General features: G+C 75.1%; 206 protein-coding genes, 6 tRNA genes, 4 pseudogenes and 1 riboswitch (2 of these 217 running past the window's edge). Of the genes and pseudogenes, 95 read left to right on the forward strand and 121 right to left on the reverse strand.

Going from position 1 to position 226735, the window contains the following annotated elements:
- Positions 1 to 1124, reverse strand: partial view of an MFS transporter gene (locus MF672_RS24480; protein WP_247815409.1) — the 5' portion only. Its footprint begins 208 nt before the window's first position; only the first 1124 of its 1332 coding nucleotides appear in the window; the start codon lies at positions 1122 to 1124; its stop codon lies beyond the left edge, outside the window.
- Positions 1121 to 1675 carry a Chromate resistance protein ChrB gene (locus MF672_RS24485; protein WP_242382354.1) on the reverse strand — a complete coding sequence of 185 codons (555 nt, stop codon included), beginning with the start codon at positions 1673 to 1675 and terminating at the stop codon, positions 1121 to 1123. Before MF672_RS24485 ends, MF672_RS24480 begins: the two co-directional genes overlap by 4 nt.
- Before the next feature lie 129 nt (positions 1676 to 1804).
- Here MF672_RS24485 and MF672_RS24490 point away from each other — a divergent pair, with 129 nt between their 5' ends.
- Positions 1805 to 3061: a cytochrome P450 gene (locus MF672_RS24490; RefSeq protein ID WP_242382355.1), complete on the forward strand. Its 1257-nt coding sequence runs from the start codon at positions 1805 to 1807 to the stop codon at positions 3059 to 3061.
- Between the two features lie 16 nt (positions 3062 to 3077).
- Here the strand turns inward: MF672_RS24490 and MF672_RS24495 are convergent, their stop codons facing one another.
- The 3 genes and pseudogenes from MF672_RS24495 to MF672_RS24505 all read right to left on the reverse strand — a co-directional run.
- Complete coding sequence (locus tag MF672_RS24495) at positions 3078 to 3470, reverse strand: VOC family protein (protein WP_242382366.1); 393 nt, start codon at positions 3468 to 3470, stop codon at positions 3078 to 3080.
- Positions 3471 to 3529: 59 nt separating this feature from the next.
- Complete coding sequence (locus tag MF672_RS24500; RefSeq protein WP_242382356.1) at positions 3530 to 4558, reverse strand: MaoC family dehydratase; 1029 nt, start codon at positions 4556 to 4558, stop codon at positions 3530 to 3532.
- Between the two features lie 193 nt (positions 4559 to 4751).
- Positions 4752 to 6071: pseudogene (locus MF672_RS24505) on the reverse strand (MFS transporter); the annotation flags it as partial.
- Between MF672_RS24505 and MF672_RS24510 the strand changes: the two are divergent.
- Positions 6010 to 6195 (forward strand): hypothetical protein, encoded by a 186-nt coding sequence (locus MF672_RS24510; protein ID WP_247815410.1) that lies wholly within the window; start codon positions 6010 to 6012, stop codon positions 6193 to 6195. The pseudogene MF672_RS24505 and the gene MF672_RS24510 sit on opposite strands and share 62 nt — an antisense overlap.
- Before the next feature lie 108 nt (positions 6196 to 6303).
- On the opposite strand, the gene MF672_RS24515 is transcribed toward MF672_RS24510, so the two are convergent.
- The 4 genes from MF672_RS24515 to MF672_RS24530 all read right to left on the reverse strand — a co-directional run bounded on the left by MF672_RS24515 (position 6304) and on the right by MF672_RS24530 (position 8700).
- On the reverse strand, positions 6304 to 6963 hold the full coding sequence (locus MF672_RS24515; protein WP_242382358.1) for a class I SAM-dependent methyltransferase: 660 nt from the start codon (positions 6961 to 6963) through the stop codon (positions 6304 to 6306).
- Complete coding sequence (locus MF672_RS24520; protein ID WP_242382359.1) at positions 6960 to 7733, reverse strand: phosphotransferase; 774 nt, start codon at positions 7731 to 7733, stop codon at positions 6960 to 6962. Before MF672_RS24520 ends, MF672_RS24515 begins: the two co-directional genes overlap by 4 nt.
- 244 nt (positions 7734 to 7977) lie before the next feature.
- The gene (locus tag MF672_RS24525; RefSeq protein WP_242382360.1) at positions 7978 to 8172 is read right to left on the reverse strand and encodes a CsbD family protein; all 195 of its coding nucleotides are present in this window, start codon (positions 8170 to 8172) and stop codon (positions 7978 to 7980) included.
- A 66-nt stretch (positions 8173 to 8238) separates the two neighbouring features.
- A complete protein-coding gene (locus MF672_RS24530; protein ID WP_242382361.1) occupies positions 8239 to 8700 on the reverse strand; it encodes a MarR family winged helix-turn-helix transcriptional regulator in 462 nt (153 codons plus the stop codon).
- A 57-nt stretch (positions 8701 to 8757) separates the two neighbouring features.
- Here MF672_RS24530 and MF672_RS24535 point away from each other — a divergent pair, with 57 nt between their 5' ends.
- Positions 8758 to 9537 carry an alpha/beta fold hydrolase gene (locus MF672_RS24535; RefSeq protein ID WP_242382362.1) on the forward strand — a complete coding sequence of 260 codons (780 nt, stop codon included), beginning with the start codon at positions 8758 to 8760 and terminating at the stop codon, positions 9535 to 9537.
- A 3-nt stretch (positions 9538 to 9540) separates the two neighbouring features.
- Here MF672_RS24535 and MF672_RS24540 read toward each other — a convergent pair whose 3' ends face one another.
- From MF672_RS24540 to MF672_RS24565, 6 genes are all read right to left on the reverse strand, one after another.
- Positions 9541 to 12759 (reverse strand): glycosyl hydrolase family 95 catalytic domain-containing protein, encoded by a 3219-nt coding sequence (locus MF672_RS24540; RefSeq protein ID WP_242382363.1) that lies wholly within the window; start codon positions 12757 to 12759, stop codon positions 9541 to 9543.
- A 264-nt stretch (positions 12760 to 13023) separates the two neighbouring features.
- Positions 13024 to 14202: a Cmx/CmrA family chloramphenicol efflux MFS transporter gene (locus MF672_RS24545; protein WP_247815411.1), complete on the reverse strand. Its 1179-nt coding sequence runs from the start codon at positions 14200 to 14202 to the stop codon at positions 13024 to 13026.
- Positions 14203 to 14650: 448 nt separating this feature from the next.
- Positions 14651 to 15532 (reverse strand): hypothetical protein, encoded by an 882-nt coding sequence (locus MF672_RS24550; protein WP_242382365.1) that lies wholly within the window; start codon positions 15530 to 15532, stop codon positions 14651 to 14653.
- A gap of 25 nt (positions 15533 to 15557) precedes the next feature.
- Positions 15558 to 16166, reverse strand: coding sequence for a WD40 repeat domain-containing protein (locus MF672_RS24555; RefSeq protein WP_247815412.1), 609 nt, complete (start codon positions 16164 to 16166; stop codon positions 15558 to 15560).
- Positions 16167 to 16599: 433 nt separating this feature from the next.
- Positions 16600 to 17463 carry a WD40 repeat domain-containing protein gene (locus MF672_RS24560; RefSeq protein ID WP_247815413.1) on the reverse strand — a complete coding sequence of 288 codons (864 nt, stop codon included), beginning with the start codon at positions 17461 to 17463 and terminating at the stop codon, positions 16600 to 16602.
- Complete coding sequence (locus MF672_RS24565) at positions 17385 to 19442, reverse strand: serine/threonine-protein kinase (protein WP_247815414.1); 2058 nt, start codon at positions 19440 to 19442, stop codon at positions 17385 to 17387. The genes MF672_RS24560 and MF672_RS24565 overlap by 79 nt, the downstream gene beginning before the upstream one ends.
- A gap of 174 nt (positions 19443 to 19616) precedes the next feature.
- Here MF672_RS24565 and MF672_RS24570 point away from each other — a divergent pair, with 174 nt between their 5' ends.
- The gene (locus tag MF672_RS24570) at positions 19617 to 22052 is read left to right on the forward strand and encodes a tetratricopeptide repeat protein (RefSeq protein ID WP_242380224.1); all 2436 of its coding nucleotides are present in this window, start codon (positions 19617 to 19619) and stop codon (positions 22050 to 22052) included.
- Between the two features lie 8 nt (positions 22053 to 22060).
- Here MF672_RS24570 and MF672_RS24575 read toward each other — a convergent pair whose 3' ends face one another.
- Both MF672_RS24575 and MF672_RS24580 read right to left on the reverse strand, forming a co-directional pair.
- On the reverse strand, positions 22061 to 22903 hold the full coding sequence (locus tag MF672_RS24575; protein ID WP_242380227.1) for an alpha/beta hydrolase: 843 nt from the start codon (positions 22901 to 22903) through the stop codon (positions 22061 to 22063).
- A 41-nt stretch (positions 22904 to 22944) separates the two neighbouring features.
- A complete protein-coding gene (locus MF672_RS24580; RefSeq protein WP_242380229.1) occupies positions 22945 to 23898 on the reverse strand; it encodes an alpha/beta hydrolase in 954 nt (317 codons plus the stop codon).
- 222 nt (positions 23899 to 24120) lie between these two features.
- On the opposite strand from MF672_RS24580, the gene MF672_RS24585 reads away from it, so the two are divergent.
- Positions 24121 to 24846 (forward strand): alpha/beta fold hydrolase, encoded by a 726-nt coding sequence (locus MF672_RS24585; RefSeq protein ID WP_242380231.1) that lies wholly within the window; start codon positions 24121 to 24123, stop codon positions 24844 to 24846.
- A 10-nt stretch (positions 24847 to 24856) separates the two neighbouring features.
- On the opposite strand, the gene MF672_RS24590 is transcribed toward MF672_RS24585, so the two are convergent.
- Positions 24857 to 25036 (reverse strand): hypothetical protein, encoded by a 180-nt coding sequence (locus MF672_RS24590; RefSeq protein ID WP_242380233.1) that lies wholly within the window; start codon positions 25034 to 25036, stop codon positions 24857 to 24859.
- A 98-nt stretch (positions 25037 to 25134) separates the two neighbouring features.
- Between MF672_RS24590 and MF672_RS24595 the strand changes: the two genes are divergently transcribed.
- The 3 genes from MF672_RS24595 (at position 25135) to MF672_RS24605 (ending at position 27248) form a co-directional block, all read left to right on the forward strand.
- A complete protein-coding gene (locus MF672_RS24595) occupies positions 25135 to 25584 on the forward strand; it encodes a MarR family winged helix-turn-helix transcriptional regulator (protein ID WP_242380235.1) in 450 nt (149 codons plus the stop codon).
- 100 nt (positions 25585 to 25684) lie between these two features.
- Positions 25685 to 26410, forward strand: coding sequence for a helix-turn-helix transcriptional regulator (locus tag MF672_RS24600; protein WP_242380237.1), 726 nt, complete (start codon positions 25685 to 25687; stop codon positions 26408 to 26410).
- Between the two features lie 100 nt (positions 26411 to 26510).
- Positions 26511 to 27248: a hypothetical protein gene (locus tag MF672_RS24605; protein WP_242380239.1), complete on the forward strand. Its 738-nt coding sequence runs from the start codon at positions 26511 to 26513 to the stop codon at positions 27246 to 27248.
- Here the strand turns inward: MF672_RS24605 and MF672_RS24610 are convergent.
- From MF672_RS24610 to sqr, 8 genes are all read right to left on the reverse strand, one after another.
- Positions 27220 to 27552 carry a hydrogenase/urease maturation nickel metallochaperone HypA gene (locus MF672_RS24610; RefSeq protein ID WP_242380241.1) on the reverse strand — a complete coding sequence of 111 codons (333 nt, stop codon included), beginning with the start codon at positions 27550 to 27552 and terminating at the stop codon, positions 27220 to 27222. The genes MF672_RS24605 and MF672_RS24610 overlap by 29 nt on opposite strands.
- Complete coding sequence (locus MF672_RS24615; protein WP_242380242.1) at positions 27545 to 28015, reverse strand: HyaD/HybD family hydrogenase maturation endopeptidase; 471 nt, start codon at positions 28013 to 28015, stop codon at positions 27545 to 27547. The genes MF672_RS24610 and MF672_RS24615 overlap by 8 nt, the downstream gene beginning before the upstream one ends.
- On the reverse strand, positions 28008 to 28697 hold the full coding sequence (gene cybH / locus MF672_RS24620; protein ID WP_242380243.1) for a Ni/Fe-hydrogenase, b-type cytochrome subunit: 690 nt from the start codon (positions 28695 to 28697) through the stop codon (positions 28008 to 28010). Before cybH ends, MF672_RS24615 begins: the two co-directional genes overlap by 8 nt.
- Entirely contained in the window at positions 28694 to 30415 is a 1722-nt protein-coding gene (locus MF672_RS24625; RefSeq protein WP_242380244.1) for a nickel-dependent hydrogenase large subunit, read from the reverse strand. The genes cybH and MF672_RS24625 overlap by 4 nt, the downstream gene beginning before the upstream one ends.
- Positions 30408 to 31559 carry a hydrogenase small subunit gene (locus MF672_RS24630; RefSeq protein ID WP_242380246.1) on the reverse strand — a complete coding sequence of 384 codons (1152 nt, stop codon included), beginning with the start codon at positions 31557 to 31559 and terminating at the stop codon, positions 30408 to 30410. Before MF672_RS24630 ends, MF672_RS24625 begins: the two co-directional genes overlap by 8 nt.
- A 160-nt stretch (positions 31560 to 31719) precedes the next feature.
- Positions 31720 to 32187 (reverse strand): DsrE/DsrF/DrsH-like family protein, encoded by a 468-nt coding sequence (locus tag MF672_RS24635; protein WP_242380247.1) that lies wholly within the window; start codon positions 32185 to 32187, stop codon positions 31720 to 31722.
- A gap of 21 nt (positions 32188 to 32208) precedes the next feature.
- A complete protein-coding gene (locus tag MF672_RS24640; RefSeq protein ID WP_242380248.1) occupies positions 32209 to 32526 on the reverse strand; it encodes a TusE/DsrC/DsvC family sulfur relay protein in 318 nt (105 codons plus the stop codon).
- A gap of 6 nt (positions 32527 to 32532) precedes the next feature.
- A complete protein-coding gene (gene sqr, locus MF672_RS24645; protein WP_242380249.1) occupies positions 32533 to 33771 on the reverse strand; it encodes a type III sulfide quinone reductase, selenoprotein subtype in 1239 nt (412 codons plus the stop codon).
- A 148-nt stretch (positions 33772 to 33919) separates the two neighbouring features.
- Between sqr and MF672_RS24650 the strand changes: the two genes are divergently transcribed.
- The 5 genes from MF672_RS24650 to MF672_RS24670 all read left to right on the forward strand — a co-directional run bounded on the left by MF672_RS24650 (position 33920) and on the right by MF672_RS24670 (position 39629).
- A complete protein-coding gene (locus MF672_RS24650) occupies positions 33920 to 35299 on the forward strand; it encodes a type I glutamate--ammonia ligase (RefSeq protein ID WP_242380250.1) in 1380 nt (459 codons plus the stop codon).
- 68 nt (positions 35300 to 35367) lie between these two features.
- Positions 35368 to 35919: a DUF4396 domain-containing protein gene (locus tag MF672_RS24655; protein WP_242380251.1), complete on the forward strand. Its 552-nt coding sequence runs from the start codon at positions 35368 to 35370 to the stop codon at positions 35917 to 35919.
- Between the two features lie 112 nt (positions 35920 to 36031).
- Positions 36032 to 37036: a C40 family peptidase gene (locus MF672_RS24660; protein WP_242380252.1), complete on the forward strand. Its 1005-nt coding sequence runs from the start codon at positions 36032 to 36034 to the stop codon at positions 37034 to 37036.
- A gap of 64 nt (positions 37037 to 37100) precedes the next feature.
- Positions 37101 to 38939, forward strand: coding sequence for a glycoside hydrolase family 15 protein (locus MF672_RS24665; RefSeq protein ID WP_242380253.1), 1839 nt, complete (start codon positions 37101 to 37103; stop codon positions 38937 to 38939).
- A gap of 147 nt (positions 38940 to 39086) precedes the next feature.
- On the forward strand, positions 39087 to 39629 hold the full coding sequence (locus tag MF672_RS24670) for an LGFP repeat-containing protein (protein WP_242380254.1): 543 nt from the start codon (positions 39087 to 39089) through the stop codon (positions 39627 to 39629).
- Positions 39630 to 39654: 25 nt separating this feature from the next.
- On the opposite strand, the gene MF672_RS24675 is transcribed toward MF672_RS24670, so the two are convergent.
- The 4 genes from MF672_RS24675 to MF672_RS24690 form a co-directional block, all read right to left on the reverse strand.
- Positions 39655 to 40233: a TetR/AcrR family transcriptional regulator gene (locus tag MF672_RS24675; RefSeq protein ID WP_242380255.1), complete on the reverse strand. Its 579-nt coding sequence runs from the start codon at positions 40231 to 40233 to the stop codon at positions 39655 to 39657.
- Positions 40230 to 41021, reverse strand: coding sequence for an SDR family NAD(P)-dependent oxidoreductase (locus tag MF672_RS24680; protein WP_242380256.1), 792 nt, complete (start codon positions 41019 to 41021; stop codon positions 40230 to 40232). Before MF672_RS24680 ends, MF672_RS24675 begins: the two co-directional genes overlap by 4 nt.
- A 135-nt stretch (positions 41022 to 41156) precedes the next feature.
- Positions 41157 to 41960: an HAD family hydrolase gene (locus MF672_RS24685; RefSeq protein WP_242380257.1), complete on the reverse strand. Its 804-nt coding sequence runs from the start codon at positions 41958 to 41960 to the stop codon at positions 41157 to 41159.
- Positions 41957 to 42736, reverse strand: coding sequence for a GntR family transcriptional regulator (locus tag MF672_RS24690; RefSeq protein WP_242380258.1), 780 nt, complete (start codon positions 42734 to 42736; stop codon positions 41957 to 41959). Before MF672_RS24690 ends, MF672_RS24685 begins: the two co-directional genes overlap by 4 nt.
- Positions 42737 to 42882: 146 nt before the next feature.
- Here MF672_RS24690 and MF672_RS24695 point away from each other — a divergent pair, with 146 nt between their 5' ends.
- Genes MF672_RS24695 through phnE form a run of 4 tightly spaced genes read left to right on the forward strand, consistent with a single transcriptional unit; the run spans position 42883 to position 46724 of the window.
- On the forward strand, positions 42883 to 44016 hold the full coding sequence (locus MF672_RS24695) for a TIGR03364 family FAD-dependent oxidoreductase (RefSeq protein ID WP_242380259.1): 1134 nt from the start codon (positions 42883 to 42885) through the stop codon (positions 44014 to 44016).
- Positions 44017 to 44056: 40 nt separating this feature from the next.
- The gene (locus MF672_RS24700) at positions 44057 to 44986 is read left to right on the forward strand and encodes a phosphate/phosphite/phosphonate ABC transporter substrate-binding protein (protein WP_242380260.1); all 930 of its coding nucleotides are present in this window, start codon (positions 44057 to 44059) and stop codon (positions 44984 to 44986) included.
- Positions 44987 to 44988: 2 nt separating this feature from the next.
- A complete protein-coding gene (locus MF672_RS24705) occupies positions 44989 to 45882 on the forward strand; it encodes a phosphonate ABC transporter ATP-binding protein (RefSeq protein WP_242380261.1) in 894 nt (297 codons plus the stop codon).
- On the forward strand, positions 45879 to 46724 hold the full coding sequence (phnE, locus tag MF672_RS24710; protein WP_242380263.1) for a phosphonate ABC transporter, permease protein PhnE: 846 nt from the start codon (positions 45879 to 45881) through the stop codon (positions 46722 to 46724). The genes MF672_RS24705 and phnE overlap by 4 nt, the downstream gene beginning before the upstream one ends.
- 10 nt (positions 46725 to 46734) lie before the next feature.
- On the opposite strand, the gene MF672_RS24715 is transcribed toward phnE, so the two are convergent.
- Positions 46735 to 48207 (reverse strand): alpha/beta hydrolase domain-containing protein, encoded by a 1473-nt coding sequence (locus MF672_RS24715; RefSeq protein WP_242380265.1) that lies wholly within the window; start codon positions 48205 to 48207, stop codon positions 46735 to 46737.
- Positions 48208 to 48268: 61 nt separating this feature from the next.
- The gene (lepB, locus tag MF672_RS24720; protein WP_242380267.1) at positions 48269 to 48793 is read right to left on the reverse strand and encodes a signal peptidase I; all 525 of its coding nucleotides are present in this window, start codon (positions 48791 to 48793) and stop codon (positions 48269 to 48271) included.
- A gap of 114 nt (positions 48794 to 48907) precedes the next feature.
- Here lepB and MF672_RS24725 point away from each other — a divergent pair, with 114 nt between their 5' ends.
- Positions 48908 to 49879 (forward strand): glycosyltransferase family 2 protein, encoded by a 972-nt coding sequence (locus tag MF672_RS24725; protein ID WP_242380269.1) that lies wholly within the window; start codon positions 48908 to 48910, stop codon positions 49877 to 49879.
- Between the two features lie 10 nt (positions 49880 to 49889).
- Here MF672_RS24725 and MF672_RS24730 read toward each other — a convergent pair whose 3' ends face one another.
- From MF672_RS24730 to MF672_RS24780, 11 genes are all read right to left on the reverse strand, one after another.
- The gene (locus tag MF672_RS24730) at positions 49890 to 51128 is read right to left on the reverse strand and encodes a glycosyltransferase family 4 protein (protein ID WP_242380271.1); all 1239 of its coding nucleotides are present in this window, start codon (positions 51126 to 51128) and stop codon (positions 49890 to 49892) included.
- Positions 51125 to 52402 carry a polysaccharide biosynthesis protein gene (locus MF672_RS24735; protein ID WP_242380273.1) on the reverse strand — a complete coding sequence of 426 codons (1278 nt, stop codon included), beginning with the start codon at positions 52400 to 52402 and terminating at the stop codon, positions 51125 to 51127. The genes MF672_RS24730 and MF672_RS24735 overlap by 4 nt, the downstream gene beginning before the upstream one ends.
- The gene (locus MF672_RS24740; RefSeq protein WP_242380276.1) at positions 52390 to 53148 is read right to left on the reverse strand and encodes an NTP transferase domain-containing protein; all 759 of its coding nucleotides are present in this window, start codon (positions 53146 to 53148) and stop codon (positions 52390 to 52392) included. Before MF672_RS24740 ends, MF672_RS24735 begins: the two co-directional genes overlap by 13 nt.
- Positions 53141 to 53842 (reverse strand): HAD family hydrolase, encoded by a 702-nt coding sequence (locus MF672_RS24745; protein WP_242380277.1) that lies wholly within the window; start codon positions 53840 to 53842, stop codon positions 53141 to 53143. The genes MF672_RS24740 and MF672_RS24745 overlap by 8 nt, the downstream gene beginning before the upstream one ends.
- Positions 53839 to 55047, reverse strand: a complete 1209-nt coding sequence (locus MF672_RS24750) for a 2-phospho-L-lactate transferase CofD family protein (protein WP_247815415.1) — start codon at positions 55045 to 55047, stop codon at positions 53839 to 53841. The genes MF672_RS24745 and MF672_RS24750 overlap by 4 nt, the downstream gene beginning before the upstream one ends.
- Positions 55044 to 55817, reverse strand: a complete 774-nt coding sequence (locus MF672_RS24755; protein WP_242380959.1) for a glycosyltransferase family 2 protein — start codon at positions 55815 to 55817, stop codon at positions 55044 to 55046. Before MF672_RS24755 ends, MF672_RS24750 begins: the two co-directional genes overlap by 4 nt.
- A gap of 3 nt (positions 55818 to 55820) precedes the next feature.
- On the reverse strand, positions 55821 to 56492 hold the full coding sequence (locus MF672_RS24760) for a hypothetical protein (RefSeq protein WP_242380958.1): 672 nt from the start codon (positions 56490 to 56492) through the stop codon (positions 55821 to 55823).
- Between the two features lie 331 nt (positions 56493 to 56823).
- Positions 56824 to 58137, reverse strand: a complete 1314-nt coding sequence (locus MF672_RS24765) for an FAD-dependent monooxygenase (RefSeq protein WP_242380957.1) — start codon at positions 58135 to 58137, stop codon at positions 56824 to 56826.
- Between the two features lie 24 nt (positions 58138 to 58161).
- Positions 58162 to 58899, reverse strand: coding sequence for a maleylpyruvate isomerase family mycothiol-dependent enzyme (locus MF672_RS24770; RefSeq protein ID WP_242380962.1), 738 nt, complete (start codon positions 58897 to 58899; stop codon positions 58162 to 58164).
- Positions 58899 to 59546, reverse strand: a complete 648-nt coding sequence (locus MF672_RS24775; protein ID WP_242380956.1) for a fumarylacetoacetate hydrolase family protein — start codon at positions 59544 to 59546, stop codon at positions 58899 to 58901. The genes MF672_RS24770 and MF672_RS24775 overlap by 1 nt, the downstream gene beginning before the upstream one ends.
- On the reverse strand, positions 59543 to 60697 hold the full coding sequence (locus MF672_RS24780) for a cupin domain-containing protein (RefSeq protein ID WP_407654739.1): 1155 nt from the start codon (positions 60695 to 60697) through the stop codon (positions 59543 to 59545). The genes MF672_RS24775 and MF672_RS24780 overlap by 4 nt, the downstream gene beginning before the upstream one ends.
- A gap of 102 nt (positions 60698 to 60799) precedes the next feature.
- Between MF672_RS24780 and MF672_RS24785 the strand changes: the two genes are divergently transcribed.
- Positions 60800 to 61576, forward strand: a complete 777-nt coding sequence (locus MF672_RS24785; protein ID WP_242380954.1) for an IclR family transcriptional regulator — start codon at positions 60800 to 60802, stop codon at positions 61574 to 61576.
- A gap of 39 nt (positions 61577 to 61615) precedes the next feature.
- On the opposite strand, the gene MF672_RS24790 is transcribed toward MF672_RS24785, so the two are convergent.
- From MF672_RS24790 to MF672_RS24825, 9 genes and pseudogenes are all read right to left on the reverse strand, one after another.
- Entirely contained in the window at positions 61616 to 62200 is a 585-nt protein-coding gene (locus MF672_RS24790; protein WP_242380953.1) for an O-methyltransferase, read from the reverse strand.
- 79 nt (positions 62201 to 62279) lie between these two features.
- The gene (locus MF672_RS24795; protein ID WP_242380952.1) at positions 62280 to 62687 is read right to left on the reverse strand and encodes a DUF7144 family membrane protein; all 408 of its coding nucleotides are present in this window, start codon (positions 62685 to 62687) and stop codon (positions 62280 to 62282) included.
- Positions 62688 to 62970: 283 nt separating this feature from the next.
- On the reverse strand, positions 62971 to 63747 hold the full coding sequence (locus MF672_RS24800; protein WP_242380951.1) for an N-acyl homoserine lactonase family protein: 777 nt from the start codon (positions 63745 to 63747) through the stop codon (positions 62971 to 62973).
- On the reverse strand, positions 63744 to 65051 hold the full coding sequence (locus tag MF672_RS24805; RefSeq protein ID WP_242380950.1) for an MFS transporter: 1308 nt from the start codon (positions 65049 to 65051) through the stop codon (positions 63744 to 63746). The genes MF672_RS24800 and MF672_RS24805 overlap by 4 nt, the downstream gene beginning before the upstream one ends.
- A 108-nt stretch (positions 65052 to 65159) precedes the next feature.
- A complete protein-coding gene (locus tag MF672_RS24810; protein WP_242380949.1) occupies positions 65160 to 65813 on the reverse strand; it encodes a TetR/AcrR family transcriptional regulator in 654 nt (217 codons plus the stop codon).
- Between the two features lie 9 nt (positions 65814 to 65822).
- Positions 65823 to 67580 carry a bifunctional sugar phosphate isomerase/epimerase/4-hydroxyphenylpyruvate dioxygenase family protein gene (locus tag MF672_RS24815; RefSeq protein ID WP_242380948.1) on the reverse strand — a complete coding sequence of 586 codons (1758 nt, stop codon included), beginning with the start codon at positions 67578 to 67580 and terminating at the stop codon, positions 65823 to 65825.
- 32 nt (positions 67581 to 67612) lie between these two features.
- Entirely contained in the window at positions 67613 to 67858 is a 246-nt protein-coding gene (locus tag MF672_RS51940) for a hypothetical protein (RefSeq protein ID WP_328517124.1), read from the reverse strand.
- A 107-nt stretch (positions 67859 to 67965) separates the two neighbouring features.
- Positions 67966 to 68472: pseudogene (locus tag MF672_RS51945) on the reverse strand (shikimate dehydrogenase); the annotation flags it as partial.
- Between the two features lie 100 nt (positions 68473 to 68572).
- On the reverse strand, positions 68573 to 70213 hold the full coding sequence (locus MF672_RS24825) for an FAD-dependent oxidoreductase (protein ID WP_242380946.1): 1641 nt from the start codon (positions 70211 to 70213) through the stop codon (positions 68573 to 68575).
- Positions 70214 to 70343: 130 nt separating this feature from the next.
- Between MF672_RS24825 and MF672_RS24830 the strand changes: the two genes are divergently transcribed.
- Together MF672_RS24830 and MF672_RS24835 are read left to right on the forward strand one after the other, a co-directional pair.
- Positions 70344 to 70973, forward strand: coding sequence for a TetR/AcrR family transcriptional regulator (locus MF672_RS24830; protein ID WP_242380945.1), 630 nt, complete (start codon positions 70344 to 70346; stop codon positions 70971 to 70973).
- A 79-nt stretch (positions 70974 to 71052) separates the two neighbouring features.
- On the forward strand, positions 71053 to 72069 hold the full coding sequence (locus MF672_RS24835; protein WP_242380944.1) for an NAD(P)H-dependent flavin oxidoreductase: 1017 nt from the start codon (positions 71053 to 71055) through the stop codon (positions 72067 to 72069).
- Positions 72070 to 72090: 21 nt separating this feature from the next.
- Here MF672_RS24835 and MF672_RS24840 read toward each other — a convergent pair whose 3' ends face one another.
- On the reverse strand, positions 72091 to 72486 hold the full coding sequence (locus MF672_RS24840; protein ID WP_507161377.1) for a TetR/AcrR family transcriptional regulator: 396 nt from the start codon (positions 72484 to 72486) through the stop codon (positions 72091 to 72093).
- Between MF672_RS24840 and MF672_RS24845 the strand changes: the two genes are divergently transcribed.
- The 3 genes from MF672_RS24845 (at position 72419) to MF672_RS24855 (ending at position 76354) form a co-directional block, all read left to right on the forward strand.
- Entirely contained in the window at positions 72419 to 73117 is a 699-nt protein-coding gene (locus MF672_RS24845) for a GAP family protein (RefSeq protein ID WP_242380942.1), read from the forward strand. The two genes, MF672_RS24840 and MF672_RS24845, sit on opposite strands and share 68 nt — an antisense overlap.
- A gap of 4 nt (positions 73118 to 73121) precedes the next feature.
- Complete coding sequence (locus MF672_RS24850; protein WP_242380941.1) at positions 73122 to 74963, forward strand: glycoside hydrolase family 15 protein; 1842 nt, start codon at positions 73122 to 73124, stop codon at positions 74961 to 74963.
- Between the two features lie 167 nt (positions 74964 to 75130).
- Entirely contained in the window at positions 75131 to 76354 is a 1224-nt protein-coding gene (locus MF672_RS24855) for an MFS transporter (RefSeq protein ID WP_242380940.1), read from the forward strand.
- On the opposite strand, the gene MF672_RS24860 is transcribed toward MF672_RS24855, so the two are convergent.
- On the reverse strand, positions 76314 to 76955 hold the full coding sequence (locus MF672_RS24860) for a TetR/AcrR family transcriptional regulator (protein WP_242380939.1): 642 nt from the start codon (positions 76953 to 76955) through the stop codon (positions 76314 to 76316). The genes MF672_RS24855 and MF672_RS24860 overlap by 41 nt on opposite strands.
- A gap of 122 nt (positions 76956 to 77077) precedes the next feature.
- On the opposite strand from MF672_RS24860, the gene MF672_RS24865 reads away from it, so the two are divergent.
- From MF672_RS24865 to MF672_RS24880, 4 genes are all read left to right on the forward strand, one after another.
- On the forward strand, positions 77078 to 77872 hold the full coding sequence (locus MF672_RS24865; RefSeq protein ID WP_242380938.1) for an SDR family oxidoreductase: 795 nt from the start codon (positions 77078 to 77080) through the stop codon (positions 77870 to 77872).
- A gap of 74 nt (positions 77873 to 77946) precedes the next feature.
- Complete coding sequence (locus tag MF672_RS24870) at positions 77947 to 78579, forward strand: VOC family protein (protein ID WP_242380937.1); 633 nt, start codon at positions 77947 to 77949, stop codon at positions 78577 to 78579.
- Between the two features lie 122 nt (positions 78580 to 78701).
- Positions 78702 to 79829, forward strand: a complete 1128-nt coding sequence (locus MF672_RS24875) for an inorganic phosphate transporter (protein WP_302893260.1) — start codon at positions 78702 to 78704, stop codon at positions 79827 to 79829.
- A 29-nt stretch (positions 79830 to 79858) separates the two neighbouring features.
- Positions 79859 to 80089: a hypothetical protein gene (locus MF672_RS24880; protein ID WP_242380936.1), complete on the forward strand. Its 231-nt coding sequence runs from the start codon at positions 79859 to 79861 to the stop codon at positions 80087 to 80089.
- 41 nt (positions 80090 to 80130) lie between these two features.
- On the opposite strand, the gene MF672_RS24885 is transcribed toward MF672_RS24880, so the two are convergent.
- The 3 genes from MF672_RS24885 to MF672_RS24900 form a co-directional block, all read right to left on the reverse strand.
- Positions 80131 to 81054 (reverse strand): CAP domain-containing protein, encoded by a 924-nt coding sequence (locus MF672_RS24885; RefSeq protein ID WP_302893261.1) that lies wholly within the window; start codon positions 81052 to 81054, stop codon positions 80131 to 80133.
- Positions 81055 to 81166: 112 nt separating this feature from the next.
- Positions 81167 to 82630: an MDR family MFS transporter gene (locus MF672_RS24895; protein WP_242380935.1), complete on the reverse strand. Its 1464-nt coding sequence runs from the start codon at positions 82628 to 82630 to the stop codon at positions 81167 to 81169.
- 248 nt (positions 82631 to 82878) lie between these two features.
- Positions 82879 to 83481, reverse strand: coding sequence for a TetR/AcrR family transcriptional regulator (locus MF672_RS24900; RefSeq protein ID WP_242380934.1), 603 nt, complete (start codon positions 83479 to 83481; stop codon positions 82879 to 82881).
- Between the two features lie 123 nt (positions 83482 to 83604).
- Between MF672_RS24900 and MF672_RS24905 the strand changes: the two genes are divergently transcribed.
- The 10 genes from MF672_RS24905 to MF672_RS24950 all read left to right on the forward strand — a co-directional run bounded on the left by MF672_RS24905 (position 83605) and on the right by MF672_RS24950 (position 112081).
- On the forward strand, positions 83605 to 84591 hold the full coding sequence (locus MF672_RS24905; protein ID WP_242380933.1) for a linear amide C-N hydrolase: 987 nt from the start codon (positions 83605 to 83607) through the stop codon (positions 84589 to 84591).
- 730 nt (positions 84592 to 85321) lie between these two features.
- Positions 85322 to 86611, forward strand: coding sequence for a thioesterase domain-containing protein (locus tag MF672_RS24910; protein WP_247815418.1), 1290 nt, complete (start codon positions 85322 to 85324; stop codon positions 86609 to 86611).
- Positions 86612 to 86651: 40 nt separating this feature from the next.
- Complete coding sequence (locus MF672_RS24915; RefSeq protein ID WP_247815419.1) at positions 86652 to 87164, forward strand: AMP-binding protein; 513 nt, start codon at positions 86652 to 86654, stop codon at positions 87162 to 87164.
- Positions 87140 to 91810, forward strand: coding sequence for an AMP-binding protein (locus MF672_RS24920; RefSeq protein ID WP_247815420.1), 4671 nt, complete (start codon positions 87140 to 87142; stop codon positions 91808 to 91810). Before MF672_RS24915 ends, MF672_RS24920 begins: the two co-directional genes overlap by 25 nt.
- Positions 91807 to 97296 (forward strand): type I polyketide synthase, encoded by a 5490-nt coding sequence (locus MF672_RS24925; protein ID WP_242382661.1) that lies wholly within the window; start codon positions 91807 to 91809, stop codon positions 97294 to 97296. The genes MF672_RS24920 and MF672_RS24925 overlap by 4 nt, the downstream gene beginning before the upstream one ends.
- Before the next feature lies 1 nt (position 97297).
- On the forward strand, positions 97298 to 97489 hold the full coding sequence (locus MF672_RS24930; RefSeq protein WP_242382659.1) for an MbtH family protein: 192 nt from the start codon (positions 97298 to 97300) through the stop codon (positions 97487 to 97489).
- Between the two features lie 19 nt (positions 97490 to 97508).
- A complete protein-coding gene (locus tag MF672_RS24935; RefSeq protein ID WP_247815499.1) occupies positions 97509 to 100604 on the forward strand; it encodes a non-ribosomal peptide synthetase in 3096 nt (1031 codons plus the stop codon).
- Positions 100601 to 106936 carry a non-ribosomal peptide synthetase gene (locus MF672_RS24940; protein WP_247815421.1) on the forward strand — a complete coding sequence of 2112 codons (6336 nt, stop codon included), beginning with the start codon at positions 100601 to 100603 and terminating at the stop codon, positions 106934 to 106936. Before MF672_RS24935 ends, MF672_RS24940 begins: the two co-directional genes overlap by 4 nt.
- A complete protein-coding gene (locus tag MF672_RS24945; RefSeq protein WP_242382964.1) occupies positions 106933 to 110823 on the forward strand; it encodes a non-ribosomal peptide synthetase in 3891 nt (1296 codons plus the stop codon). Before MF672_RS24940 ends, MF672_RS24945 begins: the two co-directional genes overlap by 4 nt.
- Entirely contained in the window at positions 110801 to 112081 is a 1281-nt protein-coding gene (locus MF672_RS24950; RefSeq protein WP_242382962.1) for an MFS transporter, read from the forward strand. The genes MF672_RS24945 and MF672_RS24950 overlap by 23 nt, the downstream gene beginning before the upstream one ends.
- A 54-nt stretch (positions 112082 to 112135) precedes the next feature.
- On the opposite strand, the gene MF672_RS24955 is transcribed toward MF672_RS24950, so the two are convergent.
- The 4 genes from MF672_RS24955 to MF672_RS24970 all read right to left on the reverse strand — a co-directional run bounded on the left by MF672_RS24955 (position 112136) and on the right by MF672_RS24970 (position 115738).
- A complete protein-coding gene (locus MF672_RS24955) occupies positions 112136 to 113173 on the reverse strand; it encodes an LLM class F420-dependent oxidoreductase (protein WP_242382960.1) in 1038 nt (345 codons plus the stop codon).
- A 100-nt stretch (positions 113174 to 113273) separates the two neighbouring features.
- Positions 113274 to 114500 (reverse strand): riboflavin synthase, encoded by a 1227-nt coding sequence (locus MF672_RS24960; RefSeq protein ID WP_242382959.1) that lies wholly within the window; start codon positions 114498 to 114500, stop codon positions 113274 to 113276.
- Positions 114501 to 114719: 219 nt separating this feature from the next.
- Positions 114720 to 115223, reverse strand: coding sequence for a hypothetical protein (locus MF672_RS24965; RefSeq protein WP_242382957.1), 504 nt, complete (start codon positions 115221 to 115223; stop codon positions 114720 to 114722).
- Positions 115224 to 115294: 71 nt separating this feature from the next.
- Entirely contained in the window at positions 115295 to 115738 is a 444-nt protein-coding gene (locus tag MF672_RS24970) for a nuclear transport factor 2 family protein (protein WP_242382956.1), read from the reverse strand.
- A gap of 136 nt (positions 115739 to 115874) precedes the next feature.
- On the opposite strand from MF672_RS24970, the pseudogene MF672_RS24975 reads away from it, so the two are divergent.
- Positions 115875 to 116672, forward strand: a pseudogene (locus MF672_RS24975) (helix-turn-helix domain-containing protein); the annotation flags it as partial.
- A 377-nt stretch (positions 116673 to 117049) separates the two neighbouring features.
- Here the strand turns inward: MF672_RS24975 and MF672_RS24980 are convergent.
- On the reverse strand, positions 117050 to 117790 hold the full coding sequence (locus MF672_RS24980) for an MBL fold metallo-hydrolase (RefSeq protein ID WP_247815422.1): 741 nt from the start codon (positions 117788 to 117790) through the stop codon (positions 117050 to 117052).
- 220 nt (positions 117791 to 118010) lie between these two features.
- On the reverse strand, positions 118011 to 118862 hold the full coding sequence (locus tag MF672_RS24985; protein WP_247815423.1) for a hypothetical protein: 852 nt from the start codon (positions 118860 to 118862) through the stop codon (positions 118011 to 118013).
- 455 nt (positions 118863 to 119317) lie between these two features.
- Here MF672_RS24985 and MF672_RS24990 point away from each other — a divergent pair, with 455 nt between their 5' ends.
- Together MF672_RS24990 and MF672_RS24995 are read left to right on the forward strand one after the other, a co-directional pair.
- On the forward strand, positions 119318 to 120100 hold the full coding sequence (locus MF672_RS24990; RefSeq protein ID WP_242382319.1) for an alpha/beta fold hydrolase: 783 nt from the start codon (positions 119318 to 119320) through the stop codon (positions 120098 to 120100).
- 13 nt (positions 120101 to 120113) lie between these two features.
- Positions 120114 to 120884, forward strand: coding sequence for a MerR family transcriptional regulator (locus tag MF672_RS24995; RefSeq protein WP_242382320.1), 771 nt, complete (start codon positions 120114 to 120116; stop codon positions 120882 to 120884).
- An 81-nt stretch (positions 120885 to 120965) separates the two neighbouring features.
- Here the strand turns inward: MF672_RS24995 and MF672_RS25000 are convergent, their stop codons facing one another.
- The 5 genes from MF672_RS25000 to MF672_RS25020 form a co-directional block, all read right to left on the reverse strand.
- Positions 120966 to 124781: a type I polyketide synthase gene (locus MF672_RS25000; protein WP_242382321.1), complete on the reverse strand. Its 3816-nt coding sequence runs from the start codon at positions 124779 to 124781 to the stop codon at positions 120966 to 120968.
- 56 nt (positions 124782 to 124837) lie between these two features.
- Positions 124838 to 125881 (reverse strand): ketoacyl-ACP synthase III family protein, encoded by a 1044-nt coding sequence (locus tag MF672_RS25005; protein ID WP_242382322.1) that lies wholly within the window; start codon positions 125879 to 125881, stop codon positions 124838 to 124840.
- A 19-nt stretch (positions 125882 to 125900) separates the two neighbouring features.
- Positions 125901 to 126152: an acyl carrier protein gene (locus tag MF672_RS25010; protein WP_242382323.1), complete on the reverse strand. Its 252-nt coding sequence runs from the start codon at positions 126150 to 126152 to the stop codon at positions 125901 to 125903.
- On the reverse strand, positions 126149 to 127204 hold the full coding sequence (locus MF672_RS25015; RefSeq protein ID WP_242382324.1) for a ketoacyl-ACP synthase III family protein: 1056 nt from the start codon (positions 127202 to 127204) through the stop codon (positions 126149 to 126151). The genes MF672_RS25010 and MF672_RS25015 overlap by 4 nt, the downstream gene beginning before the upstream one ends.
- A gap of 359 nt (positions 127205 to 127563) precedes the next feature.
- Positions 127564 to 128850: a cellulose binding domain-containing protein gene (locus MF672_RS25020; protein ID WP_242382325.1), complete on the reverse strand. Its 1287-nt coding sequence runs from the start codon at positions 128848 to 128850 to the stop codon at positions 127564 to 127566.
- A 567-nt stretch (positions 128851 to 129417) separates the two neighbouring features.
- Here MF672_RS25020 and MF672_RS25025 point away from each other — a divergent pair.
- Positions 129418 to 129648 carry a hypothetical protein gene (locus MF672_RS25025; RefSeq protein ID WP_242382326.1) on the forward strand — a complete coding sequence of 77 codons (231 nt, stop codon included), beginning with the start codon at positions 129418 to 129420 and terminating at the stop codon, positions 129646 to 129648.
- 102 nt (positions 129649 to 129750) lie between these two features.
- On the opposite strand, the gene MF672_RS25030 is transcribed toward MF672_RS25025, so the two are convergent.
- Positions 129751 to 130005, reverse strand: a complete 255-nt coding sequence (locus tag MF672_RS25030; protein ID WP_242382327.1) for a hypothetical protein — start codon at positions 130003 to 130005, stop codon at positions 129751 to 129753.
- Between the two features lie 133 nt (positions 130006 to 130138).
- Between MF672_RS25030 and MF672_RS25035 the strand changes: the two genes are divergently transcribed.
- Positions 130139 to 130990 (forward strand): phosphotransferase, encoded by an 852-nt coding sequence (locus MF672_RS25035; protein ID WP_242382328.1) that lies wholly within the window; start codon positions 130139 to 130141, stop codon positions 130988 to 130990.
- Between the two features lie 6 nt (positions 130991 to 130996).
- On the opposite strand, the gene add is transcribed toward MF672_RS25035, so the two are convergent.
- Positions 130997 to 131953, reverse strand: coding sequence for an adenosine deaminase (add, locus tag MF672_RS25040; RefSeq protein ID WP_242382329.1), 957 nt, complete (start codon positions 131951 to 131953; stop codon positions 130997 to 130999).
- A 96-nt stretch (positions 131954 to 132049) separates the two neighbouring features.
- Here add and MF672_RS25045 point away from each other — a divergent pair, with 96 nt between their 5' ends.
- Together MF672_RS25045 and MF672_RS25050 are read left to right on the forward strand one after the other, a co-directional pair.
- Complete coding sequence (locus MF672_RS25045; RefSeq protein ID WP_242382330.1) at positions 132050 to 133045, forward strand: LacI family DNA-binding transcriptional regulator; 996 nt, start codon at positions 132050 to 132052, stop codon at positions 133043 to 133045.
- A gap of 85 nt (positions 133046 to 133130) precedes the next feature.
- On the forward strand, positions 133131 to 134261 hold the full coding sequence (locus tag MF672_RS25050; RefSeq protein ID WP_242382331.1) for a serine hydrolase domain-containing protein: 1131 nt from the start codon (positions 133131 to 133133) through the stop codon (positions 134259 to 134261).
- Positions 134262 to 134339: 78 nt separating this feature from the next.
- Here MF672_RS25050 and MF672_RS25055 read toward each other — a convergent pair whose 3' ends face one another.
- The 3 genes from MF672_RS25055 to MF672_RS25065 all read right to left on the reverse strand — a co-directional run bounded on the left by MF672_RS25055 (position 134340) and on the right by MF672_RS25065 (position 137165).
- Positions 134340 to 135026 carry an STAS domain-containing protein gene (locus MF672_RS25055; protein WP_247815424.1) on the reverse strand — a complete coding sequence of 229 codons (687 nt, stop codon included), beginning with the start codon at positions 135024 to 135026 and terminating at the stop codon, positions 134340 to 134342.
- A gap of 118 nt (positions 135027 to 135144) precedes the next feature.
- Complete coding sequence (locus MF672_RS25060; RefSeq protein WP_242383572.1) at positions 135145 to 136341, reverse strand: hypothetical protein; 1197 nt, start codon at positions 136339 to 136341, stop codon at positions 135145 to 135147.
- Positions 136342 to 136583: 242 nt separating this feature from the next.
- On the reverse strand, positions 136584 to 137165 hold the full coding sequence (locus MF672_RS25065; RefSeq protein WP_242383571.1) for a hypothetical protein: 582 nt from the start codon (positions 137163 to 137165) through the stop codon (positions 136584 to 136586).
- A gap of 148 nt (positions 137166 to 137313) precedes the next feature.
- Between MF672_RS25065 and MF672_RS25070 the strand changes: the two genes are divergently transcribed.
- Complete coding sequence (locus MF672_RS25070) at positions 137314 to 138528, forward strand: sensor histidine kinase (protein WP_247815425.1); 1215 nt, start codon at positions 137314 to 137316, stop codon at positions 138526 to 138528.
- The gene (locus tag MF672_RS25075; RefSeq protein ID WP_242383569.1) at positions 138525 to 139127 is read left to right on the forward strand and encodes a response regulator transcription factor; all 603 of its coding nucleotides are present in this window, start codon (positions 138525 to 138527) and stop codon (positions 139125 to 139127) included. Before MF672_RS25070 ends, MF672_RS25075 begins: the two co-directional genes overlap by 4 nt.
- Before the next feature lie 210 nt (positions 139128 to 139337).
- On the opposite strand, the gene MF672_RS25080 is transcribed toward MF672_RS25075, so the two are convergent.
- Together MF672_RS25080 and MF672_RS25085 are read right to left on the reverse strand one after the other, a co-directional pair.
- Positions 139338 to 140255, reverse strand: coding sequence for an aminoglycoside phosphotransferase family protein (locus MF672_RS25080; protein WP_242383568.1), 918 nt, complete (start codon positions 140253 to 140255; stop codon positions 139338 to 139340).
- A gap of 63 nt (positions 140256 to 140318) precedes the next feature.
- Positions 140319 to 141500 carry a cytochrome P450 gene (locus MF672_RS25085; protein ID WP_242383567.1) on the reverse strand — a complete coding sequence of 394 codons (1182 nt, stop codon included), beginning with the start codon at positions 141498 to 141500 and terminating at the stop codon, positions 140319 to 140321.
- 87 nt (positions 141501 to 141587) lie between these two features.
- Between MF672_RS25085 and MF672_RS25090 the strand changes: the two genes are divergently transcribed.
- Positions 141588 to 142190, forward strand: a complete 603-nt coding sequence (locus MF672_RS25090) for a TetR/AcrR family transcriptional regulator (protein ID WP_242383566.1) — start codon at positions 141588 to 141590, stop codon at positions 142188 to 142190.
- Positions 142191 to 142199: 9 nt separating this feature from the next.
- Here the strand turns inward: MF672_RS25090 and MF672_RS25095 are convergent, their stop codons facing one another.
- Both MF672_RS25095 and MF672_RS25100 read right to left on the reverse strand, forming a co-directional pair.
- On the reverse strand, positions 142200 to 143606 hold the full coding sequence (locus tag MF672_RS25095) for an MFS transporter (RefSeq protein WP_247815426.1): 1407 nt from the start codon (positions 143604 to 143606) through the stop codon (positions 142200 to 142202).
- 65 nt (positions 143607 to 143671) lie between these two features.
- Entirely contained in the window at positions 143672 to 144262 is a 591-nt protein-coding gene (locus tag MF672_RS25100) for a carboxymuconolactone decarboxylase family protein (RefSeq protein WP_242383313.1), read from the reverse strand.
- A 73-nt stretch (positions 144263 to 144335) separates the two neighbouring features.
- On the opposite strand from MF672_RS25100, the gene MF672_RS25105 reads away from it, so the two are divergent.
- Complete coding sequence (locus tag MF672_RS25105) at positions 144336 to 144692, forward strand: winged helix-turn-helix transcriptional regulator (protein ID WP_242383312.1); 357 nt, start codon at positions 144336 to 144338, stop codon at positions 144690 to 144692.
- Between the two features lie 15 nt (positions 144693 to 144707).
- Here the strand turns inward: MF672_RS25105 and MF672_RS25110 are convergent, their stop codons facing one another.
- The gene (locus MF672_RS25110) at positions 144708 to 145661 is read right to left on the reverse strand and encodes a LysR family transcriptional regulator (RefSeq protein ID WP_242383311.1); all 954 of its coding nucleotides are present in this window, start codon (positions 145659 to 145661) and stop codon (positions 144708 to 144710) included.
- A gap of 115 nt (positions 145662 to 145776) precedes the next feature.
- On the opposite strand from MF672_RS25110, the gene MF672_RS25115 reads away from it, so the two are divergent.
- Together MF672_RS25115 and MF672_RS25120 are read left to right on the forward strand one after the other, a co-directional pair.
- Complete coding sequence (locus MF672_RS25115) at positions 145777 to 146703, forward strand: zinc-binding dehydrogenase (RefSeq protein ID WP_242383310.1); 927 nt, start codon at positions 145777 to 145779, stop codon at positions 146701 to 146703.
- Between the two features lie 2 nt (positions 146704 to 146705).
- Positions 146706 to 147116 (forward strand): nuclear transport factor 2 family protein, encoded by a 411-nt coding sequence (locus tag MF672_RS25120; protein WP_242383309.1) that lies wholly within the window; start codon positions 146706 to 146708, stop codon positions 147114 to 147116.
- A 6-nt stretch (positions 147117 to 147122) separates the two neighbouring features.
- Here MF672_RS25120 and MF672_RS25125 read toward each other — a convergent pair whose 3' ends face one another.
- Together MF672_RS25125 and MF672_RS25130 are read right to left on the reverse strand one after the other, a co-directional pair.
- The gene (locus tag MF672_RS25125) at positions 147123 to 147407 is read right to left on the reverse strand and encodes a hypothetical protein (protein WP_242383308.1); all 285 of its coding nucleotides are present in this window, start codon (positions 147405 to 147407) and stop codon (positions 147123 to 147125) included.
- 28 nt (positions 147408 to 147435) lie between these two features.
- Positions 147436 to 148659 (reverse strand): MFS transporter, encoded by a 1224-nt coding sequence (locus MF672_RS25130; protein WP_242383307.1) that lies wholly within the window; start codon positions 148657 to 148659, stop codon positions 147436 to 147438.
- Between the two features lie 128 nt (positions 148660 to 148787).
- Here MF672_RS25130 and MF672_RS25135 point away from each other — a divergent pair, with 128 nt between their 5' ends.
- From MF672_RS25135 to MF672_RS25150, 4 genes are all read left to right on the forward strand, one after another.
- Positions 148788 to 149714, forward strand: a complete 927-nt coding sequence (locus tag MF672_RS25135; protein WP_328517128.1) for a helix-turn-helix domain-containing protein — start codon at positions 148788 to 148790, stop codon at positions 149712 to 149714.
- 126 nt (positions 149715 to 149840) lie between these two features.
- Positions 149841 to 150593, forward strand: coding sequence for a sigma 54 modulation/S30EA ribosomal C-terminal domain-containing protein (locus MF672_RS25140; protein WP_242383305.1), 753 nt, complete (start codon positions 149841 to 149843; stop codon positions 150591 to 150593).
- A 117-nt stretch (positions 150594 to 150710) separates the two neighbouring features.
- Positions 150711 to 151721 (forward strand): zinc-dependent alcohol dehydrogenase, encoded by a 1011-nt coding sequence (locus MF672_RS25145; protein ID WP_242383304.1) that lies wholly within the window; start codon positions 150711 to 150713, stop codon positions 151719 to 151721.
- Entirely contained in the window at positions 151718 to 152110 is a 393-nt protein-coding gene (locus MF672_RS25150; protein WP_242383303.1) for an STAS domain-containing protein, read from the forward strand. The genes MF672_RS25145 and MF672_RS25150 overlap by 4 nt, the downstream gene beginning before the upstream one ends.
- A gap of 6 nt (positions 152111 to 152116) precedes the next feature.
- On the opposite strand, the gene MF672_RS25155 is transcribed toward MF672_RS25150, so the two are convergent.
- Positions 152117 to 152716, reverse strand: coding sequence for a histidine phosphatase family protein (locus MF672_RS25155; RefSeq protein ID WP_242383302.1), 600 nt, complete (start codon positions 152714 to 152716; stop codon positions 152117 to 152119).
- A 57-nt stretch (positions 152717 to 152773) separates the two neighbouring features.
- Positions 152774 to 154135 carry a PEP/pyruvate-binding domain-containing protein gene (locus MF672_RS25160; protein ID WP_247815427.1) on the reverse strand — a complete coding sequence of 454 codons (1362 nt, stop codon included), beginning with the start codon at positions 154133 to 154135 and terminating at the stop codon, positions 152774 to 152776.
- A gap of 59 nt (positions 154136 to 154194) precedes the next feature.
- Here MF672_RS25160 and MF672_RS25165 point away from each other — a divergent pair, with 59 nt between their 5' ends.
- The 3 genes from MF672_RS25165 to MF672_RS25175 all read left to right on the forward strand — a co-directional run bounded on the left by MF672_RS25165 (position 154195) and on the right by MF672_RS25175 (position 155931).
- A complete protein-coding gene (locus MF672_RS25165; RefSeq protein ID WP_242380536.1) occupies positions 154195 to 154590 on the forward strand; it encodes a DNA-binding protein in 396 nt (131 codons plus the stop codon).
- Positions 154587 to 155222, forward strand: coding sequence for a transcriptional regulator (locus tag MF672_RS25170; RefSeq protein WP_242380535.1), 636 nt, complete (start codon positions 154587 to 154589; stop codon positions 155220 to 155222). The genes MF672_RS25165 and MF672_RS25170 overlap by 4 nt, the downstream gene beginning before the upstream one ends.
- Before the next feature lie 94 nt (positions 155223 to 155316).
- Positions 155317 to 155931, forward strand: a complete 615-nt coding sequence (locus tag MF672_RS25175; protein WP_242380533.1) for a helix-turn-helix domain-containing protein — start codon at positions 155317 to 155319, stop codon at positions 155929 to 155931.
- Between the two features lie 60 nt (positions 155932 to 155991).
- On the opposite strand, the gene MF672_RS25180 is transcribed toward MF672_RS25175, so the two are convergent.
- Positions 155992 to 156804 carry a tryptophan 2,3-dioxygenase gene (locus MF672_RS25180; RefSeq protein WP_242380531.1) on the reverse strand — a complete coding sequence of 271 codons (813 nt, stop codon included), beginning with the start codon at positions 156802 to 156804 and terminating at the stop codon, positions 155992 to 155994.
- A gap of 166 nt (positions 156805 to 156970) precedes the next feature.
- Between MF672_RS25180 and MF672_RS25185 the strand changes: the two genes are divergently transcribed.
- Positions 156971 to 157399, forward strand: a complete 429-nt coding sequence (locus MF672_RS25185; RefSeq protein WP_242380545.1) for an Lrp/AsnC family transcriptional regulator — start codon at positions 156971 to 156973, stop codon at positions 157397 to 157399.
- A gap of 18 nt (positions 157400 to 157417) precedes the next feature.
- On the opposite strand, the gene MF672_RS25190 is transcribed toward MF672_RS25185, so the two are convergent.
- The 5 genes from MF672_RS25190 to abc-f all read right to left on the reverse strand — a co-directional run bounded on the left by MF672_RS25190 (position 157418) and on the right by abc-f (position 162171).
- Positions 157418 to 158431, reverse strand: coding sequence for an LLM class flavin-dependent oxidoreductase (locus MF672_RS25190; protein ID WP_242380529.1), 1014 nt, complete (start codon positions 158429 to 158431; stop codon positions 157418 to 157420).
- Positions 158428 to 158745, reverse strand: coding sequence for a TIGR04076 family protein (locus MF672_RS25195; RefSeq protein ID WP_242380527.1), 318 nt, complete (start codon positions 158743 to 158745; stop codon positions 158428 to 158430). Before MF672_RS25195 ends, MF672_RS25190 begins: the two co-directional genes overlap by 4 nt.
- Positions 158742 to 159149: a nuclear transport factor 2 family protein gene (locus tag MF672_RS25200; protein WP_242380525.1), complete on the reverse strand. Its 408-nt coding sequence runs from the start codon at positions 159147 to 159149 to the stop codon at positions 158742 to 158744. Before MF672_RS25200 ends, MF672_RS25195 begins: the two co-directional genes overlap by 4 nt.
- Positions 159146 to 160387: an amidohydrolase family protein gene (locus MF672_RS25205; protein WP_242380523.1), complete on the reverse strand. Its 1242-nt coding sequence runs from the start codon at positions 160385 to 160387 to the stop codon at positions 159146 to 159148. The genes MF672_RS25200 and MF672_RS25205 overlap by 4 nt, the downstream gene beginning before the upstream one ends.
- An 86-nt stretch (positions 160388 to 160473) precedes the next feature.
- Positions 160474 to 162171: a ribosomal protection-like ABC-F family protein gene (gene abc-f, locus MF672_RS25210; RefSeq protein ID WP_242380543.1), complete on the reverse strand. Its 1698-nt coding sequence runs from the start codon at positions 162169 to 162171 to the stop codon at positions 160474 to 160476.
- 108 nt (positions 162172 to 162279) lie between these two features.
- Between abc-f and MF672_RS25215 the strand changes: the two genes are divergently transcribed.
- Positions 162280 to 162873 carry a TetR/AcrR family transcriptional regulator gene (locus MF672_RS25215; protein ID WP_242380521.1) on the forward strand — a complete coding sequence of 198 codons (594 nt, stop codon included), beginning with the start codon at positions 162280 to 162282 and terminating at the stop codon, positions 162871 to 162873.
- Between the two features lie 10 nt (positions 162874 to 162883).
- Here MF672_RS25215 and MF672_RS25220 read toward each other — a convergent pair whose 3' ends face one another.
- Positions 162884 to 163372, reverse strand: coding sequence for a hypothetical protein (locus tag MF672_RS25220; protein ID WP_242380519.1), 489 nt, complete (start codon positions 163370 to 163372; stop codon positions 162884 to 162886).
- A complete protein-coding gene (locus MF672_RS25225) occupies positions 163369 to 163545 on the reverse strand; it encodes a hypothetical protein (RefSeq protein ID WP_242380517.1) in 177 nt (58 codons plus the stop codon). The genes MF672_RS25220 and MF672_RS25225 overlap by 4 nt, the downstream gene beginning before the upstream one ends.
- A 187-nt stretch (positions 163546 to 163732) precedes the next feature.
- Between MF672_RS25225 and vanY-N the strand changes: the two genes are divergently transcribed.
- Positions 163733 to 164302 carry a D,D-peptidase/D,D-carboxypeptidase VanY-N gene (vanY-N, locus tag MF672_RS25230; protein WP_242380515.1) on the forward strand — a complete coding sequence of 190 codons (570 nt, stop codon included), beginning with the start codon at positions 163733 to 163735 and terminating at the stop codon, positions 164300 to 164302.
- Between the two features lie 39 nt (positions 164303 to 164341).
- Complete coding sequence (locus tag MF672_RS25235; RefSeq protein ID WP_242380514.1) at positions 164342 to 165298, forward strand: D-alanyl-D-alanine carboxypeptidase family protein; 957 nt, start codon at positions 164342 to 164344, stop codon at positions 165296 to 165298.
- A 3-nt stretch (positions 165299 to 165301) separates the two neighbouring features.
- Here MF672_RS25235 and MF672_RS25240 read toward each other — a convergent pair whose 3' ends face one another.
- The 4 genes from MF672_RS25240 to MF672_RS25255 form a co-directional block, all read right to left on the reverse strand.
- The gene (locus MF672_RS25240) at positions 165302 to 166006 is read right to left on the reverse strand and encodes an aspartate/glutamate racemase family protein (RefSeq protein WP_242380512.1); all 705 of its coding nucleotides are present in this window, start codon (positions 166004 to 166006) and stop codon (positions 165302 to 165304) included.
- A gap of 15 nt (positions 166007 to 166021) precedes the next feature.
- Positions 166022 to 167407 carry a UDP-N-acetylmuramoyl-tripeptide--D-alanyl-D-alanine ligase gene (locus MF672_RS25245; protein WP_407654740.1) on the reverse strand — a complete coding sequence of 462 codons (1386 nt, stop codon included), beginning with the start codon at positions 167405 to 167407 and terminating at the stop codon, positions 166022 to 166024.
- Positions 167404 to 168360: a D-alanine--D-alanine ligase family protein gene (locus MF672_RS25250; protein WP_242380510.1), complete on the reverse strand. Its 957-nt coding sequence runs from the start codon at positions 168358 to 168360 to the stop codon at positions 167404 to 167406. Before MF672_RS25250 ends, MF672_RS25245 begins: the two co-directional genes overlap by 4 nt.
- A 194-nt stretch (positions 168361 to 168554) precedes the next feature.
- Positions 168555 to 168896, reverse strand: coding sequence for a DUF5713 family protein (locus tag MF672_RS25255; protein ID WP_242380509.1), 342 nt, complete (start codon positions 168894 to 168896; stop codon positions 168555 to 168557).
- 191 nt (positions 168897 to 169087) lie between these two features.
- On the opposite strand from MF672_RS25255, the gene MF672_RS25260 reads away from it, so the two are divergent.
- The gene (locus tag MF672_RS25260; RefSeq protein WP_242380507.1) at positions 169088 to 169585 is read left to right on the forward strand and encodes a DinB family protein; all 498 of its coding nucleotides are present in this window, start codon (positions 169088 to 169090) and stop codon (positions 169583 to 169585) included.
- A 50-nt stretch (positions 169586 to 169635) separates the two neighbouring features.
- Here the strand turns inward: MF672_RS25260 and MF672_RS25265 are convergent, their stop codons facing one another.
- Positions 169636 to 170877 carry an RNA polymerase sigma factor gene (locus tag MF672_RS25265; RefSeq protein WP_242380505.1) on the reverse strand — a complete coding sequence of 414 codons (1242 nt, stop codon included), beginning with the start codon at positions 170875 to 170877 and terminating at the stop codon, positions 169636 to 169638.
- Positions 170878 to 171250: 373 nt separating this feature from the next.
- Here MF672_RS25265 and MF672_RS25270 point away from each other — a divergent pair, with 373 nt between their 5' ends.
- Entirely contained in the window at positions 171251 to 171997 is a 747-nt protein-coding gene (locus MF672_RS25270) for an SAM-dependent methyltransferase (protein ID WP_242380502.1), read from the forward strand.
- Positions 171998 to 172286: 289 nt separating this feature from the next.
- Here the strand turns inward: MF672_RS25270 and MF672_RS25275 are convergent, their stop codons facing one another.
- Positions 172287 to 173561 (reverse strand): phytase, encoded by a 1275-nt coding sequence (locus tag MF672_RS25275; protein ID WP_242380501.1) that lies wholly within the window; start codon positions 173559 to 173561, stop codon positions 172287 to 172289.
- Between the two features lie 169 nt (positions 173562 to 173730).
- On the reverse strand, positions 173731 to 174897 hold the full coding sequence (locus MF672_RS25280) for an ABC transporter substrate-binding protein (RefSeq protein WP_242380499.1): 1167 nt from the start codon (positions 174895 to 174897) through the stop codon (positions 173731 to 173733).
- 236 nt (positions 174898 to 175133) lie between these two features.
- Between MF672_RS25280 and MF672_RS25285 the strand changes: the two genes are divergently transcribed.
- Genes MF672_RS25285 through MF672_RS25345 form a run of 13 tightly spaced genes read left to right on the forward strand, consistent with a single transcriptional unit; the run spans position 175134 to position 189109 of the window.
- Positions 175134 to 176105, forward strand: coding sequence for a Gfo/Idh/MocA family protein (locus tag MF672_RS25285; RefSeq protein ID WP_242380497.1), 972 nt, complete (start codon positions 175134 to 175136; stop codon positions 176103 to 176105).
- A complete protein-coding gene (locus tag MF672_RS25290; RefSeq protein ID WP_242380495.1) occupies positions 176102 to 176944 on the forward strand; it encodes a TIM barrel protein in 843 nt (280 codons plus the stop codon). The genes MF672_RS25285 and MF672_RS25290 overlap by 4 nt, the downstream gene beginning before the upstream one ends.
- Before the next feature lie 20 nt (positions 176945 to 176964).
- The gene (iolC, locus tag MF672_RS25295) at positions 176965 to 177903 is read left to right on the forward strand and encodes a 5-dehydro-2-deoxygluconokinase (protein WP_242380541.1); all 939 of its coding nucleotides are present in this window, start codon (positions 176965 to 176967) and stop codon (positions 177901 to 177903) included.
- Positions 177896 to 178807 carry a Cgl0159 family (beta/alpha)8-fold protein gene (locus MF672_RS25300; RefSeq protein ID WP_242380493.1) on the forward strand — a complete coding sequence of 304 codons (912 nt, stop codon included), beginning with the start codon at positions 177896 to 177898 and terminating at the stop codon, positions 178805 to 178807. Before iolC ends, MF672_RS25300 begins: the two co-directional genes overlap by 8 nt.
- Complete coding sequence (gene iolD, locus MF672_RS25305) at positions 178804 to 180666, forward strand: 3D-(3,5/4)-trihydroxycyclohexane-1,2-dione acylhydrolase (decyclizing) (RefSeq protein WP_242380491.1); 1863 nt, start codon at positions 178804 to 178806, stop codon at positions 180664 to 180666. Before MF672_RS25300 ends, iolD begins: the two co-directional genes overlap by 4 nt.
- Positions 180666 to 181646 carry an inorganic phosphate transporter gene (locus MF672_RS25310; RefSeq protein ID WP_242380489.1) on the forward strand — a complete coding sequence of 327 codons (981 nt, stop codon included), beginning with the start codon at positions 180666 to 180668 and terminating at the stop codon, positions 181644 to 181646. Before iolD ends, MF672_RS25310 begins: the two co-directional genes overlap by 1 nt.
- Positions 181643 to 182302 (forward strand): DUF47 domain-containing protein, encoded by a 660-nt coding sequence (locus tag MF672_RS25315; RefSeq protein WP_242380487.1) that lies wholly within the window; start codon positions 181643 to 181645, stop codon positions 182300 to 182302. The genes MF672_RS25310 and MF672_RS25315 overlap by 4 nt, the downstream gene beginning before the upstream one ends.
- A gap of 25 nt (positions 182303 to 182327) precedes the next feature.
- Complete coding sequence (locus MF672_RS25320; RefSeq protein ID WP_242380486.1) at positions 182328 to 184154, forward strand: ABC transporter permease; 1827 nt, start codon at positions 182328 to 182330, stop codon at positions 184152 to 184154.
- Positions 184155 to 185252, forward strand: a complete 1098-nt coding sequence (locus MF672_RS25325; protein WP_242380484.1) for an ABC transporter ATP-binding protein — start codon at positions 184155 to 184157, stop codon at positions 185250 to 185252.
- Positions 185249 to 186013 carry an HAD family hydrolase gene (locus MF672_RS25330; protein ID WP_242380482.1) on the forward strand — a complete coding sequence of 255 codons (765 nt, stop codon included), beginning with the start codon at positions 185249 to 185251 and terminating at the stop codon, positions 186011 to 186013. The genes MF672_RS25325 and MF672_RS25330 overlap by 4 nt, the downstream gene beginning before the upstream one ends.
- A complete protein-coding gene (locus MF672_RS25335) occupies positions 186004 to 186807 on the forward strand; it encodes an inositol monophosphatase family protein (RefSeq protein ID WP_242380480.1) in 804 nt (267 codons plus the stop codon). Before MF672_RS25330 ends, MF672_RS25335 begins: the two co-directional genes overlap by 10 nt.
- Complete coding sequence (locus MF672_RS25340) at positions 186804 to 187607, forward strand: HAD-IIB family hydrolase (RefSeq protein ID WP_242380478.1); 804 nt, start codon at positions 186804 to 186806, stop codon at positions 187605 to 187607. The genes MF672_RS25335 and MF672_RS25340 overlap by 4 nt, the downstream gene beginning before the upstream one ends.
- On the forward strand, positions 187580 to 189109 hold the full coding sequence (locus MF672_RS25345; RefSeq protein WP_302893262.1) for a CoA-acylating methylmalonate-semialdehyde dehydrogenase: 1530 nt from the start codon (positions 187580 to 187582) through the stop codon (positions 189107 to 189109). The genes MF672_RS25340 and MF672_RS25345 overlap by 28 nt, the downstream gene beginning before the upstream one ends.
- An 82-nt stretch (positions 189110 to 189191) precedes the next feature.
- Here the strand turns inward: MF672_RS25345 and MF672_RS25350 are convergent, their stop codons facing one another.
- Positions 189192 to 189767, reverse strand: coding sequence for a dihydrofolate reductase family protein (locus MF672_RS25350; RefSeq protein ID WP_242376714.1), 576 nt, complete (start codon positions 189765 to 189767; stop codon positions 189192 to 189194).
- 196 nt (positions 189768 to 189963) lie between these two features.
- Here MF672_RS25350 and MF672_RS25355 point away from each other — a divergent pair, with 196 nt between their 5' ends.
- Together MF672_RS25355 and MF672_RS25360 are read left to right on the forward strand one after the other, a co-directional pair.
- On the forward strand, positions 189964 to 191142 hold the full coding sequence (locus MF672_RS25355) for a lipase family protein (protein ID WP_242376713.1): 1179 nt from the start codon (positions 189964 to 189966) through the stop codon (positions 191140 to 191142).
- Positions 191143 to 191221: 79 nt separating this feature from the next.
- Entirely contained in the window at positions 191222 to 191758 is a 537-nt protein-coding gene (locus tag MF672_RS25360) for a DinB family protein (RefSeq protein ID WP_242376712.1), read from the forward strand.
- A gap of 34 nt (positions 191759 to 191792) precedes the next feature.
- Here the strand turns inward: MF672_RS25360 and MF672_RS25365 are convergent, their stop codons facing one another.
- From MF672_RS25365 to MF672_RS25385, 5 genes are all read right to left on the reverse strand, one after another.
- Entirely contained in the window at positions 191793 to 192857 is a 1065-nt protein-coding gene (locus MF672_RS25365; RefSeq protein WP_242376711.1) for a metallopeptidase domain-containing protein, read from the reverse strand.
- Positions 192858 to 193083: 226 nt separating this feature from the next.
- Positions 193084 to 193890 carry a cytochrome c biogenesis CcdA family protein gene (locus tag MF672_RS25370; RefSeq protein WP_242376710.1) on the reverse strand — a complete coding sequence of 269 codons (807 nt, stop codon included), beginning with the start codon at positions 193888 to 193890 and terminating at the stop codon, positions 193084 to 193086.
- Positions 193887 to 194429, reverse strand: a complete 543-nt coding sequence (locus tag MF672_RS25375) for a redoxin domain-containing protein (protein WP_242376709.1) — start codon at positions 194427 to 194429, stop codon at positions 193887 to 193889. Before MF672_RS25375 ends, MF672_RS25370 begins: the two co-directional genes overlap by 4 nt.
- A gap of 148 nt (positions 194430 to 194577) precedes the next feature.
- Entirely contained in the window at positions 194578 to 195171 is a 594-nt protein-coding gene (locus MF672_RS25380; RefSeq protein WP_242376708.1) for a DUF305 domain-containing protein, read from the reverse strand.
- Between the two features lie 99 nt (positions 195172 to 195270).
- Entirely contained in the window at positions 195271 to 195615 is a 345-nt protein-coding gene (locus tag MF672_RS25385; RefSeq protein WP_242376707.1) for a hypothetical protein, read from the reverse strand.
- A 153-nt stretch (positions 195616 to 195768) separates the two neighbouring features.
- On the opposite strand from MF672_RS25385, the gene MF672_RS25390 reads away from it, so the two are divergent.
- Positions 195769 to 196143, forward strand: a complete 375-nt coding sequence (locus MF672_RS25390; RefSeq protein ID WP_242376706.1) for a BlaI/MecI/CopY family transcriptional regulator — start codon at positions 195769 to 195771, stop codon at positions 196141 to 196143.
- Entirely contained in the window at positions 196140 to 197090 is a 951-nt protein-coding gene (locus MF672_RS25395) for a M56 family metallopeptidase (protein ID WP_242376705.1), read from the forward strand. The genes MF672_RS25390 and MF672_RS25395 overlap by 4 nt, the downstream gene beginning before the upstream one ends.
- Before the next feature lie 33 nt (positions 197091 to 197123).
- Here the strand turns inward: MF672_RS25395 and MF672_RS25400 are convergent, their stop codons facing one another.
- Complete coding sequence (locus MF672_RS25400) at positions 197124 to 197870, reverse strand: methyltransferase domain-containing protein (RefSeq protein ID WP_242376704.1); 747 nt, start codon at positions 197868 to 197870, stop codon at positions 197124 to 197126.
- 28 nt (positions 197871 to 197898) lie between these two features.
- On the opposite strand from MF672_RS25400, the gene MF672_RS25405 reads away from it, so the two are divergent.
- Complete coding sequence (locus MF672_RS25405) at positions 197899 to 198351, forward strand: helix-turn-helix domain-containing protein (protein ID WP_242376703.1); 453 nt, start codon at positions 197899 to 197901, stop codon at positions 198349 to 198351.
- Positions 198352 to 198375: 24 nt separating this feature from the next.
- On the opposite strand, the gene MF672_RS25410 is transcribed toward MF672_RS25405, so the two are convergent.
- On the reverse strand, positions 198376 to 199920 hold the full coding sequence (locus MF672_RS25410; RefSeq protein WP_242376702.1) for an outer membrane protein assembly factor BamB family protein: 1545 nt from the start codon (positions 199918 to 199920) through the stop codon (positions 198376 to 198378).
- Positions 199921 to 199995: 75 nt separating this feature from the next.
- Positions 199996 to 200889, reverse strand: a complete 894-nt coding sequence (locus MF672_RS25415) for a hypothetical protein (protein WP_242376701.1) — start codon at positions 200887 to 200889, stop codon at positions 199996 to 199998.
- Between the two features lie 207 nt (positions 200890 to 201096).
- Between MF672_RS25415 and MF672_RS25420 the strand changes: the two genes are divergently transcribed.
- Positions 201097 to 203229, forward strand: a complete 2133-nt coding sequence (locus MF672_RS25420) for an NACHT domain-containing protein (protein WP_242376700.1) — start codon at positions 201097 to 201099, stop codon at positions 203227 to 203229.
- A gap of 90 nt (positions 203230 to 203319) precedes the next feature.
- On the opposite strand, the gene MF672_RS25425 is transcribed toward MF672_RS25420, so the two are convergent.
- Entirely contained in the window at positions 203320 to 203730 is a 411-nt protein-coding gene (locus MF672_RS25425) for a GNAT family N-acetyltransferase (protein WP_242376699.1), read from the reverse strand.
- 224 nt (positions 203731 to 203954) lie between these two features.
- Positions 203955 to 204545, reverse strand: coding sequence for a TetR/AcrR family transcriptional regulator (locus MF672_RS25430; protein ID WP_242376698.1), 591 nt, complete (start codon positions 204543 to 204545; stop codon positions 203955 to 203957).
- Positions 204546 to 204631: 86 nt separating this feature from the next.
- Here MF672_RS25430 and MF672_RS25435 point away from each other — a divergent pair, with 86 nt between their 5' ends.
- The 4 genes and pseudogenes from MF672_RS25435 to MF672_RS51480 all read left to right on the forward strand — a co-directional run.
- Entirely contained in the window at positions 204632 to 205852 is a 1221-nt protein-coding gene (locus MF672_RS25435; RefSeq protein ID WP_242376697.1) for an MFS transporter, read from the forward strand.
- Positions 205853 to 205887: 35 nt separating this feature from the next.
- Complete coding sequence (locus MF672_RS25440) at positions 205888 to 206691, forward strand: isocitrate lyase/PEP mutase family protein (RefSeq protein WP_242376696.1); 804 nt, start codon at positions 205888 to 205890, stop codon at positions 206689 to 206691.
- A gap of 215 nt (positions 206692 to 206906) precedes the next feature.
- Positions 206907 to 207161: a hypothetical protein gene (locus MF672_RS25445; RefSeq protein WP_242376695.1), complete on the forward strand. Its 255-nt coding sequence runs from the start codon at positions 206907 to 206909 to the stop codon at positions 207159 to 207161.
- Between the two features lie 70 nt (positions 207162 to 207231).
- A pseudogene (locus tag MF672_RS51480) lies at positions 207232 to 207438 on the forward strand (NAD(P)-binding domain-containing protein); the annotation flags it as partial.
- A gap of 263 nt (positions 207439 to 207701) precedes the next feature.
- Here MF672_RS51480 and MF672_RS51485 read toward each other — a convergent pair.
- Positions 207702 to 208565 (reverse strand): hypothetical protein, encoded by an 864-nt coding sequence (locus MF672_RS51485; RefSeq protein ID WP_302893263.1) that lies wholly within the window; start codon positions 208563 to 208565, stop codon positions 207702 to 207704.
- Between the two features lie 261 nt (positions 208566 to 208826).
- Between MF672_RS51485 and MF672_RS25455 the strand changes: the two genes are divergently transcribed.
- Positions 208827 to 209621, forward strand: coding sequence for a hypothetical protein (locus MF672_RS25455; RefSeq protein ID WP_242376693.1), 795 nt, complete (start codon positions 208827 to 208829; stop codon positions 209619 to 209621).
- 83 nt (positions 209622 to 209704) lie between these two features.
- Here the strand turns inward: MF672_RS25455 and MF672_RS25460 are convergent.
- The 9 genes from MF672_RS25460 to MF672_RS25500 form a co-directional block, all read right to left on the reverse strand.
- Positions 209705 to 209778: transfer RNA gene (locus MF672_RS25460), tRNA-Leu, on the reverse strand.
- Positions 209779 to 209894: 116 nt separating this feature from the next.
- A tRNA-Pro gene (locus tag MF672_RS25465) sits at positions 209895 to 209970 on the reverse strand.
- Positions 209971 to 210199: 229 nt separating this feature from the next.
- Entirely contained in the window at positions 210200 to 211228 is a 1029-nt protein-coding gene (locus MF672_RS25470; RefSeq protein ID WP_242376692.1) for a mechanosensitive ion channel family protein, read from the reverse strand.
- A 57-nt stretch (positions 211229 to 211285) separates the two neighbouring features.
- Positions 211286 to 212281, reverse strand: coding sequence for a ribonucleotide-diphosphate reductase subunit beta (locus tag MF672_RS25475; RefSeq protein ID WP_242376691.1), 996 nt, complete (start codon positions 212279 to 212281; stop codon positions 211286 to 211288).
- A 13-nt stretch (positions 212282 to 212294) separates the two neighbouring features.
- On the reverse strand, positions 212295 to 214565 hold the full coding sequence (locus tag MF672_RS25480) for a ribonucleoside-diphosphate reductase subunit alpha (protein WP_242376690.1): 2271 nt from the start codon (positions 214563 to 214565) through the stop codon (positions 212295 to 212297).
- 95 nt (positions 214566 to 214660) lie between these two features.
- Positions 214661 to 214856, reverse strand: a riboswitch (cobalamin riboswitch).
- Between the two features lie 4 nt (positions 214857 to 214860).
- A complete protein-coding gene (locus tag MF672_RS25485; protein WP_242376689.1) occupies positions 214861 to 215823 on the reverse strand; it encodes a tripartite tricarboxylate transporter substrate-binding protein in 963 nt (320 codons plus the stop codon).
- A 128-nt stretch (positions 215824 to 215951) separates the two neighbouring features.
- Positions 215952 to 216743: an SAM-dependent methyltransferase gene (locus MF672_RS25490; RefSeq protein ID WP_242376688.1), complete on the reverse strand. Its 792-nt coding sequence runs from the start codon at positions 216741 to 216743 to the stop codon at positions 215952 to 215954.
- Between the two features lie 70 nt (positions 216744 to 216813).
- Complete coding sequence (glmS, locus tag MF672_RS25495; RefSeq protein ID WP_242376687.1) at positions 216814 to 218634, reverse strand: glutamine--fructose-6-phosphate transaminase (isomerizing); 1821 nt, start codon at positions 218632 to 218634, stop codon at positions 216814 to 216816.
- Positions 218635 to 218662: 28 nt separating this feature from the next.
- Positions 218663 to 218938, reverse strand: coding sequence for a hypothetical protein (locus tag MF672_RS25500; RefSeq protein ID WP_242376686.1), 276 nt, complete (start codon positions 218936 to 218938; stop codon positions 218663 to 218665).
- A gap of 193 nt (positions 218939 to 219131) precedes the next feature.
- Between MF672_RS25500 and MF672_RS25505 the strand changes: the two genes are divergently transcribed.
- From MF672_RS25505 to MF672_RS25530, 6 genes are all read left to right on the forward strand, one after another.
- The gene (locus tag MF672_RS25505; protein ID WP_242376685.1) at positions 219132 to 221162 is read left to right on the forward strand and encodes an N-acetylmuramoyl-L-alanine amidase; all 2031 of its coding nucleotides are present in this window, start codon (positions 219132 to 219134) and stop codon (positions 221160 to 221162) included.
- Between the two features lie 91 nt (positions 221163 to 221253).
- Positions 221254 to 221325 (forward strand) — tRNA-Gly (locus tag MF672_RS25510).
- A gap of 15 nt (positions 221326 to 221340) precedes the next feature.
- Positions 221341 to 221411: transfer RNA gene (locus MF672_RS25515), tRNA-Cys, on the forward strand.
- Positions 221412 to 221460: 49 nt separating this feature from the next.
- Positions 221461 to 221532 (forward strand) — tRNA-Gly (locus tag MF672_RS25520).
- Between the two features lie 21 nt (positions 221533 to 221553).
- Positions 221554 to 221625: transfer RNA gene (locus MF672_RS25525), tRNA-Val, on the forward strand.
- A gap of 185 nt (positions 221626 to 221810) precedes the next feature.
- On the forward strand, positions 221811 to 222665 hold the full coding sequence (locus MF672_RS25530) for a mechanosensitive ion channel family protein (RefSeq protein ID WP_242376716.1): 855 nt from the start codon (positions 221811 to 221813) through the stop codon (positions 222663 to 222665).
- Positions 222666 to 222806: 141 nt separating this feature from the next.
- Here MF672_RS25530 and MF672_RS25535 read toward each other — a convergent pair whose 3' ends face one another.
- Both MF672_RS25535 and pobA read right to left on the reverse strand, forming a co-directional pair.
- Positions 222807 to 223118, reverse strand: coding sequence for a DUF6401 family natural product biosynthesis protein (locus MF672_RS25535; protein WP_242376684.1), 312 nt, complete (start codon positions 223116 to 223118; stop codon positions 222807 to 222809).
- A 9-nt stretch (positions 223119 to 223127) separates the two neighbouring features.
- The gene (gene pobA, locus MF672_RS25540) at positions 223128 to 224327 is read right to left on the reverse strand and encodes a 4-hydroxybenzoate 3-monooxygenase (protein ID WP_242376683.1); all 1200 of its coding nucleotides are present in this window, start codon (positions 224325 to 224327) and stop codon (positions 223128 to 223130) included.
- Positions 224328 to 224407: 80 nt separating this feature from the next.
- On the opposite strand from pobA, the gene MF672_RS25545 reads away from it, so the two are divergent.
- On the forward strand, positions 224408 to 225181 hold the full coding sequence (locus tag MF672_RS25545; protein ID WP_242376682.1) for an IclR family transcriptional regulator: 774 nt from the start codon (positions 224408 to 224410) through the stop codon (positions 225179 to 225181).
- On the opposite strand, the gene MF672_RS25550 is transcribed toward MF672_RS25545, so the two are convergent.
- Positions 225150 to 226735, reverse strand: partial view of a thiamine pyrophosphate-dependent enzyme gene (locus MF672_RS25550; protein ID WP_242376681.1) — the 3' portion only. 181 nt of this gene lie beyond the right edge of the window; the window shows 1586 of its 1767 coding nt (coding positions 182–1767); its start codon lies beyond the right edge, outside the window; it ends in the stop codon at positions 225150 to 225152. The genes MF672_RS25545 and MF672_RS25550 overlap by 32 nt on opposite strands.

Consider the following 226735-nt stretch of genomic DNA (forward strand, 5'->3'; position numbering starts at 1 on the left):
GCGGCGAAGCCCAGCGGCGTGATCAGCCCGGTGCCCGTCCCGATGAGCACCGCCGCCCCGAGCATCCCGGCCACGCCCAGCGCTCCCGCCCCCGCTGACGCGGGAGTGGCGAGCGCTGATCCGGCCGCGCCGGCCGCGAGCCCGGCGGCCGTCATCCCGAGCCCTGCGGCCAGCCCCGCCCGTACGGTGACCCGGCCCGCGTCGAGGGCGCGCCCGGCGAACGGCTGGACCACGGCGGCGCACGCAGCCAGCACCGACACCGCGGCCCCGGTGGCCACCGTCCCCAGCCCGGCCGCCGCCCCGCTGACCGGCAGGAACCCGACCCCGGCCGACAGCGCGGCCGTGGCCGCGGCCAGGACCGCCACCGGCTGCCAGAACGCCCGGTCGGCCAGCCGCCGCGCCAGGTCCAGCACCGTCTGCCGGGCCTTCGGCAGCGGCGGCACGTGCGGCACCGCCACCGCCGCCCACACCGCGACCCCGGCGGCGAGCACCGCCATCACCCCGAACAGCAGCCGGAGGCCGCCCGCCCAGGTGAGCACGCCGCCGAGCAGCGGCCCCAGCGTGTACCCCATGCTCTTGTGGAAGCCGTAGCCGCCGAACGCCCGCCCGCGCCGGGCCGCCGGGTTGAGCCGGGCGACCAGCGCGGCGGCCGACGGCGAGAACGCGGAGGCGGCCGCCCCCTGCCCGAGGCGGGCGGCCCACAGCAGGCCGGGGCTGCCGGCCAGCGCGTACAGGGCCGAGGCGAGGGCGAAGGCGGCCAGGCCGCCGAGCAGCACCGGCCGCGCGCCGACGCGGTCCGACAGGGCGCCGAAGAGGGGCTTCAGCAGGATCTCGACGCCGTCGTAGAGGGCCAGCAGCCCGCCGAGCACCAGCAGCGAGGTCACCGCGTCCGGCGAGAGCGCGCCGAGGTTGGCGGCGACCCCGTGCGCGCCGAACGCCGTGGTGAACCCGGCCGCGTAGAGCGGCCACATCACCGCCCGCGAGCCGGCGCGCGCCGCCCCGCCCGCCCCGCCCGCCCCGTCCGCTCCGCCGGCCCCGCCCGCCCCGCCCGCCCCGTCCGCTCCGTCCGCCCTGCCCGGGGCGGCCGGGGTGTCGTCCCCGCCCGGGGCGCCGCCGGAGGTCACGGGGTGGTCCCCGGCGACTGGTGGAGCGCGGCGAAGACACGTTCGGCGTAGTCCTCGCAGGCCGCCGCGCACTCGGCGAGCCGGCGGGCGGCGCGCTCGGCGTCGGGGCTGCCGAAGACGTCGCGCGCGGCCAGGGCGCGGTGCCAGCGGCGCAGCCGTTCCAGGGACTGCTCCTCCTCCTCCAGCTCGGCCAGCGTGAGCTTGGCCTGGCGGATCTCCTTGGCCAGCTCCTCCTCGAACGTGCCGCAGTCGGCCAGGAACTCGGCCCAGTCCTCGCGGCGGGCGGCGGCGAACATGGCGCGCAGCCGCGCGGAGTCCGCGGGGGTGCGCCCGGTGGCGTCGAGCACCGTCACCTCGCCCCCGGCCGCGGCGGCGAGGTCGACGGCGCGGGCCAGCCCGTCGGCGAACACCGGCACGTCCGGGACGGTCCAGGCGCCCTGCCCGAGGGAGACGGCGCCGAGGCGGCGCAGCTCGCGCCACACCGCCACCCGGTGCCGGGAGGGCCCGGCGGGCAGCCGGACCAGCAGCACGACCCAGCGTGAGTCCGTCACAGCGCCGAATGTAGCACTTGTTACATCGATGCGTCAGGGGGCCGGGCGCGGCGGGCGTCGCATGGGTCCGGCGCGCCGCGGGAATCCCCATTACGCCCGTACACCCGCATGTCGCCGGGAGGCTCAGCCGTGGCCACGACCATGACGTCCGTGGAGGAGGCGGGGCGCTGCCTCGCCACGCCCGCCGCGTACACCGACGAGGCCCGCCTGCACGAGGCCCTGGCGCTGCTGCGCCGGGAGGCCCCCGTGCACCGGGTGGAGACGCCCGGTTACCGCCCTTTCTGGGCCGTGACCCGGCACGCCGACGTGCTGGAGATCGAGCGGGACAACGAGCTGTGGCTGAGCGCCCCGCGCCCGGTGCTGCGCCGGGCCGAGGTGGACGCCGCCCTGGACGCGCAGCGGGCGCGCGGCGGCGGGCTGCGGACGCTCGTCCACACCGACGAGCCCGAGCACGGCGCGCTCCGCGCGGTCGGCGCCGACTGGTTCCGCCCCAAGGCGATGCGCGCGCTGGAGACCCGGGTGCGGGAGCTGGCCAGACGGTACGTGGACCTGCTGGCCGAGCACGGCGGCCGGTGCGACTTCGCGCTGGAGGTCGCCGCGCACTACCCGCTGCACGTCATCCTGTCGCTGCTCGGCCTGCCGGAGTCGGACTTCCCGCTGATGCTGCGGCTGACGCAGGACCTGTTCGGCCAGGACGACGAGAGCCGGCGGCGCGGCGCGGGCGCGGCGGCCCACACCTCGGTGCTGGCCGACCTGCTCGCCTACTTCCACGAGCTGACCGCCGCCCGGCGCGCCCGCCCCACCGGCGACCTCGCCTCCGCCATCGCCAACGCCCGCGTGGCCGGCCGGCCGCTCAGCGACGCCGACGCCGCCTCGTACTACGTCATCATCGCCACGGCCGGGCACGACACCACCAGCTCCACGATCGCGGGCGGGCTGGAGGCGCTGATCCGGCACCCGGGCGAGCTGCGGCGGCTGCGGGAGGACCCGGGGCTGCTGCCGTCGGCGGCCGAGGAGATGATCCGGTGGGTGAGCCCGGTGAAGGAGTTCATGCGCACGGCCAGGGCGGACACCGCCGTGCGCGGGACGCCGGTCGCGGCGGGCGAGTCGGTGCTGCTGTCGTACCCGTCGGCGAACCGGGACGAGGAGGTGTTCGGCGACCCGTTCCGCTTCGACGTGGGCCGCAGCCCGAACCGGCACCTGGCGTTCGGCGCGGGCGTGCACTTCTGCCTGGGCGCGATGCTGGCCCGCATGGAGATCCAGGCGCTGTTCGCCGAGCTGCTGCCCCGGCTGGCGGAGGTCGGGCTGGACGGCGAGCCCGCCTGGCTGGCCACGACGTTCGTGGGCGGCCTCAAGCGGCTGCCCATCCGTTACACCCTGCGCTGAGCGGGCGGGCCGGCGCTCAGCGCTGGTCGCGGCGCAGCGGGTGGTCGGGCGGGATCTCCACCAGGACGAGGCGGTGGCCGTCCGGGTCGGCGATCCACAGCTCGATCAGCCCCCACGGCTCGGTACGGGCCTCGCGCAGCACGGTGACCCCGGCCCGGCGCAGGCGTTCCTCCTCGGCGGCCACGTCGCGCACCTGGAGCCACAACGACACCGCGGCTCCGGAGCCGCCGTCGCCGTCGTGGCGTCCCGACAGCTCCAGGAACCCCTGGCCGAGGAAGAACACGGTGCCCGGGTGCTCCGGGGGGCCGAACTCGCGGTAGACGGCCAGGCCCAGGGTCTCGGCGTAGAAGCGGCGGCTGCGCGCGGGATCCCGCGGGCGCAGCAGCACGCGGCTGCTCAGCACCTCCATGCCCGCACCCTTCCCGCCGGCGCGATCCCCCACCCCTCGCTCCTCGGCCGGCCGCCGGCTCAGGCGAACACGGCGACGAAGCGCCAGTCCAGGACGTCGCGCCGCGCGCCGTCGTCGCCGGTCGCCGCGACCAGCGACCGCAGGTGCGCCAGCCCCCCGCCGCCGGGCAGCGGCTCGGCGCGCTCCACGAGCACCTCGCTGGACAGCGTGTCGCCCTCGTGCACCGGCCCGAGGTGGTCGCAGCCGTGCCAGGCGACCACGGTGACCAGCTCCGGCAGCGCGCGGACGGCCTGCGACAGGGCCAGCCCGATGGTGTGCCCGCCGTACACCAGCCGCCGCCCGCCCGCGGCGTCGTGGTGCGCCCGCGCGAGATTGAGAGTGAGCCGGGCCAGCTCGGGGGCGGCCGACACCACGTCGCCGCCGGTGACCAGCCGCCGCTCGCCCGCCCGCAGCCCGGCGAGGTGGCGGCCGGGCACGAGCTCGGCGTAGCGGCCGAGCCGCCAGCCCGCCACCGCCGCCGCGAGGTCGCCGGCCGGTTCCCCGCCGATCGCGTCGAGGTCGTCGTCGTGCGCGCCGTTCCGGGCGGTGCGGGCGTCGGGGTCGCGCAGCGGCAGCATCGCGCAGCGCCAGAAGTCGAGGACGGGGCGGCCCTCCTGGTCCTCGGTGGTGATCCGCAGGGCCGCGAGACCGGTCGGGCGGCGGCCCGGGCGGGGCCGGTTGCGGCGCAGCGCGACGACCTCCGTACGGGTGCGCAGCGTGTCGCCGATCACCGGGAAGCGGCGGAAGGCGAGCCCCCGGTAGAACAGGTTGGCCTTGACGTGGTGGGTGACCAGCGTGGACTGGCCGATCGCGACGTCCCACACCAGCGCGGGGTGGGCCAGGGGCGGGCCGCCGGTGACCTGCCCGCACAGGTGGGCGTCGAGCGGCAGCCGCAGGCGGTCGCCGCAGATCGCCTGGTGGACGGCGGCGTGCCCGGCCGTCAGGGTGAGCCCCGGCGCGCCGTCGAAGACCTGCCCGGTCTCCAGCTCGTCGAAGTAGGGCCCCTCCGCCACCGTCGTCGCGCCCGCTCGGGCTCCCGCGTCGCTCACCGGTCAAGTCTCGCGCAGCCCGCGGCGCGCACGCGACCGGCCCCGTGGCGGCGCGCCCGCGACGGGCGCGCTCGCCAGGAGCCGGCCGGGAGGGACGGCGGGCCGCCGGCGTCAGGCGTTGACCAGTGCCGGGGGCTCGCTGGGGCGGGCGCGGCCGCCGTGCGGCGCGGCGGCCGCGCAGCAGGAGGAGAGCCACCACGGCGGCGGCGAGCACCCCGGCCATGGCGCCCAGGAAGGCCGACGACATGGCCGCGTGGTAGGCGTCGCGGGCGACCGCGGCCAGGGCCGGGTCCTGGACGGCGGCGGCCACCGAGCGGCGCGCCTCCTCGGAGGCGGTGGCGGGCATGGCCGAGGCGTAGCCGCCGGTGGCCAGGCTGCCCAGGACGGCCACCCCGAGCGCGGCGCCGGCCTGCTGGATGGTGTTGTTGAGCGCCGAGCCGACGCCGGCCCGCTCGGCGGGGATCGCGCCCATCAGGGCGGTGACCGCCGACGGCGAGGCCAGGCCGCTGCCCGCGCCCAGCACGGCCTGGGCGATGGCGAGGGCCGCGAAGCTGTCGGCGGAGGAGAAGGCCAGCAGGCCGAACCCGGCCGCCATCACGAGCATGCCGAGCACGGCGGTGACGCGGTTGCCCAGTTTGGCGGCCACGCCGGCGCCGATCCCGTTGAAGGCCATGGAGGCGACGAACATCGGGATGAACGCCAGGCCGGCCTGCGTGGGCGTGTAGCCGAGGACGAACTGCAGGTACTGGGTGAGCACCAGCAGCAGGCCGCCGTTGCCGACCTGGACCAGCGTGAGCGACAGGCTGCCGCCGGCGAAGTCGCGGTCGGCGAAGAGCTTCAGCGGCACCATCGGGTGCGCGGTGCGCAGCTCCCAGACGACGAAGGCGCCCAGCGCGGCGACGGCGATGACCAGCGGGACCCAGGCGATGCCGTGCGCGAGCTCGTTCAGCGTCCACACCAGGGCGGACATGCCGGCCATGGACAGGACGGCGCCGATCGGGTCGGGCCTGGTCGCCGGGCCCCTGGACTCGGGCATGAGGGTCACGGCGGCGAGGACGGCCAGGGCGGCGACCGGGACGTTGATCCAGAAGACCGCCTCCCAGCCGAGCGAGGAGATCAGCGCGCCGCCGAGGACGGGGCCGCCGACCAGGCCGAGCACGCCGAAGGCGGCCCCGGCGGCGAGCGCCTTGCGGCGTTCGGCCTCGTCCGTGAAGACGGTGATCATGATGGACAGGGTGGACGGCATGATCAGCGAGCCGCCGACTCCCATGGCCACGCGGGCGGCGATGAGCTGGCCGGGGTCGGCGGCGAGCGTGCCCGCCAGGGAGGCCACGCCGAACAGGGTCAGCCCGATGACCATGATCCGGCGCCTGCCGTAACGGTCGGACAGGGATCCGCCGGTCAGCAGCAGGCCGGCGAAGACCAGCATGTAGGACTCCAGGATCCACTGGATGTCCTGCGCGCTCGCGCCCAGGTCCGCGGCCAGCGCGGGGACGGCGACGGTGAGCGCCATGTTGTCGATGACCAGGACGAGCGTGCTCAGGCAGAGCGAGATCAGGATCAGCCAGCGGCGGGGGTGCGGGTTCATCAGGGTCGGCCACCATTCGGGTGCGGAGGGCGCCGGTTCCCGGCGGTGAGCGCGGGTCCCGTTTCGTGGGATCCACGGTCGCCGACCGCGCTGACACCCGGCTGTCGCCGCCCTGATGTCGCCGCTGACGCCGCCGCCACACCAGGACGGCGGCAGGTTACGGGCGGCGGGCGCGCAGGGCGAGCACCATGGGGACGGGCCGCTCGCCCGGCTCCTCCGCCCGCTCGACCGCCAGCCCCGCCCCGACGAACGCGTTGAGCAGGTCGGCCAGCGGGACGTGGCTCATGCCGAGCCGGTCGCGCACCCCGCCCTCGCGCCACCACGGGGAACGCCGGTGCCAGCCCGTGGTGCGGTAGGTGGGGTGGATGACGACCGCGCCGTCCTCGCGGGGCTCGATGTGCGGGCCGTTGAAGCACGGGTGCACGCCGTAGAACAGCAGCAGGCCGCCCGGCCGCAGAACCCGCGCGGCCTCGCGCAGCACGGCGGGAAAGCCCGGGATGTCGGTGGAGACCCAGATCGCGGTCACGGTGGCGAACGTCGCGTCGGGGAACGGCAGCGCCGCCGCGTCACCTTGCAGCAGCGGCGCGCCGTCGCGGCGGCGGGCGCGGCCGAGCTGGTCGGCGGAGCGGTCGAGCCCGACCGGGGTGCGGCCGGTGGAGCGGATCGCGTCGAGGTAGAGGCCGGTGCCGCAGCCGAGGTCGAGGCAGAGGCCGTCGCCGGGGCCGAGCAGCCGCGCCACGTCGGCGATGCCGTCGCCCGCCGAGGCGCCGATGTACTCGTCGTACCACTCCGCAAGTCCGTCGTAGCGTGCGCTCATGACTCCTTGATAACGCGGGACGGGAGCGGGAAGCCGTCGAGTTCGCCCACGGCTTCATCGAGATCGTCGGCGACGCCCTGGCTCAGCAGCCGGGCGTGCAGCGGCTCGCCGGCCGCGCCCAGGCTGCGGATGCGGGCGGCGCGCTCGGCCATGCGGCTCCGGATGTCGGCGATGGCCGCGTCGGGGTCGCCCCGCCAGCCGTACGCGTCGAGGAACAGCCGCAGCCGCGCCGGGCGGGCGGCGAAGTCGGTGAAGCCCTCGGCGGCGGCCACGCGGCGGGCGTGCAGCGGGACCCAGGCCAGCGCCACCCAGGCCACGTCGGAGTCGACGGTGACGGGGCCGGCGAAGTCCCAGTCGAAGAAGCCGGCCAGGCGGCCCTCGTGCCAGGCGGCGTTGAACGGGCTGGCGTCGTTGTGCGCGATGATCAGGCCCGGCGACCAGCGCCCGCCGGTGCGCCAGCGGGCGTCGGGGGACGGCACGAAGTCCGCCACGGCCTCGTGGTAGGCGCGCAGCCAGCGGGCCACCTGGCGGAGGGTGTCCTCGGTCCTGGTCCACTGCGGCCAGACGCGGCGCCCGCCGAGGGTGTCGCCGTCGAGGTAGGTGAGGATCTCCCGGCCGTCGGCGTCGACGCCGAGGACGCGCGGCGCGCCCTCGAACCCCTTGGACTCCAGGTGCCGCAGCAGCTCGTGGACGGACGCCGTCCACGCCCGCACCGGCCGCCGGACCGTACGGCCGATGCGGATCGCGCCCGAGTCGTTGCCGCCTTCCATCGCCCCACCGCCAGCACGCGTGAACGGACCCGCCACCAGCACTATCGCCCATCCGGGGCCCTTCGCCTATGCCCCGGCCACCCCTGGCCGGAGAGGCCGAGGGGGCTGCCGGGGGCGGCGAGACCGGGGCGGGCGCGCCGACGGCCGCCGGCCGGCTGGGAAGCCGGAGGGCGGCCGTCGTGAAGCGGCGGGGCCGGCGCGCCGGGCGGGGTCATGACCGCCGGCGGCGGGCGTCAGGCGGGCGTCACTTCTTGAAGGCGTCCTTCACCTTCTTGCCCGCGTCCTTGACCTTCTCCCCCGCCTGCCGGAGGCTGCCCTCGGTCTGGTCGGCGCGGCCCTCGGCCTGGAGCCGCTCGTCGTCCGTGGCGTCCCCCAGGTTCTCCTTGGCGCGGCCCTTGAGTTCCTGAGCCTTGTTCGAGACCTTGTCCTCGGCGCTCATATCCGTGCCTCCTTCGTCGTCCCTCAGGAAGCTCTCCCCTTTCCCGGCAGCGGACCGGGAAACGCCTCAGTCCACGTCCACGTCGTCGAGGAGGCGGAGGAGGCGGGACAGGACGCGCAGGCAGGCGGCGATGTCGTCCGCGGACAGGTCGCCGCCGACGCGGCCGAGCACGGCGCGCTCGCGCGCCATCACGGCGTCCACGGCGGCGCGCCCCTCGTCGGTGAGCCGGACGAGGGAGGACTTCCGGTGCGCCGGGTTGGGCGCGAAGGTGACCAGGCCGCGCGCCGCCGCGTCGTTGGCCATGCGCTGCACGAACTGCCGGCTCAGCGCCTGCTCCCGCCCCATCTGCGGCACGGTCATCGGCCCGTGCTCGCGCAGCAGGTGCAGGACGGCGCGCACGCCGACCGACAGGCCCTCGATGGGGGCGTCCTGCTCGACCTTGCGCTGGGCCCGCCGGTACAGGGGTCCGACCAGGTCGAAGACCTCGGTGAGGCGGTCGGTGGGCCGTCCGGCGTCCGTGTCGTTCACCCGTCCATTATGACACCTAGGTTGTCATCCTGGCGCGAACATGACACCTTGGTTGTCATGAATGACCTCTTCTGGCTCGACACCGGCGGCTCGGGCCCGCCGCTCGTCCTGCTGCACGGCGGTTTCCTGGACCACCGCATGTGGGCCGGCCAGGTGCCGTTCTTCGCCGGGCGGTACCGGGTGATCGTCCCCGACGCCCGCGGCCACGGCCGCTCCGCCAACGCCACCGGCCCGTACCGGCTCGCCGACGACCTCGCCGCCCTGCTGCGGCACCTGGACACCGGCCCCGCCGTGCTCGCGGGCGTCTCCATGGGCGCGGGCGTCGCCGTCGACACCGCGCTGGAGCACCCGGACCTGGTCCGGGCCCTGATCGTCAGCGGCGCGGGCACCTCGGAGCCCGACTTCGCCGACCCGTGGACCATCCGCGCCCTCGCCGCCTGGCAGGCCGCGATGGCGGCCGGCGACCTGGAGGGCTCGATCGACGGGTTCATGCTCTTCGCCGCCGGCCCGCACCGCGCCGAGGCCGACCTCGACCCGGGAGTGACGGCGCGGCTGCGCGCCATGGCCAGGGCCACGATGGCCAAGCACGCGGCGGGCGAGCCGGTGCACCTGGTGCCGGTCCGCGACACGTGGGAGCGCGTCCCCGGGATCAAGGTCCCGGTGCTGGCCGTGCACGGCGCCCTCGACTCCCCCGACCACCTCGGCATGGCCGCGCGCCTGGCCGGCACCGTCCCCGACGGCCGCTCGGCCACCGTCGAGGGCGCGGCGCACTACCCCAACATGGAACGCCCCGGCGTCTACAACGAGATCACCGGGGCGTTCCTCAGCGGGTTGTGACGCTCAGAACGCCAGGTCCCGCCAGGTCTTCACCTCCTCGGCGGTCAGGGCGCGGGCGAGGATCGCCGCCCGGTCCACGCCGCCCGTCAGGCGCTGGCCGCCGCCCTGGTCGGCGCCGAAGCGCACGGGACGCGAGGCGCAGCCGGCGATGCCGTCCGCGGTGACCTGGGCGGTGGCCCTGCGCTCGCCGTCCACGTACACGGTGACGGTCCCGGCCCGGTCCAGGGTGACCACCAGGTCGATCCAGCGGCCGGCGGGCAGGGCGGTGTTCAGGGTGACGTTCGCGCCGGCGCCGATGAAGCGCAGGGCGCCGGACGGGGTCACGTCGATGAGGACGCCGTCGGTGCCGGGGTCGCCGGACGGCTGGGAGTCGAACAGGCGGCGGTACCCGGTGCCGCCGATCCTGACCTCGGCGGCGAAGGTCGCCTCCCTGACCAGGCCGAGCGTGGTGTTCGCGGTGGTCAGGTACGTGCTGCCGTCCAGCACGAGCCCGCTGCCCGAAGGGGCGGTGGCGTCGTAGGACGCGGTGCCGCCGGCGACGGTGGCGTCCCTGCCGTGGCCGGAGGCGTCGGCGACCGTGCCGCCCTCCTCGGGGTCCCAGGCGAGCAGGACCGAGCCCGGTTCGGCCGGGGCGCAGGGTTCGAGGGCGAGCACGGCGGTGGCCGCGCCCTTCCAGGAGTCCCCGGTGACGGTGGCGCTCAGCACGGCGCTCCGCGCGCCGTCCGCCGGGCCGGGCGTGACGGTGAAGGCGGCCGTGCGGGTCTGCCCGGGACGGGTGGCGGGCAGGTGGGCGGTGGCCGGCTCGACGCTCCAGCCGGACGGCACGGCGAGCGTCACGTCGGCGGCCGGGACCGCGCGGCGGCGGGCGGCGGCGACCGTCACCTGGGCCTCGAACGGCTTGCCCGGGGACGCGGTGCCGGGCGTGCGCAGCGCGACGGCGGCCTCGTTCTGGATCGTGTACGCCTTGCCGGCCCGGGCGTTCCAGCTCAGCGTGTCGCCGTCGCGGTGCGGGGCGACCTCGTGGCCCTGCTCGTCGTGGACCCGGTAGCGGCCAGCGACGAACGACGACCGGACCTTGATCGGGCCGCTCCTGCCCGGCCGGACGGTGACCGTGTCGGGCGCGCCGTCCTTCCAGGAGGCGTCCACGGTGACGTCGCCGCGGGCGCGCAGCCCGCGCACCGAGCCGTCCCGCCACGCCGACGGCAGCGCGGGCAGCACGTGCACCACGTCGTGCTGGCTCTGCAGCAGCATCTCGGCGACGCCGGAGGTGGCGCCGAAGTTGCCGTCGATCTGGAACGGCGGGTGCGTGTCCCACAGGTTGTCCAGCGTGGACGACTTGAGCTGCTCGGCGAGCATCTTGTGCGCGTGGTCGCCGTCCAGCAGCCGCGCCCAGAAGTTGATCTTCCAGGCCTTGGACCAGCCGGTGCCGCCGTCGCCGCGCGCGGTCAGCGAGACCTTGGCCGCCTCCGCCTCCGGGGTGCCGGGCAGGATCTGGTCGCCCGGGTGGAGGGCGTACAGGTGGGAGACGTGCCGGTGGGTGTCGGTCCGCGAGTCCCAGTCGCTCTTCCACTCCTGGAGCTGGCCCCAGGAGCCGACGCGCAGGCCCGGGTCCAGCTTGCCGAGGGCCGCGGCCGCCTCCCGCTGGAAGCCCGCGTCCACGCCGAGCTTCTTCGCGGCGGCGAGGGCGTTGGTCAGCACCTCGCGGACGATCTGCTGCGACATCGACGCGCCCGCGGAGAAGTCGCCGTGCTCGGGCGAGTAGCTGGGGCTGACGACCAGCTTGCCGTCACGCGGGTCGGTGTGCAGGAAGTCGAGCCAGAACTCGGCCGCGCCCTTGATCACCGGGTACGCGGTCTCGCGCAGGTAGGTCTCGTCGCCGGTGAAGCGGTAGGTGTCGTAGAGGTGCTGGGTGGTCCAGGCGGCGGCCTCGGGGAACCAGAAGGAGCTGGCGTAGTCGTGCACGCCGGTGAAGCCGAACGGGTTGGTCTCGTTGTTGACCACCCAGCCTCGGGCGCCGTACATCTCCTGGGCCGTCCTGCGGCCGGGCGCGGCCAGGGCGGTGATGTAGCGGTCGTAGGGCTCGGTGGTCTCGTGCAGGTTGGTCTGCTCGGCGAGCCAGTAGTTCATTTGAAGGTTGATGTTGACGTGGTAGTCGGCCGACCAGGGCGGGCTGGTGGAGTTGTTCCAGACGCCCTGGAGGTTGGCGGGCAGCACGTCGTTCTCGCGGGAGGAGGAGATGAGCAGGTAGCGGCCGTAGGCGAAGAACAGGGCCTCCAGCGCGCGGTCGGCGGCGGAGGAGCCGCCGGTGTAGCTCCTGCGGAGCTGGTCGGTGGGCACGGTCGGGGTGGAGCCGCCGAGGTCCAGCCTCACCCGGTCGAACAGCGCGCGGTAGTCGGCGACGTGCGCCTTCCTGAGCTGGTCGTAGCCCTTCGCGGCGGCGGCGTCCACGGCGGCGGTGACCTTGGCGTGCGGGTCCTCGCCCCGGTAGGCGGGGTAGGTGCCGGCGTAGTCGGTGCCGGCCGACAGCACGAACACGGCGCTGTCGGCGCCGGTGACCGTGATCCTGTCCCCGGCGTCGGTACGGGTGCCGCCCTGCGCGATCACCTGCACCTGGGCCTCGAAGCGCATCTTGTTGTCGCTGAGCTGCCCCCGGATGGTGAGCCGGCCGTCGGCGGCCGTGACGGTCCTGTCGTTGCGGGGCGAGGTGTGGCGGAGCGTGAAGGAGACCTTGCCGCCCTGGTCGGCCGCGATCCGGCCGACGATGACGTTGCCCGGGTTGCTGGCGAAGTACTCGCGGGAGTAGCGCACGCCGTCCGCCGTGTAGCCGACCCGGGCGACGGCCTCGCGCAGGCTCAGCTCGCGGCGGTAGGCCTCGGGCGCGGCGGGCGCGCCCGGGAAGTCGAGGAACAGGTCGCCGAAGGTCTGGTACGCGCCGAAGCCGGTCTTGGGCTGGCCGAGCTTGGCGGCCACGGCGTCGGGCGTCATCCGTCCGTCGCGGTCGATCTGCTGCTGGACCTCGGCGATGGCGCCGGGGCGCGGCGTCCTCCAGTTGCCGAAGTCGTAGCCGGGGGAGCCGGGGCCGCCGGTCCACAGGGTCTTCTCGTTGAACTGGAGCTGTTCCGACGCCACCCCGCCGAACACCTTGGCGCCGAGCGGGCCGTTGCCGATGGGCAGGGCCTGGGTCTCCCAGTCGGTGGCGGGCTTGTCGTACCAGAGGGTCAAGTCATCGGGTGTATCGGCGACCGCGGGGGCCGCCTGCGCGGGCGCGGCTAAACCGGCGCCGAGCATGAACGCGACGATCAGGGTCGCAGTGAACCGTCGTCGTGGGGGGTGAGGCACGGATTCCTCCGATCACACGGGACCTTGGTCCAAGGAGATAGCATCGAAATACGTCATTAACAAGGGTTGACATCCGATGTATGCGGTCCCGGCTCGACCGCCGCCGGGCGGCGGACGAGATCGGATGACTGGTGGCGGGGACGCCGATCACGTGCGCGCGCCGGCGCCCTCTCCGGGGGACGGGCGCAGCGCCGTCCTGGCGAGCACGGCGACGGCGAGGGCCACCGCGACCAGGCCGGCGCTCACCCAGGACGGCGACCGGTAGCCGAGCCCGGCGGCCAGCGCGAGGCCGCCGAGCGCCGGGCCGGCGACCGCGCCGGCGTTGAGCGCGGCGGTGGCGAAGGAGCCGCCGAGCGCGGGCGCGCCGGACGCCGCGTACAGCGCCCGGGTGATCAGCGCCGAGCCGACCGCGAACGCCAGCGCGCCCTGGACCAGCACGAGCGGCAGGGCCGCGACCGGGCTGCCGGCCGTGGCGGCGAGCAGCGCCCACCCGGCGAGCAGCGCGAGGCCGCCGCCGGTCAGGAGCGTCCCCGGCCGGGTGTCCGACAGGCGGCCGCTCGCCGTCACCCCGGCGAACGAGCCGATCCCGAACAGCGCCAGCACCGCCGGCACCCAGGCCGCGGGCAGCCCGGCGACGTCGGTGACCAGCGGGGCCAGGTAGGTGAAGGCGCAGAAGGTGGCGGCGTTCACCAGCGCGGCCAGCAGCAGCGTCAGGAGCAGCCGGGGGTCGCGCAGCGCCCGCAGCTCGTCCCGCGCCCGCACCCGCACTGGTCGCGGGCCGCGGTCGGCGGGGACCGCGCGGAGGATCGCGTAGAGGGCGGGGAGCGAGACGAGGGCCACCGCCCAGAAGGCGGCGCGCCAGCCGAACGCCTGCCCGAGCGCCGCGCCCGCGGGCACGCCCGCGACGCACGCCAGCGTGACGCCGCCGAGCAGGACGGACGTGGCCCGCCCCTTGGCGTCCGGCGGGACCATGGCCATCGCCGCCGCCAGCCCCACGGCGAGGAACCCGGCGTTGGCCAGCGCGGCCAGCACCCGCGTCAGCAGCAGCACGGCGAAGCTGGTGGTGAGCGCCCCGGCGGCGTGCACGAGCACGAAGACGGCCAGCAGGACGAGCAGCGCCCGGCGGCGCGGCCACCGCATCCCGGCGACGGCCGTCAGCGGCGCGCCGACCACCATCCCGGCGGCGAAGGCGGAGGTGAGCGCGCCCGCGGCGGACACGGACACGCCGAGATCGCGGGCGAGGTCCGGGATCAGGCCGGACAGCATGAATTCGGAGGTCCCCTGGGCGAAGACGGCCAGCGCGAGGACGTAAAGGGCGAAAGGCATGAGAATGTACGGCTCCACAGCCACGTCGGTCGGAAGGAAGGCAGGTAGGCCCCGGCGCGCGCGCCGCAAAGGCGGCGGCGGGGCGGGTTCGGTCCTTACGACGGTGATCCGGTGGCGAGGGCGTGCAGACGTCGGGACGTGCGGACGTGCAGACACGGCAACACGGCGACGCGGCGACGCGAAGGCCGCGTCAGGCGCGGCGACGGCTTCGGCTTCGGGCGCGGAGACAGCGTCAGGCGCGGAGACGGCGCGGGCCGCTGGGGGCCGTGGTGTCGGTGGTGGCCGTGGTGGCCGTGGACACCGCTGCCTGTCGTCGCGTCACGACGGGACGCCTCGGGACGCCACCGGATGACCGGTGGCTAGCGTCTTGACGCCTCGGGGCCGGAGGACATGGTCACAGCCTAGTGGGGCCGTGCCGGTGCGGCCAACCGGATTCCCGCGGGCGGCGTCAGGGGTAGTTCCGGGTCGCGTGCGAGGAGCCGTAGCCGCCGGAGGCGAAGAAGTCGGCCCGCCACTGCCCGCTGCTGCGCGGCGTGATGACGGTGAACCTGCCGGAGGGGTTGCCGGTGCTGTGGTCGGTGACCGAGACGCCGCCCTTGGAGACGGTCACGGCGAGGTCGTCGAGGCGGGCGTGGCCGTTCCTGGTGCGCAGGATGCCGGAGTGCTTGAGCCGGTCGTCCGGGTAGGAGCTGACCGTGTAGCGGTAGATCTCGGTGCCGGTGAGCGCGCGCGAGGCCGCCGCCCTGCTGCGCGAGCCGACGAACGCGTCGCCGCCGTCCAGCTCGCCGCGCCACTCGCCGTCCTCCAGCGCCTGCGCGAGCGTGCTGAACGTGCCGTCCTGCCCGGACAGGCAGCGGGCGACGAGGTGGTGGCCGCACTCGTCCGAGCCGCGGAAGGCGACGCGGACCAGCTCACCCGCCAGCGGCGCCCAGTCGCCGTCGCGCTCGACCTCCACCTTGCCGAGGACGACCTGCCGCTCGCCCTCGACCGTCTCGCGGGGGCGCAGCTCGAACGAGGCGAACCTGGTCCGCGGCTTCGCCCCCTCCCGCTCGACCCGGAACTCCTCGGCCACGGACGCGAACCCGTCCGTGATCACGACCCGCCACACGCCGGTCGCCGCGTCCGGCGGGAAGGCGTGCGTGGCCCGCCAGTCGCACGGCGGCGGCGCGGCGGCCAGGTCCAGCACCACCGGCGGCCCGGACGGCGGGAGGAGCAGCCCCCGCGCCTGCGGCACGTCGAACCCGGCGAGGAACGTCACCTCCACCGGCCCCGCGCCCAGGAGGACGGGGTACGGCACGATCTCGATGGAGGCGCTGGTGACACAGGGCATCGTCCTGCTCCTTGATCGTCGTCGGTCAGCAGACCTTCCGGTACGGCGTCCACGGGATCAGCCGCGCCCAGGCGGCCGGGGAGAGCGTCGCGCCGGCTCGCGCGCAGACCTCCCGGGCGAGGACGCCGGGGTCGATCGGGTGCGCGCCGAGCCGGCCGTCGCCGCCCACGCTGTACAGCGCGCGGCCGTCCCGGCTGAACGCCAGCGCCAGCACCGGGCCCTGGTGCTGCGGCGCCGGCAGCCCCAGCGGGACGCCGTGCGCCACGTCCCACAACCACACCTTGCCCTGCGCGCCGGCCGCCGCGAGGGTGCGGCCGTCCGGGGAGAAGGCGAGGGCGTCGATCTGCTCGCCCTCCTCCGCGCCGACCGGCAGCCGCCGCACCTGCCGGACGCCGTCCCACAACGTCACGCCCTCGGCGGTGGTCCCGGTGGCGAGGAGCCTGCCGTCGGGGCTGTAGGCGAGGCCTCGGACGCCGTCCGCGGCCGTGAACGGGGCCTCGGCGGCGCGGCCGGCCCGCAGGTCGAGCAGGGCGTTGTCCCTGCCGTTGACCGCCAGCGCGCCGCCGTCGGGGCGGAAGGCCATGCGCGCGCCGCCCGCGTGCGGGAGCACGGCGGTCCTGCGGCCGGTCGCCACGTCCCACTCCTCGGCCGGGCCGCGGCCCCGGACGGCGGACTGCGGCGAGAGCGCCAGGGTGCGGCCGTCCGGGCTGAAGGCGAGCCCTTCGACCTCGTCGGCGCCGGGGATCCCGAAGCTGCGCGGCGCCGCCGGGCGGCGGGTGTCCCAGAGGGTGACGGTGGCCGGGTAGGAGGTGCCGGCGGCGAGGGTGCCGCCGTCCGGGCTGTAGGCGAGGGTGACGGGACCGGCGCCGGCGGGCGGGACGAGGCGGGCGAGGCGGCGGCGGGCGGCGACGTCCCAGAGCTCGGCGGCGCCGTCGTGCCAGAGGGCGGCCGTGGCGGCACCGGGAGCGAGGACGGCGGCTGCCGGGGGCGTCGCGACCAGGGGCGGCGGCGCGGAGATGTCCAGGACGGCCGCCGTGCCGTCCGGCTGGAGGGCGACCAGCGTGCGGTCACCCGGGCCGAAGGCGAGGTCGGCCGGGGCTTGCGGGAGCGGCCAGGTGAGGAGGGGGTCGTCGCGGCCGGGGGCCCAGAGGGCGAGGCGGGCGCCGTCGTAGGTGGCGAGCAGCCGGCCGCCCGGGCTGAACGCGAGGGCGCGGGCGGCCGCGGGCAGGCGCGCCGGCCACTTCGGGCCGCTCGTGCGGGCGGTGTCCCGCTCCTGCCCGGGCGGTCGCGTCGCCGCTCAGGCGGGCGGTCGCGGCGCTGATCACGTGGACGGCGCCGCCGCTGCTGACGGCCAGGGCGTCCCGGCTGAGGGCGGGCGCCTGGCCCGGCGCGGCGGCCAGGCGGTGGCGGCGGTCCCACAGCTCGTACCGGCCGGCGGAGACGGGCACGGCCAGGCGGCGGCCGTCCGGCGCGAACTCGACGCCCAGCGCCTCGGGGACGTCCAGCGGCAGCGCCGCGCCGCCCGCCGGCCGCCAGACCCGGGCCCGGCCCGCGGGGGTGACCGCGCCGAGCAGGTGACCGCCCGGGCCGAAGCCCAGCCACTCCGCGCCGCTCGCGACCGCGCCGGCCTGGCGGCCGGTGGCGGCCTCCCACACCCGGGTGGTACGGGCGTCCCCGGCGGCGAGCAGCGAACCGTCGGCGCTCAGCGCCAGCGCGTGCACCGGCCCGCCGACCCCGGTGATCGTCGCGACGGGCGCCGTACCGGACGGGATCCGCCACAGGGTGGCGGTGCCCTGGTCCGCCACGGCCATCGTGCGGCCGTCCGCGCTGAGCGCGTAGCGGGCCGCGCCGCTCACCCGCACCGGCGGCCTGAACACGCGCAGCTCCCGCTGGGCGAGCGCGGTGTGCAGCGCCGCCACAGCCTGGGGCACGGCTTGGGGCCCGGACTGGGGCCCGGACTGGGGCCCGGCTTGAGGCCCGGCTTGAGGCCCGGCCTGGGGCCCGGCCGCCACCCGCCAGGAGGCCACGGCGAGCAGCATCGCGGTGGCCGGGTCCGTGGTCCGGGTCGCCGCGGCGAGCTGGGCGATGCGGAGGGCGGCGGCCTGTCGCGCCGCCGGTCGCCGGCCCGGTCCCTGGCGACGGCGACGGCGGTCGCGGCGAGCGCCAGCGCGAGGAGCGCGGCCATGGCGGCCGCCGTGCGCCTGCGGCGCCGGGCCCGGGTGCGCGACCGGGCCGCCGACGCCTCCAGGAAGGCGTCCTCCAGCGAGTTCGGCCGCAGCAGCCCGCCGCCGTCCCGCGCCCAGGTCAGGGCGTCGCGCAGGGCCGTGCCCCGGTACAGGTCGTCGGGGACGCGGCCGTGGTCGTCCCACAGGCGGGCCGCCGCGCTGAGCGGGCCGTGCACGGCGAGGCCCGGCCGGTCGGCCTCGATCCAGCCGCGCAGCCGCGGCCAGGCGCGCAGCAGGCCCGCCCCGGCCAGCGTCACCACGTCGTCGCGCCGGACCAGCAGGCCCTCTCCCGCGAACCCCTGCAGCACCCGCTCGACCGTGCGCGGGTCCGTGGCGGGGTCGGACAGCTCGTGCACGTACGCGGTGCGCAGCGCGCCGTCGGCCCCCTCCCCCGGCAGCACCAGGCGCAGCAGGACGCGCGGCACGACCTCCCGCTCCTGCGGGTCCAGCTCGTTGTAGACCTGTTCGGCCAGCTCGGCGGGCGAGGGCTCGGCGGCCACCGCCGGACGGCCCATGGCGGCGGCGGTCCTGCTGCCCTGGAGGAGCAGGCGGTCGGTGTCGTCCCGGCGGCCGTCGAGGATCGCCTCCAGGCGGCGAACGGGGGACGCGGAGCGGGGCGGGGCGAAGGAGCGGCCGGCGCGGGCGGCGGCCGTGAGCGCGCCGGCGCGCAGGAACGCGAACTCCCGCGTCCCCGCCGCGTCCCCGTCCCCGTCCCCGTCCCCGGGGCGGTTCCCGTCACCGTCCGGCGCCCGGCTCACGTCGCCGGCGAGCAGTGCGGGTGCGGCGGTGGCGAGGCCGTGCGGGGTGAGCAGCTCGGGCCTGGCCAGGCCGTCCGGGGTGAGCAGGGTCTCCGGGAGCAGCCGCTTCGGCGCCCAGCCGCCGACCAGCCGCAGCAGCAGCGTCGCGGCGTCCGGCCGGTCGTCGGCGCGCAGCGACATCGCCGCCTCCACCAGCTCCCGGAGGGGTCGCCGGCGCACCGCGGAGAAGTCCGGCCGGTGGTTCAGCACGCGGTAGCGCATGAGCGTCACGTCGTTGCCGCTGTCCCCCGCGAACGGGGAGCGCCCGCTGGCCGCGTACAGCAGCACCGCTCCCCACGCCCACACGTCCACGGGCGTCCCGCCGCGCTGCCCGGCGAGCCGTTCCGGGGCCATGTACGCGGGCGTCCCGGCGGCGGCGCGGCCCTCGCTCGTCAGCGTCATGCCGCCGGCGCGGGCGATGCCGAAGTCGATCAGCCGCGGCCCGTCGGAGCTGAGCAGCACGTTGTCCGGTTTGAGGTCGCGGTGCACGATGCCCGCCCGGTGGATTCCGGTGAGCGCGGTGGCCAGGCCGACCGCCAGCCGGTGCAGCGGGTCGTCGTCGAGCGGGCCGCCGCTCTCCACCGCGCGCCGCAGGTTCGGGCCGTCGACGTACTCGCTGACGATGTACGGCAGCGGCGCGTCCAGGTCGGCCCCCAGCACGCGCGCCGTGCAGAACGAGGCCGCGCGCCGCGCCGCCACGACCTCCTTGGCGAAGCGGGACCGCATGTCCCCCTCGTCCAGGAACTCGGCGCGCAGCGCCTTGATCGCGACCCGCCGCCCGGCGCGGTCGTACCCCTCGTAGACAACACCCTGCCCGCCCGCTCCGAGACGCCTGACCAGCCAGTAGTCGCCGAGCTGTCGCGGGTCTCCCGGTAGAAGGAGCCCCATGGCATCCGCCATCCCCCACAGCCGTTGATGCCTTCGTCCGGTGCAGAGCGCGGGCCGGAGGCCGGTGATACGGCGGCGAGCAGCGGATGTGGCCCGATAGCGTTAACACGAGACATTTGGACACCCATAACCGAAATGTCGGACTTCGGGTGATGGTGACTGCTGGGAGGTCGGGTGGCCGGGTCGTTCGGCACGTTGCTGCGGAGTCTGCGGCACGCCGCGAAGCTGACGATCGAGGAGCTGTCGCACGCGTCGGGCGTGAGCGTACGGGCCATCGGCGACATGGAGCGCGGCGCGAGCCGCGGGCCGCAGCGGCGCACCGTCGAAGCCCTCGCGGACGCGCTGCGCCTCGGCGACGAGCAACGCACGGCCCTGTCGGAGGCCGCCCGGGCGGGCCGCCCCCGGCCCGACGCGCCCGTGGCGGGGGCGTGCGAGCTGCCCCGCGGCATCGGCGACTTCACCGGCCGGACGCGCGAACTCCTCCTCCTGGAGAAGCTGGCCCTCCGCGCACCCCTCCCGGACGACGAGGACCCAGCCAACCCGGCAGGCAGCGCGACCCTGGTGAGCGGCGCCGCCCGGCCGGGCACCGATGACGCGGCGAGCGCGGGCGACGACCGCCCGGACCCCGGGGGCGGCGACCGTCCAGGAGTCGGGAGCGGCGGCGGAGCTGAGGCCGCGGTGGTGGTGGGGGTGTGCGGGGCGGCCGGGGTCGGGAAGACCGCGCTGGCCGTGCAGGCCGCCGCCCGCCTGGCGCCCCTGTTCCCCGACGGCCGCTTCTACCTGGACCTGCGCGGCATGGACCCGGTCCCGCTCCCGCCCGGGACGGCCCTGTCGGTGCTGCTGAAGGCGCTGGGCGTGCCGGAGCGCCGCATCCCCGCCGACGAGGAGGAGCGCGCCGGCCACTACCGGGCCCTGCTGCGCGAGCGACGCTGCCTGATCGTCCTGGACAACGCGGCGCACGAGGCCCAGGTACGCCCGCTGCTGCCCGCCGAGGGGCCCGGCATGACGATCGTCACCAGCCGCCGCCCGCCGGCCGGGCTGGAGGGGGTGCACCAGGTCCCGCTGGGGCACCTGGCCGCGGACGAGTCCGCCGCGCTGCTGCGCGCCATCGTCGGCGACCGGCGGGCATCGGCCGACCCGGACGGCGTCGCCCAGGTGGCCCGGCTGTGCGGCAACCTGCCGCTGGCCCTGCGCATCGCGGGCAACCGGCTGCAGAGCCGGCCCGCCTGGACCCCCGGCCAGCTCGCGGCCCGGCTCGGCGACGAGGGCCGCCGGGTGGAGTCCCTGTCCGCCGGGGACCTGTCGGTGGCGGCCGCCTTCGCGCTGTCGTACCGGCAGCTCTCCCCGCAGGCGCGGCGCAGCTTCCGCCGCCTGGCGCTGGCCGCCGCGCCCGGGTTCGGGGCCCCGCTGGCGGCGGTCCTCGCGGAGCTGGACCTGTTCACGGCGGAGGAGGCGCTGGAGGAGCTGGTGGACCTGGGTCTGCTGCAGTCCCCGTACGCGGGCCGTTACCGTGTCCACGACCTGGTCCGGCTGTTCGCCCGCGCTCGCCTGGCGGAGGAGGAGCCCATCGAGGCGCACCGGGAGGCGCGGCGGCGGATGGACGCCTGGCTGCTGGAGGTCGCCACGGTCGCCGGGCGCTGGTTCGAGCCGGGCTACGGCGCGCCGCCGCCGGGCTGGAGCTCCCTGGTCGAGCTGGACAGCCGGCAGGCGGCCGAGGACTGGCTGCGGCTGGAGGACGAGGCGTGGCTGGCCGCGCTGCGTCAGGCGGCCCGGTCCGGCGAGCACGGCCGGGTGGTCGAGGTGGCCGAGGCCATGCACTGGTTCTCGGACCTGTGGATGCACTGGGGGCACTGGCCCGAGGTGTTCGAGCTGTCGGCGGCCGCCGCGCACGCCCTGGGCGACCCGGCGCTGGAGGCGGCGCACCTCAACTACCTGTCGTGGGCGCGGACGTACTGCCTGGGCCGCTACGAGGAGGCCGAGGCGACCGCGCTCCGCGCGCTGCGCCTGGCCCGCGAGGCGGGCGACGTGCGGCAGCAGGGCTGGTCGCTCACCTACGCCACCTGGGCGCTGTGGGGGCTGGAGGACCAGGAAAGCCGGGAGACCGCGCTCGGGCACGCCCGGCGGGCGGCGGCGTACCTGCTGGAGGCCGGGGACGCCGAGGGCTACGCCCAGGCCGTGCTCAGCGTCGGCAACTGCCTGCGCCGCCTCGGCCGCGTCGAGGAGGCGCTGGAGCACGACCTGGCCATGGTCGCCCGGCTGAGCGACCCCGGCTTCGGCGGCGACCGCGGCCTCATCACCCAGGCGCTCGGCGCGGCGCTGGACGGCGTGGGCGACGGCTACCTCGCCCTCGGGCGCTGGCAGGAGGCCGCCGACCACTACGCCGAGGCGCTGGAGCGGCTGCGCGCCCGCCCGATCGGGCGCTCGCTCGCCGCTTCGCTGATCGGCCTCGGGCGGGCTCTGGCGCGGCTCGGGCAGGCCGAGGAGGCGCGGGCGTCGTTCGAGGAGGCCGTCGAGCTGTACGAGGGCGCCGGTGACGAGGCGCGGGCCGCAGGGGTCCGCGCCGAACTCGCCGCCCTCGCGCGGCCCGCCCCCACGGAGCCCGCGGTCTGAGCCCGCGGTCACGGGCAGACGTAGCGCTGGATGAAGGTCAAGGCGGTGCCGCAGACCTCGCGCCAGCCGCCGTCCACGATGAGCGAGTGGCCACGGCCGGGCAGCTCGGCGATCTCGGTGCGGTGGTGGGCGTTGCGGGCCTGGCGCTCGTAGGCGGCGCGGGTGACCGGCCAGGGCGCGGTCCGGTCCAGCTCGCCGGAGATCAGCAGGAGCGGCCCGCGGGCGGGGGCGGCGGCGTCCACCTCGGTGTCGTTCCACGGGTCGAGGGCGGCGGTCCGGGGCGGCGGCGCGCCGGGCGCGGGGACCGCGTACCGCTCGTGCAGCCGCCTCGCCTCCTCCTCTCCGGCGGCGTTGGCGAAGGAGTGGCGGAACTGGTCGTAGGTGAGCGGGACGGCCCGGCCGGCGCCGCCCGGCCGGGCGGGGGCTCGTGGCGGGGAGATCGGCAGCGGCAGGACGCCGCGTTCAGGGGCCGGGGCGATGGCGACGGTGGCGGCGGCCAGGCCGTCCCCGGCGAGGATCTGGGCGAGCAGGCCGCCGAAGGAGTGGCCGACGACGACCGGCTTGCGCTCCAGCCGGCCGATCACGCCGGCGACGTGCCCGGCCACCTCCCCCACCGTCCACGGAGCGGACCCGGCGTGCCCCGCCGCCGATGGAGTGGGCGGGGGGTCGGCGGGCCAGGTGGGCAGGACGGCCGGGAAGCCCGCCTCCCCGAACACCGCCGCCCACCGGTCCCAGCTCCCCGGCAGCAGCCACAGCCCCGGCAGGAACACGATCGGGACGCGTCCCCCGGCGTTGGCGCGCTCGACCTGCGCCTCGATCGGGGGGCGCGGCGGCTCCGGCGGGCAGGGCATGGCATCGTCCTCGCAGCCGCGGTGGGTGGTGGGGCTCCGGGTCAGCGGGCCGCGAGCGCCTTGCGGAGCGTGCCGGCGGCCAGCTCGATCGCCGCGCCCGCCGCGTACGTCTCCCGCATCGCGTTCAGCATGACGAAGTCGTGGATGACCCCCTGGAAGCGCACCGCGGTGACCGGCACGCCGGCGGCGCGCAGCCGGGCGGCGTACGCCTCGCCCTCGTCGCGGAGCACGTCCGCCTCGGCGGTGATGACCAGCGCCGGGGGCAGCCCGGCGAGCTGGGCGTCGGTGGCGCGCAGCGGCGAGGCGGTGATCTCGGCGCGCTGGGCCTCGTCGGTGGTGTACTGGTCCCAGAACCACTGCATGCCGTCGCGGCGCAGGAAGTAGCCCTCGGCGAACTCGTGGTAGGAGCCGGTGTCGAAGGAGGCGTCGGTCACCGGGTAGAACAGCACCTGCTGGCGCAGCTCCAGCCCGCCGCGCTCCTTGGCCATGAGGGTGAGGGCGGCGGTCATGTTGCCGCCGACGGAGTCGCCGGCGACCGCGATCCGCGCCGGGTCGAGGCCCTTGCCCGCGCCCTCGGTGACGATCCAGCGGGCGACGGTCCAGTTCTGCTCGATGGCGACCGGGTAGCGGTGCTCGGGCGACAGGTCGTACTCGGGGAAGACGACGGCGGCGCCGGCGCCGGTGGCGAGCTCGCGCACCAGGCGGTCGTGGGTGTGGGCGTTGCCGAACACCCAGCCCGCGCCGTGGAGGTAGATGATCACGGGCAGGTCGCCCGCGAGGCCGGCCGGGCGGACGATGCGCGCCTTGACCTCGCCGGTGGGGCCGCCGGGGACCGTCACCCATTCCTCGTCCACGGCGGGCAGGTCGACGGGGCCGGCCTGGGCCTCGTCCACGGCCTTGCGGCCCTCGTCCGGCGGGAGCTGGAAGAGGTAGGGCGGCTGCGCGGTGGCGTCGGCGAAGGCCTGCGCGGCCGGCTCCAGGACGGGCTTGCTCATATGTCGCTCCAGATACGGACAAAAGGCGATTTATCGGTACTGGGCCATCCAAGCAACCGCCCCGCCTCCGGCACGAGGCAGAACCACCGGCAGAAGTGCCGATCGCCGGTGCTTCCGCCTCGTCCCCGCCGCGCCCGCCCGGTTGGATACCGGTTGACCAGCGCGGACGCCCGCCGTGACCCCCTCCGCGCACGACACCGAGACCCACACCAGGAGCACCTCATGACCGGCAGCACCGCCACCCCGACCGTCGTCCTCGTGCACGGCGCGTTCGCCGACGCCGCGAGCTGGTCCGGCGTCATCGCCGAACTGCAGCAGCACGGCGTGCCCGTCGTCGCCCCGCCCAGCCCGCTGCGCGGCCTGGCCGCCGACGCCGCCTACGTCGAGTCGGTCGCCAGGCAGATCGAGGGCCCGGTCGTCCTGGTCGGCCACTCCTACGGCGGCGCGATCATCACCGTGGCCGGCGCGGCCCCGAACGTCACCGGCCTCGTCTACGTCGCCGCCTACGTCCTGGAGCAGAACGAGAGCCTGGGCGAGCTGCAGGACCGCTTCCCGGCCTCGCCGCTGGGGGCCGCCCTGCGGCAGGCGATGTACCCGGTCGAGGGCGGCGAGCCCGCGGTCGAGGTCACGATCGCGCCCGAGGCGTTCCCCGAGGTCTTCGCCGCGGACGTGCCCGCCGAGGTCACCCGGGTCCTGGCGGTGGCGCAGCGCCCGCTCGCGGCGGGCGCCTTCGCCGAGCCGGCGGCCGTCGCGGCCTGGCGGACGAAGCCCTCCTGGGCCGTCGTCGCGGGCGCGGACCGGGCGATCAACCCGGAGGTCGAGCGGTTCGGGGCCGAGCGGGCGGGGGCGCGGACCGTCGAGCTGGACGGCGCCTCGCACGCCGTGGCCGTCTCGCGCCCGAAGGAGGTCGCCGCGGTGATCCTGGAGGCGGTGCGCGCGGGCGCGTGAGACGCGGCCGTCACGAGTAGAAGTGCATCACGATCGCCAGGCCGACGACGTGCATCAGCACCACGGCGACGATGAGCGCGACGAACACGAACTTGGCCGGGCCGTGCTCGAAGTGCTTGCCCTCCTTCAGCGGAGGCAGCTTGGCCTGGCGCTCGGCGATGCGTTCCTCCAGCGGCTTGCGGTGAAACACGGCGGTCCTTCCGGCGGTTGGTTTGCGCGCTCATGGTTTGCGGGCTAATAGTTTGTACGCAAACAGAACGTACCAGAGACCGCCGGAGGTGCCCGCAGATGGAGCCTGTGACAGAGGCGACAGATCCGCTGGCCCTGGAGCGGCAGGTGTGCTTCGCCCTCAGCGTCGCCTCGCGCGCCGTGATCGGGCTGTACCGGCCGCTGCTCCAGCCGATGGGCCTGACCCATCCGCAGTACCTCGCCATGCTCGCGCTCTGGCAGCACGAGCCGCTGTCGGTCAAGAGGCTGGGCGAGCTGCTGCAGCTCGACCCCGGCACCCTGTCCCCCCTGCTGAAACGGCTCGAAGCCCTCGGCTACATCAGCCGCGAGCGCGACGCCAGGGACGAGCGGGCCCTGTCGGTCACCCTCACCGCCGAGGGCAGGCGGCTGCGGGCCGAGGCGGAGCGCATCCCGCCCGCCATCGTCTCGCGGCTCGGCATGAGCCTGGAGGAGCTCCAGGACCTGCACGGGGCGCTGACCCGGGTGATCGCGGCCGCCCAGGGCGGCTGAACGCCCGCGCCGCCCGCCTACGATGGCATCGGCCGATCGGCCCATCCGGTCCATCCGGTCCATCGGGTCCATCGGTCGGGAGTCGTCGGCGAGGAGGCGTGTGGAGGACAACGTGCCGCTGGAGCGGCTGGCCCGCCGGCTGGAGGAGGTCGTGGGCGAGCTGCGCGGCCTCCCGGTGGACGTCGAGCGGCTGGAGGACAGCTCCGCCGTCCGGCAGCGGATCGCGGCGGCCGCCCGCGAGGCCCGCGAGCTGCGCGCCATGCATCCCGTCGGCTCGCCGGACACCGGCCGGCAGGAGCAGCGCAGCCGCCGCGAGGTGCTCGACGCGCTGGAGCGCGGGGTGACGATGCGCACGATCGTGCACGCGAGCGTCCTGGACGACCCGCACAAGGCGGCCCGGATCCGGCAGCTCCACGCGGCCGGCGACCTGCACCGGGTGGTGGACGAGCCGATCCAGCAGGTGCTGGTCTTCAACCGGGCGGTGGCCTTCCTGCGGCTCACCCCCGTGGCCTACGCGCCCGGCGCGCTGGTGATCCGGCAGCAGAGCCTGGTCAGCGCCCTCATCGACCTGTTCGAGCGGACCTGGGCCGCGGCCAGGGACGTCACCGAGCCAGCGCACCGGCTGACCGCGCGCGAGCGGGAGGTGCTGGCGCTGATCGCCGAGGGGCGTTCCAACGGGGCGGTCGCCCGGGAGCTGTCGATCACCGAGGCGGCCGTGGGCAAGCATGTGGCCGGGGTGTTCGCCAAGCTGGAGATCCCGGCGAGCGCCGACGTCAACCGGCGGGTGCTGGCCGTGCTCGCCTACCTGCGAGGGGCCGTCAGGTAGGGCCTTGAGGACAACGGGTAGGGCCGGCCCTACCTCGTCCTCGTTCTGTCCCCCGTGCGTGCGGGGTGCGGCGGGCCGTTCAATGGACGTCATGCAACGAATGACCGGACTGCTCATCGGCGCGATCTTCGGCGCCGTCTTCGTCGTCGTCAACGCGCACGAACCGCTGAACGGCGTGGCCGCCGTGGTCCTGCGGGTCGCGGCCTGCCTGGCGGCGGCGGCCGTCGCCGCCCGGTGGGCGGCCGAGGCGCGGAGGCGGCGTCCGGGGGAGGCCGGGCGGGCGATGTTCGGGCGCTGGTACCTGGCGGTGGTGGCGGCCGAGGCGGTGCTGCTGTTCGGCGGGCTGCGGGCGCTGGACGCGTGGGGTCTGCCCGAGCAGGCGAACGTGGCCTGGGTGGCCCTCGTCGTGGGCGTGCACTTCGTCGCGCTGGCGCCGGTCTGGAGGGCGTGGGGCATCGCGGTGCCGGGGGTGCTGCTGACGGCGCTCGGGGGCACGGGCCTGGCGCTGGTGGCGACGCCTGCCGTCGCGTGGGTGCCGTTCGTCAGCGGGGTGCTGTCCGGAGCGGTGCTGCTCGCGGGCTCCGTCAGCACGGCCTGGCGAGCCCGTCCCGCGCCCGAAGCCCCGACCCCCGGAACGACCGCAAACACCCTCGCCAAGACGCCCACCCCCACCCCCACCGAAAGGACCCCAGCCACCGGGACGGCCACCACCCCCGCCCAAAAGACCCCAGCCACCACCACAGGGACGGCCACCACCCCCGCCCGAAAGACCCCAGCCACCGGGACGGCCGCGGACACGAAGGTGGTGGTCACGATGGCGGCGCGGCGGTCCAGGTGACGATCTCGACCTCCGGAGCCGGGCTGACGACGAGGCCGTCGCCGCCGCAGTCCGGGCAGCGGGTGAGCCGGTCCCCGGGGTAGTCCCGGCCGCAGCCGAGGCAGGCGAGCCCGTCCCGGGCGCGCCGCCAGGCGAGACGCGCCCCTTCGGCCGGCCCGCCGGCCGCCGCCTGCCGCCACGCCTGCTCGGCGGCGTCCGGGCCGACGCCGGGCCCGAGCGCGAGCGTGACGTGGAGCACCCGCCGTCCTCCGGCCGCCGTGACGACCGCCGCGACGGCGGCGCGGATCAGCCCGGTCTCATGCATGGACGCCCCACCCGGCGAGGACGTCCAGCGCCCCGGCGACCAGCCGCCCGAGCCGCCCGGCGGCCAGCGGCGACAGCCCGTACCCGGTCTCCAAGCTGGCCGGCACCATCCCTACCGCCGCCAGCCGGGGCGGCCGGCAGCCGGCCAGGTCGGCGGCGGCCAGGGCCTGCCCGACGCCGGTCTGGTGCGCCGAGACCATGAGGGGCCCGGCGTCCGGGATCTCCTCGCCGCGCAGCACGATGACCGTGCCGGGCCGGGCGTCGCCCCGGACGATCGCGTCGGTGATGAGCAGCGCCTCCCGGCCGGCGATCGCGGGCAGCAGGCCGACGCCGAGCGTGCCGCCGTCCACGACCTCCACGCCGGGCAGCCGGAGCCCGGCGAGGCGGCGGGCCGCGGCGACGCCCACGCCTTCGTCGGTGAACAGCTCGTTGCCGACGCCGAGGACCAGGACCGGCTCACGCATCGCGGTCCTCCGGCAGGTGCTTGATCCCGGTGATCATGGAGGAGACGAGCCCGCTGCGTTCGACGTTGTCCATCAGCACCGCCGAGTAGACGTGGTGGATGACGAACCCCCAGGTCAGCCAGAGGATCAGGTGGTGGGTGAAGCGGACCGCGCCGAGCGGCGCGAGGTCGTCGACCCAGCCCGAGACCACGGCCGTCCAGCCCGTGCGGTCCTCGGCCGCCTCCAGCGCGAGGCCGGTGAACGTCTGCGCCAGGAACATCGCGAACAGCACGGTGTAGGTGAGCCCGGCGAGCGGGTTGTGCCCGGTGGCGGGCGGCGGCTCCTTGGACAGGAACAGGTAGAAGCGCAGCGAGGGCTTCAGCATCCGCCGCTGCTCCTTCCTGACCGGCAGGAACTGGTCCCAGCGGGCGTAGCGGTTGCCGGTGAAGGCGAAGATCACGCGGGCGAGCAGCAGCCCGGCGAAGACCAGCCCGGCGCCGACGTGGACGGCGTGCGCGTACGCCATGATCGGGGTGTGCCGCCCGTCCGGCGACAGCACCGGCACGCCGATGTAGAGGCCGGTGAGCGACAGCACGACGATGGAGGCGGCCAGCAGCCAGTGGATGATCCGGACCGGGAGCTGCCAGACGCGGACCGCGACCCGGCCCTCGCGGGCGGGGGGCTGGTTGGAGGTGGTGGTCATTGCACGCGCACTTCCACCACGGGTCGCCCGTCGGCGTCCAGGACGTGGGCGGCGCAGGCCATGCACGGGTCGAAGGAGTGCACCGTGCGCAGGATCTCCAGCGGCCGCCGCGGGTCGGCGACGGGCGTGCCGGCCAGCGCGGCCTCGTACGCGCCGGGCCGCCCGGCGGCGTCGCGCGGCCCGGCGTTCCAGGTGGACGGCACGACCGCCTGGTAGCGGGCGATCCGCCGGTTCTCGATGACGACCCAGTGCGACAGGCCGCCGCGCGGCGCCTCGTGGAAGCCGACGCCGCGGGCGGAGGCGGGCCAGGTCGCCGGGTCCCAGCGGGAGCCGTCGTGCACCCGCAGGTCGCCGGCGGCGACGGCGCTCGTGAGCCGGTCCAGCAGGTCGAGGGCGTGGTCGGCGAGCAGGCCGGTCTCCAGGCCGCGGGCCAGCATCCGGCCGAGCGTGGAGAACAGCACGTCGCGGCCCGCGTGCAGCCTGGTCAGGGCGGCGTCGGTGGCGGACCGCACGCCGCCGTCGCCCGCCGCGTAGCCGACGGCGATCCTGGCCAGCGGCCCGACCTCCACGGCCAGGTCGCCGTAGCGGGGGGATTTCAGCCAGGAGTACTTCCGCTCGACGTCGAGGTGCTCGTACGGCGGCGCCGGCCCGGTGTAGGCGGGCCTGGTCTCGCCGGACCACGGCGCCAGCGGCTCGGCATCGCCCTTGTCGTAGGCGAACCAGGAGTGCGTGACGTACTCGGCGATCCGCGCGGGGTCGAAGGGCTCGGCGCGGCTCAGGTCGCCGTCGCGGACGAGGCCGCCGGGGAACAGCCCGCCCGCCGGGGGCCGGCCGGTGCGCGGCGGCGCGGCCGAGTAGTCGCCGAAGGCCAGGTACGTGCCGAGCCCTCGCCCGATCCTGCCCCACTCGGGGTAGGCGGCGGCGATGGCGAACAGGTCGGGCAGGTACACCTGCCGGACGAAGTCGCGGCCCTTGAGCAGCAGCCCGCGCACCTCCTGGAGGGTGTCGTCGTTGATCGCCGCCTGGCTCGCCGGGTCGATCGGCACGGCCATGCCGCCGACCAGGTACGTCTGCGGGTGCGGGTTCTTGCCGCCGAGCAGGGCGTGCACGCGGGCGTAGTCGCGCTGGAAGTCGAGGGCGTCGAGGTAGTGGCTGAGGGCCAGCAGGTCGGCCTCGGGCGGCAGGCGGTAGGCGGGGTGGCCCCAGTAGCCGCCGGTGAACGGGCCGAGCCGGCCGCTCCGGACGAACGCGGCGAAGCGGTCGCGCACCCCGGCGAAGACGGCCTTGGTGGAGCGGGGGTGGGCCGACAACGACTGGGCCAGGCGGGCGGTCGCGCCGGGGTCGGCCTTGAGCGCGGCGGTGACGTCCACCCAGTCGAGCGCGTGCAGGTGGTAGAAGTGCACGACGTGGTCGTGCACGGCCTGGGCCGCGGCGATCAGGTCGCGCAGGGTGCGGGCGTTGGGCGGCGGCACCAGGCCGAGCGCGTCCTCGACCGCCCGCACCGAGGCCAGGGCGTGCACGGTGGTGCACACGCCGCAGATGCGCTGGGCGAACAGCCAGGCGTCGCGGGGGTCGCGGCCCTCCAGGATGGTCTCCAGGCCGCGCCACATGGTGGCGGAGGACCACGCCTCGGCGACCTGGCCGCCGTCCAGGCGCACCTCCAGCCGCAGGTGGCCCTCGATGCGGGTGACCGGGTCGACGACGATGCGCTCACTCATGGGCGTCTCCGTCCTGGGTGGCGGCGGCGTGTTCCCGCCGCCGGGCGAGGCGGTGCTGGACGACCTTGCCCGCGCCGTGCGCCGCGAAGATCGCGGCGGAGGCGCCGGCCACGGCCAGCCCGATCTGCTCGGCGGTCGCGTCGAGGCCGCCGGCGGTCACGTGCGGCAGCCGGTCGTAGAACGGCGACAGGTCGTCCCAGAAGCCGGGCTCGGTGCAGCCGACGCAGCCGTGCCCGGCGCCGATGGGCCAGTTCGTGCCGCCGTTCCACTGCTGGATCGGGCAGTTGTGGAAGGTGCTCGGGCCCTTGCAGCCGAGCCGGTACAGGCACCAGCCCTTGCGGTGGCCCTCGTCGCCCCATTCGAGGGCGAACTCGCCCGCGTCGAAGTGGCCGCGGCGCGGGCAGTTGTCGTGGATGCGCTCGCCGTAGGCGAACAGCGGCCGCCCCAGGTCGTCGGCGGGGGGCAGCGCCCCGAACGTCAGGTAGTGGGCCAGGGTGGCGGTGAGGTTGTCGGCGTTCACCGGGCAGCCCGGCAGGTTGAGCACCGGGACGCCGGAGATCACCTCCTCGACCGGCACGGCCTGGGTCGGGTTGGGGTCGGCGGCGGGCAGGCCGCCGTAGGCGGAGCAGGTGCCGACGTTGACGACGGCGGCCGCCTTCGCGGCGGCGGCCTTGAGTATCTGCTCGGCCGAGCGGCCGCCGACCGTGCAGTAGCCGCCGCCGGCGCCGAGCGGCACCGACCCCTCGACCACGACCAGGTGGCCGCCGCGGGCGAGCGTGGCGTCGCGGGCGGCCTCGGCCTGCGTCCCGGCCGCCGCCATGATCGTCTCGTGGTAGTCCACGGACAGCAGGTCCAGGACGAGCTGCGCGACGGACGGGTCGCGGGCGCGCAGGAACGACTCGGTGTCGCCCGCGCAGTCCTGGAACTCCAGCCAGACGAGCGCGGGCCGGTCCACGGCGGTGAGGGCTTCGGCGACGCGCGGCGCGAAGCGGGGCGGCATCGCGAGCGTGGCGGTGAGCGCCGCGCAGTAACGCAGGAACGCGCGCCGGTCCACGCCCGCCGCGAGCAGGCGGGTCATCAGGTCCGGCGACGGGGCTTCGTCCCCGGCGTCCCGGCCGGCGGGGGTCGCGACGGAGCGAGACATCGTCACTCCTCATCGAGCTTCTCGGGATCCACGTCCCGGGCGGGCACGGGGGCGGCCTCGTCGGCGAGCGGCTCGTACCCGGCAGGGCGGGTATTCGCTCATCATCCGGCGGGCGCCGGCCTTCGCCTGCGGACCAAAGTCCCGCCTCGCCCGCCGAAGGTCAGGTGTAGATGATCTGGCCGCCGGCCGCCAGGCCGTAGAAGTCGCCGACCGTGATGATCCCCTTGACCTGCGGGACCAGGTCGGCCATGGTCAGCCCGAACAGGTCGCAGGACGCCTGGCAGCCGTACAGCCCGGCGCCGGCGTCGGCGGTCATCTCGACGAACTCGGGGATCGGCGGGATGTCCAGCCGCTCCATCCGGCGGGCGAGGGAGCGGGCCAGCAGGCGCGGCATCCCGGGCAGCGCGCCGACCAGCGTCGGCAGGTGCAGGCCGGGGTTGCCGACGGTGGCGGGCCTGATCCGGCCGATGCGTCTCCTGGTGACGGCGTCCAGGCCGAAGAAGGTGAAGAAGAGGTCGGCCTCGATCCCCTCCGCGCGGGCTCCGCCGGCCAGGATCAGCGGCGGGTAGATCCCCTCCAGCGAGCCTTTGGAGACGATGATCGAGACCTTGTCGAGGGTGCCGCCCATGGCGGTGCCGTCCTTTCCTGGTCAGATGCAGCCGCGGGGCTTCGGGACGCCGGCGATCCTCGCGGCGGTCTTCGCCGGGCCCTTCGGGAAGAGCTGGTACAGCTCCTTGACCGGCACCCCGGACGACTTGCTGAGCGCCCGCACGGCCGGAGCGGCGCCCTGGGCGGTGTAGCGGGCCCGGACGAACGCGATGACCTCCCGGTGCCGGTCGGTGAGCCGGTCGAGGCCGGCGCTCGCGGCCAGCTCGGGGATCATGTCCTCGCTCCACTGGCCGGGGTCGGTGAAGAAGCCCTCGTCGTCGAGGGTGACGGGCCTGCCGGCGTACGTCGTGGTCGCCATGGCCGATCAGCGTCCTTTCTTGCCGTGGACGGGCATGTCCGCGCCGATGCCGGGCAGGTCGCGGCCGGGCAGCAGGGCGTGCCAGTACAACCAGGGGAAGGCGCGCTTGCCCAGGTGGTTGAGGCGCGACTGCTTGAGCAGCGGCAGGCCGGCGGCGGCCCACGGGTAGCGGCCGGGCAGCGGCTCGGTGTCGTAGTTGAAGTCGAGGAGCAGGGCCTTGCCGTGGCCGGTCTCGACGAAGCAGTTGGCGTGCCCGTCGAACCGGGCCGCCGGCGGCCGTCCGGCCAGGACGCGGGTGACGTTCTCCACCACGGCGGCGCCCTCGAAGTGCGCGACCGAGCCGGCCTTGGACGTGGGCACGCCGGCGGCGTCGCCGAGGGCGAACACGTCGGGCGCGGCGGCGGCCTGCAGGGTGTGCCGGTCCACGGGGACGAAGTTCAGCTCGTCGCCGAGCCCCGGGGAGCGGCCGACGTACGCGGCGCCGCCGTGCGCGGGCACCACGACCGCCAGGTCGAAGCCGACCTCGCGCTCGTCGTAGGAGACGAGCCGGCCGCCGGGGCCGTCCACGGCCGCGGTGCCGAACTCGGTGACCAGCCCGACGCCCTTGTCCGCCAGCAGGCCGGCGAGGGCTCCGGCGGCGACCGGGCGGGTGAAGGCGGCGTCGAGCGGGGTGACGTAGGTCAGCTCGACGCGTTCGCGGAGGCCCCGCCGGCGCAGGTGCCAGTCGGCGAGGAAGGCGAACTCCAGCGGCGCGACCGGGCACTTGATCGGCATGTCCACGACGGCGACGACCAGGCGGCCGCCGGCGAAGCGGGCCAGGGCGGCGCGCAGCGCGAGCGCGCCCTGGAGGTCGTAGAAGGTGCAGACCTTCTCCCCCCAGCCGGGCCCGGTGAGCCCTTCGGTCTCCTCCGGCAGCAGCACCGCGCCGGTGGCGATCACCAGCACGTCGTAGCCCACCGTCCGGCCGTCGCCGAGGACGACCCGCTGGGCCCCGGTCTCGACCCGGTCGATGGGCGCCTGCCGGAACTCGACGCCGCGGCGGAGCCGGCCGTGCCGCGACCGCACGAGGTCGCCCGCCTCGGCCGGCCCGAACGGCAGGAACAGCAGCCCGGGCTGGTAGACGTGCTCGTCGTCCTGGTCGATCACCACGATCTCGGCGGAGTCCTCCGGGTGGAGGCGCCGCAGCCGGTTGGCCACCAGCGTGCCGCCGGTGCCCGCTCCGAGGATCACGATGCGCTTTCTCATGCCTTCACCCTGCTGCATACCCCCGGGGGTAAGGGAGGGCCTTTGGTCCTCACTTCCGCCTCCGAAGACCCGTGGCGTGTCGGCACCGTCCGGCACTGTGCCGTCACGTAAGGTGACCTCGCCATCCGACCGGGACGAGGGGAAGCCGATGCTCGACCAAGCGACCGCGGGCGCGCCGCGCCAGACCGGCCCCGACGACCTGGCCCGCGACGGCGTCGTGGGGGTCACGATCGTGTGGGCCGACAACAACGGCATCCCCCGCTCGCGCACGGTCCCCACCGCCCAGTACGCCGCGGCCGTGGAGCGCGGGGTCGGCGTCACGCCGCTGTTCGCGGTCTTCGACTCCCACGACGGCATCACCTTCGAGCACGCCCCGCTCGGCACCCCCTCGGGCGACATCCGGCTGATGCCGGCCGGCGACCGGCCGGTCCGCCTCGCCGGGCAGCCCGGGTTCGCCTGGGTGCCGGGGCGGCAGGTCGCGGCCGACGGCTCCCCCTGGCCGTACGACCAGCGCACCGTCCTCGAACGCCAGGTCGCCCGCGCCGCCGAGCTCGGCCTGGGCTTCCTCGCCGGCTACGAGATCGAGTTCCACCTCAGCCACGCCGGCGACGACGGCGACGACCCCCGCCCCGTCTACGCGGGCCCCTCCTACGGCCCGGCCAAGCTGCTGGCCGTGGACGCCTTCGCCGCGCAGCTGCTGCGCGACCTCGACCGCAACGGCGTGCCCGTGGGCCAGTTCCACGGCGAGTACGGCCCCGGCCAGTTCGAGTTCGCCATCGCCCCCGCCGACCCGGTGACCGCCGCCGACCGGCAGCTCCTGGCCCGGCAGACCGTGCACGCGGCGGCCCGCGCCCACGGCCTGCGGGCGAGCTTCGCGCCACTGGTCGCCCCCGGCCAGATCGGCAACGGCTGGCACCTGCACACCTCCGTGCTCCGCGCGGGCACGAACCTGCTGTCCGGCGGCGACGGGCCCGGCGGGCTGACCGCCGCGGGCGCCGCCTACGTGGCCGGGCTGCTGCGCGACCTGCCCGCGATCGTGGCCGTCACCGCGCCCAGCCTGTCGTCGTTGCAGCGGCTGCGGCCCGGCCACTGGTGCGGCGCCTACGCCTGCTGGGGCGTGGAGAACCGGGAGGCGGCCCTGCGGCTCGTCCCCGCCACTCCCCTGCTCGGGCCCGGGCACGCCAACGTCGAGCTCAAGCCGTCCGACGCCGCCGCCAACCCCTACCTCGCGCTCGCCGCCGTCATCGCCGCCGGCCTGGCCGGCCTCGCGGACGGCCTGACCCTGCCCGCCCCGGTGCAGGAGGACCCGGCCTCCTGGAGCTCCGAGCGGCGCGCCTCGCACGGCGTGCACCGGCTGCCGACCAGCGTGGACGAGCAGCTCGCCGCGCTGCTCGGCAACCCGCGCGTGCGCTCCGCGCTGGGCGAGGAGCTGACCGGCGCCTTCCGGGCGGTGCGGCTGTCGGACGCCGCCCGCGCGGCCGGCCGGGACGCCGCGGAGGTGATCCGCTCCTACCGCTGGCTGTACTGACCCGGCGCGCCGCGTCCATACCCCATACCCCTATACTCCATGATGCCCGTTACGTCCTGAGGAGCGTCATGGATCCCCACCATCACCACCACGAGCCCGGCGGCCCGGACGCCGCCGCGCCCGGACACGGCCACGCGCCCGGACACGACCACTCGCCCGGACACGGCCACGCGCCCGCCGCCACCTGGGCCATGGCCGCCCAGGCGACCCTGCACTGCCTGACCGGCTGCGCCATCGGCGAGGTACTGGGCATGGTCGTCGGCACCTGGCTCGGCCTGGCCAACCTCGCCACCGTCGTGCTGTCCGTGGCGCTGGCCTTCGTCTTCGGCTACGCGCTCACCATGCGCGGCGTGCTGCGGGCCGGCGTCGGCCTCCGCGCCGCGCTGAAGGTCGCCCTGGCCGCCGACACCGTCTCCATCGCGATCATGGAGGTCCTGGACAACGCCGTGATGCTCGTCGTGCCCGGCGCCATGGACGCGGGTCTCGGCAACGCCCTGTTCTGGACGTCGCTGGCGGGCTCGCTCGCGGTCGCGTTCGTGCTGACCACGCCGGTGAACAAGTGGCTGATCGGGCGCGGCAAGGGCCACGCCGTCGTGCACCAGTACCACCAGGGCCACTGACCGGGCCCACTCACCCGGCACAGCGCCTCGGTGAACGCGACCGCGCTCGCGGGCGTACCTCCCTTTGAGCCGCGCATCAGAGGGAGACCCACGAGGAGGCTTCGCAGTGGCCGTGCCAACAGGGCTTGCCCGCATGGCGACGACGGCGCTGGCCATGACGGTGGCCATGACGGTGGCGCTGACCGCCGTCGCGGCCGGCCGTCCCGGCGCCGCTCTCGCCGAGCCGGCCCCCACCCCGGCCCAGGCCAGGGCCAAGTTGACGCAGCTCAACGAACAGGCGGACCAGCTCGTCGAGCAGTACAACCAGGCCACCGAGAGCTACCGCAAGGCCAGGACCGCGTACGCGGAGCTGGACGCCGAGATCCGCCGCAAGGACGCCGCCGCCGGCGCGCTGCGCCGCGACCTCATGGCGGCGGTGGTCAGCGACTACCAGACCGGCCGCGTCGACGGCTACGCCAGGCTGGTCGGCCAGGGCAGCCCGGAGGCGCTGCTCGGCGGCATGGCCGCGCTCGGCCAGATCGCCCAGGCGCGGGCGGCGAAGCTGCGCGCGTACGAGGCCGCCGGCGCGGACCTGCGCGAGCGGCACGCCCGGGCCAAGGTCGTGCTGGCGCAGGCGGACGCGGCCCGCGACAAGGTCCGCGCCCGGCAGCAGAAGGTGGACAAGCTGGTCGCCGAGCAGACCAGGATCCTGCGCCGGCTCGGCGCCTTCCGCTCCGGTGACCCGGCGAGCGCCGGCATCACCTACAGCGGCCCGGCCTCCGGCAGCGCCCGCACCGCGCTGCGGTTCGCCTTCGCCCAGGTCGGCAAGCCCTACCGGTACGGCGGCACCGGGCCGGGCTCCTACGACTGCTCCGGGCTCACCCAGGCGGCCTGGCGCGCGGCCGGGGTGCGGCTGCCGCGCACGACGTACACGCAGTGGAGCTGGGGCGCCTCCCGCCGCGTCCCGCTGACCGCCCTCCAGCCCGGTGACCTGCTGTTCAGCAGGGGGCTCGGCCACATGGGCATGTACGCGGGCGGCGGCAAGATGGTGCACGCCCCGCAGACCGGCGACGTCGTCAAGGTCGTGAACCTCGACGACTACTGGCGTGGCCGGCTGATCGGCGCGGTACGCCCCTGACCTGGCCGTTTAAGCCCGCAGGCGACCGGGCAGCCCGTCCTCGACCCTGACGACGGGAGGTCCGGTGAGCGGCTGTCCGCCGATCGGCTCGTACGCGTTCCTGTCCGACTGCCACACGGCGGCGCTGGTCGGGCCCGGCGGCGCGGTGGAGTGGATGTGCGTGCCGCGCTTCGACGGCCCCAGCGTCTTCGCCAGGCTCCTCGACCGGAGGCGCGGCGGCGCGTGGGAGCTGGACGTGGCGGGCGCGGCGGTGACCGAGCGCCGCTACCTGGACGAGACGCTGGTGCTGCGCACCCGCTGGGAGGGCGGCGGCGCGGTCGTGGTCGTGCACGACCTGCTCGCCACGGCGCGGCCCCGCGCGGGCGGCCGGGTGAGCGGGAGCGGCCTCGCGCCCGTCGGGCTGCTGGTGCGGCGGGCGACGTGCGAGCGCGGCCCGGCCGTGGTGCGCTCGCGGGTGCTGGCCAGGCCCGGCTACGCCACCCGCGACGCCTGCTGGACCCGCCGCGAGGACGGCGCGCTCGTGGAGGAGTCGGGCATGGTGCTGCTCGGCACGCCCGACGAGGAGACCGAGCCCGAGTCGACGGTCAGGCTGCGCGAGGGCGAGTCGGTCGCGTTCCTGCTCGACTACGCCGGCGCCGTGCCGCTCGGCCGCGCCGGGCCCGGCGGGGACGCCGGGGCGCTGCTGGAGGAGACCGTGCGGGCGTGGCGGTCGTGGTCGGGGCGCTCGGCGTACGAGGGGGTGGGCGCGCGGCAGGTGCGCCACAGCGCGATCGTGCTGCGCGGGCTGCTGTTCGACGAGAGCGGCGGGCTGCTGGCCGCGCCCACCACCTCGCTGCCGGAGTGGCCGGGCGGGCCGCGCAACTGGGACTACCGTTACGTCTGGCATCGCGACGCCGCCCTGATGGTGCTCGCCCTGCTGCGCCTCGGCCACCGCGAGGAGGCGGGCGGCTACCTGCGCTTCCTGCTGGCGCAGTGCGGGCACGGCACCGGACGGGTGCCGCCGGTGGCCGGCATCGACGGCGGCGACGTGCCGCCGGAGACCACGCTCGACCACCTGGAGGGGTACGCGGGCTCGCGCCCGGTCCGGATCGGCAACGACGCCGCCGGCCAGCACCAGCTCGACGGCTACGGCCACATCATGGACGCGGCGCTCGCCTACCAGGAGGTGACCGGCGAGCTGACCGGCGACGAGCTGGCGCGGCTGTGGCACCTGGTCCGGCTGGCCTGCGAGCGGTGGCGCGAGCCGGACGCCGGCCTCTGGGAGGTGCGCGGCGAGCCGCGGCACTGGACGTACTCCAAGCTCTACGCGTGGGTCTGCCTCGACCGCGCGGTCCGGCTGGCCACGCTGACCGGCGCGCGCGACGTGCCGCTGGAGCGGTGGCGGGCCGAACGCGAGACGATCCGCGCGGACCTGCTGGCGCGCGGGTACGACGCCGGGCTCGGCGCGTTCACCCAGTCCTACGGCTCGCCGGACGCCGACGCCTCGCTGCTGCGGCTGCCGCTGGTGGGCTTCCTGGACGGCCGCGACCCGCGCGTGCTCGGCACTCTCGACCACGTGCAGTCACGGCTCGGCGAGGGCGGCGCGCTGGTGCACCGCTACGACCCCGAGCCGACGGGCGACGGGGCGGGCGGGCCGGAGGGCGCGTTCCTGCTGTGCTCGTTCGAGATGGTGTCGGCCCTGACGCTGGCGGGGCGCACGGCGGAGGCCCGGGACCGCTTCGAGACGTTGTGCGAGCGCACCGAGCCGCTGGGCCTGTTCGCCGAGGAGATGGCGGCCGACGGGAGCATGCTGGGCAACTACCCGCAGGCGTTCACGCACCTGGCGCTGATCGAGGCGGCGCTCAACCTGGAGGAGTCGGGGACGGCGGACGCCCTGCACGGCTGGGCCGAACGCGGCACCTAGGGCTTGCGCCGCCGCGCCTGCCCGGTGGCCGGGTCGAGGTCGTACGCGCGCCGGCGGGACGGGCCGGTTGAGTAGGGGCGTACTCATGCGGGACCGGCCGTCCCTTCCTACCTTCGGCGTAGATCCCCTACGAAAGGCAGGAAGACCGTGAACAGGACGCTGCGGGTCGCGGCGACGGCCGCTCTGCTGGTGACCGGGTCGGCGCTCGCCGCCCCGCCCGCCTCCGCGAGCTCGTGCTCGATCCAGCCGTACGGGCTGATCGGCGACTACTGGCGCTCCCTGGGCGGGGCGGACGCCATCATCGGCTGCCCCACGGGCGAGGAGCGGGGCGTGCCGAACCGGGAGGGCCGGCGGCAGACCTTCGACGACGGCCAGATCGCCTGGTCGCCCGACCAGGGGCCGAAGATGATGGTCGCCGCGTACTCGGCCAGGGTCGGCGGCAGGAACGGCCTGGTGTTCCGGTGGGGGCCGACCAGCCCGTTCAGCTACGACTACTACCGGGTGACGCTCAGCGGCGGGCTCAAGGGCGAGCTGACGGTGCGGGACCAGCCGCGCATCCGCGGCCGGCTCGTGGTGTACCCGGGCGCGGGCAAGCGGGTCAGCTTCACCGTCATGGGCTGCGACGACAAGTTCCCGTCCGACACCTGCCGCCAGGGGTGGACGGTCTGGGTGGCGGCCACGTCCCGGTAGGCGCGGCCGGGCTCTGCGGCGAGCGTCAGGCGCTGAGCGCGCGCCAGATGCGGTCGGGCAGGACGCGCGCCGCCTCCGCCAGGTCGATCTCCGGGACGCCCGCCAGCCACCTCCTGGTGACCTCGGCCACCGGGCCGATCAGCAACATCTCCACCTGCGCCGCCGGGAGCGGGGCGACGGCGCCCGCCGCCATGTGGGCGCCGATCCAGCGGTTCAGCCGCTCCAGCCGCGCCGCCTTCCCGGCCGCGATCCGGTCCGCGTGCGGGCCGAGGTCGATCGCGTACGGGGCCGCGTGGATGAAGCGGGCCCGGTCCGGGTGCTCGGCGGTGAAGCGCAGGTAGGCGCGCACCGCCTCGCGCACGCCGTCGCGGGCGCCGGCGGCGGACTCGACGGCGGCGATCAGGGTGTCGAGCAGTTCGTCCATGCACCGGCCGTACAGGGCCGCCGCCAGCCCTTCCAGGCTGCCGAAGTGGTGGTAGAGGCTGCCCATGCTGACGCCGCTGCGCTCGGTCACCGCCCTCAGCGTGAAGTCGCCGGGAGGCAGCTCCAGGGCGGTGTCGAGGAGTCTCCTGATCGTCTCCGCGCTGCGCTTGTGCGGGGTCACCGGGCCGCCGTCAGCTCCTCGGCCTCGGCCCAGACGCGGCCGGCCAGCTCGCGGTCCACGGCGGGGCCCTGGAGCGGGACCTCCCGGTCCTGGTCGAAGTACCGGCCGCTGCCGGTGCCGCGTGCCAGGGCCGCGACGGGGGCGGCGCCCTCCTCCGGGGTGCCCCAGGAACGTTTCACGGCCTTGAGCAGCCAGCCGAGCGGGCCGCCCCGGTCGCCGAGGCCGGTGCGGATGACGCCCGGGTGCACGGCGTCGATGGTGATCCCCGCCTCCCGCCAGCGCTCGGCGAACAGCGGCACGGTCAGCAGGTTGCACAGCTTGGTGTCGGCGTAGGTGCGCATCGCGGAGAAGTCCGCGCCGACGCAGGTGCGGCCCGGCTCCGCCCGGCCCTTGACGTAGAGGCCCGCGGTGACCTGCACGACCCGGCCGAGCCGGTCCGCGAGCAGGTGGTTGAGCAGGAACGGGGCCAGGTGGTTGACCGCGAAGGACTCCTCCACCCCGTCGCCGGTCAGCACCCGGCGGCTCGGCCACAGCCCGGCGTTGTGGACGAGCACGTCGAGGCGCGGGGAGCGGCCCCGCAACTCCTCGGCCAGCCGCCGGACGGACGCCATGGTGGTGAGGTCGCCGGGCACGCACTCGACGTCGCCCGCGATCTCCGCCGCGGCCCGCCGGCCCCGCTCGGCGTCGCGGGACACCAGCAGGACCTTGTACCCGTCAGCGGCCAGGCGGGCGCACACCGCGCGCCCGATGCCGCGATTGCCGCCGGTCACCACCGCGAGAGAGGTCATGGCAGAGCATTTTTCTGGAGAAATGCTCTAATTTCAATGCCTGTCGTCCACCGGCGCGATCCGGGGCGGCGGCGGGCCGGCCGGGCTCGCGGGGGTGCGGTGAGGTCAGGCGCGGTGAGATCAGGCGCGGTGAGGTCAGGCGAGGCCGAGGAGGGCGGGGAGGGCGGACACGCTCGGCAGCAGGTGGGTATGGCGGGCCGCGCCGAGGGCGAGGGCGTCCTGGCTGCCGCTGAGCACGCCGGCGACGATCGCCGCGCCCGCGTTGGAGCCCGCCTCCAGGTCGCGGACGGTGTCGCCGGCGGTCAGGACGCGGCCGACGTCGCGGACGCCGGTCGCCTCCATCGCCCGGAAGATCATGTACGGCGCGGGCCGGCCGGCGGGCACGTCGTCCACGCACACCACCGCGTCCAGGACGCCGTCGCGGCCCGCGTGCCAGCCGAGCTCGCCGAGCAGCGCGGCGGTCACGCCGCGGTCGAAGCCGGTGGTGAGCGCCACCTTGACCCCGGACGCGCGCAGCCGGGCGATCGCCTCGGGCACGCCCGGCAGGGGCGCGGGCGGCCGGGCCGCGTACGCCGCCCGCAGCCGCTCGCGGAAGTCGGCGAAGGCCCGGTCGACGACGTCCACGCCAGGAGCGCCGCCGGGACGGCCGGGGCCGTCGGGACGGCCCGAGCGGCCGGGACGGCCCGAGCCGTCGGGACGGCCCGAGCCGCCGGGACGGCCCGAGCGGCCGGCGTCGTCCCCGCCGCCAGGAACGGCGCCGGGACGGCCGGTGAGGAGCGCGGCGATGGCCTCGCGTTTGTCCGCGCCCATCCACCGGGCGATCGCCGCGGCGTCCGGGTCGCCGCCCGCGGCCCGTACGGCCTCCTCCAGCGCGAGATAGACGGCGCCGTGCTCCTCCACGGTGGTGCCGGCGATGTCCAGGACGGCGAGTTCGATCACGGGGTCTCTCCTTGGGGAGGTCGGGCGGGCGGCAGGCCGCCCGGGCTGCGCAGCAGCGCCGGGTGCGCCTGCTGGGAGTTGTCGATGGTGAAGGACACGAGGTCGGGCCGGTAGCGGTCGTCGGAGAACTCGACGGGCTCGCCGTCGCCGGTGGAGGTCTGGCGGCGCTCGCGCAGCAGCGGCGCGCCGGGGGCGACCTCCAGCAGCCCGGCGTCCGTCGGGTCGGCGCCGACCGCGTCGATGACGTGCCGGGCCCGGCTGAGATCGACCCCGCGGCTGCTCAGGTAGGCGAAGACCGACCCGGAGTCGCAGTCGAAGTCGAACAGCAGCCGCCCCACGGGCCAGGTGAACGTGGTGCGCTCGACCATCGCCGGCACCCCGTCCATGAGCCGCAGCCGCAGGAGCTGCACGACCGGCTCGCCCTCCTCCAGCCCCAGCGCGTCGCACACCTCGGGGCCGGCGGGTCGGCGGGCGATCTCCAGCGTGCGCTGCCCCGGTGCGCGGCCCATGAGCCGCACCCACCGCGAGAACGACAGGAACGTCTCGATCGGCTGCGGCATGCTCTGGCTGCGCACCACCGGCGGCTTGCCGCGCCCGCCGCCGATGAGCCCCTCGGCGCGCAGCGTGGCGAGGGCCTGCCGGATGGGGCCCCGGGAGGCCTCCCACTGCTCGCAGAGCTGCGACTCGGAGGGGATGGCCGCGCCGACCGGCAGCTCGCCCGAGCTGATGCGGCGGCGCAGGTCGGCGGCGACACGTTCGTGGAGAGGACCGTCCATGCGACTTGACCATACAGGAGCGGAACGGCCCGTGTAACCCACCTCTATCCCTGATGACGTGCGGAGATGACGTGGCGGCGAACGCTGGGTGACATGTTCGGCGGAGGCGTTGACGCCGTCGGCGCGAGCACGCCAGCGTACTTGTCATGACAAGTCTTCTCCCGACGGACGGCGCTCTCGACGCGGCCGACCTCGTGATCGTCGGGGCGGGCGTCGTGGGGCTGGCCCACGCCGTGGACGCGGTGGCGCGTGGCCTGTCCGTCGTGGTCGTCGAGCGGGACGAGCGCGCCACCGGCGCCTCGGTGCGCAACTTCGGGCACGGCTGCTTCACCGCCCAGGACGGCGACGCGCTGCGGTACGCGATGTCCGCCAGGTCCGCCTGGCTGCGCCTGGCCAAGGAGGCCGGGCTGTGGCTGGAGGAGAGCGGCACCGTCGTGGTCGCCCGCGGCGACGACGAGTACGCGGTCCTGGCCGAGTTCCACGCGGCGCGCGACGGACAGAGCGTCCTGCTGGACGCCGCCCGCGTGCGCGAGCGGGTGCCCGCCGGGCCCGGCGTGACCGGCGGCGCCTGGTTCCCGCTGGACCTGCGGTTCGACCCCCGGCAGGCGGTGCACGCCGTCGCCGCCTGGCTGGCCGGGCGCGGCGTGCGCTTCCACTGGTCCACCGCCGCCCAGCTCGTCGAGCCCGGCCTGGTCGTCACCGGCAGGGGACGGATCCGGGCCCGGCACGTGATCGTCGCCGTCGGCCACGACGTGGACCGCCACTTCCCCGGCCTGGCCGAGGCCGCCGGGCTGCGCCGCTGCGTCCTCCGCATGCTGCGGGTGGCCGACCCGCACGGCCGCCGCGTCGAGCCCGCCGTGCTGTCCGGCTTCTCGCTGCTGCGCTACGACGGCTTCGCCGCCTGCCCCACGCTGCCCGCGCTGCGCGCCCGCCTGACGGCCGAGCGGCCCGAGCTGACCGGCATCGGCCTCAACCTCATGCTCACCCAGCGCCCCGACGGTGACCTCACCGTCGGCGACACGCACGCCTACGCCGCCACGCCCGAGCCGTTCGACGCCGAGGAGCTGGACCGGCACATCCTCGCCGAGACCGCGCGCCTGCTCGGCGCCGCCCGCCTGGAGGTGCGCGAACGCTGGCGCGGCGTCTACGCCGCCGCCCCGGAGCCGTTCCTCGTCGCCACGCCCATGCCAGGCGTGCGCGTGGTGTCGGTCACCTCCGGCATCGGCATGACCACCGCCCTGGGGCTGGCGCCCGAAGTCCTCGACGGCCTGCTGGCCTGACCCGCCCCACCGACACCACCCTCCCGAGGAGAACCCACCCATGCGCGCACGACCACTCCTGGCCGCCCTGGCCGCGCTCCCGGTCCTGCTGCTGACCGGCTGCGGCGGCGACGGCGACGCCGGCGCGGGGACGGCCGGCGCCGCGTCCGCCGCGTCCGCCACCTGTCCCGGCGGCCGGATCCGGTTCGGCATCGAGCCGTACGAGGACCCGGCCAAGCTCAAGCCCGCCTACGAGACCCTGGCCGCCGCGCTGCAGCGCACGCTCGGCTGCCCGATCGAGCTGAAGGTCGTCGACGACTACTCGGCCGAGGTGCTGGCGATGCGCAACGGCCAGCTGGAGATGGCCCAGTTCGGGCCGCTCGGCTTCGTCTTCGCCAGCAAGCTCGCCGACGCGCAGGCGGTCGCCTCGTTCGCGGACGCCAAGGGCGCGCTGACCACCTACACCGCCGGCATCTGGGTGCCCGCGGACTCGCCGATCAGGTCCGTGAAGGACCTGCCCGGCAAGTCGCTGGCGCTGTCCAGCCCCAGCTCCACCTCCGGCGACGCCCTCCCCCGCTACGCGCTGAAGACGCAGGGCGTCGCCGAGCCGTCGGTCAAGCTCGACTACGCGGGCGGCCACCCCGAGGCGCTGCTCGCCCTGGTCAACGGCAAGGTCGCGGCTGCCGAGATCAACAGCCAGCAGCTCGCCGCCGCCACGGCGGCCGGCACCTTCGACCCGGCGAAGTACCGCCGGATCTGGACCTCCGACCCCATCCCCAACGACCCCATCACCGTGCACGGCAAGCTCGACCCGGCGGTCCGCGCGGCGATCACGTCGGCGCTGCTGAAGCTGGGGCCGGCCGACGTGGCCAAGGTCGGGGCGTTCCTGGACGTCGATCCGCCCGGGCCGCTCGCCGCCGTCGGGCGCGACACCTACAAGCCGCTGTTCGAGCTGGCCACGGCGCTCGGCCTGACGGAGAAGGACGTCTGACGATGATCTCGCCACGAGCGAGCACGGAGCCGCCGGCGCGACCGGGGCCGGCCGACGCCGGGAGCGCGCTCGCGGTGCGCGGGCTGCGGAAGTCGTTCTCCGGGCGGACCGTGCTCGCCGGGCTCGACCTCGCCCTCGCGCCCGGCGAGTTCCTCGCGCTGCTCGGCGCCAACGGCAGCGGCAAGTCCACCGCGCTGCGCTGCGTCGTCGGCCTGGAACGCGCCGACGCCGGCGAGGTCCTGGTCCACGGCCGGCCGCTCGGCGCCTCCCAGGCCGACCCGCTGCGGCGGCGGATCGCGATGATCTTCCAGCAGGTCCACCTCGTGCACCGCCGCAGCGCGCTCGACAACGTCTGCGCCGGCGCGCTCGGCCGGCTGCCGCTGCACCGCTCCCTCACCCCGCTGCTGTTCCCTGACGAGCTGCGCGAGGAGGCCATGGCGTGCCTGGACCGGGTCGGGATGGCCGGACGCGCCGCCGAGCCCGCCGGCCGCCTGTCCGGCGGGCAGCGGCAGCGGGTCGCCATCGCCCGCGCGCTGTGCCAGCGGGCGGAGATCATCCTGGCCGACGAGCCGGTGTCCGCGCTCGACCCGGTGGCGGCCGAGCAGGTGGTCGCGCTCCTCGCCGAGCTCGCCCACGAGCAGGGGCTGGCCGTCGCCGCCGTGCTGCACCAGCCGGACCTGGCCCGCCGCCACGCCGACCGGGTGGCCGGGCTGCTGCACGGCCGGCTCGCCCTCGACGCCCCGGCCGCCGGCCTCACCCCGGCCGACCTCGCCCCCCTGTACGCCCCGGACCGCGACGCCCCGGCCCAGCAGCACCCCGACCGCCACTCCCCCGAGGGGCAGTCCCCGGACCGTTCGGGGAGCCGTACCGATCTCGATGAGCAGGAGGCTCGATGAGCGGCGTCACGGGCGCGGCCGTCCCGCCGGTGGAGCGGCCCGTCGAGCGGCCGCGCCCGCCGCGCCGCCGCCCCCTCACCCCGGCGGCCGCCGCCGTCACCGCGGTCGTCGTGCTCGCCCACGTCCTCGCCTGGCAGGGCACCGAGTTCTCGCCCGCGGCGCTCGTGCGGGGCTGGCGCGGCATGGCGGACTTCGCCGCGCAGGCCCTGCCGCCCGACCTGTCCTGGGACGGGGTGCTGCTGCCGGGGCTGCGGGCCGCGCTCGTCACGCTCGGCATCGGCCTGCTCGGCACCACCTTCTCGGCGCCGTTCGCGCTGGTCCTCGCCCTGCTCGCGGCCCGCGTCACCGCGCCGAACCGGTGGGTGTACCAGGCGGCCAGGTCGGTGCTGTCGTTCCTCCGCGCGGTGCCGGACGTCGTCTTCGCGCTGGTCTTCGTCACCGCCGTGGGGCTCGGCCCGTTCGCCGGCGTGCTGGCGCTGATCTTCCACAACACGGGGGTGATGGGCAAGCTGTGGGCCGAGGCGATGGAGGAGATCGACCTCGGGCCCCGGGACGCCCTGCGCGTGGGCGGGGCGTCCGGGGCTCAGGCCGCCGCGCACGCCGTGCTGCCCGCGGTGGTGCCGCAGTTCGTCGGGCTGCTGCTCTACCGCTTCGACGTCAACGTGCGCTCGTCCCTCGTGCTGGGCCTGGTCGGGGCGGGCGGCATCGGGTTCCTCGTCAACCAGTCGATCAAGCTGTTCCGGTTCGACGAGCTGGTCACCCACCTGGCGGTCGTCCTGGTGCTCGTGGTCGCCGTCGACCAGCTCTCCGCGTACGTCCGCCGCCGCGTCGGCGCCCCCTGATCCCGGGAGACTACGGGAGCGGGGTGGCCGCGGCGCGGGCCACGGCCTCGTCGCGGTCGGCTGGCAGCAGGTGCCCCGCGGCGAGCGCCCGGTCGGCGGCCTGGGTGAAGGCCGTGACGTAGGCCTGCTGCGTCGGGTAGAGCGCGCGGGCGCGGGCGCCGCTGAAGGGCGTGGTGGAGCCCAGCAGCAGGCACGCCCCGACGACCTCGCCGCCGGTGTTGGTGGGGCCGTAGGCGGCGAGGGGCGCGTCCAGGTCGGGCAGGCGGACGCCGCCGAGGGCGTTGCCGTCGGCGTCGCGCCGGATCGTGCCGAGCAGCAGGCTGATCGGCGCGCCCGCGGGCGGCGTGCCGAGGCCGCGCGCCCACCGGTCGAGGTGGTGGTAGGCGGCGTTGGAGGCGTACCGCCAGGTCATGGCGTTGACCGGCCGGTCGCACGAGATCGGGCGGCCGTCGTTGATGGCCTTGTCGATGGCGTTCTGGGCGTTGTACTGCGCCAGGCCGTAGGCGTCGGCGTGCGAGGTGCCGGCGACCTCCCAGGTGCGGACGCGCGCCGTGTCGGGCTGGCGGGCGTCGGCGAACGTCCTGACGTCCGTCTCGGACTCGGCCTGGAGGACCGGCACGGCGGTGTCGGTGCGGATCCGGGTGGTGAGCGGCAGCGCCAGCACCCCCTCGCCGATCGGCGCGCCGCCCGGGCCGCGGCCGTGGATGAGGAAGCCGTCGAAGGCGGGGACGATCGGCTGGACGGCGTTCACGAACGTGGTCAGCCGCCCGGCGGACTGGGAGTGCCCCGCGGCCAGCACCTTCGTGGGCGCGGCGGTCCCGAGCAGCGTCGCCGCCCCGGAGCGCACCGCCTCGGCCGCCTGCGCGAAGATCGAGTACGACAGCGCGTCGGAGGCCAGCGAGACCTGGGCGTAGCGGGCGGGGTCGAGGCCGCGCAGCTTGTCGGCGCCGACCTTCTGGGCGGTGACGCCGACGTAGGCGTAGCCGGCGCGGGTGAACAGCTCGTGCGACTGGGACCACTCGACGCTGATGTCGGCGCCGAAGCTGACGTTCAGCCATTCGACGACGACGGTGCCGTTGAACCTGGCGGGGTCGGCGGGCCGCTCGACCAGCAGGCGGGTGGTGTAGTCCTGCGTGAGGCCGGTGCGGCGGGCGGCCCACCGGCCGTCGCCGGTCCAGATGCCGGCCTTGTCGAAGATGTCGGCGCGTCCGCTCATCAGGAACTCGCGCTCCTGGTAGCCGCGGGCGGCGAGGTCCACCACGGTCGCGCCGGCCGGCCGGCCGCGGCCCGCGCCGGGCGCGATCTCGGTGACGACGGGAGCGGCGGCGGAGGCGGTGGCTGAGGAGGTTACGGCGGCGGACGCGGCGGGGCTGGTGGCGGTGGGCAGCGCGAACGCGGCCAGCGCCACCGCGCTCCCGGCGGCGGCCCGGGAGAGCCGCCCGCCTCGGCGCCGCCTCGACAGGGTGCTTGCCTTGATGACCATGACGGTCAGTCTCCACGGGCGCCGCGCGGCCGGAATCCGGGAAATCACCGGCCTGTTCGCGTCACGTCCAGCTCTCCACGACGGCGACGACGTCCGCCCCGGCGATCGTGCCGCCGCCGGAGGCGGAGGTGTAGGCGCGCGAGTCCATGGCGACGCCGCGGTTGTCGCCCATGATCCAGAGCCGGCCCTCCGCCACCTTGACGTCGAACGGCCTGGCCGAGGCCGGGCCGCCGGTCACGAACGCCTCCCGCGCCGGCACGCCGTTCACCCGCAGCCGCCCGTCCGGGTCGCAGCACGCCACCCGGTCCCCCGGGACGCCGATCACCCGTGAGACGCGCGGCCGGTCCCCGGTCGTGCCGGGCCAGTCGGCGGGCGGGCGGAACAGGACGATGTCGTTGCGGCGCGGGACGTAGGCGCCGTCGACGTCGCGTGTGTGCAGCCGGGCGCCGACGGCGATCGTCGGCAGCATGGACTCGCTCTCCATGGTGTGGACGGAGCCGGCCGGCCCGCAGCCGGCGATGGCCGCCAAGAGCAGGGACAGGGCCGGCACAGCGGGCAGCATGGCGGCCAGTCGGCGGGGGATCATCCCGGCATTGTGCCGTAAATATGGGCGGATCGGCGAGGAGTGCGCGATCATGGAGGGAGCCGGGGGGCGCCGCCGTCCGGCGTCAGGACGAGCCGTTCGCGAGGGGCCCCTTCCGTGACGAGAGTTTCCCTGATCGTGCCGTGCTACAACGCCGCCAGGACCCTGCGCCTGTGCCTGGAGTCGGTGCTGGCGCAGACCCGGCTGCCGGACGAGATCGTCGTGGTGGACGACGCCAGCTCCGACGGCTCCGCCGCGCTCGCGGAGGAGCTGGGCTGCCGCGTGGTGCGGCTGCCGGACAACCGCGGCGTGTCGGCGGCCAGGAACGCCGGCGTCGCGAGCACGTCCGGCGAGGTGATCTTCTTCCTGGACAGCGACGTGGCGCTGCGCCCGGACGCGGTGGCCAACGCGCTGGCGATCCTGGAGGAGGATCCGGGCGTCGGCTGCGTGCACGGCGTGTACGACACCCGCCCGCTCATCGACGACGGCCCGGTCGAGTGGTACCGGCTGCTGCACCAGGTGCACTGGCGGACCCGGCACCTGGGCGAGGTCAACAGCGTGGTGTTCGCGCTGGCGGCGGTGCGCCGCGAGGTGCTGGCCGCGGCGGGCGCGCTGGACGAGGGCCTGCGCGACTGCGAGGACGTGGAGTACAGCAGCCGCCTGGCCGTCCGGACCCGGATCGTGCTCACCGACGCCGTGGTGGGCCGGCACGACGAGGGGCACCGGCTGCTGCCGGTCCTCGGCGAGCAGTGGCGCCGGGCGCTGCCGCTGATCCCGCTCGCGCTGGCCACGGCCCGGCGGGGCGCGGCCAAGCCGGAGAACGCCAACAGCCGCGCCGGGATCGTCGCCTGCGCGCTGGCCCTGGCCGCGCTGCCGCTGGCGCTGGTGTCGCCGGCGCTGCTGGCGGTGCCGGCGGCGCTCGTCGGCTGGTTCGTCGTGGCGGACCCGGGGCTGCTGCGATTCGTGCACCGGCAGCGGGGGGCGGCCTTCACCGCCTACTTCATGGCGGTGCACCTGGCCGTGCACGTGGTGCTGGTGACCGGGCTCGCGGTGGGCTCGCTGCGGGTCCTGCGACCGGCCCGCGCGTGATCTCCCGGCGTCAGGGCTTGAGCGCGGCGCGGTAGACGGCGACCGTCTCGTTCGCGGCGCGTTCCCAGCTCAGGCTCTCCCGGACGAACCGCTCGCCGCGCCGGGCCAGCGCCCGCCGCAGGGCCGGGTCCGACATGACCTCGATCACCCCGCGCGCGATGTCGGCCGGCTCGGTGGCCCGGACGAACCGCGCGGCGGGCCGGGCCGGGTCCGGGCCGAGGAAGACGCGCGAGAAGCCGTCGCCGAGCACACTGGCCCGCCCCAACGCCATCGCCTCCGTCGCCACCAACCCGAACGGCTCGAACAACGACGGGAACACGCACACCTCGGCCAGCTCGTAGTACGCCATCAGCTCCCGCCCCGACACGAACCGCCCGGACGTCGAGACCCGCCCGCGCAGCCCGGTGGCCGCCGCGATGCGCCGCACACCCGTCTCGTCGCCCTCGCCGACGATCACCAGCCGGGCGTCACCGACGGCCGCCGCCACCTCCCGCATCGCCTCAAGGAGCTGGTAGACGCCCTTCTGCCGCTCGATCCTGCCGACGAACAGCACCACCCGGTCCCGCTCGGCGAGCCCGAGCGAGCGGCGCAGCTCCGCCGCCTCCGCCCGCAGCGCCTCCCGGTCGAAGCCCGGGGCGGCCAGCACCGGCTCGTACGTCCCGCCGAGCGGCACCACGTCGATCGGCGTCCGCCGCCACCCGGCCGCGAGCAGCTGCTCGCGCACCTCTGGCGTGGCCACCACCACGCGCCGGGACACGCGGGCCAGCCAGCGTTCCAGGGCGGCGAACAGGTTGAGCGGGTCGGTGATGCTGCGCTGCGGCGCGACGCCGTACTCGGTGGTGTGCACGTGCAGCACGACCGGCAGCCGCAGCAGGTAGTGGCAGAGCAGGCCGGCCAGGAAGTTGGTCGAGTCGTGCACGGCGACCAGGTCCGGCCGGGGGGCGCGGCGCAGCCGCAGCACGTAGCCCCAGTTGCTGGCCACCACGCGCAGCGCGAGCAGCAGGAACTCGGCCCGCCTGGTGCGGTTGAGCCGCCGGCCGCCGCTCCGGCCGCCGCCGAGCAGGCGGGTGCGGGGGCGGTGCACGGCGACGCCGTCCACCCGCTCGTCCACGGGCAGGCCGCCGTCGTTGAGCGTGTGCACGCTCAGCTCGTGGTCCCTGGCCAGGTACGGGGTGATCAGCTCGACGTACCTGCCGAGGCCGGCGGTGACGTTCGGCGGGAACTGGTTGACGACGAAGGCGATCCTCATGACGTCCTCACGCTTCGGTACTTGCGGGCGGTGGTCGCCCCGACGACGGCCAGCAGGATCAGGTTCGCCAGGGCGAAGCCCACGAGCCCGCCGGTCAGCCCCTGCCACCGCACGCACGCGGCGAGCACGGCGAGCGCGGGCGGCGTGCCCGCCAGCAGGCAGCCGGCGAGCACCTTCGCGCCCCGCAGGCCGTCCATGGACAGCGCGACCGAGTACAGGTTGAAGGCGGTGTGCACGCCGATGCCGAGCGCCGACAGCGCCATCAGCTCCGGCGAGTACGGGTAGGCGCCGCGCATCACCAGGAAGAACACCAGGCCGGCGGCGAAGGAGAACACCGCGGTCCCCGCCGCCACGAGCGGCGCCAGCCGGGCGATCCGCCGCATCAGCAGGGGTTTGTCCGAGGTGGCCATCAGGGGCAGCAGCGCCAGGCCGATCCCGTCGGTGAACACCACGCCCATGAGCCGCTTGGGGAAGCCGTTGTAGACGGAGTAGACACCGACGTCGGCGGCCGCCGCCCAGTGGTTGAGGAAGATGACGTCCACGCCGAACAGGACGCCGGTCAGCGCGGCGATCGCGGTCACCCAGCCGCCGTGCCGGTACAGCGTCACCGCCAGCCGCCCCGACCAGCCCCCCGGGCGCGGCCCGGCCGCCACCACCGCCACCACCGCGAACACCGCGTTCGTCACGATCAGCGCCGCCAGGTACGGCCCCGCCTCCCGCACGCCCAGCACCAGCAGGCAGTAGCCGGCGGCCCCGAGGTAGCACACCGCGACGGCCAGCTTCAGCCACGCCACGAACGCGAACCGCTTCAGCCCCCGCAGGAAGCTCTCGGCGAGCTGGTTGACGGTCATGGACGCGGCCAGCGCCAGCCCGGCCGCGAGCGTCCCGGTGTCCACGTTCAGCACGGCGGTGAGCAGCGGCGTGGCGAGCAGCCCGAGCCCGGCGAGCGCCGCGCTCACCGCCAGCGTGGCCAGCAGCGCGGTCGCCATCAGCGCCGGCCGCTCGCCGGGGGCGGCGCGCGGCAGCTCCTGCAGCATGACGTAGTGGAGGCTGGTCAGCATGCCGACGGTGACGATCAGCGCGATCGACAGCACCACCGTGAAGTGGCCGAACGCCGCCGCCCCCGCGCCGCGCGCGATCACCAGCGTGGTGGCCGCGGCGATCCCGCTGGCCAGCGTGCTCACCAGCGTCGGCCCGGCCGCCCACCGGTGCGCGGCCAGCCAGCCCCGGGCCCGGCCGGCCGCGCGGGGCCGGGCCGCGCTCAGTCCGGGCACCGCAGGTAGGCCCGGCGGGCGAACTCCAGGTCCTCGGCGGTGTTGACGCCGCGCGCCTCGGCCGGGTCGCGCACCGGCACGACCGTCACCGGCCAGCGCTCGGCCGCCGACAGGTGCGCCAGGAACGGCAGGAAGTTCACCTCCCCTGTCGCCGCGCCGCGCCCGGCGCCGGCCGCGTACCGCGCCCAGGCCGCCGCGAGGCCGTCGGTGGCCAGGCAGAACACGCCCACGTCGCTGAGCCCGCCCGGCCGGCACTCCTCGCCCTCCCGCGACTGCCGCACGCGGACGAGCTCGCCCCCGGCCAGCTCGTACTCGACGTACGGGTCGGGCATCGGCACCAGCGGCAGCGTCATGCCCTTGCCCGGGTGGGCGGCCAGCACGGCGCGCACGGTGGCGGGCGACAGGTTCGCCTGGTCGCCCCAGACCACCAGGATCGTCCCGTACGCCGCCCAGTGCCGGGCCGCCGGCCCGAAGATCGCGTCGCCCATGCCGGTGGGGCGCTCCTGCACGCTCACCGACACCCCGCCGCCGTCGAGGTCGGCGGCGGCCAGCGTGCGGAACGGGCCCTCGCCGTCGGGCGAGAGGACCACGTGCACGTGCCGGGCCGCCTCCCGCAGCCGCCGGTGCAGCAGGTGCCAGAGCGTCACGCCGTCCGCCACCTCGATCATGATCTTGGGGACGCCGGCGCCCAGCCTGGTCCCGCGGCCCGCCGCCGGGACGACGGCGCACACCCCCCGGTCACGCACTGCCGTTCTCCTCCTCGGCCAGTAGGGACACCACGTCGTGCAGGTCGCCCGCGGCGATCGCGCCGGGCGCCGGCTCGGCGGCGTGGACGTGCAGCGTCGCGAGCCCCGCGCCGAGCGCCGCGGCCACCCCGTGCGGGGAGTCCTCCAGCGCGACCGCCTCGGCCGGGTCCACCCGCCAGCGGCGGCAGGCCAGGCGGTAGAAGGCGGGGTCGGGCTTGCTGACCGGCACGTCGTCCGCGGTGAGCACGTCGCGGAAGGCGCCGCCGAGCCCGGCGGCCTCCAGGGCCCGCCGCACCGAGGCGCGGCTGCCGCCGGTCACCAGGTACGCCGTCCGCCCCGTCGCGGCCAGCCGGTCGAGCAGCAGGCGCGCGCCGGGGAACGGCCGGACCCGGCCGGCGCGGACGAACTCGCGGTAGAGCTCCTGCTTGCGCCGGGCCAGCCGGTCGGCCGCGGCCTGATCCGCGGTCAGGCCCGCGGCGACGGCGGCGGTGCTCGCGCCCGCGTGGTCGGCGTACCGGAAGCCCGCCAGCCGGGACGGGGCCACCTCGGCGATCGCCTGCCGGAAGGCGGCCTCGTGGGCGGGGAAGGAGTCGAGGAGCGTCCCGTCGAGATCGCACAACCACACCCGCCACCGCGCGACCACTTCCCGGGGAACGGCGGTCATCCCGCCGGCCCGGGCGGGGCGGGCGCTCATCCGGCCCGCGCCAGCGGGGTCTCGCCGAGCAGCGCGCGCAGCGCCGCCGCGGTGCGGGGGCCGTGGTGGGCGCCGGGGCGGCACGGGTCCTCCAGGTCGGCGCCGATCCAGCGGGCGCCGGCCCACGTCCCGCGCTCGGCCACGGCCCGCGGCACCACCGGCCCGCTCCCCGCGCCCCCGCTCGCGCCGCCGCCCGCACCCCCACCCGCGCCCGCCGGGCCGTGGTGGCTGAGGACGTGCGTGATCGTGCGCCGCTCGTTGCCGGGGTCGCCCAGGTACGCCAGCGCCCGGTCCACCAGATCGGTCGCGGTCAGGCCCTGGACGTCGTGGTCGCCCCCGACGTTGACCACGAACACCCGCGCCGCCGACCGTCCGCCGGCGATGGCGTCGGCCACGCCGCGGGTGAGGTAGCTGGGCAGCAGCGAGGAGTGCGGCGTGCCGGGCCCGTACACGACCAGGTCGCTCTCGGCGAGGGCCCGCAGCGCCTCGGGGTCGGGCGCGGCCGGGACGGAGCGGCGGCCCAGCAGGTCGCGGACCCGGGCGGCGGGCAGCCCGGCGAGCGCGGCCAGCTCGCGCCGGGTGAGCGGCGCGGGCAGCAGGAACAGATCGGTGATGGCGGCGGCGTCCTGCGGCCCGACGATCTCGGCCTCGTCGGCGAGCACCCGCCCGTCCTGCTTCAGCGCGACGAGGTAGGCGTTGGCGCCGTCGGTGACGTTGAGCAGCCGGGCCGGGGAGGCGAAGGTGCGGGCGCAGGCCCGCACGGCGGCGTTGAAGTCCTCGCCGAGCCGCAGGTACGCGCCCGCGAACACGAGGTTGCCGAGCGCGCAGTCCGACAGGTCGAACCCGCCGGGGTCGGCGGCCAGCCGCGCCGCGAACACCCGCAGGTCCCGCGCCACCGGCTCGGCCGCCGCCCCGGAGCCGGCCAGGTTCGCGACGATGCGCTCCAGGTCGGCGAGGGTGCTGCCGGGCGGCAGCCGGTGTTCGAGCAGGGCCCGCCGCGGGTCGTCGCGGCCCAGGTGCAGCAGGAGGTTCTTGCGGAAGTCGGACGGGCCGAGCATGCCGGGCAGGTAGCGGCGCAGCGCGCCGGTGGACAGGCCGTTGTCGTAGCCGTTGATGAGCAGGGACAGTTCGAGGCCGGGCACGCGCAGCAGGGCCCGCGCGATGCCGGCGGCCCCCCGTCCGCCGCTGAACATCGCCACTCTCATCGGGCCTCCTGCAGGGGGCGGCCGGAGGGCTCCCGTACCTCCGGCGCGCGCAGCACGCCGCGGCGCAGCAGCCAGTGCCGCAGCCCGAGGTAGCCGACGAACAGCGCGCGGTCGCGCGCGCCGCGCCAGAACCGCCACCCCCGGCTGCCGCCGCCCCGCTCCCGGTGCTCGATCGGCAGCTCGACCCAGGTGTGGCCGAGCTCGGCGACGCGGGCGGTGATCTCGGTGGAGCAGTTCATGCCCGCCGACTCCAGCGGCAGGGCGCGGAACAGCGGCCCGTGCACGACCTTGAAGATGGAGTTGAAGTCGCGGTAGCGGGTGCCGTGCAGCCGGTTGCTGACCGCGCCGCTGGCGGCCGACCCCCACCGGTACGCCAGGCTGTCGGCCTTCCTGATCCGCGCGCCGGACAGCGCGAGCGTGCCGCCCGCCGCGATGCGGTCGAGGAAGCGGTCCAGGTTGGCGATCGGGAACTGGCCGTCGGAGTCGAGCAGCACCACCCATTCCAGGCGGGTGGCGGCGATCGCGGCGGCGATGGCGGCGCCCGCGCCCCGGTTGCGCTCGAACGTGACGACCGTGAGCTGCGGGCAGCCGGCCTGCAGCTCGCGCAGGATGCGGCCGGTGCCGTCGGCGCTGCCGTCGTCGCAGACGACGATCTCCCACGCGCCGACCGCCGGGTGGCGCTCCAGGTATTCGCGCCATTCCGTGACGGCGGCCGCGATGTTGTCCGCCTCGTTGTAGGCGGGGGCGGCCACCGAGATGTCGATGGGCATCGCTCAGCTCCTCGGGGCGGCGTCGGCGCCGGTCAGGCGGTCGATCCAGCGGTCCAGGGGCAGCAGGTTGATCCCGACGAGGATCGGGACGTGCGCGAGCGTGAACACGATCGCCGCCCCGAACGAGATGGGCCCGCCGGTGAACAGGTTGATGTGCGGGGCGTCGATGGTCGGGGGGATCGCGACCGGGTTGACCACCTGCCACATCACGTCGAGGAAGCCGGAGAAGACGATCAGCACGCCGGAGGCCATGATCTTCAGGCACCGCCCTGGGGTGCCGCCGCCGATGCGGTACGCGGCGGCGGCGATGAGCACGATCCCCGGGTAGAGCAGCAGGTAGAGGTGGGTGTAGAAGGCGTCGCCGTGGGCGCGGGCGCCGTCGCCGTAGTAGAACCAGCTGATCCTGGGGATGAGGTAGCCGGTCAGGAAGACGAACGGGGCGTACAGCAGCCAGTGCAGCCGCGGCGACACCCAGGGGAAGAACGCGACCGCGCAGCACAGGCAGGCGAAGGCGACCAGCTTGGCGGCGAGCTGCCAGGCGGCCTCGATGTCGCGGGTGTGCGGCGTGGCCAGCCAGACGAAGGCGAAGCCGGCGGCGCCGGCGGCCAGGGCGATCCACCAGATGTGCGCGGCCCAGGGGCGCCGGGCCGTGAGCAGGGGGTCGGGATGATTCACTACCGGGTCCTCGGATGTGGGGACAAGTCGGCGGGAGCGCTCCCAGCGCAGTATGTCATCCCTCACCACAAAGCCGGTCTCAATATGAAATTAGGGACTCACCGGAACTTGCGCGGCTTTTGACTGCCGGTGATGAGAGCACAAAAGACCAGGTGGGACGGCCTTGACCAAGGTATCCGAAAGAATGGACCGATCTACTTAAATCCTGAAGTAAATCGCCTGCCTGGGACATCGAGATCGCACAGCCCGGACCAGGGCCGGAACGGCCCGGACCGCCGATTTTGGGACGATCCGGGCCACCGACCGCGTCATCGCAGGTCAGACCGGGCGGTCAAGTGGTGGGAGCGCTCCCGAAATCTTCGGGTGATCGCCCCCGAAACCCCTGTTTCGGCGCTCCGTAATGGGACTGTGCGGGGCCGTCGTCGTACCCGGGGAACATCGGCGGCAGCTCCTCCGGCGTGAGCGCCGTCGGCCCGAACAGCCAGTCCACGTACGTGTAGTCGTAGACGTCGCGCCCGCGCAGCACGGCGTCGCGCCACTCCCGCTCCTCCCCGTCGTGGTGCCACAGCCGGCCCCAGGCGCGCGCCGTCGTCTGCACCCGGCGGCAGTGCACCGGGCGGACGGCGTCGTAGGCCGCCAGGGCGGCGTCCCAGTCCACGCCCGCCGCCGAGGTCCGCCGGGCGACGTGCTCGGCCAGCACGTACGCGTCCTCGACGGCCATGACCGCGCCCTGCGCGAGGTACTGCAGCGGCGGGTGCGCGGCGTCCCCGGTGAGGGCGACCCGGCCGCGCACCCAGGTGTCGATCGGCTCCCGGTCGAACATGCGCCACCAGCGGTCCCGCCACATCAGCGGCAGGGCGGCCCGGACCCGCTCGCCGGTGGCCGCGAACGCCGCGTCCAGCTCGTCCGGGGTGCCCCAGTCGGCCTCGCCGGCCAGCGCCTTCGGCGACTCGAAGACGGCGACCTGGTTGAACATCTCGCCGTGCCGCAGCGGGTACTGCACGAAGTGGCAGCGCGGGCCGACGTGCACCACCACGTCCTTGGGCTGCACGTCGAGGTGGGCGACCTGGGCGAACGGCACCGCCCCCCGGTAGGCGACGTACGCGGAGCTGACCGGCTCGTCGTCGCTCAGCAGCCGGCGGGCCACCGAGTGCAGCCCGTCGGCGGCCACGACGACCGCGCCCGCCTCGCGCCCGCCCGCGTGGATCGCGGCCGCGCCCTCGCCGGTCTGCTCGTACCCGGTGACCGTGACGTCGTCGACCAGGTCCACGCCGGCCCGGCGGCACGCGCGCAGCAGCGCGCCGTGCAGGTCGCTGCGGTGGATCACCAGGTACGGGAAGCCGTAGCGCCGCTCCACGTCCCGCAGGTCGAGCCGGGTCAGGACGTCCCCGCCGAGCGCGTCGCGCATGACGATCGCCTCGGGCCGGACGCCGAGCGACGTGACCTCCTCCAGCAGGCCCCACCGGTGGAGGATGCGCGTGCAGTTGGGCGCGATCTGCAGGCCGGCGCCCACCTCGCCGAAGCGGTGGGCCCGTTCCAGCACCCGGACCCGCAGGCCCTTGAGCGTGAGCGCCAGGGCGTTGGCGAGCCCGCCGATGCCGCCGCCCACCACGACGACGTCCGCGTCGCGGACCTGTCCCGCCATTTCCGTTCCCTTCTCGTCGAACCGTCAGAGCCAGCGGGGCAGGTCGGGGGGCGGCGTGCCGCCCTCGCCGGTGACGCCGTCGCGGCCGCGGCCGGAGAGGTAGGCGGCCAGGCCGGCGAGCGTGCCGCGCACCACGACGGGCTCGCCGGACCCGCCGACCGCCCACGCGCCGCCGCCCCCTGCGGCTTCGAGGGTGAGGGCCGGGCCGGGGGCGGCGGCGCGCCTGCCGGCGATGTCGGTGATCAGCGCGGCCAGGAAGCCCGCCGGCAGGGCGCCGAACTCCACCCCGGCCCCCAGGTCCACGGCGTGCACCATGACCTCGCGGGCGCGCATCCAGGGGATCTCCTCGGCGGTCACCGTGCGGCCCTGCGCGGTGCGGACGGGTGCCGTCCACTGCCGCTCGTCCAGCTCGGCCAGCCGCTCGTCCAGGACGCGGGCGGAGCGCCCGGCCCAGGCGCGCAGCTCGGCCGCGGGCCTGGCCGCGCCCGCCTCGATGTCGGCGTCGCGCTGCTCGGGCGAGGCGTACATGGGCCGCTCCTCGCCGGTGCGCGCCCAGTGGACCAGGTTGGCGAGCGCGTCGGCGTTGGCGGCCACGTGCGCCAGCAGGTGCCGGCCGGTCCAGCCGGGCAGCCGCGCCGGCCCGTCCAGCCGGTCGTCCGGCAGCGCGGCGAGGGCGTCGAAGAGGATCACCGTGCCCTCGGCGGTCCAGCGCAGGGCGTCGGCCCGGGTGCGGCCCCCGGGCGGCGCGGGCGGCGTCGCCATCACGCGGCCCGCTCGGCGACGGCCTTGACCTCCGAGCGGCCGAGGCCGGTGATCTCGGTGGCCAGCACGCTGCCGTCGGCGAGGTAGCGGGCGGGCTCGCGCGCGTGGCCCACCCCGCCAGGGGTGCCGGTGGCGATGACGTCGCCGGGGTTCAGGGTGAGGATCGTGGAGACGTAGCGGACCAGGTCCACCGGGTCGAACACGAGGTCGGCGGTGTCGGCCCGCTGCACGAGCTCGCCGTCCACCCAGGCGCTGAGGGTGAGGGACGGGCGGACGCCGCCGGCCAGCTCGGCCTCCCAGTCCACCTGGCCGGACTCCGGGGGGGAGCCGGATCTCGTCGTACGCGCCGACCAGCGCCTCGGGTACTTGGCGAACAACGTCGGGTGCCGCGGCAGCTCCCGGCCCATCTCCAGGATGTGGGTCCGGTAGTTCAGCCCGACGCAGACGATCTTGCCGGGCCGGGGCACGACGGGCGCGTACCCGGCGTGGCCGGTGACCGGCTCGGCGGCGCGGGCGGCCCGCTCGGGCCAGTCCGGCCGGGCCAGCAGCTCGCCGACGTCGGCGGCGCCCAGGTCGAGGAGCGTGTCGCCCGCGACGCGCACGGCCCGGGTGGCGCCGCCGGCGGTGCGGACGGTGGCGAGCCTCATGCGGTGGGCCTTTCCACGCCGGTGCGGTCGAGCCGCAGCGCCTCGAAGATGGGGCTGTCGCTGAACCGGAAGAGGTCGAGCGCGCCGGAGTCGGAGTCGGACGCCGACGCCTCGGACCGGGCCGAGAACGGCGTCCAGGACGGCACCGCGAACAGGTCGCCCCGCGTGACCGACCACGAGACGTCGCCCACGGTGACCCGCCCGCTGCCGTCGAAGACCTGGTACACCGAGGAGCCGGTCTCCCGCACGGGCGCGGTCTCGGCGCCCGCGCGCACGCGGTGCATCTCGACCCGGATGGTCGGCAGCACGTCGCCGCCGGTGGTGGGATTGGTGTAGCGGACGGCGGCGTGGCCCGGTCCGGCCGTGCCGGGGTGGCCCTCGGCCTCCAGCGCGAGCTGGTCGGCCAGCGCGCGGTCGGTGTCGGCCCACCGGTAGGCCAGCAGCGGGGTGGCGGGCAGCGCGCCGGGGACGGCGACCGGGCGCAGGCCGGGATGCCCCCACAGCCGCTCGGAGCGGGAGCGTTCCGGCGTGGCGCGCTCGGCGTCGCTGACGCGGTCGCGGCCGAACTCGAAGAACTGGGACTCGGTGACGTACTGGAACGGGATGTCCAGGCCGTCGATCCAGGCCATCGGCCGGTCGGCCGCGTTGTGGTGGGCGTGCCAGTTCCAGCCGGCCTGGGGCAGGAAGTCGCCGCGGCGCATCGGCACCGGGTCGCCGCCGACGACCGTCCAGACGCCCTCGCCCTCGACGACGAAGCGGAAGGCGTGCTGGGTGTGGCGGTGCTCGGGGGCGTCCTCGCCGGGCATCAGGTACTGGATCGCCGCCCAGAGCGTCGGCGTGGCGAACGGGCGGCCGCCGAGCCCCGGGTTGGCGAGCGCGATCGCCCGCCGCTCCCCTCCCCTGCCGACCGGCACCAGGCGGCCGGAGCGGGCCGCCAGCTCGACCAGGCGGTCCCAGCGCCACAGGTGCGGCACGGCCTTGGACCTGGGGTGCGGCGGCATCAGGTCGCCGATCTCGGTCCACAGCGGGATCAGCAGCTCCTTCTCGAAGCCGCGGTAGAGCTCCTCCAGCGCCGCCGACGGGGCCGGCTGGTCCGGCGAGTCGACCGCGGTGAGGCGAACCGGCGAGCTCGCGATCTCGGTCATGTCCACTCCTCGCTTCTCCTGCGCGGGTCACGACGCGGCGGCCGGCCGCGGCTCCTGCGGGTCTCCAGCTTGTAGGGTGAGGAGCGCAGAAGAATAGGAGATTCTGCTGTGAAGAATCCCCCCAACTACCTGATCCGCAGCGTCGATCACGCGCTGCAGCTCGCGGTCATGTTGCAGGTCGAGGGCCCGTGCGGCGTGGGCGAGGCGGCGCGGCGGCTCGGGGTGGCGCCCTCCACGGCGCACCGGCTGCTGGCGATGCTCGTCCACCGCGACTTCGCGGTCCGGCGCGAGGACCACCGCTACGCCGCGGGCCCGGTGCTGTCGCTCGGCGGCAGCTCGCAGTCGCGCACCGCGCTGCTGCGCGCGGTCGCGATGCCGCACCTCGCGGCCCTGGTCGAACGGGTCAAGGAGAGCGCGAACCTGCAGATACTCTCCGGCGACCACGTGCGCTTCATCGGCTCGGTCGAGTGCACGCAGGCGCTGCGGGTCGGCAACCGCGAGGGCATGGTGTTCCCCGCGCACCTGGCCTCGGGCGGCAAGGTCCTGCTCGCCGACCTGCCGCAGGAGCGGCTGGACGCGCTGTACGGCGCGGAGAAGTGGGCCGGCCGCCTGGACCAGCGGCCCAACCTGGCGGCGCTCCGCCGCGAGCTGCGCAACGTCCGCGAGCGGGGCTTCGCGATCAACGCCGGCCGGACCGAGTCGGGCGTCACCGCCGTCGGCCGGGCGGTGCGCGGCCCGGACGGGCCGGCCCAGGCGGCGCTGTCGGTCTCGATGCCCTCCAGCCGGTTCTCCCGCGACCGGCTCCCGGAGCTGGTCGGCGCGCTGTCGATGACGGCCCGCGACATCGAGCGGGAGATGCGGGCCGACGGCGTCCCGTCCGCCTGACCCGGTGCGGGCCTCGCCAGCACCGGGTCAGGCGGACAGTCAGCGGCGCAGCGCGACCAGCTCGCCCTTGCCGACGTTGATCGTGCTGACGGCGAGCCGGGGCTCGGCCAGGAGCAGCTCGCGCAGCGGCGCGATCTCCTCCGGGTGCGACAGGGCGTTGTCGGCGACGAGCACGCCGCCCTGCCGCAGCACCCGGAACGGGTGCGGCCACCAGGCCGGGTACTCGGGCCGTTCGGCGTCGAGGAAGAGCAGGTCGACCGAGCCGTCGGGCAGGGCGGCGAGCGCCGCGCCCCCGTCGGCCGCGCGGAACTCCACCTGCCCGGCCAGGCCCGCCCCCGCCACGCTGCGCCGGGCGTGCTCCTGCGCGCCCGCGTCGAGGTCGAGGCTGAGGACGTGCCCGCCGGTCGCGCGGGCCGCGTCCGCCAGCCACAACGTCGACACGCCGCGGGAGGTGCCGACCTCCACGATCGTCCGCGCCCCGACGCTCTGCGCCAGGAACCACAGGAACTCCCCGGCGTCGGGCTCCAGGACCCGCCACCGGTCGAGCCGGTCGGCCTGGCCGGCGTCGTGCCGGGCGGCGGCCTCGTTGAGGTCCTTGATCGTCTCGCGCACCGTAGCGTCCACGTCCAGCAGTTTGCCGCATGGGCGCCCGGTCCGCGAAGATCACCCGTCCCGGCACGAGTCGGACGGCCGAGCCCGCCGGTCAGTCCAGCCTGGCCTCCCGGCCGTGGACGATGAGCGCGTACAGGACGAGCACGTCGATCGCGATCACGGCGAGCGACCACCAGGGGTTGACGGCGATCCAGGTGAGCTGCGTGAGCGCGTTCAGCATCACCAGGACGACGCCGGCCACCCTGGCCCAGGTCTGCCCGGCGGTGACCGCGACGCCGGTGGCGAGGACGAGCACGCCGAGGACGAGGTGGAGCCAGCCCCAGCCGGTGACGTCGAGGAGCAGGAGCCGGTTGGGCGCCTGCACGTAGACGCGGTTGGCGAAGACGGCCGCCAGGCCGGTGATGATGTTGAACAGGCCGGCGAGCACCATCATCATGCCGCCGAACCAGATCCAGCCCACCCAGCCGGTCACCTCGCGCGTGTGGTGGTGGTAGGTCATCGAGAGCCCTCCCTTGTTCTCTCCCTCACACCCCATCACCGGACAGAACGCCCATCAAGCGACATTTCGCCAGATGTGGGCATGGGCTGGCCGAAGCTTGCCCGCCTCGTTGCCTTCCACGGGAACGACCGGGCGGACTTCGACGACGCCGACCGCGGCCTCGAGTACCTGTAGCCCACCCTCGACACGCCCTCCGCCTCACCGGGCAACGCCTGCTGACCCTCCTCACCGGCGCCCCCGCCCTGGCCGGGCCGGCCTCAGGGCCGCCCGCGGCGCTACGGCGTCACGGGCTGATCAGCGCGACGTCGGGGGCGAGCCGCGGGAACCGTTCGAGCACGAGCGGGTCGTGGCCGGCGACCACCAGCTCCGGGCCGCCGGCCAGCTCCCTGATGCGGTCGAAGGCGGCGTACGTGCCGGGCATGCTGTGCAGGATGGGGAAGGGGCGGTCGCCCTCGAGGTTCTCGTAGAAGTGGGCGGCGTCGGAGGCCAGCACGACGGGGCCGCGCGCGGTCTCGGCCCGCACCACCTGCATGCCGGCGGTGTGGCCGCCGACCAGGTGCACGCCGAGGCCGGGCACCACGTCGGCGTCGCCGTCCACGACCCGCAGCCGCCCGTCCTCGCGGGCCTCGCGGAGGAAGGCGAGGTCGTCGTCGTTCAGCAGCCACCGCTCGCGGGCGATGCGCTCGGCCCAGGGGCCGCTCCAGTAGTCCAGCTCGGCCCGCTGCACGACGTAGCGGGCGCGCGGGAAGTCGCGGGCGGTGCCGGTGTGGTCGTAGTGCAGGTGGGTCAGCACGACGTGGTCCACCCGCTCGGCGGCGACGCCGGCCGCGGCCAGGGCCTCGACCGGCGAGCAGCGGTAGTCCAGGCCCTCGGCGCGGGCCGCGCGCTCCGGCGCGATGCCGGTGTCGATCACGACGGTGTGCTCGGCGGAGACGGCGGCCCACACGTAGTAGGAGGTGGGGTGGGGGGCGTCGCCGCCGGGCTCGTAGCCGTGGAAGTGCTCGCCGCGCCGGGCCTCGCGCCGCGCGTAGCGGACGGCGAGCACGCGGAAGCCGCTCACCCGCCCACCCGCGCCATGTCCCTGCGGCCGAGCTCGGCCGTCGGCACCCGGTAGGTCTCGCGGGCGGTGGCGACGGCGGCCACGTTGACCAGGCACACCGCCGCGGTGATGATCGAGACGCCGAGCCAGCTCTCCGGCCCGGTCCCGGCCACGGCGGTGGCGACGGTCGGCGCGAAGCCGGCGATGGCGAAGCCGACCTGGGTGCCGATCGCCATGCCGGACAGGCGGACCCGGGTGGTGAACATCTCGCCGTAGAACGACGGCCACACGGCGCTGGTGGCGCTGTGCACGACGCCGAACATCACGATGCCCAGGATGAAGATCAGCGCGTAGCTGCCGACCGAGATCGACCACAGGTAGCCGAACATCAGCACCGCGCAGCCGAGCGAGCCGCCGACGAACACCGGCTTGCGGCCCACCCGGTCCGACAGCCTGCCCCACAGCGGGATGGAGATCACCGCGGCGACGTTGGCCAGCACGCCGACCCAGAGCATCGGCGAGCGCTCCAGGCCCATCGTGTTGACCGCGTACGACAGGGCGTGCACGGTGAAGATCGTGCTGACCGAGGCGATGACCGCGGCGACGACCACGCGCAGCACGTCCCGCCAGTGCTCGCGGAAGAGCACGGCGAGGGGCATCCTGGCGACGGTGTTGGTGGCGACCTCCCGCTCGAAGGCGGGCGTCTCCTCCAGCGTGCGCCGGATGACCAGGCCCACCACGGCCACCACGACGCTGGCCCAGAACGGCACCCGCCAGCCCCAGCTCAGCAGCTGCTCCTCGGGCAGCGCGGCGATCGGCAGGAAGACGGCGGTGGCGATGATCTGCCCGGCCTGGGTGCCGTTGAGGGTGAAGCTCGTGTAGTAGGCGCGGCGGTCCTCGGGGGCGTGCTCCAGCGTCATGGAGTTGGCGCCGGCCTGCTCGCCGGAGACGGAGAAGCCCTGCATGAGGCGGAGCAGCACGAGCAGGACGGGCGCCGCGACGCCCACCTGGTCGTAGGTGGGCAGGCAGCCGACCAGGAACGTGGAGCCGCCCATCATCACCAGGGTGGCGACCAGCACCTTCTTGCGGCCGAACTTGTCGCCGACGTGCCCGAGCACGAGGGCGCCCACCGGCCGGGCCAGGTATCCGACGCCGAAGGTGGCCAGCGCGAGCAGCGTTCCGGTGGCGGGCGAGGACGAGGGGAAGAAGATCTTGTTGAAGACCAGCGCGGCGGCGGTGCCGTAGATGAAGAAGTCGTAGTACTCCAACGCGCTGCCGATCCAGGCAGCAATGGCCGCTTTGCGAGGTTTGCCCTGCACCGTCACTTCAAGCTCCTCACGGTGGTCAAAGGGAGGTCGGTACGGTGACAGGAAACTAACTCACCGGTTCGTACATTACAAGGGTGTTGCCGATCGGTGACCTCCGCGCCGTGATCAGCGGCCCGCGCCCTGGCCGCGCAGGTAGGCGACCGTCATCTCCCCCACCATCCGGCGCAGCCGGTCGCGGTGCTCCGGCGCCGTCATGTCGCGCCCGAACAACGCCTCGAACGTGTGCTGGTTCGCCACCCGGAAGAAGCAGAACGAGCTGATGAGCATGTGCACGTCGATGGCGTCGGCCTCGGTGACGAAGTCGCCGCTCGCGGTGCCCGCGTCGAGGATGGCCTCGATGAGGTCGAGCACCGGCGTGCCGAGCCCGGCCAGCGCCTGCGACTTGCGGATGTGCTCGGCCTGGTGGATGTTCTCGATCGCGACCAGCTTGATGAACTCGCGGTGCTGGTCGTGGTGGTCGAAGGTCAGCTCGGCCAGCGTGCGGATGGCCTCGACCGGGGCCAGGTGCTGCACGTCGACCGTGCGCTCGACGGCCCTGACCTCGGCGTAGGCCTTCTCCAGCACGGCGATGTAGAGCCGCTCCTTGCTGCCGAAGTAGTAGTAGATCATGCGCTTGGTGGTGCGCATGCGGGCGGCGATCTCGTCGACCCGCGCCCCCGCGTAGCCGTGGCGGGCGAACTCCTGCTGGGCGACCTCCAGGATCTCCGCCCTGGTGCGCTCGGCGTCCCGCTGGCGATCGGGCGAAGGGGAGACGGTCACCCGCCCATCTTAGTGACCACCGGAACGGTGCCCGGAATGTTGCGCGGCCAGGCGGATCGGGGCGTTGCCGGCCCCGTAGCCGTCGTAGCCGCCGGTCCGCTGGACGAGCTCGAAGAAGACCCGGCCCACGGTGACGGTGTAGAGGTGCAGGAACTCGCCGCCGCGCGCGTCGCGGTCGTACAGCACGCCGAGCTCGCGGAGCTCGCGCAGCTCCGGGCCGAGGTCGTGGCGGGCCTCCAGGTCGTCGTAGTAGTTGGCCGGGATCGGCAGCAGCAGGCCGGGATGCTCGGCGCGCAGCCGGCGGGCCAGCGCCAGGACGTCGTCGCAGGCCAGCGCGACGTGCTGCCACGGGACGTCCCCGGAGCCGACCTGGGCGATGTTGACCACCATGCGCACCGCGCCGCCGGGGTCCGACATGGCCTTGCTGCGCAGCAGCCCGTACGGGTCGGGCAGCTCCAGGCTGCCCTGCGGGCGCAGCCCGAGCACGGTGCGGTAGAACAGCTCCGCCTCGTCGAAGTAGTGCCACGGCTGGGTGAGCGCCACGTGGTCGATGCCGGTCACCGCTCCCCCGGAGCGCCCGGCGGGCGGCGGGGGGAAGTCCGACAGCCAGGAGTCGTCGCAGAAGAAGATCTGGGTGCCGTCGGGCGCGGCGACCGCGTCCAGCCTGGCCTCCTCCGGCGCGCGCTCGCGCGGCAGCACCGGCGACAGCAGGGCCTCGGCGTGCTTGACCGCGCCCGCCGGGTCGGGGCCGTCCAGCCCGATCGCGGCCAGCGAGGGCTCGGCGCCGGTGGCGTTCAGCAGCAGCCGGGCCCCGCCCTGGGTCCACAGCTCGACGGGCTTGCGGGGATGGGCGCCGGCCCGGGTGAAGCCGAGCGCGCCCAGCACCTCGCCGAAGGCGCCGCCGTCGTCGGCCAGCTCGGCGAACGCGAAGCCGGTCGGGACGCAGGGATGCGTCGTGCCCGCCAGCTCGCCCTCCAGCGCGAGCAGCGAGCGCATGCCGTCGCGCGCGGTGCGGCCGGTGTCGGCCTGCCGGAAGTGGTCGTTGAACACCTCCAGCGACAGCGGCCCGGCGTAGCCGGCGTTCAGCGCGTGCCGGACCAGCCCGGCGACGTCGAAGGTGCCCTGGCCGGGGAAGCAGCGGTAGTGGCGGCTCCACTGGAGCACGTCCATGGCCAGCAGCGGCGCGTCGGCGAGCTGGAGGAAGAAGATCTTCTCGCCGGGGACGGCCTCGATGCCGATCGGGTCGGAGCCGCGCGAGAGGATGTGGAAGCTGTCCAGGCACAGGCCCAGGCCGGGGTGGTCGGCCAGGCGGACCAGGCGCCAGGCGTGCAGGTACTCGTCGACGTGCCGGCCCCAGGCCAGGGCCTCGTAGGCGATGCGGACGCCGTGCCCGGCGGCCCGCTCGGCGAGCAGCCGGAGCTGCGCGGCGGCCCGTTCGTCGTCGCCGATCGCCTCCGGCGAGACGTTCGAGCAGACCAGCAGCAGGTCCGTGCCGAGGCGTTCCATCAGCCGGAACTTGTGCTCGGCCCGGCGCAGGTTGCGCGCCAGCAGGTCGTCCGGCACCGCCTCGAAGTCGCGGAAGGGCTGGTAGAGGTCGATGGTGAGGCCCAGGTCGGCGGCGCGGGCGCGGATCTCCTCCGGCGGCAGCGGGCAGGCCAGCAGGTCGTTCTCGAACAGCTCCACGCCGTCGAAGCCGGCGGCGGCGATCGCCTCCAGCTTCTCGGCCAGCGTGCCGCTCACCGACACGGTGGCGATGGTCTTGCGCACCCTTCGCTCCTTTCAAACGCTTTCAGACGCTTTCAGACGGCGACGAGATCGGTCAGGTGGGCGAACATGCGCTCGGCGTCCGGCTCCCGCCCGGTGAACAGGCGGAAGGCGTGCACGGCCTGGAAGACCACCATGCCGCCGCCGTCCAGCGTCCGGCAGCCGGCGGCCCGCGCGTGCCGCAGCAGCTCGGTCTCCAGCGGCCGGTAGACGATGTCGGCCACCCACAGGCCCGGGTGCAGCAGCCCGGCCGGCAGCGGCAGGCCCGGATGGTGCGCCATGCCGGTCGGGGTCGCATGCACCAGGCCGTCGGCCCCGCCGGGGCCGCGGCCAGCAGCTCCGGCAGGCCGGCCGGCGCCGCGTGGCGGGCCCGCCCCGGCCCGAACCGGCCGGTCAGCTCGCCGGCCAGCGCCCGGGCCCGCGCGGGTTCGGCGTCCACCACCGTGACCAGGTCGGCGCCCATGGTGAGCAGCGCGTGCGCGACGGCCGCCCCCGCGCCGCCGGCGCCGAGCTGCACGACGTGGCGGGCGGGGGCGTCGGGCAGGCCGCGGGCGAAGGACTCGGCGAAGCCCGTCCAGTCGGTGTTGTGCCCGACGGCGCGGTCGCCGTCGAAGACCACGGTGTTGACCGCGCCGAGCATGCGGGCGTCCGGCGACAGCTCGTCCAGGTGCGGGATGACGCTCTGCTTGCAGGGGTGGGTGATGTTGAGCCCGTCGAAGCCGAAGCGGCGGGCGGTGCGGACCAGCTCGCCGACGTCCTGGCCGAGCCGGTCGGTGTCGAGCAGCCGGTAGACGTAGTGCAGGCCGTGGTGGACGGCCTCCTGCTCGTGCAGGGGCGGGCTCAGGGAGGGGCCGATGCCCGAGCCGATCAGCCCGATCAGGAACGAGCCCATCATTTCTCCCCTCGCCGCGGCCGGTACGACCCTAATGTACGTACTAGTGAGTTAGCTGGCTAGAGCGTAGCCTGCCCGGGGGCCCGGCGGGGCCCGGCGGGGCTCAGCGGGCCAGCACCCGGGACAGCGCCCGCCGCAGCTCCTCCACCGGCCGCGCGGACGGGCCGGCGGCGCGCCAGGCGACGAACCCGTCCGGCCGGACCAGGCTCACGCCGCCGCTCCCGATCCCGTACGCGTCGGGGAACCGCCGCTCGGCGTCGTGCACGTCCGCGCCCACGCGGCACGCCTCCACCGCGACGCCCAGCGCCGCCCCGGCCGCCCGCGCGGCCGCCGCCCAGTCGCCGCCGTCGGGGCCGGTCAGGACCGTGAACGCGCCGGTGAACAGGTCGATCGTGGACACCCGCGCCCCGGCCCGCTCCAGCCACACGTGCGGCGCGCGCAGCCCCGGCCGCCCGGAGGGCTTGCGCGGGTCCTCGACCGGCTCGGCCGGGTCGTCGCCCTCGGTCAGGACCGCCCCGGACGCGTACCGGTACCCGAAGATCATCGCCAGGTCGTCCACGGCGGCGAGGTCGTCGGCGGTGCCCTGGTGGCGGGCGGTCAGCAGCCGCATGGCCTGCTCCAGCGTGACCCGGGCGACCGGCCGGCGCTCGGCCTCGTAGCTGTCCAGCAGCGTCTCCCCCGCCTGGCCGCGCAGCACGGCGGCGAGCTTCCACGCCAGGTTGTGGGCGTCGGCGATGCCGGTGCCGGCACCGTAGGAGCCCGTCGGCGGGACGACGTGCGCCGCGTCGCCGGCCAGGAACACCCGGCCGGAGCGGTACCGGCGGGCCACCCAGCCGCCGAGCCTGACCTCCATCGGCCCCGCGTCGCCGCCCTCCCTGTGCGGCACCAGCGTGAGGTCGAGGTCGCCGAGGCCGACGGCGCGGCGGGCCAGCTCGGCGCGGCGCCGCCCGGTGAAGTCCGCGATGCCCTCGCCCCGCCGCGGGTCGAAGGGCACGCCGAGCATCCACCGCCCGTGCCGCCGCAGCGGCGCGAGGACCGTGCCGGGCGCCGGCTGGTCGAGGTAGGCCAGCAGGAACCTGCGCCCCCGCAGGGCGGGGCCGAGGTCGGCGTCGAACAGGAAGTGCGCGGCGTGGCCGAGGACGCCGGGGCCGTCGGCCTCGACGCCGAGCGCGTGGCGGACGGGCGAGCGGTTGCCGTCGGCGGCGACCAGCCAGCGCGCCCGCACGCCGTACTCGCGACCGGGCCCGCCGTCCGGCCCGCCGCCGGGTTCGCGGACGAGCGCCCGGACGCCGTCCGTCCCGGCCTCGAAGGAGACCAGCTCGGCGCCGAAGCGGATGTCCGCGCCGGCCCGTTCGGCGGCGGCGCGGACGACCACCTCCAGCTCGTCCTGGTCGACGAGCCCCCAGTCGGCCGGCCCGAGCCAGGCGGGCGGCCGGACGTGCGCGAGCATGTCGACGCGGAACCGCTCCTCCCCGGCCAGCGTGTCCGCGCCGATCATCTCCGGCAGGCCGGCCAGGATCGAGGTGCGCGCGCGGATCTCCGCCTCCAGGCCGAGCGCGCGGTAGATCTCCATCGTGCGCGGGTTGAACGCCCGCGCCTGCGGCATGATCGCCGTGGACGGGTGCCGTTCGACCAGGGTCGGGCGGACGCCGAGCCGCGCGAGGAACAGCGCCGCGGACAGCCCGGTGATCCCCCCGCCGACGATGAGCACGTCGGTGGCGTGGTCGTGCGATGCGGTGGTCATGTCATGCCTCCCTGTACGGGCCCGGTGCGGCCTCACCCACACAATCAACCCCCCTCTCCACTCTGTCAAGTAGATACTTGATTATGCTGATCGAGCACCTGACACAGTTGGTGACGGCTATGATCGGAAGGTGTCCACCTCGAAGCCGCGCCGCTCGCCCAAGCCGCAGGAGCGGCAGCGCGATCCCGAGCGCACGCGCAAGCTGATCCTCGACGCGGCCGAGGCCGAGTTCGCCGCCCACGGCTTCGCGGGCGCGCGCACCAGCGCGATCGCCGCCCAGGCCGGGGTCAACCAGCAGCTCATCTGGTACTACTTCGACGGCAAGCAGGGCCTCTACCAGGCGATCGCCGAGCGCTGGCGGCAGCGCGAGAGCGAGCTGATCGAGCCCGGCACGCCGCTGCCCGAGCAGGTCCGCCGCTACGCCCTGGAGGCGCTGCACAACCCCGCCGGCGTCCGGCTGCTGGCCTGGGGCGGCCTGGAGTACACCGGCCCCGCCGACGACCCCGACCAGGCGGCGCGGGCCGACCGGCTGCGGGGCTTCGCCGAGGCCGTCCGCGCCGCCCAGGAGGCGGGGCGGCTGCCGCGCGAGCTCGACCCGGGCTGCCTCACGGTCATGCTGATGGCCGCCACGATGGCGGCCACCACACTGCCGCACGTCATCGAGGGCGTGTGCGGGGCCGACGCCCGCTCCCCCGAGTTCGTCCGGCACTACGCCGACCAGGTCGCGCTCGTCGCGGAACTGCTGGGCCTGGAGCAGTAGCCGGACGATCCCGGCACGGCTGGGCAACCCGCCCGGGAGGGCTCACGATGGGCGGAGGGTCTCCAGGAAGGACGCCGCCATGACCGTGCTGTCCACCAGACTTACCGCCAGGTACGCCAACCGCCACCCGCTCGTCTGCGCCGGCATGGCCTTCGCCGGGGAGTCGCCGGAGCTCGCCGTGGCGGTCACGAACGCGGGCGGCATCGGCGCGATCGGCGCCGCCCTGCTGCCGCCCGACCGGCTGCGCGCGGTCGTCCGCGAGGTCCGCGACCGCACCGGCGGGGCGCCGTTCCACGTCAACCTCATCACCCTGTTCAGCACGCCCGAGCAGATCGAGGTGTGCGCCGAGGAGCGCGTGCCGATCGTCTCCTTCCACTGGGGCCACCCGCCGGCGGACCGGCTCAAGCCGCTGCACGAGGCCGGGGTGTCGGTGTGGGAGCAGGTGGGCTCCGCCGACGCGGCCCGGCTCGCCGTGGACGACGGCGCCGAGGCCGTCGTCGCGCAGGGCTGGGAGGCCGGCGGGCACAACTACGGCGGCCTGCCGACCATGGTCGGCGTCCCGGCCGTCGTGGACGCCGTGGGCGAGCGCGCGCTGGTCCTGGCCGCGGGCGGGATCACCGACGGCCGGCAGGTCGCCGCCGCCCTCTGCCTCGGCGCGGACGGGGTGTGGGTCGGCACCCGCCTGGTCGCCTCGCGCGAGGCCCGCGTGCACCCCGAGCACCACCGCCGGCTGGTCGCCGCCGACGGGGAGAGCGCGGTGCTCACCTCGATCTTCGGGCCGGAGCTGCCGGCGTTCAACCCGATGCGGTTGCAGCGCAACCGCGTGGTCGCCGAGTGGGGCGACCGGCTCGCCGAGCTGCCGGCCGACCTCGGCTCGTTGCGGCAGGTCGGCACCACGGTCGCCGGGGGCGAGCGGACGCCCATGCGCAGGTTCGGGCTGATGCTGCCGGTGCCGGAGACGGAGGGCGACTGGGAGGAGATGCCCTGGCTGATGGGGCAGGGCGTCGGCCTGATCCACGACGTCAAGCCGGCCGGGGAGATCGTCGGGGCGATGATGGAGCAGGCCGGACGCGTACTGGCCGCCCGCCGCCCCTGACCCGGCCGGCCCGCTGGTCGCTCAGCGGGACGGCACGGCCTCCAGGAGGGAGCGCAGCAGCCGCCCCGCGGTGCCGCCGGGCACCTCGCCCGGCGTGTTCACGAGCTGCGCGGCGAGGCCGTCCACGAAGGTGTGCAGGAGCGCCGCCCACAGCGCGTACTCCTCGCGGCGTTCGGCGTCGAGCGGCAGCATCTCCTCCACGATCGAGGCGATCTGCTCGACCGCCGTCCCCTCCGTACGGGGCCGCCGCACGCGCGGCAGCACCCGGGCGCGCAGGGCGTCGGCGGTGGCCTGGACGACGTAGGACTGCAGCTCGTGCTGGTTGCCGAAGTAGTGGCGCAGCGACCCGGTGGACCAGCCGGCCTCGGCGGCGACGCCGCGGACGGTCACGCCGGCGAGCCCTTCGCGCAGGATCACCCGGACGGCGGCCGCGCCGCTCGGGGTCTACCTCGCCACCGTCGCGGCCGCCTACTTCGCGCTGGGCGTGCTGCTCATGCTCGGCCTGAACGCGGTCGTGCCGCTGGTCGACGGCACCGCGTGGGCGTGGGGCCAGGGCGTGCTCGGCGCGGCGCTCGTCGTCGGAAGCTTCTTCATCCCGGGCGGCGGCTCCGGCCGGGCGGTCCCGCGGGAGCGCTCCCTCACCGCGCGGTCGATGCTGCTCCTGGGCCTCGGCACCTGGCTGTTCGAGTTCGCCACCGCCGTGCCGTACTTCGGCGCGGTCGGCGTCATGACCGCGGCCGGCCTGTCCCCCGCGCAGTGGCTGCCGCTCCTCGCCGCGTACGTCACCGTCATGGTCCTCCCGGGCATCCTGCTGCCGGCCGCGTGGACTCTCCTCGGCGACCGGCTGCGCGACCGGTTCGGGCGCTGGCACGACCGGCTCTCCGCCGGCTCCCGCACCACGCTGAGCTGGATCGTCGGCATCGCGGGGGTCGTGCTGCTGCTCGACGCGCTGCCTGACCAGATCACCGTCACCGCCGCCGCGCCGCTCCTCGCCCTCGCGTTGCCGGGCGCGTCCCCGCGACGTCGCGCCCGCCGCTGCCTACCTTGAGAACATGCAGGCAGACAGCGTCACGCGAGCCAACTGCGGGCCCGGCCATCCCCGCTACCTGCCGATCGGCGAGCACGGCCTGATCGGCGACCTGCGCACGGTCGCGCTCGTGGGCACCAACGGCACCATCGACTGGTACTGCTGCCCCCGCTTCGACGCCCCCTCGGTGTTCGGCTCGATCCTGGACGCCGACCGGGGCGGCTCGTTCGAGCTGGCCGCCGACGTGCCGTTCACGACGAAGCAGTTCTACTTCCCCGACACCAACGTCCTGATCACCCGCTTCTTCGCCGACGACGGCGTCGGCGAGATCCAGGACTTCATGCCCATCGAGGCCGGCGCCACCGACGCCGACCGGCACCGGCTGATCCGGCGGGTCACCTGCGTGCGCGGCACGCTGCCGTTCCGCGTCCTGGTGGCGCCGCGCTTCGACTACGCCCGCGAGGAGCACACCGTCTCCCAGCGCGGCGACCTGACCTGCTTCGCCGCGTCCTCGCTCACCCTGACGCTCACCTCCAGCGTGCCGGTCGAGCACGACGGCCGCGACGCCCGCGCCCGGTTCACGCTGCGCGAGGGCGAGCGCGCCGTGTTCGCCCTCGACCGGCTGCCGCCCGACGCCGAGCCGCGCGGCTGCCCGCTGGAGCACGCCGAGGAGCTGTTCACCGCCACGGTGACGTACTGGCGCAAGTGGCTGTCGGCCTCCCGATACCGGGGCAGGTGGCGGGAGATCGTGCACCGCTCGGCGCTCACGCTCAAGCTGCTCACCTACGCCCCGACCGGCGGCATCGTCGCCGCGCCCACCACGAGCCTGCCCGAGCAGATCGGCGGCCGGCGCAACTGGGACTACCGCTACGTGTGGGTGCGCGACGCCGCGTTCTGCGTCTACGCCCTGCTGCGGCTCGGCTTCACCGAGGAGGCCGAGGCGTTCATGGGCTTCCTGGAGGAGCACGTCCGGCTGAAGGGCACCGGCCCGAGCGGGCCGCTGCAGATCATGTACGGCGTCGACGGCCGCCGCGACCTGCCCGAGGAGGAGCTGCGGCACCTGGAGGGCTACCGCGGATCGCGCCCGGTCCGGGTCGGCAACGCCGCCGTCGGCCAGCTCCAGCTCGACATCTACGGCGCCCTCATCGACTCGGTCTACCTGTACAACAAGTGGGGCACGCCCATCTCCAGCCGCCGCTGGGACGAGCTGTGCACGCTGGTCGACTGGGTCTGCGACAACTGGGACCAGCCCGACGAGGGCGTCTGGGAGACCCGCGGCGGGCGCAAGGACTTCACCTACTCCCGCCTGATGTGCTGGGTCGCCATCGAGCGGGCCATGCGGGTGGCCCGCCAGCGCGGCATGCCGGCCGACATCCCGCGCTGGCGCGCCAGCCGCGACGCCATCTACCGCGACATCATGCGGCGCGGCTGGTCGGAGCGGTTGCAGGGGTTCGTGCAGCACTTCGGCGACGAGGTGCTGGACGCGGCCGTGCTGATGATGCCGCTGGCCAAGTTCGTCTCCCCGACGGACCCGAGGTGGCTGTCCACCCTCGACGCGCTCGGCGAGGCGCTGGTCTCCGACTCCCTCGTCTACCGCTACGACCCCGAGCTGAGCCCGGACGGCCTGGAGGGCCCCGAGGGCACGTTCTCGATCTGCTCGTTCTGGTACGTCGAGGCGCTGGCCAGGGCGGGCCGCGTCGAGGAGGCCCGCCTGGCGTTCGAGAAGATGCTCACCTACGCCAACCACCTCGGCCTGTACGCTGAGCAGATCGGGCACACCGGCGAGCAGCTCGGCAACTTCCCGCAGGCCTTCACCCACCTGGCGCTCATCAGCGCGGCCTTCAACCTCGACCAGGCGCTCGGCTGACACGCGCGCAGGCCAGGCACGCGAGCCAGGGACGCGGGGCAGGGACGCGGCCCATGCGCCCTCCCCCTCAACATCCTCCCGCTTTAGGGCCATATGATCGGCATCATCACCTATAGCGGCAGATATCCCTTCTGACGCGTCCGACATCCGCGCCTCCCCGGAGCCCCATGGACCACGCCACGCGCCGGCGCCGGCACGCCCTGTTCCTGCTCTTCTTCCTCCCGGGGATCGCGATGTCGTCCTGGGTGACCCGCACCCCGGACCTCCGCGACCTGCTGGCGGCGTCCACCGCCGAGATGGGCTGGATCCTGTTCGGCCTGTCGCTCGGCGCCATGCTCGGGATCCTCTGCTCCGGGCGGCTCGTCACCCGCTACGGCACCAGGCCCGTCATCGGGGCCGGCACCGCGATGATCGTGGTGAGCCTGGCCGTCATCGGCGCCGGCGCCCTGACGGCGTCGGTGCCGCTGGTCACGGCGGGCCTGTTCGTCGGCGGCGTGGGCATGGGGGCCGGCGACGTCGCCGCCAACGTGGACGCCGCCGACGTCGAACGCCGCACCGGCAGGACGACGCTGCCCACCCTGCACGGCTGCTTCAGCCTCGGCACCGTCGTCGGCGCCTGCGCGGGCATCGCGGCCACCGCGGCCCGCCTGCCGGTGTCCGGGCACCTGGCCGCCGTCACCCTGCTGGCCGCCGCGATCCTCCTGTACGCCTTCCGCGCCGTCCCGCCCGGCACCGGCCGCGCCGATCCGGCCGCGCCCGCCCCCGGCGCCGAAGCCGGGGCCGGCGCGTCCCGGCAGCAGGTGTGGAAGGACGGCCGGCTGCTGCTGATCGGCGCGATCGTGCTCGCCATGGCCCTGGCCGAGGGAGCCGCCAACGACTGGCTGCCGCTGCTCATGGTGGACGGCCACGGCCTGGACGCCACCTCGGGCTCCCTCGTCTTCACCGGGTTCGCCGCCGCGATGACCGTGGGCCGCTTCTGCGGCACCTTCTTCCTGGACCGCCTCGGCCGCACCATCGTGATGCGGGCCAGCGCCGCGTCGGGGGCGCTGGGGCTGCTCCTGGTGATCTTCTCGGACCAGGCCGTGCTGGCCGGGGCGGCGGTGCTGTTCTGGGGGCTCGGCGCGTCGCTCGGCTTCCCGGTCGCGCTGTCGGCGGCGGGCGAGACCGGGCCCGGCCAGACCGCCCGCGTCAGCCTGGTCGCCACGATCGGCTACGTCGCCTTCCTCGTCGGCCCGCCCGGCCTCGGCTTCCTCGGCGACCACTGGGGGCTGCGGCCGGCCATGCTCGTGGTGCTCGCCTTCGTCGCCTGCGCCTTCGTCCTCGCCCCCGCCGTCGACACCCGCCACCGCCTCACCGCCCTGGCTCCGGAACGTGCCGAGCGTTCCCGGTGAGGGCCGGGCGGGGGGAGGCGAGGACGCGGGCGGCTTCGATCACGGTGGCGCGGCGGCGGGACCAGGCGGCCTCGTCCGTGTCCTCCTCCAGGACGACGCGGCACGTCCCCGGCACCGCGAAGTTCCAGGCGATCAGCCCGATGAGGGTGAAGAGCAGGTCCTGCGCGGCGCGGACGCGGTCCGCCTCCCCGGGCAGGTGGTCGAAGGCGCCCCTGTCCACGAGCGCTTGCACCTTGCCGCGGAAGCCGTCGCGGCGTTCCCCGACGTCCTCGGCCGGTTCGCCGCCGCCCTCCAGCGCCTCCCACAGCAGCAGCCTGATCAGCTCGGGATGCTCCCGGTACCAGTCGAACATCTGCCCGACCGACTCGGCCACCGCGTCCGGGTCGATGGACACCGCGAGGCTGACCTCCTCCAGCCTGGCCCGCAGGACGGCGGCGAACAGCTTCTCCTTGCTGCCGTAATACAGGTAGATGGCCTGCTTGTTGGCCTTGGCCCGGGCAGCGATGCGCTCGACCCTGGCGCCGGCCAGGCCCTTCTCGGCGAACTCGGCCGCGGCGGCGGTGAAGATGCGCCGCCTGGTGTCCTCGGCGTCATAGGGCATGGATGAATTAAACCATTCGGTTGACTCCGGGGGGCACGGGCGGGCAGGATCGGAGGGCAAGTAAAACATCCGGTTGGTTTAGTCGGTCCGGACCCGTTCCCGTTCCAGAAGGGCTTGTCGCCGTGGATGCCGTCGCTCCTCCTGTCCCCGCCCGTTCACCGCTTCCGGCGGCGCTCGCCGGCTCCACCGTCCTGCTCGTCGGCGGCAGCTCGGGCATCGGCCTGGCGGCCGGAGCCCTGCTGCGGTCGGTCGGCGCCCGTGTCGTGCTGGTCGGCCGCGATCCGGACCGGCTCGCGGCCGCCGTCGCCCACCTGCACGCCGTCACCCCGGACGACGACGCCGGCGAGGTGCTCGCCGTCGCCGGCGACGGCGGGGACGAGCGGGTGCTGGCGGAGGCGTTCGACCGGGCGGGGCGCGCCGATCACGTGTTCGTCACCGCGGGCGGCGTCAGCGGCGCGGGCCCGCTGACCGGGCTGCCGGCCGCCGACCTGCGCGAGTCGCTGGACGCCGGCCTCTGGCGGCCCTTCGCGGTCGCCCGCGCCGCGGCGGCCCGGCTGCCCGCGGGCGGCTCGCTCACCTTCAGCTCCGGCATCCTCGTGCTCCGCCCCGCCCCCGGCATGACCGCTCCGCTGTCGGTCGCGGGCGCGGTGGAGACGCTGACCAGGGCGCTGGCCGTGGAGCTCGCGCCCGCGCGGGTGCGGGTCAACGCCGTCCGGTACGGCCGCATCGACACGCCGCTGCTGCGTTCGCTGCCGGGGCTGGGCTCCGACGAGGCGATGGCCGCCGCCGGCTCGGCCGCCCCGCTGGGCCGTTTCGGCACCGCCGAGGAGGCCGCGGCCACGGCCTTGTTCCTCATGGCCAACGCCTACGTCACCGGCCAGGTCATCACCGTCGACGGCGGCGAGACGCTCGCCTGACCGCCCGCGCGAGCCCGGCGGCGGGTCAGGAATCGAGAAGCGCGGGCCGGGGGGCCGGCCTTGGCGTCCTGTGCATGGCTTCCATCGAATTCGCCGTCCTCGGGGTGGCCGACCTCCCGGCGGCCACCCGGTTCCACGCCGACGTCCTGGGCTCGGACCCCAGGATCCGCCTCCAGGCCGCGCACGAGCCGACGTCCGGCTTCCGCGGGTTCACGCTGTCGCTGCTGGCGTCGCAGCCGGCCGACGTCGACGCCCTCGTCGAGGCCGCGCTCGGCGCCGGCGCCGCGACGCTGAAGCCGGTCACGAAGTCGTTGTGGGGCTACGGCGGCGTCGTCCAGGCCCCGGACGGCACGATCTGCACGGTCGCCTGCTCGGCGAAGAAGAACACCGGCCCCGCCACCACGAAGATCGACGACCTGGTGCTGCAGCTCGGGGTGGCGGACGTGGCCGCCGGCAAGCGCTTCTACACCGGACGCGGCCTGGCGGCGACCAAGAGCTACGGCCGCAGGTACGTCGAGTTCGCCGCGCCGTCGAGCCCGCTCAAGCTGTCGCTGTACAAGCGCCGGGCCCTCGCCAAGGTCGCCGGCGTCGCCCCCGACGGCGACGGCTCGCACCGGCTCGTCATCGGCAGCGACGCCGGCCCGTTCACCGACCCGGACGGCTTCGTGTGGGAAGCGACCCCGTCGTCCGGGGACGTGGCCGGCTAACCCGGGCGTGAGGGACCCTCCTCCCGCGCTTCGTCGCGCGATGCCCGCCCGGGGTTCATCGCCGGTTCACCGTGCGCGCCTAACGTCCCAGGAGAACGTCGAGACGGATGGGGACCTGAGGCATGGAGCACGTGACGTTCCTGGTCGTCGTGGTGATCATCACGGCGCTGGCCTTCGACTTCACCAACGGATTCCACGACACGGCCAACGCGATGGCCACCTCGATCGCCACCGGCGCGCTGCGTCCCAAGGTGGCGGTGGCGATCTCGGCCGTGCTCAACCTGGTGGGCGCCTTCCTGTCGGTGGAGGTGGCCAAGACCATCTCCGGCGGGATCGTGGACGACCACCTGGTGACGCCGGCGATGGTGTTCGCCGGGCTGATCGGCGCGATCCTGTGGAACCTGCTCACCTGGCTGCTGGGCCTGCCGTCCAGCTCGTCGCACGCGCTGTTCGGCGGGCTGATCGGCGCGGTGTGGGTGGGCGCCGGGGTGCAGGGCGTGCACTTCGGCACGGTGCTGCAGAAGATCGTCATCCCGGCGCTGGCCTCGCCGCTGATCGCCGGCTTCGTCGCGATGACCGCGACCTACCTGGCGTACACGATCACGGCCCGGGCCCGGCACGAGTCCGTGACCGGCACGTTCCGCCTCGGGCAGATCGCCTCGGCCTCGCTGGTGTCGCTCGCGCACGGCACCAACGACGCGCAGAAGACCATGGGCGTCATCACCCTGACGCTCATCTCGACCGGCGCGCTCGCCTCCGGCTCCGCGCCGCCGCTCTGGGTGATCGCCGCCGCCGGCCTGGCCATCGCGCTCGGCACGTACCTGGGCGGCTGGCGGATCATCCGGACCATGGGCAAGGGCCTGACCGAGATCGAGTCGCCGCAGGGCTTCGCGGCCGAGGCGAGCGCCACCACCGTCATCCTGGCCTCCTCGCACCTGGGCTTCGCGCTGTCGACCACGCAGGTCGTCTCCGGCGCGATCCTCGGCACCGGGCTGGGACGGCGGCTGGCGCGGGTGCGCTGGAGCGTGGCCGGCCGGATGGCGCTGGCCTGGCTGCTGACGCTGCCCGCCGCGGCCGCCGTCGGCGCGGTCGCCGCGGCCGTGGCCACCACCGGCACGCTCGGCGTCACCGTGGCGGCCGTCGTGGCGCTCGCCGCCGCGGCCGCCCTGTACGCCGCCGCCCGCCGCGACCCGGTGCACGCGGGCAACGTCAACGAGGTGCCCGCCGAGCCGCAGCCCGCCGCGGCCTGACCTGGTCGGCGCGGACGAAGGAGGATGTGATGGACGTCAAGTGGTCCGCTCTCGGCCAGGTCCTCGTGGTCAGCCTGGCGGTGAGCGTCGTGGTGGTGGTCGTCTTCTCGCTCGGCGTGACGGCGCTCTCGGCCCGCCGGACCGTACGGGAGACGGGCTCCGGCGGCGCCGGCGCCCTGGCCGCGGCGACGCTCTGCTTCGCCGCCTGCGCGGCGGTGGTGCTCTACGGGATCTACCTGATCGTGCCGCAGTTCCACTGACCCCCAGGGCGGGCGGCCGCTTGCGCGCGGTGCCGGGGCGGTCAGCGGGCGGCGAAGTCCTGGGTCCAGTAGATCTGGCCCTGGGCGTCCTTGGCGGCGCCCACCCCGATGTGCGTGTACGCGCAGTTCATGATGTTCTGCCGGTGCCCGGCGCTCCGCATCCATCCCTTGACCACCTCGGCCGCCGTCCGCTGGCCCATGGCGATGTTCTCGGCCCAGGCCGAGCCGGTGAAGCCGGTCGCGCGGATGCGGTCGACCAGGTCGCGGCCGTCCTGCGAGTCGTGCTCGAAGTAGTCGTTCTTCGCCATGTCGGCCGAGTGCCCGAAGGCGGCCCTGCGCAGCCGGGCGTCGTGGGTGAGCGGGCGGCAGCCGCCCTTGGCGCGTTCGGCGTTGGTCAGCCGGACGACCTCGTTCTCCACCGAGGTGCCGACGGCGGGGCTGGGCCGCTCCGCGGAGGCGGCGGGCGAAGGCGTGGAGGCCGGGGTGGGCTTCGGGGTGGGGGTGGGGGCCGGGCAGGTGAGGCGGACGGCCTTGGAGGTGACGGTCCGGCCCAGGTAGTCGGTGGCGACCGCGTAGTAGGTGCCCGGTTTGCAGGGCAGCCGCAGGCCGATGCGGTCGTCGCGGGTGGCGCCGCTCTTGACGACCGGGTCGTTCCCCGGGACGGCGCGCTTGACGCGGAGGCGCAGCAGCGCCGGGCGGACGCACTCCCGGCGGGCCGCCGACGCCTCGATCACGAGCGCGGCGACGTCCGGGACGGTCACGCTGACGCGGCACCCGTCCGGTTCGGCGGCTTTCCCGGCCGGGGACGCGGACGCCGTGACCGCGGGGGTGGTCCCGGCGGTCACGGCGGGCTGATGGGTGGCTTGGCCGGCGGGCGGGCGGGCGGCTTCGCCGGCGGACGAGTTGCAGGCGGCGGCACCGGCGAGGCCGGCGACGGCGGCGAGCACCCCGAGGGGTCTACGCATGGGGGTTCCTCCAGTGGCGGGAGACGCACGCAGCTCCGCATTGTGCCACAAACTGGACATATCGCCCCTACGTTCTCACCAACCGGCACCGGCCGCCCGCAACACGCGGAGGTCAGTGGACCGGGCCCGCCCCGGGCTCGCCGGTGCTCTGCGCCCGCGCCGGCAGGAGCAGCGCCATGCCGACCACCGCCACGGACAACACCGCGCCGATGATGAACGCCAGCCGCATGCCGTCGAGGCCGGCGACCACCCCGGTGGCGCCCTCCGCCCGCGCGGCGTCGGCCCCCGCGCTCATCACGGTGATCACCAGCGCCGTGCCGAAGGCCGCGGCGACCTGCTGCAACGTGCTCAGGATCGAGCTGCCGTGGGAGTAGAGCCGCGGCGGCACCGCGCCGAGCCCGAGGGTGAACACCGGCGTGAAGGTGGCGGCCAGGCTGATCATCAGCAGCGCGTGCAGGCCGAGCACCTGCCAGTACGGCATGCTCACCGAGACCTGGGTGAAGCCGGCGAGCGCGATCATGATGCCGACCGCGCCGGGGATGACCAGCACCCGCCCGCCGAAGCGGTCGAACAGCCGGCCGACGGTCGGGCCGAGCAGCCCCATCGCCAGCCCGCCCGGCATCACCAGCAGCCCGGTCTCCAGCGCGCTCAGCCCGCGGATGCTCTGCAGGTAGAGCGGCAGCAGGATCATCGAGCCCATCATCGCCATGAACGCCACCGACATGAGGATCAGCGCGACCGTGTAGGTGCGGTGCCGCAGGGTGCGCAGGTCGAGCAGCGGCACGCCGCGCTTCTGCAGGCGGAGCTGGCGGACCACGAAGACCGCGATGGCGGCCAGCCCGCCGCCGGCGATCGCCGCGGCCTCCAGGGGGTCGCCGCCCTCGAACCGGCTGAGCCCGAAGACCAGGCCGCCGAAGCCGGCCGCGGCGGTCAGCACGCTGAACCAGTCGATGCTCGACATCTCGGTCTGGCCGACGTTGCGCAGCCGCTTCAGGCCGCCCCAGGCGATCAGCCCGGCGATCGGCAGCACCACGGCGAACAGCAGGCGCCAGGACCCGAACTGCAGGATCACCCCCGACACCGCCGGGCCCATCGCGGGCGCGACCGAGATGGCGAGGCTCACGTTGCCCATCACCCGGCCGCGGTCCTCCTCGGGCACCACCTGCATCAGCGTGGTCATCAGCAGCGGCATCATCACGGCCGTGCCGGACGCCTGCACGATGCGGGCGCCCAGCAGCACCTCGAACGTCGGCGCGACGATGGCCAGCGCCGTGCCGAGCAGGAACAGCCCCATCGCGGTCGCGTACGCGGCGCGGGTGGTGACCCGCTGCAGGAACCACCCGGTGACCGGGATCACCGCGGCCATGGTGAGCATGAAGGCGGTGGAGAGCCACTGCGCGGTCTGCTCGGTGATGTGCAGGGCGTCCATCAGCCGCGGGATCGCGTTGATCATGATGGTCTCGTTGAGGATGACCACGAACGTGGCCAGCACCAGCAGCCGGATCACGGCCGGCGTGCGGCCCGCGGCCGGGGCGGCGGCGGACTTGGCGGGCGGGTCGAGCTGTGAAGTAGGCACGGCACCTCGTTCGGGGTCGTCGGTCAAGACACGCTCACGACCGGGGCCCTGGCCTTCGGTCGCCGTCAGCGAAGCAGAAGTTGTCGTCATGTACAGAATGACCGGCGGCACCGACAAAACTCATCGGCAGCGGGGAAGGACGTGCCCGCGAGGTGGCCGCCGGCATCCGGTCGGCCGCGCTGTGCCGCGAGCGCCCGGCCGGCGTCGTGCGCAGGAGCAGCCCGCCGGCGGGTCACGCCGTGGGCCGGTCAGCGGGACGGCCCGGCGGCGCACAGGCGCAGCGCGCTCTCCCGGCACAGGGCCGCGGCCTCGTCGGCGGTGAGCCGGCCGGCGGCGACCTCGGCCGCGGCGGCGTGCTGGAGCCCGATGACGGCGGCGGTGAGCCAGGCGGCGGGCGGCGCCGGGTCGAAGGCGCCCGCCTGCTGGCCGCGCCGGACCAGCCGTTCGAGACGCGGGGGCACGACGTCGTGGGGGTCGTTGTCGGCGGGCCTCGGGACCCAGGTGGCGGTCGGGTCGAGCAGCAGCGGGTAGCGGCGGAGGAAGCGCCAGCCGGCGTCGAGGAAGGCCGCGAGCGCGTCGGCGGGCGGCGCGGTGTCGAGCCCCGCCTCGTCGAGCAGGGCGCCGTAGTCGGCGGCGGCGGCCTCGACGAGGGCGGCGAGGAGGGCGTCGCGTGAGGGGAAGTGCGCGTAGACGGTCTGGCGGGTGACGCCGGCCGCGGTGGCGATCTCCTCCATGCTGGCGTCGATCCGCTCGCCGAGCACGACGCGGGCCGCGTTCAGGATCGCGTCGATGCTGCGGCGGGCGTCGGAGCGGCGGCGGCGGGCGGGCGCGGGACCGAGCGTGTCAACCATCACCTGGATGCTATCCGCCCCCACCGTCCCCCCGTCGGCCCATCGGCCCGGCCCGCTCTGCGAGCCGGGGCGCGCCATGATCCTCCGGTGACACGCCGGAGGCGGTGAGGCACACTACAAGGCATGCGGACCCCTGCCGTGACGCTGTTATCGGTCCTGGCTCTGGTCGCGGCGGTGGCGTGCGCGCCCGCCGCGGCGCCGCCCCCGAAGCCCTCCCCCACACCCCGGCAGGGCGTCCTGCGGCAGACGCCGGACGACATCGGCCGCACCGCGGCCAGCATGCGCAAGCTGGACGACCTGCCGCTGTACGAGATGACCTACCACGGCGGCTACGACGCCGAGGCGCCGCTCACCGACGCCGAGCTGAACAGGAAGGGCGACGGCTGGGCGTGCTCGCTGTTCCACCGCCCCGGCGAGTTCGGCCGCAACTTCGACTGGCTGCCCAACCCGGCGATGGTCGTGCACAACCGCCCGCCGGACGGCTACGCCTCGATCTCCCTGGCCGACGTCTCCTACCTGTTCCCGCCCCGGGTCCGGCCGAAGCTGACCATCGCGCAGGACCGGCGGCGGCTGGCGCACGCGGTGCTGACGCCGTTCGACGGCATGAACGAGAAGGGCCTCGCCGTCGGCCTGGCCCAGGCCCCGGACGCGCGGCTGCCCGCGCCCACGCCCGGGCGCACGACGGTGAGCGGGGTGCGGATCATCCGGCTGATGCTGGACCGGGCCGCGTCCGTGCCCGAGGCGATCGAGCTGATGCGCCGCTACGACCTGGACTTCACCGGCGGCCCGCAGCTCCACTACCTGATCGCGGACCGGGCGGGCCGGTCGGCGGTCGTCGAGTACGCGGGCGGCCGCATGAACGTCATCGACGACCGTTACCTCACCAACATCACCATGACCGGCGCCGACCGGGCCGCCAAGCTGGCCGACCGCCGTTACCGGCTGCTCGCCGAGGGCGGCGGCACGGAGGCGATGAAGCTGCTGCGCAAGGTCGCCCAGCCGCACACCCAGTGGTCGATCGTGTACGACCTGGACGACGGCACCGCCGAGCTCGTCACGGGGCAGCGGTGGAACCGGGTGCGGAACCTGCGGATCGCGACGGCGAACTGAGCGGCCTGCGATCAACGGTGACGATGCCGTTCCTTTTCTTTCTCCCGGGTAATGGCGGGACCGGCGCGCGCGCACGCATTGTTCAACTCATTTCCCGGTGAATACGCCGGGCTTTCGCGTGCGTCCGGCGGGCGGCGGCTGAGCGGCCGCTCAACTCCCCACGTCAGGCCGGAGTTTCTGGATGGGTTCGAGGGCGAATTAGGGTGCCCGGACAAACGGCCGGACCGATACTTGAAAGTTTCACCGGCACTCGACAGAGAGAGTGACAATCGGGTCAGAGTATGAGTTGACGTGCAGCGGGCGCCGTCTGGCCCGACTTCCGGGCCCTGTCCGGCCGCCGGGCCGGCGGGGCGGATCCCCGAGAATTCCGGCCATCCGAATCCCCTTTACGGTCACTCTGCCGATGGCGCGGCACCTTGGTATCGGTTGCGCAGTCGAGCAAGAGTCAGGCATCCGGTAAGCGCCATTGACTCCTTCCGGCAACATCGATATAAGGTTCATATCGTTCAAGAGCGCGAGATCACGCGCTAAGTCGAGACAGTTCCGCAGCTCCCATTTCGATGTTGTTTCGAGGCATTGTCGAGGAGCGCCGTAACATGGCGATTGACGTCCTCCGTATTCAGCGACGAAACCCCCGGACTCCCGGCAAGGGAGGTGCTGGGCGATCAGTGGCCGGTTAGCAGCGGCGGCGCGGGATCCCCATCCCCTGGATCCAGGCCCCGTCCGCACGATGTTCTGCCTGCCGTACGCCGGAGGAGGCGCCAGCGCCTACACCGGGCTTCTCCGCCGGCTCACCGATCTCATCGACCTCACCGTCGTCCCGCTCCAGCTCCCCGGCCGCGAGAACCGCATCGCCGAGCCGCCGGCCTTCACGGTCGCCGGGATCGCCGACGAGATCGCGCCCGCCACCGGCGAGCCGTACGCCCTGTACGGCCACAGCATGGGCGCCCGGCTGGCCTTCGAGGTGGCCCGCGAGCTGCGCCGGCGCGGCCTGCGCCCGCCGTCGCGGCTCTACGTCGGCGGCGCGCACCCGCCGGACCGCCGGGTCCCGCTGGCCGCCGCCGTCGAGCTGCCCGACGACGCCTTCATCGACCAGCTCGTCCGCAGGTCGGGCGCGCTGCCCGAGCTCAAGCACCTGCCGGAGCTGCGGGAGCTGATGCTGCCGGTGCTGCGCTCCGACTTCACCTGGATCAGGAACTACGCCTACGCCCCCGAGCCGCCGCTCGGCTGCCCCGTCGTGGCCTTCGGCGGGCTGGACGACGGGGAGGTCGGCGCGGCCGAGCTGCTCGGCTGGGCCCGGCACACGGCCGCCGGCTTCCGCCTGCGCACGCTGCGCGGCGGTCACCTGTTCGTCAAGGACAGCCCCGGCGAGCTGGCCGCGCTCATCGCCGCCGACCTCACCGCCGGGCACGCGCCGCCCGGGCCGGACGAGCTGCACCTGTGGCTGGGCGGGCCGGACGGGCACGAGGCGGTGCTGCGCCGCCACGCGGGCCGCGCCGTGGCCGGGGCCGTCCACGCCGGCGGCCTGACCCTGGTCGCCGCGACCGGCCAGGACGCGCCGCGCCCTCCAGGGGCGTCCGGGGAGCACGGGCCGGGGATCGGGGTGGCCCTGCTGCGCGCCCTGGGACCCGGCCGAGGCGGCGCGGGCGCGGCGGGCGGGCGGCGGGGCGGCGGGGCGGGCGGCGGGTGGCCGGCCGAGCTGAGCGACGACGAGCGGGAGCAGATCGAGGACGCCGCCGAGGAGGACCGGCCGTGGCTGGCCCTCCACGCGGTCGCCGCGAAACGGGCGCTGCTGGCCGCCTGCGGCGAGGACGCCGACCCGGCCGCGGCCGGCTTCCCCGACCTCGCCGACCCGGGCCCCTGGCGGGCCCGCTGCGGGCCGGGCCTGGAACGCCTGGCCCGGTGGCAGGTCGTGCGCCTGCCCCTGCACACCGCGCGGGGAGAAGTGCTGGCCGCGGTCGCCGTACCGCCCGGCAGGGCGCTGCTGAGCCTGGACATGCCCGCCGTACCGGCCGCATGACGGCGGGACGAGGGCGGGGAGACGAGGACGGGGAGACAGGGTGACCGACGGGGCGCTTCTTCATGAGCTCGTCCTGGCGCAGGCCGTACGCACTCCGGACGCGACGGCCGTCCGCCAGGGGGACCACCGCCTGACCTACCGCGAGCTGGTCTCGGCGGCGGCGGGGCTGGCGCACCGGCTGCGCGCGGCCGGCGCGGGGCCCGAGGCGCGGGTCGGCGTGTGCCACCGCCGCACGCCGGACCTGCTGGTCTGCGTGCTCGGCGTGCTCATGTCCGGGAGCGCGTACGTGCCGCTGGACCCGGGGCATCCGCGCCGGCGGCTGGCCGGGATCGTCGCGGACGCGGGCATCGCCGCGGTCGTCGCGGACGCGACGGGCGCCGGCCTGCTGGCCGGGCTCCCCGTCCGACTGGAGCCGCCACGCCCACCGGCCGACGAGCCGCGCGAGCCGGGGACGCACGCGGGCGAGCCGCCCGCGAGCCGGGGACGCACGCGGGCGAGCCGTACGCGCCCGGGACGGACGCGGACCCGGTGGGCGAGCCGCCCGCGCGGGTGACGCCGCCGGGCGCGGCGGCCTACGTGCTCTACACCTCCGGCTCCACCGGGCGGCCCAAGGGCGTGGTGGTGAGCCACGCCTCGGCGGTGTCGTTCGTGCGGATGGCGGGCGAGGTGTTCGGGCTCGACGCCGGGTGCCGGTCGATCGGGTTCGCCGCGCTCGGGTTCGACGTGTCCGTGCTGGACGTCTTCGCCCCGCTGGCGAGGGGCGGCTCGGTGATGCTGGTCCCCGAGGAGGACCGCACCGACGCCGCTCGCCTCCAGCGTTTCCTGGAGCGGCACCGGGTGACGTGGGGCACGATCCCGCCCGCGCTGCTCCCGCTGCTGGAGCCGGACCGGCTGCCCTGGCTCCGCGACCTGCTCACCGCGGGCGAGCCGGCCGGGCCCGAGCAGGTGGCCCGCTGGACGGCGGGCGGGCGGCGCTTCCACAACTGGTACGGCCCCACCGAGACCACCGTGTGCGTGGTCGGCACCGAGCTGACGGGCGCTTGGGACCGGCCGCTGCCGATCGGGCACGCGCTGCCGGGCTGCCGCGCGTACATCCTCGACGACCTGCTCGACCCCTGCCCGCCCGGCACCCCCGGCGAGCTGTGCATCGGCGGCCCGCAACTGGCGCGCGGCTACCTGGACCGGCCGGGGCTGTCGGCCGAGCGGTTCGTGCCCGACCCGTACGGGGGGCCGGGGGCGCGCATGTACCGCACCGGGGACCAGGTCGTGCTGGAGGACGACGGCCGCATCGGCTTCATCGGCCGGCTGGACCGGCAGGTGAAGATCCAGGGCCAGCGGGTCGAGATCGGCGAGATCGAGGCGGTGCTGCGCGCGCATCCCGGGGTGCGGCAGGCGGTGGCGGACGTGACCGACGGCCCCGCCGGGCTGAAGGAGCTGACCGCCTACCTGACGCCGCTGGACGCGCCCGGCATCGAGGGGGTGCGGGCCCACTGCCTGGAGCGGCTGCCCGCGTACATGACGCCCACCAGGGTCGTACGGCTGGCCGCGCTGCCGCTGACGGCGGCGGGCAAGATCGACCTGGCGGCCCTCCGCGCCCAGCGGACCGCCTCCAAGGGGACGGACCGGCCGGGCGCGAGCGGGATCGAGCGGGAGGTGGCGGCGGCCTGGGCCGAGGCGTTCGGGAGCGGGGAGCCGGGGCCGGACGACGACTTCCTCGCCTGCGGCGGCCACTCCCTGCTGGCGATGCGCCTGACGGCGCTGCTGCGGTCCCGGCTCGGCAAGGAGATCGAGACCGGCGACGTGCTGGCGGCCCGCACCGTGGCGGGGATCGCCCGCCTGGCCGGGTCCGCCCCGCCGGTGCGGGACGAGCCGCCGGTCGCGGCGCCGGCCGCGCTGTCGGCGGTGCAGCGCCGCATGTGGTTCGTGGAACGGCTGGCGCCCGGCACGCCCGCGCACAACATCGCGATGGCGCAGCGCCTGACCGGGCCGCTCGACGTGGACGCCCTGCGCGCCGCCCTGGCGGCGGTGGCGGAGCGGCACGAGGTGCTGCGCTGGCGGGTGCCGCAGGCGGGCGGGGTGCCGGTCGTCGCCGTGTCGCCGCCCGGCCCGGTGCCGCTGCCCGTGGAGGACGTCACCGAGGAGGAGCTGGGCGAACGCCTGGAAGCCGAGGCGCGGACCCCCTTCGACCTGGAGGCCGGGCCGCTGTGGCGAGCCCGCCTGCTGCGCCTCGCCCCGGAGCCCCGCCGCGCGGGCGAGGCGACCAGGGCCGAGGTGACCGGGGCCGGGGCGACCGGGGGCGGCGCGTTCGTGCTGGCCGTCACGGCTCATCACCTCGTGTTCGACGGCTGGTCGCAGCGGGTGTTCTACGACGAGGTGAGCCGCGCCTACCGGGGAGCGGCGCCGCCGCCGCTGCGCACGACGGGCGGCGGGTACGCCGCCTACCTGGCCGGGCGGGACGGGGCGGCGGACCTGGAGTGGTGGCGGGAGCACCTGGAGGGCGCGCCCGCCGTGCTCGACCTGCCGCGCGACCATCCGCGGCCGGCCGTGCAGACGTTCGAGGGGGCGGGCGCCGCCGCCGAGGCCGGCGCCGCCGTCAGCGCCGGGGTCCGGGCGCTGGCCGCGCGGCTGGGCGGCACGCCGTACGCGGTGATGCTGGCGGCGTTCGCGCAGGTGCTGCGGCGGCTCACCGGGCAGCGCGACCTGGTCGTCGGGGCGCCGGTCGCGGACCGGCGCGACCCGGCGTTCCATCCGCTGATCGGGTGCCTGGTGCAGGTGCTGCCGCTGCGGCTGCGGGTGGCGGACGGCGAGTCGTTCGAGGCGCACGTGGCGCGCTGCCAGGAGACGTTGTCCGGGGCGCTGGCGCACCTGGACGTGCACCTGGAGCGGCTGGTCGACCGGCTCGGCCCCGGCCGCGACCTGTCCAGGAACCCGCTGGTGCAGGTGCTGTTCAACATGTACGACTTCGCCGAGCCGCGGCTGGAGCTGCCCGGCGTCACCGCCGAGCCGCTGCCGCCGGGGCTGCCGGGCGCGCTGTTCGACCTGACGCTGTACGTGGGGGAACGGGACAGGCGGTACGTGGTGCAGGCCGCCTACAACCCCCGGCTGTTCCGCAGGGAGCGGATCGAGGAGCTGCTCGCGGGATACCTGCGGATCCTCGGCGACCTGGTCGCCGCGCCGGAGCTGCCGGTCCGGCGCGCGTCGCTGCGCTCAGGGAGCGCCGGGCCGCTCCCGGACGGGAGCGCGCCGTTGCCGGGCTGGGACGGGCCCGGGGTGGTGGAGCGCGTCCTCGCGCACGGCGGCGGCGACCGGGTGGCGGTCGCCGGTGAGGACGGCGGGCTGAGCTACGGCGAGCTGGGCCGGCTGATGAGGGCGGTCGGCGCCGCCGTGACGGCCGCCGGTGCGGCGTCCCCCGGCGGTGCTGAGGGTGGGACGGTGGCGATCCTCGCGGCCCGGGTGTGCGAGCTGCCCGCCCTGATGCTGGGCGTGCTCGGGGCGGGGGCGCGGTGGGCGGTGCTGGACGCCGCGCTGCCGGCCGCCCGGCTGGCGGCGCAGGCGCGGGCCGCCGGCGCGCGGGCGCTGATCGTCTGCCCGGGGGTGAGCGTGCCCGCCGAGCTGGCCTGGCTGCCCAGAGTGCCCGACATATCGGACTTGGTCGTTGCGCAGACCGGAGCGGGAGCAGGACCGGTCACGAAGCCGCAGTCGGGCGCGAAGGCAGGCGCGGGCGCGAAGGCAGGCGCGGAGGCGAAGGCGGGGGCGGGCGCGGAAGCGGGGGCGTTTCCGGTGGCGGCCGGGCGGCGCGGTTATCTGATGTTCACCTCGGGCACCACCGGCGAGCCCAAGCCCGTCCTGACCCCCGAACGCCCCCTGGCCCGCTTCCTCACCTGGTACGCCACCGAGTTCGCGCTGACCCCCGACGACCGCTTCGCGCTGCTGGCCGGGCTGGCGCACGACCCGCTGCTCCGCGACGTCGGCGCCCCGCTGACCCTGGGCGCCACGCTGCACGTGCCGGGCCAGGACCGCGTCCGCGACCCGGCCCGCCTGGCCGCCTGGCTGCGCGAGCGGGCGATCACGGTCGCGCACCTCACCCCGCAGCTCGCCACCCTGATCGCCGCGGCCGGGGTGGAGCTGCCCGCGCTGCGGCTCGTGCTGTTCGGCGGGGACCGGCTGACGTTCGCGGACGCGGCCAGGTTCGCGGCGGTGGCGCCGGGCGCCCGCCTGGTCAACGTCTACGGCACCACGGAGACGCCGCAGGCGCAGGCCGTCCACGAGATCACCGGCCGGCCGGCCGTGTCCGGCGAGCCGGTGCCGGTCGGCCGCGGCGTGGCCGGCGCGGAGCTGCTCGTGCTGGACGCCGCCGGCGCCCCGGCGGCCGTCGGCGAGCTGGGCGAGGTCGTGGTGCGGAGCCGCCGGCTGGCGGAGGCGTACCTGAACGACGGCGAGCTGACCCGGCGGCGCTTCAGCCGCGAGCCGGACGGCGAGACGGCCCGTTACCGCACCGGCGACCTCGGCCGGTTCGACCCGGAGGGCCGGGTGGTGCCGGCCGGGCGGGCCGACGGGCAGGTGAAGATCCGCGGTCACCGGGTGGAGCTGGGCGAGGTGGAGGCGGCGCTGGCCGCGCATCCCGGGGTGCGGGCGGCGGCGGCGCGGGTGGCCGAGCAGCCGGGCGGCGCGGTGCTGCACGCGTACGCGGTGCCGGCGAGCGCGGCGGTGCAGGCGGGCGAGCTGCGCCGGCACCTGGCGGCCCGCCTGCCCGACCACGCCGTCCCGGCCGAGCTGGTGCTCCTGCCGGCGTTGCCGCTGACGCCGAACGGCAAGGTGGACCGGGCCGCGCTGCCCGCCCCTCCACCGAGGCCGGCGGCCGGGCCCGGGCAGGAGCCGGCGTCCGCGACCGAGCGCCTGGTCGCCGGCGTCTGGCGCGAGGTCCTCGGCCTGCCGCGGGTCGCCGCGGAGGCGAACTTCTTCGAGATCGGCGGGCACTCGCTCGCCACCGCCCAGGTCCAGGCCCGCCTCGCCGCCTCACTAGGGCGCGAGGTGCCGATCGTGGACCTGTTCCGCTTCCCGACCGTGCGCGCGCTGGCCGCCCACCTCGACGGCGAGCGGCGCACGACCGGGACGGAGCGCGCCGCCAGGCGGGTGGCGGCGCGCCGGGCACGACCCTCAACTCGGCCCCACCGGGCCAGACGGGAGAGTAGCGAATGACCGCTGAGCTGAACCACGACGAGGAGGGGCCCGGGGTCGAGCCGATCGCGGTCGTCGGGCTGGCCTGCCGTCTCCCCGGCGCCGAGGACGTGTCCGCCTACTGGCGCAACCTGGTGGGCGGCGTGGAGTCGGTGCGGTTCTACACGCGCGAGGAGCAGGCGGCCCTCGGCGTGCCCGACTACCTGCTGGACGACCCGACGTTCGTCCCGGCCTCGGCCATCGCGGCCGGGTACGGCGCCCTCGACGCCGCCTTCTTCGGCATGTCCCCGCGCGAGGCGGAGCTGCGCGACCCGCAGCAGCGGATGTTCCTGGAGCTGGCCAGCACCGCGCTGGACGACGCCGGCTACGACCCCGCCCGCTACCCGGGCGAGATCGGCGTGTACGGGGCCATCGGCTCCGACGAGTACCAATGGCTGTACATCCGCCCGAACACGAAGGTGTTCGCCTCCGTCGGCAACCTCGCCGTCTACACCGGCAACCATCCCGACTACCTGGCCACGACGGTGTCGTACAAGCTGGACCTGCGCGGCCCCAGCGTGACCCTGCACACCGCCTGCTCCTCCTCGCTGACCGCGCTGCACGTGGCGTGCGAGGCGCTGCGCAGCGGCGAGTGCGACATGGCGCTGACCGGCGGCGCGTCGCTGGAGCTGCCCGCCGAGTGGGGCTACCAGTACCACCAGGACGGCATCTACGCCCCCGACGGGCACTGCCGGGCGTTCGACGCCGCCGCGGCCGGCACGATCTGGGGCGGGGGCGGCGGCATGGCCGTGCTGAAGCGGCTGTCGGACGCGATCGCCGACGGCGACCACATCAGGGCCGTGGTGATCGGCAACGCGATCAACAACGACGGCGCCACCAAGATGGGCTTCTCCGCGCCGAGCGCCGAGGGCCAGGCGGCGGCGGTCTCGCAGGCGCTGGGCGTGGCGCAGATCGACCCGCGCACGGTCACCTACGTCGAGGCGCACGGCACCGGGACCTCGCTGGGCGACCCGATCGAGGTGGCGGCCCTGTCGAGCGTGCTCGGCGCGGGCACGGACGAGGCGGGCTGGTGCGGCATCGGCTCGGTCAAGACCAACATCGGCCATCTGGGGCCGGCGGCCGGCATCGCGGGCTTCATCAAGACGGTGCTGGCGCTGGAGCACGGGCTGATCCCGCCGAGCCTCAACTTCGAGCGGCCGAACCCGCGCATCGACTTCGGCACGAACCCGTTCCGGGTGGTCTCCTCGCTGACCAAGTGGGAGACGAACGGCTTCCCGCGCCGGGCGGGCGTCAGCTCGTTCGGCATCGGCGGCACGAACGCGCACGTGATCGTCGAGCAGGCGCCGCCCGCGCCGCTGCCGACCGCCCAGCCGCGCCCCGCCCACCTGCTGCTGCTGTCGGCCCGCACCCCGGCGGCGCTGGACGCCGCCGTGGCGGGGCTGGCCGACCATCTGAAGGGGCGGGAGCTGGACCTGGCCGACGTGGCGTTCACGCTGCGGGCCGGCCGGCGCCGCTACGCGCACCGCGCCGCCGTGGTGGCGGCCGACACCGCCGACGCGGTGACGGCGCTGTCCACGCCCCGGCGCGTGACGAAGGGCAGGGCGGGCACGCCCAAGGTGGCCTGGCTGTTCTCCGGCCAGGGCGCGCAGTACGCGGGCATGGGCGCCGGGCTCTACCGCACCGAGCCGGTCTTCGCCGCCGCCGTGGACGAGTGCGCCGCGCTCCTCCACGAGGAGCTGGGCCTGGACCTGCGCACCCTGCTGTTCCCCGCCGGCGACGAGCGGGAGGCGGCCGAGGAGCGGCTGCGGCAGACGGCGCTCACCCAGCCCGCGCTGTTCACGGTGGAGTGGGCGCTGGCCCGGCTGTGGCGCTCGTGGGGCGTGGAGCCGGCCGCCATGGTGGGGCACAGCATCGGCGAGTACGTGGCCGCGACCGTCGCGGGCGTCTTCTCGCTGCCGGACGCGCTGCGCCTGGTGGCCGCCCGCGGCCGGCTCATGCAGAGCATGCCGCCCGGCGCGATGCTCGCCCTGCGCCGCGACCAGGAGGAGGTGCGCGCCGACCTGCCCGAGGGCCTGTCCGTCGCCACCGTCAACGGCCCCGGCACGTGCGTCGTGGCCGGCCCCGCCGAGCTGGTCGCCGGCTACGCCGCCCGGCTCGACGAGGCCGGCGTGCAGCACACCGCGCTCCGCACCTCGCACGCCTTCCACTCGGCGATGATGGACCCGATACTCGGCGACTTCCACGCGGCCGTCGCCGCCGTCCCCCGGCACGCGCCCGCGCTGCCGTTCCTGTCGAACGTCACCGGCACCTGGATCACCGCCGCGCAGGCCACGGACCCCGCCTACTGGACGCGGCACCTGCGCGAGACGGTCCGCTTCGGCGACTGCGTGGCGACGCTCGCCGCCGAGGGCGAGTGGCGGCTGGTGGAGTGCGGCCCGGGCCGCCAGCTCGCCGGCCTGGCCAGGGCCCAGCTCCCCCAGTCCGCGCCGCGCCCGCTGGCCAGCCTGCCCGGGCCCGCCGACGGCAAGCAGGACCTGGAGGTGCTGTACGCGACGGCCGGCGCGTTGTGGACGGCGGGCGTGCCGCTGGAGGCCGACGCCCTGGCCGAGCCCGCCCGGCGGGTGCCGCTGCCCGCGTACCCGTACGAGCGGGCCGAGCACTGGGTGCGGACCGCGTTCGACCCGGAGCTCGTCTTCCCCCGGCCGCCGCGGGCGGGCGCGCTGCCGCTGGAGGAGTGGTTCTCGGTGCCGGCCTGGCGGCAGGCGCCGGTCACGCCGGCCGGGACCGCCGCGCTGGCCGGGACGCGCTGCCTGGTGTTCGCCGGGCCGGCCGCCGAGCCGCTGCTGGACGGGCTGCGCGCGACCGGCGCGGACGCCGTCAGGGTGGTGCCCGGCGACGCGTACGGGGTCGCGGCGGACGGCACGGTCACCGTCCGGCCGGCCGAGCGCGACGACTACGAGGCGCTGCTGGCCGCGACCGGCGTGCCCGCGCGCGTCGTGCACGCCTGGGCGCTGGACGGCGCGCCCGCCGCCACGCCGGAGGAGGCGACCGCCGCCCAGGCGCTCGGCTTCCACAGCCTGCTGGCCCTGGTGCAGGCGCTGGCCGGCGCCGAACGGGAAGCGGGCGTGCTGCTGGACGTCGTGACCGCCGGCACGCAGGCCGTCACCGGCGGGGACGTGCGCCGGCCCGAGCACGCCACCGTCGCGGGCGTCACCGGCGTCGTCCCGCTGGAGGCCCGCCGGCTGACCGCCCGGCACCTGGACCTGGAGGCGGGGCCGTACGACGTGGGCAAGGTGCTGGCCGAGCTGGCCGCCGAGCCGGCCGAGCCGGTGGAGGGCGTGCCGCCGTCCGCGGTCGCGCTCCGCGCCGGCCGCCGCTGGCTGCGCGGCTTCGAGCCGGTGCCGCTGCCGCCGCAGGACGACCCGCTGCGCCACGAGGGCGTGTACGTGATCACCGGCGGGCTCGGCGGCATCGGCCTCACCCTGGCCGAGGACCTGGCCCGGCGCGCGCGGGCCAGGCTGGTCCTGCTCGGCCGCTCCGGTCTGCCGCCGCGGGAGAGCTGGGACGCGCTGGCGGACGCGCCGGAGCGGGTGCGGCGGGCGGTCGCCGCGGTGCGGCGCATGGAGGAGGCCGGCGCCGAGGTGCTGGTGCTGACCGCCGACGTGACCGACGCCGCGTCGCTGCGCCGGGTCAGGGACGAGGCGCTGGCCAGGTTCGGCCGGATCGACGGCCTGGTGCACGCGGCCGGGGTGCCCGGCGGCGGCATGGCCGAGGTGAAGGAGCGCGCCGCCGCCGACGCCGTGCTGGCCCCGAAGCTCGCCGGCACGATGGCGCTGCGCGAGGCTTTCGGCGGCCTGCCGCTCGACTTCGTGCTGCTCTGCTCGTCGGTGACGGCGGTCGCGGGCGGGTTCGGCCAGGTCGACTACTGCGGGGCCAACGCCTTCATGGACGCCTTCGCGCACGTCTGGCCGGGCCGGGTGCTGTCGGTGAACTGGGGGGCGTGGCTGGAGGTCGGCATGGCCGCCGAGGTCGCCGCCCCGGTGGCCTTCCGCGCCCTCCAGCGCGGCGACCGGGTGAGCCGCCTGGAGCACCCCCTGCTCAGCCACCGGCACGAGAGCGCGGGCCGCCGCCCCTGGTACGCCGCCACCCTGTCGGCGGAGACGCACTGGGTCCTGGACGAGCACCGGGTGGCCGGGGTGCCGGTGCTGCCCGGCACCGGCTACCTGGAGGCGGCCCGCGCCGCGTTCGAGGCGGCCGTGCCGAGCCCGGGTCCCGGGCACGTGGCCGAGCTGCGCGACGTCGCCTTCGTCGCGCCGCTGCCGGTCGCCGAGGGGTCGAGCGCCGAGCTGCGGGTGCTGCTCACGCCCGCGGGCGACGGCGTGGACTTCGAGGTGGTCAGCGTCACCGGCGGCGACCAGGTCCAGCACGCCCGGGGCGCGGCGGCCTGGGTGCCCGCCGCCGGGCCCGCCGCCGGGGACCTGGCCGAGATCCGGGCCCGCTGCGCGCACGACGGCGAGGCCGACCTGTTCGCGTCGGCGTCCGGGCTGGTCACGTTCGGGCCGCGCTGGCGCAGCCTGCGCGAGGTGCGGCTCGGCCGGGACGAGCGGCTGGCCCGGCTGGAGGCCGTCCCCGAGGTCGCCGCCGAGCTGGCCGCGCTGCCGCTGCACCCGGCGCTGCTGGACGAGGCGACCGCGTTCGTCGCCGTCGCCGGCGAGCACAGCTACCTGCCGCTCGGCTACGGCCGGCTGACCGTGCACGCCCCGCTCCCGGCCACGGTGTGGAGCCACGCCCGGCTCCGCGACACCGGCGGCGGCGAGGTGCTGGCCGCCGACCTCACCCTGTACGACGACGCCGGCGAGCGCGTGCTGGACATCTCGGACTTCGTGCTGCGGCGCGTCGACCGGCAGGAGATGAGCCGGTCCGTCGGCGAGGGGGCCAGGCACGCGGCCGGGGCGGCGGCGGTGAAGGAGGAGTCCGCGACCGCGGGCGTCGCCCTGGACCTCGACGGCGCCAAGCGCGGCATCCCGCCGGCGGACGGCGCCGAGGCGTTCCGCCGGCTGCTGGCCGCCGACCTGGGCGCCCAGGTGGTGGTGAACGCCACCGCGTTGCCCGAGTTCGTGGCCGGGGTGCGCGAGCTGACCCAGGACACGGTGGCCGACGAGCTGGACGCCGCGGCGGCGGCCGGCGACTCCGGGGCGGTGGCCGACGACCACGTCGCGCCCCGCAACGAGCTGGAGAGCATGCTCGCCGGGCTGTGGGGCGAGGTGCTCGGCGCGCGGCGCGTCAGCGTCGAGCACGACTTCTTCGAGCTGGGCGGCAACTCGCTGGTGGCGGTCCAGCTCATCGCGCTCATCAGGAAGAAGATCGGCGTCCGGCTGCCCATGCGCAGCCTCTTCCAGGTGCCCACCGTGGCCGGCATGGCCGCGCTGGTGGAGGAGCTGCGCGGCAAGGACGCCCAGGAACGGGCGACGACCGTCACCCGGCTCCCCCGAGAGGAGAGGCGCTGACATGCGGGACGGCCAGTACAAGGTCGTGGTCAACGACGAGGAGCAGTACTCCATCTGGTTCGCCGGGCGTCCGCTGCCGCAGGGCTGGCGGGAGACCGGCTTCGAAGGGTCGAAGCAGAGCTGCCTCGACCACATCGAGCAGGTCTGGACCGACATGCGCCCGCGCAGCCTGCGCGAGGCCATGGACCGGTAGAGGAGCCCAGGTGACCGGCATGTACGCCTTCCCCGCCTCGTTCGCCCAGGAACGGCTGTGGTTCCTCGCCCGGCTCGACCCCGGCGCGCCGGCGTACCACATCAACGCGGTGATGGAGCTGCCCGAGCGGGTCGATCCCGGCCGGTGCGAGCGGATGCTGGGCGAGCTGGTGCGGCGGCACGAGTCGTTGCGGACCGCGCTGGCGGTCGAGGACGGGAGCCTCGTCCAGCTCGTCCAGGTCGAGCTGCCGGTCGCCCTGGCCTCGACCGACCTGCGGGACCTGCCGCCGGAGCGGGCCGAGGCGGACTTCCGCGCGCTGGCCCTGGAGCTGGCGCGGCGGCCGTTCGCGCTGGAGCGGGCGCCGCTGTGGCGGGCGCACCTGGTGCGGATGCCGGTCGGCGGGCCGCGGCTGGTGTTCGTGGTGCACCACGCGGTGTTCGACGCCCGCTCGGCCACCAACCTCGCGGCCGAGCTGCGCGAGCTGGACGAGGCCGAGGCCGAGGGCCGCCCGGCCCGGCTGCCCGAGCTGCCGGTCCAGTACGCCGACTACGCCGCCTGGCAGCGCGAGCACCTGGCCGGCGGCGTGCTCGCCGACCAGCTCGGCCACTGGCGGGAGCGGCTGGCGGGCCTGCCTACCGACCTGGGGCTGCCCGCGGACCGGCCCCGCCCGGCCGTCAGGGGGCACGCGGGGGCCGAGCACCACCTGGCGCTGCCCGCCGCCCTGGTGGCGGAGCTGGAGGCGCTGGGCCGGCGGCGCGGCGCGACGTTGTTCATGGTGCTGCTGGCCGGGCTGAAGGCGCTGTTGTCGCGGTGGGCGGGCCAGGAGGACGTGGTGGTGGGCACGCCGGTGGCGGGCCGGGACCTGCCCGAGTTCGAGCCGGTGCTCGGCATGTTCGTCAACACGCTGGTGCTGCGGACGGACCTGGGCGGCGACCCGTCGTTCGGCGAGCTGCTGGACCGGGTGCGGGAGACCGTCCTGGACGCGCTGGACCACGCCGACGTGCCGTTCGACCGGCTGGTGGAGGCGTTGCAGCCGGTGCGCGACACCAGCCGCACGCCGCTCTACCAGGTGGGCTTCAACCTGCTGCCGATGTCGTCGCGCGGGCAGTTCCCGAACGGCACCGCCCAGCTCGACCTGAACGTGGACGTCGTCAGGACGGGCGACGGTGCGGGCGTGTACGTCGAGTACAGCACCGACCTGTTCGACGAGGGCAGCGTCGCCCGCCTGGCGGGGGCGTACCGGCTGGTCCTGGAGGCCGCCGCCGCGGACCCGGCGGCCCGGCTGTCGGAGCTGCCGCTGATGACGGCGGCGGAGCGGCACGAGCTGCTGACCGGCTGGAACGACACGGCCGCGCCCTTCCCGGAGCGGACCCTGCACGAGCTGGTCGCCGAGCAGGCGGCGCGCACCCCCGGCGCGGTCGCGGTGCGCGCCCCGGACGGCGCCGAGCTGACCTACGCCGAGCTGGACGCCCGCACCGGCGAGCTGGCCGGGCGACTGGCGGCGGCGGGCGTGCGGGCCGGGTCGTGCGTGGCGTTGTGCCTGCCGCGCGGCCTTCCGCAGGTGGTCGCGCTGCTCGCGGTGCTGCGGGCGGGCGGCTGCTACCTGCCGCTGGACGCGGCGTACCCGGCGGAGCGGCTGGCGTACCTGCTGGCCGACTCGGAGGCGGCGCTGCTGCTGACGGACTCGGCGCTCCGCGACCGGCTGCCGCCGGAGCGGCCCCCGGAGCTGCTGCTCGACCGGCTCCCGGATCGGCGCGGCGGGCCCGCGCCGGAGCCGCCGCCGCTCTCCGGGCGGCCCGGCGACCTGGCGTACCTCATCTACACCTCCGGCTCGACGGGCCGCCCGAAGGGGGTGCAGGTGCCGCACCGGGGCGTGGTCAACCTGGTCACCGACGTGATCCGGCGGCTCGGCGGCGGTGACGTGCTGTTCATGACGTCGCTGTCGTTCGACATCGCGGCGCTGGAGATCTTCACGCCGCTGTTGTCCGGCGGGACGCTGGTGATCGCCCCGGAGGACGCGGCCCGCACGCCGAAGGAGCTGCGCCGCGCCGCCGAGGGCGTGGACCTGGTGCAGCTCACGCCGTCGGTGGCGGGCCTGGCGGCCGGGCACCTGCCGGCCGGGCTGCCGCGGATGATCCTCGGCGGCGAGCCGCTGCCCCTCGACCTGGCGGCCCGGCTGCTGACGGTCACCGACGAGCTGTGGAACTTCTACGGGCCGACGGAGACGACGATCTGGTCCACCGCGTACCGGGTGCCGCACTCCCCCGCCACGATGCTGATCGGCCGGCCGGTGGCGAACACGACGGCGTACGTGGTGGACCAGCACCTGCGGCCCGTCCCCGTCGGCGTGCCCGGCGAACTCCTGCTCGGCGGCGCCGGCGTCACCCGCGGCTACCACCACCGCCCCGCCCTCACCGCCGAACGCTTCGTCCCCGACCCCTTCGGACCACCCGGCGCCCGCCTCTACCGCACCGGCGACCTCGCCCGCCGCCACCCCGACGGCACCCTCGAATACCTCGGCCGCCTCGACCACCAAGTCAAGATCCGCGGCGTCCGCATCGAACCCGACGAGATCGCCGCCGTCCTCGCCGAACACCCCCACGTCCACCACGCCGTCGTCACCCACCGCCCCGACACCCCCGCCGGACCCGGCCTCGTCGCCTACACCATCGGCACCACCGACGAGACCACCCTGCGCGCCCACCTGCGCGCCCGCCTGCCCGAAACCATGATCCCCGCCGCCTTCGTCCCCCTCACCACCCTGCCCACCCTCCCCAGCGGCAAGCTCGACCGCGCCGCACTCCCCCCGCCGCGGGCCGGGACCTCGGCGGGCGGGCACGTGCCGCCGCGCACCCCGATGGAGGAGACCATCGCGGGCATCTGGGCCGACCTGCTCGGCCGGGAGCGGGTCGGCGTGCGCGACGACTTCTTCGCGCTCGGCGGCCACTCGCTGCTCGTGGTCCGCCTCATCGGCCGGATCGGCGAGGCGTTCGGCGTCGAGCTGCCGCTGCGGCGCTGCTTCGACGCCACGACGGTCGAGGAGCAGGCGCTGGCGGTGCTGGAGGAGGGGCTGACGGAGGCCGGCCTGCTGGAACTGCTGGAGGAGGAGCGGTGAGCGACAACGGGGTACGGGCGCGGCTGGCCGGGCTCAGCCCGGAGCGGCGCGCCGCGCTGGAGGCCCGCCTCGCGGGCGCCGGAGCCGCGCGGAGCAGCGGGCCCGCGCCCGCCGCGGCGGCGCCCGGGGAGCTGTCGGCCGCGCAGCGCCGCCTCTGGGTGGTGGACCAGCTCGACCCGGGCAACCCGGCCTACACCCTGTCGTGGGCGTACCGGATCACCGGCGACCTGGACGCCGCCGCGCTGGCGACGGCGTTCGACGCGCTGGTGGACCGGCACCCGATCCTCGGGCACGTGATCGAGACCCGGGACGGCGAGCCGCGTCAGGTGCCCGGCCCGGTGCGGCCCGCGCTGCGCGTGGAGACGATGTCCGCCGCCGCGGCCGACGCCGCCGCCCGCGAGGAGGCCCGCTTCGCCTTCGACCTGAGCGCCGGCCCGCTGACCAGGGCCCGCCTGCTGCGCGTGGCCGCCGGGGAGCACCGGCTGATCGTGACGCTGCACCACGTCCTGGCCGACCGCTGGTCGGTGGGGATCCTGTTCCGCGACCTGTTCCGGCTCTACGCCGGCGAGCCGCTGCCCGCGCGGCCGGTGCCGTACGCCGAGCACGTGGCCCGGCAGCGGGCCGCCCGCTCGCGGGAGCGCGACCTCGCCTACTGGCGGGCCGCCCTCGACGGCCTGCCCGACGTGCTCGACCTGCCCGCCGACCGGCCGCGCCCGCCGATGCGCTCGAACGCGGGCCGCCGCCTGCTGTTCGAGCTGGACGCCGGGCTCGCCGCCCGGATGCGCGAGCTGGCCGCCGGCGAGCGCGCCACGCCGTTCATGGTGCTGCTCGCCGCCCTCCAGACGGTGCTGGCCCGCTACACCGGGCAGGGCGACATCCCGATCGGCACGCCGATGTCGCTGCGCCCGGACCCGGCGCTGGACCAGACCGTCGGCCTGTTCCTCAACACGGTGGTGCTGCGCGGCGACCTGTCCGGCGACCCGTCCTTCACCGAGCTGCTGCGGCGCACGCGGGAGCGCGTGCTGGCCGCCTACGACCACGCCGAGCTGCCGTTCGAGACGCTGGTGGAGGAGCTGTCGAGCGGGCGGGACCTGTCGCGCAACCCGCTGTTCCAGGTGATGCTCGCCTACCAGAACACGCCCGAGCCGCCGCACGGCCTGCCCGGCCTGCGGCTGGAGCGCCTGGACGTGCGGCCCGGCACCGCCATGTTCGACCTGGACCTCATCGTCGAGGAGCGCGGGGACGGCTCGCTGCTGTGCGTGCTCGACCACGCCACCGACCTGTTCGACGACGACCGGATCGCCCGCCTGTCCGGGCACCTGCGCACGCTGCTGGCCGCCGCCGTCGCCACGCCGGGCCTGCGGCTGTCGGAGCTGCCGCTCATGGACGCCGCCGAGCTGCGCCGCACCCTGGACGCCGGGCAGGGCGCGGCGCTCGCCTGCCCGGAGCGCGGCGTCCACCACCTGGTCGCCGAGCAGGCCGCCCGCACGCCGGACGCGACCGCCGTGGAGGGCGAGGACGGCACGGCGCTGACGTACGCCGAGCTGGAGTCCCGGGCGTCGGCGCTGGCCGCCCGGCTGCGCGCCCTCGGCGCCGGCCAGGAGACCCGGGTCGCGGTCTGCCTGCCCCGCTCCCCCGACGTGGTGGTGGCGCTGCTGGCCGTGCTCAAGGCGGGCGGCTGCTACGTGCCGCTGGACCCCGGCTACCCGCCGGACCGGCTGGCGCGGCTCGTCACCGACTCGGGCGCGGCCCTGGCGGTCACCGTCGCCGCGCTGCGCGACCGGCTGCCGGCCGCCGCGCGCCCGCTGCTGCTCGACGAGCCGGCGGACGCGGCAGCCCCGATGCCGGAGCCCGCCTTCCGCCCGGACCAGGCCGCGTACCTGATCTACACCTCGGGCTCGACCGGCCGGGCCAAGGGCGTGGTGGTGCCGCACCGGGGGCTGGTCAGCCTGCTGGCGGACGTGCGCGAGCGGCCCGGCCTGGCGCCGGGGGCGCGGTTCCTGTTCCTGACGTCGGTGTCGTTCGACATCGCGATGATCGAGATCTTCGGGCCGCTGGTCAGCGGCGGGACGGTCGTCCTCGGCTCGGCCGGCGCGGTCGAGCGGGTCCACGACCTGGTCAGGGGCGGAGGGCTGCACACCGTGCAGGCCACGCCGTCCGTCCTGGAGGGGCTGCTGCCGGCGCTGGCCCACGGGGTGCCCCGGGTGATCAGCACCGGCGAGGCGCTGCCCGGCCCGCTCGCCGCCCGCCTGCTCGCGGTGACCGGGGAGCTGTGGGACCTGTACGGCCCCACCGAGACCACGGTGTGGTCCACCCGGCGGCGCGTCACCGACGGGCGGGGCGGCTCGATCGGCGAACCGGTGGCGAACACGACGGCGTACGTGGTGGACCAGCACCTGCGGCCCGTCCCCGTCGGCGTGCCCGGCGAACTCCTGCTCGGCGGCGCCGGCGTCACCCGCGGCTACCACCACCGCCCCGCCCTCACCGCCGAACGCTTCGTCCCCGACCCCTTCGGACCACCCGGCGCCCGCCTCTACCGCACCGGCGACCTCGCCCGCCGCCACCCCGACGGCACCCTCGAATACCTCGGCCGCCTCGACCACCAAGTCAAGATCCGCGGCGTCCGCATCGAACCCGACGAGATCGCCGCCGTCCTCGCCGAACACCCCCACGTCCACCACGCCGTCGTCACCCACCGCCCCGACACCCCCGGCGGACCCGGCCTCGTCGCCTACACCATCAGCACCACCGACGAGACCACCCTGCGCGCCCACCTCCGCGCCCGCCTGCCCGAAACCATGATCCCCGCCGCCTTCGTCCCCCTCACCACCCTCCCCACCCTCCCCAGCGGCAAGCTCGACCGCGCCGCACTCCCCCCGCCGCCGACGACGGCCGCCACCGGCGAGCGGGTGCCACCGCGCACGCCCGCCGAGCACGTCCTGCACGCGCTCTGGGCCGAGCTGCTCGGCCGCGACGACTTCGGCGTCGAGGACGACTTCTTCGCGCTCGGCGGCCACTCGCTGCTGGCGATGCGGCTGGTGGTCCGGCTCAGGGAGGCGCACGGCGCGGAGGTGACGCTGCGCCGCTGCTTCGCCACGCCGACCATCGCGGCCCTCGCCCCGCTCGTCCCCGACCGGCGCGACGCGGTGCGGCCGATCCCGCGCGCCCCCGCCGGGCCGGTGCGGCCCTCGCACGCGCAGGCCCGGCTGTGGTTCCTCGACCAGCTCGACCCCGGCGACCCGGCGTACAACGTGGCCTGGGGCGAGCGGCTGACCGGCCCGCTGGACGTGGCCGCGCTGGCCGCCGCGTTCGACGACCTGGTGGACCGGCACGACGCCCTGCGCCTGGTCGTCGCGGCCGACGACGACGGCGAGCCCGTGCTGCGCGAGGGCGCCCAGCGGCCGCGGCTCGCCGTGCGGACCGGCCGGGACGTGGGACGGGAGGAGGCGCGGCACCGCTTCGACCTGGCGGCCGGGCCGCTCGCCCGCGCCGCGCTGGTCCGGCGCGGCCCCGCCGAGCACGAGCTGTACCTCACCCTGCACCACGTCGTCGCCGACCGGTGGAGCCTGTCGATCCTGCTGCGCGACCTGATGGAGCTGTACCGGGCCCGCGTCACCGGCGCCGCGCCCGCCCTGCCCGCGCTCGCCGCCCGCTACCGGGACTTCGCCGCCTGGCACCGGGAGCGGGCCGGCGGGCGGGCGGCGGACCTCGCGTACTGGAAGGACGCGCTCGCCGGCCTGCCCGCCACCCTCGACCTGCCCGCCGACCGGCGCCGCCAGGGGCGGGCGGCCACGGCGGGGCGGCGGCTGACGTTCCCGATCGACGCCGCGACGACGGCGGCGGTGCACGCGCTGGCGCTGGAGCGGCAGGTCACGCCGTTCATGGTGCTGCTGGCCGCCCTGCAGGCGGTGCTGGCCCGCTACACCGGGCGCGCCGACATCCCCGTCGGCACCCCGGTCTCCGGCCGCGCCCACCCGGACGTGGAGGAGCTGGCCGGGCTGTTCCTCAACACGCTCGTGCTGCGCGGCGACCTGTCCGGCGAGCCGTCCTTCGCCGAGCTGCTGGCGCGCACCCGCGAACGGGTGCTGGACGCGCACGACCACGCCGAGCTGCCGTTCGAGGTGCTGGTGCAGGAGCTGGCCGAGGAGCGCGACCTGACCCGCAACCCGCTGTTCCAGGTGATGCTCGCCTACCAGAACGTGCCGCCGGCGCCGCCGGACGCGGCGGGCGTCGCCCTCCGCACCCTCGACGTCGACCCGGGCGTGACGCAGGCGGACCTGCACCTGGTGATCGAGGAGTCCGGCGACGGGCTGACGGGCGTCCTGCACTACGCGACGGACCTGTTCGACCACGACCGCATGGAGCGCTTCGCCGGCCACCTGCGCGCGCTCCTCGCCGCCGCCCTGGCCGAGCCGGAGCGGCCGGTCGCCGACCTGCCGCTGCTCACCCCCGCCGAGCTGGACGTCATCCGCCGCGCCAACGACACCGCCGCCCCCGCGTCCGACGCGACCCTGGCCGGGCTCGTCGCGGCGCGGGCCGCCCGCACCCCGGACGCGCCCGCCCTGCGCGGCGAGGGCCCCTGGCTCACCTACGCCGAGTTCGCCGCCCGGGTGAACCGCCTGGCCAGGCGGCTGCGCGCGCTCGGGGCCGGGCCGGGCGAGGTCGTCGGGGTGTGCCTGGAGCGCGGGCCCGACCTGGTGGTCGCCGTGCACGCGGTGGTCGCCGCCGGCGCGGCGTACCTGCCGCTGGAGCCCGACCATCCGGCCGCCCGGCTGGCGGGCATGGCGGCCGACGCCGGCGCGCGGCTGACCGTCTCCGCCGGGCGGTTCGCCGACCGGCTGCCTCCCGTCCCGGCGGTGCTGCTCGACCGCGACGCCGGGGACATCGCCGCCGAGGACGCCGCGCCGCCCGGCGGCCCGCCGCACCCCGACGACCTGGCGTACGTCATCTTCACCTCGGGCTCGACCGGCCGCCCCAAGGGCGTCGGCGTCTCCCACCGGGCCATCGTCAACCGGCTGGCCTGGATGCAGGACGCCTTCCGGCTGACCGGCGACGACCGGGTGCTGCACAAGACGCCGTTCTCGTTCGACGTGTCGGTGTGGGAGCTGTTCTGGCCGCTCACGGCGGGCGCGGGGCTGGTGGTCGCGCGGCACGGCGGGCACGCCGACCCCGCCTACCTGGCCGCCGTGCTGGAGCGGGAGTCGATCACCACCGTGCACTTCGTGCCGTCCATGCTGGACGCCTTCCTGTCCGAGCCGGGGCTCGGCGGGCGGCTCGGCGCGCTCCGCACCGTGGTCTGCTCGGGGGAGGCGCTGGGCGCGGGCCTCGCCGCCCGCTTCGCCGCCGCGCTGCCCGGCGCGGGCCTGCACAACCTGTACGGGCCGACCGAGGCGGCCGTGGACGTGTCGTGGCACGCGTGCCGGCCGGGCGAGGACCCGGTGCCGATCGGCCGGCCGGTGCCCGGCACCCGGCTGGAGATCCTCGACGAGCGGATGCACCGCGTCCCCGTCGGGGTGCCCGGCGGCCTGTGGATCGGCGGCGTGCAGCTCGCCCGCGGCTACGCCGCCCGTCCCGCGCTGACGGCCGAACGGTTCGTCCCCGACCCGTATGGATCTGTTGGCGGCCGGCTGTACGACACCGGCGACCTGGCGCGCTGGCGGCCGGACGGCGAGATCGAGTACCTGGGGCGGTCCGACCACCAGGTCAAGATCCGCGGCATGCGGGTGGAGCCCGGCGAGGTGGAGGCGGCCCTGGCGGCCCTGCCGGGGGTGCGCGCGGCGGCCGTCCGCGCCCTCGCCGACGGCGCCGGCCTGCGCCTGGCCGGCTACGTCGTCCCGGAGGAGGGCGCCGGCGGGCCGGGCGCGGCGCAGGAGTGGGAGCGGCTGCTGCGCGACCGGCTGCCCGCCCACCTGGTGCCCGCGACCTGGACCGTGCTCGCCGAGCTGCCGCTCAACCGCAGCGGCAAGCTGGACCGCGACGCCCTGCCCGACCCCAGGGCCGCCGGGCCGCGGGCGCACGCCGAGCCCGAAGGGGCGGCCGAGCGGGCCGTCGCGGACGCCTGGCGCGGGGTGCTGGGGCTGGAGCGGGTCTCGGCCCACGACAACTTCTTCGCCGTCGGCGGCGACTCCATCCGCAGCCTCAAGGTGGTCGCCCGGCTGCGCGCGGCCGGCTACGCGGTGCGGCTGGAGCAGCTCTTCCGCCACCAGACCGTCCGGGAGCTGGCCGGCCGGCTCCTGCCGGAGGCGGCGGCCGCGCCCGAGGCGCAGGAGCGGCCGTTCGGCCTGCTCGACCCCGAGGACCTGGCACGACTGCTGGAAGGCGAGGCGCGATGACCGTCACGACGGGAACGACCGCGGGGGCCGCGCGCGGCCTGGAGGACGCCTATCCTCTGGCCGCGCTGCAGGCGGGCATGCTCTACCACAGCGCGTACGAGCCGGACGCGGTCACCTACCACGACCTGACCACGATCACCCTGCGCGGCCGGTTCGACGCCGGCGCGTTCACGGCGGCGCTGGCCGAGGTGACCGCCCGGCACCCGGTCCTGCGCACCTCGATCGACCTGACCGGGTTCAAGGAGCCGCTGCAGCTCGTGCACCGGACGGCCACGCTGCCGCTGGAGGTGACGGACCTGTCCGGCGACCCGGCGGCCGGGCGACGGCTGGCCGCGTGGTCGGAGGCGGAGAAGCGGCGGCCGTTCGACTGGGCGTCGCCGCCGCTGGCCCGCGCGCACGTGCACGTGCTGCCCGGCGAGCTGTTCGCGTTCAGCCTGAGCTTCCACCACGCCATCCTCGACGGGTGGAGCGTCGCCGCCCTGGTCACCGAGCTGCTGCGGCGCTACCACGGGCACCTCACCGGCGACCCGCTGCCGGTCGTCCCGCCCGGCGCGGCCTTCCGCGAGCTGGTGGCCGCCGAGCGCGCCGCCGTGGCCGCGCCGGAGACGCGCGGCTTCTGGCAGGCCCGCGTGGCCGACGCCCCCGGCACCCGGCTGCCCCGGCTGCCGGGCCCGCACGGCGAGCCGGGGGCCGAGGTGCTGCGCCTGCCGCTGGCGGCGGGCCTCGTGGACCGGCTCGGCGCGGCGGCGCGGCGGGTGGCGGTGCCGCTGCGCACCCTGCTGCTGGCCGCCCACCTGCGCGTGCTCGCCCTGGTCACCGGCGAGCGCGAGGTGATGACCGGCCTGGTCACGCACAGCCGCCCGGAGAGCGAGGCCGGCGAGGAGGTGCTCGGCCTGTTCCTCAACACCGTGCCGCTGCGCCTCGACGTCGCCGCCGCCACGTGGGGCGAGCTGGCGCGCGAGGTGTTCGAGGCGGAGCTGGCGCTGCTGCCGCACCGGCGCTACCCGCTGTTCGAGATCCAGCGGGCCGCCGGCCGCTCGCCGCTGCTGGACGTGCTGTTCGACTTCCGCGACTTCCACGTCTACCAGGGGCTGCCCGGCGTCGAGATCGTCGGGCAGGAGTTCTTCGAGCAGACCGACGTGCCGTTCGCCGCCGCGTTCGGCCGCTCCCGCGAGCACGGCGGCTTCGACCTGACCCTCACCTACGACCGGGCCCAGTTCGGCGCGGAGCAGGTGGCGCGGATCGGCGAGCTCTACCTGACCGCGCTCGGCCAGGCCGCCGACCCGGACGCCGACCCGCGTCCCGCCGATCCGTACCTGGCCCGCGACGCCGCCGCGATCGACGGCTGGAACGCCACCGCCCGGCCCTACCCGGACGCCGCCCTGCACGAGCTGATCGGCGAGCAGGCCGCGCGCACCCCGGACGCGCCCGCCGTCTGCTACGGCGGGACCTGGATCGGCTACGGCGAGCTGGCCCGGCGGGCCGCCGAGGTGACCGGCCGGCTCACCGCCGCCGGCGTCCGGCCCGGCGACGTGGCCGGGGTGTTCCTCGACCGCGGGCCCGACCTGCTGCCCGCCCTGCTCGGCGTGCTCGGCGCCGGGGCGGCGTACCTGCCGCTGGAGCCCGGCCTGCCGCCGGAGCGGCTGGCGTACATGATCGAGGACGCGGGGGCGCGCACGGTGCTCACCACCACGGCGCTGGCGGCGGCGCTGCCGGGCGGCGTCGCCCTGCCTGTCGACGGGCCCCTCCCTGCTGCCGTGGGCGCGCCGCGGCGCGTGCACCCCGACGCGCTCGCGTACGTCATCTACACCTCGGGCTCCACCGGCCGCCCCAAGGGCGTCGGCGTCTCCCACCGCGCCATCGTCAACCGGCTGCGCTGGATGCAGGAGGCGTTCGGGCTGGAGGCCGGCGAGCGGGTGCTGCACAAGACGCCGCTGTCGTTCGACGTGTCGGTGTGGGAGCTGTTCTGGCCGCTCACGGTCGGCGCCGGGCTGGTGGTCGCCGAGCCGGGCGCGCACCGCGACGGCGCCCGGCTGGCCCGCCTCGCCGAGGCGCACGGCGTCACCACCGCGCACTTCGTGCCGTCCATGCTGGAGCTGTTCCTCGACGAGCCCCGCCTGCCGGCGCTGCGCCGGCTCATCTGCTCGGGCGAGGCGCTGAGCGCCGAGCTGGCCGCCCGCTGCCACGACCGCCTCCCCCACACCGAGCTGCACAACCTGTACGGCCCGACGGAGGCGGCCGTGGACGTCACCTGGCACCCCTGCGAGCCGGGCGAGCCGCTGATCCCCATCGGCCGGCCCGTCGCCAACACCCGCCTGGAGGTCCTCGACGCCGACGGCCGACGGGTCCCCGTCGGCACCCCCGGCGAGCTGTGCCTCGGCGGCGTCCAGCTCGCCCGCGGGTACGCCGGCCGGCCCGCGCTCACCGCCGAGCGGTTCGTGCCCGACCCGTACGGCCCGCCCGGCGCCCGCCTCTACCGCACCGGCGACGTCGCCCGCTGGCTGCCCGGCGGCGAGGTGCAGTACCTCGGCAGGACCGACTTCCAGGTCAAGATCCGCGGCCAGCGGGTCGAGCTGGGCGAGATCGAGGCGCTGCTCGCCGCCGAGCCCGCCGTCCGGGCCGCCGTCGTCGTGCTGCGCGGCGAACGGCTCGTCGGCTACGTCGTGCCCGAGGGCGACCGGCTGCCCGACCTCGCCCCGGCGCTCCGCAGGCGGCTGCCCGACCACATGGTGCCGGCCACCTGGGTCCGGCTGGACGCGCTGCCCGTCACCGCCAACGGCAAGCTCGACCGGGCCGCGCTGCCCGAGCCCGGCGACGCGGGGCGGGCGCCGTACCTGCCGCCGCGCGACCCGTTCGAGGCCAGGCTCGCCACGCTGTGGGAGGAGACGCTCGGCGTGGAGTCCGTCGGCGTGCACGACGACTTCTTCGCCCTCGGCGGGCACTCCCTGCTGGCGTTGCGGCTCACCATGCGGCTGCGCAAGGAGCTGGGCCGCGACGTGCCGCTGTCGGCCGTGCTCACCGCGCCGACCGTCGCGCTGCTCGCCGCCGAGCTGCGCCGCCCCCAGGACAACGACGGCCTCCCGCAGCGGATCGTGCCGCTGCGGCCCGGCGGCGAGCGCGCCCCCCTGTTCCTGTTCCACGCGCTCGGCGGCCAGGTGTTCCGCTACCTGCCGCTGACCCGGCACCTCGGGGCCGACCAGCCGGTCTACGCCGTGCAGGCGGCCGGCCTCGCCCCCGGCGAGCGGCCGCACGCCACCCTCGCCGAGATGGTGGACGACTACACCGCCCACCTGCTCAAGGTCCGCCCGCACGGCCCGTACGTGCTGGGCGGCTACTGCATCGGCGGCAACATCGCCCTGGAGACCGCCCGCCGGCTGCGCGAGCTGGGCGAGCGGGTGCCGCTCGTCGTGCTGTTCTACTCCGACGCGGCCGAGCCGGTGCTGCGCGCCTCGCTGGAGGACGACGCCGTCCTGCTCACCCACGCCCTGGCCGGCGGCAACGTCGAGGTCGACCTCGACGACCTGCACCGGATGAGCCCCGACGAGCGGCTGCTGGCCGTCATCGACGCCGCCTCCCGCGCCGGCACCCTGCAGCCCGACACCGCCGACCTGCGCCAGGCCCGCCGCTTCGTCGCGGTCTTCCGCGCGAACGCGCACGCCGTCGGCCACTACCGGCACGCCCCCTACGACGGGGACGTGCTGCTGTTCTCCCCGGCCGCGCCGGGCGTCCCGCCCGACGACATGGGCTGGCGGGACGTCGTCACCGGCCGCCTGCGCATCTCGCCCATCCACGGCGAGCGCTTCACCGTCATGTACGAGCCCCGGGTCGCCCAGGCGGCCGCCGAGCTGAGGAGCAGCATCGACCATGGCCTCACCCCCCGCGACTGAGCCGCCCACCCTCTGGCGCAACCCCGACTTCCTCAAGCTGTGGAGCGGCGAGAGCCTGTCGCTGGTCGGCTCGCAGGTGACCGTGCTCGCCATGCCGGTCGTCGCCTACCTGTGGCTGCACGCCTCGGTCGCCGAGATGGGCGTGCTCGGCGCGCTGTCCAGGCTGCCCATGGTGCTGTTCTTCGTCGTGGGCGTCTGGGTGGACCGGATGCGCCGCCGGCCCGTGCTGGTCTGGAGCGACGTGATCCGGGCGTTCATGCTGGCCACCGTGCCGCTGCTGTTCGTCATGGACCTGCTGACGTTGTGGTGGCTGTACGTCGTGGTGTTCGTCATGGGCGTCTTCGGGGTGCTGTTCGAGATCGCCTACCGGTCGTACCTGCCGGTGCTGGTGCCGGCCGAGCACCTCGGCGACGGCAACAGCAAGCTCCAGCTCAGCGACTCGATGTCCAAGGCGGTCGGGCCGAGCCTCGCCGGGTTCCTCATCGCCACCCGCTCGGCGCCGCTGGTCATCATCGTGGACGCGGTCAGCTACGCCCTGTCGGCGCTGTTCCTGGTCTCCATCCGCAAGCGTGAGGACCCGCCGCCGGCCGACGCGGGCGGCACCATGATCGCGGCGATCCGGGCGGGGTTCGGCTGGGTGATGGGCCACCCGGTCGTCCGCCCGCTGGCCGTCGCGAGCGCCGTGTACTCCTTCTTCGACATCGGCATCCTGCAGACCCTGCTGATCCCGTACCTGATCGAGGGGCCCGGCGTGCCGGCCGGCTGGGTCGGGGGCGTGCTCGCGGTCGGCGGGGTCGGCGCGGTGGCCGGGGCGTGGCTGTCGGTGCGGCTGATGAAGGGCGTCGGGCCGGGGCCCACCATGTTCTGGTCCACGGTGATCGGCAACAGCGCGCTCATCCTGGTGCCGCTGGCCGGCGGGCCGCTGTGGCTGGCGATCGGCGTGCTGGCGTTCTCGCAGCTGCTCGTCGGGCTGTGTACGCAGGTGTTCGTGGTCAACAACATCACCGTGCTGCAGTCGGCGACGCCGCGCGAGCTGGTCGGCCGGGTCATCGCCACCATTTGGGCGATGGGGCTGGTGCCCGCGCCGCTCGGCGCCCTGCTGGCGGGGCTGCTCGGCGAGGCCGTCGGGATGCGGCCGGTGGTGCTGGCGGCGGCGCTGATCGGCGCGATCGTGCCGATGATCGTGCTGGCGCTGTCGCCGATCCCCCGCATGCGCGAGATCCCGCGGGCCCCGGCCGGCGCGGACACCCCCGCCTGAGCCCCCGCCTGAGCCCGCCTGAGCCCGCCGCCGGGCTCGGGCGGCGGGGCGGCGTCAGGCGTTCAGCTCGGCCAGCCAGCCGAGCTGGTCGGCGCGGTCCTCCGCGGTGGGCGCGTTCAGGCCGACGATCAGCCTGGTCGCGCCCGCCTTCCGGTACGCCTCCAGCCGCTCGCGCACCCGGGCGGGCGTGCCGCACAGCGCGAGGGCGTCCACCACGTCGTCCGGCACCTCCTCCATCGCCTCGCCGAGGTCGCCGTCGAGGTAGGCGTCCCGCACCCGGGCCGCCGCCGGGCCGAAGCCGAGCCGGTGCGCGAGCCGGTTGTAGAAGTTGACCTCCCTGGTGCCCATGCCGCCCAGGTAGAGCGCCAGCATCGGCCGTACGAGGTCGCGGGCGTAGTCGGCGTCGTCGTCCACCATGGCCATGACCATCGGCGAGACCTCCACCCGGTCCGCGTCCCGCCCGGCGCGGGCGGCCCCGGCCCGCAGGTGCTCCATCGACTCGGCGAGGTGCTCGGGCGGGAAGTGGATCGGCAGCCAGCCGTCGGCGATCTCCCCCGCCAGCGCCACCGCCTTCGGCCCCATGGCCGCCAGGTGCACCGGCAGCGGCTCCCGCACCGGCGAGATCGTCATGCTGAGCGCCTTGCCGCGGCTGTCCGGCAGCGGCAGCACGAGCTCCGGCCCGGCGTGCTCGACCGGCCGGCCCGCCAGCGCCGTCCGCACGACCGCCACGTAGTCGCGCAGGTGGGCGAGCGGGCGTTCGTAGCGCCGGCCGTGCCAGCCCTCGGCCACCTGCGGCCCGGACACGCCGAGCCCGAGCAGGAACCGGCCGCCCGACACCCGGTCGATCGTGGCCGCGGCCATCGCCGCCGAGATCGCGGTGCGGCCCGTCACCTGGATGACGCCGCTGCCGAGGCCGATCCGCTCGGTGCCGGCCGCCAGCCAGGCCAGCGTGGTCGCCGGATCGGCGCCGTAGCCCTCCGAGGCCCACACCGAGTCGTAGCCGAGCCGTTCCGCCTCGCGCGCCAGCATGAGCTGGGCGTCGGGGCCGGCCGCCACGGGGCCGAGGGTGCCGATGCTGAATCCGAGCCGCACTGCCGCCTCCTCATCGCCGATCTTGCTCTACTGTCCCGCACAAGCCGCGCCGAGACCAGGGGCGGGATCGGCCCGCGCCCCGGTCCCGCCCGCGCGGGCGCTACAACCAGGCGCGGAGGGCGTCGATGTCGACCAGCGGCAGCCCCCAGCGCAGCGCGGACGTCTCCAGGTCGGCCGCGCCCGCCATGACCCCGTCGCGCCGCATCACCTCGCAGCACACGCCGACCGGCGGCAGCCCGGCGGCCAGGCACAGGGCGACCGTCGCCTCGGTGTGCCCGGCCCGTTCCCGCAGCAGGCCGGGGCGGGCGGCGATCGGGACGACGTGGCCGGGGGAGGTGAAGTCGGCGGGCCTCGCCTCCGGGTGGGCGAGCCGCCGCACGGTCGCGGCGCGCTCGGCGGCGCTGACCCCGGTGCCGGTGGCGGCGGCCAGGTCGACCGGCGTGTAGAAGGCGGTGCCCTGGCGGTCGCCCTCGCCGCTCAGCGCCGGGATCTCCAGCCGGTCCAGGATCTCGGGCGCGCACGGCACGCACGGGTAGCCGTACACCTCGGTCAGCAGGAAGGTGAAGGCGGCCGGGCGCAGGTGCGCGCCGGCGAGGATGACATCGCCCTCGGCCTCGCGCTCGGGGTCCCACACCATGACGGCGCCGCCGGCGGCGAGCTGCGACACCGCCTTCTCCACCCCGGCCCGGCCCGCGAGGTGCCCGGCCCAGCCCAGTGCCGCGACCGCGCGGGCGACGTGCGCGCCGGCGGTGGCCGGGCCGGCCGCCGCGAGACGGCCCACCACGTCGGACTCGATGTTGACGCGCTCGCCCGCGGACAGCCCGGCCAGCGTCGTGCCGGCCAGCGTGGACGGGATCAGCGCCACCGAGAACCGGTCCTTGACGATCTCGGCGACGGTCAGGCTCACGCCGTCGACGGCGACCGAGCCCTTGGCCGCGATCCTGGCCAGGAACCGTTCCGGCGGGCGGATCCACACCCGCCGCCCCCGGCCGGGGTCGTCGTCGACGCGGACGACCTTGCCGACGCCGTCGACGTGGCCCTGCACCAGATGGCCGTCAAGGGGGTCGCCGACGGCGAGCGGGGTCTCCAGGTTGACCCGCCGCCCCGGCTCCGGGAGCTGGTCGAACGTCGTCCTGCGCCGGGTCTCGGCGCTGATCGACATGCCGACGAGGTCGTGCTCCACGCGCTCGGCGGTCAGCCGGACGCCCGCGACGTTGAGCGAGCCGCCGGGCGTCAGCCGTCCCGCGCACTTGGCCGCGCGGACGCCGATGCCGCCCGGGCCGGCGTACTCGATCACGCCGACCTCGTGGATCCTTCCGGTGAACATGCCCGATTCCCTTCGTGCCGGCGTCGGCCGCGTCCGTCGCGGCCGGATGGCGTCAGGGACCTTCGACGGGGGTCCGAGAGGGCGGGGTGTCACCGCGTGGCTCCGGAGTCGCGCCGGATCGTTCCTCCCGCGCGGAGGAACCGGGGGGCTGTCACCCCCGCACCTGGAATCGCACCGCCTCCACCGTAACCGGCGTCCGGCCGGTTGGGAACAGCGGGATCACCGCCCGGCGTACTCCAGGTCGATCGAGTCGGTGCGGGAGCTCCACGTCAGCTTCAGCCGCCAGCAGCCGGGGCTCGGCACATCGACGTAGGAGGGCCCCGGGCCGCCCAGGACCTTGATCCGCGTCGGCGGGCCGGTGCCGCCGAGCCGCGCCTCGATGAGCAGGGGGTCGGACGGGACCAGCGGCGCCCGCGAACGCCACAGCACCTTGTTGGCCCGGTCCGGCAGCGGCGGGCTGTACAGCGGGTAGCCGAAGAGCACGGCGAGCATGTCGCCGCTCTCGCTGGCGGCGTAGCGGACCTTCGTGCCGGGGGTGAAGCCGGCGTTCGCCCACACGGGCGGTTCCGCGTCGACCACCCGGGCCGGCGTGCACGGCGCCGCGGCGGCGGCGCCGGTCGCCGCGGGGCCCGGCGAGCGAAGGGCGGGGGCGGCCTCGCTCGTGCAGGCGGCCGAGGCGAGCAGGAGCGCGGCCGCCACCACGCTGAGATACCGCGACCGCATCGGCCGACCTCCGGAGGCGGGAGTTCCGCCTCCCAACGTACCGGCGACGGCGCGGGGGCGGAACGGGCCGATCAGCCGCCCGCCGGCTCCGCCGTGGCGGGGGCGCGGAACCAGGCCGCGCCGCGCTGCGTGTCCATGTACTCGCGGACCCGCCTGACCAGCCCCGACTCCAGCTCGAAGACGAAGCAGTACTCGTTGTCGTAGTGGCCGCCGTGCGCCAGCGTGGCCCGCAGCCGCGCCTCGGCCACGACCGTGTCGCCGTCGGCGTGGACGCCGGTGAACGTGACGGACACGTCGTCGACGAAGACCGCGGGGAACTCCTCGGTCAGGAACCGCACGATCCGGTCCCGGCCGATGAGGTGATGGGTGCCGTCGAGGGCGAGGGCGGTGGCGTTGCCGGGCGGGGCGAGCCATTCCGCGTCGGGCGTGAAGAGGGCGCCCACCCGGCCGGGGTCCCGGGTGGCGAAGACCCGCCACGCGTCCATGATCACTTGCTTGCTCGGCACCGCGCCCATGCGCTGACCTCCTCGTGGATTCCCGCCCCGATTCTGCTGCGCCGCCGGGGCAGGAATCTGGTCAGATCCGGCCAGGTTCGGCGGCCGGCCCCGATCCGGGCGGCGCCGCGGGGCCGGGCGGTGCCATCCTGGGGGCGTGAACGCCGTCGGCGCCGTCCTGACCACCGGCATCTACTGCCGCGACGACTGCCCCGGCCGCCCCCTCCCGGCGAACGTCGCCCGCTACCCGTTCGCGGCCGCGGCCGAGGCGGCCGGCTTCCGCGCCTGCCACCGCTGCCGCCCGTACCGGCGGGACCTCACGCCGCCGCCCGAGGCCGGCCGGCCCGGGCCGGCCGCGGCCGGGATGCCCGAGCTGGTGTGCCGGGCCGTCCGGCTCATCGCCGGGGGAGCGCTGGACGGCGCGACGGAGAACGACCTCGCCGATCGGCTCGGCGTCTCACCCCGGCACCTGCGGCGCCTGTTCCTCCAGCACGCCGGGGTGACGGCCGACCGGCTGGCCCGCTCGCGGCGCGCGCACTTCGCCCGGCGGCTGCTCGACGACACCGACCTGCGGGTGGCCGAGATCGCCTTCGCTGCGGGGTTCGGCAGCGTCCGGCAGCTCAACCGGGTGCTCGCCGAGGTCTTCCGCGCCACCCCGCGCGAGCTGCGGGCCCGGCGGCGGGTCGCGGACCGGCTGCTGGCGGACGGCGGGCTGCCCGTCCGGCTCGCCCACGACGCGCCGCTCGACCTCGCCGCCGCCCTGCGCCACCTGGCCGGGCGCGCGACGCCCGGCGTCGAGGCGGTCACCGGCGGCGCCTACCGGCGGGTCATCCTGGTCGACGACGACCCGGGGATGATCGAGATCAGCGCGCGTTCGCCGGCCGAGCTGCTGCTCGTCGCCCACCTGCCCCGGCTCGACGGCCTGATCCACCATGTCGGACGGGCGCGGCGGATCTTCGCCCTCGACGAGCCCGGCGGCCCGTACGGCTTCTGGGACGCGTTCGAGAGCGGCGTGCACGACCTCGTGCGGGCCGCGCTGCCGGACCCGGCACGGGCCCGGGCCGCGCTGCGCGAGCTCGCCGCCCGCTTCGGCACGCCCGTGCCCGGCCTCGCTCCCGTGGGGCTCACCACGGCGTTCCCGCGGGCGGAGGCCCTGGCCGCCGCCGGCCCCGCCGCCCCCGGCGCCCTGGCCACGCCGCCCGACGGCCCTGTGCGCGTACGCCCGCGCGCACGCGACCCCGCCCGGCCGGGACGGACCGGCGGCCCCGGCGGGCTGAGGCCGGATGCTGTCAGCGGCGGACCCAGAGGCCGGCCCTGGACGACGGGGTCGGCTCAGAGGTCGACGACGGTGCCGGCGGTCGCGACGGCCAGGTCGCCCGCGTACGCGGCGGCGGCCGCGGCGAGCGACGGCTCGGCCGGGGTGCCCGGCCACAGGTGGGTGAGCAGCAGGCGGCCGGCGCCCGCGGCCGCCGCCGTGCGGCCGGCCGCGCGGGCGCTGGACAGGTAGGGCGCGTCCTCCGCGGGCACCTCCTCCGGGTACGTCGCCTCGGCCAGCAGCAGGTCGGCGTCCCTGGCCAGGTCCACCAGCGCGGCGTCCGGGCCGGTGTCGCCGGTGTAGGCGAGGGCCCGGCCGCCGGCGCTCAGCCGCAGCCCGGCGTTCGGCACGTGGTGCGGCAGCGCCCAGCTGTCCACCAGGAATGGCCCGACCTCCACGGCTCCGGGCGGCTCCAGGTCGTGCGGGACGAAGCTGCCGGCCAGCATCCGCCCGCCGTCCAGGCGGAGCACCGCCTCCAGCGCCCCGGCGGGTGCGTACACCGGCAGCGCCGGCGGGCCCAGCCCGCCCAGCGCGCGGGCCCGCAGCAGGGGGTTGAGGTCCGCGCAGTGGTCGGGGTGCCCGTGGCTGACCAGCACCGCGCCGACCGCCTCGGCGGTGGTCCGCTCCAGCAGGCGCGGCAGCGTGGCGTAACCGGGGTCGATGAGCACGGTGAAGCCGTCGTGCTCGACCAGGTAGCCGCTGCACGCCTGCCCGGCCCCTGGCCAGGCCCCGCAGCCGCCCAGCACGCTGAGTCGCACGTCGTGGACCTCCTCACGTCAGCGCGATCCTAGGGCCATTCCGGAGAAGGCGGGTTAGGACGATCGGGCAGGGTCCCGTGCCTGAGGCCCCTGCTCGTGCCGCCGGCCGCCGGGGAGTACGGGCCCTGCGCCGAGCCCGCCGACAACGAGCACTGGTTCCGGCGGGGCTTCGAGGCGAAGTCGCCGTCCTGCGCCGCGAAGGCGAGGCGACGCGGGGCCGTCAGTCGCGCGGCCCGGCGTCGCGCGGCCCGGCGTCGCGCGGCCCGGCGTCGCGCGGCCCGGCGTCGCGCGGCCCGGCGTCGCGCGGCTCGATGTCGCGCGGCCCGGCGTCGCGCGGCTCGATGTCGCGCGGCCCGGCGTCGCGCGGCTCGATGTCGCGCGGCCCGGCGTCGCGCGGCTCGATGTCGCGCGACGGCGCCGGCCGCAGGCGTTCCAGGTCGCTCGCCCGCCGGTCGCCGGACGCCCCCAGCCGGTCCAGCGCCGCCGCCCGGCGGTCCCGTCCGCCCGCCTGCCGGTCGCGTACGGCGTCCCGCCGGTCGGCGGCGCTCGCCTGCCGGTCGTCGTCGGCCCGCTGCTGGTCGCGGGCGCGGTCGCGGTCCACGTCGAGGCGGCGTTCGCGGAGGTCGTCCAGCAGCGCGCGCAGCGCCTCCCGCTCGCGCCGGCTCTGCTCGCGGTCCGCCGCGGACAACCACCGTTCCTCGGCCAGCAGCCGCAGCTCCCGCTCGATGTCGGGCCCGTGGCCGCGCAGCGCGGCCTGGCGCCGGCCGGCCTGCTCGTCGCGCTGCCCGGCGGCGGTGTCGCGCAGCTCCGCCGCCCACAGCAGGTCGTGCAGCCGCCGGTCCAGCTCGCTGGAGTCGGTCTGCTCCTGCTCGGCGGAGTGGTGCCGTTCGACGGCCAGGCGGTCCCGTTCGGTGGCGGCCTCGTCGCGTCCCTCGGCCGCCTGGTCCCGCAGCCCGGCGACGCGGTCGCGGGTCGAGGCGAGCTGGTCGCGCTCGCGGGCCTTGCGGTCGCGGCGCTGCGCGGCCTGCTCGCGCCGTGCCCGTGCTCTTGGCTGCTGCTGCTCCTGGCTCACCGTGCGCCTCCCCCCGGTGCGGGGCCCGAAGTACGTCCGGCAGCACGCGGTCGCAGGACGGCCGCGCTGCCCCCTCGGCCCCATCCTGCCCCCGCCGCCGCCGCGGCGCCACCGCCGGAGCCCCCGGTCGGCCGCCTCCTGCCCGCCGGTCACCGTGTGACGGCGACCACGCCGAGCCTGCTCACGCACCGGGACGGGCGCACGTCCGGGCAGAACTCGTGGAGGACGTCGTTGACGCCGTCGGCGTCCTCGGGGGTGCAGGAGCGGGCAGTGCACCATGACGGCGTGGTCCAGGCCGGCGCCCGCGGCGCGGAGGACGGCCCGGCAGTGGCGGAGGGCCCGCCGGGCGGTCCTGCCCTCCGTGCCGTCGGCGCTCCATCCCGTCTCATCGGCTTGACCCTGACGCTGGGTCAATGCCGGAGCATGGCGGCATGAGCGCGACAATCGACGAAGACATGGCGACACAGCATTTCACGCTCCATCACGACGGCGTCACGATCCCGGTGTCGCGCGGCGGCCGGGGACGTCCGCTGGTGCTGTGCCCTGGGCTGAACGCGACCCGGGCGGGGCTGCGCGAGCTGACCCGGCTGCTGCGCCGCCACCACGACGTGGTGACGTTCGACCTGCGGGGCCACGGCCTCGCCTCGGCCGCCTCCCGGTACTCCTTCGCGGCGTTCCTCGGCGACCTGGGCGCGGTGATGGCGGAGCTGGGCCGGTTCGGCGTGACCGGGGCGCCGCTGCTGGCCGGCTACTCGATGGGCGCGGACCTGGCCGTGCACTTCGCCGCCGGGCATCCCGGGGCCGTGCGGGGGCTCGTCCTCGTGGACGGGGCGAACCCGGTCCCCGAGCCGTTCCTCACCGAGGCCGACCTGCCGATCCTGCGCGCGATGTGGGCGGACCTGGCGGCGCGGCAGCGGGCCGAGCCCGACAGGGCACGCCGGGTGTCGCTGACGGCGGAGGAGATCCTCGCCGTGAACGCCGAGATCGACGCGGTCCGGGCCGGCATTCTCGGCCGGTACGAAAGGATCGGGGTGCCCGTCCACCTGGTCATGTCGACGTCGATGGCGGGCGACAGCGGCGAGGAGCCCGCCCCGCGGTTCAACCGGAACTGGCGGGCCGGCGTCGAGCGGCTGGTCCGCGCGTGCCCGCGCGTCACCGTGTCCTGGCTGGACGCCGGGCACGACCTGGTGCTCACCCACGCCCCGGAGATCGCCCGCATCGTCCGGGCAGCGGGCTGAAGGGCCGGCCGGGGTGCTGACGATCGGCGAGCTGGCGGCGTACGCGGGGGTGACGGTGCGCACGGTGCGGCACTACCACGCCAGGGGCCTGCTGCCGGAGCCGGAGCGGGACCACTCCGGCTACCGCAGGTACGACGCGGCCGCGCTGGTCGAGCTGCTGAGGATCAGGACCCTCGCCGAGGCCGGGGTGCCGCTGGCGCGGGTGCGGGAGCTGCTGCGGGCCGGCGAGGACGAGTTCGCCGCGGCGGTCGCCGACATCGACCGGCGGCTGCGGGCGGAGATCCGGCAGCGGCAGCGCCACCGCGAGCGCATCGCCCGGCTCGCCGCCGGCGACGGCCTGGGCCTGCCGCCGGAGGTGGCCGCGCACCTGGACCGGCTGCGGGCGCTCGGCCTGGACGAGCGGATCGTCCGGGCCGAGCGCGATGGCTGGCTCCTGCTGGCCGCGCACGCGCCGGAGCGCGTTCCCGAATGGGTCGCCCGCAAACGGGACCAGGACGCCGTCGCCTTCTACCGCACCCTGAGCGCGGCCCTGGCCCTGACCGCCGGCGACCCGCGCCTGCCCGGGCTGGCGGACGAGCTGGCCGCCCACCTGACCCGGATGGCCGAGGAGCGGGGCGAGGACTACGTCGACGACGTGGACCTCGACCCGCCGCTCGTCGAGCTGATGGACGCGCTGGCCTACGACACCGTGCCGGCGGCCCGCCGGCTGATCGAGCTGCTGGCGGAGCGGGGCTGGGCGGGCTGGACGAAGCTGGGCCGCGCGGACCCTCGGCCCGGCCCGTGACGTGGCCGCGTAGGCCGGCGGGCGACCTGGACGACGCCGCCGGTCCGCGTCCCGGGACGCGGGCCGGCGGCGGCTCCGGGGTCAGCCCCCGACCGCGGGCGGGGCGTCCCCGGCCGTCTCCGGTGCGGGGGCGGCGGCCGTCAGCAGCTCCACCAGGTGGCCCGCGATCGCGGAGATCGTGGGCTGCTGCCACAGCAGGGTCGCGGGCAGGCGCCGGCCGAAGCGCTTCTCCAGCCGCCGCCGCACCATGACCGTCATCACCGAGTCGAGCCCCTGCTCGACCAGGGGACGCCGGAGCGCCAGGTCCTCGGGGTCCAGCCGCATCACGGCCGCGATCTCCGCGCGGACCTCGGGCAGGACGCGCCCGCGCAGCTCCTCGGGCGCCACCCCGGCGAACGACTCCGCGGCCTCCGCCGGCTCGTCCTCGGCGGGGACGGGCGCGTCGATCACCGGGTAGCGAAGCCCGGTGAGCTGCCCCACGACCGCGCCGTCCGGGTCGGCGAGGAGCACCCGCACGGTGTCGGCGGCGCCGTGGTCCACGACCGCGTCGATGATCACGGTCGCGGGGGGCGGGCCGGTCAGCACCACCTCGTCGATGTGCACGACCATGCGCAGCACCGGCTCGCCGGGGAACACGCAGGGCGCGACCGACATCGCCGCGTCCAGCGCCGGCGCCCAGCTCCCCGGTCCGTCTCCATCCAGCTCAGCTCCCTCCGGAGTGCCCGGCGTGCTGCGGAACGTGGTGCGGACCGTGGCGCGGAGCGCGCCGTCGCCGCCGAGCAGCGTCTCGATCGTCCAGTCGAAGCCGGTCGACGGCACGCCGACCGCCGCCAGGCGCTCGTGCACATGACGGGTGCCGAACGGCACGAGCGCGCCGGCGTCCGGCAGCACGTCGGGCTTCACCTGGCGCGGGGCGGCCACGTCCGCGGTGACGTGCACCAGCCAGTCCGGCTCCGGCTCGCCGGGCCCGGCCGGGGTGCGGGCGGCCAGCCGCAGCGCCGGGGGCTCGTGCACGACCTGGATCTGCCGGCGTCCCGCGGTCATCAGCGGGTGCGTCATCTCGACGTCGGTGAGCGTGACGTCCTCGCCCTCGGCCGCCCGCAGGAACGTGTTGACCAGCACCGCGGCGGGCACGATCTCTACGCCGTTGAGCGCGTGGCTGCCGGGGTAGGGCCGGTTGGCGTCCTCCAGCGCGGTCCGCCACACCCGGGTGCCGCTGCCCGCGACGGCGGTGCCGGCGCCGAGCAGGGCGTGCGAGCCCACGTCGTGGCCCCGGTCGCCGTCCCCGGCGTACGCCTCCCGCCAGTGGCGGCGGTGCTGCCAGGCGTACGGCGGCAGGTCGGCGGGGCCGCCGGCGGGCTGGAGCCGGGTCCAGTCCACCTCGACGCCGTGGCAGTGCGCCGCGCCCAGCGCGTGCAGGAACGTCAGCGGCTCCGGCTGGTTGCGGCGCAGCGTCGTGCCGACGAACACGTCCTCGAAGCCGTGCTCGGCGAGCGTCTCGGTGAGGGAGTGCGCGACGACGGGGTGCGGGGAGATCTCCAGGAACGCGCGGTGGCCGTCCTCGGCGGCGGCGGCCGTCGCGGCGGCCAGCCGCACCGGGTCGCGCAGGTTCGCCGCCCAGTAAGCGCCGTCCAGGACGGGCGTCGCGCGCGGGTCGGCCAGCGCGGTCGTGTACATGGGGACGCGCGGCGCGCCGAAGGCCAGGCCGGCGGTGGCGGCGGCCAGCTCGACGGCCAGCGGCTCCATCTGGGGGCTGTGGAAGGCGACCTCCGAGGCCACCCGGCGCACCACGATGCCCTCGGCCGGCCACTGGTCCGCCACCTCCTCCACCGCGGCGACGTCGCCGGACAGCACGGTGGAGCCGGGCGCCGACGCGATCGCCGCCACCAGGTCGCGGCGGCCGGCCAGCCGCTCGGCGGCCTCCTCGAAGGGCAGGCCGACCATCACCATGGCCCCCTTGCCCTCGGCCCGGCGCAGCAGCCGGGAGCGGCGGCAGATCAGCCGGGCGCCGTCGGCGACGGTCATCGCGCCGGCCGTCACCGCCGCCGCGATCTCGCCGACGGAGTGGCCGATGACGGCCGCCGGGACGACGCCGTGGGCGGTCCAGAGCCGGGCGAGGCCGAGCTGCATCACGAAGATCATGGTCTGGACGCGGTCGATGCCGTCGAGGGCGCCGTCGGCCAGGACCCGCCGGGGCGAGAAGCCGATCTCCTCGGCGAAGATCGGCTCGACCTCGTCCACCAGGGACGCGAACTCGGGCACCTCGAGCAGTTCCCGCCCCATGCCGCGCCACTGGCAGCCCTGCCCGGAGAACACCCAGACCGGCCCGGGCCCCGGCTCGGGCAGCACGTCGCCGGTGAGGACGGCCTCGGCCGGCACGTCGTCGGCGAGCCTGCGCAGGCCGCCCACCAGCTCGTCCCGGTCCGCCGCGACGACGACGGCACGGGCGGCCAGGTGGGTGCGCCGCAGCGCCAGCGTGTGCCCGGCGGAGCGCAGGTCGAGCCCGCTCTCCAGGTGGGCGGCGAGCCGGCCCGCGTACTGCCGCAGCGCCTTGTCGGACGCGGCCGACAGCGGGAACAGCCGCTCCCCCGCCGGCGGCCCTGCGGCGGGCGCCGGGCCGGCCGGCGGGGCCTGTTCGAGCACGATGTGCGCGACCGTGCCGCCGTAGCCGAAGCTGGAGACGCCCGCCCGGCGGGGGTGGCCGCGCTCCGGCCAGGCCGCCCGCTCGGTGACGACGCGCAGGCCGGAGGACTCCCACGGGATGGCCGGGTTGAGGGTGTCCAGCACGCTCGGCGGGATCTCGCCGCGGTGGAGGGCGAGCACCGCCTTGATGACGCCCGCGATGCCGGCCGCGCCTTCGAGGTGGCCGATGTTGGACTTGACCGAGCCGATGAGGCACGGGTCGCCGGGCGGCCGGCCGGCGCCGTACACGGTGGACAGCGCGCCCGCCTCCAGCGGGTCGCCGAGCCGGGTGCCGGTGCCGTGCGCCTCGACGTAGTCGACGGTGGCCGGGTCGATGCCGGCCTGGCGGCAGGCGCGGGCCATGACGTGCGCCTGGGCCTCGCCGCACGGCGCCATGATGCCGTTGGTGTGCCCGTCCTGGTTGACGGCGCTGCCGGCGACGAGGGCGAGGACGCGGTCGCCGTCGCGGAGCGCGTCCGCCAGCCGCTTGAGCACGATCACGCCGCAGCCCTCGCCGCGGCCGTAGCCGTCGGCGGAGGCGTCGAACGACTTGGAGCGCCCGTCGGGGGCGAGCGCTCCCGCCGCGCCGAGCGTGAGGGTCTCGCCGGGGGTGACCAGCAGGTTGACGCCGCCGGCGAGGGCGACGTCGCTCTCGCCGAGCCGCAGGCTCTGCGCGGCCAGGTGCAGCGCGACGAGCGAGGCCGAGCAGGCGGTGTCGATCGCCATGCTGGGGCCGCGCAGGTCCAGGGCGTAGGAGATGCGGTTGGCGACGGCGCAGGTCGCGGCGCCGATGCCGGTCCACGCCTCGATCTGGGGCAGGTCCTCCAGCAGGCGGCGGCCGTAGTCGTCGGTGCAGACGCCGACGAACACGCCGGCGTCGGTGCCGGCCAGCGTGTGCGGGGGCAGGCCGGCGTGCTCCAGCGCCTCCCACGCGGTCTCCATCAGCAGGCGCTGCTGCGGGTCCATCAGCTCGGCCTCGCGCGGCGACAGGCCGAAGAACTCCGCGTCGAAGCCCTCGATGTCGGTGAGGAAGCTGCCGTGGCGCACGGCGTCGCGGAGCGCGGCGACGTACTCGGGGCCGCGGGTCTCGTAGCGGCGCCAGCGTTCGGCGGGCAGCGGCCGGGTGGTGTTCCGGCCGGCGCACAGCAGGTCCCAGAACTCCTCGGGTGAGCGGGCGTCGCCGGGGAACCGGCAGCCGATCCCGATCACCGCCACCGGTTCCACCCCGGCTCCGCGCGGACTGTCGGCCATCTGCGTTCGTTTCCCTTCGGTCAGGCCCACTGAGGAGTTTCGATGATCTTGATGACGGCGCTGGAGACGGTCACGCCCGGCCCGGTGCCGAGCATGAGCAGGTGGTCGCCGGGGCCGAGCTGGCCGGTCATGAGCAGGTGGTGGAGCGACAGGACCTGGTCGGCGGCCCCGCAGTGGCCGATGGTGCGGCCGTAGTCCCAGGTGGAGCGGGACATCGGCAGGTCGAGCACGGCCATGCACCGCTGCTCGACGATCTCCTCGGAGTAGTTCATGAACGCCACCCGGGTGAGGTCGCGGGCCTCGATGCCGCTCTCCTCCAGCGCCTGCTCGACGACCTCCATGAGCGCCCGCTGAATGTGGAACAGCGCCGCGCTCGCCTCGCCCCTGGGCATGACCTGCTGGCGGAACTGGTCGCTGCGGGCGGCGAAGCTCATCTTCCGCCCGACGGTGACGCCCGGCGGGAAGAGGGGTTCGCTGCCCCGGTGCAGCTCCTCGGCCTCGGCGACCGTCGTGCTGCAGACCGACAGCAGGCGCGCGAAGCCCTCCTCCTTGGTCAGGACGAGCGCGCAGGCGGCGTCGCCGCCGACGTAGCCGGGGCCCATCCGCCACCGGTCCATCAGCGGGGTGCCGTAGTTGTCGGCGGCGGCGAGCAGCGCGGCCTCCCGCCCGGGGACGGCCCGCAGGTAGCTGGCCGCCAGCTCCAGGGCAATGAACATGCCGTTGCAGCCCTGCCGGATCTCGGTGGCCAGGACGTCGCCGCCGACGAGGTGGCGTTGCAGGTACGCCTGCGGCGGCCAGCCGTCCGGGCCCTGGTGCCAGGTCGAGGCGTACAGGAGGAGGTCGAGGTCGGCCGGCGCGCGGCCGCTGCGCTTGAGCGCGCTCTGCGCGGCGTGCAGCGCCATCTCCGGCGCCGGCAGGTCGCCGGCGACCGCGGCCCCGGCGAGGTTGTGCAGCTCGGCCTCCTCGGCCGGGTACCAGCCCTTGGCGACGGCCTTCTCGACGCTGACGACGTTGCGGGGGAGGAAGGCTCCCACTCCGCTGATGTAGGTGTCCGCCCACTGCATGGCTCTGCTCCCGCCCCGGTCAGACGGTCTCGAGCTCTTCGACCATCGCCACGATGGTGACGACGTCCCGGAAGTTGTCCGGGTCGAGCTTCGCGGCGGGGACGCGGACGCCGAGGTCCTTGCGCAGGAAGTTCAGCAGCCGGGCCGTCCGCAGGGAGTCGAGGAGGCCCGACACGAGGAGCGGGGTCGTCTCGTCGACCTCGATGTCGTCGCCGTCCTGGACGAGGTTGTCCTGGATGAAGCGGACGAGCCGCTGGGTGGTCTCGGTCATGCGCGTGCTCCGCTCGTCGTCACGGGAGTGGTGGACAGGATCCGGAAGGCCGCCGCGGCGACCGACGTGCCGGAGCCGAACCCGACCATGAGCAGGTGGTCGCCGGGCACCAGCCCGCCGGTCGCGAGGAGGTGCTCGAAGGCGATGAACTGGTCCACCGCGCCGCAGTGGCCGACGCGCCGCCCGTAGTCCCAGGTCGTCTGGTCCTCCTCGATGCCCAGCCAGGACATCTGCCCGTCCAGGTCCTCGCGGCGGCCGTGCGGGAAGGCCACCCGGGTGATGTCGTCCAGCCCGATGCCGGCCTCGTCCAGGGTCTGCTCGACCTGCTGCATCATCGTCTTCTGGATGGTCAGGTGGATGCCGGTGCCCTGCGCCTTGAGCAGCCGCTGGCGGAACTCCTCGTGCCGGTCGCCGAAGCTGAGGCCCCGGCCGACGGTGGCGTCCGGCGGGAACAGGGGGTAGGCGCCGTCGTTGACCGCGTCGGCCTCGGGGATCACCGTGGCGTTCACCGACAGCAGCTCGGCCATGCCGTGGTCCTTGCCGAGCAGGACGGCGGCCGCGGCGTCGCCGATCAGCGCCCCGGGCGTCATGCGCCAGCGGTCCACCAGGGGGGTGCCGTGGTTGTCCGAGGAGACCACCATGGCGGTCCGCCGGCGGGGGTCGGCGTGCAGGTAGCTCGCGGCCAGCTCCAGTGAGCTGATCATCCCGACGCAGCCGCTCCTGATCTCGAACGCCGGAACGTTCCCGCCGAGGAGGTGCATCTGCAGGTAGTGCTGGGGCTGCCAGCCGTTCGGGCCCTGGTGCCACACCGACGGGTAGAGCAGGAGGTCCAGCTCGCGCGGCGAGGACTCGCCCCAGCGCTCGTAGGCGTCCACGACGGCGCGCCGCGCCATCTCGGGCGCGGGCATGTCGCCGGCCACCGCCGCGCCGAGCTGCTGGTACTTCTCGGCCTCCGCGGCCGGGTACCAGCCCTCGCGGACCGCGTGCTCGACGCTCACGCTCTCCGGCACGTGGACGCCGAGGCTCCTGACGAAAATGTTGGTTGTACGCACACGTCCCCTAACTCATCGACGACCCGGACAACGGCCTCCGGCGGGGGAAGGCGGCTTATCCGATTGATTTCGGGCCCTCGGGCGGCAACGGCCCCGGGCCGGTCCGGGAGAACAACGTGGAATTAAGCCGGCGGGCGGACACCGGCAAGGATAGGCACGGCCCGTCCGGAGAAGCAATATCAGCCGCCGCGATCCGACCGGCGACATTCCGTGATCGGCTTCCGACGGAACGTGGCGCATTTAGGGAATGGCGCTTTCCGCTCCGTGCCGCGCATTCAATTAATGCGACGTCCCTATTACGGACGACCGGAGAACGCCGCCGGGCCCGTCCTGTTCGGCGGGGGCCCGGCGGGCGCGGCTCAGGCGGGCACTCGCGTGCAGGCGAGGTTGTTGAGTTTGAACTGGGCCGGAATGTCGTTCGTCCCGGTGGCGGTCGCGGAGAAGCCGAGGCTCTGGCTGGAGCCGGGGCCGATGTAGGAGTTGTGGCCGGCGTCGCGGGCGACCACCTGGTTGCCGGTCTGGGTCACGGTGGCGTTCCAGGCGCTCGTGATCTGCTGGTTGCCTGACCAGGCCCAGCTCACGGCCCAGCCCTGGACGGGGGTCGTGCCGGTGTTCCTGATGACGACGCTGCCGTTGAAGGCGCCGTTCCACGCGCCGGTGGAGTAGGTGACCTCGCAGGAGGTGCCGAGCTTGAGCCCGCCGCGCAGGTACGTCGCGAAGTTGGCCCAGGTGGGGTCGAGCGTGCCGGTGCTGACGGTCTCGCCGCAGTCGGCCGTGGTGCGGACGGTCTGCTGGCCGTAGTGGGCGGGGTCCATGATCTCGACCTTCATGTGGTCCGCGCCGGGCACCGAGACGAACGTCCCGTGCCCGCACTGGGCCTTGATCCTGTTGTAGAGCAGGACGCTCTGCCCGTGCGGCACCAGGAAGTCGGCCTGGCCGTGCAGGAACAGCAGCGGCGGGTCGTTGGCGTCCACGTAGGTGATGGGGTTGGCCTGCGCCACGACGGACGGGCAGGTCTGGATCGGGCAGCCGACCAGCAGCGACTCCGGCGAGGCGGGCGAGTTGTGGTCGAGACCGCCGGTCGGCAGGTTCTGCGCGTTCATCTGCAGGAAGTCGGTCGGGCTGTAGAAGGCCAGGCCCGCCTGCACCGCGCTGGAGACGCCGGTGGTGCCGACGGTGCCCTCCAGCGCCGAGACGCCGCCGGACAGGGTCGCCATCTCCGTCAGCCAGCCGCCCGAGGAGTCGCCCATCATCGCGATGCGGTTGGGGTCGATCTGGTACGTGGCCGCGTTCGCGCGCAGCCAGCGGATGGCCGCCTTGATGTCGTGCACCTGGGCGGGGAAGATCGCTTGGGAGCTGGAGCGGACGCTCACGCCGGCCACGGCGAAGCCCAGCGGGTTGAAGACCTCCGCGATCTCCTCCGCGCCTGACTTGCCGTTGTCGCTGGTCCAGGCCGAGCCGCTGTGCCAGATCAGCAGCGGCCGGGGCGTGATCCCGGTGGACGGCAGGTAGAGGTCCAGCAGATGCCCCCTGCTGCCGGCCGGTTGCGCGGGCGCGTAGGCGATGTCAGTGATCACCTGCGCGGCTTGCGCGGGCGGCGCGAAGGCCGCCGGCACGCCGACGGCGGCCAGCATGGTCAACGCCATGCCGACGATCACGGCCCTGCAGATTCGAGCTTGCATGGTGCGACTCCGGTTGGTCGGATGGTCGCCGCTCCCCCGGTGGCCGTCCGTGTTCGCTGTTCGGTGCCGGGGCAGCCGCGATCGGCACGCCGGCCGGGCGCCTCCCGAGAACGACGTTCTGCTGGGGTGTCGCGGCTCACATCGATATGGGCGGGCCGACGATATGACACGTAAGTGAGGAAGGTCAAAGTTTTCCGTGTACCGTGCCAAGCGAACGGGAAAAGCGGGTTAAATCGTACTTTAAGGGCGCAAAGCGCGAAAAGTCTCCCAGATGATCAAGGGCACGCCCAGGCGGTCGTATAACACCCCGGAAATTGTTTCCGAAAGCTGGAGCTCCCGCATAATTCGACCATCAAGTGACACCGGCCTCACCCGCCGTGAACACCCCGGAACAACGGCCGCCCGGCCCCGATTACCGCGATGAAACTTTCATCGCCGCCCCCCGGGAAACCGGCGGCCGATGACAATTTCCCTGGCGCGGAGTAAGTGATAATGTCCACCGGCATGATCTCCCCAGTCGCAGGAGGACGAATGCGAAAGGCACGCGCTCTACTCGTCTCGGCCGTCATGGTCCTCGGAGTGTCGTTGACGACCGGCGCCACCCCGGCGCAGGCGGAGGCGGAGGCCGCGAGGCTGGCCGGCGTCTTCAGGGACTACTCGGAGTGCCAGCGAATCGGCGCCTACGGCATCACCCAGGGCTGGTGGGACTCCTACTCCTGCCAGTGGGAGTCCCGCTACCGCTACTACTTCCTCTACGCCTGACCCCGTGAGACGCACGCGCCCCGGCCCCGACCCCGAACCGGAGCGCGTGCGCCCACTCCCGGCCTGGGCGCGCCCAGTGCGGTGATCGACGGGCGGCGGGGGTCAGCGCTCCAGAGCGGAGCGGCGCTGGATGGCCTCCACCGCCCTCTTGGCCACCACCAGCGAGGCGCCGGTCGCCTGCCGGTAGATCTTGATGGCCTTGACGGTCTTGCCGTCCCGCAACGCCGCATGGAACTCCGGCGGCAGCGCCGGACCGTCCGAGGCGGCGCCGGCCGCTCCCGTGACGAGGCCGAGGTGCCGCTGGAGCTCGGCGACCTGCTGCTCGAGCCGTGCGATTCTGTCCTCCACGGATTCCATGGCCGAAACCCTACGACACCCGGCGGGCGGTGAACCGGTCGCGCACGGGGTTCGCCGGGACGGGGGCGCGTGGCGGCTTGGTAGGGTGCCGGTCTCGTGCCGCCCGGAGGGTCCGGCGGGGAGAGGGGTGCCGGTGCGGGCGGCGGAGATGCGGCGGGCGGTGGCGGCGGCCAGGGCGGTCGCCGCGTCCCTGGGTCTAGCGGCCGGCGAGGCGGCCGTGCTGCAGAACTCGAACAAGCTGACGTTGCGGCTGCTGCCGTGCGACGTCCTGGCCCGGGTGGCGCCCGCGGCGCAGCAGGTCTCGGCGTTCGAGATCGAGCTGGCGCGGCGGCTCGCCGGGACGGGGAGCCCGGTGGGCGTGCCGGACCCGCGTGTGGAGCCTCGCGCGTACGAGCGCGACGGCTTCGTCGTCACGCTGTGGACCTACTACGCGCCCGCGGCGCCTCCGGGGGCCGTCCCACCGGCCGGTTACGCCGGCGCGCTCCGGCGGCTGCACGCCGGGATGCGCGAGCTGGACGTGCCCGCCCCGCACTTCACCGACCGCGTACGCCAGGCGCGCCGGCTCGTGGCGGACCCCGGCCGGACGCCGGAGCTCCCGGACGCGGACCGCCGCCTCCTCGCGGACGTCCTCGCCCGCCTGGGCGCGGCCGTCGGGACCCGCGGCGCCGCCGCCGAGCAGCTGCTGCACGGCGAGCCGCACCCCGGCAACCTGCTCGCCACCGCGCACGGGCCGCTGTTCATCGACCTGGAGACCTGCTGCCGGGGGCCGGTCGAGTTCGACCTCGCCCACGCGCCCGAGGACGTCGGCGCGCACTACCCGGGGGCCGACCTGGGCCTGCTGCGCGACTGCCGCATCCTGGTGCTGGCGATCATCACGGCGTGGCGCTGGGACCGCGACGACCAGCTCCCGGACGGGCGGCGGCTCGGCGCGGAGTGGCTGGACCAGCTCCGGGCGGCGCTCGGCCACGACCCGTCGAGGCCGTGACGCCGGTCAGGCGCGGACGCCGCCGCCGAGCGGGGCGAACGCGGCGGCGGCGGCGTGCCGCTGGACCTGCCGCTCCTCCTCGGCGCCCCAGCCGGCCGACCCGCGCAACGCGGCGAACTCCCGCTCCAGGGTGGTGGCGGACGTGGTGCGCGCGTCGGTGCCGATGGTGACCGCCAGCCCGGAGGCGAGCAGCCGGGTCGCGGGGTGGCCGGCGAGGCTCGGCACCGCGCCAGTCTGCACGTTGCTGACCGGGCACATCTCCAGCGTGACGCGGTCGCGGCGCAGGCGCTCCAGCAGCGCCTCGTCCTCGGCGCTGCGCGCGCCGTGGCCGATCCGGCGGGCGCCGAGCACGTCGATCGCCTCCCACACGCTCGCGGCCCCCGCCGCCTCGCCCGCGTGGACGGTGCACGGCAGCCCGGCCCGGTGCGCGAGGTCGAAGGCGGGCCGGTGGGGCGCGCCGGGGTAGAGCCGTTCGTCGCCGGCGAGGTCGAGCCCGCTGACCACGTCGCGGCGGCGCACCGCGGTGTCGGCGACGGCCAGGCTCTCCTCGGGGCTCTGGTGGCGCAGGCAGCACAGCAGCAGCGCGGTGCGCACGCCCGTCGCGGCCTGCCCGTCCGCGAGGCCGGCGGCGACCGCCGAGACGGCCTCGTCCAGGGTCATGCCCTGCCGCCCGTGGAGCTGCGGCGCGAACCTGGCCTCGCCGTGGACGACGCCGTCGGCCTGCCAGTCCTCGACCAGCTCGCGGGCCGCCCGGCGCAGCGCCTCGGGCGTCTGCAACACCTGGAGCGGCAGGTCGACGTAGGTGAGGTAGCGCGACAGGCTGCCGCAGTCGGGCGGGGCGACGACCAGCTCGGCCACCGGGCGGTCGAGCGTGATGCCCTGCTCGCGGGCCAGGTCGGCGACGGTGCCGGGGCGGACGGAGCCGTCGAGGTGGCAGTGCAGGTCGTGGCGGCCGATGGTCATGGGGGTCCTTCCGGCGGCGGCGCGGCTGTGTCTAAACGATTAGACCATCGCCCGGAAGCCATGTCTAATCGATTAGATGCGAGACTATGCTCCACCATGAGCACTCCCGCAGGCAGGCCGGTCACCCTGGCCGACGTGGCCCGCCGGGCCGGCACCTCCACGGCCGTGGTCAGCTACGTCATGAACGACGGCCCCCGCCCGGTCGCCCCCGCGACCCGCGAACGGGTGCTGGCCGCGGCGGCCGAGCTCGGCTACCGGCCCAACCGCATCGCCCGCGCGCTGCGCTCACGGGTCACCGGCGTGGTCGGCCTGGTGCTGGCGGACGCGCTCAACCCGTACTTCGGCGCGCTGGCCCGGCACGTCGAGCGGGCGCTCGCCGGACACGGCCGGCTCATGCTGATCGGCAACGCCGACTACTCCGCGGAACGCCAGCGCCACCTCGTCGAGCGCTTCCTCGCCGCCCAGGTCGACGGCCTGGTGATCACCGCCGCCGACGCCGACGACGACGTGGCCGCCATGGCGCGGACAGCCGGGGTGCCCGCCGCGTACCTGCACAACGGCCCCGCCGCCGGACAGACCCCCGTGGTCGCCGCCGACAACGAGCACGCGGTCGAGGAGGCCGTCGCCCACCTGCGGGCGCACGGCCACCGCGACGTCGCGTTCCTGGCCGGCCCCCGGGACACCGGCCCCGTGGGCCGCAGGCGGCAGGTCTGGCGGGCCGCCACCGGCGACGGCGGGACCCTGCTACGCTCCGGCTACTCCCGCGCCGAGGCGGACGCCCTGATCCGCCGCCTGGCCGCCACCGGCGACGTGCCGCGGGCACTGGTCGCCGCCACGGACGAGCAGGCCATCGGCGTCCTGTCCGGGGCCTGCGCCGCCGGCCTGCCCGTCCCCGGCCGGGTCGCGGTCGTCAGCCTGGACGGCAGCCCCGACAGCGCCCACACCGCCCCGGCGCTGACCGTCACCGGGCAGCCGCTGGAGACGATGGCGCGCCAGGCCGTCGACCTGCTCTTCACCCCGTCCGCCTCGCCGGCCGCCCCGCGCGCGCCCCTGATCAGGAGACGGAGCTGCGGCTGCGAGGAGCCGCGCTGAGCCCGCCGGCGGTAGGGAGGGCCCCCGGCCGACAGGCGGGCAGGCATGACTGCGTGGCGGGTGATCATCCCGCGACAGTGGAGGCATGAGAAAGTCGCTCGCCATCGCGGTCGCCGCCACCCTGGTCCTCGCCCCCGTCGCCCCCGCCTTCGCCACCGCCGCCACCGCGACCGCCACGGCCACCGCCACCGCCACGGCCACGGCCGCCGCCACGGCGCCCTCGCCGCAGGCCGCCCTGGACGTGCTCACCGCCGAGGACGGCATGGCCGGCGCGTTGAGCCGGGCGCGGAGCCCGGGCGGCGCGAGCGTGACCTGGCGCTCCGGCACGGCGGAGCGGGGCACCGGCAGGCCGATGGTCGGCCCCGAGGGCCGGTTCAGGATCGCCAGCGTCACCAAGCCGATCATCGCCGCCACCGTGCTGCGGCTGGCCGGGCAGCACAAGATCGACCTGGCCGCCAAGGTGGAGCGCTACCTGCCCGGCGTGCTGCGCGGCACCGGCGACGGCGCCGGGATCGACGGCCGGAAGATCACTGTCCGGATGTTGCTGCAGCAGACCAGCGGCCTGCCCGAGTTCCTGGACGCGGTCGAATGGAAGGAGCCGTTCCCCGACTTCCTGCGGGTGGCGCTGGCGCGCAAGCCCACGCCGCGCGGCTCCTTCGCCTACGCCAACACCAACTACCTGGTCCTCGGCATGATCGTGACCGCGGTGACCGGGGAGGACTTCCGGCGGGCGAGCCGGGACCTCGTGCTGCGGCCGTACGGGATGCGGGACACGTACTGGCCGGCCAAGGGCGACGACGGCATCCGCGGCCCGCACGCCCACACCTACGGCGTGCACCCCGGCAGCCCGCAGGACGGCGAGGTGGACCTGACCGACCGGCTGCCCACCTACGCGTTCGGACCCAGCGGTGGCCTGGTGTCCACGCCCGACGACCTGAACCGGTTCTGGAGCAGGGCGCCGCTGAGCGAGCTGATGGCCCGGCCGGTGAAGGTGGAGGAGGAAGGCTGGCCGGCGGGCGCGCGCTACGGCTACGGCGTGGCCCGGATGCGGTCGGGCTGCGGCTACGCCTACTTCGCCGCCGGGGACATGCCGGGGGCCGCGGTGTTCAGCGGCCGGGACCGGGCCGGCCGCGCCGCCACGGTGTACGTCACCGGCGTGCCCGCCGACCGGCGGCACCTGATCGACGCCTTCACCGCCGCATTGTGCGCCCGCTGAGCCCGCTCGCGGTGGCGACGCCGTCCGTGCCGCTTGTTCCGGCGGCGGCGTCAGCCAGTGCCGGTCGGGCGGTGCCGGTCAGGCGGTGCCGTCAGGCGGCTGCCGCTTGTTCCGGCGGCGCGCCGCCGCTGCGGGTGGCGCGCAGGGCCGCCATGGTCTCGCCGCAGCGGCGGCGCGTGTCGCGCAGGCGCTCCAGGTTGTCGCGCAACGTGCCGAGCCGCGCGACGAGGTCTCCTGGCGGTCGGCGGCCTGCTCCATCAGGGCCCGCGTACGAGCGCGCGCCGGGTCGATCGCGGGCGGCAGGGCCGGGCGCGGCCGTGCCTCGAGCGGGCCGGCGGCGCACGGCGCGCAGCCGCCGCACGTGCCGGCGGGCCAGGACGGCCGGGCCCTGCCCTGGTACGCCTGCACGCCGGCGGCGGTCAGGGCCGCGGCCACGTGCGGATAGACGGCGATGGCGGACGGCAGCAGCCCGTGCTCGGCGCTCAGCGCGATCAGCCGGCGCAGCGCCGGGCTCGCCTCGGCGACGGCCAGCCAGCCGCCCTTGCCCCGCAGGGCCAGGTGCGTGGCGGCGAGCTGGTCGAGCCCGCGCAGGTCGCAGAACTCCAGGTCACCGGCGGCCACGACCACGTGCCTGACCGCCGACCGCGGCAGGGGGTCGAGGTGGGCGGCCAGCACGGGCTCGGTGGTCACGTCGAGCTCCCCGGACAGGGAGATCGTCAGGGTGACGTCATCGACGGGTACGAGCCGGATCGACAGGCGGGTCATGGTTTCACCCCTTCGCCCCATGTGCTGACCATGGCGACCATCCTTCCCCGGCATCCGTCCGGCAAGCGTCCGTACCGCTCCCCGGGGCGGGCGGCGCAGGCCGGAGCGGGGCCGCCGGTCAGCGGCGGTGGCCCGCCACCGGGTGCTCGCCCTCGGTCTGGAGCCGGTACTCCTCGCCGGACTTGCTGCGGTTCTCCTCGATCACCTGGTCCGACGGCGGCGCCTCGCCGCCCATGATCGTCTCCTGCATCCTCTCGAACCGCTCGTGGGCCTCCTGCACGTAGCCGGTGCCGAGAGTGGTGTAGTCGATCTGGGTGGCGATCAGCTCGCGCAGGTACGCCTTGTTCGGCTCGAACGTCACCGGCTGCGGCAGCTCGGGGGCGCACACCTGCTCCGGGTCGCGGCCGTCGTGCTTCTTGAACAGCTCGGCGGCCAGCCGCAGGTGCTCCAGCTCCATGTTGAGGTGGAGCTCCCAGATGTTCTTGACCTTGGGGTCGGACTCGGTCTCCATGAACGAGTGGTACAGGTAGCACTCGTTGTACTCGTGGTTGAGCAGCATCTCCCACCAGCTTTCGCCCGGGTCCACCAGGGACTCGTAGTGGGTGACGTGCTCCTCCTCGATCAGGCCGATCTCCTGGTAGAGGCGGCGGGCGATGGGCTCCATGTACGTCGGGCCGACGTTCATGTAGAAGTTCATCGTCTGCTGCTCGGCCGCCATGATGGTCAGGGCGTGCAGCTTGCTGATCGGCGCGGCCGAGCTCTTGTCGTACGGCTCGCGCACGTTGTCGACCGGGTCGCGGTGGTGGAGGGCGGTGGGCCGGCCGGGCATGACCTCGGTGAGCTGGTCGACGATCTTCTCGGCCTTGCGGTGCTCGATCATCTCGTACAGGTTGCTGTACCGGTAGAGGTGGTCGAAGTCCTCCAGCACGCCGAACTGGTAGGCCTGCTTGAGGTACGGGTCCGGCTCCATGCGCGCCACCCACGCCGTCAGGTCCACGGCGACCTGCTCGTAGGCGATCGTGGTCTCCAGCACGGACGCGAGGCCGGGCAGCAGCCAGTTGACCACCTTCTGCTGCTGGGCCTCGATGTAGCGGGTGCGGGCGAGCTGCTGCTTCAGCTCGATGTCCGGGCAGTGGCGGGCGAGCTGGTGGCTGAAGAGGATCGCCTCGACCTCGATGCCGTTCATGGCGATGATGCGGCAGCGCGTGTACGGGTCGACGTGGTCGGGGTCGATGGGGGTGACGTTCAGCTCGCGCCAGTTGCGCAGCTGCTTGTCCAGCGGGATGCCCCGTTGCTGGAGGGGGTTGAAGGTCATCTGCCTGGTGCTCCTTCGCACTGGTGATCGTGGGCGTCGTGCTGTCGCGCCTCGGACCAGGCGGCCTGTCCTGCCCGAGTCTCGGCGGACGTGGCAAGCGGCCTACCCCCGGACATACCGGGCAATCTGCGCACACTCTCCCCGGACTGCACGATGTTCTTGACAACCCGCCCTCCAGCAGGGACGACGGGAGCGGCCTTCGGCGGGAAGAATCACCGACCGGCGCGCGGGCGAGGGGGCGGTCAGGCCAGCAGCAGGAGGTTGACGGCGATGAGCACGTCGAGCACGCCGCACCACTCGGCGTACGAGCGGACGACGACCTTGCCGCGGCGCAGGTGCACGAAGTCCCACACGGCGTGCAGGGCCCACCCGGCCGCCACCAGGTAGCGGCCGGCCCCGGGCGCGAGGAGCAGGCCGCCCAGGGCGAGCGCGCCGAAGCCGAGCATGCCGAGCGCCTGGAGGCGGAACTCGCCGGACCTGGCCAGGTCGCCGGCGACCGCGCCCCACACCAGCACGACGGCCGCCACGCCGCCGAACACCACCGACGGCGGCGCGAGGTCGAGGCCGCGCAGCACGACGATGAGGACCGCGCACCCGACCAGGATCGGCCACGACAGCCGCGGCCGGTTCAGCTTGGCGACGAGCAGGTAGAGCAGCGGCAGCAGGATCAGGGCCTCGGCCAGGCCGTGGACCTCGCCCGCGAGGTCGCCGGTCCCGGCGATGCTCAGCGCGGCGGAGCCGAGGGCGACCAGCGTGGGCCAGCGGGCGGCGAGCGCCGCGAGAGGGTTCCTGCGGGACGGCGGGCGGGCTGCGGAGGCGGTCATGACGGTCTTCCTGTCTACTCCCGAGGGGTATCTACGCGCTCCAGCCTTCCGTGGCGGGACCGGGGGCCGTCAGTGCCGGAACCGCACGTCCGGCCATGGGCATGTCATGCGATCGCATGACACTTGTCATTCGTCCGATAATGCTCGGGTGTCCGAAGTGACGGCCGATCCCGCGCCGCGTCTCAGCGGCTTCCGCCGCTCCACGCTGTGGAGCGTCCTGGCCGTCACCGTCTTCTTCCTGGCCTTCAGCGCCAAGGACTGGATCGGGGACGCCGCCGTCGCGCCGGCCGTGCGGGCGGCCGGCGGGCTGTCGCTGGCGGTCACGGTGGCGGCCCTGACGGTGCTGCTCAACCTCCGGCTGCGCCCGCCCACGCCGACCGGTCGCGCGGTGGCGGGTCGCGCGGTGGCGGGTCGCGCGGTGGCGGGTCGCGCGGTGGCCGGCTGGCTGGCGGCCGGGAGCGTGGCCGCGCTCGCCTGCGCGGCGATCCTGCTCCTCGTGCCCGAGTACCGGCTGTGGGCGCTGGCCCCGGCCACGATGGTGTCGGTCGGGGCGACGTTCCTGCCCGCGCGCCGCCGGTGGATCGCCATCGCCGCGGCCGCCCTCGCGGCGGGGCTGGTGGGCGGGCTGGCGGACGGGTGGCGGCCGGTCTCGGCGGCGTTCCCGCCCGGGCTGGTGCTGTTCGTCGCCTGGACCACGCTCGGCCTGCTGTGGTCCTGGGACGTCGCCGCCCGCCTGAACGAGGCCCGCCGCCTGTCGGCGGAGCTCGCGGTACGCGACGAGCGGCTGCGCTTCGCCGCCGACCTGCACGACATCCAGGGCCACCACCTGCAGGTCATCGCGCTGAAGAGCGAGCTGGCCGCCCGCCTGGCCGAGACGAACCCGCGCCGGGCGGCGGCCGAGATGCGGCACGTGCAGGCCCTGGCCGCCGACGCGCTGCGCGACACCCGCGCCGTCGTCCAGGGCTACCGGCGCACCACGCTGGAGGCCGAGCTCGCCAACGCCGCCAAGGTGCTGGCGGCGGCCGGGATCGAGGCCGGCCTGACGACCGGCCCCGCCGCCGGCGCGCTGCCCGCCGCCGCCCGGCACCTCCTGGGGCTGGTGGTGCGGGAGGCCACCACGAACGTGTTGCGGCACAGCCGGGCGCGGCGCGCGGACGTCGCGTACGAGCTGGCCGGCGGGACGGCGCGGCTGCGGATGAGCAACGACGGCGCTCCGCCCGCGCCGGCCGACCCCGGCGGCACCGGGTTGCGGGGGCTGGCCGAGCGCCTGGCGGCCGCCGGCGGCGAGCTGAGCTGGGGACAGTCCGGCGACCGGTTCACGGTGGAGGCGCGCGTCCCCGCGCCGGACGAGGGGGAACGATGATCAGGTTGCTGCTCGCCGACGACGAGGACCTGCTCAGGAGCGCGTTGTCCGCGCTGCTGGAGCTGGAGGACGACCTCACCGTGGTCGCCGAGGCGGCCGACTCGGCGGAGGCGGTACGGCTGGCGCGGCGGCACGCTCCGGACATCGCCGTGCTCGACCTGGAGATGCCGCCCGCCGACGGGCTGCGGGCCGCCGAGGAGATCCGCGCCGCGACCGCCGCGAAGGTCGTGCTGGTGACGCGGCACGCCCGGCCCGGCGTCCTGCGGCGGGCGCTGGCGGCGGGGGTGAGCGGGTTCGTGCCGAAGACGACGCCCGCCGAGAAGCTCGCCGAGATCATCCGGGCGGTCGCGGCCGGCCGGCGCTACGTGGACCCCGACATCGCGGCCTCGGCCCTGACCGAGGACGACTGCCCGCTGACCGCCCGGGAGCTGGAGGTGCTGCGGGCCTCGCGCGGCGGCGCGTCCGTCCGGGAGATCGCCGCCGAGGTGCACCTGGCGCCGGGCACCGTCCGCAACTACCTGTCGGCGGCGATGGCCAAGCTGGGCGTCACCTCCCGGCACGCGGCCGCGCACCGGGCCTGGGAGGAGGGCTGGATCTGACCCCGCCGGGCCTCCCCCGGCGACCGGATGGGCGCCGGACGAGGGCCGGACGGCGGCCGGACGAGGGCCGGACGGCGGCCGGACGGGGAGCCGCACAGGGAGCCGGACGGAGGCCGCACGAGGGGCCGGACGAGGGGCCGGACGAGGGGCCGGACGAGGGGCGGACGGGGGGCGGACGGGGGGCGGACGAGGGGCCGGACGAGGGGCCGGTCAGGGGGCCGTCGTGGTGAGGCGGCGCAGGGCGGCGCGGGCGGGCGGGCCCCAGGTCGCCTTGCCGCCGGGGCGGCCGTGGACGCCGGCGTCACCGACGAGGAGGCAGCCGAGGGCCTGCCCCGCCGCCCAGCCGCGGGCGCGGCGCAGCGACGCGGCGTCCGGGGCCGGCCGGTAGGCGGCGTGGAAGCGGTCGAGGGCGCCGTCCGGCAGCAGGATCCAGGCGGCGGCGAGGTCCGCGGCCGGGTCGCCGGCGCAGAGGTCGCCGAAGTCGACCACGCCGCGGAGGGCGCCGTCCGCGGTCAGGACGTTGGCCGGGTGCAGGTCGCTGTGCAGCCACACCGCCGGTCCGTCCCAGCCGGGCGCGGCGGCGGCGTCCGCCCAGACCGCGCGGACGGCCTCCGGGTCGGGAACGAGCCCCCGCCCGGCGGCCTCGTCAAGCGATCGCGTGAACCCCTCCGCGCAGCCGGCCAGCGGCCCGCCCCGGCCGAAGCGGCCGGAAGGCGCCTCGGCCGGGGCGGGCCGGTGCAGCGCCGTCAGGAACGCGGCCAGCGCGTCGGCCGCCTGCTCGCCGCGCCTGGCGGGGGCCCGGTCGGCGGGCTCGCCCGGCACCCAGGTCGTGACGATCCACGGCCGCGGGTACAGCGCGGACGGCTCGCCGAGGCGCTGCGGGACGGGCACCGGCAGCGGCAGGCCCGGGGCGAGCACGGGCAGCCAGGCGTACTCCTTGCGCAGCAGCTCGTCCGCGGGGCCCGTCGCCCACGGCAGCCGGACGGCGAGGTCGTCGCCGAGCCGCCACACCTGGTTGTCCCAGCCGCGCGCGCCGAGCCGCACGGGGCGGCCGGCCAGGTCGGGGTGCTGCTCGCGCAGCAGCTCTCGCACGAGCTCGGCACTGATCTCGATCTCGGTGTGCGTCATGCGCACCCACGCTAGCCCGACGGCGGCCCGTCCCCCTCGCGAACGGGACGGACCGAGCCCTGCTCACCAGGTGACGGGAAGCGCGGTCAGCCCGCCGGTCAGCGTGTGCGCATTGAAGCTCAGCTCGCCGGGCGCGCACTCGAGCTTGAGGGTGGGGAAGCGGACGGCGAGCCGGGCGAAGACGACCTGCAGCTCGATCCGGGCCAGGGGCGCGCCGATGCAGTAGCGGGCGCCGTGGCCGAAGCTGAGGTGCGGCACGGCGGGGCGGCCGAGGTCGAAGCGGTCGGGGTCGGTGAATATGGCGGCGTCGTGGTTGGCCGCACCGGTGTCCAGCAGCACCAGGTCCCCAGCGCGGACGCGCACGCCGGCGATCTCGAGGTCCTCGCGGGCGTAGCGCGGGATGCCGCTTCCTCCCGTACCAGGGGCGCGCAGGATCTCCTCCACGGCCGCATCGACCAGGGACGGATCCGCCACCAGGGCCCGCCACTGCTCCGGGTGGGCCAGCAGCCACAACGCGCCCTCGTCGATCGCGGCGACCGTGGTCTCGTGCCCGGCGAACAGCAGGAACATGCCCATCGCGGCGGCCTCGTCGTCGCTGACTCCGTCGGTGGCGGCCAGCCGGGAGATCACGTCCGCGTCCGGGTCGCCCTCGGCTCTCTTGCGCGCGACGAGCCGCTGTCCGTAGCCGAACAGCTCGGTCAGTCCCTGCTCCGAGCGGGCGCGGTCGGTGATGTCCGCGGCGGCCTGGGTCCACGCCCGGAACCGGGCCCGGTCCTCGTACGGCACACCGAGCAGCTCGCAGATGACCGCGATGGGCAGCGGCAGCGCCAGGGCGGCGTGGAGGTCGGCGGGCGGGCCGGCGGCGGCCAGCTCGTCCAGCAGGCCGGCGGTGAGCGTCTCGACACGGGCGCGCAGCGCGCGCATCCGCCTCGGCGAGAAGTGCGGCTGCAGCAGCGAGCGCATCCGCCGGTGGTCGGCCTGCTCGGTGTCGAAGTCGCCCAACGGGCCGCCGAACATCGCCGACTCCCCCGTCCTGGCGGCCTTGCCGGGCTCGCGGTGGGCGCGGCCGAGCCGGTCGTCGTCGAGCAGCCGGCGCACCTCCTCGTACCCGGTGACCTGCCAGCCTGGGTCGCCGACCGCGGTCCGGACGGCGTGGATGGGACCACGGACCTGCAGCTCGCGCAGCAGGGGCGCGGGCCGCATCGGGTCCGGCTGCTCGTACGGCAGCTGAGCGGGGGTGGACACGGCGCCTCCACGAGGTAGACGTGCGTTTGTATACTCCGACGTCTAAAAAGCTATATGTATACTTTGACTTCTACAAGTGGAGGGTTGATGAGCGATCCCCATGCGGGCGGCGAGGCCGTCGCGGCGCCGGCGGTGCGGCGGCTGCGCCGCGCCGAGCGGCGCGAGCAGATCCTGGACGCCGCCACCCGCGCCTTCGCCCGCGCCGGCTACACCGCCACCGGCCTCGACGACATCGCCGCCGAGGCGGAGCTGACCCGGGCCCTGCTGTACCGGCACTTCGAGTCCAAGGCCGACCTCTACCGGGCCGTGCTCGATCGGGCCTGCGTGCGCCTGGCCGAGGCCACCGGCGCCGACGACTTCGGCGACGACGCCATCCCCGCCCTGCTGCGCGCCGCCGCCGCCGACCCCGACGGGTTCCGGCTGCTGTTCCGTCACGCCGCCCGCGAGCCCGACTTCCGCGACCTGATCGACTCCATCACCGCCGCCTCCCGCGAGGTCGGCCGGCGCAACCTGGCGCGCGTCATCCCGGAGGGGCCGTGGCTGGACTGGGCCGCCAGCGTGGTTCCCGGCTTCACCCTGGAGGCCGTCATCGCCTGGCTGGACGCCGGCCGGCCCGACCCCGACCGGGCGGCCGAGCGGATCGGCCAGGCCGTGCACGGCATCATGGCCGCCGCCTGCCCCACCACGTGAGGGGCGGCTTCAGGAGGGTCCGGTGGCCGCGGTGGCCCGCCGGAGCGCGAGCGCGGCCACGACGGTCACCGCCGTCGCCGCCGCGCCCACCCACGCCGCCGTCGTGTACGCGGCGGCGGCCGGGAACCGCCCGCCCGGCGGGGTGCCGGCGGCCAGCGTCAGGCCGCCGAGCGCGCTGCCGACCGAGTAGCCGACGCTGCGCACCACCTGGTTGAAGCTCATCGCGCTGGACGTCTCCGCCGCCGGGGTGACGGCCAGGATCGCCGCCGGCATGGCCGCCGAGAACGCGCCGACGCCCAGGCCGAGCAGGCCCATCACGGCGAACGCCGGCCACAGCCCGTCGCGGGCCAGCGCGAACCCCACCAGCGCCACCAGCACGGCCAGCCCGCCGGCCGCCAGCGCCGCCGCCGGGCCGAGCCGCCGCAGCAACGGCGGCGCCAGCCGCCCGCCGGCGAACCCCATGACCGAGAACGGCACCAGCACCAGGCCCGCCACGAACACCCCGACGCCGGACCCGTACCCGGCGGACGCCGGCGTCTGCACGTAACGGGTCACCAGCGTCAGCAGCAGGTACATGCCGACGCCGCCGAGCAGCATCACCGCGTTGGCCCCCGCCACCGCCGGCTCGCGCAGCAGCGCGAGGTCCACCAGCGGGGCCGCCGAGCGGCGCTCGCGCAGCACCCAGCCGGCCAGCAGCACCGCCGCGCCGGCCAGCAGCGCCGCGCCCAGCTCAGGGCGGCGGGTCCACAGGGCGGTCTGGCTGATCGCCAGGAGCAGCGCGGCCAGGCCCGCGCCCAGCAGCGCCGCGCCCGGCACGTCCACCGCGGACGGGCGGCCGGCCGGCGGCCGGGGCACCGACCGCCAGGCGGCGGCCAGCGCGACCGCGGTGATCAGCAGGCCCAGCCCGTACGCCGCGCGCAGCCCCGCCAGCTCCGTCAGCAGCCCCGCCAGCGGGTAACCGACGCCGATGCCGATGACGGAGGCCACCGACAGCAGCGCGATCACCGGGCCGGAGCGGGCCGGCGGCAGGTGGTCGCGGGCGACGCCCATCATCAGCGGCGGCAGCCCCAGCCCCGCGCCCTGCGCCACCCGTCCGGCCAGCAGCCAGCCGAACGGCAGCGGCGCCACGGTCAGCAGGCTGCCCGCCACCACGACCGCCAGCGTCGCCAGGACGGCCAGGCGGCGGCCCGGGCCCGCGCCGAGGCGGCCCAGCAGCGGGGTGGCGATCGCGCCGACCAGCAGCGGGGCGGTCAGCGTCCACTGGGCGGCGGCCAGCGACACGCCGAGGTCGCCCGCGACCGTGGTGATGAGCGGCGCCCCGAGGCTGCCGACGACGGCGACGACGAGCGCGATGAACACCAGCGCCGGCACCAGCGCCCGCCCACCGGTCGCCGCCGGCTCCTCGCCTCTTGCCACGAACTCCTCCTCCCTCGCCGCAGCCTCCCCGTTTCCCGCCGTGGAGGCCCCGTCGCCGGCGGCGGTCACCGGCCGGCCCGGCCGGGCCCGGGGAACGGCACGCCCCAGGGCTCGTCCTCCAGTTCGAGGCCGTTCGCCAGGTAGGCGATGGTCCGGTACCAGCCGGCCAGGACGAGCAGTTCGAGCAGTTGCGCGTCCTCGTAGTGAGCGTGCAGGGCGTCCCAGGCGGGCCGCGACAGCCGGGCGGTGTCGTGCAGCTCGTCCACGGCGGCGAGCAGGGCCGCGTGGCGGGGCGGCCAGGAGCCGTCGGTTCCCGGCCCGCCGCCGGTCCCCGGTCCGGTGGCGGTCGCGCGCAGCCGTTCGGGGGTGAGCCCGGCCTGCGGGGCGAGGGTCGCCGCGTGCACGCCCCACTCGTACCCGCAGCCGGCGCGCGCGGTGACGCGGGCGATGACGAGCTCCCGGTCGGCGGCGGGCAGCAGCCCGTGGCCCAGCAGCCCCGCCCCCAGGGGGAACATCCGCGAGGCCAGCTCGGGGTGGCGGTGCAGGACGCGGAACAGCAGGAGCGGCTGGTACGGCACGCCGGGCGGCATCCAGCGGCGCAGCGACCGCTCGACGTCGGCCGGATAGGGCGGTTCGAGCGGTGCGACGCGCGGCATCAGGACTCCCTCTCCTGCTTCGGCTTCCGAACCACTATGATGCTTCGAAAACAGAACCGCAAGAGGGGTGACGATGGCGGCAAGCACGCCCCGGCCGGGCCGGCCGGCCCGGGGCTCGGCGTCCGGGCGTCCGGTGATGGCGGCGCTCGACCTGCTCGGCCGGCGCTGGACGATGCGCATCCTGTGGGAGCTCAGCCGGGCCCCGGCGGGCTTCCGCGAGCTTCAGCGGCGGTGCGAGGGCATGTCGTCCAGCGTGCTCAGCGACCGGCTCGACGAGCTGGCCGCCGTCCGCCTGGTCGCCCAGGACGGCGGCGGCTACCGGCTCACCCCGCTCGGCGCGGACCTGGTCGAGGCGCTCGCCCCGCTCAGCGCGTGGAGCCGCCGCTGGGCCGAGGAGCTGGGCGACGCCGCCCAGGAGCCCCCGGGCTGACACCTCAGGCGCCGGTCAGCGCACCTGGACGAGCTTCGCGTGGTCGGCGTCCGGCAGCCAGTCGCGCCCGGGAGCGTACTCCAGCCACCGCCGCGCCCGGCCCACGTCCGCGAACCCGCGCAGCAGGAGGTCGAGCAGCGGGTGCCGGCGGGACTCGCGCCAGGCCAGCGACCACGCGTACAGCGGCGTGGGCCCGGTGAGCGGGATCGCGCGCAGGCCCGCGTGGTCGGGCAGCGGCGCGTCCGCGGGGAACAGGGTGAAGCACGACGGATCGGCCCGGACGTGCTCCACGAGGTGGTCGAGCCCGAGGTTGGGGCCGTCCTCGCGCCGCGTGAGGCCGAACTCGTCGGCGAAGCGCCGCAGGAAGTCCAGGCGGGTCAGCTCGGCCGGGCACCACAGGGTGCTGCCGCGCAGGTCGGCGGGGCGCAGTTCGGCCGCGCCGGCCAGCGGGTGCGAGGTGCTGACCAGGGCGTCGACGGGCTCCAGGCGCACCAGGCGGTGGGCGAGCCCGGCGTCGCGGCCGTCGCCGAGCGGGTGCACCCGGCCGAAGCCCAGGTCGGTCTCGCCGCGCAGCAGCAGCTCCGCCGCCGACGGCCAGTCGCGGGCCGGGCCGGGTTGCAGGCGCACCGCGCCGAACGCCGCCACCGCCTGCGCGACGGTGCGCATCGGCGCGTACAGATGGCCCCACACGTCGATCCGCACCACCGGACCGGGGCCGAGGACCGCCGCGACCGCGCGCTCCCCCGCCGCCAGGGCCTCGCGGGCGGCCGGGAGCAGACGCTCGCCCGCCTCGGTGAGCCGGGTGCCGCCCGCGCGCTCGAACAGGCGCACCGCGAGCAGCGACTCCAGGCGGGCGACGCGCTTGGACAGTGCCTGCTGGCTGGTGTGCAGCCGCTGGGCGGCCCGCCCGAAGTGCAGTTCCTCCGCGGTCGCGACGAACGCGCGAACCAGCGCCAGGTCCAGGTCCACGCCGCTGACCATATCCGACAACCCGGCGTTGTGAGCCGGACGGTCCCGTTGTTGGCCCGGCCGCCGGCCCGCCTGCTGGACTGGCCGCCGACACGCACTTGAGGAGGAAACCACCATGAAGGCTCTCATCCCGACCGGCGATCCCGCGGAACCGGTCGTGCTCGCCGACGTCCCGGAGCCGGTGCCCGGGCCGGACGAGGTGCTGGTGAAGGTGGAGGCGTTCTCCGTCAACCGGGGCGAGACGTTCAAGCTGGAGCGGCCCGCGCCCGGCGACCGGCCGGGCAAGGACGTCGCGGGCCTGGTGGTCCAGCCGGCCGCCGACGGCAGCGGGCCGGGCGGCATCGCCCGCGTCGTCGGCCATCCCATGGCGGGCGGCTGGGCCGAGTACGCGGCCGTCCCGACGCACGCGCTCGCCGTGCTGCCCGACGGCGTCACCACCCACCAGGCCGCGGCGCTGCCGCTCGCCGGGCTCACCGCGTTGCGGCTGCTCCGCGCGGCCGGACCGGTGCTGGGCCGGCGGGTGCTGCTGACCGGCGCGTCCGGCGGCGTGGGCCACTACGTGACCGAGCTGGCGGCCGCCGCCGGCGCCGAGGTCACCGCCGTCACCCGGGACGCGGGCCGCGGCGCCCGGCTCGCCGAGCTCGGCGCGGCGCGCGTCGTCCACGACCTGGCCGACGCGCGCGGCCCGTACGACCTGGTGCTGGAGTCGACCGGCGGCCCGGCCCTGCCCCTCGCGCTGGCCCGGACGGCCAGGCGGGGCACGCTGATCTGGTTCGGGCAGGCCGGCCGGCGGCCGTCGACGCTCGACTTCTTCGCCTTCTTCGACGGGCCGGAGTCGGCCGTCATCCGCCATTTCCACTACCTGGACGACGACACGCCGCTCGGCGACGACCTGGCGACGCTCGTCCGGCTGACCGCCGAGGGCCGCCTGCACCCGGAGATCGGCCGGCTCGCCGACTGGGCCGACACCGCGAGCGTGCTCACCGACCTGCGCGAGCGCCGCGTCCGCGGCAAGGCCGTCCTCACTGTGAACGGAGAATGACCATGAGCGAGGTCACCGACCCCAGAGCCGTCGTCGTCCGCTACGTCGAGGCCGTCCGCGACGGCGACGCCGCCGTCATCCGCGACAGCTTCGCCCAGGACGCGACCTGGCACTACCCCGGCGACCTGCCGATCTCGAAGGTGTGGCGGGGCCGCGACGCGATCGTCGACGACTTCCTCGGCGGCCTGGGGCCGATCCTCGTCCCCGGCACGATGGAGGTGCGGCTCGTCAGCACGATCGCCGAGGGCGACCGCGTGGTCGCCGAGTGGACCTCGACGGCGCGCACGGTGTACGGGGGCGTCTACGACAACCGCTGCGCCGGCGTCTGCACGGTCCGGGACGGCCGGATCACCTCGGTCGTCGAGTACACCGACACCCGGCACGTGGCCGCGGCTCTCTTCCCCGGCGCGTGACCACGCTCAGGATCTTTGGGCGTGCGCGGCCAGGAACGGCAGGACGGCCGGCAGCACGTCCGCCGATCGGGCCCAGCAGCCCTGGCGGTCGGCGGCGGCGCTCTGCCGCATGATCTGGTACGCGTCGGCGCCGTCGGGCAGGCCGAGCAGGCGCAGCGTGGGCCCGACCGCCGAGCGGAGGCCGGGAGCATGCCCGGGTGGAGCACCACGGCAGGGCCTTCCAGAGCAGATCACGCCCGACGCCCCGTCCGACGACTGCCCCCTGCCCGAGGTCCCCTTGGAGGCGCTCACGGCCTGGGCCCGGCTCGCCGCCCCGCCATCACCGCGGCCCGGCGGGCCTACGACCGCTCAGCAGGCCCGGCCCGGTGAGACGCCGGGTCCTGGCGCGGGTGAGCAGGGCGGTGGTGAGCGCGGTGGCGAGGGCGACGGCGGCGATGCCCGCGCCGAAGACGCGGAAGGTGGCCACCGGCCCGAGGGTCCGCACCACGAACCCGGCGGCGATCGCGGGCAGGGAGATCGCGGCGTACGCGACGACGTAGAACGCGGACATGACCCGGGCGCGGTGGTCGGGTGGGGCCGCCGCGCCCAGCAGCCCCAGCGAGCCGCCGAGCCCGAGCCCGCCGCCGAGGCCCATGACCACGCTCGACGCGACGAACCCGGCCGCGCTGCCCGCCGAGACCGACAGGGACATGAGGGCGACCCCGGCGGCGAGGACGAGCATGCCGGACCAGAGCTGCGTGACCGCCGGCAGCCCTCCGGAGGCCGGCCCGGGCAGGCGGCGGGCGAGCACGGGGGCCAGCGCGGCGGCCGTGCCCATGACGAAGACGGCCAGCCCGCCCGGCAGGTTCCCGGCCGACCCCGTCAGGGCGGGCGCCAGCGCGGGCACCAGCGCCAGGTACAGCCCGACGATCGACCAGGACGACGTCACCCCGAGCCCCGACAGCGCGAACGTCGCGGCGATCTCCCTCGGCACCCCGGGCGCCGCCATCCGGAACCCGGAGCGCGTCCCGGCCGTCTCCGGCCGCCGCCACACCCCCGCCAGCAGCAGGAGGCCGACCGCCGCGAGGACGGCGAACGGCGTGAGCAGCGGGGCGGGCGCGTACTCGACGAGGACCGCGCCGAGCAGCGCGCCGGTCCCCATCCCGAGCCCGCTGGCCAGCGTGTTGATCAGCCCGGCGGCGGCCGGCCGCAGGTCGAGCAGGGCCGCGCCGGCGGCGCTGATCGCGACGCCGGTGGCCACGCCCTGCAGGCCGCGCGCGGCGAACAGCCAGCCCACCCCGGACGCCGCCGCGAACAGCCCCAGCGAGACGAGCAGCCCGGCCAGCCCGGCCAGGACGGCCGGCCGCCGCCCCCACGAGTCGGAGACCCGCCCGAACAGCAGCAGCGCCGCGAGCACCCCGAGGCAGTACGTGGCGTAGACCAGCGTCATCGTGGACGTGGGGATCGCCCAGGCGGCGGCGTAGAGCTTGTAGAGCGGGGACGGCGTGGCCGACGCGGCCAGGCAGAGGCCGATGACCCCGGCCTTGATGGTGATGTCGTTCACGCATCTCACCCTGGCGAAGGCCGATCCGGTTCACGAGTGGCAGGACTGCCTACCTCCGTCAAAATCCTGCCGCTAGGCTGGAGCGTGTGAAGACGCCTGGAGTGGTCGCGGTGGCCGTGCTCGACGGCATGCCGATCTTCGAGCTGTCCATCGTCTGCGAGACGTTCGGGCTGGCCCGGACCGACCTCGCCGACCCCTGGTACGAGCTGCGCCTGGCGGCCGCAGGACCGGTCCGCACCCGTCACGGGTTCACGCTGACGCCGCCGTACGGGCTGGACGCGCTGGCGAGCGCGGACACGGTGGTCGTGCCCGCGCTGCCCGCCGACCACGTGGACGGCGACGCCCGGCCCCACCCTGACCTGCTGGACGCGCTCAGGGCCGCGCACGCGCGCGGCGCGCGCCTGGTCTCGCTGTGCACGGGGGCGTTCGCGCTGGCCGCGGCGGGCCTGCTCGACGGCCGGCCCGCCACCACCCACTGGATGCGCACCGGCCTGCTGCGCGCCCGCCACCCCCGGGTCCTGGTGGACCCGTCCGTCCTGTACGTGGACGACGGCGACATCCTGACCAGCGCGGGCCGCAGCGCCGGGCTCGACCTGTGCCTGCACGTCATCCGCCAGGACCTCGGCGCGGACGTCGCCAACCAGGTGGCCCGCCGCCTCGTCGTCCAGGCGCACCGGCCGGGCGGCCAGGCCCAGTACATCGACGCCCCGATGCCCCGCACCGACGGCGACGGCCTCGCCCCGCTGCTGCAGTGGGCGGCCGAGCGCCTGCGCGACCCGCTCACCGTCGCCGACCTGGCCAGGCAGGCCGGGCTGAGCCCCCGCACCCTGGCCCGGCGCTTCCACGACGCCACCGGCACCACTCCCCTGCGCTGGCTGCACGCCCAGCGGCTGTCGCGGGCCCGGCAGCTCCTGGAGTCCACCGACCTGCCGGTGGACCGGGTGGGCGAGGAGTGCGGGCTGGGCTCGGCGGGCAACCTGCGCCACCACTTCACCCGCACGGTCGGCGTGACGCCAACCGAGTACCGCCGGGCCTTCCACGAGACCCGTCCCTGACCCCGGTCACAGCGGTCCCACTAGCCCCAACGTCCTCCCTGATAAGGGCGAAAGTCCCTGGCAGCGGGGTCCGTGCTGGTCAGAGGGTGGAGGCATCAGCAACGGATGCGAAGAAGGTGCTCACGCATGAGGCACATGCCCACCGCTCTCGATCCCGCCGACGTGCAGGTCAAGATCCGTGGCGGGATCCGCCCCGCCGACGTCCGGCGGGCCAGGGTGACCATGGCCGAACTGGCCGGGCTGGCGCACGAACCGGTGATCGCCGCGAAGGTCACGCTCGCCACCGCGCCCGGCCTCGCGGCCCGGCGCCGGACGGCCGAGGCGGTGCTGGACGTCCAGGGACGGCTCGTCAGGGCGCAGGCCAGTGCCGCCTCCACCCGGGCGGCCATCCACGTGCTCCGCGACCGGCTGCGGAGCCGGCTGCTGGAGAGCGCCCGCGACTGGGAGAACCGGCGCAGGCGCCACCACCGCCGGCCCGGGCCCCGCCACGCCGGCGAGCAGCCCCGGATCGTGCGGCGGCTCGCGGCGGACCGCACCGTCCCCGACGAGGCGGTCGTCGACATGGAGCAGCGCGGCCTCGACTTCCTGCTGTTCACCGAGGACGTGACGGGCCGGGACAGCATCGTGTACCGCGCAGGCGGCGGCTACCGGCTCGCCCAGCTCGTCCCCGGGCCCGGCCTGCCGACGCCGATCTGCGCGGCGATCTCGGTCAGCGCGTCGCCCGCGTGCCGGCTCACCGTGTCCGAGGCCGTCGAACGGCTGGAGCTGACCGGCCTGCCGTTCGTGTTCTTCGCCGACGCGGCGACGGGGGCCGGCTGCGTCGTCCACCGGCGGGCCGACGGCGACCACGGCCTGGTCAGCACCGTTCCCGGAGCCTGACGGCGCGCGGGCCGCGGGCGGGGCCGGGACGCAAGACCTTCCGGTTCGGGCCTTTCGGCCCTGAGCGCGGCCCTGTCGGCGCGGCGAGGCTGGGAGCGACGTGAGGAGAGAACAATCATGCGCGCTGCCGTCGTCACCGCCTTCGACCAGCCCGTCGAGCTGCGGGAGGTGCCCGTCCCCGAGCCGGGCCCCGGCCAGGTCCTGGTCCGCGTCGAGGCCAGCGGGCTGTGCCACACCGACATCCACGCCGCGCGCGGCGAGTGGCCGGTCAAGCCCGCGCTGCCGTTCGTCCCCGGCCACGAGGGCGTCGGCGTCGTCGAGGAGACCGGGTCCGCCGTGACCGGCCGGGTCGTCGGCGAGCGGGTGGCCATCCCCTGGCTCGGCTACGCCTGCGGCACCTGCGCGTACTGCGTCAGCGGCCGGGAGACCCTGTGCGAGTCGCAGCTCAACAGCGGGTACGCGATCGACGGCGGCCACGCCGAGTACGCCGTCGCGCACGCCGCCTACGTGGTGCCGGTGCCCGACGGGGTCGCCCCGGCCGAGGCCGCGCCGCTGACCTGCGCCGGGGTGACCACGTACAAGGCGGTCAAGGTCTCCGGGCTGCGGCCGGCCGAGCGGGCGGCGATCTTCGGCATCGGCGGGCTCGGCCACCTGGCCCAGCAGTACGCGCAGATCTTCGGCGCCGAGACCGTCGCCGTCGACGTCACCGAGGACAAGCTGCGGCTGGCCAGGGAGCTGGGCGCGGCGCACACGGTCAACGCGGCGCTGGCCGATCCGGTCGCCGCGATCAGGGCCCTGGGCGGCGCGGACGTGGCCGTGGTGCTGGCCGCCAGCCCGCGCGTGCTGGAGCAGGCGCACGCCTCGCTGCGCCGCGGCGGCCGGCTGGTGCTGGTCTCGCTGCCCAAGGACAACACGATGCGGCTGCCGATCTTCGAGACCGTGCTCGGCGGCATCAGCGTCATCGGCTCCATCGTCGGCACCCGCGCCGACCTGGCCGAGGTGTTCCGGCTGCACGCCGCCGGGCGGACGAAGGTGATCTACCAGACGCGCAAGCTGGAGGAGATCAACCAGTCCTTCGACGACGTCCTGGCCGGCACCGTGCCCGCCCGCCTGGTCTTCGAGCTGTGACCACCGTGGGGGCGCACAGACGGGTCCCGGACTACCGGCGGCACTGGGCGGCGATCGTCCTGGAGGGCCGCCTCGACCGGGCGACCGCGGCCGGCATCGAACGGGAGATGGAGCTCCTGGCCGGGGACGGGCCGCGGCTCGTCCTGGAGGTGAGCCGGCTCGGCACCCTCGACGCCTTCGAGGTCGAGACGCTGCTCAGCCTGGCGCACGCCTTCCGCCTCCAGGGCGGGCTCATGGCCGTGGCGGGCGTACGGGAGCAGGTGCGGCCCGCCCTGGCGCGGCCGGAGCTGACCGGCCTGCTGCCGGTGTTCACCACCATGACCGAGGCGATGCTGCAGCTCAGCGACGGCCCGACGGCCGGCGGGGCGGCGGGCCCCGGCCGCGGCTGACGCCGCTCAGGGCCGCACGCCGGCGGGGAACCCGGTCCAGCGCAGCTCGGCCGGGAGGTGGCTCATGTCGTTGAACATCACCAGCGTCGGCGGCAGGCCGGCGCGGTAGTGGATGACGGTGAGCGCGGCGTTGGCGCTGTTCAGGCCGAGCCATCGGGACGGCGGCGCGTCCAGGGCGTGCCGCACCAGCCACGCGATCGGGTAGGCGTGCGTGATCAGCACCTCGTGCGTGTCGGCGGCGGTGCCGGGGCCGCTCGCGAAGCGGGCGACCAGGGCGTCGGCCAGCTCCCGGCCGGCGGCCGCCTCGGCGTCGTCGTAGCCGTCGAAGAAGCCGGCCCACGACGGGGGCGTCTCGGCGGCCCTGGGGACGTAGGGCACGTGGTCCACGAGTTCGGGGGCGGCGGCGACGGGCGGGCCGCCCAGGTGGCGGGCCAGTTCGCGGGCGGCGGCCGCGGCGCGCGGCAGCGGGGAGTGCCAGACGGCGTCGATCGGCAGGGCGGCGAGCCGTTCGCCGAGCAGGCGCGACTGGCGGCGGCCGGTCCCGGTGAGGTCGCCGAACGCGTCGGCCGCGCCGTGGCGGGCCAGGTAGAGGTGCCGGGTGCTCATGGTCGGCGGGACGCGGGCGGGCCGCTTCCCTGCTCCTTCCTGTGTCGGGATGCCTGGTCAGGCGGCCGTGACGGTGCCGGTGGTGCCGTCGAGGGTGATGGTGGTGCCGTCGCGGAGCAGGCTCGTCGCGTCCGGGACGCCGAGGACGGCGGGGATGCCGTGCTCGCGGGCGACGATCGCGGCGTGGGAGAGCACGCCGCCGGTCTCGGTGACGACGCCGGCCGCGACGCGCAGCAGCGGCGTCCAGGCGGGGTCGGTGAAGGGGCAGACGATGATGTCGCCGGGGCGCGCGCCCGGGAAGTCGCGGGGGCCCCGGACGATCCTCGCGGTGCCGGTCGCCACTCCGTGACTGCCGGGCGTCCCGACCAGCACGGACGCTGTTCCCGGCGCGGGCGCGGCCTGACCGGCGGGCGCGGCCTGACCGGCGGGCGCGGCCTGACCGGCGGGCGCGGCCTGACCGGCGGGCGCGGCCTGACCGGCGGGCGCGGCCTGACCGGCGGGCGCGGGACCGCCGGTGGCGGCGGGATTGCCGGTGGGGGTGGGATGCGTGAGGGGTGGGGGCGCGGCGGTGATCGGGCGGGCCTGGAGGATCCAGATCCGGCCGCCGGCGATCGCCCACTCCACGTCCTGCGGCCCGCCCCGTACGGCGGCGATCCGGTCGCCCAGCTCGGCGAGCAGCCGGGCGGAGTCGTCGCCGACCGCCGGCCGGCCGCGGTCGCGGCCGGGCACGGCGGACCGGACGAGCCGCCCGCCGCGCCGGTCGAGCCGGGTCCGCTTGTCCGCGACCGCGCGGGTGACGGACCCGTCCCCCGCGACGAGGTAGGCGTCAGGGGTGACCGTGCCGCCGACGACGCTGGGGCCGAGCCCCCAGGACGCCTCGACGCGGGTCACCCCGTCCGCGTGGTCCGGCGTGAACATGACCCCGGACACCTCGGCGTCCACGTGGCGCTGCACGAGCACGGCCATGGCCGGCTCACCGGGGGCGGGCGCGTCGCCCCCGCCGCGGTAGTCGACGGCGCGCGCCGTGAACAGCGAGGCCCAGCAGGCGCGTACGGCCCCGGCGACGGCGGCGGCCCCGCGCACGGCGAGGAAGCTGTCGTGCTGACCGGCCGCCGACGCCTGCCCGGTGTCCTCGCCCGCCGCGGACGACCGCACCGCGACGGGCGGGTCGCCCAGCTCGGCGAGGGCGTGGCCGAGCGCGTCGGCCAGGGCGGCGGGCACCGGGCGCTCCTCGATCGCCCGCCGCAGGGACTCGGGCACGCCGCCGGCCCGGCCGAGGCCGTGGACGGCGGCGCGGTAGGCGGCGAACGGGATCACGAAGCCGCCGGGGACCGGCAGCCCCGCGCGCAGCAGCGCGCCGAGCGCCCCGGCCTTGCCCCCGCACGTGCCGGCGTCGGCCGCGCCGAGAGGTACGATCATCCATCCCGCCTTTCAACGAAACGTTGACAACATTTCATTGATGATGGATCATCGGCGGCATGTCACGCAAGGAGGACCTCACCCGCGCCGGGCACGAGGACCACGCCCAGGCCGCCCGCGAGCGCGCCGCGACCCAGCGCCTGCTCCGCCTGGGCGCGGACGCGCTCGACCCCCGTCCCTGGCGTCCCTCGCCGGCCCCGCCCTCGGCGCTCGACCTGGTCCAGTTCGCCGTCTGGCGCAACGCCGCCCTGGCCCCCGACGACGTGCTGAGCGCCCTCGCCCTGCTGCCCGCCGCCCGCGCCGAGATCGACGGGCTGGAGTCCGCCCTGCTGTTCGTCGCCCGCGGCGCCGGCCTGACCTGGGCGCAGATGGCGGAGGCGATGGGCTTCAACTCCCCGCAGGCCTGCCAGCAGCACTACAACCGCCTGACCGCGCGGCAGGAGGGCGGCTCATGACGCGCGCGTCGGAGCCCGGCCTGCTGGCCCTGCACGGGGTGCGCGTCCTCGGGTTCGCCGACACCCCGGCGGTCGCGCGGCGGTACGGGCTGGACCCGGCCGGAACCGAGGAACTGCTGCGCGACGCCGAGGCGTACGGCTGGACCTCCTACACCGCCTTCGCCGGCACCGCGGGCTGGTCGCTGACGGAGGCGGGCCGGGCCGAGAACGAGCGCCTGCTCGCCGCCGAGCTGGCCGGCACCGGCCGCGCCGGCGAGGTGGAGGAGGTCTACCGGGCGTTCCTGCCGCTGAACGCCCTCCTGCTGCGGGCCTGCACCGACTGGCAGCTCCGCCCCGACGCCGGCGACCGGCTCGCGCCGAACGACCACCGCGACCCCGCCTGGGACGCCCGCGTCCTCGACGAGCTGGCCGAGGTCTCCCGCGCGCTCGTGCCGCTGGCCGGCCGGCTCGGCGACGTCCTGACCCGGCTCCGCGGCTACGACGCCCGGTTCGACGCGGCGCTCGCGCGCGCCCGGGCCGGCGACGGCGCCTATGTCGACCGCACCGACGTCGACTCCTGCCACCGCGTCTGGTTCGAGCTGCACGAGGACCTCATCGCCACCCTCGGCATCGACCGGCACGCGCATCCCTGACCGGGCGCCGCCCGCCGGAGTTGGCCCGCGGACCTCCCGTGAAATATGTTCATCGGTGCTGAACAAGGCCGGCCGACATGCATGGAGGTTCCCGGTGGCGTCGTCGGAGGACCGGCGCGCGGACGAGCCCCGCCAGGAGCTCGTCGGCGCGCGGATGCGCCAGTTCCGCAAGGAGCGCGGGATGACCCTCCGCGACCTCGCCGCCGGGTCCGGGCTGTCGATCGGGTTTCTCTCGCAGGTGGAGCGGGGGATCTCCACGATCGGGCTGGTCGCGCTCAACAGCGTCGCGGCGGCGCTCGGGCGGGGCGTCGCCGAGTTCTTCGACGGCTCCCCCGCACGCCCGCCGGGCCGGGACGCCGGGCGGCTGCCGGAGCACTTCACGCTGACCCGGGCGGAGACGGCGGCCACCGAGTACGTGTCGGGCGCGCAGACGTACCGGATGTTGTCCGCGCGGGGCCCGCACCTGGTGCTGGAGCCGCTGCTGGTGCACATCGCGCCGGGCGGGCGGCGCGAGCCGGCGTACGGGCACGCCGGCGAGGAGTTCGCGTACGTGCTCAGCGGGGAGCTGCTGTACGAGGTGGACGGGGTGGAGCACCGGCTGCGTCCCGGCGACAGCGTGCACCTGCGCTCCACCGTGCCGCACAGCATGTACAACGACACCGACCAGGTGACGACGGTGGTGTCGGTGGTCACGCCCCGGCTGTTCTAGCGGCCCGGCCGCTTCGGCGGCCCGGCCGCTTCGGCGGCCCGGCCGTTCCAGCGGCTCGGCTCACACCAGCGTCCTGGCCGACCACAGCTCCGGGAAGATCTCGCGGCGCAGCGTGCGTTCCAGCCAGCTCGCGCCGCTCGACCCGCCGGTGCCGGCCTTGGCGCCCATCGAGCGGCGCACCGCCGCGAGGTGCCGAACCCGCCACTGCGTGAAGCCGTCGGAGACGTCGGTCAGCGCCTCGGCCAGCTCCCACAGCTCGTCGCCGGGGCCGAGCTCGGCGTACACGCGGGCCCACGCCTTCTCCACCTGCGGGTCGGGCCGGTACGGCGTCTCCGGCGCGCGGGTCAGGACGGCGGCGGGGACGTCGTAGCCGCGGCGGTCCAGGACGGACAGGGCGGCGTCGTACAGGCTGGGCGCGCGCAGCGCCGCCAGCAGCTCGCGGTACGTCTCGGGGTTGCCGCGGTGCACCTGCGCCAGGGACGCCGACTTGTCGCCGAGCAGGAACTCCACCTCGCGGTACAACGCCGACTGGAACCCGGAGCCCTCGCCGAGCCCGGCGCGGAAGGCGTTGAACCGGCGCGGCGTCAGGCGGTTCAGCGGCCGCCAGGCGGCGTTCACCACGTCCAGGTACGCCGCCGCGCGGGCGATCGCCGCGGTCGCCTCCGGCAGGCGGGGCCCGCCGAGCAGCCGGACGGCGAGGCGCAGCTCGGTGCGCACCAGGCCGAAGTACAGCTCCATGACCTGCGTGGTCACCAGGAAGGCGGGCTCCTCGGGCGCGTCGGTGCGCGGGCCGGGCAGCGCGCGCAGGGTGGCGGTGCCGACGTAGTCGTCGTAGGGCGTGGCGTGCGTGAAGCTCAGTTCGGGGCTGCCCATCACTCCTCCTCGTTCACCTCAATGTTCACTCATGACAAACTGGGGTTGAAGAGCACATCGAAGGCGCTGAGGCGGATCGGGTTCGCGTTCGCAAAGCCGATCCGGGGATCCGCCTTCGCCGCTGCCGAGAGTGCCGAGAGGGTGCCGGGAGGGTGCCGTGGACGCGATGGACTGGGCGATCCTGGGCGAGCTGCAGGCCGACGCCCGGCTCTCCTACAGCGAGCTGTCGCGGCGGGTGCACCTGTCCGCGCCGGCCGTGGCCGAGCGGGTGCGGCGGCTGGAGGAGACCGGCGTGATCGCCGGCTACCACGCGCACGTGGACCTCGGCCGGGCCGGGCGGGCGGTGCGCGCGCTGATCCGGATGTCCTGTTACGGGGCGCGGTGCGTGCTGCGCCACGAGGAGGCGCTGGAGCAGCCGGAGATCGTGCAGGTGTACCGCGTCACCGGTGACACGTGCTGTCTGCTGGTGGTCGCGCTGGCGTCGATGGCGGACTTCGAGCGGCTGATCGACCGGCTGGCCCAGTACGGGCGGCCGTCCAGCACGATGGTGCTGTCCAGCCCGGTGGGGTGGCGGCCGGTCACCGAGCTGCCGTGAGCCCGGCGGGCCCCGGCGTCAGCGCGCCGCCTGGCGCAGCATCGGCACGACCTCCGTCGCGAGCAGGCGCACCCCGCCGTCGTCGCTGAGCCCGTGCGGGGTGCCGAACTCCACCCGCCGCACCCCCGCGTCGATGAGCCGCCGCGCCTGCGCCGCCACCTGCTCGGGCGTGCCGGAGAAGGCGAACAGGTCCAGCAGGTCGTCGGGGATGAGCGCGCCCGCGGCGTCGTCGCGTCCCGCCGCGACCTCGGCCCTGACGCGTTCCAGCAGGCCGGCCGGCACGTGCGCGGTGGGGTCCAGCTCGGCCACGACGGCCAGGTACATGGCCACCTCGCGCCGGGCCCTCGCGCGGGCGGCTCTGCCATCGGCGTCCACGACGGTGACCGCGCCGAGCACGACGCCGACGTCGTCCACCGGCCGCCCCGCCTGCTCGGCCCCGGGGCGCAGCCGTTCGCGGATCACCTCGACCATCGCCGGGTTGGCGCTGCCGCCCACCTTGATCTCGTCGGCGACGCGCCCGGCGAGCGCCGCGCCCCGCGCGCCCCAGGCGCCGATGAGCAGCGGCGGCCGGGCCCGCTGCACGGGGTAGCGCAGCGCGGTGCCGGGCGCCAGGCTGAACACCTCGCCGGTGAAGCCCGACGTGGAGCCGCCGAGCAGCCGGTACACGACCTCGGCGCACTCGGCCAGCGCGGTCAGCGGGCGCGGCTGCGCGAGCCCCACCTCGCCGAGCCAGGTGCCGCGGGCCAGCCCCAGGTACGCCCGCCCGCCGGAGGCCAGGTCGAGCGCGGCGAGCTGGCCGGCGATCTCGTACGGCGCCATCGAGAACGGGTTGAGGCAGGCCGGCCCAAGGCGCACCCGGGAGGTGGCGGCGGCCATCTCCAGCAGGGGAAAGATCGGCGGCTGGTACATGAGGTCGCCGAAGACCGACACCACGTCGATGCCGTGCTCCTCGGCGATCCGGGCGAGCCGGGCGTACGCGCCGGGGCGTTTGTCGCTCTGCAGGCCGAGGCCGATCTCGAAGCCGCGGCTCACGTGAGGTCCGCCGAGTTCATCGCGCGCCGGCGGATCCGCTCCACCCGCATGGTCAGCCGCTCCTCGGGATCGGGGCAGCAGAACAGGGTGTCGCGCTCCAGCCAGTCGCCCGGCCCGAGGTCGCGCTGCTTGGCGGCGAGGAACGGCAGCACGCTGGCCAGCGCCCAGACGCAGAAGTGCCGGCCCTCGGGCAGGCGCAGGTGGGCGCTGTTGTCCACCTCGAAGTAGTCGCCGACGGCCATGCCGCAGACCGAGCGGCCCTCGATGGCGTCCACGGTGACCCGCAGGTCGTGGATCTCCATGTCGTGGGTCATGCAGCGTCCTCCTCGCGCAGCAGCTCGGCGTGGTGGTGGGCGATCAGCCAGCGGCCGCGGGTGAGCCGCAGCACGTCGGTGACCCTGCTCCGCTGGGCGGGCGCGCCGTGCGGCTCGGCCACCAGGACGTAGCGCGCCACGCCCACCTCGCCCCACACGTCGACGCGCTTGTCGCGGGCGGCGAGCACGGCGAGGGCGGGGCGCGGGCCGGCGGCGTCGCGGGCGTCGCGGTAGGCGTCCAGCTCGGCGCGGGTGCGGAGCGGGCCGGGCAGGTGGGTCTCCCAGGTGGTCACGTCGGGGTGCAGGTGGGTGTCGAAGCGGGCGCGGTCGCCGGCGAGGAACGCGGCGTACATGTCGTCGATGGCGGCGGCGATGGCCGCGGCGGCGTCCTGGGCCGGGGTCACGCGTGCCTCCTTCCGCCGGCGGCCGCCTCCGCGCGCACGACCTGGCCGCCCTTCATCACCCAGCGCACGCCGCGGAACGCCGACGCCGAGGCCAGCGGGTCCTCGTCCATCGCGATCAGGTCGGCGTAGCGGCCCGGCTCGACGGTGCCGAGGTCGGCGTCGGCGCGCAGCCAGCGGGCGGGGCCGAGGGTGGCGGCGTACAGGGCGCGGGCCGGGCCGATCACCTCGGCCATGTGCTCCAGCTCGCGCACGGTCGCGTTGGTGCCCTCGAACGACCAGTACGGCGGCATGTCGCTGCCGAGCAGCACCTCCACCCCGGCGGCCACGGCGGCGGCGAAGCTCTCCAGGTGGGCGGGGCCGGCGCCGAGCGAGCGGCACTGCATCCACTCGGGCACGCCCAGCTCGTCGAAGAACTCCTTGCAGCGGGTGACGAGCAGGGTGGGCACCAGCGCGGTGCCGCGGGCGGCCATGAGCGCGGCCACCTCGGGCGTGAGCTGGTAGCCGTGCTCGACGCAGTCCAGGCCGAGCTCCACCGCCTGCGCGATCACGGCGGCGGGGCCGGCGTGGGCGGTGACCTTGCGTCCCCAGGCGTGCGCGGTGTCGATGACCGCGGCCATCTCGTCGGCGAAGAGCTGCGGCGTGTCGATCGCCTCGTGCCGCCCGGCGATCCCGCCGGAGATCATCACCTTGATGAGGTCGGCGCCGGCCTTGATCTGGGCGCGGGCGCCGCGCCGCAGGCCGTCCACGCCGTCGCACTCCAGCGTGTCGGTGCCCTCGTGGCCGTGCCCGCCGGTGCAGACGAGCGCGCGGCCGGCGGTGAAGACGCGCGGCCCGGGCACCCGGCCCGCGTCGATGGCGCGGCGCAGCGCGAAGTCGGCGTGGTCCTTCTCCGCCACGCACCGCACGGTGGTGACGCCGCAGTGGAGGGTGCGGCGGGCGCCGTCGGCCATGTAGAGGGCCAGCTCGTACGGGTTGAGGTCCTTGACCTGGTCGCCGGCGGTGCCGGGCAGGGACAGCGACAGGTGGGTGTGCATGTTGACCAGGCCGGGGGTGACGTAGGCGCCGCCGAGGTCGATGCGGGTGGCGTCCGGGGACGACCGGCCGAGGACGTCGCGCCGGGGGCCGACGTCCGCGATGCGGTCGTCCTGGACGAGGATCGCGGCGTCCGTGACGGGGCTCGCCCCCTCGGCCGCCCGGCCGTCGGCCACGGTGCAGCCGGTGATCACGACCGTGTTCATGGCGCTCCTCCCTGGTCGTTCACCGCTGTTCACCGGCGAAAGTCCTGCTAGTTCTATCGGCAATCCGGCGGCCAGGACAAGGCTGTTCAGCTGATTTCACCCTGAGAAAACACGTCGGGGCTGCCGGAGACGGCCGCGCCGCCGGCCAGGCCGAGGCGGGCGCCGGCGAACGCGGCCCGCAGCCGCCGGTCGTGCGTGACCACGACCAGCGCCCCCTCGTAGCGGGCCAGCGCCTGCTCCAGCTGCTCCACCAGGAGGGGGGCGAGGTGGTTGCTCGGCTCGTCGAGCAGCAGCAGGTCCACGGGATCGCTCACCAGCCTGGCCAGGTCGATCCTGCGCCGCTGGCCGTAGGACAGCTCCGCGACGGGCAGCCCCAGCTCGGACGGCCGGAACAGGCCCAGGCCGAGCAGGGCGTCCGCGTGTTCGTCCAGGCTGCCGGGACGCCCGTCGGCGTAGGCCCGCAGCACCGTCAGGCGCCCCGGGCGGGCGGGCTCGTCCTGACGGAAGAACCCGGCCCGGCCGGCGCGCCGCACCTCGCCCGCGTCCGGCCGCAGCTCGCCGGCGAGCACGCGCAGCAGCGTGGTCTTGCCCGCGCCGTTCGGGCCGGTGACGAGCAGCCGGTCACCGGCGCGGAGGGTCAGGCGGTCCAGGCGGAGCCGGCCGGCCACCTCCACGCCGTCGAGCGCGGCCACCACGGCGCCGGCCGCGGCGCTCGCCCCGGTGCGGCCGGTTCCAGGGTCAGAGGCGACGGTGGTGGTGAAGGCGGCGGTGAAGCGGAGCGGTTCCGGCGGGGGCGGCGCGGGGTGCCCGGTGAGCCACCGCAGCCGCTGCCGGGACTGCCGGACACGGCCGGCCGCCCCGTGGGCGCGCGACCGTCCGCGCCAGGCACCGGTGCCCATGCCCGCCTTGTCCACCTTGCGCGGTATCACCGCGAGCCGTCCCGCGTTGGCCGTCACCAGCCGGGCGTGCCGGTCCAGCTCCGCCTTCCACTCCTCGTGGGCCCGCGCCTGGGCGGCGCGTTCGGCGGCCTTGGCGGTCAGGTAGCCGGCGTAGCCGTCGCCGTAGCGCCGTACCCGGCCATCGGCCACCTCCACGACGGCGGTGGTCACCCGCTCCAGGAACGCCCGGTCGTGCGTGACCGCCACGACCGTGCCCCGGTGGGCCCGCAGGCGCTGTTCGAGCCAGGCCGTGGCGGCGTCGTCGAGGTCGTTGGTGGGCTCGTCGAGCAGCAGCAGCTCGGGCGCGGAGGCCAGCGTGGCGGCCAGGGCCAGCCGGGCGCGCTCGCCGCCGGACAGCGTGCCGAGGGGGCGGCCGCGGTCCAGCGCGGGCAGCCCGAGCCCGTGCAGCGCGACGTCGAGGGCGGTGCCGGCCTCGTAGCCGCCGCGCGTCTCGAACTCCGCCAGCAGGTCCGCGTAGGCGTCCAGGCCGGCGCGGGTGCCGTCCCCGGCGGCGATCGCCCGCTCCGCCGACCGGATGCGGGCCTCCAGCTCGCGCAGGTCCGCCAGCGCCAGGTCGGCGGCGTCGGCGACCGTGGCGTGCGGCGGCAGCGCGAGCGCCTGCGGCAGGTGGCCCACGCCGCCGGGCGCGACGGCCACCAGCTCGCCGTTGTCCGGGCGTTCGACGCCCGCCATGAGCTTGAGCAGCGTGGACTTGCCGGAGCCGTTGTCGCCGACCACGCCCAGCCGCTCGCCGGGCCGGACGGTGAGCGACACCCGGTCCAGGACGACGCGGGTGCCGTAACTCTTGGTGATCTCGGTGAGCGTCAGTTGTGCGGGGGTGCGCAGAGCGCCCCACCTCCCTTTTCGTGCAGCGGTCTTGCGAGACGATACGTCTCGTCACGCCACTATGTCAATACGAAACGTCTCGTCTAGTCCCGTGGTACGATCCCCGGCATGGTCAAGCAGCCCGACCCGAGCCGCCGCAGCGAGCGGTCCCGGCAGGCCATCCTCACCGCGGCCCGCGAGCTGATCAGCGAGCTGGGGTACGCCAAGCTGACGATCGAGGCCATCGCGGCCCGCGCGGGCGTCGGCAAGCAGACGATCTACCGCTGGTGGCCGTCCAAGGGGGCGGTCATCTTCGACGCGTTCCTGACGCTGAGCGAGGACGGGCCCGAGCAGGACCTGGCGCTGCCCGACACCGGCGACCTGGAGGCCGACCTCAGGACGGTGATGCGGGCGACGGTGGCCGAGTTCGCCGACCCGGCGTTCGAGGGGCCGGTCCGCGCGCTCAACAGCGAGATCATCCACGACCCCGCGCTGGCCGCGCAGTACCGCGAGCAGCTGGCCGGGCCGGTCGACGAGGCCAAGAAGGCCCGGCTGCGCAGCGCCCAGCGGGCCGGGCAGCTCGCCGCGGACGCCGACCTCGACCTGGCGCTCGAGCTGCTGTACGCCCCCCTCTACCAGCGGTGGCTGCTGCGCTCGGGCCCGCTCACCCCCGCCTACGCCGACGCCCTCGTGGACGCCTTCCTCAAGGCGATGCGGCCGTAGGGCCGCGTCCTCACCCGGACGGGTGCGGCGTGACGGGGCCGTCCGGCAGCGCGACCTCCAGGAGCCGGCACCACGGGCGCGGCGGCGTCCACCCCTCGGCCGGCCGGAGGCCGATCCGCAGCAGGCGCGCCTCGCCGGGCACCGCGCCGCCCAGGTCGCGCACGCCGTGCGCGGCCGCCTTCCCCTCCTCCGGGTCGAAGGCGCCGGTGTTGTCGTCCAGGTAGGGAGTGCCGAGGTCGTCCTCCACGGACAGCATCCAGTACCAGAAGAACGACCCCTTGGCCGCCGTCTCGCCCGGCCGGAGGCCGGGGACGAGCTCGTAGTGCAGCACGCCGCCGCCGTCGCTCAGCTCCAGGCCGCGGGCGACGACGCGGTGGCCCTCCACCAGCTCGCCGAGGTCCACGTCGAAGGCGAGGTCGATCCGGCGCGACCCGCCCATCCTGGCGAGATAGGCGTCGGTGGCCGTCCGTGGCGGGATCGCGGCCGGGTCGCCGGTCACGGCCCCTCCTGGGCGACGACGCGGAAACTCTCGCCCTCCGCCTCGTGGCCGGGCGGCAGGAGGCCGGCGGCCGCCGCCTCGTGCCCGGCCGGCACCCGGCCCGTCGGCCGCTGCCGCAGCTCGCCGGGGGCGCCGAGGTCGAGGACGCGGAGCCCGTTCACGTGTGGCCACATGCCACCTCATCGTAGGACGCCGGCGAGCCGGTCGCCGGTCTGCTGCCGCCCGCGTCGCCTCAGCGTCCCCGGCGTGTCATGAGCGCGTCATGAGTGGATCACCGTCCCCGCCGCCGGTGGACGCCGTCGAACAACGGTGACACGCGGCGCACGGCGCGCGCACATTCGGGACCAATCGTGGTGAGTCATGAACGAGCCACGCATGATCCCGCCCCGGCCCCGCGACCGGCTGTACGCCGCGGTCACGCTGGTGCTGGCCGTGCTCCTGCTGCCCGTGGCGTTCGCCCGCCGTCCCGGCCGGGCCCGTGAGCTGGCCTGCGGCTGGGCGTTGCGGCTGCGGTTCCCCGCCGAGGACCTGACCGGGCTCACCGACGGCGCCCGGGCCGCGTTCACCGCCGCGCGCACCGAGGCGCTGTGGCGGCACGGCCGGCTCATCGGCCTCACCTCCGGCTATCGCGCCCCGCACGTGCAGCAGCGCATGTTCGACGAGGAGGTGCGCCGCTGCGGCTCCCCGCTCCTGGCGCGCGAGCTCGTGCTGCCGCCGGCGGAGTCCCCGCACGTCAGGGGCATCGCGCTGGACGTGCGCCCGCACGAGGGCGCGCGCTGGCTGGAGGAGCACGGCGCCCGCTACGACCTCTACCGCATGTACGACAACGAGTGGTGGCACTTCGAGCACCGCCCCGAGTGCGGCGGCAGGCCACCACGGCGGCAGCCCAGCCCGGCGTGGGCCCGGCTCGGCGACGCCCCGCCGCGCTGACCGCGCGGCCCCCTTCTTCTCCACGAAAGGTGCAGAACCTTGTCGTCCCGTCCTTCACCCGCCGCCGCGGTGGTGCTCGGCGCCGGCGTGTCCGCCGTGCTCGCCGCCGGCTGGCTCATCCACGGCGGGGAGCGGCCCCGGCCGCCGGCGTCGCCGGACAGCAGGCCGCCGCGCGTCACCCTGCCCGTCTCGTCCCCGGCCCGGCCGCCGGACCTGCCCTGGCCGGCCTCCGGGCAGGCGGCGGTCCGGGTCGCCGGGCAGCCGGGCAGCCTCAGGACGCACGGCGAGCAGCGGCCCGTGCCGATCGCCAGCCTCACCAAGGTGATGACCGCCCTGGTCGTCCTGACCGACCACCCGCTCACCGGGACCGCCGAGGGGCCGTCCATCGAGGTCGACCGGCAGGCGGCCACCGAGGCGGGCAACCCGGACGAGTCCACGGTGCCGGTCGCCGAAGGCCAGCGCTTCACCGAGCGGCAGCTCCTGGAGCTGATGCTGATCCCGTCGGGCAACAACGCCGCCCGGCTACTGGCCCGCTGGGACGCCGGCTCCGAGCAGGCGTTCGCCGCCAGGATGAACGCGACCGCCGCCCGGCTGGGCATGCGGAAGACCACCTACACCGGGGCGAGCGGGTACGAGGACACCACGGTCAGCACGGCCGCGGACCAGCTCGAGCTGGCCGAGCAGGCCATGCGGAACCCGGTGCTGCGGGACGTCGTCGCCACCGCCAGGACCACGGTGCCGGGGGTGCCGGGCGCGATCGTCAACACCAACAAGCTGCTCGGCCTGCCCGGGGTGGTCGGGCTCAAGACCGGCACGAGCACGGCGGCGGGCGGGGCGCTGCTGTGGGCCGTCCGCCGCCCCTCGGGGGACCGCGACCGGCTGGTCCTCGGCGTGGTGCTGCGCCAGGGCGAGCCCGGCGACACGCTGGGAGAGCGGAAGGCGGCCGCGTTCGCCGCGAGCAGGAGACTGATCGCGGCGGTGCAGCGGCCACGCTGACGGTCAGGCCGCGGGCGCCGGCCCCAGGGCGAAGCCGACCGCGGCCTCCGCGTGCAGGCGGGCGCTCGGCAGCACCGGGACGGGCGTGTCCTTCTCGCCGATCAGCAGCTCGATCTCGGTGCAGCCGAGGATGACGCCCTCGGCGCCGTCGTCGGCCAGGCCGGCGACGATCCGGGCGTAGGCGTCCCTGGACGACTCCGTCAGCACCCCGCGCACCAGCTCCTCGAAGATCACCCGATGGACCAGCTCCCGCTGCGCCCGCCCCGGGACGACCACGTCGAAGCCGTGCGCGGCCAGCCGCTCCCGGTAGAAGGGCTGCTCCATGGTGAACCGGGTGCCGAGCAGCCCGACCCTGCGCATCCCCCTGGCGCGGACCTCCGCGCCCACGGCGTCGGCGATGTGCAGCACGGGGACGCTCGCGGCCCGCGCCACGTCGTCGCTGACCCGGCTGAAGGTGTTGCTGCAGACGAGCAGGACCTCGGCGCCGGACTGCTCCAGCTTCCGGCCGGCTCCGGTCAGCAGGGCGCTGACCTCGTCCCAGCGGTCGGCGAAGATGAGGTCCTCGACGGTCGTGTAGTCGACCGACCAGATGAGGCTGTCGGCGGAATGGCTGCCGCCCAGCCGCTCGCGGACCCGCTGGTTGATGATCTGGTAGTAGATCACCGTCGATTCCCAGCTCAACCCGCCGATGAGGCCGATGGTGCGCACTGCGTCTCCGTTTCGCTAGCTGGTGCGGCCGGCGCCGGCGAGCGCACGGGCGCAGGCGGCGAGCCCGACCTCGCTGGAGGCCTTGACGAGCACCACGTCTCCCGGCCGGAGCAGCGCGGTGGCGAGGGTGACGGCCTCGGCCGCGTCCCCGGCGGTGTGGACGGCCACGCCCCGGCCGGCAGCCCGTGCCGCGTCGGCCATCGCGAGCGGGTCGCCCGCGCCGACCGTGATCAGCACGCCGTAGCCGAGGTCGGCGACGAGCCGGCCGATCTCGGCGTGCCGGGCGCGCGAGGCGTCCGCCTGCTGCCCCATCGCGCCGAGCACGGCGACGGCGCGGCGGTCGCCGGCCAGGGCCCTGGCCGCCCGCAGCCCGGCCCGCATGGACTCGGGGTTGGCGTTGTAGGCGTCGTTGACGACGGTGACGCCGTCGGGTCGTTCGACGAGCTCCAGGCGGCCGGCGGAGCGCCGCCGCGCGGCGGTCAGCGCTTCGGCGATCTCGGCGGCGTCCAGGCCGAGCGCGGTGGCGACGGCGGCCGCGGCGACGGCGTTGCCCACCTGGTGCGCGCCGAGCAGGCCGAGCGCGACGGGGGCCCGCCCGGTGGGCGTCACCAGCTCGAACGCGGCCCGCGCCGCCCCGTCCAGCCGCACGTTCTCGGCGCGCACCGGCGCCGTCCCCCCGTACCAGAGGACCTCGGCCCTGGTGCGGCCGGCCATGGCGGCGACGTACGGGTCGTCGGCGTTGAGCAGGGCGAGCCCGTCCGGCGGCAGCGCCGCGACCAGCTCGCCCTTGGCCTCGGCCACGTCGGCGAGCCCGCCTCCCATGCGTTCCACGTGCGCGGTGCCGACGTTGAGCACCAGCCCGACCTGGGGCGGCGCGATCCCGGTCAGGTACGTCAGGTCGCCCTTGCGGCCCGCGCCCATCTCCAGCACCAGGTACCGGGTGGCGGCGTCGGCGCGCAGCACGGTCAGCGGCAGCCCCAGCTCGTTGTTGAACGACCGGTCCGTCGCGACCGTCGGGCCGTGCCGTTCGAGCACCTGGGCCAGCAGGTCCTTGGTCGTGGTCTTGCCGACCGAGCCGGTCAGGGCGATCACGGTCGGGTCGATGCGGCCGAGCAGGTGCCGGGCCAGCAGGCCGAGCGCGGTCTGCACGTCCCCGGCCACCAGGGCGGGCACGCCGACGGGCCGCTCGGCCAGCACCGCCACCGCGCCGCCCGCGACGGCGGCCGCCGCGTAGTCGTGACCGTCCACGCGGGCGCCGGCCGTCGCGGCGAACAGGCCGCCGGGCGCCACCTCGCGGGAGTCGACCGCCGCCGGCGCCGTCACCCGCGCCCCCGGGTCGGGCACGTCGTGCAGGCGGGCGCCGACGACCCGGGCGATCTCGTCCAGGGTCATGGGGATCACGAGCCGCTCCTGGCGAGCGCGAGGTCGATGAGGCGGCGCAGCAGCTCCGGGTACGGGACGCCGCTCGCGGCCCAGGCCCGCGCGTACACGGAACGGGCGGTGAAGCCGGGCATGGTGTTGATCTCCCCCACGTACAGGCGGCCCGTGTCCTCCTCGTGGAAGAAGTCCACGCGGGACAGGCCGTAGCCGCCGATCGCCTGGAAGGCGCGCAGGGACAGCTCGCGCACGTCCTCGGCCACCCGGTCCGGCAGCTCGGCCGGGATGGTGGCGATCTCGGCCTGGCTGAGGTATTTGGCCTCGTAGTCGAGCCACGCGCCGGACACGATGAGCTCGCCCGGCACCGACGTCTCCGGCGTGTCGTAGCCGCCGAGCACGCCGCAGATCAGCTCCCGCCCGGACACCCCCTGCTCGACCACCACCACCCGGTCGTGGGCCAGCGCCAGCTCCACACCGGCGCGCAGCTCGTCGATGGAGGTGACCCGGGAGATGCCGATGGAGGAGCCCATGTTGGCCGGTTTGACGTACATCGGCCAGTCGAGCGACTTCACCAGGCCCCAGTGGTCGGCGCCGCCGCGCCACTCGTGCTCGGTGAACCACACGTGCGGGGTGACGGGGATGCCCTCCGCCAGGAACGCGCGCCGCATCGCGACCTTGTCCATCGCGACGGCCGAGGCCAGCACGCCGCAGCCCACGTACGGCAGGCCCAGGGTCTCCAGGTGGCCCTGGACGACGCCGTCCTCGCCGAACGGCCCGTGCAGCACGGGGAACACCACGTCCGCCACGCCGCGCCGCAGCTCCACCGGCCACCGGCCCTGCCGGTCGATGATGACGGCGAAGGGCTCGTACCGGTCTCGAGGCAGCGCGTCCAGCACCGCCTGCGCCGACTGCAGCGACACCTCATGCTCGGCGGACGGCCCGCCCGCCAGCACGGCCACGCGCAAGCGTCCAGTCACGATCGATCAGCCTTCCTCGGCGGCACGGAGCGCGCCTGCCGGCAAGCAGGCGCAGGTCAACCGCATCCACTGTCGGCCGACCGTGTCCGCGCACCGTCATCGCCGTGTCATGGCCGTGTCACGATCCCGCCGCGACCGCCGGAGCGCGTCGCCCGCGCTCGCCTCCGCCTTCCGCACCCGGAGGCGGCGGGGCGTCACCACTCGCGGGGCGCGATCAGCTCCTCCACGTCGGCGCCGGCGAACCCGTACGCCGTGGCCACGAACCAGAACTCCTCGGCGATCGCCTCCCGCGCCACCGTCTCGATCTCGCTGCCCGCCGCCTCGAACTCGGCCTCCAGGTCGTTGAACTCCTCCGTGGCGGCGTGCGTCAGCGTGTAGAGCGCATCGAGGCCGGCGGGCCGCTCGGCCTCGATGCGCGCGCACAGCCGCAGCAGGATGTCGCGGCCCTTGGCGACGACGTGACCGGGGTAGTAGGGGTCGGCGGCCATGCTCTTGAGGAAGTCGTGCCCGGCGACGCGCGGGTCGGAAGGCGGCATGGGATCTCCTGTTCTCGCTGACGGTCGGTGTGCCGCCGATCCTGCCCGCCGCCACCGACAGTTTCCGCCCGCGGGGCCACCTTGCCGGAACGGCAAATTTGCGTGCCGGGAGCGGCGTCCCGGGCGAGACTGTGCTGCTCGTCCGCCGAACCGCCCGACCCGCGCCGCCCCGGCGAGGAACGGAGACCCTTGTGCCCAGCACCCAGCCCCGCGGCCGCCGCCGCGACGCCCCGCCGCCCAGGACCGGAGGCAGCGAGGCCGAGACCCTGCGCGGCTTCCTCGACTACCTCAGGAACTCCATCGCCGCGAAGCTCGACGGCGCGCCGGAACCGCAGGTCAGGACGGCCGCGGTGCCGTCCGGCACGAACCTGCTCGGCCTGGTCGGGCACCTGGCGGCCGTGGAACGCGCGACGTTCCTCGGGGACGAGGTCACCGACTGGCAGGCGACGTTCCACGCCGCGCCGGCCGACAGCGTGGCCGACGTCCTCGCCCGCTACCGCGAGGCGGTCGCCCTCGCGAACGAGGTGCTCGACCGGTGCGCCGATCTCGACGCGCCCGTCCCCCGGCCGGGGCCCGGGAGCGCGCCCACCGTCCGCTGGGCCCTCACCCACCTGATCGAGGAGACCGGCCGGCACGCGGGCCACGCGGACATCCTCCGCGAGCTGATCGACGGCGCCACCGGACGCTGACCCGGCCGCGCCCCCGATCGAGGAGTGAGCGGATGTCCTTCCCCGTGGCGTCACCGCAGCTCGTCGCGGCGGCGGGCCAGGTACGCGGTCTCGGCGGTGTTGCCGGCCAGCTCGATCGCCCGGTCGTAGGCCGCGCGCGACTCCCCGCCGCGGCCCAGCCGGCGCAGCAGGTCGGCGCGGGCGGCGTGGTAGGCGTGGTAGCCGTCCAGCGGCCCGGCGAGGCGGTCGACGACGGCCAGCGCCACCTCGGGCCCGTCGAGCTCGGCGACCGCGATCGCCCGGTTGAGCGCGACGACCGGCGACGGGTCGAGGCGGACGAGCTGGTCGTAGAGGGCGACCACCTGCGACCAGTCGGTGTCGCGGATGTCGCGGGCGGAGGTGTGCACCGCGTTGATCGCGGCGAGGATCTGGTAGCGGCCGGGAGCCGTCCCGGCGGCGGCAGCGGCCAGGCGCTCGCGCACCAGCCGGTGCCCCTCGGCGACCAGCTCCGCGTCCCAGGCGCCGCGGTCCTGCTCGGCCAGGGGGACGAGCTCGCCGCCGGCCGAGAGCCGGGCCGGGCGGCGGGCCTCGATGAGCAGCATCAGCGCCAGCAGCCCGGCCACCTCGCCGTCGTCCGGCAGGAGGGCGCGGATCAGGCGGGTGAGCCGGATCGCCTCGGCGGTCAGGTCCTGCCGGACCGGGTCGGTGCCGGGGCCGGTCGCCAGGTAGCCCTCGTTGAAGACGAGGAACAGGACGGCGAGCACGCCGGAGACCCGCGCCGGCAGGTCCTCGGCGGCCGGCACCCGGTACGGCACCCGGGCCGCCTTGATCTTGGCCTTCGCGCGGGTGATCCGCTGTCCCAGGGCGCTCTCGGCCACCAGGAAGGCGCGGGCGATCTCGGGCACGGTCAGGCCGCCGACCAGGCGCAGCGTCAGCGCCACGCGCGCGTCCGTCGCCAGCGCCGGGTGGCAGCAGGTGAAGATGAGCCGGAGCCGGTCGTCGTCGATGGCGCCGGCGGGCTCGGGCGGGCCGGCGTCGTACACCACCTGAGCCTCCCTGTGCTTGTCGTCGCGTCTGCTCTCGCGGCGGATGCGGTCGATGGCCTTGCGGTTGGCGGTGGTGGTCAGCCAGGCGCCGGGGTTGGGCGGCACGCCGTCGGCCGGCCACCGCTCCACGGCGGTCGCGAACGCCTCGGCCGCCGCCTCCTCGGCGATGTCGAGGTCGCCGAAGCGCCTGGTCAGGCCGGCGACGATGCGCGCCCACTCGTCGCGGTGGGCCCGGGTGACCGCCTCGCGGACGTCGGTCGCGTTCACTGGATCCTCTCGGGTCGTGGTCGGTGTGTCAGCGGGCGCGCGCCTCGGCCGGGTCGCGCGCCGGCGGCCACCGGACCAGGGTGCCACCTCCGCGCGAGCGCGAACGCCGCCACGGCTGATGGTAGATTGACCGCGTCAGCGACGATCGGTGCGCTGACGGAGACGAGAGAGGTGAGTTGATGGCCGTCCTGGCGAACACCGCCGCGCGCGGTGCCCGGACCATCCCCGCCTCGCCGGCCTCGGCTGCCTGACCGCCGCCTGCCCCATGCCCCGCGGGACTTGGTCCCGGCACGCCCGCCGTCCGGCGAGGCGGCTGCCGCGCGCCTTCGAGCAGTCCCCCGACCTTCTTGGCATGACGAAAAGGAATCCGGTCATGGACCTTCCCCGCATCTTCACCATCCGCGAGAGCAGCCACCGCATCCACAACCCCATCACCGCGGCCAAGTTCGCCGCCCTGGGCGAAGCGCTCCGCCTCGCCCCCGGGACGCGCGTGCTCGACCTGGCCAGCGGCTCGGGCGAGATGTTGTGCACGTGGGCGCGCGACCTGGGCTGCACGGGCACCGGCGTGGACATCAGCACGGTCTTCACCGAACGGGCCCGGGCTCGCGCGGCCGAGCTCGGCGTCGCCGAACGGGTCGAGTTCGTCCACGGCGACGCCTCCGGCCACGTCGCGGACCAGCCGGTCGACCTGGCCGCGTGCGTCGGCGCCACCTGGATCGGCGGCGGCGTCGCCGGCACGGCCGAGCTGCTCAGCCGCAGCCTCCGCCCCGGCGGCCTGATGCTGATCGGCGAGCCCTACTGGCGGCGGACCCCGCCGGACGAGGAGACCGCCAAGGCCTGCCACGCCTCCGGCGTCGCCGACTTCCTGTCCCTGCCCGGCCTGATCGGGCGGTTCGGCGACCTCGGGTACGACGTCGTGGAGATGATGCTGGCCGACCAGGACAGCTGGGACCGCTACGCCGCGGCCCAGTGGCTCAACCTGCGCCGCTGGCTCGACCGCAACCCCGGCGACGAGCTGGCCCCCGAGGTGCGCAGGGAGCTCACCGACGAGCCCGCCCGGTACGCGCGCTACACGCGCGAGTACCTCGGCTGGGGAGTCTTCGCGCTCATGCGGCGGTAGCCGCGTGCGGTGCGGTCCGGCGGGGCGCCAGCGGCGGTGTCAGGGTGGCTACGGCCCGGCGTCAGCGCCTCCGGCTCAGCGCCACCGACCGGACCGACACCGCCGTCCAGATCCGGCCCGCCGACCCCGCCGAGGGCCGCGCCGCCAAGGCCGCCGAGCAGACCATCCCGCGGCCGCTGAGCCCGCCTCCGATGACGGGGACGGCCGATACGCCGAAGGGGCGCCGCCCGGACGGGCGGCGCCCCTCAAGGCGCTCCTCAAGGCGCCCCTCAAGGCGCTTCCGGCAGGGTCAGTCGCGCGGGTCCCAGCCGTCGGTGTCGACGTCCAGGTCGAGCGCGTCGGCGATGTCGTCCCACTCGGTGTACTTGAAGTCGGTGATCTCCCGGTCGCCTTCGGCCGGGGTGTTGACGCCGTCGTGGGCGATGAAGACGCCCTCGTCGAAGTCGCCCAGCGGCACGTTGAGCACGGTGGAGCCGTCGCTGACCTCGACGCCGTCGAGGCCGTTGCCCGCGCCGACCCGGAACTGGCCGAGGTAGGAGTTGGCGCCCTCCCTGCGGTAGACGGCGAAGGTGTTGTCGCCCTGGCTGGAGGCCAGCAGGTAGCCCTTGCCGTCCTCGCGGTAGTAGATCGTGAGACCCTCGGCGTCCGCGCTCAGGTGCTGGCCGCCGAAGCCCGGGTCGGCGCCGGGCGTGCACTCCTCGGTCGCGGGGTCGTAGGTGCCGGGGACGCCGTACTCCTTGACCTTGTCCACCAGCACCGGCGGGCCGGTGAGGTCGGCCCGCATGCGCCAGATGCCGACGTCCTCCTGCGCGGCGTAGAGGACGTCCCGGTTCTGGTCCACGACCATGCCCTCGACCTGTGCCTGCTCGTCGGGCTCCAGGCACGGGGCCCAGGTCCGGCCGTTGGGGAGGGTGAACGACGCGGGCAGGCTCAGCGTCCTGACGAGCTGGTAGCCGACCTTGCCGCCGGGCTTGGCCAGCAGCTTGACCAGGCCGATCGAGGTCTTGTGCCGGCGGCTGACCAGCGCGTAGGTGCCGGTGGAGTCCTTCCAGGCGCCCAGGCCGTACGCCGTCTCGCCGTCGTTGACCTGTTCCTGGGTGGTGTTGAAGACGAACGGCGCGGCCGGGTCGGTGACGTCCGTGAGGTGGCCGTCCGAGATGGCGTAGATCCGCAGGGTGTCCCGGCCGCGGTCGGAGACGATGGCGAGGTCGCGCCCGCCGAAGCCGTAGGTGACGTCGACGTTGTTGAACCGCCCGGGCTCGTCGTCGGGCCCGGGTGCGGTGGGCGCCGCGATGTGCTGGAGCTGGTGCCCGCCGAGGTCGTAGACGTTCAGCCCGCCCTCCTTGGCCGTGGTGACCACCACGCTGTCGTCGGAGTCGGACGGGTGCACCCAGATCGCCGGGTCGTCGCCGTTGGAGTTGCCACCCGCTTCGTCGTCGTACAGGGCGGGCGTCTCGACGTCGGGGTACACCGTCGCGACGGTGGAGCCGGACGCGGGGACCGCCGTGCCCGCCGCGAGGGTGACCAGCAAGGCTGCCAGGGAGAGCCTGGGCAGGGGACGCATTGCGCCTCCTCGTTCTGGGGAGTGATGGTGCGACCGTAACTTCCATGAAATGAAATATCAACAGGTGATTCTTATGTCAGGACATAAGGACTTACAAAGCGGCCCTGGGCATGCCGACGGGCCGCCCGGCCGGTGTCGCCGGCCGGGCGGCCGGGCCGCGGGGCGCCGCCTAGCTCTTGTTGACGCGCCAGAAGTCGGAGATGGTCTGGCGGTTCTGCAGGTCCCCGAGCAGGTTCTTCGGGTCGGTGTGGAAGAGCTGGCCCTGCCAGTCGGCCAGCCCGGCCGGGGTGACCAGCGGCTTGACCGTGCTGTTGCCCGAGATGCCGCCCTCGCCGATCTCGTGCTTGACGCCCTCTTCGGTCATGATGAAGTGCACGTACAGCTTCGCCGCGTTGGGGTGCTTGGTCTTGCTGGCGATCGCCACGTACTTCGGGTAGCTGAAGCCGGCGAAGGGCGCCATGCCCTCGCAGGTGGACTGCGCGTAGCCCTTGTCCTCGTTGTTGCGGAACTTCGAGGTCGACATGAAGCCGATCTTCTTGTCGGTCGCGTTCGGCGCGCCGACCGCGCTGGAGATGTCCTCGTCGGAGCCCGTCAGCACCGGCCGGTTGCCGGCCAGCCGCTTGATCCACTCGTAGGCGGCGCTCTTCTCCTCCGTCTTCAGCGGCTTGCCGTACTTCGTCTGGAACGCCTGCTCCAGGGCCTGGTTGCCGTGCGCGTCGAGCTGGGTGAAGAACGACAGCACGGTCGGCTTGCCCAGCGGGTCCTGCATCACGAGCTTGCCGGCCCACTCCGGCTCGGTCAGGTCCCAGATGTTCTTGACCGGGCAGCCGCCGGGCGACAGCTTGGTGTTGTAGGCGAAGACGGTGGCCTTCGACAGGGCGAGCAGCGGGTTCTGGTTCTCGGCGGGGATCTGGTCCTTCAGGTCCGCGGGGATCCAGGTCTGCGTCACCCCCTGCGGCGCCAGCTGGCCGACCAGCACGCCGCCGTCCTCGTACATGGCGGCGTCGATGGTGACGTTGTCCGCGGCGTGCTCCCTGAGCATCTTCTCGGCGGTCTGCGGGGTGTCCGACTTCACGCCCTCCATGGCGATGCCGTACTTGGCGGTGAAGGCCTTCGCCACCTCCTCGATGTCGCCGCTGGAGTCGTAGACCAGCAGGCCGCCCTCGTTCTTCGCGGCGGCGACCAGCGCCTCCAGGTCGAAGTTCGCGTCGAGCGAGGGGCCGGGCAGCGCCTTGGCGGTCGCCGTCGACGGGGCGTCGCCGGCCGTGGAAGGCGCGCACGCCGCGGCGGCGACCGCTAACGCCGCCACGGAGATGATCTTCGCGGTACGCCTCATGATGGCGTCACTCCTCTTACCTCTCAAGGGTCCGGAAGCGCCGCACCAGCCCCGACGACGCCATGGTGAACTTACGATGAACGTCACGTGAATAATTTGTCAAGACATTCTTACGTCCGCCTTGCCGTCGATCCGGCTTGACACTGCTCGCCAGCTTTCTCCTAATGTCAGGACAAAGTATTGACTGTTCATCTGTTGTTCATCTACAACTGGAGGCCCCTGGATGAGGAGCGATCATGCGTGTGGGCTTACTGGGCCTCGGCCGGATCGGCATGTTCCATGCCGCGACCCTGTCCACCCTCGTCGACGAGCTCGTCGTCGCCGACGTGGACGGCGGCAGAGCCGAGGAGACGGCGCGGCGGCTGGGCGCCCGGGTCGCCGACCCCTTCGACGCCGACGCGGTGGTGATCACGACACCGACGTCCGCGCACGCCGAGGCGCTGCTGCGGGCCTGCGAGCTGAAGGTGCCGGCGTTCTGCGAGAAGCCCGCCGCCCCGACCGTGGCCGAGACCCTGCGGGTCGCCGCGGCCGTCGAGCGCAGCGGCACCCCCGTGCACATCGGCTTCCAGCGCCGCTTCGACGCCGGCTACGCCGCCGCCCGCGCCGCGCTGCGCGCCGGCGAGCTCGGCGAGCTGCACCGGGTCCACCTGCTGACCGGCGACCCCGCGCCCCCTCCCGCCGAGTACGTCGCCCAGTCCGGCGGCATCTTCCGCGACTGCCACATCCACGACTTCGACATCCTGCGCTGGGTCACCGGCCACGAGGCCGACAGCGTGTACGCCACCGGCGCCAACCGCGGCGCGGCCTTCTTCGCCGCGTCCGACGACGTCGACAACAGCGCCGCGCTCATCACCATGGACGACGGCACCCTCGTCACGCTCCAGGGCTCGCGCTACAACGGCGCCGGTTACGACGTGCGCATGGAGCTCGCGGGCACCCGCGGCACCTGGGCCGCCGGGCTGGGCGACCGGACCCCGCTGCGCCCGGCGGACGGGCCCGGCCCCGCCGGGCGGCCGTGGCCGGACTTCCAGAGCAGGTTCGAGGCCGCCTACGTCGCCGAGATGGACGCCTTCCTCGCGATGGCGCGGGGCGAGCGCGAGAGCCCCTGCACCGTCCAGGACGCCCTGGCCGCGCTCCACCTCGCCGAGGCCGCCGACCTGTCGCGCCGCGAGGGCCGCGCCGTGCGCCTGGTGGAGGTGACCAAGTGAGGATCGCCGCCGCCCCCATCTCCTGGGGGGTCTGCGAGGTCCCCGGCTGGGGCCACCAGCTCCCCGCCGGACGCGTGCTCGCCGAGATGGCCGAACTCGGCCTGACCGCCACCGAGCTGGGCCCCGAGGGCTTCCTGCCGGCCGGGCAGGACCTGCTCGGCCGGTACGGGCTGCGGCCGGCCGGCGCGTTCGTCCCCGTGGTGCTGCACGACCCCGGCCACGACCCGCTGCCGGGGCTGCGGGCCACCTGGTCCGGGTTCGCGGACGGCACGGTCGTGGTGCTGGCCGCCGCCACCGGCCAGGACGGCTACGACACCCGCCCCGAGCTGGACGCGGCCGGCTGGCGCACCCTGCTCGGCAACCTCGACAGGATCGCCGCAGAGGCGGCCGGGACGGGCCGCGTCGCCACCCTCCACCCGCACGTCGGCACCATGGTCGAGAGCCGCGAGGAGGTGGAGCGGGTGCTCGGCGGCAGCTCCGTCGCGCTCTGCCTGGACACCGGCCACCTGCTCATCGGCGGCACCGACCCGCTGGACGTCGCCGAGCGCGCCCCCGGACGCGTCGCGCACGTCCACCTCAAGGACGTCGACGCGGCGCTCGCGGCCCGCGTCCGCGCCGGCGAGCTGACCTACACGCAGGCCGTGCGCGCCGGGATCTACCGCCGGCTCGGCCTCGGCGACGTCGACGTCAAGGGCATCGTCGCGAGCCTGACGGCCGCCGGGTACACCGGCTGGTACGTCATGGAGCAGGACGTGATCCTCGACGCCGAGCCGCCGGCGGGGGCGGGCCCGGCCGGCGACGTCCGCGCGAGCGTGGCGTTCCTGCGGGGCCTGGCGTGAGGCCGCCGGAGGTGCTGACGATGGGCCGGGTCGGCGTGGACGTCTACCCGCTGCAGACCGGCGTGCCGCTGCGGCAGGTCGAGACGTTCGGCAAGTACCTGGGCGGCAGCGCGACGAACGTGGCCGTGGCCGCCGCCCGCCTCGGCCGGGCCAGCGCGGTCATCACCAGGACCGGCGACGACCCGTTCGGCGGGTTCGTGCACGACGCGCTGCGCGCGTACGGTGTGGACGACAGCCTCGTCACCGCGGTGCCGGGCCGGCCGACGCCGGTGACGTTCTGCGAGATCAGGCCCCCCGAGGACTTCCCGCTGTACTTCTACCGCGACCGGGCGCCCGACCTGCAGATCGCGCCCGGCGAGCTGGACCTGACCGCCGTCGCGCGGGCCGGGCTGTTCTGGGCCACCGTGACCGGGCTGTCGGCCGAGCCGTCGCTCAGCGCGCACCTGGCCGCGTGGCGGGCCCGGGGGCGCCGGCCGCACACCGTGCTCGACCTGGACTACCGCCCCATGTTCTGGCCCGGCCCGGCGCTCGCCCGCGAGCGGGTGCGGGCCGCGCTCGGGCACGTCACCGTCGCGGTCGGCAACCTCGACGAGGCCGAGGTCGCCACCGGGACCCGCGACCCGGTCGCGGCGGGCGCCGCCCTGCTCGCGGCCGGCGTCGAGCTGGCGGTCGTCAAGCAGGGCTCGGCGGGCGTGCTGGGCATGACCGCGACGGAGACCGTACGCGTGCCGCCCGTGCCCGTCGAGGTCGTCAACGGCCTCGGCGCGGGCGACGCCTTCGGCGGCGCGCTCTGCCACGGCCTGCTGGCCGGCTGGCCGCTGGAGCGCACGCTGCGCTTCGCCAACGCGGCGGGCGCGATCGTCGCCGGACGGCTGGCCTGCGCGCCCGCGATGCCCACGCCGGACGAGATCGAGGCCGCCCTGCCCGCCCGTTCAGAAGGAGGCCTCACCCATGCGTGAGCAGGACTACCGCAGGCTGCTCGACGAGCGGGCCTGGCAGCCGGAACGCATCGCCGAGGCGGCCGCTGCCCGCAGGCGCCGGCCGCTCAGGAACGGCAGGGAGCACCTGCTCATCATCGCCGCCGACCACCCGGCGCGCGGCTCGCTCGGGGTGGCCGGCCACCCCATGGCCATGCGCAGCCGCGTGGACCTGCTGGACCGGCTGACGACCGCCCTGGCCAGGCCGGGCGTGGACGGCCTGCTCGCCACCCCCGACATCGTCGAGGACCTGCTGCTGCTCGGCGCGCTCGACGACAAGCTCGTCATCGGCTCGATGAACCGCGGCGGCGTGCACGGCGCGGTGTTCGAGTTCGACGACCGGTTCACGGCCTACGACGCCGACTCGATCGCGGCGATGGGGCTCGACGGCGGCAAGATGTTGTGCCGGATCGCGCCCGAGGACGCCGCCACCGCCGCCACCCTGGCCGGCTGCGGCGCGGCCGTCACCGAGCTGGCCAGGCGCGGCCTGATGGCGATGGTCGAGCCCTTCTGGTCCGGCCGCCACGAGGGCGCCGTCCGGCACGACCTGTCGCCCGAGGCGGTGATCCGCAGCATCAGCGTCGGCCAGGCGCTCGGCGTGACCTCCGCGCGCACCTGGCTCAAGCTCCCGGTCGTGCCGGACATGGAGCGCGTCATGGAGGCGACGACCCTGCCGGTCCTGCTGCTGGGCGGCGACTCCGGCCAGGACCCCGACGCGATGTTCGGCTCCTGGGGCGACGCGCTGCGCCTGCCCGGCGTGCGCGGCCTGGTCGCCGGCCGGACGCTGCTCTACCCGCCGGACGGCGACGTCGAGGGCGCGGTCGACACCGCGCTCGGCCTGCTGGAGGGCACCCACCTGCCCGTGCCCGCCGGAGGTGCGGCATGAGGCTGACCACGGCGCAGGCGCTGGTGCGCTTCCTCGCCAACCAGTGGTCGGAACGCGACGGCGCCGAGCACCGCCTGATCGCCGGCGTCCTCGGCATCTTCGGCCACGGCAACGTGGCGGGGATCGGCCAGGCCCTGGCCGAGCAGGGCGCGGGCACCGGCGGCCCGCTCCCCTACTACCTGGCGCGCAACGAGCAGGCCATGGTCCACACCGCCGTCGGCTACGCCCGCACCCGCGGCCGGTTGTCGACGTTCGCCTGCACGGCCTCCATCGGCCCCGGCGCCACGAACCTGGTCACCGGCGCGGCGCTGGCCACCGTCAACCGGCTGCCCGTGCTGCTGCTGCCCGGCGACATCTTCGCCACCAGGGCCGCCGGCCCGGTGCTGCAGGAGCTTGAGGACCCGCGCTCCTACGACGTGTCCGTCAACGACGCGCTGCGCCCGCTGTCGCGCTTCTTCGACCGGATCAACCGGCCCGAGCAGCTGCCGTCCGCCCTGCTGGCGGCGATGCGGGTGCTGACCGACCCGGCTGAGACCGGCGCCGTCACGCTGGCGCTGCCGCAGGACGTGCAGGCCGAGGCGCACGACTGGCCGGAGGAGCTGTTCGCCAAGCGGGTGTGGCACGTGCCGCGGCCCGTTCCCGAGCCCGCCGCGCTGGCCAGGGCCGCCGAGCTGCTGCGGAGCTCACGCCGGCCGCTGATCGTCGCCGGCGGCGGGGTCAAGTACAGCCAGGCGTGGACGGAGCTGGCCAGGTTCGCCGAGAACCACGGCGTCCCGGTGGGCGAGACGCAGGCGGGCAAGGGCGCGCTGCCGTACGACCATCCCTGCGCGGTCGGCGCGATCGGCCACACCGGCACCCGGGCCGCCGCCGCCCTGGCCCGCGACGCCGACCTGGTGATCGGCGTCGGCACCCGCTACACCGACTTCACCACCGCCTCGCGCACCCTGTTCGGGCCGGCCAGGTTCCTCAACGTCAACATCGCCGCCTTCGACGCGGCCAAGAACGCCGGCCTCATGCTCGTCGCCGACGCCCGCGCGGCCCTGTCCGCGCTCGACGAGACGCTCGACGAGACGCTGGACGAGACGGGCTGGCGGGCCGACGCGGACTGGACCCGCCGGGCCACCGCCCTCGCCACCGCCTGGCAGGCCGAGATCGGCCGCGCCTGCGCGGGGACGCGGCTCACGCAGCCCGTCGCGCTCGGCATCGTCAACGAGCTGGCCGCGGGCGGCGTCGTGGTCAACGCGGCCGGTTCGATGCCCGGCGACCTGCACCGGCTCTGGCGGGCGAGCGACCCCGAGCAGTACCACGTGGAGTACGGGTACTCGTGCATGGGCTACGAGATCGCGGGCGGGCTCGGGGTGAAGCTGGGCGCGCCGGAGCGCGAGGTGTTCGTGCTGGTCGGCGACGGCTCGTACCTGATGATGGCGCAGGAGATCGCCACGGCCGTGCAGGAGGGCGTCAAGCTCGTCGTCGTCCTGGTCGACAACCAGGGCTTCGCCTCCATCGGCGACCTCAGCGAGGCCGTGGGGGCGCGCCGGCTCGGCACCGCCTACCGGGCGCGCGGCGCGGGCGGCGAGCTCGACGGGCCGCCCCTCCCCCTCGACCTGGCCGCCAACGCCGCCAGCCTGGGCGCCGACGTGCTGCGCGCCGACACCCCCGAGTCCCTGCGGGCGGCCCTGGTCAAGGCCAAGGAGTCCGCCAGGACCACCGTCGTGCACGTCGAGCCCGCCCCGGGCGCCGGCCCGGCCGCCCAGGCGTGGTGGGACGTGCCGGTCGCCGAGGTGTCCGCGCTGCCCGAGGCCCGGGCCGCGCGCGAACGCTACGACGCGGCCAAGCGCGACCAACGGCCCTACCTCTGATGGGCTGGACGCTCGCCTTCGCCCTGCTGGCCGCCCTGTTCGTGCTGATCAGCGGCGCCAACGACGGGGCCACGCTGATCGGGCTGGGGCTGCGGTTCCCGCACATGCCCGGCTGGGTGGCCGTCGCGCTGCTCGTGACGGTCCTGTTCGGCACGCCGTACGTGCTGGGCGTCGCGGTCGCGCGGACCTTCACCGAGGGGCTGGCGGGACTGGGCACCGGCGCCGGCGCGGCGGTGTTCCTGACCGGCGTGGTGATCGCGATCGTGGTCGTCGCGGCGCTGACCGGCCGAGGACTGCCGACCAGCCTCACGCTGGCCGTGATCGGCGGCATCTCCGGCGCGGGGCTCGGCGCCGGCGTGCCGGTGTCGTGGCGGAGCCTCGCCACCGTGCTCGCCATCGGGCTCTGCGCCCCCGTCGTCGGGCTGGTCCTCGGCTACCTGCTGGGGGCCGCCGCCCGCCGGGTGCCGTCCTACCGGCGGATGCCGAGGCTCGTGCTCGCCGCCCACCTGGTGGCGTACGCGGCGCAGTGCACCGCGTACGCGCTCAACGACGGCCAGAAGATGATCGCGGTCGCCAGCGTGGCGCTCGACGTGGGCCGCGACGGGCTCGGCGGGGTCGGGCCCGTCGCCGTCCCGCCGGCGTGGATGGCCGTGCTCGTGGCGCTGTTCCTGGCCGGCTCCCTGACCAGTCTCGACCGGGTGGGCGGGCGGATCGGCCGCGGCCTGGTCATCGCCCGGCCGCTGCACGTGGTCTCGGCCGAGACGGCGGCCACCGGCGCCGTGCTCGGCAGCTCGGCGCTGGGGAGCCCGGTGAGCATGACCCAATCGGTGACCGCCGGCGTCGTCGGCGTGGCCGCCAGCGAAGGAAGCAGGAGGGTGCGATGGCAGAGCGTGGCGAACATGGGCACGGCGTGGCTGGTCACCCTCCCGTCGTCACTGCTGCTGGGCTGCCTGGCCGGGCTCGGGCTGAGGCTGCTGTGAGCGGCGCCAAGGGCCGCGCCGGCCGGCTCCGCAGGGTCCTGGACGACCTGCGCGGCCGTACCGCCCGGCGGGTGATCGACCTGCTCCGCGGCCAGGTCGCCACGGCGCGGCAGGGCGCCGAGCTGGCCCGCACGGCCGCCTCGGGCACGGTCGAGAGCGCGGCGGCCCGCGCCCGCATGTCCGTGGTCGAGCACGAGGGCGACCAGGCGCGGGCCGAGCTCGTCCGCGCCCTGTCGCGGACGCTGGCCACCCCCATCGACAGGGAGGACCTGTTCCGGCTGTCCCGCTCCATCGACGACGTGCTCGACCAGCTGCGCGACTTCGTCCGCGAGGCCGACCTGTTCGGGCTGTCCGACCTCGGCTTCGCCGTCGAGCCGCTGCAGGCCGTCATCGACGGGCTGGACGAGCTGGAACAGGCCCTGGTCAAGATGCTCACCGACCCCGGCTCCGTCATGGTCTCCCTGCTGGCCACCCGCAAGTCCCAGAGCCGCGTGCGCCAGCTCTACCAGGCCAGGCTCACCACGCTGTTCGCCGGGACGCTGGAGATGGACACCCTGCGCGAACGCGAGCTGCTGTCCCGCCTGGACGCGGTGGGCCGGCGGCTCGGGGAGTCGGCCGACGCCCTCGCCGACGCGATGCTCAAGAGAAGTCACTGATGCCCAACCCCCCGAAGGAAACCCGATGGCTGTTGTGACCAAGACGCAGCCGCCGCCTCGCCCGCCGAGACGGCGCAGACTGCTCTACCGCCTGCAGGTCCTGCGGCACGACCCGACGGCCGCGCTCGGCCTGATCCTCGTCGTCGTGCTGGCCTACCTCGTCGTGGCCCCGCTGTTCGCGGTGCTGTCCGACGCCTTCCGCCTGCAGTACGGCGACGAGGCGCACGCCGGGCAGCAGCCGGGCGAGTGGACCGGCTACTACCTGTGGCGGGTCTTCCGTTCCCGGATCAGCGAGCTGCTGTTCTGGGAGCCGCTGGTCAACACGCTCGTCGTCGCCGTGGGCACCACCCTGTTCGCGCTGGTGCTCGGCGGCGGCATGGCCTGGCTGGTGACCCGGACGAACGTGCCGGGACGCAAGTGGCTGGCCGGGGCGCTGGTGGTGCCGTACATGCTGCCGTCGTGGACGTTCTCGCTGGCCTGGCTGACGCTGTTCAAGAACGAGCGGGCCGCCGGGCAGGTGGGGTTCCTCCAGGCCCAGGGCGTCCGCACGCCCGACTGGCTGGCCTACGGCGCGCTGCCGATCATCGTCACGCTCGGGCTGCACTACTACCCGTTCGTACTGCTCCTGGTGGGCAACGCGCTGCGCCGCATCGACGTGCAGCTCGAGGACTCCGCGCGGATCCTCGGCGCGCCGCGGCGCACCGTCGTGCGGCGGATCGTGATCCCGCTCATGCTGCCCGCGCTGTCCTCGGCCGTGCTGCTCGTGGTCGGCCGGGTGCTCGGCACGTTCGGCACGCCGTACGTGCTCGGCCTGCCCGCCGACTACCGGGTGCTGTCCACCGGCCTGTTCCAGTCGATCCGCGACCGCAGCACCGGCGTGGCCTCCGTGCTCGCCACCGTCATCGTGATCATCGGCATCCTCATCGTCTTCACCGACATGCGGCTCATGCGCGAGCAGCGCAGGTTCGTCACCGTGGGCGGCAAGGGCGCGATGGACCGGGTCGGCGACCTGCGCCGCTGGCGCTGGCCCGCGTTCGCGCTCGGCATGGTGGTCTTCGCGGTGAGCGTGCTCGTGCCCGTGCTCACGCTGCTGCTGTCCACCGTGACCAGGACCCCGCTGGACCTGTCCACCCTCACGCTCGACTACTGGCTCGCCGAGCGGCTCCCCGGGGCGGTCGGCTTCCCGCACGGCGTGCTGCGCGGCCCGGAGCTGTGGGAGGCCGCGTGGAACTCGGTCCGCATCGTCGGGCTGGCCTCGCTGATCTGCGCCGTCGCCGGCCTGCTCGTCGGGTACGTGGTGGTGCGCGGGACGGCCCCGCGCATCGCGGCCTTCCTGCGGCAGGTCTCCTTCCTGCCCTACCTCGTGCCCGGCATCGCCTTCGCCGCCGCCTCGCTGTCGCTGTTCGCCGTCGCCCGCGGGCCCGTCCCCGCCCTGTACGGGACGACGTTCCTGCTCATCCTGGTCATGGCCGTCACCCACCTGCCCTACAGCTCGCGCTCGGGCATCGCGGCCATGATGCAGCTCGGCCGGGAGCCGGAGGAGGCCGCGCAGATCGCCGGCGCGGCGTGGTGGCAGCGGATGCGCCGGATCGTCTTCCCCATCCAGAAGGGCGCCCTCGTCACCGGGATCGTGCTGCCCTTCATCTCCGGGCTCAAGGAGCTCAGCATCGTCGTCATGCTCACCACCACCGGGACCCAGCTGCTCACGACCCTGTCGATCGGCCTGGTCGACTACGGCTACACCCAGCTCGCCAACGGCGTCGTCCTCATGATCGCCTTGCTCTCCTTCACCATGACCTACCTGACCCAGCGCCTCACCAAGAGCAGCCTGGCATCCGGACTAGGAGGATAGATGCCGGACATCACCCTCAGCGCGATCTCCAAAAGCTACGGCGGCGGAGAGTTCGCGGTGAAGAACCTCGACCTCGTGGTCCCCGACGGCGCCTTCATGTGCCTGCTCGGCCCCTCCGGCTGCGGGAAGACCACCACCCTGCGCATGATCGCCGGCCTGGAACAGCCCACCGCGGGCAGCATCACCGTCGGCGACCGCGTCCTCGACTCCGTCGAGCAGGGGATCTACGTCCCGCCCGAGAAACGCGCCATGGGGCTGGTCTTCCAGAACTACGCGCTCTGGCCGCACCTGTCGCTGCGCGAGAACGTCGAGTTCGGCCTGCGCATGCGCAAGGTGCCCGGCCCCGAACGGCGCGCCCGCGCCGAGGCGGCGCTGAAGATGGTGCACGTCGACGCCGCCATGGACCGCTACCCGTCGCAGCTGTCCGGCGGCCAGCAGCAGCGCGTCGCCCTGGCCAGGATGCTCGCCGTCAACCCCACGGTGCTGCTGCTCGACGAGCCGCTGTCGAACCTCGACGCCCGGCTGCGCCTGGAGATGCGCGCCGAGCTCAAGCGCATCCACGAGGAGAGCGGCGCGACGATCGTCTTCGTCACGCACGACCAGCTCGAAGCGCTCACCATGGCCACCGACGTGGCCGTCATGAACGAGGGCGAGCTGCAGCAGCTCGCCGCCCCGATGGAGATGTACGCCCGGCCCGCCAACCGGTTCGTCGCCGAGTTCGTCGGCAGCCCGCCCATGGCGATCGTGGACGCCGGCGCCGCCCCCGGCGGGCTGGCCGCGTCCCTGCTGCGCTTCGTCGAGTCGGGCGGCGCGAAGAGCGTCCCGGCCGCCGTCGGCATCCGGCCGGAGGCGCTGCACTTCGACGCCCCGCCCGCCGCCGCCTGGAGCGAGGAGGCGGTCGTCGAGGCCGTGCTGCCGGCCGGCTCGTCCTGGACGGTGCGGCTGCGCGTCCTGGACACCGAGCTGTACGCCGTCTCCTACCGGCCGGTCCAGGCCGGCCCGGGCGACGTGCTGACCTGCTGGACCGAGCAGCTCCACCTGTTCGCCGCCGACGGCGCGCGGATCACCTCCTGGGACCGGGCGGAGGTCCGCGCGTGAACCGTCCCAAGGCGCTGCTCCTCGACTTCGGCGGCGTCGTCGTCGAGACCGCCAAACGCCCGTCCTGGGCCGCCGAGCTGGCCGCCGAGGTGCACACGCTGCTCGGCAGGACCGGGTTCGACGGGCTCACCGCAGAGGAGATCGAGGGCGACCTCCGGGCCGCCGCCCGGGCCGACAAGTACTGGAAGGACTCCACCTCCCGGCAGTACGCCCCGGAGGAGATGACGCACCGCAGGTTCTGGGCCGAGTTCGTGGCCACCGACTGGCCCGAGCGGGCCCGCACGCTGGTCACCGTCGAGGCGACCCCCCTGTGCAAGCGCATGGGCGAGCTGCGCAGCGACCGCAAGCTCCGCACCGGCATGCGGGAGCTGCTGGCCGCCTGCTGGGCGCACGGCGTCGTTCCCGGGATCGTCAGCAACGCCCTGTCCGGCGCCGTGCACCGCGACTACCTGGCCGCCGCCGGGCTCGACGACCAGGTGGCCGTGCAGGTCTACAGCGACGAGGCCGGCGTCCGCAAGCCGAACCCCGAGATGATCCTGCTCGCCTGCCGGTCGCTGGGCGTGCCGCCCGCCGACGTCTGGTACGTCGGGGACAACTACGACCGCGACGTCGTCTGCGGCGCGCGGGCCGGGGCGGGCGCGACCGTCCTGATGGTCTCCGCCAGCACCGACCAGCTCCCGTACGCCGTACGGCAGAGCCCCCACGCCACCGTCGAGGACCCCCGCGCCCTCCTCGGACTCCTGGAGAAGACATGGACGTGAACACCTCCCGCGAGCTGGCCGACCTCGCCGTCGAAGCGGCGAGGGCGGTCGGCGACCGCCTGCGCGGCGCCTTCCGCTCCCGCCCCGAGATCCAGACCAAGCGCGACTTCCACGACCCGGTCACCGTGCACGACAAAGCGGCGGAGGAGGACATCCGCGCCGTCCTGGAACGGCACTGCCCCGACAGCGTCGTGGTCGGCGAGGAGGGCGGCACCCGCGGCGAGGGCGCCGTCCACTGGTACGTCGACCCCATCGACGGCACCGCGAACTTCGCCGCCGGCCTGCCGTTCTTCTGCACCTCGATCGCGGCGGCGCGCGACGGCGAAGTCGTGGCCGGCGTCGTCTACGACCCCGTGCGCGACGACGAGTTCACCGCCTGGCTCGGCGGCGCCACCTGCAACGGCGAGCCGATCCGCAGCGCCGGCGCCGCCACCGAACGCGAGGCGATGCTGCTGTCCAGCTACCCCACCCCCCGCGACCTGGCCGAGGACGAGGAGGGCGCGCTGCGCCGCTTCTCCCGAATGACCCAGGCGTTCGCCGCCGTCCGCCGGCCCGGCAGCGCGGCGCTCAAGCTCGCGCACGTCGCCGCCGGCTGGTCCGACGTGGCCTACGGCACCCGCGTCAACGCCTGGGACGTCGCCGCCGGCTCCCTGCTGATCAAGCAGGCCGGCGGCGTCTACATCCCGCTGTCCGGCAGCGTCTTCGAGCCGGGCGGCTACCTCGCCACCGTGGGCGGCTTCGACCTCGCCGGCTCCGTGCTGGCCGACGTCGCCGGGGCCAGGAGCGCCCGGTGATCCGCTGGATCGTGACAGACCTCGACGGCACCCTCGTCGGCCGCGACCTCGCCATGGTCCCCGCCAGCCGCGAGGCGCTGCGCCGCTTCCAGCGGGCCGGCGGCGAGGTCGTCCTCGCCACCGGCCGCATGGAGCGCTCCGCCCGCCCCTACTACGACGAGCTGGGCCTGGACGCGCCCGCCATCCTCTACAACGGCGCCGCGACCGTGAACCTGGCGACGGGCGACGTGCTCCGCGCGCGCAACCTGCCGGCCGCCGCGTGGAAGACGCTGCTCGGCCTGTTCGGCGACCTGCCCGCCGGGGTCTACCCGGTCGCGTTCAGCGGCGGGGAGGCGCTGGCCGTGCACGACGCGCCCGAGCTGCGCGACTACGCCCGGCGGGACGGCATCACGCTGCGCGACCCCGGCGACTGGGCGGCGCTGCCGCCCGACGAGATCACCAAGTGCATGCTCATCGGCGGCCCGTTCCCCGAACTGGACATCCCGGGAACGGTCACCGTCCGCTCCGAGGCGACGTACCTGGAGGTGCTGGCGGAGCAGGCGACCAAGGGCACCGCCCTGCGCGAGCTGGCCGCGGCCGGGAACGTGCCCCTGGAGCAGATCGCCGCCGTCGGCGACAACCCGAACGACCGCGACATGATCACGGCCGCCGGGGTCGGGTTCGCCGTCGGCGACGGCCACCCCGACGTCGTCGCCGCGGCCGACGTCGTGACCAGGGCCTGCGCCGCCGGCGCGCTCGTGGACGTCGTGGAGCTGGCGTTCCGGTCCAACGGATGGGCCGGAGGAGAAGGAGAGCTGTGAAGTCGGTCAACCACTGGATCAACGGCGCCCGCCTGGACGGGCACGGCCGGTCCGCCGAGCTGTACGACCCGGCGACCGGGGAGGTCGCCGGGCACGTCGCGCTCGCCTCCCCCGCCGACGTGGACGCGGCCGTGGCCGCCGCCGCGGCCGCCTTCCCCGCCTGGCGCGACACCTCCCTCGTCAAGCGGGCCCGGGTGCTGTTCCGCTACCGCGAGCTGATGGAGGCCCACCGGGACGAGCTGGCCGCGCTCATCTCGGCCGAGCACGGCAAGGTGCACGCCGACGCGCTCGGCGAGGTCGCCCGCGGGCTGGAGGTGCTGGACTTCGCGTGCGGCATCCCGCACCTGCTCAAGGGCGACTTCTCCGAAGGCGTCTCGACCCGGGTCGACTCCTGGTCGATGCGGCAGCCGCTCGGCGTGGTGGCGGGCATCACCCCGTTCAACTTCCCCGTCATGGTGCCGATGTGGATGTTCCCGATCGCGGTCGCGTGCGGGAACACGTTCGTGCTGAAGCCCTCCGAACGCGACCCGTCGGCGTCGCTGCTGATGGCGCGGCTGTGGCAGGAGGCCGGGCTGCCCGACGGCGTGTTCAACGTCGTGCAGGGCGACAAGACGGCCGTGGACCGGCTGCTGGAGCACCCCGACGTCAAGGCCGTCTCGTTCGTCGGCTCCACCCCGATCGCCCGCCACGTGTACGGGACCGGCACCCGCCACGGCAAGCGCGTGCAGGCCCTCGGCGGCGCCAAGAACCACATGCTCGTGCTGCCCGACGCCGACCTCGACCTGGTCGCCGACGCCGCCGTCTCCGCGGGCTTCGGCTCGGCCGGCGAACGCTGCATGGCGATCTCGGTGGTGCTGGCGGTCGAGCCGGTCGGCGACGCACTCGTACGGAAGATCGTGGAGCGCGTCGAGCGGCTGGTGATCGGGCCGGGCGACGACCCGAAGTCCGACATGGGGCCGCTGGTCACCCGCGCACACCGCGACAAGGTGGCCTCCTACCTGGACCTCGGCGTCCAGGAGGGCGCCACGCTCGTCGTCGACGGCCGCGACACCCCCGTGCTCGGCGGCGGCCGGGCCGCCGGCACGCCCGGCTTCTGGCTCGGCCCGACCCTGCTCGACCACGTCCCCGCCGGCTCGCGGACGCACACGGACGAGATCTTCGGCCCGGTCCTGTCCGTCGTGCGGGTGTCCTCGTACGAGGAGGGCCTGAAGATCATCAACGACTGCGAGTACGGCAACGGCACGGCCGTCTTCACCAACGACGGCGGCGCGGCCCGGCGCTTCCAGAGCGAGGTGGAGGTCGGCATGGTCGGCGTCAACGTGCCGATCCCGGTGCCGATGGCGTTCTACAGCTTCGGCGGCTGGAAGGCGTCGCTGTTCGGCGACACGCACGTGCACGGCACCGAGGGCGTGCACTTCTACACCCGCGGCAAGGTCGTCACCGCCCGCTGGCCCGACCCCTCGCACGGCGGCGTGAACCTGGGCTTCCCCACGAACGCGTGACCCTGTCCCCTCTCTCCTCCCCGGCACGACCAGGGGTGAGGGGACAGGGGATACGCCTTTACACTGTAGATCAAGACTATCGTCAGCCGTGCCGGACCGGCCGGTAGGTCAGCACCTGCGTGTCACGGTCGAAGGTCCGGGCCTCCAGCAGCTCCAGGTCGAAGTCGGCCACCCCGTCGAAGACCCGGTCCACGCCGGTCGCCCCGGAGATCACCGGGAACACCGTCACCTCGATGACGTCGACCAGGCCCGCGTTCAGCAGCGCCCGGTTGAGCGTCAGGCTGCCGTGGGAGCGCAGCGGCACCCCGGACTCCGCCTTGAGCCGCTCGACCACCTCGACGGGATCGCCGGACTCGATGGTGGTGCCCGGCCACGCCAGCGGCTCGGTCAGCCGGCTGGACAGCACCGTGACCGGGGACTCGAACATGCGCGTGATCCACCCGTCGAACCGGCCGCGGTCGACGCCCGCGCCGAGGAACGGCGCGTTCGACGAGTAGGTCGTGGCCCCGAGCACCATGCGCAGCGGGTCGCGGTAGGCGGCGGCCCGGTGGGCGAGGAACTCCGGGCCCTGCTTGCCCCAGTAGCCGCCCCAGTCGCCGTTGTGGTTGGCGTAGCCGTCGAGGGTGGAGAAGATGTCGAAGGTGTAGGTGGCGGTCATGAGGTCTCCTCAGGAGGTGGTGGTCGCGCGCCTCGCGCGGCCTCACCCCTGCTACGAACGCCGCCGCCCCGATCCGACACACCTCCCGCGATTTTCTCCGCAAGCGGCCGGCGCGGAACGGGTGAGCACGGCGTGGAACGCCGTCCGGGTGAGCGCAGCTCACACCCGTCCGCCCCACGAGGAAGGCGTTCCCGCCATGACCTCCACCACCACCGCCCGGCGGCGGCGCGTTCTCGGCGCGCTGGCCGCGCTGCTCGCCGTCGCCGCGCTCCAGGCCCCCGCGCGGGCGCAGGCGACGACGCCCGCCGAGCGGCCGCCGGGCACGTTGCTATCGGCCGAGCCGCTGCCCGCCGGCCTCTGGCTGCCCGGCAGCGGCGCCGCGTACCGCCTCACCTACACCTCCACCCCCGCGACCGGCTTCTCCGCCGACCCGGTCGTGGACGTCGGCGCGCTGTTCGTGCCGGCGGGCCGCGTCGCGCCCGCCGGAGGGTGGCCGGTCGTCAGCTGGGCGCACGGCACGATCGGGGTCGCCGACCCGTGCGACCAGACCGTCGCCGGCCGCTCCCAGCGCGACATCGACTACCTGTCGGCCTGGCTGCGGGCCGGGTACGCGGTCGCCGCCACCGAGTACGAGGGCATCGGCACCCCGCGGCCGCACCCGTACCTGCTGGGGGTGTCGGAGGCGTACGGGGTCGTGGACGTCGTGCGGGCCGCCCGCCAGGTCGCCACGAAGACGCCGCTGTCGGCGAAGTGGCTGGCCGTGGGCCAGTCGCAGGGCGCCCAGGCGGCCCTGTTCACCGGCGACCTCCAGCGGCGGTACGCCCCCGAGCTGGCCTACCTCGGCACGATCGCCACCGCGCCGCCCTCGCAGTGGCGCACGACGGTCGCCGCCGCCCGCCCGTTCGACCCGGCGGCCCCGGCCAACCCGTTCGTGCTGCTGGCCATGGAGGGGATGCTCACCGATCACCCGGACACCTTCGACCCGGCCCGGCACCTCACGCCGGCCGGGCTGCAACTGTTCGGCGCGGCACGCGACGAGCTGTGCTTCGGCGCGCTGGCGCAGCGGATGGCCGGGCTGACCAGCGGCCAGGTGTTCGACGTGGACGCGGCCGAGCAGGAGACGCTCACGCAGCTGCTCGAACACGACGCCGAGATCCCGATCGCGGCGCAGGAGCGGCCGGTGTTCATCGCCCAGGGCACCGCCGACACCGTCGTCCTCCCGCCCGCCACCCGCACCACCGCCGGCCTGCTCGCCGCGGCCGGCACGGACGTGACGTTCCGCTTCTACCAGGGCGCCGACCACAACGGCGTGCTGGCCGCCGCGCTGCCCGACCTGCTGGCCTGGGCCGCCGACCGGCTCCGCGACCTGCCCTGAGCGGCCGCCGCGGGGAGACATCGGCCGCGTCGCTGCCTACGGTGGTTCCCGTACCGCCGAACCAGACGAAGGACGCGACATGACCGACCGCACCCCCGCCCCGGCCCTCACCGGCGAGCGCGCCGACCTGCTGGCCATGCTCACCAAGCAGCGTCACTTCCTGCGCCTCACCACCCGCGACCTCACCGACGAGCAGGCCGGGCAGCGCACCACCGCCAGCGCGCTGTGCCTCGGCGGCCTGATCAAGCACGTCGCGCTGACCGAGAGCAACTGGGCCGCCTTCATCGTGAAGGGCCCCTCGGCGTTGCCCGGCTTCGGGCAGATGACCGAGGCCGACCAGGCGGCCTACGCCGACGCCTTCCGGATGCTGCCCGGCGACACCCTCGCCGGCGTCCTCGCCGAGTACGCCGAGGTGGCCCGCCGCACCGACGAGCTGATCGCGACCGTCCCCGACCTGAACGCCGCCCAGCCGCTGCCCGAGGCTCCCTGGTTCCCGCCGGGCGAGCAGTGGACGGTCCGGCGCGTCCTGATGCACATCCTCGCCGAGACCGCCCAGCACGCCGGGCACGCCGACATCATCCGCGAGTCGCTGGACGGCGCGAAGAGCATGGGCTGACGGGCGCCCCGGCGAGGGGGTGCGGCGTGCCGGTTCAGTCCCAGGGCGGGTCGACGCGGTCGCCGGCGGTCCTGTTGTCCTCGCGGGCCTGCGCCTTGACGGCGCCGGTCACGCAGACCTTGTCACCGATGAACGCCTCCCGCCAGACGTACCCCGCCACGCAGGTCTGCGGCCCGTACGGCCCGCTGGTCCAGCGCGAGGCGGCCGCGTTGTTGTCGGCCACGGTCTGGTCGCGGGTGGCCGGGGCCACGCACACCTGGTCGCCGTCGTCGGCGCCGCGCCACACGTAGCCGGACTTGCAGGTGTTCGGCCCCTGGAGGAGCCTGGCCGGGTTGGCCCGTTCGGCCGCGGTCTTGTTGTCGTTGATGACCTGCACCCGGGTGAGCTGGGTGACGCACACCCGGTCGCCCGGCACGGCCAGGCGGTAGGTCCGGCCGATGACGCAGGTGCCGGTCGCGGCGCGGTAGACGTAGCCGGGCAGGCACTTGCCGGGCATGGTGGTGGTCACCGTGACGGTGGCCGACTCGGCCGTCACCGAATTGACCGTGATGGAGACGCCGTTGGCGTTCACCGACTGGACGGGCTCGCGGTCGGCGAGGTTGCGCAGCAGGTAGGGCCTGCCCTTGTCGACCTCGTGGATCAGCGCGATGTCGCGCGGGATGGCCTCGCTCACGCCGCTCTTCTTACGGAACTCGACCGTGTAGTAGTGGTTGAGGTCGGCGGGGTCGAACGGCACCCGGATCAGCAGCGTGCCGGGCAGGTCCTGCCGCTCCAGCGGCGCGAGCTGCACCATCAGGCTGGTCCGGCCGTCCTTGCCCGCGGTGATCACGCGGGAGGACGGCAGCCAGCCCACCTCGTCCAGGTGGGGGCCGTTGAAGCCGACCGGGCCCACCTGGAACTTCTCGGTCCACGGCCCGTAGTGGTTCTGCGCGGACATGAGGTCCCAGGGGTCGTCGTACTCCCCCGGCAGGGACCATTCGGCGTTGCGGTAGCGGAAGTCGTTGGAGAAGGAGTGGCCGACGCCGTGGGCGTGCATGAACTCGTGCGCGGCCAGCCCGGACCTCCAGCCGTACGCGTCGAGCAGGACCCGCGCGTGCACCCCGCGGCCTGCGCGGTGCGCACGCACCGGCCGTGGTGGCCCGCCCGCGCGACTGCTGGTCGAGGAAGTCGAAGACGCCCTTCTGCCCCTTGCCGGCGGGCATGAACAGCTCCTCGGAGTACGACGGCGGGCGGGGCTCCTCCGGATGGTCGGCGAACTTGCACAGCAGGATCGACCACGGCAGACAGCCCTGCACCGGGGTCGCGCGGTCACCCCGCGAACGCCGTCACCGGCGCAGCAGCCGGCGCACGGCGATCGCCAGCAGCAGGACCGCCGTCAGCGCGACGGCGATCCAGGCCGGGCCGAGCAGCTCCAGCCGGCCGGCGACCGCGCCCTGCAGGCTCGTCACGGCGCCGATGACCGGGTCGCCGGCGGCGGCCCCGGCGAAGACGCGCAGCTCGTACCAGCCGTAGTAGGCGACGTAGAGCCCCGCGAGGACGAGCAGCGCGCCGCTCGCGCGGGGCACGTACGGCAGGACGCGGCGCATCCTGGCCACGGCGGCGTCGCGCGCCAGCGCGACCGCGAGCGACAGCAGGGCGATCACCATGCCCATGCCGAGCGCGTAGGCGACGAAGACCGCCAGGCCGCCGAGCACGCCGCCGCCGGTCAGCGCGGCGGAGGTGACGGCGAGGAACGGGCCGGCGGTGCAGGACAGGGAGGCGACGGCGTAGGACAGGCCGTAGCCGTATCGGGACAGGTGGCCGGCGCGCAGCGCGGGCACCCGCAGCAGCAGCTCGCGGCCGGACAGCAGCCGGCCGCCCAGAGCCACCAGCGCCACCCCGATCACGATCGCCGCCCACGGCAGGTGACGGCCCAGGGACAGCGCCGCCGGGGTCACGACCAGCCCGAACAGCCCGAAGACGGTGACGAAGCCGGCGGTCATCGCGGCCGAGCAGGCCAGGGCGCGGCGCACGCCGCCGCGGTCGCCGGCCAGCAGCAGGCTCAGGTAGGCGGGCAGCAGGGCGAAGCCGCACGGGTTGAACGCGGCCACGCTCCCCGCGGTCACGGCGAGCGCGAGCGGCAGGTCGTTCATCCCTGGCGCAGCTTCCCGACCTGCGCGGTGAGCTCCTCGCCGTCCAGGGGGCCGGTGGCCTTGGTGGTGGAGCCGTCGGGCCGGACGAACAGGAAGGTGGACTGGGAGGCGATGCCGAACCTGGCCCAGACCTCGCCCTCCGCGTCCGACAGGTGGGTGATGCCGCCGGTGCCGGTCTGCTGGACGAACTCCTTCATCGCCCCCTCGTCGTCCAGGCTCGCGACGCCGACGAAGGTCACGTCCCGGTGGGCCGCGGCGGCCGCCTTGACGTGCGGAGCCTCTGCCCGGCACTTGGGGCACCAGGGCGCCCAGAACCACAGCACCACCGGCTTGCCCTTCAGGGTCTCACCGGCGAACGCCTGACCGTCCAGGGTCCTGGCCGTGAACCCCAGCGCCGCGGCCGCCGGCTGCGCGGCCTCCGACGCCGGGCCGGCGGTGGCGGTGCCGCTGCCGGTGCGGGGCGGCTCCTGCGCGCCGCAGGCGGCCAGCAGGAGGGCAGAGGCGACGGCGACGGCGGCCGTCGCTCGAACTGTGCGCATGCCGCGAGCCTAGACACCGGCGTGGCGGCAATCCTTACGCGACGGTGACGGCTCACCGGCGACGCGCGGCGTGACCCGAAGGTCGCGCCGCACGTCCCGGCGCCGGGAGCGGGACCGCCGGTAGCGCTCGTACCGGGGCCCGGGGGCGTCAGAGCCGGTCGAGGAGGTCGCGCAACCGCTCCACCTCGGCCTGCTGCGTGCGCTCGATGGCCCTGGCCAGCTCCTTGGCCCGCGGGTCCGAGCCGCCGGCCTGCTCGGTGCGGGCCATCTCGATCGCGCCTTCGTGGTGGGCGATCATCTGCCGCGCGAACAGCTTGTCGAACGCCGTCCCCGTGGCCGACCGGAGCTCCGTCATGTCCTCCTCCGACATGAGGCCGGGCATGTCGTGTCCCAGGTGACCCGCGGTCGTGGGGCGGCCCCACGCCGCGAGCCAGCCCTTCATCGTCTGGATCTCGGGGTCCTGCGCCGCCTTGATCTGCGCCGCGAGGTCCTTGATCTCGGGGTCGCCCGCCCGCTCAGGAGCGAGCCCGGCCATCTCGACCGCCTGCTCGTGGTGCGGGATCATCATCTGCGCGAACATCACGTCCGCGTCGTCGAAGGTCTCCGCCGGCTGGGCGGCGGCAGTGGTGGTGGTGGCGGGCGCGCTGCCGCGCGTCCCCTCGTGGGCGGTCGTGGCGTCGCCGCCGCCGCACGCGCTCACGCCCGCCAGGGCGAGGGCGCCGGTGGCCAGGGCGATGGACATCCTGCTGGTGATACGCATGGTCGTTGGATCTCTCGATTCGTCGGTACGGTCGGTCCGTCAGCGGCGGGGCTCGTGGCCCCGGCCGCGCAGCGGAGCGGCCTACATGCGCAGGATCGAGAGGACGGCCAGGCGCCGGGACGTGGCTCCCGGCGGTGGGCGGGCGGACGGCCGGACGTCCGTGACCGGCTCTCCCCCGGCCCCGGCGGGTCGTCCCACCCGGGTCCGGACGCCGCTCAGCAGCAGCACGATGAACGACGCCAGGACGGCCAGGCACACGTTCGCCGGGTCGAGATCGGGCAGCTCGTGGCCGGGCGCGAACGTCCCGCTGGCCGCGACGACCTGCGGGTGAGGGGCGGTGCCGTGCTGCCGGCCGTGCAGGTGCCCCAAGGTGTGCATGCCGCACACGCCCAGGGCGAGGGCCACGAGCAGGATCGCGCGCGGCACGCGCACTGTACGGAGCCGCCGCATAGATCCCCCTGCCCTTCCGGAGAATAACCTCCTCATTACACGTACCAGCCTACTAAGGAAGCTCGTAGTAGCGGCGTGAACACGATCGCCGATAGCATGAGGGGCCCACGGGCTGGAGGGAACTGTCAGATGATGCGCGGCCTGGGAGAGCTCGAGTCCACGATCATGGACCACATGTGGACGATCAAACAGCCGGCCTCCGTCAGAGACGTCCTGGAGCATCTGCGCGAGGACCGCCCGCTCGCCTACACCACGGTCATGACCGTGATGGACAAGCTGCACACCAAGGGCCTGCTCCGCCGCCGGCCGGTGGGCCGGGCCTACATCTACGAGGCGGTGTCGTCCAAGGAGGCCTACACCGCCGACGTCATGCGCGAGTCCCTGTCCAGGAGCGGCAACAGGGCGGCCACGCTGGTCCACTTCCTCGAACGGCTCACCCCGGAGGAGGCCAGCGCCCTTGAGGCGGCGCTCCGGGTGTACCCGCCGGGGAGCCGCGGCGCATGACGGTGCCCGTCGTCCTCGCCCTGTACGGCCTCGCCGCGGCCCTGGCGCTGCCCGAGCTGCTCAGGCGGGGCACCTGGGCCGACCGCGCGCCGCGGCTGGCGATCGCGATGTGGCAGGCGGCCGGCACGTCGGTGGTCGCCTCGGTGCTGCTGTCGGCGTTCGCCGTCGCGGTGCCCGCCTCCGTGGTGGGGCACGGCCTGGCCCACCTGTTCGAGGTCTGCGCCGACCTGCTCGGCGACGAGGCGGCCCGGAGCCCGGCCGGCGTCGGGGCGAGCCTGGCCGTCGGCGGGCTCGTGCTGGTCAGGGTCGCCTCCGTGGGCGCGGCGGTGCTGCTGCGCGCCCGCCGCGGACGCCGCCGCCACGCCGCCGCCCTCGCCCTCCTCGGCAGGCGCGACCTCGCTCTCGGCGCGGTGGTGGTCGACTACGAGGAGCGCCTGGCCTACTGCCTGCCCGGCCGCAACGGGCACGCGGTCATCACCACGGGCGCGCTGCGCTCCCTCGCCCCCGAGCAGGTGGCCGCCGTCCTCGCCCACGAACAGGCCCACCTGCGCGGACGCCACCACCTGGCGCTCGCCGCCGCCGAGACGCTGGCGCGGGCCTTCCCCCGCGTCCCCCTGTTCGACCAGGCGCGCGTCGAGGTCGCCCGCCTGGTCGAGCTGCTGGCCGACGACGTCGCGGCCCGCCGGCACCCGCGCGTCCACCTGGCGGCGGCGCTCGTCGGCCTCGCCACCGGACGGGTCCCGGCCTTCGCGCTGGGCGCGGGCGGCGAGACGGCGCTGACCCGCGTCCGGCGGATGCTGCATCCCCAGGCCCCGCTCGCCCGTCGCGAGCGCGTCGCGGGACGCCTCGCGGTGACGACGCTGCTCGCCGGGCCGGCCGCCCTGACGCTCGCGCCGGGCGTGGCCGCGTTCCTGGCCGACCACTGCCACTCCCTCCTCACGTTCTGAGGGCGTCCGGCGTGAGCGCGCCACGCCCGCTGCTCAGGACGCGCGCGTGGCGGAGGCGACGAACAACGGGAGCGCGAGGAACAGGCGATCCTGCTCGGCCCGTCGCACCTGCTCCGCGACCCAGGCGTCGTGCTGCTCCCGGGTGATGACGCCGGCCGCGTGCACGGCCTCGGCGAGGCCCGTCAGCATGCGGAGCATCGTCCGGTCCGTGCAGAGGCCGACGTGCACCTCCACGTCCACCTCGCCGAACCCGGCGTCGAGCAGCAGGTTGCGGTAGCCGCGGGCGGCGCGCGGGGCGGCGGTCAGGTCGGCGCGGGCCCGCACGATGGTCCGGGTGAGACCGGGCTGGTGGGAGTCGATGACGAAGGCGTCCCAGTCCTGCCCGACGAGCACGATCCGGCCGCCGGGGGCCAGCACGCGAGCGGCCTCGGCCAGCGCCCTGGCGGGGTCGCCGAGTTCGTGGAAGACCTTGTCCGCCCGGTATCCGGCCACCTCGTGGTCACGCAGGGGAAGGCGGCAGGCGTCACCGACGCGGAAGTCGGCGTCGGGCCGGCGCCGCCGGGCCACGTCGATCATCTCCTCGCTGACGTCCACGCCGATCGCCGTGACCTTCCTGTCGTTCAGCTCGGCCACCGCCCGGCCCGCGCCGCAGCCCACGTCGACCGCGTGGTCCCCGGGCCGGAGCCTGAGCAGGTCGTACGAGCGGGCCCGCAGCCGGACAGCGGCCGGCAGGGCGTCGGCGAGGTCGAGCAGCTTGATGAGTTCCGTGTCGTTGGACATGCGCCCCACCATGCGACTTAATGTCGACATGAAGTCAAATGCGGTGATGGCCATCGGCGACGTCGCGGCCCGCTTCGGACTCGCGCCGCACGTGCTGCGCCACTGGGAGGCGATGGGGCTGCTCGCCCCGGCCCGCGCCGAGGGCGACCGCCGCCGCTACAGCCGCGACGACCTCTACCGGATCGCGCTGATCCTCCGCGCCCGGGAGGCCGGCATCGGCCTGGAGGATCTCCGCCGGATGCTCACCACCACCGACCCGGCCGCCCGCCGGGAGATCCTCCAGCGCCACCGCGCGGGCCTGCTGCAGCGCATCGCCGCCGCCCAGGCCTCGCTCGACCTCCTCAACTGCGCGCTGACCTGCGATCACGAGGACTTCTCCAGCTGCCGGAGCTTCCAGGCGATGCTCACCGAACGCGTCGAGCAGGCCCGTCCCTCCCGCCACGCCGATGGGCCCGTTGATCGCCGCCAGGGCCGGCGGTGAGCGGCGCCGCTTCGGAGCGGCCGGTCAGGCCGGGGAGAAGGCGTACAGCTTGTTGTTCTGGGCGCAGGCGTAGGTGCCGTCCGAGCACAGGCCGAACCAGTACCCCGAGCCCCAGTAGACGGTCCCGGCGACGATCGCCGCCCCGCCGATCACCGCGCCGCCGCTGCGGTACCGCCAGAGGATCCTGCCGGTCGCCGCGTCCAGGGCGAACATGCTGTCCGCCTCGCCGTTGATGCCGCCCGCGAACACCACGCCGCCCGCGGCGCTGATGAAGCCGAGGTCCAGCGTGCCGTACGGGTCGGCGACCTGCCACAGGATCCTGCCGGTGGTCGCGTCCAGCGCGGCCCACGAGCCGCCGTCGGTCGTGGTGGTCGTGCCGTCGGCGCCGGTGATCTCGTACTCCTCGTGCTCGGCGTTGCCGATGCCGACGTAGACGCGGCGGCCGTCGGTGGCCGAGCCCCATTCGATGCCGCCGAGGTCGCTGCCCGGGCCGACCACCGTGTGCCAGATCTCCTTGCCGGTGACCGGGTCGAGCGCCCAGTAGATGCCGCTCTTCTGGCCCACGCCGAGGATGGTGCGGGCGGGCGTGCTGATCAGGCTGGGGGCGGAGCCGAAGTCGAAGTCGGGGCCGCAGGTCTCGCACTCCTCGGTGCCGACGTCGGCGGTCAGCGTCCTGAACGCCCACTCCACCGCCCCGGTACGCAGGTTCAGCGCCACCACCGAGTCGGTGTAGTTGTCGGCGGGCCCCTGCTCGCAGTCCCGCTGGCCCGGCCGGGTGCAGACGCCGTCGGGCACGGTGTAGTTGTTGCCCGTGGCGACGAACAGGCGGCCGGTGACGTGGTCCACGACGAAGGAGCTGCCCCAGACCGAGTTGCCGGTGTAACCCGCGGGGGCCATGTACCTGCGCCACAGCACGGTGCCGGTGACGGCGTTCAGCGCGACGACCGCGCCGCGGAAGGTGACCGGCCCGGGAGCGCCGAACTCCGCCCGGCTGGCGGTGCCGACGTACACGGTGGTGCCGTCCACGACCGGGGACGTGGTCACCATCGAGACGGGGTCCGCGTCGATGACGGTGCTCCACAGCGGGGTGCCGGTGGCCCTGGTGGCGGCCATGACGCGGGCGCCGCCGGCGCCCGGCACGCTGGAGACGCCGTCGCCGAGGACGAGCGTGGTGCCGTAGATCGCGGGGCTGGTCCGTGAGACGTCCCCGGCGACGCCGCTGTAGTCGGAGACCGGGCGCTGCCAGCGGACCGCTCCGGTGACCGCGTCGAGCGCGGTCAGCTTGCCGCCGTAGTCGGGTACGTAGACGGTTCCCCCGGACACGGTGGGCGTGGCGGCGACGTTGCCTCCCAGGGCGGCCGTCCAGCGCGGGCGCAGCCGGGCGGCGTTGCCCGCCGAGATCAAGGTCTCGGTCGCCGCGAAACGGGTGTTGGAGTGGTTCTGCCCGGCCATCGGCCAGCCCGCCACGTACGGGACGGCGGTGGCCCGCGCGGTCGCGGGCCCCGCTCCGGCGGGCACCGAGGCCGCCACCAGGGCGACGGCCAGAGCGGCTTTCCATGCGCGCGTCATCGCGCCTCCTCACGGAAACGGTGGGAACGGGCAGGTGGAGCCCACGCCGTGGTGCTCCACCTGAAGAACGGCCCGTCACACGGCCAGGTAGGCGTGGATGATGCCCATCACGCCGGTCTGCGCCGCGGGCGAGTCGTAGTAGCTGCGCACGGTGACCCGGTCGCCCGGCCGGATCGTCGCCACCGGGTCTCCGGCGCAGACGCCCATCCGCACGATCGCCCGCATGCCGCCCATCTCCTCGTACTCGGCGTAGGAGTCGCACAGCACCGTACGGGTGGTGTCGTCGGTGGCCGAGACGTGCACGCCGTCCGCGTGCTGGTGACCGTTGAGGAAGACCAGCCGCCCGCCCACGGTGGCGGGCCAGGTCCAGGTGCGCGTGCTCGGCCCGGCGGGGACGGAGTAGGCCGAGCTGAGACACCCGCCCGCGTCCAGCCACACCGACCGGACCGGCGTGGTGGTGCGGGCCCCGGCGATGGTGTAGGTGACGGAGAGGTACACCGTCTTCGGGGCGGCGGAGTAGTTCATGAGGTCGGCCAGCAGCACCCACCGGTCGGTGCCGCGCACGGCGACGCCGTAGCCGGGCGGGAACTCCTTGGCCGTGCGCTCGTTGCCGGAGGCCCACAGCCGGTCGCCCATCGGCTGTGCGGGGCAGACGAGGTCCCTGGCCGCCAGGTTGCCGATCACGAAGTGGTGCAGCATGGGGCCGGTGTCCATGTTGGCGCTGGTGCCGTCGGCGTACACCAGGTCCGGACGTTCTCCGACGATGTCGCACGAGCCGCAGGGCTTGGCCGCCGCCGACAGGGAGTTCGTGATCTCGCCGGGGGCTTCCATGGTGCCCGCCGGGATCGTCCACGGGCCGTAGCGTACGGTCACCGTCTGACTGGCCGCCGATGCCGGCAGGGGCGCGGCCGCGAACATCGCGATCATCACGGTCACCGCCGCGACCACGAAGGGGACTCTCCTGTGCACGCGATCACCTCTTCTCGAGGTAGGAGCCGCATTCGATGAGGGATCCCTGGCCGGTAAGACTAGGCATGGCCGGCGGCGCGCGCATCGGCGCATTCACCAGTGGTGGTGCCGACGCCGCAGGCCGCCCCCGGGTCCGCGCCGCGGCGACCGTCCGCACGGGACGACCTCACGGGCGCACGCGACGATCATGTTTGGGATGCTGACTGCGTGAACCGGCGTACGAGGACATATTGGTTCTGGGCGGCCCTGGCGATCGGCGCCGCGCTGCTGGCCGCGGCCGCGCTGCGGCTGTGGCTGCGGTATCCGGGCGACGTGGACCCGGCCGGGGCGGGGTTCGCGCTGGTCGGCACCGCGATCACCGCGTTGTCGTGGTGGCAGGCGCAGCGGCTGGCCGCCACCGACGTGGAGGCGGCGACGGCCCTGCTGGCCCGGCGGGTGCTGGCCGCGGAGAAGGCGCAGCGCGCGCAGCTCGTGGGCGGCAAGGGCAAGGACTCCGTCATCGACGTCCGGTTCTCCTTCGTTCCCGGCGGCGGCTCGGCGTCCGCGCCGCCCTCCGGGGACCTGCGGCACGTGGCCGCCTACTTCCGCGACCTGCCGGCGCCCCGGCGGCTGGTGGTCGCCGGGAGGGCGGGCTCGGGCAAGACCGTCCTCGCGATCGAGCTGATCCTGGAGCTGCTCGACGGCAGGCGGCCCGACGATCCCGTTCCCGTGCGGATCTCGGCGGCCGGCCTCGACCCCGGCGTGCCCGTGGCGGACCTGCTCGCCCGGCACCTGGTCACGGCGTTCGGCCTGCGGGCGGTCACCGCGCGCACGCTGGTGGAGGCGGAGCGGATCCTGCCCGTCATCGACGGCCTGGACGAGATGGACGACACCGACCGGCCGGGCTACGGCTCGCGGGCCGCCCGGGCGCTGCGCGCGCTGGAGGACTACGAGCACGGACGGGAGCGCTGCAGCCTGGTGGTGACCTGCCGCACCGGCCAGTACGACGCCCTGATCGCCGACCGGGCCGCCCTCCGCGGCGCCGCCCGCGTCGAGATGGACCAGGTGAGCGGCGACCAGGCCTGGCGCTTCATCCAGGACGTCACGGACCAGCGGGACCCGGACCGCTGGCGGCCGGTCCTGGACGCGCTGACCACCGACGGCCACGTCCTGGCCGAGGCTCTCGGCACGCCGTGGCGGCTGACCCTCGCGGTCAGCGTCTACGAGGAACGCGACCCGCTCACCGGGCGCTACGTGCGCTCCCCCGAGGCGCTCACGAGGTTCGCCGACGAGGCGGCCGTGCGGGAGCACCTTCTCGGCCTGTTCATCCCCGCCCGCCTGGCGGCGGCGGGCCTGACCGGGAAGGGGCGCGCCGGGAAAGACCCGACCGCCGCGCAGACCCACGCCTGGCTGGCCGTCCTGGCCGGCTGGCTGCGCGGGAACGAGAGCGGCCCGCCGTTCCACGGGCGTGTGCTGTCCGGCACCGACCTCGTGCCGCACCGGCTGTGGCCGCTGGCCGGCGACCGTTCGCGGGCCGCCGACGCGCTGGTGGCGCTCGCCACGGCGCTTCCGGGGGTCGCCGTCGTGGCCGCCGGTCTCGCGCTGGCGGTCGCGCAGCTCGACCTCGTGGACGGCCGCCTGCCGGGCCGGACGGTGCTGGCGCTCGCGCTGCTCCTGCTGCCCGGCGTGGTGGTCCTGGGCCTGCTGGCGGAGCCGGTCAGGGCCTGGCGGGAGGTGTGGCCGGCGGGCGACGAGGCCGGTTCGCCGGGGCCACGCGACCCGCGCGACCGCAGGAAGGCCGTGGCGGAGGGCGTGCTCGGGGCCGCGGGCGGCTCGCTGGCCGGGGTGGGGACCATCCTGAAGTTCGGCAGCGGGCCACCGCTGTGGGTGCCGGTCGTCTTCGGCCTCCTGCTGGGCGTCGGAATGGCGATCGGGAGGAGCAAGGAGAGCGGCCACGCCGCCTTCCGCGACGGCGTCGATCCCGGCGCGGTCGTCCGGAACGACGCCGTCTCGACGCTCGTGGCCGCGCTCACCTTCGGCCCCGGGCTGGGGTTCATCCTGGGGATCTGGCTGCCGGAGCTGCTGGACGGGCTCCCGGTCGCGACGGCGGTGGCCGCGGGCGCGGTGTTCGGCATGTCGGTCGTGGCGTCCTGGTCGCCGGAGCTGTCGCGCCGCTACCTGGGGCTGCTGCTGGCCACCCGGGGCCGGCTGCCGTGGCGGCTGGGCGGCTTCCTGCGCCGCTGCTACGGCGCGGGGCTGCTGCGCGTCTCCGGGATCGCCTACCAGTTCCGCCACCGCGAGCTCCAGGACTACCTGGCCGCGCACCCCGAGCCCCCCGGCGGCGAACGGCCCCCGCGCTGACTCGCCGCGGCCGGCATCGGCAGCCCCACCGGAGGGAGGCCGAACCGCTCGGCACCGGGCGGCAGCCTCCGCCGGCATGGCCGGCGCGGGTCAGCCGGTGGTGAAGGAGATCCACACGTCCGGGGGGACGTCCTCGGGCTCCTCCGTCCACGAGTCACCGGCGATCTCGGTGGCGACCCGCCGCCAGAACACGACGGCCGCCGTGTTCGAGCGCTGGAAGGCGATCCGCCACGGACCGGGATGCCGGGCGATCACCTCTCGCACGGCTCTCGTCCCGATCCCGGACCGGCGTGCGCCGCGCACCACGAAGAAGCTGTTCAGCACCCGCGCCGGGCCGGACAGCGCGCGCACGAACGAGAACCCGACGGGCCGGTCGTCGCTGATGAACAGATAGGCCGCCCAGTCGTCGTCCTCCAGCGCGTGGCGGAGCCGGTCGCTGTGATAGGTGGCGTCGGAGCCGGGGAGCCCGCCCTGGAACTCCGCCATGTCGTGGCGGAACATGAGCCAGAGTCGTTCGAGGACGGGGCGGTCTGCGGCGCTCGCAGGTTTTACGGTCGCTTGAGAAGAGCTCATACAAGCAGAATCCGGCCGGAAGCAACATCCGGCCGGAAGGGGTAAACCCTAGCAGTTTCGATCACGACGTGATGACGCGGCATGCTTGACGACCTTCGGTGCGTGCTCGCCGGTCGGGGACGCGAGGCGGCCTGTGCCCGCCCGCGGTCACGCTACCGCGCACTGTCAGGTCGCGGCGAGGCGGACGAAATAATCATCTCGACCAAGCCGCGCACCCGCTTGGCGGGGCCGTCCGGGCCGAGCGACAGGCCCGACGCGTGCAGCCCCTCGAAGATCAGCATGAGGTGGTCGGCCACTTCCGCGGGGTCGCCCACCTCGAGCTTGCCGGTCAGCTCGGCGAGGGTCTCGCGCAACCAGGACTTCGCGGCGACGGCATGGCGGCGGGCAGGCAGATCGGCGTCGGGGAACTCGGCCAGCGCGATCTGCATCGGGCAGCCGCGGTACCGCTCGGAGGCGACCTGCCCGGAGACCGTGTCGAAGATGGCGAGGATCTGGTCGCGGGGGTCGGGCCCGGCCGCTTCCACCACCGACGCCACCCGGTCCTGGAACTCGCGGTGGGTGTCCTGGACGTAGGCGCTGACCAGCCCGTCCTTGGACGTGAAGATCCGGTACAGGGTGGGCGGGGCGACGTCGGCCTCGGCCGCGACCAGGTCGATGCCGGTGGCTCGGATGCCTCGTCGGTAGAACAGTTCGCCCGCGACGCGCAGCACGTGGGCCTTGGTCTCCCCGGCGGCTCTCGGCACGGCGCTCCTTTCCCGTTGTCATGTTAGGGATCGTTCCCTATAGTCTAGCGCAAGGGAACGATCCCTAACATTGGAGAAGGGCTTCCATGAGTACCCCACATGAGGTGCGGAGCCGGGGCAGCAGCACCCTCCCCTTAGCCACGCTGTTCCTCGGGACGTTCGTGCTGGGCAGTGCCGAACTGCTCCCGGTCGGCGTGATCAACGTGATCGCCGCCGACCTCCGGGTGTCCATCGCCGCGACGGGCGCGCTGGTCACCGCCTATGCCATCGGCGTGGCCGCCGGCGGTCCGCTCCTGACCGCTCTGACGATCAGGATGAACAGGCGGACCGTCCTGGCCGCCGCGCTCCTCCTGTGCGCCCTCGGCAACCTGGCGCCGGTCCTGATCGCCGACCACACCCTGTTCGTCGTGGCGCGCGGCGTCACCGGCGCGCTCGGCGGCCTGTTCGTCGCCGTCGCGTTCATCGTGGGCACCTCGATCGTCCCGCCGGAGCGGGTGGGCCGGGCGATCTCCGCGGTTTTCGGCGGTTTCGCGGTGTCAGGCGCCCTCGGCGTGCCCCTCGGCACGTTGATCGGCCAGGAGCTCGGCTGGCGGGGCGCGTTCGTCGCGGTCGTGGCCCTCACCGTGGTCGCGCTGATCGCGACCCTGGCGCTGATCCCGTCCGTGGCCGGCGCCGGAGGGGGCGCGCGCGACCAGGCCAGGCACGCCTTCGCCCCGCGGGTGCTCGCCCTGCTCGCGCTGCAGGCTCTGGGGTTCGCGTCGCTGTACGCGGCGCTGACGTACATCGTGCCTTTCCTGCAGCACGTCACCGGCGTCTCAGGGGCCCTGATCAGCGCCTTCCTCCTGGCCTACGGCGCCGCCAGCGCGGCGGGCTCGATCGCCGGCGGCCGGTTCGCCGCCGGCGACGCCGCCCGCACCCTGACCGTCGGGACCGTCGCGGTGGCGATCAGCCTCCTGACGCTCTACCTGGCCGGCGCCATCGCGTTCCTCGTGGTGCTGGCGCTGCTGGCCTGGGGCCTGTTCGCCATGGGCATGGTGCCCTCGCTGCAGTACCGCGTGGTCAGCCTGGCCGGTCCCGGAGGCGCGCTGGCCTCCTCGCTGCCCGCCTCGGCCGCCAACGTGGGCATCGCGGCCGGCTCGGCCGCCGGCGGCGCCGCGATCGCCGGCTTCACCCCCTCCGCCCCGGTGCTCACCGGCCTGGTCATCGCCGTGATCGCCATCCCGGTCGCCTGGGCCACCGGCTTCCTCCAACCACCGGTGACGACCGGCGACGGCCTGTCCCCGGACTCCATGCCCAGCCCCTCGTGACCGCGGCCGACCCGTCCCAGCGATCGGAGAAAGACATGATCGACGCGCCCACCATGACCACGGCGGACGACCCGTCCAGCCGCGCCGCCCTGCTCCGCTCACTGCACGTGCCCGGCAAGCCGCTGGTGCTGCCCAACGTCTGGGACGCGGCCTCGGCCCGGATGGCCGAGGCGGCCGGGTTCCCGGTCGTGGCCACGAGCAGCGCCGCGACGGCGGCGGTCCTCGGCCATGAGGACGGGGAGCGGGCGCCGGTGCGGGAGGTGCTGGACGCCGCCGCGCGGATCGTCCGGGCGGTGCACGTGCCGGTGACGGTGGACTTCGAACGAGGCTACGGACTCGCACCGGCCGAGCTGGCCGAACGGTTCGCGGCGACCGGAGCCGCCGGGCTCAACCTGGAGGACTCCGACCCCTCCACCGGGCAGCTGATCGACGCCGCCGCGCAAGCGGACTTCCTGGCCGCGGTTCGTGAGGCGGCGACCTCGCTGGGGGTGGATCTGGTCGTCAACGCCCGTACGGATGCGTTCCTGCGCCGGGCCGGGTCGCCGGAGGACCGGCTCGCGGCCACGATCGACCGGGCGGGCCGCTACCTGGCGGCCGGCGCGGACTGCGTCTACCCGATCGCCGCGAGCGACCCTGACGTGATCCGCGCCCTGGCCCGCGGCATCCCTGGACCGATCAACGTCGGATACGGTCAAGGCAAGCTGCTGGTGGCCGACTACGCCGCGCTCGGCGTCGCCCGGGTGAGTTTCGGCCCCGCCCTGCAGCGGCACCTGTACACGACGTTCGGGTCGGCGCTGTTCGCGGCCGTCGCCGCGGGCGAGAACCCGTTCCTGTCCTGAATCCTCGCGGCGGCTGCCTGTCCCCTTCTGGAGCTGGTGACGCTCGACGGGACCGGAACGCGGGCCCTGATCGCGGTCGGCCCTGCCGGAGGCTCGACGCGCCTGCTCCACCGACCCGGATGAGAGCCCTGCCCCGGGTTGGTGAGACTGGTGGCGAGGCGTGAGCTGCCCAACCGGACGTCAGCCTGCCTGCGGGGTACGGAGATCGAGGTCGTATGAGTGAGCACGACGTGTTCCTCGCTGACTGCCCTGCCCGCACCACGCTGGACCTGGTGGCCGACACGTGGTCGGTCGTCGTGGTGTTCGGGCTGGGAGGCGGCCTCGGGCAGAGCCTGCTCGGGCCGGTGTCGGAGCTCGCCCGCTGGGCCGAGGAGCACGCCGAGGACCTCGCCCCCGACGACCGTGCCCCCGACGACCGTGCCTCCGACGACCGTGCCTCCGACGACCGTGCCTCCGACGAGCCTGCCTGACGCTGGCAAGGGAACCGACCGGTGCCCCACGGCCTCCTAGCGTTGCCGGCATGACACGCTCGGCACCCGGTGGGCGGCCGCCGGCCACGAGATGATGGTCGCCGGCCGGACAGCAGGCAAGGCGCAGACGCTGGCCCGCAAGTGGGGCGGCCGCGCGGGTGGTTTCCGGGAGGTCGCCGAGTTCGCGGACATCGCGCTGGTCGCCGTCCTGTATCAGGGAATGCCGGCCACACTCGCCGAGATCGGCGACGCGCTGCGGGGCAAGCCGCTCATCGACTGCAACAACCCTGTCGAGATCGAGCGGTTCACGCTGGTCACGGAGCCCGGCCGGTCGATGGCGCAGGACATCGGGCAGGCGACCGGCGGGCACGTCGTCAAGGCGTTCAACCTGTGCCATGCGCGGGTGTGGCAGATGGACCCGCCGGTGTTCGACGGCCGCCGTCTGGTGGTGCCCTACTGCGGTGACCACTCCGCCGCGAACGACATGACGCGGCAGCTGATCACCGACATCGGCGGCGAGCCGCTGTCGATCGGCGGCCTTCAGCACGCCCTCCACCTCGAAGGGATGGCCGCGATCGTGATCTCGCTGCTGTTCGGCGGACGTGATCCGCACACGGTCTTCAACCTCGTTGACGGCGCCCCGGTCACCGCGTCACGGTGAGCAGGAAGGTGGTGCGCAACGTGCTGGCCGAACGGATGTGGACCGGGAGAGAGATCGCGACGCGCGCGACAGCCCTTCGGCGCCCCGACGCCTGAACAGCTCTCACCTCCCGGCAGGCAGCTCGGTGACGGCGATCTGCCCGGCCGAGGCATAGGCGGCCATCGACGGGCGATGGAGCTGTCCACGACCACCGTGACCTCCTCCGTCGCCCTGTTCCGGCTCTCGGCCACCCCGGTCACCAGAGCGTTCTCGGCGAGCAGCCGCCCTTCCTGCCCGGCCAGGCTGCTCCCTTGCGGAGCGAGAACGACCTGGACACGCTGACCCGCCTCCATCTCACCGGGCAACTGCCCGGGCTTCAGCGACAGGCCGACCCGCGCCTTGCCGGGCCCCAGCTCCTGGTCGGCGTTCGTCGTCATGTCCGTCGTGAGCAACGTTCCCGGGAGAAGGGTGACGGCGGCGAGGGCATGTGAGACCTGGTCGCGATCGGCCCACAGCTCATAGCGCACGCCGTCCTCGACGACCCGGGCCTCGCGGATCATCTTGGGATCGAAGGGCTGTCCCGCGCCGATCCGCTGGGTGACCATGATGGCGGAGACGCGCTGGTCGGCGTTCAGCACCAGCAGCGTGGTCGCCAGCGCGCCGCCGAGGATCAGCAACACCCCCAGCGCGGCGAGCGTCGGCCTGCGTTGCCGGGCACGCGACGGCAGCGCCCGGGAGGCCGCGTCGGTGAGCAGGCTGGACACTCCCGAGGTGCCGGGTGGCCGCTGTCCTGAGGGAGTTCCGTCCGTCCGCATGATCTCAGAGCTTGGCGCACGCTCTTGCACAGCGGCCCGGCTTCCCAGTTGCGGTGGATGAAGTACATCAGCTACAGGCTCCTGCGGGCTCGGCTTGGGCCACAGCTGAGCTCTGCCGGGTGTCCAGGGCAGGATCAGCGTCCTCCCGTGGCCGGGGCGTAATCAAGATGTGTCAGGATTCTCCGGCCTGTCCCCTTGAGGAGGAATCCGTTGCAGCGCTTGATCGCCGGGCTCGCCGGCGCCGTCGTCCTGACCGTCGCGGCCGTCCCCGCCGCCGCCGCCGCGCCCGCCGACCCGGTGAAGGCGCTCAAGAGCCGGGTGGTCGCCGGGCAGGGGGTCAAGGTCACGGACGTGACGTCGTACGTGGACATGGAAGGCAAGACGGTCTTCCTGCGGCGCACCGGAGTGCTGCAGTACGGCAAGGCCGTCAAGGGTGGCACGGGAGCCGTCGCCGCCGCCGACCTGCGCAATACGTACATCCCGCACGAGGGTCCTGTCTTCGACGCCATGGGCAACCTGCTGGGTGACGAGCGCACGATCACCGTCGGCAGGTACAGCTACATCAAGGGCGCCAAGCTGTTCGGCGCGACGCAGAAGGGCAAGAGCTGGATCAGGCTCAGGCGCGCCCTGCCCGGCGGGTTCAACGGCAGGTACAGCCAGTCCGTGAACGCGGCCGAGCCCGCGACGCTGCAGGTCCTCGTCAAGCACGGCGAGCGGTCGGGCCCGACCTACAAGGGCACGGTCGGGGAGGCCGCCCTGTGGAAGGCGTCACCCTGGTACCGGGCCGCCACGCTCGTCAAGCCCACGGACGGCACGCTGCAGTACGAGCTCACCCTGGGGGCGAACGGCCTGCCCCAGCGGCTCGTCACCTCCCACCCGGCCAAGAAGCACTGGGCGGAGAGCCTGGTCAACGACGACATCATCACCGTCGAGACCCGTTACACGGGCTGGGGCGGCAAGGTCCGCGTGACGGCCCCTCCGAAGAACCAGGTCCAGACAGGCTGACCGGGACTGACCGGGAACGCGGGGGCCGAGCCGGCACCCGGCCCCGCGCCGCTGGGGGCGACGGCGCGTTCCCTTCCGCTGGGTGCCGCTCCGGGGAGTCGAACCCCGAACCTCCGCCTCCTGAAGGCGGCGCCTCTGCCAGTTGGGCCAGAGCGGCTGGACCCCGGGCCCTGCTGGCGTGGGCCGGCCCGGGGTGTGGGCGGGGTCCGGCCGGGGGGCGCCAATCCCGTCGGCCAGGCCGTGGCCCGCGGCCCTCTTCTTTCAGGGCCGTCGTCCGAGTGGCAGGATTCGAACCTGCGGTGCTCCTGCTCCCAAGGCAGGCGGGCTGACCAAGCTGCCCCACACTCGGCGGTGCGCGGTGCGAAGGAAGAAGCCGCCTCGCCTTCCTTCGAGGCGAGACGGCTTCCGCGGTGGGATGGTCCGGTGGGGACTATCCGGGAAGCCGTCGTGGCGGGCCGGGGACGCTCGGCAGCAGCCGGGCGGCGGTGGAGCTGGGGAGTCGCATGGGGCCGCCTCTCTGTTCGCGCGTTCCTCGGTGCCGGACAGTCTTCACGGTACGGGGATGATCGGCCGCGGGGCTACTGATTTACCGGCACGCCGGCGCGGCTCTCCGGGGTCTCGACGCGGAAGCGGGGCAGCGCCTCCGGGTAGTTGTCGCGGACGAAGTCGACCAGGAACTCGCGCACGTCGCACTTGAGGTCCCAGGCCGACGGCGAGTCGGCGGCGCTCATGAGGCCGCGCAGCTCGACCAGCCCGTTGGGCAGCACGTCGGTCACCTGGAGCGTCCAGTCCTTCTGGTCCCACAGCGGGCTGCCCTGGAGGAACTCGTACAGGGCCTCGCGCAGCCGCTTGACCGGCACCGTCCAGTCCACCCGCAGGTAGACGACGGCGAGGACGCGGCTGCCGTGCCGGGTCCAGTTCTCGAACGGGTTCTGGGTGAAGTAGTTGACCGGCAGCACGAGCCGCCGCTCGTCCCACAGGCGCAGCACCACGTACGTGAGCGTCAGCTCCTCGATGCGCCCCCACTCCTCCTCGACCACGACGACGTCGTCGAGGCGCAGCGCGTCGCTGAAGGCGAGCTGGAGACCGGCGAGCACGTTGCCGATCGTGGGCTGCGCGGCGATGCCGACGACGGCGCCGGCGATGCCGGCCGAGGCCAGCAGGCCGGCGCCGAGGGCGCGCACGCCGGGGAAGGAGAAGAGCATCGCGCCGAGCGAGATGACGATGATGACCGCGGCGGCGATGCGGCGGACCAGCGCGATCTGGGTCATGATGCGCCGGGCCCGCCGGTTGCGCTCGCCCTCGATCTGCACCAGCCGGTCGAGGACGACGTCCGTCAGCGCGTACGTGGCCTGGATGATCAGCCAGGTCACGGTCCCGATCGTGAGCAGCCCGAGCACCCGCTCGACGCCGCCCGCGAGGGCCTGCTGCCGGGGCGAGTCGCCGAGGATGCCGGGGCCGAAGACCACGTTGCCCGCCACCACGGTGGCCACCGCGAAGGCGGGCCACGTGCAGTGCTCCACGAGGTGACGGGCGAGCGCCCATTTGCGCCCGACCCTGTTCAGCACTCGCCGGGTCACTTCCACCAGGAGGATCGATCCGATCACCGAAATCACGAGAATCGGCCAGTCCGCCGGAGACTGCACGTTCATGCCCCCAAATATCTAGAACGTCTCGTCAAAGGTCACATTGCCCTCAACCGCCACCTGGTAAGCAGAGACACGCCTCTCAAAGAAGTTGGCGAGCTCCTGGACGTCCTGCAGCTCCATGAACGCGAAGGGGTTCGCCGAGCCGTAGCGGCGAGGCAGGCCGAGCCGGGCCAGCCGCTGGTCGGCGACGTATTCGAGGTACTGCCGCATCTGGTCCACGCTCATGCCGGGCATGCCGTCGCCGCACAGGTCGGCGGCGAAGGCCAGCTCGGCGGCGACGGCCTCCTCCAGCATGGCCGTCACCTGCTTGCCCAGCTCGTCGTCGAAGAGGGACGGCTCCTCGGCGCGCACGGTGTCCACGACGCTGAAGGCGAACTCCATGTGCATGGACTCGTCGCGGAACACCCAGTTCGTCCCGGTGGCCAGGCCGCCGAGCAGGCCGCGGGAGCGGAACCAGTACACGTACGCGAACGCGCCGTAGAAGAACAGGCCCTCGATGCAGGCGGCGAAGCAGATGAGGTTCAGCAGGAACTGGCGGCGCTGGCCGGCGCTCTCCAGCCGGTGCAGGTCGCCGATCGAGTCGATCCACTTGAAGCAGAACTCCGCCTTGTCCCTGATGGACGGGATGTGCTCGACGGCGGCGAACGCCTTGACCCGCTCGTCCGGGTCCGGCAGGTACGTGTCCAGCAGCGTCAGGTAGAACTGCACGTGCACCGCCTCCTCGAAGAGCTGCCGGCTCAGGTAGAGCCGCGCCTCGGGGGCGTTGACGTGCTGGTAGAGGTTGAGCACGAGGTTGTTGGCGACGATGGAGTCGCCGGTGGCGAAGAAGGCGACCAGCCGGTTGATGAGGTGCCGCTCCTGCGGCGTCATCCGCGCCAGGTCGGCCAGGTCGTTGTGCAGGTCCACCTCCTCGACGGTCCAGGTGTTGCGGATGGCGGCGCGGTAGCGCTCGTAGAAGTCGGGGTAGCGCATCGGGCGGAGGGTGAGGTCCATCCCGGGGTCGAGCAGCATGAGGGCGGTCTCCTTACTGGCAGGCTTCGCAGGTCTCGGGGTTCTCCAGGGAGCAGGCCACGGCCTCGGCCTCGGCGGGCAGGGTGGCGGTGGAGGTGGAGACGGTGGTCTGGGCGATGCGGGTCGCGGGGCGGGAGCGCAGGTAGTACGTGGTCTTCAGGCCCTGCTTCCAGGCGTAGGCGTACATCGAGGAGAGCTTGCCGATGGTCGGGCTGGCCATGAAGAGGTTGAGCGACTGCGACTGGTCGACGTACGGCTGCCGGGCCGCGGCCAGGTCGATGAGCGCCTTCTGCGGCAGCTCCCAGGCGGTCCGGTAGAGGGTCTTCAGCTCGTCGGGGATGCCGGGGACGTCCTGGATCGAGCCGTCCGCGCGCTTGATCGCGTCGCGCAGCTCCTGCGTCCACAGGCCGCGCTCCTGCAGGTCGGCCACCAGGTAGCGGTTGACCTGGAGGAACTCGCCGGACAGGGTCTCGCGCTTGAACACGTTGGACACCTGCGGCTCGATGCACTCGTAGCAGCCGGCGATGGAGGCGATGGTCGCGGTGGGCGCGATGGCGATCATGAGCGAGTTGCGCAGGCCGGTCGTCGCGATTTTGGCCCGCAGCGCCTCCCAGCGGGGGGTGGCCGGGAGGTAGTGGTCGGGGTGCAGCACTCCCCCGGCGGCGCGGGTCTCGTCGTAGGACGGGTGCCGGCCGCGCTCGGCGGCGAGGCCGGCCGAGGTGTCGTACGCGGTGAGCGCGATCTCCTCGGCGATCCTGGTGGACAGCGCGAGGGCCCGCGGCGAGTCGAACGGCAGCCGCAGCGCGAAGAACACGTCGGCCAGCCCCATGACGCCGAGCCCGATCGGCCGCCAGCGCTTGTTGGCCGCCTCCGCCTCGGGCGTCGGGTAGAAGCCGAGGTCGATGGTGCGGTCGAGGAAGCGCACGGCGGTGCGGACGGTGCCGCGCAGCCGCTCCCAGTCGACCTCGCCGTCCCGCACGTGGGCGGCGAGGTTCACCGAGCCGAGGTTGCAGACGGCGGTCTCGGCGTCGCTGGTGACCTCCAGGATCTCGGTGCAGAGGTTCGACAGGTGGATGACGTTGCCGGGGCGGCCGGTCTGGTTGGAGGTGCGGTTGGCGGCGTCCTTGAACGTCATCCAGCCGTTGCCGGTCTGGGCGAGGGTGCGCATCATCCGGCCGTACAGGGTGCGCGCCGGGAGCTGCCGGACGTAGTGGCCGGCGGCCTCGTGGGCGCGGTAGGCGGCGGTGAACTCCTCCCCGTACAGGTCGGTGAGGTCGGGCGTCTGCTTCGGGTCGAACAGCGACCACACCTCGTCGGCCTCGACGCGGCGCATGAACTCGTCGGGCACCCAGTTGGCCAGGTTGAGGTTGTGGGTGCGGCGGGCGTCCTCGCCGGTGTTGTCGCGCAGCTCCAGGAACTCCTCGATGTCGGCGTGCCAGGTCTCCAGGTAGACGCAGGCCGCGCCCTTGCGTCGGCCGCCCTGGTTGACCGCCGCCACGGAGGCGTCGAGGGTGCGCAGCCACGGGACGATGCCGTTGGAGTGGCCGTTGGTGCCGCGGATCAGCGAGCCGCGGGCGCGGACCCTGGTCCAGGAGATGCCGATGCCGCCGGCGTACTTGGACAGGCGGGCGACCTGGCCGTAGCGCTCGTAGATGCCCTCCAGCTCGTCGCGCGGCGAGTCGAGCAGGAAGCACGACGACAGCTGCGGGCGGCGCGCGCCGGAGTTGAACAGCGTCGGCGAGCTGGGCAGGTACGACAGCGTCGACATCAGCCGGTACAGCTCGGCGGCCTCGGCCACGCTCTCCGACAGCCCGCAGGCCACGCGCAGGAAGAAGTGCTGCGGGCGCTCCAGCACGGCCCGGGTCTCGGGGTGGCGCAGAAGGTAGCGGTCGTAGACGGTGCGCAGGCCGAAATACTCGAATCGGTCGTCGGCGCCGTCCTCGACGAGGGCGTCCAGCTCGGCGGCGTGGTCGGCGACGAACGCGGCCAGCCGGTCCTGCACCAGCCCGGCCGCGTGGGTGGCGGCCACCGACTCGGAGAACGCGCGCACGCCGTGGCCGGCGGCCTCCTCGGCGATCTCCTCGGCCAGCAGCCGGGCGGCGGTCCGGGAGTTGGCCGGGTCGGTGATGACCCGGGCCGCGGCCTCCTCGATGGCCAGCCGCCGGGCGGTCCGGTCCGCGCCGGCGGCGGGGGCTGGGGCGGGCGCGGGGGCTGGGGCGGGGGCGGGCTCGGCGCCCGGTCCGGCGGCGGGCAGGCGCGGGTCAACCTCAGCGATCTGCGTCACGTGCTCTCCTCGCGAGCTCATTCCGGCAGGAGGGCACGCCGAGGAAGCGCGCGGGCAGGCCGCGTCGCCCCGCCGGCCCTCCCTCGAGGCCATGGACGGTCATCACGCCGCGGGCAGGTCTTCGGGCTCGCGGGCACGCCTCACCGGCGCCTACTGGCCGTCGCTTCCCGGATCCCTCCAGTGCTGAATGACGGCGGTCGTTCCCGCTCACCGCTGCGGGGCAGCCCCGGAATCACACCGGGTTCCCTTTCACTCCGCCCCGGGGGGCGAACCAGCGACGAGCAGGATCCTACATCTAGTGGCCGTTCCCGCAACTACCACCACAGGTTGTGGCTCTCACCGAGTCGACGAGCCCCAGGTCACCGAGAACGGCCCGGGTGCGCCCGGCCTCGGCGGCCAGCCAGAGCACGAAGTCGTCGCCGCTGAGCGGGATCGAGACCCAACCGGCGGCCCGGCAGGCGGCCAGCCAGCCGGTCGAGGAGGTCACCTCCTCGCACATGCGCACGGCGGCCTCGCGGGCGTCGTCCGGCATGCCGCCGGGGCCGAAGGCGGCGGTCCAGTCGGCGAAGTCGACCCGCACGCCGGACTCCAGCAGCGTCGGCGCGTCCACCTCGGGGACGCGGTGGGCGCAGGAGACCGCGAGGGCCCGCACCCGCCCGGCGCCGAGGCTCTCCCGCCAGTCGGCGAGCGCGCCGGCGGCGGCCGCGGCCTGGCCGGACAGCAGCGCCGCGACGGCCTCCCTGCTGCTGGGATAGCCGGTGTAGTCGACCTGCCGGGTGTCGGCGCCGATGCCCTTGGCGATGAGGCCGAACAGCAGGTGGTCGGGATCGCCCTGGGGGCCGCCGGCCAGCAGCGTCTCGCCCGGGCGGGCCACGAGGTGGGCGGCGAAGTCGTCGAAGTCCTTGAAACGGGAGTTGTCCGGCACGACGACGACCTCGACGTCGCCGGCCAGCCGGGCGAGGGGGGTGGCCGCGTCGAGCAGCGTCTGGCCCTGGTTCAGCTCGGCGGCGGCCATCGCGGCCAGGCCGCTCACGGTGACCTTGGTGCCGGCGCCGGTCTCGTACCCGGCGGCGCGGGCGGCGCCGACCAGCGCCTGCCCGACGTGGCTCCAGCGGCGGGCGGCCGGGTTGATGGAGAAGCGGGCCCGCAGCCCCGGCATCCGCCCGGCGACGCGCTGCGTGCCGCAGCCCGCCGCCAGCGGGACGGCCGCGATCCCGGACGTGGCCAGCAGGCAGGCCAGGAATCTCCGACGGCGCATGTGTCTCTCCCCCGAAGCCTCGCGAGTCCCCCCTTACCCGAAGTTATTGTCACATCACAGAGAGATACACATTTAACCGCCCGGCCCCGCCCAGCCCTATCTGCTGAAATTTGGCGAAATGTCGTTTTTTATGCGGAGGGCGGCTGATCGATTTTCCGCGCCACGCCCGCCATGAGCGACGACGGCAGCGCCCAGTCCCCCACGAGTTTCGGCCGGTCCGGCCGCCAGTCCACGGCCTGCACCAATCCCGGCGGCTCGAATGGGAGGTCCCCGAAGAACGCCCGGATCTCGGACGGCCGCCGGTCCGCTCCCCGGCCCCCGGACGAGCCGCGGTAGCCGCCCCGGGCGTGCTCCTCGTCCTCCAGCCGCCCCAGCGTGGTGGCGTGGCTGATCACCAGGAAGCTGCCGGGGGCGGCGCGCTCGCGCAGCCGGGCCACCGCCAGGTCCGGCCGGGCCGAGTCGGGCAGGAAGTGCAGGATCGACACCAGCAGGATGCCGACCGGCCGCGCCAGGTCGAGGTGGGCGCCGGCCTTGGCCAGCACGTCGTCGGCGTCCAGCAGGTCGGCCTGCACGCAGACGGCCCGGCCCGCGTCCGCCGCGAGCAGGGCCTGCGCGTGCGCGGCCACCACGGGGTCGTGGTCGACGTAGACGACCCGGGCCTCGGGCGCCACCTCGTGCGCGCTGCCCTGGGTCGGCAGCCCGCTGCCCAGGTCGAGGAACTGGCGGACCCCGGCGGCGGCCACGTAGCGCACGGCGCGCTGCAGGAAGGCCCGGTTCGCGCGGGCCAGCGGGACCGCCTCCGGGACCAGCTCGGCGAGCTGCTCGATGGCGAGGCGATCGACCGCGAAGTTGTCCGTCCCGCCGAGCATGTAGTCGTACATGCGTGCGAGATTGGGCCGTTGCTGGTCGAACTGCCGCACGCTATCAAATTTATGCCGTCCGGGGCCAGATAACACTACCCTGAGCTAATTGTGGCTCAATTGGAGTCAATTACTCGACAGTAACGCTCTTGGCGAGATTGCGCGGCTTGTCCACATCGCGGCCCAGCGCGACCGCCGCGTGGTAGGCCAGGAGCTGGAGCGGGATCGTGAGCAGGATCGGGTCGAGCTCGATCTCGTTCTTCGGCACCACGATGACGTCGTCGGCCAGCTTGGCCTCCGGCTCGCGGTGGCCGACCATGAGCACCTCGCCGCCGCGGGCGCGGATCTCGCCGAGCGTGGTGAGGTTCTTGTCCAGCAGCTCGTCGTCGGGGACGATCGCGACCGTCGGCATGTCGGGGCCGATCAGCGCGAGCGGGCCGTGCTTGAGCTCGCTCGCCGGGTACGCCTCGGCGTGCACGTACGAGATCTCCTTGAGCTTCTGCGCGCCCTCCCTGGCCACCGGGTAGCCGCGCACCCGGCCGACGAACATCATGCTCGGGTGGTGGGCGTACTTCTGCGCCAGCTCGGCGATCTTGTCACCCTGGGTGAGGATGTCGGAGATCTGGCCGGGCAGCCTGCGCAGGCCCTCCACGATGCGCCGCCCGTCGGCCGGCGACAGGTCGCGCACCCGGCCGAGGTGCAGCGCCAGCAGCGCGAAGGCGATCGCGGTGGAGGTGAACGCCTTGGTCGAGGCGACCGAGACCTCGGGGCCGGCGTGCAGGTAGATGCCGCCGTCCACCTCGCGGGCGATGGCGCTGCCCACGGCGTTGACGATGCCGATCACCCGGCCGCCCTTGCGCTTGAGCTCCTGGACGGCGGCCAGCGTGTCGTAGGTCTCGCCGGACTGGCTGATCGCGACGTAGAGGGTGTCGGGGTCGACGACCGGGTTGCGGTAGCGGAACTCGCTGGCCGGCTCGGCGTCGGCCGGGATGCGCGCCAGCTCCTCGATGAGCTGCGCCCCGATCTGGCCCGAGTAGTATGCCGACCCGCAGCCGATGATCTTCACCCGGCGGAACGAGCGGGTCTCGCGGGCGTCCATGTTGAGCCCGCCGAGGTGCGCCACGTGGAAGCGCTCGTCGAGGCGGCCGGACATGGTGCGGGTGATCGTCTCGGGCTGCTCGGAGATCTCCTTGAGCAGGTAGTGCTCGTAGCCGCCGGTGTCGTAGTGGCCGGCGTCCCAGTCGACGGTCAGCGGCTCCTTGGCGGTCTCGCGGGCGTCGCTGGCGAAGGTGTGGAAGCCGTCGGCCTTGAGCACGGCCAGCTCGCCGTCCTCCAGGTGCACGACCTGGCGGGTGTAGCGGATCAGGGCGGCGACGTCGGAGGCGGCGAACATCTCCTTCTCGCCGATGCCGAGCACGATCGGGCTGCCGTTGCGGGCCACGACCACCTCGCCGGGGCGCTCGGCGTCGATGACCGCGATGCCGTACGTGCCGACGACGCTCTTCAGCGTCTTCCTGACCGCCTCCTCCAGGGTCTCGTTCTCGTCGGCCGCGGCGGCGATCAGGTGGGCCAGGACCTCGGTGTCGGTGTCGGAGGCGAACGTAACGCCGTCGGCCACCAGCTTGGCGCGCAGCTCGGCGGCGTTCTCGATGATGCCGTTGTGCACGACCGCGATGCGCTGGTCGGCCGACAGGTGCGGATGCGCGTTCTCGTCACTCGGGACGCCGTGCGTGGCCCAGCGGGTGTGCCCGATGCCGAGGCCGCCCTTGAACCTGGCCGGCACGACCTTGGCGAGGTCGGCCACCCGGCCCTTGACCTTGCGGAGCTTCAGCCCCTTGTTGGACACCACGAGCCCGGCCGAGTCGTAGCCCCGGTACTCGAGCCGCTGCATGCCCTCCAGAAGGATGGGCGCGGCGTCCCTGGGGCCGACATAGGCCACGATTCCGCACATCGAGGTCTCCTCTTCGTTCGGTTGTCCGTCATCCGTAGACGATCCTGCGGAGCTGCCGCAGCGACAGCTCGGGCGCGGCCACGCGGCGGCCGCGTAATTCGGCGGCGATCCTGGGGAAGATCTCGTCGTTGGTGTGGCCGCGGGTCTTCAGCTCGCCGTGGCGGCGCCGGACGTACTCCTCGGCGGACTCGGAGAAGTACGACAGCACGTCGGCGACCACGCGGGCCGCCTCCCCCGGGCCGAGCGGGCTCGTCCGGGTGAGGTGGGCGATGAGGTCCTCGTAGGGATGCCGTGCCGTGGACACAGAGGAGGACACTACGCATCTGGAACGAGACACGCCAACATCCTGCCCGAAATCGGGCAGGTCTTAACTCTTCTCCTCCTGCACGGCCCCGGAGTCCGGACATCATCCGTATCATCCGTCCCGTCTGACACATCCCCTTCTGGGAACGGTTACGGTATGTAGTCACATCGTGACGTTCTTCGGGGGAGATGTCATGCACTTCTGGCTGGCCTGTCGGGTCACGCTGGCCGCCGTCCTCGCCGCCGGCACGCTCACCGCTCCGGGGACGGGCGCGGCCCGGGAGCTCCCGGCCGGGCGGCAGGGCGACTTCGCCGCCGCCGCGCGCGAGTTCGGGGTGCCGGAGAGCGTGCTGCTCGGGGTGGCCTACCTCGGCTCACGCTGGGACGCGCACGCGGGACGGCCCAGCACGGCCGGCGGGTACGGGCCGATGCACCTGGTCGACGCCCTGCCCGCGGCCGCGTTCACGATCGGCGACGCCCTGGGCGACGCCCGCGGCGACGACTCCCGGCCGATGCCGCCCAGGCCGGCCGTCGTGCCCGGCCCGCTGAGCGCCGCCGCCGAGCCGCAGAACACGACGCTGCCCGAGGCCGGGCGGCTCATCGGCGTCGACCCCGCCCGGCTGCGCGACGACCCGGCCGCCAACATCCGCGCCGGGGCCGCGCTGCTCGCCTCCTACCGCGGGGCCACCGGCGGCGACCCGGCCGACTGGTACGACGCCGTCGCCCGCTTCTCCGGCGCCGACGACCCGGCGGCGGCGCGGCAGTTCGCCGACGAGGTGTTCGCGGTGATCAGGGAGGGCATGCGGCGGCGCACCGACGACGGGTACGAGGTGCGCCTCGACCCGGTGCCCGGCCTGATGCCGCCGCGCGGGCCGCAGACCAAGTCGGCCGCCGAGCTCGACCCGCCGCCCGCCGCGCCGGCTCCCCCCGTCACGGACTACGACGCCGAGCCGCCCGAGCCCGCCGCCGAGCCCTCCCCGGACGGCTCCGGGACGTTCGAGCCGGGCGAGCTCGGCGCCGCCTCCGGCCGCTCCCCCGCGGCGGAGTGCCCCGCGAGCCTGGCCTGCGAGTGGATGCCGGCCGCCTTCAAGCGCTTCGGCAAGAAGGGCAACCAGGACTACGGCAACCACGACCGTCTGTACAGGACGCGCACGATCGACTACATCGTCGTCCACGACACCGAGGGCGGCTACCAGGGCATCCCGTCCATGATCCGCAACCCGAAGTACGTGAGCTGGCACTACACCATCCGCTCACGTGACGGCCACGTCGCCCAGCACGTCAAGACCAACGACCTGGCCTGGCACGCCGGCAACTGGGACGTCAACACCCGCTCGATCGGCGTCGAGCACGAGGGCTACCTGGCCAAGGGCGGCGCGTGGTACACCGAGGCGATGTACCGGGCGTCGGCCAAGCTGGTGCGCTACCTGGCCGACAAGCACGGCGTGCCGCTCAACCGGGCCCACATCCTCGGGCACGACAACGTGCCCGGCACCACCCCGAAGACGGTCGCCGGCATGCATGAGGACCCCGGGCCCTACTGGGACTGGGCCCACTACTTCGAGCTGATGGGCCGGCCGTTCAAGGGCGTCAAGGACGGCGGCTCGGTGCTGATCCGGCCGTCGTACGACGACAACCGGCCGCGCTTCACCGGCTGCGTCACCACGAAGGCCGGCAAGGACTGCCCGCCGCACGGCGCGGCCACGGTCTGGCTGCACACCGCGCCCAGCGACACCGCCGCGCTGGTCGCCGACGTCGGCAAGCACGGCGGCAAGGCCAGCTCCTACAGCGTGTACGACCACGCCGCCCGCGCCTCGACCGGCCAGCGCTTCGCGGTCGCCGACCGCCAGGGGGACTGGACGGCCATCTGGTACCTGGGGCAGAAGGCGTGGTTCCGCAACCCGGCCGACCGGCCGGCGGCGGTGCCCGCCAAGGGGCCGCTGGTCACGCCGCTGCGGGCGGGCACGAAGGTGTACGGGCGGGCGTACCCGGAGAAGTCGGCCTACACGCGGGCGGCGGCGCAGCCGCTGACGCCGCTCCAGTACCGGATCGGGCCGGGGCAGACGTACACGGTGGGCGACACGATCACCGGCTCCTACTACGCGGCGGGGGCGTTCAGCGCGTCCCGGCACGTCACGACGACCGGGACGATCCGCTACCACCAGATCCAGCTCGGCCACCGGATCGCGTTCGTCATGGCGAAGGACGTGCGGCTCGTCTCGTGAATTTCGGCCCGCGGGCCGCCGGGTGCGCACAGGCACTCCGCGGAGACGATATGGTTTTCCCGTGGCCCGGAGCACGCAGCCCGGGGCTCACGCGGAAGTGGCTCAGTGGTAGAGCATCACCTTGCCAAGGTGAGGGTCGCGGGTTCGAATCCCGTCTTCCGCTCGGAGCGAGACTCCTGGTGGAGTGGCCGAGAGGCGAGGCAGCGGCCTGCAAAGCCGTCTACACGGGTTCAAATCCCGTCTCCACCTCGCTGAACGGCGGACCCGCCAGGATCCGCTAAAGTAAGGGCAACGCCATGCGGAAGTGGCTCAGTGGTAGAGCATCACCTTGCCAAGGTGAGGGTCGCGGGTTCGAATCCCGTCTTCCGCTCTGAGTGACACAACTCAACACGGACGATTAGCTCAGCGGGAGAGCGCTTCCCTGACACGGAAGAGGTCACTGGTTCAATCCCAGTATCGTCCACCCTCCACGAGAGGCCCCGGCTCACGCAGCTGGGGCCTCTCGCCGTTCCCGGCTGCTGCGGCGGTGTGCTGCTGACCTCGGCGAATTGTCAGGTCATGAGAAGTTTTGGTGTCCCTCCGTGCATAGCCCATCGCGCTACGGGTAGCGCCGAGGCAATTGGCTCCTCGGAGGAGGAAAGCGTGGATATCAACATAGGCCAGGGAATTACCGACGCCTGGCGATCAATCGCCACGTTCGTGCCGAAGCTGGTCGCGTTCCTGGTGATCCTCGTCATCGGGTACATCGTGGCCAAGGCGCTGGAGAAAGTGGTCGACAAGATCCTGGAACGGGTCGGGTTCGACCGGGCCGTGGAACGCAGCGGCGTGCGCCGCTGGCTGGAGCGCAGCAGGTACGACGCCAGCAGCCTGCTGGCCAGGATCGTCTTCTACGCGATCGTGCTGGTCACCCTGCAGATAGCGTTCAGCGTCTTCGGGCCCAACCCGATCTCGGCACTGCTCAACGGTGTGGTCGCCTGGCTGCCCAAGGCGCTGGTCGCCATCGTGATCATCGTCGTGGCCGGCGCGCTCGCCAAGGGCGTCAAGGACATCATCGGCGGCGCGCTCGGCGGCCTGTCCTACGGCCGCTGGCTGGCCACCGCCGCGGCCGTGTTCATCTGGGCGCTCGGCATCATCGCCGCGCTCAACCAGATCGGCGTCGCCACCACCGTCACCACCCCGGTGCTGATCACGGTGCTCGCCACCATCGGGGCCATCCTCGCCATCGGCGTCGGCGGCGGCCTGATCCGGCCCATGCAGCAGCGCTGGGAGCGCTGGCTGGGCCGCATGGAGGCCGAGGCGCCGCAGGCCAGGGCGCACGCCGAGGCGTACCAGCGCGGACGGCAGGACGCGGCGAGCATGAGCGCGGAGGAGACCACGCCCATCCGCACCGCTCCCGGCGCCACCACGGCCGGCCCGATGACCGGCCCCACCGGCGGCCCGACCACCCCTGGTGGCATGACGCCGCCTCCGGGGGCGCACCGCTCGGACATGCCTCCGGGCTGACCTCCTCCACGACGGCCCGCCGCCCGGCACGCCCACCCGCCGGGAACCGCGGGCGCATCCCGCCGGCCGACCGCCCACCGCGGCCGGCCGGCGGCGTGTCCAGGCTGCCGGCGGCGTGTCCAGGCTGCCGCCGAGGGGTGCTCAGGCGGGGAGCTCGTCGCCCAGGAAGCCGTGCTCGCGGGCCAGCCAGCACACCGCCGTCAGCCGCAGCGACGGGGCGTCCGGCTCGCCGGTGAAGGTCCAGCCGCGGTGGCGCAGCTCGTCGAGGAAGCCGAGCAGGTAGTCGCCCAGCGTCTCGCGGTCCAGGGGGAACGCGTCCCGCAGGTCGGCCGCGTGCTGGTCGACGGCGGCGACCAGGCCGGGCTCGGCGTCCATGCGGGCGAGCTGGGCGTGGCCCAGCGCGTTCATCAGCCAGCGAAAGGGCGCGACGGCCCAACCATCCTCAAAGACCACCAAAACACCTTAAAGCACGTTTGACCGTGAGTCATCGGGGAAGGGCAGCCCGACGTAGTTCTCGGCGAGGGTGGTGGCGGCGGCCTCGGACGAGGTGACGTAGTCCAGGTAGGACAGCTGCAGCCGGCGCCCGTAGGCGTCCTCGTCCTCGAACGTGTGCAGCAGCGTCGTCATCCACCACGAGAAGTGCTGCGCCCGCCACACCCGCCGCAGGCAGGCCGCCGAGTAGCCGTCCAGCAGCTCGGTCGAGCCGCCGGCGAAGTACGCGGCCAGCGCCTCGGTGAGCACCCGCACGTCGGCCACCGCCAGGTTGAGCCCCTTGGCGCCGGTCGGGGGCACGATGTGGGCGGCGTCCCCGGCCAGGTAGAGCCGCCCGTACTGCATGGGCTCCACCACGAACGACCGCATGGGCGTGACGCCCTTCTCGGTGATCCGGCCGGTGGCCAGCGTGAAGCCGGGCACGCTCTCCAGCCGCGCCCGCAGCTCGTCCCAGACGCGCTCGTCGGGCCAGTCCTCCACCCGCGTGTCGGCGGGGACCTGGAGGTAGAAGCGGCTGACCGTGGGCGAGCGCATGCTGTGCAGGGCGAAGCCGCGGTCGGTCCTGGCGTAGATCAGCTCCTCGGACGAGGGCGCCACGTCGGCGAGGATGCCGAGCCAGGCGAAGGGATATTCCTTCTCGAAGACGGTCAGGACGCCCTCGGGGATGGACGGCCGCGACACGCCGTGGAAGCCGTCGCAGCCGGCGATGACGTCGCAGTCGAGCCGTTCCCCGTCGCCGAAGGTGAGGTACGGCCCGGAGCCCGGATCCGGCTCCAGCCCGTGCACCGCCACGTTCTCGACCTCGAAGCGCACGTCGCCCCCGGCCGCGAGGCGGGCCGCGATGAGGTCCTTGACGACCTCCTGCTGGCCGTACACGGTGATCGCCCGGCCGGGCACCAGCTTCTCGAACGCGATGCGGTGGCCCGCGCCGCCGTAGCGCAGCTCGATGCCGTGGTGCGGCAGGCCCTCGCGCAGCATGCGCTCGCCGACGCCCGCCTCGATGAGGGTGTCCACGGTGCCCTGCTCCAGGACGCCGGCCCGTACCCGCCGCTCGACGTAGTCGCGGCTGCGCCGCTCCAGCACCACGGAGGAGATGCCCCGCAGGTGGAGCAGATGAGACAGCAGCAGGCCCGCCGGGCCCGCGCCGATGATCCCGACCTGAGTTCGCATGACGGAAGCATCCTGCCTCGGACGGCTCCACGCCGAGCGGTCGTTTCCACTCAGTGGAATCCTGGTGCAGGATTTACCGCATGGCAGGTGGATCCCGCGAGCCCGGCCGCACCGTGACGTCCAAGGTGCTGGCCCTGCTCGGCGCGTTCGACGCCGAGCACCCCCAGCTCACGCTGACGGAGCTGGCCCGGCGCAGCGGACTGCCGCTGAGCACCGCGCACCGGCTGGCCGGCGAGCTGGAGGAGTGGCAGGCGCTGGCCCGCGGCCCCGACGGGCGGCTGCGCGTCGGCCTGCGGCTGTGGGAGCTGGGCCAGCTCGCCCCCGGGCGGCTGGCGGAGCTGGCGCATCCGTGGCTGCAGGAGCTGTTCGGGACGACGGGCGAGAACGTGCACCTCGCCGTCCGCGACGGCATGGAGGTGCTGTACGTCGACAAGGTGTACGGCCGCCGCGCCGTGCCCATCGTCTCCCGGGTCGGCGGCCGGCTGCCGATGCACCCGACGGGGGTGGGCCGGGCGCTGCTGGCGCACGAGCCGGACTGGTTCGTCACCTCGTACCTGGCCCGCGCGCTCGAACGGCCCACCCCGCACACGATCACCGAGCCCGGCCGGCTGGCCAGGGAGCTGGCCACGGTCCGGGCGCAGGGCTACGCGCTGACCTACGAGGAGATGACGCTCGGCTCCTGCTCGGCCGCCGCGCCCGTGCTCGTGGACGGGCGCCCGCTCGCGGCGCTCGGCATCGTGCTCTCCTCGCGCCGCGCCCGCGAGCTGCCTCGCCTGGTCGAGCCGCTGCTGCGGGTGGCGGGGCGGATCGCCCGCGCGCTCGCTAGTCCCCCAGCCGCTGGATCCGGTCCTTGAACAGCGTGCTCGCGATCGCCGCGCGGTGCGGCTGGCCCTTGAGGAACGCCTGCGCGAAGCTCTTGGCCTGGTCGTAGGAGACCTTGCCGGGCATCGGCGGTTCGTTGGGGTTGACGTCCACGTCCACCAGCGCCGGGCCGTCGTGCTGCAGCGCCTCCCTGACCGCCGGGGCGACGTCCACCGCCTTGCTCACCTTCGCCCCGAACCCGCCGCACGAGCGGGCCCAGGCGGAGAAGTCGGCCTCGGGGGCGGCGAAGCGCACGCCGTGCTCCGGGTAGCCGAGCACCATCTGCTCCCACAGGATCTGGCCGAGGGAGTTGTTGTTGTTGACGATGACCTTGATCGGCAGGCGGTGCTGGACCGCGGTCAGGAACTCGGCCATGAGCATCGCGAAGCCGCCGTCGCCGACGTAGGCGATGACCTGCCGGTCGGGGTAGGCGTGCTGCATGGCGATCGCGTACGGCAGGCCGTTGGCCATCGAGGCGAGCGTCCCTGACAGGTAGAACTCGCGGGCGCCGCGGATCGTCCAGTGGCGGGCCGCCCAGGTGGCGATGGTGCCGCTGTCGCAGGTCAGGATGGCGTCGTCGGTGGCGAGGTCGTCCACGACGGAGATGGCGTACTGGGGGGCGATGGGGTCGCGGTCGGGGTTCTCCAGGGACCGCATGTCGGAGCGCCACTTGGCCATCATCTTCTGATATTTCGCCAGATGGGCGCTGTCGTCCCGGGGGGTCAGCAGCGGCAGCAGCGCGGCCAGCCCCTCCTTGGCGTCGCACACCACCGGCACGTCGGTCGCGATCCGCGCCCCCGCCCTGACCGGGTCGGCCTCGAACTGCACCACCCGCGCCTTGCCCGGCTCCGGCAGGAACTTCGAGTACGGGAAGTTCGTGCCCACCATGAACAGGACGTCGGTCTCCTCCATCAGCTCCTCGCTCGGCCGCGTGCCGAGCAGCCCGATCCCGCCCGTCGTGTACGGCGAGTCGTCCGGCAGCACCGCCTTGCCGGGCAGCGTCTTGACCACCGGCGCGCCGAGCGTCTCGGCCACCGCCAGCACCTCCTGCCGGGCGTGCAACGCGCCCTGCCCGACCAGGATGGCCGGCCGCTCGGCCTTGTTGAGCACGTCGGCGGCCCACTCGATGTCCTCCTGGCGGGGGATGCCGGGCGGCTGCAGGTAGACGGGCGCGGTCTGCGGCGGCCGGGCGGGGGCCACGTGCTCGTACGGGTCGGCGTCCGCCGCGGCGACCTGCAGGTCGTTCGGCAGGGTGAGGTGGGCGACGCCGCGCCGCGCGTAGGCCGTCCTGATGGCGAGGTCCACCAGCGACGGGAGCTGCGCCGGATTGGTGATCATCATGTTGTACTCGGCCACGTCGGCGAACAGCCGGTCCAGGTGGACCTCCTGCTGGTAGCCGGTGCCGAGCACGGACGTCTCCTGCATGCCGGTGATCGCCAGCACCGGCACGTGGTCGAGCTTGGCGTCGTAGAGGCCGTTGAGCAGATGGATGCCGCCCGGGCCGGACGTGGCCAGGCAGACGCCGATCCTGCCCGTGGCCTTGGCGT

It is taken from the genome of Actinomadura luzonensis, assembly GCF_022664455.2.
In the GTDB taxonomy this organism is placed as follows: Bacteria; Actinomycetota; Actinomycetes; order Streptosporangiales; family Streptosporangiaceae; genus Nonomuraea; species Nonomuraea luzonensis.

Bases quoted from the DNA above. Each gene is read 5' to 3' on its own strand.
- MF672_RS25020 (WP_242382325.1), bottom strand. From the start codon at position 128,850: ATGGCGTTGACCATGCTGGCCGCCGTCGGCGTGCCGGCGGCCTTCGCG.
- MF672_RS25165 (WP_242380536.1), top strand. From the start codon at position 154,195: ATGTCACGCAAGGAGGACCTCACCCGCGCCGGGCACGAGGACCACGCC.
- MF672_RS25400 (WP_242376704.1), bottom strand. From the start codon at position 197,870: ATGTCCAACGACACGGAACTCATCAAGCTGCTCGACCTCGCCGACGCC.
- MF672_RS25300 (WP_242380493.1), top strand. From the start codon at position 177,896: ATGCGTGAGCAGGACTACCGCAGGCTGCTCGACGAGCGGGCCTGGCAG.
- add (WP_242382329.1), bottom strand. From the start codon at position 131,953: ATGACCATCGGCCGCCACGACCTGCACTGCCACCTCGACGGCTCCGTC.
- MF672_RS24795 (WP_242380952.1), bottom strand. From the start codon at position 62,687: ATGACCTACCACCACCACACGCGCGAGGTGACCGGCTGGGTGGGCTGG.
- MF672_RS25205 (WP_242380523.1), bottom strand. From the start codon at position 160,387: ATGAACACGGTCGTGATCACCGGCTGCACCGTGGCCGACGGCCGGGCG.
- cybH (WP_242380243.1), bottom strand. From the start codon at position 28,697: ATGACCACCACCTCCAACCAGCCCCCCGCCCGCGAGGGCCGGGTCGCG.
- MF672_RS25435 (WP_242376697.1), top strand. From the start codon at position 204,632: ATGAGTACCCCACATGAGGTGCGGAGCCGGGGCAGCAGCACCCTCCCC.
- MF672_RS25065 (WP_242383571.1), bottom strand. From the start codon at position 137,165: ATGACCGCCTCCGCAGCCCGCCCGCCGTCCCGCAGGAACCCTCTCGCG.
- phnE (WP_242380263.1), top strand. From the start codon at position 45,879: ATGAGCGGCGTCACGGGCGCGGCCGTCCCGCCGGTGGAGCGGCCCGTC.
- MF672_RS24880 (WP_242380936.1), top strand. From the start codon at position 79,859: ATGGACGTCAAGTGGTCCGCTCTCGGCCAGGTCCTCGTGGTCAGCCTG.
- MF672_RS25145 (WP_242383304.1), top strand. From the start codon at position 150,711: ATGCGCGCTGCCGTCGTCACCGCCTTCGACCAGCCCGTCGAGCTGCGG.
- MF672_RS24885 (WP_302893261.1), bottom strand. From the start codon at position 81,054: ATGCGTAGACCCCTCGGGGTGCTCGCCGCCGTCGCCGGCCTCGCCGGT.
- MF672_RS24960 (WP_242382959.1), bottom strand. From the start codon at position 114,500: ATGTTCACCGGAAGGATCCACGAGGTCGGCGTGATCGAGTACGCCGGC.
- MF672_RS24565 (WP_247815414.1), bottom strand. From the start codon at position 19,442: ATGGGGCTCCTTCTACCGGGAGACCCGCGACAGCTCGGCGACTACTGG.
- MF672_RS25180 (WP_242380531.1), bottom strand. From the start codon at position 156,804: ATGGGCAGCCCCGAACTGAGCTTCACGCACGCCACGCCCTACGACGAC.
- iolC (WP_242380541.1), top strand. From the start codon at position 176,965: ATGGGCCGGGTCGGCGTGGACGTCTACCCGCTGCAGACCGGCGTGCCG.
- MF672_RS25215 (WP_242380521.1), top strand. From the start codon at position 162,280: ATGGTCAAGCAGCCCGACCCGAGCCGCCGCAGCGAGCGGTCCCGGCAG.
- MF672_RS25170 (WP_242380535.1), top strand. From the start codon at position 154,587: ATGACGCGCGCGTCGGAGCCCGGCCTGCTGGCCCTGCACGGGGTGCGC.
- MF672_RS25055 (WP_247815424.1), bottom strand. From the start codon at position 135,026: ATGACCCGCCTGTCGATCCGGCTCGTACCCGTCGATGACGTCACCCTG.
- MF672_RS25270 (WP_242380502.1), top strand. From the start codon at position 171,251: ATGGACCTTCCCCGCATCTTCACCATCCGCGAGAGCAGCCACCGCATC.
- MF672_RS24615 (WP_242380242.1), bottom strand. From the start codon at position 28,015: ATGCGTGAGCCGGTCCTGGTCCTCGGCGTCGGCAACGAGCTGTTCACC.
- MF672_RS25370 (WP_242376710.1), bottom strand. From the start codon at position 193,890: ATGAACGACCTGCCGCTCGCGCTCGCCGTGACCGCGGGGAGCGTGGCC.
- MF672_RS24850 (WP_242380941.1), top strand. From the start codon at position 73,122: ATGCAGGCAGACAGCGTCACGCGAGCCAACTGCGGGCCCGGCCATCCC.
- MF672_RS24925 (WP_242382661.1), top strand. From the start codon at position 91,807: ATGACCGCTGAGCTGAACCACGACGAGGAGGGGCCCGGGGTCGAGCCG.
- MF672_RS24595 (WP_242380235.1), top strand. From the start codon at position 25,135: ATGGAGCCTGTGACAGAGGCGACAGATCCGCTGGCCCTGGAGCGGCAG.
- MF672_RS24970 (WP_242382956.1), bottom strand. From the start codon at position 115,738: ATGGGCGCGGTGCCGAGCAAGCAAGTGATCATGGACGCGTGGCGGGTC.
- MF672_RS25030 (WP_242382327.1), bottom strand. From the start codon at position 130,005: ATGGAATCCGTGGAGGACAGAATCGCACGGCTCGAGCAGCAGGTCGCC.
- MF672_RS24875 (WP_302893260.1), top strand. From the start codon at position 78,702: ATGGAGCACGTGACGTTCCTGGTCGTCGTGGTGATCATCACGGCGCTG.
- MF672_RS25405 (WP_242376703.1), top strand. From the start codon at position 197,899: ATGAAGTCAAATGCGGTGATGGCCATCGGCGACGTCGCGGCCCGCTTC.
- MF672_RS24535 (WP_242382362.1), top strand. From the start codon at position 8,758: ATGAATGACCTCTTCTGGCTCGACACCGGCGGCTCGGGCCCGCCGCTC.
- MF672_RS25280 (WP_242380499.1), bottom strand. From the start codon at position 174,897: ATGAGGCGTACCGCGAAGATCATCTCCGTGGCGGCGTTAGCGGTCGCC.
- MF672_RS24835 (WP_242380944.1), top strand. From the start codon at position 71,053: ATGACCGTGCTGTCCACCAGACTTACCGCCAGGTACGCCAACCGCCAC.
- MF672_RS24700 (WP_242380260.1), top strand. From the start codon at position 44,057: ATGCGCGCACGACCACTCCTGGCCGCCCTGGCCGCGCTCCCGGTCCTG.
- MF672_RS24630 (WP_242380246.1), bottom strand. From the start codon at position 31,559: ATGTCTCGCTCCGTCGCGACCCCCGCCGGCCGGGACGCCGGGGACGAA.
- MF672_RS24910 (WP_247815418.1), top strand. From the start codon at position 85,322: ATGTTCTGCCTGCCGTACGCCGGAGGAGGCGCCAGCGCCTACACCGGG.
- MF672_RS24755 (WP_242380959.1), bottom strand. From the start codon at position 55,817: ATGCCCATCGACATCTCGGTGGCCGCCCCCGCCTACAACGAGGCGGAC.
- MF672_RS24730 (WP_242380271.1), bottom strand. From the start codon at position 51,128: ATGAGGATCGCCTTCGTCGTCAACCAGTTCCCGCCGAACGTCACCGCC.
- MF672_RS25160 (WP_247815427.1), bottom strand. From the start codon at position 154,135: ATGATCGTACCTCTCGGCGCGGCCGACGCCGGCACGTGCGGGGGCAAG.
- MF672_RS25545 (WP_242376682.1), top strand. From the start codon at position 224,408: ATGGCAGGTGGATCCCGCGAGCCCGGCCGCACCGTGACGTCCAAGGTG.
- MF672_RS24525 (WP_242382360.1), bottom strand. From the start codon at position 8,172: ATGAGCGCCGAGGACAAGGTCTCGAACAAGGCTCAGGAACTCAAGGGC.
- MF672_RS25410 (WP_242376702.1), bottom strand. From the start codon at position 199,920: ATGACGCGCGCATGGAAAGCCGCTCTGGCCGTCGCCCTGGTGGCGGCC.
- MF672_RS25380 (WP_242376708.1), bottom strand. From the start codon at position 195,171: ATGTCCATCGCCCTGGCCACCGGCGCCCTCGCCCTGGCGGGCGTGAGC.
- MF672_RS25325 (WP_242380484.1), top strand. From the start codon at position 184,155: ATGCCGGACATCACCCTCAGCGCGATCTCCAAAAGCTACGGCGGCGGA.
- MF672_RS25005 (WP_242382322.1), bottom strand. From the start codon at position 125,881: ATGCAGTGGGCGGACACCTACATCAGCGGAGTGGGAGCCTTCCTCCCC.
- MF672_RS25050 (WP_242382331.1), top strand. From the start codon at position 133,131: ATGAGAAAGTCGCTCGCCATCGCGGTCGCCGCCACCCTGGTCCTCGCC.
- MF672_RS25445 (WP_242376695.1), top strand. From the start codon at position 206,907: ATGAGTGAGCACGACGTGTTCCTCGCTGACTGCCCTGCCCGCACCACG.
- MF672_RS24855 (WP_242380940.1), top strand. From the start codon at position 75,131: ATGGACCACGCCACGCGCCGGCGCCGGCACGCCCTGTTCCTGCTCTTC.
- MF672_RS24575 (WP_242380227.1), bottom strand. From the start codon at position 22,903: ATGCCCTGCCCGCCGGAGCCGCCGCGCCCCCCGATCGAGGCGCAGGTC.
- MF672_RS24640 (WP_242380248.1), bottom strand. From the start codon at position 32,526: ATGGCGACCACGACGTACGCCGGCAGGCCCGTCACCCTCGACGACGAG.
- MF672_RS25505 (WP_242376685.1), top strand. From the start codon at position 219,132: ATGCACTTCTGGCTGGCCTGTCGGGTCACGCTGGCCGCCGTCCTCGCC.
- MF672_RS25120 (WP_242383309.1), top strand. From the start codon at position 146,706: ATGAGCGAGGTCACCGACCCCAGAGCCGTCGTCGTCCGCTACGTCGAG.
- MF672_RS25355 (WP_242376713.1), top strand. From the start codon at position 189,964: ATGACCTCCACCACCACCGCCCGGCGGCGGCGCGTTCTCGGCGCGCTG.
- MF672_RS25090 (WP_242383566.1), top strand. From the start codon at position 141,588: ATGAGCGATCCCCATGCGGGCGGCGAGGCCGTCGCGGCGCCGGCGGTG.
- MF672_RS24520 (WP_242382359.1), bottom strand. From the start codon at position 7,733: ATGGAAGGCGGCAACGACTCGGGCGCGATCCGCATCGGCCGTACGGTC.
- MF672_RS24935 (WP_247815499.1), top strand. From the start codon at position 97,509: ATGTACGCCTTCCCCGCCTCGTTCGCCCAGGAACGGCTGTGGTTCCTC.
- MF672_RS25045 (WP_242382330.1), top strand. From the start codon at position 132,050: ATGAGCACTCCCGCAGGCAGGCCGGTCACCCTGGCCGACGTGGCCCGC.
- MF672_RS24930 (WP_242382659.1), top strand. From the start codon at position 97,298: ATGCGGGACGGCCAGTACAAGGTCGTGGTCAACGACGAGGAGCAGTAC.
- MF672_RS24825 (WP_242380946.1), bottom strand. From the start codon at position 70,213: ATGACCACCGCATCGCACGACCACGCCACCGACGTGCTCATCGTCGGC.
- lepB (WP_242380267.1), bottom strand. From the start codon at position 48,793: ATGATCCCCCGCCGACTGGCCGCCATGCTGCCCGCTGTGCCGGCCCTG.
- MF672_RS24655 (WP_242380251.1), top strand. From the start codon at position 35,368: ATGGATCCCCACCATCACCACCACGAGCCCGGCGGCCCGGACGCCGCC.
- MF672_RS25135 (WP_328517128.1), top strand. From the start codon at position 148,788: ATGCCGATCTTCGAGCTGTCCATCGTCTGCGAGACGTTCGGGCTGGCC.
- pobA (WP_242376683.1), bottom strand. From the start codon at position 224,327: ATGCGAACTCAGGTCGGGATCATCGGCGCGGGCCCGGCGGGCCTGCTG.
- MF672_RS24870 (WP_242380937.1), top strand. From the start codon at position 77,947: ATGGCTTCCATCGAATTCGCCGTCCTCGGGGTGGCCGACCTCCCGGCG.
- MF672_RS24705 (WP_242380261.1), top strand. From the start codon at position 44,989: ATGATCTCGCCACGAGCGAGCACGGAGCCGCCGGCGCGACCGGGGCCG.
- MF672_RS25475 (WP_242376691.1), bottom strand. From the start codon at position 212,281: ATGCTGCTCGACCCCGGGATGGACCTCACCCTCCGCCCGATGCGCTAC.
- MF672_RS25010 (WP_242382323.1), bottom strand. From the start codon at position 126,152: ATGACCGAGACCACCCAGCGGCTCGTCCGCTTCATCCAGGACAACCTC.
- MF672_RS25080 (WP_242383568.1), bottom strand. From the start codon at position 140,255: ATGACGCACACCGAGATCGAGATCAGTGCCGAGCTCGTGCGAGAGCTG.
- MF672_RS25255 (WP_242380509.1), bottom strand. From the start codon at position 168,896: ATGCCGCCTTCCGACCCGCGCGTCGCCGGGCACGACTTCCTCAAGAGC.
- MF672_RS24650 (WP_242380250.1), top strand. From the start codon at position 33,920: ATGCTCGACCAAGCGACCGCGGGCGCGCCGCGCCAGACCGGCCCCGAC.
- MF672_RS51940 (WP_328517124.1), bottom strand. From the start codon at position 67,858: ATGGCGCACCATCCGGGCCTGCCGCTGCCGGCCGGGCTGCTGCACCCG.
- MF672_RS25275 (WP_242380501.1), bottom strand. From the start codon at position 173,561: ATGCGTCCCCTGCCCAGGCTCTCCCTGGCAGCCTTGCTGGTCACCCTC.
- MF672_RS24990 (WP_242382319.1), top strand. From the start codon at position 119,318: ATGGCGACACAGCATTTCACGCTCCATCACGACGGCGTCACGATCCCG.
- MF672_RS24545 (WP_247815411.1), bottom strand. From the start codon at position 14,202: ATGCCTTTCGCCCTTTACGTCCTCGCGCTGGCCGTCTTCGCCCAGGGG.
- MF672_RS25025 (WP_242382326.1), top strand. From the start codon at position 129,418: ATGCGAAAGGCACGCGCTCTACTCGTCTCGGCCGTCATGGTCCTCGGA.
- MF672_RS24950 (WP_242382962.1), top strand. From the start codon at position 110,801: ATGGCCTCACCCCCCGCGACTGAGCCGCCCACCCTCTGGCGCAACCCC.
- MF672_RS25345 (WP_302893262.1), top strand. From the start codon at position 187,580: ATGGGCCGGAGGAGAAGGAGAGCTGTGAAGTCGGTCAACCACTGGATC.
- MF672_RS25425 (WP_242376699.1), bottom strand. From the start codon at position 203,730: ATGTTCCGCCACGACATGGCGGAGTTCCAGGGCGGGCTCCCCGGCTCC.
- MF672_RS24860 (WP_242380939.1), bottom strand. From the start codon at position 76,955: ATGCCCTATGACGCCGAGGACACCAGGCGGCGCATCTTCACCGCCGCC.
- MF672_RS25390 (WP_242376706.1), top strand. From the start codon at position 195,769: ATGATGCGCGGCCTGGGAGAGCTCGAGTCCACGATCATGGACCACATG.
- MF672_RS25195 (WP_242380527.1), bottom strand. From the start codon at position 158,745: ATGACCCACGACATGGAGATCCACGACCTGCGGGTCACCGTGGACGCC.
- MF672_RS25060 (WP_242383572.1), bottom strand. From the start codon at position 136,341: ATGACCTTCAACCCCCTCCAGCAACGGGGCATCCCGCTGGACAAGCAG.
- MF672_RS24625 (WP_242380244.1), bottom strand. From the start codon at position 30,415: ATGAGTGAGCGCATCGTCGTCGACCCGGTCACCCGCATCGAGGGCCAC.
- MF672_RS25185 (WP_242380545.1), top strand. From the start codon at position 156,971: ATGGACTGGGCGATCCTGGGCGAGCTGCAGGCCGACGCCCGGCTCTCC.
- MF672_RS25105 (WP_242383312.1), top strand. From the start codon at position 144,336: ATGGCGGCAAGCACGCCCCGGCCGGGCCGGCCGGCCCGGGGCTCGGCG.
- MF672_RS24715 (WP_242380265.1), bottom strand. From the start codon at position 48,207: ATGGTCATCAAGGCAAGCACCCTGTCGAGGCGGCGCCGAGGCGGGCGG.
- MF672_RS25075 (WP_242383569.1), top strand. From the start codon at position 138,525: ATGATCAGGTTGCTGCTCGCCGACGACGAGGACCTGCTCAGGAGCGCG.
- MF672_RS24965 (WP_242382957.1), bottom strand. From the start codon at position 115,223: ATGCGGTCGCGGTATCTCAGCGTGGTGGCGGCCGCGCTCCTGCTCGCC.
- MF672_RS25155 (WP_242383302.1), bottom strand. From the start codon at position 152,716: ATGAGCACCCGGCACCTCTACCTGGCCCGCCACGGCGCGGCCGACGCG.
- MF672_RS24610 (WP_242380241.1), bottom strand. From the start codon at position 27,552: ATGCATGAGACCGGGCTGATCCGCGCCGCCGTCGCGGCGGTCGTCACG.
- sqr (WP_242380249.1), bottom strand. From the start codon at position 33,771: ATGAGAAAGCGCATCGTGATCCTCGGAGCGGGCACCGGCGGCACGCTG.
- MF672_RS24495 (WP_242382366.1), bottom strand. From the start codon at position 3,470: ATGGAGGTGCTGAGCAGCCGCGTGCTGCTGCGCCCGCGGGATCCCGCG.
- MF672_RS24605 (WP_242380239.1), top strand. From the start codon at position 26,511: ATGACCGGACTGCTCATCGGCGCGATCTTCGGCGCCGTCTTCGTCGTC.
- MF672_RS24695 (WP_242380259.1), top strand. From the start codon at position 42,883: ATGACAAGTCTTCTCCCGACGGACGGCGCTCTCGACGCGGCCGACCTC.
- MF672_RS25140 (WP_242383305.1), top strand. From the start codon at position 149,841: ATGAGGCACATGCCCACCGCTCTCGATCCCGCCGACGTGCAGGTCAAG.
- MF672_RS25100 (WP_242383313.1), bottom strand. From the start codon at position 144,262: ATGCCGCGCGTCGCACCGCTCGAACCGCCCTATCCGGCCGACGTCGAG.
- MF672_RS24580 (WP_242380229.1), bottom strand. From the start codon at position 23,898: ATGAGCAAGCCCGTCCTGGAGCCGGCCGCGCAGGCCTTCGCCGACGCC.
- MF672_RS25350 (WP_242376714.1), bottom strand. From the start codon at position 189,767: ATGACCGCCACCTACACCTTCGACATCTTCTCCACCCTCGACGGCTAC.
- MF672_RS25115 (WP_242383310.1), top strand. From the start codon at position 145,777: ATGAAGGCTCTCATCCCGACCGGCGATCCCGCGGAACCGGTCGTGCTC.
- MF672_RS25320 (WP_242380486.1), top strand. From the start codon at position 182,328: ATGGCTGTTGTGACCAAGACGCAGCCGCCGCCTCGCCCGCCGAGACGG.
- MF672_RS24515 (WP_242382358.1), bottom strand. From the start codon at position 6,963: ATGAGCGCACGCTACGACGGACTTGCGGAGTGGTACGACGAGTACATC.
- MF672_RS25285 (WP_242380497.1), top strand. From the start codon at position 175,134: ATGCGTGTGGGCTTACTGGGCCTCGGCCGGATCGGCATGTTCCATGCC.
- MF672_RS25440 (WP_242376696.1), top strand. From the start codon at position 205,888: ATGATCGACGCGCCCACCATGACCACGGCGGACGACCCGTCCAGCCGC.
- MF672_RS24945 (WP_242382964.1), top strand. From the start codon at position 106,933: ATGACCGTCACGACGGGAACGACCGCGGGGGCCGCGCGCGGCCTGGAG.
- MF672_RS25395 (WP_242376705.1), top strand. From the start codon at position 196,140: ATGACGGTGCCCGTCGTCCTCGCCCTGTACGGCCTCGCCGCGGCCCTG.
- iolD (WP_242380491.1), top strand. From the start codon at position 178,804: ATGAGGCTGACCACGGCGCAGGCGCTGGTGCGCTTCCTCGCCAACCAG.
- MF672_RS24775 (WP_242380956.1), bottom strand. From the start codon at position 59,546: ATGAGGCTCGCCACCGTCCGCACCGCCGGCGGCGCCACCCGGGCCGTG.
- MF672_RS25310 (WP_242380489.1), top strand. From the start codon at position 180,666: ATGGGCTGGACGCTCGCCTTCGCCCTGCTGGCCGCCCTGTTCGTGCTG.
- MF672_RS24765 (WP_242380957.1), bottom strand. From the start codon at position 58,137: ATGGCGGGACAGGTCCGCGACGCGGACGTCGTCGTGGTGGGCGGCGGC.
- MF672_RS24770 (WP_242380962.1), bottom strand. From the start codon at position 58,899: ATGGCGACGCCGCCCGCGCCGCCCGGGGGCCGCACCCGGGCCGACGCC.
- MF672_RS25225 (WP_242380517.1), bottom strand. From the start codon at position 163,545: ATGTGGCCACACGTGAACGGGCTCCGCGTCCTCGACCTCGGCGCCCCC.
- MF672_RS25485 (WP_242376689.1), bottom strand. From the start codon at position 215,823: ATGCGCCGTCGGAGATTCCTGGCCTGCCTGCTGGCCACGTCCGGGATC.
- vanY-N (WP_242380515.1), top strand. From the start codon at position 163,733: ATGAACGAGCCACGCATGATCCCGCCCCGGCCCCGCGACCGGCTGTAC.
- glmS (WP_242376687.1), bottom strand. From the start codon at position 218,634: ATGTGCGGAATCGTGGCCTATGTCGGCCCCAGGGACGCCGCGCCCATC.
- MF672_RS24550 (WP_242382365.1), bottom strand. From the start codon at position 15,532: ATGCCCTGTGTCACCAGCGCCTCCATCGAGATCGTGCCGTACCCCGTC.
- MF672_RS24745 (WP_242380277.1), bottom strand. From the start codon at position 53,842: ATGAGCGCCCGCCCCGCCCGGGCCGGCGGGATGACCGCCGTTCCCCGG.
- MF672_RS24690 (WP_242380258.1), bottom strand. From the start codon at position 42,736: ATGGACGGTCCTCTCCACGAACGTGTCGCCGCCGACCTGCGCCGCCGC.
- MF672_RS25375 (WP_242376709.1), bottom strand. From the start codon at position 194,429: ATGCGCACAGTTCGAGCGACGGCCGCCGTCGCCGTCGCCTCTGCCCTC.
- MF672_RS24905 (WP_242380933.1), top strand. From the start codon at position 83,605: ATGCGGACCCCTGCCGTGACGCTGTTATCGGTCCTGGCTCTGGTCGCG.
- MF672_RS24680 (WP_242380256.1), bottom strand. From the start codon at position 41,021: ATGACCTCTCTCGCGGTGGTGACCGGCGGCAATCGCGGCATCGGGCGC.
- MF672_RS24585 (WP_242380231.1), top strand. From the start codon at position 24,121: ATGACCGGCAGCACCGCCACCCCGACCGTCGTCCTCGTGCACGGCGCG.
- MF672_RS24510 (WP_247815410.1), top strand. From the start codon at position 6,010: ATGTCCTGCGCGCTCGCGCCCAGGTCCGCGGCCAGCGCGGGGACGGCG.
- MF672_RS24635 (WP_242380247.1), bottom strand. From the start codon at position 32,187: ATGGGCGGCACCCTCGACAAGGTCTCGATCATCGTCTCCAAAGGCTCG.
- MF672_RS24900 (WP_242380934.1), bottom strand. From the start codon at position 83,481: ATGGTTGACACGCTCGGTCCCGCGCCCGCCCGCCGCCGCCGCTCCGAC.
- MF672_RS24750 (WP_247815415.1), bottom strand. From the start codon at position 55,047: ATGAGAGTGGCGATGTTCAGCGGCGGACGGGGGGCCGCCGGCATCGCG.
- MF672_RS25335 (WP_242380480.1), top strand. From the start codon at position 186,004: ATGGACGTGAACACCTCCCGCGAGCTGGCCGACCTCGCCGTCGAAGCG.
- MF672_RS25360 (WP_242376712.1), top strand. From the start codon at position 191,222: ATGACCGACCGCACCCCCGCCCCGGCCCTCACCGGCGAGCGCGCCGAC.